182 protein-coding genes, 18 tRNA genes and 1 pseudogene (1 of these 201 running past the window's edge) are annotated in these 230,686 nt (G+C 42.7%); 108 read left to right on the forward strand and 93 right to left on the reverse strand.

The window, feature by feature from the left end; genetic code table 11:
• The 5 genes from AAA970_RS03405 to AAA970_RS03425 form a co-directional block, all read right to left on the reverse strand.
• Positions 1 to 872 carry the 5' end (the start) of an ATP-binding protein gene (locus AAA970_RS03405; RefSeq protein WP_338235988.1) on the reverse strand. It extends 916 nt beyond the left edge of the window, so only the first 872 of its 1,788 coding nucleotides appear in the window; the start codon lies at positions 870 to 872; the stop codon falls past the left edge of the window.
• 351 nt (positions 873 to 1,223) lie between these two features.
• Positions 1,224 to 2,042 (reverse strand): SDR family NAD(P)-dependent oxidoreductase, encoded by an 819-nt coding sequence (locus AAA970_RS03410; protein WP_072159013.1) that lies wholly within the window; start codon positions 2,040 to 2,042, stop codon positions 1,224 to 1,226.
• Positions 2,043 to 2,236: 194 nt separating this feature from the next.
• Positions 2,237 to 3,523, reverse strand: coding sequence for an adenylosuccinate synthase (locus AAA970_RS03415; protein ID WP_338235989.1), 1,287 nt, complete (start codon positions 3,521 to 3,523; stop codon positions 2,237 to 2,239).
• Positions 3,524 to 3,525: 2 nt separating this feature from the next.
• Positions 3,526 to 3,870: an STAS domain-containing protein gene (locus AAA970_RS03420; RefSeq protein ID WP_053406851.1), complete on the reverse strand. Its 345-nt coding sequence runs from the start codon at positions 3,868 to 3,870 to the stop codon at positions 3,526 to 3,528.
• 1,458 nt (positions 3,871 to 5,328) lie between these two features.
• Entirely contained in the window at positions 5,329 to 7,551 is a 2,223-nt protein-coding gene (locus AAA970_RS03425; protein ID WP_053404009.1) for a RelA/SpoT family protein, read from the reverse strand.
• A 284-nt stretch (positions 7,552 to 7,835) separates the two neighbouring features.
• Here AAA970_RS03425 and AAA970_RS03430 point away from each other — a divergent pair, with 284 nt between their 5' ends.
• The 3 genes from AAA970_RS03430 (at position 7,836) to AAA970_RS03440 (ending at position 13,952) form a co-directional block, all read left to right on the forward strand.
• A complete protein-coding gene (locus tag AAA970_RS03430; protein ID WP_060685540.1) occupies positions 7,836 to 8,165 on the forward strand; it encodes a hypothetical protein in 330 nt (109 codons plus the stop codon).
• A gap of 273 nt (positions 8,166 to 8,438) precedes the next feature.
• Positions 8,439 to 12,764, forward strand: coding sequence for a CusA/CzcA family heavy metal efflux RND transporter (locus AAA970_RS03435; RefSeq protein WP_338235990.1), 4,326 nt, complete (start codon positions 8,439 to 8,441; stop codon positions 12,762 to 12,764).
• A 12-nt stretch (positions 12,765 to 12,776) separates the two neighbouring features.
• Positions 12,777 to 13,952: an efflux RND transporter periplasmic adaptor subunit gene (locus AAA970_RS03440; protein ID WP_338235991.1), complete on the forward strand. Its 1,176-nt coding sequence runs from the start codon at positions 12,777 to 12,779 to the stop codon at positions 13,950 to 13,952.
• Positions 13,953 to 14,227: 275 nt separating this feature from the next.
• Here AAA970_RS03440 and AAA970_RS03445 read toward each other — a convergent pair whose 3' ends face one another.
• The 7 genes from AAA970_RS03445 to yihA all read right to left on the reverse strand — a co-directional run bounded on the left by AAA970_RS03445 (position 14,228) and on the right by yihA (position 23,367).
• Positions 14,228 to 15,583, reverse strand: coding sequence for a DUF2851 family protein (locus AAA970_RS03445; protein WP_338235992.1), 1,356 nt, complete (start codon positions 15,581 to 15,583; stop codon positions 14,228 to 14,230).
• Between the two features lie 72 nt (positions 15,584 to 15,655).
• Positions 15,656 to 16,471 (reverse strand): orotidine-5'-phosphate decarboxylase, encoded by an 816-nt coding sequence (gene pyrF / locus AAA970_RS03450; RefSeq protein ID WP_338235993.1) that lies wholly within the window; start codon positions 16,469 to 16,471, stop codon positions 15,656 to 15,658.
• An 869-nt stretch (positions 16,472 to 17,340) separates the two neighbouring features.
• Entirely contained in the window at positions 17,341 to 17,982 is a 642-nt protein-coding gene (gene lolA1, locus AAA970_RS03455) for an outer membrane lipoprotein periplasmic chaperone LolA1 (RefSeq protein ID WP_338235994.1), read from the reverse strand.
• Positions 17,983 to 18,125: 143 nt separating this feature from the next.
• Positions 18,126 to 20,885 carry a DNA translocase FtsK 4TM domain-containing protein gene (locus tag AAA970_RS03460; RefSeq protein ID WP_338235995.1) on the reverse strand — a complete coding sequence of 920 codons (2,760 nt, stop codon included), beginning with the start codon at positions 20,883 to 20,885 and terminating at the stop codon, positions 18,126 to 18,128.
• Between the two features lie 211 nt (positions 20,886 to 21,096).
• Positions 21,097 to 22,134: a quinone-dependent dihydroorotate dehydrogenase gene (locus tag AAA970_RS03465; protein ID WP_338235996.1), complete on the reverse strand. Its 1,038-nt coding sequence runs from the start codon at positions 22,132 to 22,134 to the stop codon at positions 21,097 to 21,099.
• Positions 22,135 to 22,227: 93 nt separating this feature from the next.
• A complete protein-coding gene (locus AAA970_RS03470; protein WP_053404016.1) occupies positions 22,228 to 22,665 on the reverse strand; it encodes a DUF5606 family protein in 438 nt (145 codons plus the stop codon).
• An 87-nt stretch (positions 22,666 to 22,752) separates the two neighbouring features.
• A complete protein-coding gene (gene yihA, locus AAA970_RS03475; RefSeq protein WP_338235997.1) occupies positions 22,753 to 23,367 on the reverse strand; it encodes a ribosome biogenesis GTP-binding protein YihA/YsxC in 615 nt (204 codons plus the stop codon).
• Positions 23,368 to 23,807: 440 nt separating this feature from the next.
• Here yihA and AAA970_RS03480 point away from each other — a divergent pair, with 440 nt between their 5' ends.
• From AAA970_RS03480 to AAA970_RS03525, 10 genes are all read left to right on the forward strand, one after another.
• A complete protein-coding gene (locus AAA970_RS03480; protein WP_338235998.1) occupies positions 23,808 to 25,880 on the forward strand; it encodes an OmpA family protein in 2,073 nt (690 codons plus the stop codon).
• Between the two features lie 184 nt (positions 25,881 to 26,064).
• Positions 26,065 to 26,787: a bifunctional demethylmenaquinone methyltransferase/2-methoxy-6-polyprenyl-1,4-benzoquinol methylase UbiE gene (ubiE, locus tag AAA970_RS03485; protein ID WP_060685549.1), complete on the forward strand. Its 723-nt coding sequence runs from the start codon at positions 26,065 to 26,067 to the stop codon at positions 26,785 to 26,787.
• Positions 26,736 to 27,524 carry a type IX secretion/gliding motility protein PorT/SprT gene (porT, locus tag AAA970_RS03490; RefSeq protein ID WP_338235999.1) on the forward strand — a complete coding sequence of 263 codons (789 nt, stop codon included), beginning with the start codon at positions 26,736 to 26,738 and terminating at the stop codon, positions 27,522 to 27,524. The genes ubiE and porT overlap by 52 nt, the downstream gene beginning before the upstream one ends.
• A gap of 666 nt (positions 27,525 to 28,190) precedes the next feature.
• Positions 28,191 to 28,784 carry a hypothetical protein gene (locus AAA970_RS03495; RefSeq protein ID WP_338236000.1) on the forward strand — a complete coding sequence of 198 codons (594 nt, stop codon included), beginning with the start codon at positions 28,191 to 28,193 and terminating at the stop codon, positions 28,782 to 28,784.
• A gap of 270 nt (positions 28,785 to 29,054) precedes the next feature.
• Complete coding sequence (locus tag AAA970_RS03500) at positions 29,055 to 30,080, forward strand: rod shape-determining protein (protein WP_053404023.1); 1,026 nt, start codon at positions 29,055 to 29,057, stop codon at positions 30,078 to 30,080.
• 127 nt (positions 30,081 to 30,207) lie between these two features.
• On the forward strand, positions 30,208 to 31,044 hold the full coding sequence (mreC, locus tag AAA970_RS03505) for a rod shape-determining protein MreC (RefSeq protein WP_338236001.1): 837 nt from the start codon (positions 30,208 to 30,210) through the stop codon (positions 31,042 to 31,044).
• Entirely contained in the window at positions 31,041 to 31,562 is a 522-nt protein-coding gene (locus AAA970_RS03510) for a Rod shape-determining protein MreD (RefSeq protein WP_338236002.1), read from the forward strand. The genes mreC and AAA970_RS03510 overlap by 4 nt, the downstream gene beginning before the upstream one ends.
• A complete protein-coding gene (mrdA, locus tag AAA970_RS03515) occupies positions 31,559 to 33,364 on the forward strand; it encodes a penicillin-binding protein 2 (RefSeq protein WP_338236003.1) in 1,806 nt (601 codons plus the stop codon). Before AAA970_RS03510 ends, mrdA begins: the two co-directional genes overlap by 4 nt.
• A gap of 1 nt (position 33,365) precedes the next feature.
• On the forward strand, positions 33,366 to 34,646 hold the full coding sequence (gene rodA, locus AAA970_RS03520) for a rod shape-determining protein RodA (protein WP_338236004.1): 1,281 nt from the start codon (positions 33,366 to 33,368) through the stop codon (positions 34,644 to 34,646).
• A 354-nt stretch (positions 34,647 to 35,000) separates the two neighbouring features.
• Entirely contained in the window at positions 35,001 to 38,171 is a 3,171-nt protein-coding gene (locus tag AAA970_RS03525) for a hypothetical protein (RefSeq protein ID WP_338236005.1), read from the forward strand.
• Positions 38,172 to 38,236: 65 nt separating this feature from the next.
• Here AAA970_RS03525 and AAA970_RS03530 read toward each other — a convergent pair whose 3' ends face one another.
• Together AAA970_RS03530 and mnmL are read right to left on the reverse strand one after the other, a co-directional pair.
• Complete coding sequence (locus AAA970_RS03530) at positions 38,237 to 38,683, reverse strand: Hsp20/alpha crystallin family protein (RefSeq protein WP_338236006.1); 447 nt, start codon at positions 38,681 to 38,683, stop codon at positions 38,237 to 38,239.
• A 247-nt stretch (positions 38,684 to 38,930) separates the two neighbouring features.
• Positions 38,931 to 39,899 carry a tRNA modification radical SAM protein MnmL/YtqA gene (gene mnmL / locus AAA970_RS03535; protein WP_338236007.1) on the reverse strand — a complete coding sequence of 323 codons (969 nt, stop codon included), beginning with the start codon at positions 39,897 to 39,899 and terminating at the stop codon, positions 38,931 to 38,933.
• A 201-nt stretch (positions 39,900 to 40,100) separates the two neighbouring features.
• On the opposite strand from mnmL, the gene AAA970_RS03540 reads away from it, so the two are divergent.
• From AAA970_RS03540 to AAA970_RS03560, 5 genes are all read left to right on the forward strand, one after another.
• A complete protein-coding gene (locus AAA970_RS03540; RefSeq protein ID WP_338236008.1) occupies positions 40,101 to 41,168 on the forward strand; it encodes a carbohydrate-binding family 9-like protein in 1,068 nt (355 codons plus the stop codon).
• 13 nt (positions 41,169 to 41,181) lie between these two features.
• Complete coding sequence (locus tag AAA970_RS03545; RefSeq protein ID WP_338236009.1) at positions 41,182 to 42,327, forward strand: family 10 glycosylhydrolase; 1,146 nt, start codon at positions 41,182 to 41,184, stop codon at positions 42,325 to 42,327.
• 95 nt (positions 42,328 to 42,422) lie between these two features.
• Complete coding sequence (locus AAA970_RS03550; protein WP_338236010.1) at positions 42,423 to 43,016, forward strand: outer membrane beta-barrel protein; 594 nt, start codon at positions 42,423 to 42,425, stop codon at positions 43,014 to 43,016.
• A 150-nt stretch (positions 43,017 to 43,166) separates the two neighbouring features.
• On the forward strand, positions 43,167 to 44,834 hold the full coding sequence (locus tag AAA970_RS03555; RefSeq protein WP_338236011.1) for an AMP-binding protein: 1,668 nt from the start codon (positions 43,167 to 43,169) through the stop codon (positions 44,832 to 44,834).
• Positions 44,835 to 44,957: 123 nt separating this feature from the next.
• Complete coding sequence (locus tag AAA970_RS03560) at positions 44,958 to 46,802, forward strand: peptidylprolyl isomerase (RefSeq protein ID WP_338236012.1); 1,845 nt, start codon at positions 44,958 to 44,960, stop codon at positions 46,800 to 46,802.
• 1 nt (position 46,803) lies between these two features.
• Here the strand turns inward: AAA970_RS03560 and AAA970_RS03565 are convergent, their stop codons facing one another.
• The 5 genes from AAA970_RS03565 to AAA970_RS03585 all read right to left on the reverse strand — a co-directional run bounded on the left by AAA970_RS03565 (position 46,804) and on the right by AAA970_RS03585 (position 50,519).
• A complete protein-coding gene (locus AAA970_RS03565; RefSeq protein ID WP_338236013.1) occupies positions 46,804 to 47,244 on the reverse strand; it encodes an SRPBCC family protein in 441 nt (146 codons plus the stop codon).
• 382 nt (positions 47,245 to 47,626) lie between these two features.
• Positions 47,627 to 48,172 carry a hypothetical protein gene (locus AAA970_RS03570; RefSeq protein WP_338236014.1) on the reverse strand — a complete coding sequence of 182 codons (546 nt, stop codon included), beginning with the start codon at positions 48,170 to 48,172 and terminating at the stop codon, positions 47,627 to 47,629.
• A gap of 71 nt (positions 48,173 to 48,243) precedes the next feature.
• Entirely contained in the window at positions 48,244 to 48,795 is a 552-nt protein-coding gene (locus tag AAA970_RS03575) for a hypothetical protein (protein ID WP_338236015.1), read from the reverse strand.
• A 1-nt stretch (position 48,796) separates the two neighbouring features.
• On the reverse strand, positions 48,797 to 49,819 hold the full coding sequence (locus AAA970_RS03580) for a threonine aldolase family protein (protein ID WP_338236016.1): 1,023 nt from the start codon (positions 49,817 to 49,819) through the stop codon (positions 48,797 to 48,799).
• A gap of 1 nt (position 49,820) precedes the next feature.
• Positions 49,821 to 50,519 carry a YjjG family noncanonical pyrimidine nucleotidase gene (locus tag AAA970_RS03585; protein ID WP_053404041.1) on the reverse strand — a complete coding sequence of 233 codons (699 nt, stop codon included), beginning with the start codon at positions 50,517 to 50,519 and terminating at the stop codon, positions 49,821 to 49,823.
• A gap of 752 nt (positions 50,520 to 51,271) precedes the next feature.
• Between AAA970_RS03585 and AAA970_RS03590 the strand changes: the two genes are divergently transcribed.
• The gene (locus tag AAA970_RS03590; RefSeq protein ID WP_053404043.1) at positions 51,272 to 51,625 is read left to right on the forward strand and encodes an MmcQ/YjbR family DNA-binding protein; all 354 of its coding nucleotides are present in this window, start codon (positions 51,272 to 51,274) and stop codon (positions 51,623 to 51,625) included.
• A gap of 159 nt (positions 51,626 to 51,784) precedes the next feature.
• Positions 51,785 to 52,483, forward strand: a complete 699-nt coding sequence (locus AAA970_RS03595) for a hypothetical protein (protein WP_338236017.1) — start codon at positions 51,785 to 51,787, stop codon at positions 52,481 to 52,483.
• A gap of 391 nt (positions 52,484 to 52,874) precedes the next feature.
• Here AAA970_RS03595 and AAA970_RS03600 read toward each other — a convergent pair whose 3' ends face one another.
• Positions 52,875 to 55,025 carry a S9 family peptidase gene (locus AAA970_RS03600; protein WP_338236018.1) on the reverse strand — a complete coding sequence of 717 codons (2,151 nt, stop codon included), beginning with the start codon at positions 55,023 to 55,025 and terminating at the stop codon, positions 52,875 to 52,877.
• Between the two features lie 273 nt (positions 55,026 to 55,298).
• On the opposite strand from AAA970_RS03600, the gene rpsA reads away from it, so the two are divergent.
• The 11 genes from rpsA to AAA970_RS03655 all read left to right on the forward strand — a co-directional run bounded on the left by rpsA (position 55,299) and on the right by AAA970_RS03655 (position 58,392).
• The gene (gene rpsA / locus AAA970_RS03605; RefSeq protein WP_053406854.1) at positions 55,299 to 57,077 is read left to right on the forward strand and encodes a 30S ribosomal protein S1; all 1,779 of its coding nucleotides are present in this window, start codon (positions 55,299 to 55,301) and stop codon (positions 57,075 to 57,077) included.
• A gap of 288 nt (positions 57,078 to 57,365) precedes the next feature.
• Positions 57,366 to 57,440, forward strand: a tRNA-Val gene (locus tag AAA970_RS03610).
• Positions 57,441 to 57,498: 58 nt separating this feature from the next.
• Positions 57,499 to 57,571: transfer RNA gene (locus tag AAA970_RS03615), tRNA-Thr, on the forward strand.
• A gap of 4 nt (positions 57,572 to 57,575) precedes the next feature.
• Positions 57,576 to 57,646 (forward strand) — tRNA-Cys (locus AAA970_RS03620).
• Between the two features lie 61 nt (positions 57,647 to 57,707).
• Positions 57,708 to 57,782: transfer RNA gene (locus AAA970_RS03625), tRNA-Val, on the forward strand.
• A gap of 58 nt (positions 57,783 to 57,840) precedes the next feature.
• Positions 57,841 to 57,913: transfer RNA gene (locus AAA970_RS03630), tRNA-Thr, on the forward strand.
• A gap of 4 nt (positions 57,914 to 57,917) precedes the next feature.
• Positions 57,918 to 57,988, forward strand: a tRNA-Cys gene (locus AAA970_RS03635).
• Between the two features lie 24 nt (positions 57,989 to 58,012).
• Positions 58,013 to 58,087, forward strand: a tRNA-Val gene (locus AAA970_RS03640).
• A 58-nt stretch (positions 58,088 to 58,145) separates the two neighbouring features.
• Positions 58,146 to 58,218 (forward strand) — tRNA-Thr (locus AAA970_RS03645).
• Between the two features lie 4 nt (positions 58,219 to 58,222).
• Positions 58,223 to 58,293, forward strand: a tRNA-Cys gene (locus AAA970_RS03650).
• Between the two features lie 24 nt (positions 58,294 to 58,317).
• Positions 58,318 to 58,392 (forward strand) — tRNA-Val (locus AAA970_RS03655).
• A 585-nt stretch (positions 58,393 to 58,977) separates the two neighbouring features.
• Here AAA970_RS03655 and folE read toward each other — a convergent pair.
• The gene (folE, locus tag AAA970_RS03660; RefSeq protein ID WP_053404047.1) at positions 58,978 to 59,679 is read right to left on the reverse strand and encodes a GTP cyclohydrolase I FolE; all 702 of its coding nucleotides are present in this window, start codon (positions 59,677 to 59,679) and stop codon (positions 58,978 to 58,980) included.
• Entirely contained in the window at positions 59,642 to 60,049 is a 408-nt protein-coding gene (locus AAA970_RS03665) for a 6-pyruvoyl trahydropterin synthase family protein (protein WP_338236019.1), read from the reverse strand. Before AAA970_RS03665 ends, folE begins: the two co-directional genes overlap by 38 nt.
• Positions 60,050 to 60,248: 199 nt before the next feature.
• Here AAA970_RS03665 and AAA970_RS03670 point away from each other — a divergent pair, with 199 nt between their 5' ends.
• The 5 genes from AAA970_RS03670 to AAA970_RS03690 all read left to right on the forward strand — a co-directional run bounded on the left by AAA970_RS03670 (position 60,249) and on the right by AAA970_RS03690 (position 77,211).
• Positions 60,249 to 61,763 (forward strand): phytoene desaturase family protein, encoded by a 1,515-nt coding sequence (locus tag AAA970_RS03670; protein ID WP_338236020.1) that lies wholly within the window; start codon positions 60,249 to 60,251, stop codon positions 61,761 to 61,763.
• A gap of 142 nt (positions 61,764 to 61,905) precedes the next feature.
• Positions 61,906 to 62,532, forward strand: a complete 627-nt coding sequence (locus tag AAA970_RS03675) for a phosphoadenylyl-sulfate reductase (RefSeq protein ID WP_253275638.1) — start codon at positions 61,906 to 61,908, stop codon at positions 62,530 to 62,532.
• Positions 62,533 to 62,556: 24 nt separating this feature from the next.
• Positions 62,557 to 63,483, forward strand: a complete 927-nt coding sequence (locus AAA970_RS03680) for an NAD-dependent epimerase/dehydratase family protein (RefSeq protein WP_053404051.1) — start codon at positions 62,557 to 62,559, stop codon at positions 63,481 to 63,483.
• Positions 63,484 to 63,740: 257 nt separating this feature from the next.
• Positions 63,741 to 64,094, forward strand: a complete 354-nt coding sequence (locus tag AAA970_RS03685) for a hypothetical protein (protein ID WP_338236021.1) — start codon at positions 63,741 to 63,743, stop codon at positions 64,092 to 64,094.
• 7 nt (positions 64,095 to 64,101) lie between these two features.
• On the forward strand, positions 64,102 to 77,211 hold the full coding sequence (locus AAA970_RS03690; protein WP_338236022.1) for a T9SS type B sorting domain-containing protein: 13,110 nt from the start codon (positions 64,102 to 64,104) through the stop codon (positions 77,209 to 77,211).
• A 47-nt stretch (positions 77,212 to 77,258) separates the two neighbouring features.
• Here AAA970_RS03690 and AAA970_RS03695 read toward each other — a convergent pair whose 3' ends face one another.
• Positions 77,259 to 78,266: an acyl-CoA reductase gene (locus tag AAA970_RS03695; protein ID WP_338236023.1), complete on the reverse strand. Its 1,008-nt coding sequence runs from the start codon at positions 78,264 to 78,266 to the stop codon at positions 77,259 to 77,261.
• Positions 78,267 to 78,476: 210 nt separating this feature from the next.
• Between AAA970_RS03695 and AAA970_RS03700 the strand changes: the two genes are divergently transcribed.
• Complete coding sequence (locus AAA970_RS03700) at positions 78,477 to 78,824, forward strand: 4Fe-4S binding protein (protein ID WP_053404056.1); 348 nt, start codon at positions 78,477 to 78,479, stop codon at positions 78,822 to 78,824.
• Between the two features lie 32 nt (positions 78,825 to 78,856).
• Here the strand turns inward: AAA970_RS03700 and AAA970_RS03705 are convergent, their stop codons facing one another.
• Positions 78,857 to 79,762 carry a DUF58 domain-containing protein gene (locus AAA970_RS03705; RefSeq protein WP_053404057.1) on the reverse strand — a complete coding sequence of 302 codons (906 nt, stop codon included), beginning with the start codon at positions 79,760 to 79,762 and terminating at the stop codon, positions 78,857 to 78,859.
• A 200-nt stretch (positions 79,763 to 79,962) separates the two neighbouring features.
• Here AAA970_RS03705 and AAA970_RS03710 point away from each other — a divergent pair, with 200 nt between their 5' ends.
• From AAA970_RS03710 to cas6, 4 genes are all read left to right on the forward strand, one after another.
• On the forward strand, positions 79,963 to 80,301 hold the full coding sequence (locus AAA970_RS03710; protein ID WP_053404058.1) for a DUF3276 family protein: 339 nt from the start codon (positions 79,963 to 79,965) through the stop codon (positions 80,299 to 80,301).
• A 113-nt stretch (positions 80,302 to 80,414) separates the two neighbouring features.
• A complete protein-coding gene (locus AAA970_RS03715) occupies positions 80,415 to 81,506 on the forward strand; it encodes an AI-2E family transporter (RefSeq protein WP_338236024.1) in 1,092 nt (363 codons plus the stop codon).
• A gap of 23 nt (positions 81,507 to 81,529) precedes the next feature.
• Positions 81,530 to 82,627 carry a redox-regulated ATPase YchF gene (gene ychF, locus AAA970_RS03720; RefSeq protein WP_053404060.1) on the forward strand — a complete coding sequence of 366 codons (1,098 nt, stop codon included), beginning with the start codon at positions 81,530 to 81,532 and terminating at the stop codon, positions 82,625 to 82,627.
• 294 nt (positions 82,628 to 82,921) lie between these two features.
• Complete coding sequence (gene cas6, locus AAA970_RS03725) at positions 82,922 to 83,713, forward strand: CRISPR-associated endoribonuclease Cas6 (protein ID WP_072159017.1); 792 nt, start codon at positions 82,922 to 82,924, stop codon at positions 83,711 to 83,713.
• A gap of 61 nt (positions 83,714 to 83,774) precedes the next feature.
• Here the strand turns inward: cas6 and AAA970_RS03730 are convergent, their stop codons facing one another.
• From AAA970_RS03730 to AAA970_RS03745, 4 genes are all read right to left on the reverse strand, one after another.
• Complete coding sequence (locus AAA970_RS03730) at positions 83,775 to 85,055, reverse strand: type IX secretion system plug protein (protein ID WP_072159157.1); 1,281 nt, start codon at positions 85,053 to 85,055, stop codon at positions 83,775 to 83,777.
• 577 nt (positions 85,056 to 85,632) lie between these two features.
• Positions 85,633 to 87,573 carry an ABC-F family ATP-binding cassette domain-containing protein gene (locus AAA970_RS03735; protein WP_338236025.1) on the reverse strand — a complete coding sequence of 647 codons (1,941 nt, stop codon included), beginning with the start codon at positions 87,571 to 87,573 and terminating at the stop codon, positions 85,633 to 85,635.
• Positions 87,574 to 87,671: 98 nt separating this feature from the next.
• Positions 87,672 to 88,001: a hypothetical protein gene (locus AAA970_RS03740; protein ID WP_338236026.1), complete on the reverse strand. Its 330-nt coding sequence runs from the start codon at positions 87,999 to 88,001 to the stop codon at positions 87,672 to 87,674.
• On the reverse strand, positions 88,001 to 90,112 hold the full coding sequence (locus AAA970_RS03745; RefSeq protein ID WP_338236027.1) for a T9SS type A sorting domain-containing protein: 2,112 nt from the start codon (positions 90,110 to 90,112) through the stop codon (positions 88,001 to 88,003). Before AAA970_RS03745 ends, AAA970_RS03740 begins: the two co-directional genes overlap by 1 nt.
• A gap of 59 nt (positions 90,113 to 90,171) precedes the next feature.
• Between AAA970_RS03745 and AAA970_RS03750 the strand changes: the two genes are divergently transcribed.
• On the forward strand, positions 90,172 to 91,455 hold the full coding sequence (locus AAA970_RS03750) for a UDP-N-acetylmuramoyl-tripeptide--D-alanyl-D-alanine ligase (RefSeq protein ID WP_338236028.1): 1,284 nt from the start codon (positions 90,172 to 90,174) through the stop codon (positions 91,453 to 91,455).
• Between the two features lie 408 nt (positions 91,456 to 91,863).
• Here AAA970_RS03750 and AAA970_RS03755 read toward each other — a convergent pair whose 3' ends face one another.
• A complete protein-coding gene (locus tag AAA970_RS03755; RefSeq protein ID WP_338236029.1) occupies positions 91,864 to 93,423 on the reverse strand; it encodes a DUF4301 family protein in 1,560 nt (519 codons plus the stop codon).
• A 228-nt stretch (positions 93,424 to 93,651) separates the two neighbouring features.
• Here AAA970_RS03755 and AAA970_RS03760 point away from each other — a divergent pair, with 228 nt between their 5' ends.
• Positions 93,652 to 93,954: a Dabb family protein gene (locus tag AAA970_RS03760; RefSeq protein WP_060685585.1), complete on the forward strand. Its 303-nt coding sequence runs from the start codon at positions 93,652 to 93,654 to the stop codon at positions 93,952 to 93,954.
• Between the two features lie 170 nt (positions 93,955 to 94,124).
• On the opposite strand, the gene AAA970_RS03765 is transcribed toward AAA970_RS03760, so the two are convergent.
• Positions 94,125 to 94,451: an iron-sulfur cluster assembly accessory protein gene (locus AAA970_RS03765; RefSeq protein ID WP_060685586.1), complete on the reverse strand. Its 327-nt coding sequence runs from the start codon at positions 94,449 to 94,451 to the stop codon at positions 94,125 to 94,127.
• Between the two features lie 153 nt (positions 94,452 to 94,604).
• On the opposite strand from AAA970_RS03765, the gene thiL reads away from it, so the two are divergent.
• Both thiL and AAA970_RS03775 read left to right on the forward strand, forming a co-directional pair.
• Entirely contained in the window at positions 94,605 to 95,648 is a 1,044-nt protein-coding gene (gene thiL / locus AAA970_RS03770) for a thiamine-phosphate kinase (protein ID WP_338236030.1), read from the forward strand.
• An 8-nt stretch (positions 95,649 to 95,656) separates the two neighbouring features.
• Complete coding sequence (locus AAA970_RS03775; RefSeq protein WP_338236031.1) at positions 95,657 to 96,031, forward strand: DUF423 domain-containing protein; 375 nt, start codon at positions 95,657 to 95,659, stop codon at positions 96,029 to 96,031.
• Here the strand turns inward: AAA970_RS03775 and yidD are convergent.
• Positions 96,026 to 96,256, reverse strand: coding sequence for a membrane protein insertion efficiency factor YidD (yidD, locus tag AAA970_RS03780; protein ID WP_071932169.1), 231 nt, complete (start codon positions 96,254 to 96,256; stop codon positions 96,026 to 96,028). The genes AAA970_RS03775 and yidD overlap by 6 nt on opposite strands.
• Before the next feature lie 93 nt (positions 96,257 to 96,349).
• On the opposite strand from yidD, the gene AAA970_RS03785 reads away from it, so the two are divergent.
• The 3 genes from AAA970_RS03785 to AAA970_RS03795 all read left to right on the forward strand — a co-directional run bounded on the left by AAA970_RS03785 (position 96,350) and on the right by AAA970_RS03795 (position 97,973).
• Positions 96,350 to 96,796 (forward strand): Fur family transcriptional regulator, encoded by a 447-nt coding sequence (locus AAA970_RS03785; RefSeq protein ID WP_082304959.1) that lies wholly within the window; start codon positions 96,350 to 96,352, stop codon positions 96,794 to 96,796.
• Positions 96,797 to 96,999: 203 nt separating this feature from the next.
• On the forward strand, positions 97,000 to 97,254 hold the full coding sequence (locus tag AAA970_RS03790) for a hypothetical protein (RefSeq protein WP_338236032.1): 255 nt from the start codon (positions 97,000 to 97,002) through the stop codon (positions 97,252 to 97,254).
• 32 nt (positions 97,255 to 97,286) lie between these two features.
• Entirely contained in the window at positions 97,287 to 97,973 is a 687-nt protein-coding gene (locus tag AAA970_RS03795) for a hypothetical protein (RefSeq protein ID WP_053404070.1), read from the forward strand.
• Between the two features lie 543 nt (positions 97,974 to 98,516).
• Here AAA970_RS03795 and AAA970_RS03800 read toward each other — a convergent pair.
• Positions 98,517 to 99,233, reverse strand: a complete 717-nt coding sequence (locus AAA970_RS03800) for a LytR/AlgR family response regulator transcription factor (protein ID WP_053404071.1) — start codon at positions 99,231 to 99,233, stop codon at positions 98,517 to 98,519.
• A 262-nt stretch (positions 99,234 to 99,495) separates the two neighbouring features.
• Between AAA970_RS03800 and AAA970_RS03805 the strand changes: the two genes are divergently transcribed.
• The gene (locus AAA970_RS03805) at positions 99,496 to 100,083 is read left to right on the forward strand and encodes a histidine kinase (RefSeq protein ID WP_060685592.1); all 588 of its coding nucleotides are present in this window, start codon (positions 99,496 to 99,498) and stop codon (positions 100,081 to 100,083) included.
• 302 nt (positions 100,084 to 100,385) lie between these two features.
• Here the strand turns inward: AAA970_RS03805 and AAA970_RS03810 are convergent, their stop codons facing one another.
• The 3 genes from AAA970_RS03810 to AAA970_RS03820 are packed head-to-tail and all read right to left on the reverse strand — an operon-like array spanning position 100,386 to position 103,183.
• Complete coding sequence (locus tag AAA970_RS03810) at positions 100,386 to 101,441, reverse strand: vWA domain-containing protein (protein WP_338236033.1); 1,056 nt, start codon at positions 101,439 to 101,441, stop codon at positions 100,386 to 100,388.
• Positions 101,434 to 102,312, reverse strand: a complete 879-nt coding sequence (locus tag AAA970_RS03815; RefSeq protein ID WP_338236034.1) for a hypothetical protein — start codon at positions 102,310 to 102,312, stop codon at positions 101,434 to 101,436. Before AAA970_RS03815 ends, AAA970_RS03810 begins: the two co-directional genes overlap by 8 nt.
• Positions 102,305 to 103,183, reverse strand: a complete 879-nt coding sequence (locus AAA970_RS03820; RefSeq protein WP_053404075.1) for a DUF58 domain-containing protein — start codon at positions 103,181 to 103,183, stop codon at positions 102,305 to 102,307. Before AAA970_RS03820 ends, AAA970_RS03815 begins: the two co-directional genes overlap by 8 nt.
• A 150-nt stretch (positions 103,184 to 103,333) precedes the next feature.
• Between AAA970_RS03820 and AAA970_RS03825 the strand changes: the two genes are divergently transcribed.
• The 4 genes from AAA970_RS03825 (at position 103,334) to AAA970_RS03840 (ending at position 107,661) form a co-directional block, all read left to right on the forward strand.
• Entirely contained in the window at positions 103,334 to 103,747 is a 414-nt protein-coding gene (locus AAA970_RS03825; protein ID WP_157600808.1) for a DUF4296 domain-containing protein, read from the forward strand.
• A gap of 23 nt (positions 103,748 to 103,770) precedes the next feature.
• Complete coding sequence (locus AAA970_RS03830) at positions 103,771 to 106,179, forward strand: endonuclease MutS2 (RefSeq protein ID WP_338236035.1); 2,409 nt, start codon at positions 103,771 to 103,773, stop codon at positions 106,177 to 106,179.
• A 119-nt stretch (positions 106,180 to 106,298) separates the two neighbouring features.
• A complete protein-coding gene (locus tag AAA970_RS03835; protein ID WP_338236036.1) occupies positions 106,299 to 106,817 on the forward strand; it encodes a hypothetical protein in 519 nt (172 codons plus the stop codon).
• Positions 106,818 to 106,821: 4 nt separating this feature from the next.
• Positions 106,822 to 107,661, forward strand: coding sequence for a geranylgeranylglycerol-phosphate geranylgeranyltransferase (locus AAA970_RS03840; protein WP_338236037.1), 840 nt, complete (start codon positions 106,822 to 106,824; stop codon positions 107,659 to 107,661).
• A 736-nt stretch (positions 107,662 to 108,397) separates the two neighbouring features.
• Here AAA970_RS03840 and AAA970_RS03845 read toward each other — a convergent pair.
• Together AAA970_RS03845 and AAA970_RS03850 are read right to left on the reverse strand one after the other, a co-directional pair.
• The gene (locus AAA970_RS03845; protein ID WP_338236038.1) at positions 108,398 to 110,761 is read right to left on the reverse strand and encodes a ribonucleoside-diphosphate reductase subunit alpha; all 2,364 of its coding nucleotides are present in this window, start codon (positions 110,759 to 110,761) and stop codon (positions 108,398 to 108,400) included.
• Positions 110,762 to 110,799: 38 nt separating this feature from the next.
• Positions 110,800 to 111,795: a ribonucleotide-diphosphate reductase subunit beta gene (locus tag AAA970_RS03850; RefSeq protein ID WP_338236039.1), complete on the reverse strand. Its 996-nt coding sequence runs from the start codon at positions 111,793 to 111,795 to the stop codon at positions 110,800 to 110,802.
• A 363-nt stretch (positions 111,796 to 112,158) separates the two neighbouring features.
• Here AAA970_RS03850 and rplU point away from each other — a divergent pair, with 363 nt between their 5' ends.
• The 4 genes from rplU (at position 112,159) to AAA970_RS03870 (ending at position 114,414) form a co-directional block, all read left to right on the forward strand.
• Positions 112,159 to 112,473 (forward strand): 50S ribosomal protein L21, encoded by a 315-nt coding sequence (gene rplU, locus AAA970_RS03855; RefSeq protein WP_053404082.1) that lies wholly within the window; start codon positions 112,159 to 112,161, stop codon positions 112,471 to 112,473.
• Positions 112,474 to 112,481: 8 nt separating this feature from the next.
• A complete protein-coding gene (rpmA, locus tag AAA970_RS03860) occupies positions 112,482 to 112,751 on the forward strand; it encodes a 50S ribosomal protein L27 (protein ID WP_053404083.1) in 270 nt (89 codons plus the stop codon).
• Between the two features lie 422 nt (positions 112,752 to 113,173).
• Complete coding sequence (locus AAA970_RS03865) at positions 113,174 to 113,656, forward strand: hypothetical protein (RefSeq protein WP_338236040.1); 483 nt, start codon at positions 113,174 to 113,176, stop codon at positions 113,654 to 113,656.
• Between the two features lie 158 nt (positions 113,657 to 113,814).
• The gene (locus AAA970_RS03870; RefSeq protein WP_053404086.1) at positions 113,815 to 114,414 is read left to right on the forward strand and encodes a nitroreductase family protein; all 600 of its coding nucleotides are present in this window, start codon (positions 113,815 to 113,817) and stop codon (positions 114,412 to 114,414) included.
• Between the two features lie 770 nt (positions 114,415 to 115,184).
• Here the strand turns inward: AAA970_RS03870 and AAA970_RS03875 are convergent.
• From AAA970_RS03875 to AAA970_RS03890, 4 genes are all read right to left on the reverse strand, one after another.
• Positions 115,185 to 116,525 carry a radical SAM family protein gene (locus AAA970_RS03875; RefSeq protein ID WP_338236041.1) on the reverse strand — a complete coding sequence of 447 codons (1,341 nt, stop codon included), beginning with the start codon at positions 116,523 to 116,525 and terminating at the stop codon, positions 115,185 to 115,187.
• Between the two features lie 146 nt (positions 116,526 to 116,671).
• Positions 116,672 to 117,121, reverse strand: a complete 450-nt coding sequence (locus AAA970_RS03880; RefSeq protein ID WP_338236042.1) for a GNAT family N-acetyltransferase — start codon at positions 117,119 to 117,121, stop codon at positions 116,672 to 116,674.
• A 30-nt stretch (positions 117,122 to 117,151) separates the two neighbouring features.
• Positions 117,152 to 117,535, reverse strand: coding sequence for a hypothetical protein (locus tag AAA970_RS03885; RefSeq protein ID WP_338236043.1), 384 nt, complete (start codon positions 117,533 to 117,535; stop codon positions 117,152 to 117,154).
• Positions 117,501 to 119,921 carry a penicillin acylase family protein gene (locus AAA970_RS03890; RefSeq protein ID WP_338236044.1) on the reverse strand — a complete coding sequence of 807 codons (2,421 nt, stop codon included), beginning with the start codon at positions 119,919 to 119,921 and terminating at the stop codon, positions 117,501 to 117,503. Before AAA970_RS03890 ends, AAA970_RS03885 begins: the two co-directional genes overlap by 35 nt.
• A 152-nt stretch (positions 119,922 to 120,073) precedes the next feature.
• Here AAA970_RS03890 and AAA970_RS03895 point away from each other — a divergent pair, with 152 nt between their 5' ends.
• The gene (locus AAA970_RS03895; RefSeq protein WP_053404090.1) at positions 120,074 to 120,946 is read left to right on the forward strand and encodes an SDR family oxidoreductase; all 873 of its coding nucleotides are present in this window, start codon (positions 120,074 to 120,076) and stop codon (positions 120,944 to 120,946) included.
• 276 nt (positions 120,947 to 121,222) lie between these two features.
• Here AAA970_RS03895 and msrA read toward each other — a convergent pair whose 3' ends face one another.
• The gene (msrA, locus tag AAA970_RS03900) at positions 121,223 to 121,762 is read right to left on the reverse strand and encodes a peptide-methionine (S)-S-oxide reductase MsrA (RefSeq protein ID WP_338237700.1); all 540 of its coding nucleotides are present in this window, start codon (positions 121,760 to 121,762) and stop codon (positions 121,223 to 121,225) included.
• A gap of 323 nt (positions 121,763 to 122,085) precedes the next feature.
• Here msrA and AAA970_RS03905 point away from each other — a divergent pair, with 323 nt between their 5' ends.
• The gene (locus tag AAA970_RS03905; RefSeq protein WP_053404091.1) at positions 122,086 to 122,367 is read left to right on the forward strand and encodes a hypothetical protein; all 282 of its coding nucleotides are present in this window, start codon (positions 122,086 to 122,088) and stop codon (positions 122,365 to 122,367) included.
• A gap of 339 nt (positions 122,368 to 122,706) precedes the next feature.
• Here AAA970_RS03905 and AAA970_RS03910 read toward each other — a convergent pair.
• The 13 genes from AAA970_RS03910 to AAA970_RS03970 all read right to left on the reverse strand — a co-directional run bounded on the left by AAA970_RS03910 (position 122,707) and on the right by AAA970_RS03970 (position 130,371).
• Positions 122,707 to 122,788: transfer RNA gene (locus tag AAA970_RS03910), tRNA-Leu, on the reverse strand.
• 64 nt (positions 122,789 to 122,852) lie between these two features.
• Positions 122,853 to 122,934: transfer RNA gene (locus AAA970_RS03915), tRNA-Leu, on the reverse strand.
• A 64-nt stretch (positions 122,935 to 122,998) separates the two neighbouring features.
• Positions 122,999 to 123,080 (reverse strand) — tRNA-Leu (locus AAA970_RS03920).
• 64 nt (positions 123,081 to 123,144) lie between these two features.
• A tRNA-Leu gene (locus tag AAA970_RS03925) sits at positions 123,145 to 123,226 on the reverse strand.
• Positions 123,227 to 123,291: 65 nt separating this feature from the next.
• Positions 123,292 to 123,373: transfer RNA gene (locus AAA970_RS03930), tRNA-Leu, on the reverse strand.
• A 65-nt stretch (positions 123,374 to 123,438) separates the two neighbouring features.
• Positions 123,439 to 123,520, reverse strand: a tRNA-Leu gene (locus AAA970_RS03935).
• A gap of 64 nt (positions 123,521 to 123,584) precedes the next feature.
• Positions 123,585 to 123,666: transfer RNA gene (locus AAA970_RS03940), tRNA-Leu, on the reverse strand.
• Positions 123,667 to 123,729: 63 nt separating this feature from the next.
• Positions 123,730 to 123,811, reverse strand: a tRNA-Leu gene (locus AAA970_RS03945).
• A 109-nt stretch (positions 123,812 to 123,920) separates the two neighbouring features.
• A complete protein-coding gene (locus tag AAA970_RS03950; protein ID WP_060685613.1) occupies positions 123,921 to 124,574 on the reverse strand; it encodes an HAD-IA family hydrolase in 654 nt (217 codons plus the stop codon).
• Between the two features lie 43 nt (positions 124,575 to 124,617).
• Entirely contained in the window at positions 124,618 to 125,202 is a 585-nt protein-coding gene (gene lpcA / locus AAA970_RS03955) for a D-sedoheptulose 7-phosphate isomerase (RefSeq protein WP_338236045.1), read from the reverse strand.
• Positions 125,203 to 125,682: 480 nt separating this feature from the next.
• Positions 125,683 to 126,552 carry an ACP S-malonyltransferase gene (gene fabD / locus AAA970_RS03960; RefSeq protein WP_338236046.1) on the reverse strand — a complete coding sequence of 290 codons (870 nt, stop codon included), beginning with the start codon at positions 126,550 to 126,552 and terminating at the stop codon, positions 125,683 to 125,685.
• A 541-nt stretch (positions 126,553 to 127,093) separates the two neighbouring features.
• Positions 127,094 to 127,501: a thiol-disulfide oxidoreductase DCC family protein gene (locus AAA970_RS03965; protein WP_338236047.1), complete on the reverse strand. Its 408-nt coding sequence runs from the start codon at positions 127,499 to 127,501 to the stop codon at positions 127,094 to 127,096.
• Positions 127,480 to 130,371: a T9SS type B sorting domain-containing protein gene (locus AAA970_RS03970; RefSeq protein WP_338236048.1), complete on the reverse strand. Its 2,892-nt coding sequence runs from the start codon at positions 130,369 to 130,371 to the stop codon at positions 127,480 to 127,482. The genes AAA970_RS03965 and AAA970_RS03970 overlap by 22 nt, the downstream gene beginning before the upstream one ends.
• A 374-nt stretch (positions 130,372 to 130,745) precedes the next feature.
• On the opposite strand from AAA970_RS03970, the gene AAA970_RS03975 reads away from it, so the two are divergent.
• Genes AAA970_RS03975 through AAA970_RS03985 form a run of 3 tightly spaced genes read left to right on the forward strand, consistent with a single transcriptional unit; the run spans position 130,746 to position 134,193 of the window.
• Complete coding sequence (locus AAA970_RS03975; protein ID WP_060685618.1) at positions 130,746 to 131,435, forward strand: succinate dehydrogenase/fumarate reductase transmembrane subunit; 690 nt, start codon at positions 130,746 to 130,748, stop codon at positions 131,433 to 131,435.
• A gap of 22 nt (positions 131,436 to 131,457) precedes the next feature.
• On the forward strand, positions 131,458 to 133,392 hold the full coding sequence (locus AAA970_RS03980; protein ID WP_338237701.1) for a fumarate reductase/succinate dehydrogenase flavoprotein subunit: 1,935 nt from the start codon (positions 131,458 to 131,460) through the stop codon (positions 133,390 to 133,392).
• 45 nt (positions 133,393 to 133,437) lie between these two features.
• Positions 133,438 to 134,193, forward strand: coding sequence for a succinate dehydrogenase/fumarate reductase iron-sulfur subunit (locus AAA970_RS03985; protein WP_338237702.1), 756 nt, complete (start codon positions 133,438 to 133,440; stop codon positions 134,191 to 134,193).
• A 143-nt stretch (positions 134,194 to 134,336) separates the two neighbouring features.
• Here AAA970_RS03985 and AAA970_RS03990 read toward each other — a convergent pair whose 3' ends face one another.
• A complete protein-coding gene (locus tag AAA970_RS03990; protein ID WP_338236049.1) occupies positions 134,337 to 134,633 on the reverse strand; it encodes a hypothetical protein in 297 nt (98 codons plus the stop codon).
• Between the two features lie 353 nt (positions 134,634 to 134,986).
• Between AAA970_RS03990 and AAA970_RS03995 the strand changes: the two genes are divergently transcribed.
• A complete protein-coding gene (locus AAA970_RS03995; protein WP_060688498.1) occupies positions 134,987 to 136,012 on the forward strand; it encodes an IS110 family RNA-guided transposase in 1,026 nt (341 codons plus the stop codon).
• A 1,411-nt stretch (positions 136,013 to 137,423) separates the two neighbouring features.
• Positions 137,424 to 137,699, forward strand: a complete 276-nt coding sequence (locus tag AAA970_RS04000; protein ID WP_338236050.1) for a hypothetical protein — start codon at positions 137,424 to 137,426, stop codon at positions 137,697 to 137,699.
• A gap of 421 nt (positions 137,700 to 138,120) precedes the next feature.
• On the opposite strand, the gene AAA970_RS04005 is transcribed toward AAA970_RS04000, so the two are convergent.
• Positions 138,121 to 138,963, reverse strand: coding sequence for a beta/alpha barrel domain-containing protein (locus AAA970_RS04005; RefSeq protein WP_338236051.1), 843 nt, complete (start codon positions 138,961 to 138,963; stop codon positions 138,121 to 138,123).
• Between the two features lie 220 nt (positions 138,964 to 139,183).
• Between AAA970_RS04005 and AAA970_RS04010 the strand changes: the two genes are divergently transcribed.
• Positions 139,184 to 140,836, forward strand: coding sequence for an AMP-dependent synthetase/ligase (locus AAA970_RS04010; RefSeq protein WP_338236052.1), 1,653 nt, complete (start codon positions 139,184 to 139,186; stop codon positions 140,834 to 140,836).
• Positions 140,837 to 140,915: 79 nt separating this feature from the next.
• Here AAA970_RS04010 and AAA970_RS04015 read toward each other — a convergent pair whose 3' ends face one another.
• Together AAA970_RS04015 and trpS are read right to left on the reverse strand one after the other, a co-directional pair.
• Positions 140,916 to 141,305 (reverse strand): YciI family protein, encoded by a 390-nt coding sequence (locus AAA970_RS04015; protein WP_338236053.1) that lies wholly within the window; start codon positions 141,303 to 141,305, stop codon positions 140,916 to 140,918.
• 180 nt (positions 141,306 to 141,485) lie between these two features.
• Positions 141,486 to 142,484 carry a tryptophan--tRNA ligase gene (trpS, locus tag AAA970_RS04020; protein WP_060685622.1) on the reverse strand — a complete coding sequence of 333 codons (999 nt, stop codon included), beginning with the start codon at positions 142,482 to 142,484 and terminating at the stop codon, positions 141,486 to 141,488.
• A 310-nt stretch (positions 142,485 to 142,794) separates the two neighbouring features.
• On the opposite strand from trpS, the gene AAA970_RS04025 reads away from it, so the two are divergent.
• From AAA970_RS04025 to AAA970_RS04035, 3 genes are all read left to right on the forward strand, one after another.
• Positions 142,795 to 143,871 carry a DUF1573 domain-containing protein gene (locus AAA970_RS04025; RefSeq protein ID WP_053404111.1) on the forward strand — a complete coding sequence of 359 codons (1,077 nt, stop codon included), beginning with the start codon at positions 142,795 to 142,797 and terminating at the stop codon, positions 143,869 to 143,871.
• A 147-nt stretch (positions 143,872 to 144,018) separates the two neighbouring features.
• The gene (locus AAA970_RS04030) at positions 144,019 to 144,603 is read left to right on the forward strand and encodes an outer membrane beta-barrel protein (protein WP_338236054.1); all 585 of its coding nucleotides are present in this window, start codon (positions 144,019 to 144,021) and stop codon (positions 144,601 to 144,603) included.
• 35 nt (positions 144,604 to 144,638) lie between these two features.
• Positions 144,639 to 145,190: a GNAT family N-acetyltransferase gene (locus tag AAA970_RS04035; RefSeq protein ID WP_338236055.1), complete on the forward strand. Its 552-nt coding sequence runs from the start codon at positions 144,639 to 144,641 to the stop codon at positions 145,188 to 145,190.
• 152 nt (positions 145,191 to 145,342) lie between these two features.
• Here AAA970_RS04035 and AAA970_RS04040 read toward each other — a convergent pair whose 3' ends face one another.
• A complete protein-coding gene (locus AAA970_RS04040; protein ID WP_338236056.1) occupies positions 145,343 to 146,017 on the reverse strand; it encodes a YggS family pyridoxal phosphate-dependent enzyme in 675 nt (224 codons plus the stop codon).
• A 421-nt stretch (positions 146,018 to 146,438) separates the two neighbouring features.
• Here AAA970_RS04040 and AAA970_RS04045 point away from each other — a divergent pair, with 421 nt between their 5' ends.
• Both AAA970_RS04045 and AAA970_RS04050 read left to right on the forward strand, forming a co-directional pair.
• A complete protein-coding gene (locus AAA970_RS04045) occupies positions 146,439 to 147,122 on the forward strand; it encodes a LysE family translocator (RefSeq protein ID WP_053404115.1) in 684 nt (227 codons plus the stop codon).
• A gap of 304 nt (positions 147,123 to 147,426) precedes the next feature.
• On the forward strand, positions 147,427 to 150,321 hold the full coding sequence (locus AAA970_RS04050) for a SusC/RagA family TonB-linked outer membrane protein (protein WP_338236057.1): 2,895 nt from the start codon (positions 147,427 to 147,429) through the stop codon (positions 150,319 to 150,321).
• A gap of 314 nt (positions 150,322 to 150,635) precedes the next feature.
• On the opposite strand, the gene AAA970_RS04055 is transcribed toward AAA970_RS04050, so the two are convergent.
• Positions 150,636 to 151,406 (reverse strand): hypothetical protein, encoded by a 771-nt coding sequence (locus tag AAA970_RS04055; RefSeq protein ID WP_338236058.1) that lies wholly within the window; start codon positions 151,404 to 151,406, stop codon positions 150,636 to 150,638.
• A gap of 193 nt (positions 151,407 to 151,599) precedes the next feature.
• Positions 151,600 to 153,264, reverse strand: coding sequence for a formate--tetrahydrofolate ligase (locus AAA970_RS04060; protein WP_338236059.1), 1,665 nt, complete (start codon positions 153,262 to 153,264; stop codon positions 151,600 to 151,602).
• Between the two features lie 131 nt (positions 153,265 to 153,395).
• Here AAA970_RS04060 and ruvX point away from each other — a divergent pair, with 131 nt between their 5' ends.
• From ruvX to AAA970_RS04075, 3 genes are read left to right on the forward strand one after another with little or no spacing between them, the layout of a single operon-like run.
• On the forward strand, positions 153,396 to 153,812 hold the full coding sequence (gene ruvX / locus AAA970_RS04065; RefSeq protein ID WP_338236060.1) for a Holliday junction resolvase RuvX: 417 nt from the start codon (positions 153,396 to 153,398) through the stop codon (positions 153,810 to 153,812).
• Between the two features lie 6 nt (positions 153,813 to 153,818).
• Complete coding sequence (locus AAA970_RS04070) at positions 153,819 to 154,430, forward strand: trimeric intracellular cation channel family protein (RefSeq protein ID WP_053404119.1); 612 nt, start codon at positions 153,819 to 153,821, stop codon at positions 154,428 to 154,430.
• A 53-nt stretch (positions 154,431 to 154,483) separates the two neighbouring features.
• Positions 154,484 to 154,855, forward strand: coding sequence for an acyl-CoA thioesterase (locus AAA970_RS04075; RefSeq protein WP_053404120.1), 372 nt, complete (start codon positions 154,484 to 154,486; stop codon positions 154,853 to 154,855).
• Between the two features lie 131 nt (positions 154,856 to 154,986).
• Here AAA970_RS04075 and AAA970_RS04080 read toward each other — a convergent pair.
• The 4 genes and pseudogenes from AAA970_RS04080 to AAA970_RS04095 all read right to left on the reverse strand — a co-directional run.
• A pseudogene (locus AAA970_RS04080) lies at positions 154,987 to 155,442 on the reverse strand (BamA/TamA family outer membrane protein); the annotation flags it as partial.
• 208 nt (positions 155,443 to 155,650) lie between these two features.
• Complete coding sequence (locus tag AAA970_RS04085; protein ID WP_338236061.1) at positions 155,651 to 156,316, reverse strand: hypothetical protein; 666 nt, start codon at positions 156,314 to 156,316, stop codon at positions 155,651 to 155,653.
• Positions 156,317 to 156,763: 447 nt separating this feature from the next.
• The gene (locus AAA970_RS04090; protein WP_338236062.1) at positions 156,764 to 159,214 is read right to left on the reverse strand and encodes a type IA DNA topoisomerase; all 2,451 of its coding nucleotides are present in this window, start codon (positions 159,212 to 159,214) and stop codon (positions 156,764 to 156,766) included.
• Positions 159,215 to 159,231: 17 nt separating this feature from the next.
• On the reverse strand, positions 159,232 to 159,936 hold the full coding sequence (locus AAA970_RS04095; RefSeq protein ID WP_053406860.1) for a 2-phosphosulfolactate phosphatase: 705 nt from the start codon (positions 159,934 to 159,936) through the stop codon (positions 159,232 to 159,234).
• Positions 159,937 to 160,101: 165 nt separating this feature from the next.
• On the opposite strand from AAA970_RS04095, the gene AAA970_RS04100 reads away from it, so the two are divergent.
• On the forward strand, positions 160,102 to 160,671 hold the full coding sequence (locus tag AAA970_RS04100; protein WP_338236063.1) for a hypothetical protein: 570 nt from the start codon (positions 160,102 to 160,104) through the stop codon (positions 160,669 to 160,671).
• Positions 160,672 to 160,753: 82 nt separating this feature from the next.
• Here AAA970_RS04100 and AAA970_RS04105 read toward each other — a convergent pair whose 3' ends face one another.
• From AAA970_RS04105 to AAA970_RS04135, 7 genes are all read right to left on the reverse strand, one after another.
• The gene (locus AAA970_RS04105; protein WP_338236064.1) at positions 160,754 to 163,003 is read right to left on the reverse strand and encodes a right-handed parallel beta-helix repeat-containing protein; all 2,250 of its coding nucleotides are present in this window, start codon (positions 163,001 to 163,003) and stop codon (positions 160,754 to 160,756) included.
• 459 nt (positions 163,004 to 163,462) lie between these two features.
• On the reverse strand, positions 163,463 to 163,924 hold the full coding sequence (locus tag AAA970_RS04110; RefSeq protein ID WP_338236065.1) for a DUF4625 domain-containing protein: 462 nt from the start codon (positions 163,922 to 163,924) through the stop codon (positions 163,463 to 163,465).
• 329 nt (positions 163,925 to 164,253) lie between these two features.
• Positions 164,254 to 164,739: a DUF4625 domain-containing protein gene (locus AAA970_RS04115; protein WP_338236066.1), complete on the reverse strand. Its 486-nt coding sequence runs from the start codon at positions 164,737 to 164,739 to the stop codon at positions 164,254 to 164,256.
• Between the two features lie 91 nt (positions 164,740 to 164,830).
• On the reverse strand, positions 164,831 to 167,188 hold the full coding sequence (locus AAA970_RS04120; protein WP_338236067.1) for a TonB-dependent receptor: 2,358 nt from the start codon (positions 167,186 to 167,188) through the stop codon (positions 164,831 to 164,833).
• A gap of 103 nt (positions 167,189 to 167,291) precedes the next feature.
• Entirely contained in the window at positions 167,292 to 168,008 is a 717-nt protein-coding gene (locus AAA970_RS04125; protein ID WP_338236068.1) for a pirin family protein, read from the reverse strand.
• Positions 168,009 to 168,174: 166 nt separating this feature from the next.
• Positions 168,175 to 168,825: an SCO family protein gene (locus tag AAA970_RS04130; RefSeq protein ID WP_338236069.1), complete on the reverse strand. Its 651-nt coding sequence runs from the start codon at positions 168,823 to 168,825 to the stop codon at positions 168,175 to 168,177.
• Positions 168,826 to 168,828: 3 nt separating this feature from the next.
• Complete coding sequence (locus AAA970_RS04135; RefSeq protein WP_338236070.1) at positions 168,829 to 169,662, reverse strand: MOSC domain-containing protein; 834 nt, start codon at positions 169,660 to 169,662, stop codon at positions 168,829 to 168,831.
• Between the two features lie 97 nt (positions 169,663 to 169,759).
• Between AAA970_RS04135 and AAA970_RS04140 the strand changes: the two genes are divergently transcribed.
• From AAA970_RS04140 to AAA970_RS04150, 3 genes are all read left to right on the forward strand, one after another.
• Positions 169,760 to 170,830, forward strand: coding sequence for a M42 family metallopeptidase (locus AAA970_RS04140; protein ID WP_053404131.1), 1,071 nt, complete (start codon positions 169,760 to 169,762; stop codon positions 170,828 to 170,830).
• Between the two features lie 148 nt (positions 170,831 to 170,978).
• Positions 170,979 to 171,236 (forward strand): type II toxin-antitoxin system HicA family toxin, encoded by a 258-nt coding sequence (locus AAA970_RS04145; RefSeq protein ID WP_053404132.1) that lies wholly within the window; start codon positions 170,979 to 170,981, stop codon positions 171,234 to 171,236.
• A gap of 59 nt (positions 171,237 to 171,295) precedes the next feature.
• The gene (locus tag AAA970_RS04150; protein ID WP_338236071.1) at positions 171,296 to 171,685 is read left to right on the forward strand and encodes a type II toxin-antitoxin system HicB family antitoxin; all 390 of its coding nucleotides are present in this window, start codon (positions 171,296 to 171,298) and stop codon (positions 171,683 to 171,685) included.
• Positions 171,686 to 171,703: 18 nt separating this feature from the next.
• Here AAA970_RS04150 and aroA read toward each other — a convergent pair whose 3' ends face one another.
• From aroA to AAA970_RS04165, 3 genes are all read right to left on the reverse strand, one after another.
• Complete coding sequence (aroA, locus tag AAA970_RS04155; protein ID WP_338236072.1) at positions 171,704 to 172,933, reverse strand: 3-phosphoshikimate 1-carboxyvinyltransferase; 1,230 nt, start codon at positions 172,931 to 172,933, stop codon at positions 171,704 to 171,706.
• Between the two features lie 2 nt (positions 172,934 to 172,935).
• Positions 172,936 to 173,979 (reverse strand): 3-dehydroquinate synthase, encoded by a 1,044-nt coding sequence (gene aroB, locus AAA970_RS04160; RefSeq protein WP_338236073.1) that lies wholly within the window; start codon positions 173,977 to 173,979, stop codon positions 172,936 to 172,938.
• An 80-nt stretch (positions 173,980 to 174,059) separates the two neighbouring features.
• On the reverse strand, positions 174,060 to 175,148 hold the full coding sequence (locus AAA970_RS04165; protein ID WP_060685670.1) for a chorismate mutase: 1,089 nt from the start codon (positions 175,146 to 175,148) through the stop codon (positions 174,060 to 174,062).
• A 103-nt stretch (positions 175,149 to 175,251) separates the two neighbouring features.
• Between AAA970_RS04165 and AAA970_RS04170 the strand changes: the two genes are divergently transcribed.
• From AAA970_RS04170 to AAA970_RS04205, 8 genes are all read left to right on the forward strand, one after another.
• A complete protein-coding gene (locus tag AAA970_RS04170; protein ID WP_338236074.1) occupies positions 175,252 to 176,427 on the forward strand; it encodes a proline dehydrogenase family protein in 1,176 nt (391 codons plus the stop codon).
• A gap of 814 nt (positions 176,428 to 177,241) precedes the next feature.
• Positions 177,242 to 177,790, forward strand: a complete 549-nt coding sequence (locus AAA970_RS04175) for a YceI family protein (RefSeq protein WP_338236075.1) — start codon at positions 177,242 to 177,244, stop codon at positions 177,788 to 177,790.
• Between the two features lie 118 nt (positions 177,791 to 177,908).
• Positions 177,909 to 179,246, forward strand: a complete 1,338-nt coding sequence (locus AAA970_RS04180) for a hypothetical protein (protein ID WP_338236076.1) — start codon at positions 177,909 to 177,911, stop codon at positions 179,244 to 179,246.
• Positions 179,247 to 179,320: 74 nt separating this feature from the next.
• Positions 179,321 to 179,917, forward strand: coding sequence for a YceI family protein (locus AAA970_RS04185; RefSeq protein ID WP_338236077.1), 597 nt, complete (start codon positions 179,321 to 179,323; stop codon positions 179,915 to 179,917).
• Positions 179,918 to 180,260: 343 nt separating this feature from the next.
• Complete coding sequence (locus AAA970_RS04190; protein ID WP_338236078.1) at positions 180,261 to 182,042, forward strand: aminopeptidase P family protein; 1,782 nt, start codon at positions 180,261 to 180,263, stop codon at positions 182,040 to 182,042.
• 294 nt (positions 182,043 to 182,336) lie between these two features.
• Complete coding sequence (locus tag AAA970_RS04195) at positions 182,337 to 182,582, forward strand: acyl carrier protein (protein WP_338236079.1); 246 nt, start codon at positions 182,337 to 182,339, stop codon at positions 182,580 to 182,582.
• Positions 182,583 to 182,839: 257 nt separating this feature from the next.
• Complete coding sequence (locus tag AAA970_RS04200; RefSeq protein WP_338236081.1) at positions 182,840 to 183,016, forward strand: hypothetical protein; 177 nt, start codon at positions 182,840 to 182,842, stop codon at positions 183,014 to 183,016.
• A gap of 154 nt (positions 183,017 to 183,170) precedes the next feature.
• Positions 183,171 to 184,163 carry a DUF4412 domain-containing protein gene (locus AAA970_RS04205; protein ID WP_338236082.1) on the forward strand — a complete coding sequence of 331 codons (993 nt, stop codon included), beginning with the start codon at positions 183,171 to 183,173 and terminating at the stop codon, positions 184,161 to 184,163.
• 429 nt (positions 184,164 to 184,592) lie between these two features.
• Here the strand turns inward: AAA970_RS04205 and AAA970_RS04210 are convergent, their stop codons facing one another.
• The gene (locus tag AAA970_RS04210) at positions 184,593 to 185,048 is read right to left on the reverse strand and encodes a DinB family protein (RefSeq protein WP_053404143.1); all 456 of its coding nucleotides are present in this window, start codon (positions 185,046 to 185,048) and stop codon (positions 184,593 to 184,595) included.
• Positions 185,049 to 185,270: 222 nt separating this feature from the next.
• Between AAA970_RS04210 and lysS the strand changes: the two genes are divergently transcribed.
• The 4 genes from lysS (at position 185,271) to AAA970_RS04230 (ending at position 188,677) form a co-directional block, all read left to right on the forward strand.
• The gene (gene lysS, locus AAA970_RS04215) at positions 185,271 to 187,016 is read left to right on the forward strand and encodes a lysine--tRNA ligase (protein WP_053404144.1); all 1,746 of its coding nucleotides are present in this window, start codon (positions 185,271 to 185,273) and stop codon (positions 187,014 to 187,016) included.
• Between the two features lie 496 nt (positions 187,017 to 187,512).
• A complete protein-coding gene (locus tag AAA970_RS04220; RefSeq protein ID WP_053404145.1) occupies positions 187,513 to 187,791 on the forward strand; it encodes an Rdx family protein in 279 nt (92 codons plus the stop codon).
• The gene (locus AAA970_RS04225) at positions 187,788 to 188,198 is read left to right on the forward strand and encodes a c-type cytochrome (protein WP_338236083.1); all 411 of its coding nucleotides are present in this window, start codon (positions 187,788 to 187,790) and stop codon (positions 188,196 to 188,198) included. The genes AAA970_RS04220 and AAA970_RS04225 overlap by 4 nt, the downstream gene beginning before the upstream one ends.
• Before the next feature lie 212 nt (positions 188,199 to 188,410).
• Positions 188,411 to 188,677, forward strand: a complete 267-nt coding sequence (locus tag AAA970_RS04230; RefSeq protein ID WP_053404147.1) for an RNA recognition motif domain-containing protein — start codon at positions 188,411 to 188,413, stop codon at positions 188,675 to 188,677.
• Between the two features lie 47 nt (positions 188,678 to 188,724).
• On the opposite strand, the gene AAA970_RS04235 is transcribed toward AAA970_RS04230, so the two are convergent.
• The 9 genes from AAA970_RS04235 to AAA970_RS04275 form a co-directional block, all read right to left on the reverse strand.
• Positions 188,725 to 189,135, reverse strand: a complete 411-nt coding sequence (locus AAA970_RS04235; protein ID WP_338236084.1) for a hypothetical protein — start codon at positions 189,133 to 189,135, stop codon at positions 188,725 to 188,727.
• 70 nt (positions 189,136 to 189,205) lie between these two features.
• Entirely contained in the window at positions 189,206 to 190,987 is a 1,782-nt protein-coding gene (locus AAA970_RS04240) for an OmpA family protein (RefSeq protein ID WP_338236085.1), read from the reverse strand.
• Positions 190,988 to 191,226: 239 nt separating this feature from the next.
• The gene (locus tag AAA970_RS04245; RefSeq protein ID WP_338236086.1) at positions 191,227 to 192,144 is read right to left on the reverse strand and encodes a DUF4249 family protein; all 918 of its coding nucleotides are present in this window, start codon (positions 192,142 to 192,144) and stop codon (positions 191,227 to 191,229) included.
• Position 192,145: 1 nt separating this feature from the next.
• Positions 192,146 to 194,434 carry a TonB-dependent receptor gene (locus AAA970_RS04250; protein ID WP_338236087.1) on the reverse strand — a complete coding sequence of 763 codons (2,289 nt, stop codon included), beginning with the start codon at positions 194,432 to 194,434 and terminating at the stop codon, positions 192,146 to 192,148.
• Between the two features lie 148 nt (positions 194,435 to 194,582).
• Complete coding sequence (locus AAA970_RS04255; RefSeq protein ID WP_053404152.1) at positions 194,583 to 196,121, reverse strand: YifB family Mg chelatase-like AAA ATPase; 1,539 nt, start codon at positions 196,119 to 196,121, stop codon at positions 194,583 to 194,585.
• A 17-nt stretch (positions 196,122 to 196,138) separates the two neighbouring features.
• Positions 196,139 to 196,414, reverse strand: coding sequence for a hypothetical protein (locus tag AAA970_RS04260; protein ID WP_338236088.1), 276 nt, complete (start codon positions 196,412 to 196,414; stop codon positions 196,139 to 196,141).
• A 195-nt stretch (positions 196,415 to 196,609) separates the two neighbouring features.
• Positions 196,610 to 198,445, reverse strand: a complete 1,836-nt coding sequence (locus tag AAA970_RS04265; protein ID WP_338236089.1) for an ABC transporter ATP-binding protein — start codon at positions 198,443 to 198,445, stop codon at positions 196,610 to 196,612.
• A gap of 92 nt (positions 198,446 to 198,537) precedes the next feature.
• Positions 198,538 to 199,659 carry a tetratricopeptide repeat protein gene (locus tag AAA970_RS04270; RefSeq protein WP_338236090.1) on the reverse strand — a complete coding sequence of 374 codons (1,122 nt, stop codon included), beginning with the start codon at positions 199,657 to 199,659 and terminating at the stop codon, positions 198,538 to 198,540.
• Positions 199,660 to 200,030: 371 nt separating this feature from the next.
• On the reverse strand, positions 200,031 to 201,743 hold the full coding sequence (locus tag AAA970_RS04275) for an alanine/glycine:cation symporter family protein (RefSeq protein WP_338236091.1): 1,713 nt from the start codon (positions 201,741 to 201,743) through the stop codon (positions 200,031 to 200,033).
• A 344-nt stretch (positions 201,744 to 202,087) separates the two neighbouring features.
• On the opposite strand from AAA970_RS04275, the gene gcvT reads away from it, so the two are divergent.
• Positions 202,088 to 203,176, forward strand: a complete 1,089-nt coding sequence (gene gcvT / locus AAA970_RS04280; RefSeq protein ID WP_053404157.1) for a glycine cleavage system aminomethyltransferase GcvT — start codon at positions 202,088 to 202,090, stop codon at positions 203,174 to 203,176.
• Between the two features lie 53 nt (positions 203,177 to 203,229).
• Here the strand turns inward: gcvT and AAA970_RS04285 are convergent, their stop codons facing one another.
• The 3 genes from AAA970_RS04285 to AAA970_RS04295 form a co-directional block, all read right to left on the reverse strand.
• A complete protein-coding gene (locus AAA970_RS04285; RefSeq protein WP_338236092.1) occupies positions 203,230 to 204,714 on the reverse strand; it encodes an NADH-quinone oxidoreductase subunit N in 1,485 nt (494 codons plus the stop codon).
• A gap of 10 nt (positions 204,715 to 204,724) precedes the next feature.
• Positions 204,725 to 206,440 carry a complex I subunit 4 family protein gene (locus AAA970_RS04290; protein ID WP_053404159.1) on the reverse strand — a complete coding sequence of 572 codons (1,716 nt, stop codon included), beginning with the start codon at positions 206,438 to 206,440 and terminating at the stop codon, positions 204,725 to 204,727.
• A gap of 399 nt (positions 206,441 to 206,839) precedes the next feature.
• The gene (locus AAA970_RS04295; RefSeq protein ID WP_338236093.1) at positions 206,840 to 208,936 is read right to left on the reverse strand and encodes a tetratricopeptide repeat-containing sensor histidine kinase; all 2,097 of its coding nucleotides are present in this window, start codon (positions 208,934 to 208,936) and stop codon (positions 206,840 to 206,842) included.
• Positions 208,937 to 209,273: 337 nt separating this feature from the next.
• Between AAA970_RS04295 and greA the strand changes: the two genes are divergently transcribed.
• From greA to AAA970_RS04310, 3 genes are all read left to right on the forward strand, one after another.
• Positions 209,274 to 209,747, forward strand: a complete 474-nt coding sequence (gene greA, locus AAA970_RS04300; RefSeq protein ID WP_053404161.1) for a transcription elongation factor GreA — start codon at positions 209,274 to 209,276, stop codon at positions 209,745 to 209,747.
• Positions 209,748 to 209,777: 30 nt separating this feature from the next.
• Positions 209,778 to 210,170, forward strand: coding sequence for an HIT family protein (locus AAA970_RS04305; protein ID WP_053404162.1), 393 nt, complete (start codon positions 209,778 to 209,780; stop codon positions 210,168 to 210,170).
• A gap of 449 nt (positions 210,171 to 210,619) precedes the next feature.
• Complete coding sequence (locus AAA970_RS04310) at positions 210,620 to 213,208, forward strand: TonB-dependent receptor (protein ID WP_338236094.1); 2,589 nt, start codon at positions 210,620 to 210,622, stop codon at positions 213,206 to 213,208.
• Between the two features lie 642 nt (positions 213,209 to 213,850).
• Here the strand turns inward: AAA970_RS04310 and AAA970_RS04315 are convergent.
• Positions 213,851 to 214,438: a hypothetical protein gene (locus AAA970_RS04315; RefSeq protein ID WP_338236095.1), complete on the reverse strand. Its 588-nt coding sequence runs from the start codon at positions 214,436 to 214,438 to the stop codon at positions 213,851 to 213,853.
• Between the two features lie 251 nt (positions 214,439 to 214,689).
• Between AAA970_RS04315 and AAA970_RS04320 the strand changes: the two genes are divergently transcribed.
• Positions 214,690 to 215,610 carry a T9SS type A sorting domain-containing protein gene (locus tag AAA970_RS04320; RefSeq protein WP_338236096.1) on the forward strand — a complete coding sequence of 307 codons (921 nt, stop codon included), beginning with the start codon at positions 214,690 to 214,692 and terminating at the stop codon, positions 215,608 to 215,610.
• Positions 215,611 to 216,044: 434 nt separating this feature from the next.
• On the opposite strand, the gene ruvC is transcribed toward AAA970_RS04320, so the two are convergent.
• A complete protein-coding gene (gene ruvC, locus AAA970_RS04325) occupies positions 216,045 to 216,596 on the reverse strand; it encodes a crossover junction endodeoxyribonuclease RuvC (protein ID WP_053404166.1) in 552 nt (183 codons plus the stop codon).
• On the opposite strand from ruvC, the gene AAA970_RS04330 reads away from it, so the two are divergent.
• Together AAA970_RS04330 and AAA970_RS04335 are read left to right on the forward strand one after the other, a co-directional pair.
• A complete protein-coding gene (locus AAA970_RS04330; protein ID WP_338236097.1) occupies positions 216,583 to 217,533 on the forward strand; it encodes a lysylphosphatidylglycerol synthase domain-containing protein in 951 nt (316 codons plus the stop codon). The two genes, ruvC and AAA970_RS04330, sit on opposite strands and share 14 nt — an antisense overlap.
• A gap of 14 nt (positions 217,534 to 217,547) precedes the next feature.
• Positions 217,548 to 218,663, forward strand: a complete 1,116-nt coding sequence (locus AAA970_RS04335; protein WP_338236098.1) for a glycosyltransferase — start codon at positions 217,548 to 217,550, stop codon at positions 218,661 to 218,663.
• Positions 218,664 to 218,803: 140 nt separating this feature from the next.
• Here the strand turns inward: AAA970_RS04335 and AAA970_RS04340 are convergent, their stop codons facing one another.
• Both AAA970_RS04340 and AAA970_RS04345 read right to left on the reverse strand, forming a co-directional pair.
• The gene (locus AAA970_RS04340; protein ID WP_338236099.1) at positions 218,804 to 219,967 is read right to left on the reverse strand and encodes a transposase; all 1,164 of its coding nucleotides are present in this window, start codon (positions 219,965 to 219,967) and stop codon (positions 218,804 to 218,806) included.
• A gap of 437 nt (positions 219,968 to 220,404) precedes the next feature.
• Entirely contained in the window at positions 220,405 to 221,229 is an 825-nt protein-coding gene (locus AAA970_RS04345; protein WP_338236100.1) for a carboxypeptidase-like regulatory domain-containing protein, read from the reverse strand.
• A gap of 85 nt (positions 221,230 to 221,314) precedes the next feature.
• On the opposite strand from AAA970_RS04345, the gene AAA970_RS04350 reads away from it, so the two are divergent.
• From AAA970_RS04350 to gatC, 12 genes are all read left to right on the forward strand, one after another.
• Entirely contained in the window at positions 221,315 to 221,566 is a 252-nt protein-coding gene (locus AAA970_RS04350; RefSeq protein ID WP_060685698.1) for a hypothetical protein, read from the forward strand.
• Between the two features lie 11 nt (positions 221,567 to 221,577).
• Positions 221,578 to 222,831: an ABC transporter permease gene (locus tag AAA970_RS04355; protein ID WP_338236101.1), complete on the forward strand. Its 1,254-nt coding sequence runs from the start codon at positions 221,578 to 221,580 to the stop codon at positions 222,829 to 222,831.
• 4 nt (positions 222,832 to 222,835) lie between these two features.
• Positions 222,836 to 224,056, forward strand: coding sequence for a PP2C family protein-serine/threonine phosphatase (locus tag AAA970_RS04360; RefSeq protein ID WP_053404171.1), 1,221 nt, complete (start codon positions 222,836 to 222,838; stop codon positions 224,054 to 224,056).
• Positions 224,047 to 224,694: a polysaccharide deacetylase family protein gene (locus AAA970_RS04365; RefSeq protein ID WP_338236102.1), complete on the forward strand. Its 648-nt coding sequence runs from the start codon at positions 224,047 to 224,049 to the stop codon at positions 224,692 to 224,694. The genes AAA970_RS04360 and AAA970_RS04365 overlap by 10 nt, the downstream gene beginning before the upstream one ends.
• Before the next feature lie 194 nt (positions 224,695 to 224,888).
• Positions 224,889 to 225,665: a TatD family hydrolase gene (locus AAA970_RS04370; RefSeq protein ID WP_338236103.1), complete on the forward strand. Its 777-nt coding sequence runs from the start codon at positions 224,889 to 224,891 to the stop codon at positions 225,663 to 225,665.
• Between the two features lie 15 nt (positions 225,666 to 225,680).
• On the forward strand, positions 225,681 to 226,760 hold the full coding sequence (locus AAA970_RS04375; RefSeq protein WP_053404173.1) for an asparaginase: 1,080 nt from the start codon (positions 225,681 to 225,683) through the stop codon (positions 226,758 to 226,760).
• A gap of 250 nt (positions 226,761 to 227,010) precedes the next feature.
• Positions 227,011 to 227,832, forward strand: a complete 822-nt coding sequence (locus AAA970_RS04380) for a MotA/TolQ/ExbB proton channel family protein (protein WP_053404174.1) — start codon at positions 227,011 to 227,013, stop codon at positions 227,830 to 227,832.
• A 61-nt stretch (positions 227,833 to 227,893) separates the two neighbouring features.
• Entirely contained in the window at positions 227,894 to 228,217 is a 324-nt protein-coding gene (locus AAA970_RS04385) for a hypothetical protein (protein ID WP_338236104.1), read from the forward strand.
• A gap of 6 nt (positions 228,218 to 228,223) precedes the next feature.
• The gene (locus AAA970_RS04390) at positions 228,224 to 228,805 is read left to right on the forward strand and encodes an ExbD/TolR family protein (RefSeq protein ID WP_338236105.1); all 582 of its coding nucleotides are present in this window, start codon (positions 228,224 to 228,226) and stop codon (positions 228,803 to 228,805) included.
• Positions 228,805 to 229,272, forward strand: a complete 468-nt coding sequence (locus tag AAA970_RS04395; protein ID WP_053404177.1) for a biopolymer transporter ExbD — start codon at positions 228,805 to 228,807, stop codon at positions 229,270 to 229,272. The genes AAA970_RS04390 and AAA970_RS04395 overlap by 1 nt, the downstream gene beginning before the upstream one ends.
• A gap of 305 nt (positions 229,273 to 229,577) precedes the next feature.
• Positions 229,578 to 230,312, forward strand: a complete 735-nt coding sequence (locus tag AAA970_RS04400; RefSeq protein WP_338236106.1) for a lysophospholipid acyltransferase family protein — start codon at positions 229,578 to 229,580, stop codon at positions 230,310 to 230,312.
• Positions 230,302 to 230,589: an Asp-tRNA(Asn)/Glu-tRNA(Gln) amidotransferase subunit GatC gene (gene gatC / locus AAA970_RS04405; protein WP_060685706.1), complete on the forward strand. Its 288-nt coding sequence runs from the start codon at positions 230,302 to 230,304 to the stop codon at positions 230,587 to 230,589. The genes AAA970_RS04400 and gatC overlap by 11 nt, the downstream gene beginning before the upstream one ends.
• Positions 230,590 to 230,686: the final 97 nt, after the last annotated feature.

Consider the following 230,686-nt stretch of genomic DNA (forward strand, 5'->3'; position numbering starts at 1 on the left):
AATTTGGCGAGATCCAAAACGTCATTTACCAAATGAAGTAATACCGTGGCGGAATAAGCCAGGGAATTAATCGTACTCTTCTCATTCTGACAACCTTTTTCCTTTAGCACACTGACTAAGCCCACAATGCCATTAAGGGGTGTTCTGAGTTCATGGCTAAGGGTGTTGAAAAATTTGGATTGTTTCAGCGCATGTTCCTGAATTTTTTCCATGGAGGCCTCCAACTCCTGGTTGGTTTCATATAGCTCCATGCTCAGTTTTCGGGCTTCCTTGGTGGCAGTTTCTTCTTTTTCTAGTGTGGAGCGATAATTTTTCTGTAGATTTTTTAAACCGAGGAAGCTCATTAATACCGCGCAAACGCCATAGCCGATTCTCTGCCATTGTTTTTCTACCGGACTAAGAGGAGTTTGGTACTCTAGTGGAATGGTGAAGAGGTTAACCACAAAAAAGCAGACTAAAACCGCAATGAGAATAAAGAGCTGTGCTTTACTTTCCTCTCTTTTAAAAACTAAGAACACCACTGCGATAGCAGCTATAAAGAGGTATTCCACCCCAACATTTCCACCGTATATTAATTCCAAGGCAATATTGGTGATCAGCGCAACACTTATCAGGCCTGTTTTGATTTCGGTAATTCTTTGCGCCTTCATCAGGAAATATACTGGAATCAAAAGAAAGGTGGAGCCCATTAATACGGCGCCAATCAAGTAGTTTCCGGTAGAAAAAAGGATGGCGCCTAATATCAATTGAAGAGAATAACCAAAGACAATGAAGGTGATTACTAGCCGAATTTCATGAAGTGTTTCGGTACTGAGGCCCTTTACATCCGGGAAAAAGTGATGTTGAATTTTGCTGATAAAATTCTTTAGCATAAGTAAGGTTTTGAATGCCTAAAATACCATTAATCTTGGCGGTTGGTAAAAAAGGTAATTCGGTGAAATGTAATGTCGCTGCCTTTAAAATTTGGTTTTTTCAGGCATTTAAAATTGTTCGAACTTACATTATGCCGATAATATACTTAAGACGGGATATAGGTAATTAGGTACATCAGGGAAAAAGGAGGGTGGTGTAATAGGAGATGACCGATGTGCATAAATGGTGCAAGAGATAGGCGAAAAAAGGGCTGAAAAAGTGTTTTCAGGCTACTTGTGAGTAGGAGTTTGAAGCTAAGCGTTAAAAGTGCTGTGTAAGAAAAAAACAGAACTAATGTTTTTTAGCTGCATTTAATGTCCGGCTGTTTGAGGTTTGATTTTCATTTCTTTTTTGATCTGCCGGCTGAAGATGCTTAATCTTAGCGATTCGGGGCAGAGCAAAAAGAATAATCGGTGAATTTTATTCCAAAGTCCGGGTAGGATGACCTTATCCCGGCGAAGCATTTTGGAGATACACTTTTCTGCTACTTCTGCGGGATCCATAAAAGCAGAGCGGACTAAAATGTTATGACTCGCCATTCGTTGAGCATTTTCCGGGCAGGTGGCCATTCCTCCGGGGTGGGCCACACTAACACTTATATTGAAATCTTTTAGCTCTTCCTGCAAACCTCTGGAAAAGGAATAAACGAAAGCCTTGGAGGCGGGATAGACCGTTTTGAAAGGCATGGCGCCAAAGGCGGCCATACTGGAAATGTTGAGAATGTATGCCTTAGGAGATTTTTTTAATAAAGGTAATAAGCGGTGGGTCATCAGCACCAGCGCCTGAACATTCAATCGAAGAATATTAACCAGATAGCTTTCCGAAGATTGCTCAAAAGGGCGTGTTCCTCCAATGCCGGCATTGTTGATCAGGGTGTCGATGGCATAATGCTCTTCAATTTTGCTGCAGAGGTTTTCGATGCCATTTTCTGAAGAAAGGTCCACCTCCAGCGCGACGGTTTGTATACCATAATCAGTAGAAAGTTCATTGGCGAGCTCCTGAAGGCCTTCCATGGGCAAAGAGATCAGGATTAGGTTTTTGGATCTTCTGGCACAGGCAATGGCCAATTCTTTTCCAAGTCCTTTACTTGCGCCGGTAATGACGGTGTACAATGGTGCTTTTTCCTGCATGGGCTTTAGTTCGAAATAATGATTGGTTCAGGGATTTATTCAGAAGAGATAAAATCCGGTCCTTCTGTTAAAATGATAAAAAGTAGTCGTTCAAGTCATTGAAAAAGAGTCGAATCCATTGATGGTATATAATAATAAACAAAAAAAGGCTGCCTTGTGTAAGACAGCCTTAAAAATATTTTAAAAGGGTAAATTTATTTTACCACAATTTCTTCGCGAATGAAAGTTTCTGTACGATCAGGACCTACCGATACAATATTAATTTTTACACCTGTAAAATCCTCAATGTATTTCACGTAATCTTTCAATTCCTGAGGAAGCGCTTCGTAATTATCGCGTCCTACCAAAGTCTGATTCCAGCCCTTAAGGGTTTCATAAACCGGTTCGAACTCTTCATTGTCAATATCGAAAGGCATCTCGTCGGTCAGGGTACCATCTGCTAATTTATAGGCAGTACATACTTTGATTTCTTCAAATCCGTCCAAAACGTCGGCTTTCATCATGAACATCTCCGTAACGCCATTGATCATGGCTGCATATTTCAGTGCAGGCAGATCTAACCAGCCACAACGACGCTCACGACCAGTAGTGGCCCCGAATTCGTTTCCTACATTCTGAAGTTCTTTGCCTGTTTCATCAAAAAGCTCTGTAGGGAAAGGTCCTGAACCTACTCGTGTACAGTAAGCCTTAAAGATTCCATATACGCGACCAATTTTATTTGGCGCAACACCCATACCGGAACATGCACCCGCAGAAGTGGTATTGGAGCTGGTTACATAAGGATAAGAACCGAAGTCAATATCCAACAAGGAACCCTGAGCACCTTCGGCCAATACGGAATGTCCTTCGTTCAGGCGACCATTAATGAAATAGGCACCATCTACAAAACAGAATCCTTTGATAAATTCAACTGCCTCGAAGAATTTAGCATTAACTTCCGTTAGGTCATATTCGAAATTATAGGAATCCAAAATACGACAGTGCTGTGCGACTAAAGCATCATAGCGCTCACGGAAATTAGGGGCTAAAATATCACCTACACGCAAACCTAAACGTGCAATTTTGTCCTGATAAGTAGGACCGATTCCTTTTAATGTAGAACCGATTTTTTTATCACCTTTGGATTGCTCATAAGCAGCATCCAATAAGCGGTGAGTAGGTAAGATTAATTGAGTCTTTTTGGACAATACCAATCGCTCCTTTACATCAAAGTCAAAGGAAGCCATCTTCTCAATTTCATCTTTAAAGATTACAATGTCCAAGACTACGCCATTCCCAACAATGTTCAGAATGTTCTCACGGAAAATCCCCGAAGGAATTTGGTGTAAAACGTGCTTGATGCCGTCAAACTCAAGGGTGTGGCCCGCATTTGGTCCGCCCTGAAAACGAGCAACTGTATCGTACTTAGGGGCAAGGTAATCTACGATCTTACCTTTTCCCTCATCTCCCCATTGTAATCCTAAAAGGATATCTACCTTCATTTTTATTTATTTTTCAGTTCAACTATCGCCTCTTCTTCCGTGTCCACTATGGTGAAAATGGAATTCAGTTTGGTGATAATCAGCAATTTTTTTACACTTTCGGAAGGCTTAATCAATACCATCTCGCCTCCGGCATTGCGGAACTTGGTCAGGCCAGTAATTAACACCCCGATACCACTAGAGTTCATATAGCGCAAAGCAGAGATATCCATGGCAGCCAAAATCAGGCCGCTGGAAATGTGGTCATTGATATGTTCAATTAAATCCAAGCCCGCCTCCTGACCGATCAGGTCACCTTCTACCTGTAGGGATAAAATCCCGTCATGTACTTTTGAGCTAAACTTCATAATGGTTGTCGTTACGCTTTCCGAAGAAAACAGGTTATCAATTGGACAAAAAAAGGAGGGCATCACCTGCCCCCTCGCAAATATAATCACCTTCGGTCAGATGCGAAAGTTTATCTGGAGATAATATCCTCTGGACTAGGCTGAATTATGCACGCTTAATTTTTCGCTTAACTGCTTGGTGAGGAAAAAGAAGGAATAGTGCCCTATTTTGAGTTTTTACAACGAAGCAGATAAATGAGGAGAAAGCACGCTTTTCCTAATTTGGGCTATAAGAAACCAAATAGAATTATGTGCAATTGGATGATGGTTAGTGGGTTGGTGTGGTTTTCTGAATTAGCGGTAAATAATTATGGCTATTTCGATTTTTTAAAAGGAAGCAAAGGAAGATCGCAGGCTCAGCCATTTTTGTCGGTTCAAAAAATATAGGAAGCATACTAAGAAGTTACTCGCATCATGCTGTATGGACCATATCAATCGGAGCCATAGTCGGGTTAAGGAGTAGAAGTAAAATAAGAATAAGCCAGATAGGATGACAGTATGAGCAAGAGCATCAAGGTACCGATTACCTCCCGTCTAAAAGGAAACTTGTATTTGTTTTTATGCCATATATTCAGCCCGGCTCCGATTACTTCAAGAAGCAGCCAGGGAATCCAGTATTTCAGGGAGAGGTTAAGAATGAAATAAAAGATGCAAAACAGGATGAGTCCTGTGTAAATCAGGGGAGTTCCCCATGGATGATACTTTGGGACGGAGCTCATGGGTGGTGGCTTGTGGATAGATGTCAACTGTACAGATTTTACGGTTTCCCCTAAAAAAAAGGTGCCGGCTATGGATGTAAGTAAAGGATAGCTTTCTACCTAAATCTTTATTGCGCGCATAATCACAGCGGAATGTAGAGGCAACACAACAAATAGCGAAGCCAAATTCTTCAGGGGTAAATCCTCCTTTAGTTGTATAGCGGTAAAAATGTAGGATTTGTCACCTGTTTCACATTTTTTTCAAGGAGGCAGATGAAGGGGGAGAAAGTAAGCTCACTCCTGTTTGAGTGGTTGGGAAAATGCAAAATGTCTGTATTTTGCCGCTGATGAACGCCTTATTGTGTTTTGCGGAAATAGGCGGTACATATTTGGGCTAAGTTTAGCGATCCTTAACCCGAATTATTCACCGCTAGTTTTGGGGTTCGCTGTAAGGGTTTATTTTTGAGTTTGTTATGGTTGAGTCTATTAAATTCTGATAGCCCAAATTGGGCTAGGCTTGCTTTCTCCTCCTTCATCTGCTTCGTTGGAAAAAACTCGAAATAGGAAACTATTCCTTCATTTTTTCCGCCTTACAGCTAAACGAGGATTTAAGCCTGAATAATCCGGGTTAATCCGTTTTTCACAGCCAGATATCCCATTTCAAAAAAAAACGATAGCCCTTTAGGAGCCATCGCTTTGTAAATAACTTTTGTGTTGCTGCTTATTTGTCCCGGTCTTCCCGAATGACTTGTATCACGCCATTTACGTCAAGGAGGTTGCCGATCAGCTTGTCCAGGTGCTTAGTGTCCTGCACGAAAAGCTCAATGTTTCCGCGAAATATTCCTTTGTCTGATTCAATAGAAACTGATCGCATATTGACCTTTAGTTCTTCGGAAATAATTTTGGAAATGTCATTGATCAAGCCAACGCGGTCCGTTCCTTCAATGCGTAGCCCCACCAGAAAAGATTCTTCCTTCTGACTCGCCCATCGGGCTTTGATCACCCGGTGTCCGTGATTAGATAAAAGCTCCACCGCATTTGGGCAGGAGGTTCTGTGAATCTTAATTCCCTCATTCACGGTAATAAAACCGAAGATGTCATCTCCCGGAATCGGATTACAACATTTGGCGGTTTTATATTCAAAGATGTCCATGTCCTCTCCGATATAGAGCACATCTTCATCTCTTTCCTTGGTTTTGGTAATTTCCTTTTTAAAAGTGCTGGCATCGGAGATCTTGTCCGCTTTTTTCTTGGCGGTAATCTTGTCCCGGGCTTCCTGGAATTTTTTTATTTCTTTAGGGTCAATCTCTCCCTTTCCGATTTTATCCATCAGGTCCGGAATCGACTTCTGATTGAAGAAAGCACGAAGGCGCTGCATGGTCACCTCATTGTACTCCATCTTCATTTGCTTCACTTTACGCTCCACTATCTCCTTACCTAAAGCAATATTGCGCTTGCGGTCCTCGGCCAAAGCATCCTTAATTCTGGAGCGGGCCTTGGAAGTAACCACAATTTTAAGCCAACCCTCATTGGGCTTTTGCTTGGTGGAGGTTAGGATTTCCACCTGATCCCCGGTCTTCACCTTATAGGAAATGGGTACCAGCTTTTGATTTACCTTGGCGCCTATGCATCGCGCTCCTACCTCGGTATGGATTTCAAAAGCAAAATCCAAAGCAGTGGCATTATAGGGAAGGATCTTTAAATCTCCTTTGGGAGTAAAGATAAAGACTTCCTCCTGGAACAGGTTAGATTTGAAATCATCCACAAACTCCATGGCATTGGAGTCATTCTGCTCAAGCATTTCACGGACCTGACCGATCCAACCTTCCAGTCCGCCGCCTTTTTCTTTTCCTTTGGAGTTCTCTTTATATTTCCAGTGAGCAGCATATCCTTTCTCCGCAATTTCATCCATGCGTCGGGTGCGAATCTGCACCTCCACCCACTGCCCCGGCTTACTCATAACCGTGGTGTGGAGCGATTCATAACCATTCCCTTTCGGAGTGGAGATCCAGTCCCTTAGTCGGTCCGGATTTGGCTTATAAGAATCGGTCACCAGGGAATATATCTGCCAGCAGGTACTTTTCTCATCTTCCACCGGGGTGTCCACAATGATCCGGATAGCGAACAGATCATATACCTTTTCAAAGGGTACATTCTGCTTTTTCATTTTTCGCCAAATGGAATAAATGGACTTCGGACGTCCCTTGATTTCAAAGGGGTAGTTCAGGGTTTGAATTTTCGTCCGAATCGGTTTAATAAAAGACTTGATGAAATTATTGCGAGCGACCTTAGTCTGATTCAGCTTGCTGGCGATTTCTCGGTAGGTATCCTGTTCGGTATATTTTAAGTAAAGATCTTCTAATTCAGATTTAATGGCATATAAGCCCAATCGGTGCGCTAAAGGTGCGTAAAGGTATATGGTTTCAGAGGCAATCTTTAATTGCTTATGTCTCGGCATGCTCCCCAAAGTACGCATGTTATGCAGGCGGTCGGCTAATTTGATCAGGATTACCCGCACATCTTCTGAAAGGGTCAAGAGCATTTTTCGGAAGTTCTCGGCCTGTGCGGAAGTTCCATATTCAAATACGCCGGAGATCTTGGTCAGGCCGTCAATAATTTGCGCCACCTTGGGACCAAAGTCTCTTTCAATATCCGTTAATTCAATCTCGGTATCTTCTACTACATCGTGTAACAGGGCGGCAACAATGGAGGTGGTCCCGAGGCCAATCTCATCAATGCAGATCATTGCCACCTCGATGGGATGAAAAATATAAGGCTCACCGGATTTTCTTCGCATGTCCTGATGCGCCTCCATAGAGGTGTAAAAAGCTTTTTTGATGATTTTGGCGTCCCCCTCCTTTAGTACGGGTTTGGCGTGTCTCAACATCCTGCGGTATCTGCGGATGATCTCTTTGCGCTCCTCTTCCAGTTCGATTGTGGTCATGTCTTAAGATAAAAATTCCTAAAGCTAGATGAAAGATCTTCAGGGCTTTAATCGATAAATTAGGATGATATTCCTTAAAATAATAAAGCTTGAAAACGTAATAAACACGCTCTTAGAAAACGTACTCGTTTTTTGTAAATTCAATGTTACCTAAATATTTTAAAAAAGTGAAAGATTATTTCCTCCGTTTGAATCTAATTTGGATAGAATAAAAATTCTTACCAAGACTTGGAGGGCATAGTACAATGGCCGCACATTTTTTCTAAATTTGTCAAAATTATTAAATGAGATTCTTTTTTCGCATATGGACCTTGTATATGGCACTCATTGTAATGGTGCCTTGCTCGGATGATCCTGCTGTCGCGCATGATCATCACGGAGGAGCTATGCACCAGTGTGAACAGTTAAACCACGCGGAAGAGGAAGAAGACTTTGGAGAGACCTGCTCTCCTTTTTGTGGTTGCGGTTGTTGCCAGAAAGTCGCTGACCGTTGTACCTTGAAGATTCCCACTATTGATCGTATCCAATCGGAGGCGGGCTTCAAAAATCCAAGGCTCCTGCAGCTTGTAGTGGATGAAGTCTATGTCGACCATTTTCAGCCTCCCCGGGCTTGATTGAATTTTCTCAGGATATCATTTTTTTATTAGACTCGATCTGAATAATACGGATGGAGCGAAATCCCCTGTTTAATTATTTATAAACCGCGGCGAAGTGTTTACCTTTTGGTAGGTACTTGTTTTGTATGTCGTTGGTGGTGAAAGGGGAAAGGTGTCCTATGTCAAAAAATTACCAGCCATGCGCTTGGTGATTATTTTCTTTTCCGAACGACTTTAGGCTTCTGCTGTTCTTTAACGGTGGAGGGGCTTGCGTTCCAAAAAAATCAATCAATGATTCAAAAAATAATAGATCTGTCTATCCGTAATAAGGGCGTCATTGCCCTGTTAATGGTAGGCTGGATATTGGGGGGAATCTGGGCTATGAAAGATCTCCCTTTGGATGCAGTACCTGATATTACCAATAATCAGGTGCAAATCATTACCGTGGCGCCGGATCTGGGCACGGAAGAAATCGAGCAATTTGTATCTTATCCGGTGGAAGTGAATATGGCCAATCTGCCCGGGGTGGAGGAAATCCGTTCTATTTCAAGGTTTGGCCTTTCAGTGGTCACGGTGGTGTTTGAAGAAGATATGGGTACTTATCTTCCGCGACAGTTAGTGGGGGAAAAGCTGGATGAGGTCAAGGAGCAAATTCCTGCTGGATTCGGAACCCCGGAGATGGGACCCATTACCACCGGATTGGGAGAAGTTTATCAATATTTTCTGGAAGTAGATGCTGATCATGCCGATCAATATTCCCTTACTGATTTGAGGGAAATGCAAGACTGGATTATCCGCCGACAAATGGCCATGGTGCCCGGAGTCGTGGAGGTGAATGGTTTTGGTGGTTCGGTGAAGCAGTTTGAGGTGAAGTTAGACCCGGCAGTGATCAATGCGATGGGCATCACGGTGTCAGAGGTGTTTGAAGCTTTGGAAAAAAATAATGCCAACACCGGTGGTGCCTATATCGAAAAGAACCATAAAGCCAACTTTATCCGGGGGGAAGGTTTATTGCGTTCAGCGGAAGAGATTGAGCAGGTCGTAGTGGCCAATGTGCAGGGCCTGCCGGTTCTTATTAAAGATGTGGCGGAGGTTGGCATAGGCGGTGCGATACGTTATGGCGCTTTAACGGTGGACGGAAAAGGAGAAGCCGTAGGAGGCATGGTCATGATGCTGAAGGGAGGAAACTCTAATGCGGTAATTGATCATGTCAAAGTTCGGGTAGCGGAGATTCAGAAGTCCATGCCGGAAGGAGTGACGATTGTGCCTTATCATGATCGATCAGAATTGGTGAAGAAAACAACTAGTACAGTGGCTGGCAATCTTGTAGAGGGTGGGCTGATCGTTATTTTTATTTTGGTGCTCTTCCTGGGGAACTGGCGGGGAGGTTTGATTGTGGCCTCTACCATCCCGTTATCCCTGCTTTTTGCTTTTATGATGATGCGCGCCTTTGGGGTGTGGGCGAATCTGATGTCTTTAGGGGCGATAGATTTCGGAATTATTGTTGACGGAGCAGTAATTATTGTAGAGAGTGCCGTCTTCATGATGCACAAAAGAATTTTGGGCGGACATGCCCTGAATCGAAAAGATCGGGATGAGGTAGCCTCCGAAGCTTCCGGTAAGATGATGAACTCTGCCTTCTTCGGGCAACTGATTATCCTGATTGTATTCCTGCCGATTTTGGCATTGGAAGGAGTGGAAGGGAAAATGTTCCAACCGATGGCGCTCACCTTTGGTTTTGCTATTATTGGTGCTATGCTGTTGTGTCTGACCTATGTGCCTATGATTGCCGCGACCTTTTTGAATGCCCGAGTTAATGAAAAGCCCGGTTTTGGAGATAAGGTGGTGAGCCGTTTGGAAAACAGCTTTAAGCCGCTTTTGGAAAAAGTACTGGATCATGGTAAGCAGTTTTTGGCCGTTTGTGTGGTAGCCCTTGCCCTTGCAGTGGGGGTGTTCAGCCAAATGGGGGGGGAGTTTATTCCGCAGCTGGATGAAGGCGATTTTGCTTTCCATGTCATCGCTAAGCCCGGTTCGGCCCTTTCTGAAACCGTGGATGCCACCACCAGGGTGGAACAATTGGTAATGAAGAATTTCCCGGAAGTAAAACATGTGGTAAGCCGCATTGGGGTGGCGGATGTACCTACAGACCCCATGCCGATGGACGTAGCCGACGTGATCGTCAACTTACAGCCGGAAGAACTATGGCGGGAAGGGATGACGAAGCATCAATTAGTGGAGGAAGTAGAGGCATTGGTGAAGACGGTGCCGGGAATCAATTTCGAATTTACCCAACCAATTGAGATGCGATTCAATGAACTCCTCACTGGAGTACGCGAAGACATTGCGGTGAAGATCTATGGTGATGATCTGGAAGTGCTGGCACGTATTGCCAGGGAAACGGGGCAATTAATCAATGGGATTGAAGGCATCGGGGACTTGAAAGTGGAAGCCACTACCGGACAACCGCAGTTGAATGTTAAATACAAGCGGGATCTTTTAGCTAAATACGGGGCTTCAGTGGCAGAGGTGAATCAGGCCATTCGAACTGCCTTTGCCGGTGGTGTGGCAGGGACTATTTTTCAGGGAGAACGTCGTTTTGATTTGGTGGTTAGGCTGGCAGAAGAAAACCGAAATGATTTGGAGGACCTGAAACATTTATTTGTAAGATTGGACTCCGGGGCAAAAATTCCCCTTCAGGAATTGGCAGAAATTACTTTTGAGCCCGGGCCGATGCAGATTTCCCGTGATGATACCAATCGCAGGACTTATGTGGGGATTAACGTTCGGGGGAGAGATGTGGAGTCGTTGGTGAATGAAATTCAGGAAAAACTGGATGCGGAATTGAAGATGCCTCCGGGCTATTTTATCCGTTATGGAGGGGCTTTTGAAAATCTGGAGCGGGCAAAAGAACGTTTGCAAGTACTTGTTCCGGTGGTACTGGTACTTATTTTCGTGCTGGTGTACTTTGCTTTGGGCTCTGTCAAAAAGACCATCATGATCTATATGGCCATCCCGATGGCTACTATTGGAGGAGTGGTCAGCTTATGGTTAAGGGGAATGCCTTTTAGTATTTCTGCTGGTGTCGGATTCATCGTATTATTCGGGGTGGCCGTTTTGAACGGATTAGTATTAATTCATGGACTGGATGAATTGGAGGAAATGCCCTTGCGGGAGCGAATCCTTCAGGGAACCACACGTCGTTTACGCCCCATTTTACTGACAGCCTCTACGGATATTCTGGGCTTTTTGCCCATGGCGCTTTCCAATGGTGCCGGAGCAGAAGTGCAGCGCCCCTTGGCTACGGTGGTGATTGGGGGATTGTTTACTGCCTGTTTGTTGACCTTATTTGTTTTGCCCATTTTATATCAATTAGTTCATAAAGACGAGCATTCAAAAGTGGTAGAGGTTCCGCCAAAGGCCGTTATGGCCACCCTATTATTGATGGTAATGCCATTTTTTGGGAAAGCACAAGATCAAAAGCAGGAGCTTTCTCTGGAGGAGGCGCTGGATCGTGCCTATAAGAATTACCCCATTATGCAGCAGGCCGGTTTGAATATTGAACAGCAGCAGGCATTGAAGAAAACCGCTTTCAATTTTGGAACCACTCAGCTGACCACCGGTGGCGAGGAGATCGGTGAAAACGGCAGGGGAGTTTACACGCCCTTTATGATTAATCAGCAAAATATTGATATCTTTTCCATGTCCGCCAAATCCAAATATTATAAAAAGGCAATCAATGCGGCAGAGGTGGAGCAACAGTTGCAATGGCAGGATTTGAAGCGCTGGGTGAGTCAGGATTGGGTACGCTCTTCAGTAGATTATGCCCGCCTGCAATGGGTGAAGCGCTTTATGGACATTAACAATGATTTTGAGCGTCGGGCCAAAATGTTGTATGAAACCGAAGCCACTAATAAGCTGGCCTATTTGGCGGCACAGAACAAAATGCAGATGCTGAAGAATCAGCAGATTCAGGTGGAGAAGGAATATCAGGAACAATTGGCCGCGCTGCAGCAGTGGATGATGTCCGATACCCTCTTTACCGTAGCGCAGGCACCAGAGCAATTCCTTTCGGAGGTGGATGCGGACAGTGTGTTGCTGCAACAGCATCCGTTAATTCAGTATTATGAGCAGCAGACGATGCTGGCAAAGCAATCAGTGAAAGTGGAGCAGGCAAATTATTTGCCTAAATTAAGTGTGCAGTACGGTTGGCAAACGGTGGAAGGGCAGTCCGGTTTTTACCAATGGCAGGGTGGGATTACGCTACCTCTGGTTTTCAATGCCCAAAAGGGAAGAGTGAAAGCCGCTAAAAAAGTAGCAGAAAGAACCGAAGCCGTACAACAAGAACAGCTGGCCAGATTGCAGGGGCGATTGAATCAATCCAAAATCAATTTTGAAAAGTGGCAGCTATCGGTCAGTAACTATCGGCAGTCTTTATTGCCGGTGGCAGAAGAACAAATTCAGGCGGCTCAGCTGGCTTATGAAGTTGGGGAGATTGATTATGTCACCTTTATTCAAAACCTGGATAATGCCATGCAGGCCTATCAAGCCTATTATCAGGCATTGGAACAGCTGCTATTGGCACAAATTGATTTGGAATACCTTCTGGTAACCCTTTAAAAAAACATGGAGATGAAATTGAATCTGAAAAATATATTGATATTAATGGCAGCCCTGCTTTTCGGGGCTTGTGGAAGTAAAGATCAGGCGACCAGGGAAGCCAGTCTTGCAGAGGAGGAACATTTAGATGCTGGTCTGGTGAAGCTGACCAATATGCAAATTCAGGCCTTGGACTTAATAAGTGGTCCGTTGGAAATGCGCAATTTGTCCGAGGTGGTCGTGGCGAATGGCAGCCTGGAAGTCCCTCCGCAGGGAAGAGCCAACGTGTCTTCCGTAATAGGCGCAAATGTGGCGAAGATTAAAGTGGTAGAGGGGCAGTTAGTGAAAAAGGGGGAGGTTTTGGCCTATTTGGAACATCCCGACATTATTCAGGCACAGTTGGATTATCAGGAAGCTTATCAGCAATTGTTCTATGTGGAGGATGATTTCAAACGTCAGGAAAAACTGTATCAGGAAAAAGTGGCCTCGGGTAAGCAATATCAGAAAGCCAAGGCGGATTTCATGACGCTGAAAAGTCTGGTGAGTGGCCTGAAGATGAAGTTGCAAATGCTGAATATCAATGCCGCCAAGGTAGTGGAAGGAGAAGTGATTCGGTATGCGGCCATTACTTCCCCTATCCATGGGGCGATCACCGAGATTGACATCGCCACAGGTCAGTATGTGGATCCGCAAACGGTGATGTTTGAATTGATTGATGCTTCTCATGTGCATGCAGACCTGATGGTATATGAAAAAGATGCCTTTAAATTGAAAAAAGGCCAGCGGGTGAAATTTTCATTATCCCAGTATAAAGAAGAGATCTTTGAGGCTGAAATTATATCCGTGGGGAAAAATTTTGAAGAAGACCGCAAGGCAGTACATGTTCACGCCGAACCTTTCGCCGATAGCCCGAAATTATTACCGGGCCTATACATTAAAGGGCTGATTGAGGTAGGGGAGCATACCGTAGCGACGCTTCCGGAGGCGGCAATCGTGGAGAAGGCGGGGAAACATTACATTTTCCGAACAAAAGAAATTCAGGAGAAAGAACAGATTTTTGAGCAAGTGGAGGTGGTTCCCGGCATGAAGCATTTGGGATTTGTAGAGGTGAAAGCCATGGAGCCACTGGAAGCTGAGGATCAATGGGTGCTGAATGCTGCCTATTATCTGCTTTCAGAAATGGATAAGGAAGAAGCAGAGCACGATTAGCACCCCTAACATTGCGTTTCACCCGAATTATTCACCGATAAATTCATTAACTAAGCATAAATAGCTTGTTTTTAGTTTATTGTGATTTGTTTTCTTTGGTTTATAATAGCCTGAATTTGGCTAAGTTAGCTTTCTCTTCATTCATCTGTTTCGTTGGAAAAAACTCGAAATAGGAAAAATTCCTTCATTTTTTCCGCCTTACAGCTAAAGGAGGATTTAAGCAGGAATAATCCGGGTTTCACACTTGATGAAATAAAGGAAATAATCAGAGGCGGTCAGATGTTGGTCGCCTCTTTTTGCTTTTCGTGTAGGGCTCCCTTGCCAATGGACCAGCGCCCGATTTTGCAGTGCAGACAGCGATGCAGCTGGCAATACTGCTGTTCCAATTGCAGCAGCCCTTGCCCTTCCCCCGCGTTCTTGGCCTTCAGGCCATGTGCAGCCCATTCTTTGATTACTTTATTTTTTTCGGAAGGTCGTTCCGCTAAAATATTCAATGCCTCCTCTTTGAGTAAAGATCTCCCGCTTTGTTCTCCATAAGCCAGCATAAACGGCACAATGGCATTGATCACGATGGTGTCCAAAGCCGAAGGACCAAGTTGTGCGAAATTTTTAGCGGAGGGCTTTGCGAAATGATGGTGTTTTTGCCAATAAGCGGATCCACAGATATTCCAGGATTCGGCAATGTCTTTTGGGTTTTTTAGCAGGGCATTTAAAGGAATGGGGTTTTTTAATAGCCAGTTGGCCAATTGGGCTAGTCGAATAGTGGGGAAATTAAAAGGACGCGTTCTGGCAAATCGCCAGGCTACCGGATTCATGGGTTCCAGGTTGAATTTTTTCTGATAAAAGGAAAACTCCTCCCAGAGTGCGGCTTCATACTGATCCCTTGGACTGGAGGTGATCAGTCCTGCAGTACCAAAGAGTAAACATTCCGTGGTAAGTTTTTGATCCAGCGTTTTCACCAGGCTACGCCAGCTTAGCGTTTCAGCGAGCATCATCATGGCATCAGAGTTTAAACGGAAGCCGAAAGCGCGCGCAATGACCCAAAAAGCCGTTTGTTGCCAGTGTTGTCCATTTTTGTAATGATATTCCATAATTTGGTCTCGCTTAAGGTGTAGGCGTTCCATTAAAGCCATGTCCACCATGCCCCATTTAAAGTAATCAGGGCATTGCGCCAGAAATGGCTTGCAGGGGTGTTGATGGTCGGTTTGTAAAAAGTGTTGGTATTTTTTGAGGGCTTTATCCCCAACTCTTTCCTTTAAGCTTAGAGTTGGGATAAGACTATTGTCCCTTCGGCGGATTGGTTGATTGTTTTCCCAGACCACATGGAGGATCACGCCGTCATAAGCGGGATCCTGCTGGTGCTGGTGCGCCATCCAGTCCGAGGATTTGATGTGAATTTCTACCTTTCCAAGCCATTCCAGGGGCCCAATTTTGATTCTGGCCTGTTCAAAATCCGGCCCAGCCTGATCGTTGATAAAGCCGGGTGTGAAAATTTGCAAAGTTTCCCCTTCGTCCGTTTGAAGGTGTTGATGGTGGAACTGTTGGCTTTGCCAAATATAGTGTAAAAAAGCTTCCTGCATGAGGAGGGAACCATCCTCTGTGGTGAATTGCTTATGGAATTTATCCGGCAATCTTACGCATAAAAAAAAGGAGAAAGAACCCGAAGGCTCAATCTCCTTTAGAATGTATTTTGAATCTGATTTTTACAGATATTTTTCCAAATATTCAGCCATCTCCTTTTGAAGCGTTTGGGCTGCTTCTGCTGCTTTGTCAGCGAAATCTTCTCCATTAGAAGCATAAATGATGCCACGTGATGAATTGACCAACAATCCACAGTGATCATTCATACCAGCTTCCGCTACTTTTTGAAGACTACCGCCCTGAGCACCCACCCCGGGAACCAACAGGAAGTGATCCGGAATGATTTCGCGAACTTTTTTCAACATATCCGCACGCGTGGCGCCCACGACATACATCATGTTATCCTCCGTTCCCCATTCCTTTCCTTTTTTCAATACACGCTGCCATAGGGCTTCATTCTTGCCTAAGTCGCAGTGCTGAAAGTCAAAACTTCCCTGATTGGAGGTAAGCCCTAAAAGAATCACCCATTTGTTATCATAGCCTAAAAATGGCGTAACGGAATCTTCTCCCATATAAGGAGCCACTGTTACGGAGTCAAAGCTCATGTTTTCGAAAAAAGCACGTGCATATAAGCCTGAGGTATTTCCGATATCGCCTCTTTTGGCATCCGCAATGGTGAAAATTTCCTTCGGAATATAGTTCAGTGTTTTCTCAAGACTTTTCCATCCCTCTGCCCCTAAAGATTCATAGAATGCAATATTGGGTTTATAAGCTACGGCAAATTCTTTAGTGGCGTCAATGATCGCCTTATTAAATTCAAAGACCGGGTCTTCGGTATCTAATAAATGGCTTGGGATTTTTTTAATATCGGTATCCAAACCTACACAAAGGAAAGATTTTTTCTTTTGGATCTGCTCAAAAAGTGACGCTCTGTTCATGATAAAGTCCTGAATATCAGTAAATAAATTGCGTGGTTGATTCCTGTATGATTGCTCAGAATAACCGAGGCGCAAATTTAGTATAAAATGCTTGCAAACAGATGCTAAAAAAGGAAATGTTTTGAAGAAATAACAAAAAGGGTAATGAAGTCAATCACTACCCTTTTGGATGGAGTTTAACACTACAAAAACTCCGAACATCGATCAAATGAATAGGTGAGCATTTCAATCACCTAATACTATGACTGTTACTAAAGGAAAAAGTTCGTATTAAGCCGAATTATGCCTCCTTTACCTCTATTATTCATGCATAAATCCACGTTTAGCTCCAAGTCGGGAAAAATTAACCCGGATTATTCATGCTTTAAGCCTCGTTTAGCTGTAAGGCGGAAAAAATGAAGGAATAGTTTCCTATTTCGAGTTTTTTCCAACGAAACAGATGAATGAGGAGAAAGCAAGCTTGCCCCAATTTGGGCTATTATTAATCAAAGAAAATAAGTTTTAAAGAACTGAAAATAAGTTACTTGTGATCAATTAATGAATATAGCGGTGAATAATTCGGGTTAAGGAATTGTCCTCTATTTCAAGTTTTTTCCAAGGAAGCAGGTGAAGGAGGAGAAAGTAAGCTTACCCCAATTTGGGCTATTAATAAATCACCAATCATAATTTTACTAAAATGAAAAAAAGCCACTCAAGCCAACTCACTTATATTTAGCGGAGAATAATTCGGGTTAAAAATACAGTAAAACCATTCAAAATGGACCGGTGATTATTTTTGGTAAGTTCTTGAACCCGGAGGTGCAGAATTCGGCCAAACGCAAAAAAGCCACCTCTTGGGCAGCTTTTTTGTTATTCTGTAAGAAGATTTATTATCTCAAATCAACAACTTCTACATCCGGATGAGCAGAGGTATTGAACTCAAAGCTACCCGCCGCTACGGTAGGATTACTTTCGAATTTATCAATTATGTATTCGTAATTAATACCGGAACGGTCGAAAATTTCCCAGGCCACCAATTCATGGTTCTTTTGTGCGATCTTCATTCTGATCTTAAAAATGCTTTGGCTATGATCTTCTGGTACCAAATCCACTACATCCACTGCCTGACCGCCTTCAGATACCTGCTCCAGATAAAGGTATTTATAACCTTCTTTATACATATTATAGATGGTCGATAATTCAAAACCACCCTCTTCCGGATCGTTGTGAGAAACATTGACTTCTTCATCGTCAATAAGCCAGGTCCAGACAGTAGTGCCGTTATTGTAAATGACCTGTCCAGAAGCTTCTAACTGGAATTTGTCTCCCTGCACCAAAATTTTCCCATTAAAAGATTCTTCAATATTTTCCATTTTATTGATAAGCTTTTGGGTGAATTCCGCCCGGAAGGCGTCCATCTTTTGGTATTTATTGCTCATCGCATCCAATACTTCGAGTGCCTTGGGGTCTTTTTGGGCAAAAGTCGTTGACACTGTAAAGAAGCACAGAAAGAAGGCGATAATATTTTTCATAGTTGAATAGATTACTGATATTCTTATTACCAATTAATAACCTGTTTTGATTTTTTTAAAACCTTACATAATTCGGTAATTATGACTAAATCGACAAAAATCAGGCCTAATTCCTGCGAAAGTACTTAAAAGTTTGCTATTAATTATAAATCATTTAACATTTGTTCGAGAGCGTATTCGTCACTCACTAATACCTCTCTGGCCTTGGATCCCTCCGGTGGGCCTACAATTCCAGCCGCTTCCAACTGATCGATGATTCTCCCGGCTCGGTTGTACCCTAGTTTTAATTTCCTTTGAATCAGGGAAGTGGAGCCGGATTGATTGCGGACGACCATATAGGCTGCTTCTTCAAAAAGGGCATCTCTTTCAGATAAATCGACTCCTGCAGCGGCCGATTCCCCTTCCTCTCCAACATATTCCGGTAATAAATAAGCTGACGAGTAACCTCTTTGATTACCAATAAAATCACAAACATTGTCCACTTCCGGGGTATCCACAAAAGCGCATTGCAGGCGGGTTAATTCGTTACCGTCTGATAACAGCATGTCTCCACGGCCAATTAATTGTTCTGCTCCTCCCGTATCCAGAATAGTTCTGGAATCTACCTTTGAAGTAACTTTGAAAGACAATCTGGCCGGGAAGTTCGCTTTGATGATACCCGTGATAACGTTCACCGAAGGCCTTTGGGTGGCCACTACTAAGTGAATACCAATCGCGCGGGCCAGCTGTGCCAATCGTGCAATCGGAGTCTCCACTTCTTTTCCAGCGGTCATCATCAAATCTGCCAGCTCATCAATCACCAATACAATATAGGGCAGGTGGCGGTGTCCGTCCAGCGGATTTAGCTTGCGATCAATGAATTTCGCATTGTATTCTTTAATATTCCGACAACCTGCATTCTTCAGCATGTCGTAACGGTTGTCCATTTCAATACAAAGCGAGTTTAGGGTATGTACCACCTTTTTGGTGTCGGTGATAATGGCGTCGTCCCCATCCGGTAGCTTGGCCAGAAAGTGGCGTTCAATTTTATTGTAAAGCGTTAATTCTACCTTTTTGGGGTCAACAAGGATCAGTTTTAATTCCGAAGGGTGTTTTTTATAAAGCAGAGAAGTTAATACTGCATTCAGCCCCACAGACTTACCCTGACCGGTGGCTCCGGCAATCAGCAGGTGAGGGGTTTTGGCTAAATCAAAAACGTAAACCTCATTGGAAATGGTTTTACCGATTACTACCGGCAGGGCTTTATTGCTTTTTAGGAATTTCTCCGTGTTCAGTACGGATTTCATTGATACCATTTCCTTATTGGTGTTCGGCACCTCGATACCAATGGTGCCGCGGCCGGGAATGGGGGCTATAATGCGAATACCCAAGGCAGATAACGACAGGGCGATATCATCTTCCAGATTTTTAATTTTGGAGATTTTGATTCCCTTTGCCGGAACGATTTCATAAAGGGTGACAGTCGGTCCGACAGTCGCTTTAATATCGGAAATGGTGATTTTAAAGTTCTCCAGGGTTTCTACAATCCGTTCGAAATTGGCATTTAATTCCTCCTCTGAAATTTCGGCATTATTGGCCGGGTAATCTTTGAGCAAATCGGCTTGTGGGTACTGGTAACTCCCAAGATCCAGAGTGGGATCATAAGGCTCCATGACCAATTCCTTATTGGCGGATTCCTCTTCCTCATCCTCCGCTTTATCATCCACTTCGGCAATGTCTACACTCAGGGATAATTTGGGCTCCTCTTCCTCTTTTACCTCAGTCATGGGTTTATTTTCTGCAGCAGCAGATGGTTTTGGCCGTATTTCTTCCGCCACCGGTGCTTCCAGCGGTGTTTGAGGCAGACTAAATTCTTCCTCGTCCGGAATAAGAATGCGATTTGCGGAGGATTGCGGTTTTAATGCCGGAGGCGTTACTTCTTCCTCCTGGGGTGTTGAAGTTTCCGGTAAAGGTTGAGTGCTTGTTTTTTTCTGAGGCAATTCCTCCTTAGCCACCGGGCTTTCCGGCTTGGGTTTATTGATGGAGAAGTTGACTTTATTGGCAGGCTTTTCTTCCTGAGGTGGTGTTTTTACTGCTGATTGAACGTTTTCGGTAAGGTCTTCCTCGCTTGCTAAGGGATCCTCACTGGTGAAAAACTCATTGTCGGAAGTATCCTCTGATGGAAGTGGATTTTCTTTCTTTTTGAGTATGCTGGGTGCAGAAAATTGCGGTAACTGAAAAGCTTCTTTGATGTCAAAGAAATAAATGATGAAGAAGCCAAGGATAATCAGTAGAATGATCAGCGTCCCCCAGGAGAAAAGATCATTAAAAATAAGGGCGATTTCATGTCCTATTCCTCCTCCAATGAAAGACCAGTAGCCGGAATATCCCCTGCTCTTGGCCATAATCAGGCAAAAAGAGAAAAAGGTGGATAGCCAAATAGAGGTGAACAGGACAAATTTGGCACTTCTCCTGATGGGCAACTTGACATTGGAAAATGTTAATTGAATCCCGCTGATAAATATAAGGTAGGGGATTAAATAAGCGCCCAGACCAACGGTTCGGTACATTAAAAAGTGAGAGATGCCCGCTCCTAATGCACCCAGCCAGTTTTCAATTTCACGCCCCGACTGGAGTACGCCATTTTGGAAATAAGACTCCATTACACTTTGATCGGCCCTTCCGGTGAAAAGGAAAGAAACCAAGGCGAAAGCCATATAAATTCCACTGAGCAAGAGGGTGATGCCAATTCCTAAACGGAGCTGTTTGTCATCCTTCAGGGATTTGATCTTGCTGAAGAAGCTGGGTCCGGACTTTTTCGGACTTTCTTTTTTTCGAGCTTTGGCTTTACTCTTTTTAGCAGGTTCCTTTGGTGGCTCAGGTTGCTGAGACGCAGGGGGTGTGAAAAATGTGTTTTCAGCCATGGGAAAATGTTGGTATTCTCAGGTAGAGATCAATATTTTGAGCGCAAAAAGGTGATTTTAGACCTTGGAAGAGCCTTCGTTGCGCAGATTTTTATCTAATCAATTCATGCGAATATAAGGAAAATTTCAGCTTCATGGATTCTTAGAAATTATTATCCAAAAAAAAAGGAGAGACCAACGCCCTCCTTTCGTGATATTTTATTTCTGAAAATTATAAGCCTGCCTTCAGGATCGCTTTGTTGATGTCTTTGATAAATCCCGGACCCTGGTAGATAAAGCCGGTGTAGATCTGTACCAGAGAAGCACCAGCTTTCAATTTTTCCACCGCATCTTCCGGGCTGTTGATTCCCCCTACCCCAATAATTGGGAAAGCACCATTGGATTTTTGGTGAAGATAAGCCACAATCTCGGTGGAGCGTTTGGTTAAAGGAGCACCGCTCAATCCCCCGGCGCCAATTTCTTCCACGCGCTCAGCATTTTCTTTCAAGCCTTCCCGGCTGATGGTGGTGTTAGTCGCGATCACGCCATCGATTTGCGTTTCATTCACAATCTCGATGATGTCATCCAACTGCTCATTAGTCAGGTCCGGTGCAATTTTCAATAAAATCGGCTTTGGTGCATCTTTCTGAGCATTGAGCTTTTTCACCTCTGAGAGGAGTTGCTTTAAAGGTTCTTTCTCTTGTAGTGCTCTCAGGTTGGGCGTATTCGGTGAACTTACGTTCAATACGAAGTAGTCCACATAGGGGAAAAGCGCTTCAAAAGCAATTTTGTAATCCTCAAAGGCCTGCTCATTAGGGGTAACCTTATTTTTACCGATGTTGCCGCCTACTATAATATTGGTCTTGCGATTTTTTAGGCGTTCTACCGTAGCCTCTACGCCATCATTGTTGAAACCCATGCGGTTGATAATCCCCTGATCTTCCGGAAGACGGAAAATTCTTGGTTTTGGATTGCCGGGCTGTCCTTTAGGGGTCACCGTACCTATTTCCACAAAACCAAAGCCCATTTGAGCGAATTCATCAATCAGCTTGGCATCCTTATCAAAGCCTGCCGCCAAACCTACCGGATTGGCAAATTTAATCCCGAAAACTTCACGCTCTAGTTTAGGGTCCGAGAAATTATATAGTGCTCGACAAATAGGGCGGGAAAAAGGAAGGGATAACGCACCTTTGGTGAATTTCACTATCGAATGGTGAATAGCTTCAGGATCGTGTTTAAACAGAAAAGGGCGAATGACAGACTTGTACACAGTAAATTTTCTTTTTTTAAAGATGAATAATGAATTGAATAAAAATGTTAGCGCAAAGAAAAGCCGCTTCCTAACAGGAAAGCGGCTTCAATATTAATTTTCTTCTGCCTCAGCAGGAGTATCTTCATTTTCCTCAGCTTCGAAGACTTCCGGCGCCTTCTCTAATAGCGTTTTATACCAGCTTACCAGCTTTTTGATATCAGAGGTATAAACGCGCTCCTCATCGTGATCCGGCAATACGTGCTTCATGAAAGCCCTTAATTCTTCCGAAGAAGAAGTGCTTCCAACTCCCGGATCATCACCGAACTCCTCACGGATTTTCAACATCACATCTCTCAAAGGGCAAGCGCCTTCGTCATCATTAGTGTAAATGGAGATCTCCTGAAGGATAGAAACGCGGCTGTTAGAGTTTGCCACCATCTTTTTTCCAGGTTCGTTAATGCTCTCTACAATAACTCCTGCGCGGGTAGGTTTCAATACTTTGAAAAGCCCTCCCTTTCCGGCAATTGCACAAATTTCTGAAAAGTTCATACTAAATATTTTTATCCAAATTGGTAATGTCGTTTACAAAAGCGGGGCAAACATAGGAGATTTGCCTTTTATTTGAAAGAAGATTAATTAATTTCCTGTTCCGGACATGAATCCTTCGGCCACTTCCTCAATAAAATCCAATACATCTTCTCTTCCGCGGCCATCATCGGAGCTGGTGGCAATCATGGTAGGGAGTTCCTCCCAGTTTTTTCTCATGATTTTGCGGTATTTGGCAATGTTGGATTGCAGCTTGGTGTGGGACTGTTTATCGGACTTGGTGAAAATGATCACAAAGGGAATGCCGTTCTTTCCCATCCAGTTCATGAATTCCATGTCCACTTTCTGTGGCTCGTGTCTGGAATCTACCAACACGAAAGTGCACAAGAGGTTTTCTCTTTTCTTGAGGTATTCCTCAATCATTTTTCCCCACTTGCTGCGGCTGGTTTTGCTGACTTTCGCATAGCCATATCCGGGAAGATCGACCAGGTACCAGTTGTTGTTAATTTCAAAATGATTGATCAGCTGGGTTTTTCCAGGAGTGGAAGAAGTTTTGGCTAAACTTTTACGCTCGGTCAGGCAATTGATTAAGCTTGATTTTCCAACATTGGAGCGTCCGATAAAGGCAAACTCAGCTTTATCTGCCTTGGGGCACTTACTAATGTCGGTATTACTAATGACGAAATTCGCGGATTTAATTTTCATAACTATGCTATCTGTCAGTGTGTAAGCCGGTGAGTGAAAGGCGAAATGCCTGATGGCTCACACTGCGGATTGAGCTGCAAAGTTAATGCCTTTCCCCTTTAACACAAAGTGCTAAAAGTCTAAAGTGAAATTGAGGGAGAGGGAGGCAGATTATTAACCAAAATCCGAAAATAAAATTCATCTATTACATGAGTGAAATTGCGCTAATTTCTCTCTAAATCTTAAACCATATTGACTGTAAATCATAAAAATTAGGAAGCAATCATTGGGATTGGATCCTATCTTTAATATATTTCAACAAATTAATAGCTTAATCTTGGTGTTAATTTGTTAATTTTGGCTTTGTGGGATTCACATTTATGCATGATTTTATTAATTATTACATCCATGTGTCCGCTCGAAATTTTGACTTCAACCTCTTACAGATCACGAATTAGGTGATGAATTTTAAGAAATATCGTTTTTTATTAGGAGTTTCTTTACTCCTCGGTTTTAGCAGTGCATTTGCTCAAACAGTAGATCCCAATAAGGAAACTGCTCGGCAATTATTGGAAATGGCGGAGGAGATTAACAAAAGTACTGCCGTAAAAACTCAGGCTAGGGATATTTATGTGCAGGTGGTGGATTTTGATCCTGAAAATCAGCGCGCCCTGTTTATGGCCGGTAAGCTCTATCTGGAGACCGTGAACAAGGAACGTGCGGTGAAATACCTGAAGAAACTCTATGAATTAAATCCTGAATATCGTTTTGATATCCCTTTCATGATTGGGGAGGCGTATCAGTATGCCATGGATTTTGATAATGCTTTGCTTTATTACCGAAAGTATAAATCCAAGTATGAGAGTAAGGTGAATTACCGCGGGCAGGATTTGGTGCCAATGGATTGGGTAGATCGCAAGATTTATGAGTGTGAAAACGGTAAAAAATTCATGGTGAATCCTTCTCACTGGACCATTGTGAATTTGGGGGAGAACATTAATTCCGACTCTTATGACTTTGCCCCGGTGTTTAATGAGGATGAAACCCTGATTATTTTTACTTCCCGTCGTCAGGATGGGAACCTGAACGAAAACGTAGATAAGGATAACTTTTATTTCGAAGATATTTTTTATTCCAGAAAGGTAAACGGGCAATGGGAACCGGCCAAAAATATTGGAACGAGTGTGAATACCCGCTTTCATGATTCTAACCTGGCTTTGTCAGCAGATGGTCAGACCTTGTTTATTTATCGTGATTCTAATGGGGGAGATATTTACTATTCTACCTATAATGAGACGGAGGATGATTGGTCAGAGCCACTTCCGGTGGAAGGCCGTGTGAATACCTCCTTTTCTGAGAATTCTATATCGATTTCACCGGATGGTAATACGCTCTTCTTTTCTTCTGATCGCCCGGGCGGTATGGGGGAACTGGATATCTATATGGCCACCAAGGATGATAAAGGGGTTTGGTCCAGGGTGAAAAACCTGGGAGAAACTATCAATACGCCTTATGACGATGATAGCCCATTTATTGATTATGATGGAAAAACGCTTTATTTCTCCTCTAAAGGGCGAGATGGAATGGGTGGATTTGATATTTTCAAAACCGTTTATGATTCCGCAACCTCAGAATGGAGTGAGCCCGTGAATTTGGGATACCCGATCAATACCCCGGATAATGATATTTATTTTGTATCTACAGCGGATGGTAAACGTGGGTATTACTCTTCTGTTCGGGAAGATGGAATGGGTTATACCGATATTTATATGGTTAAAATTCCGGATGAGTTTGATGAGCAGCAGCAATTACTTGCCGGAAAAGATATTGAAAAAGCAGAAGATGCGGCAGCACCGGATGTGATGTTGACCTCCGCGGAAACCGAAGAAGTGGTAGCGGTTATTCAGCCTGTTATTTTAGAGGTGAAGATTGTGGATCAGGGTAGTAAGGCGGCTATGGAGTCACGGGTTAATGTGCGAGAGGCTAATACCGGAATGAGCTGGAGAGGAGTAAGGCAGGAAAATGGGGCTTACCGTTTTGAATTAAAGCCTACAGAGACCTCGAATTTTACTTTGTCTTCGGAAAAAGACGGTTATGTATTCAAAAATTTGAAACTGAAATTACCGGTAGCGAACGATGAGGAGCAAATGGTGGAGCGCACCTTGGCCATGAGCAGGATTCAAACCGGACAAAAGTCGATCTTGCGTAATGTTTATTTTGACTTTGGTTCCGCTAAGCTGAAGAAAGAATCTTTTTCAGAACTGAATAAGCTGGAGCGTATGCTCTCTGAAAATCCTTCCATCAAGGTGGAGATTTCCGGACATACCGATGCGGTGGGTTCTGCAGGAAATAATATGAAGCTTTCTCAGAAACGTGCAGAAGCGGTAATGAATTATTTGGAAGGAAAAGGAGTGGATGCTACCCGTATCACCGCCGTTGGTTATGGGGAGGAAAGACCACTGGCTTCCAATGATGATGAAGAGGAAGGACGTGAATTGAACAGAAGAGTAGAGTTTGAAATTATTGAGAAATAGTTCAGAAATATATGATATTGTCGTAGAGGTGGGGAAACTCGCCTCTTTTTTTTTGCGGCAAAGGAATTCGTATTACCTTTGTAGCATAAATTTCACATGAGCCAGATCATTATTGTCGGTGACTTTGAGGGAAATCGGGTCTACGAAAGGTTAGCTAGATGTGATAATTAAAAATGACATTTTGATGAAAGTAGTTCCATATAAAGATCAGCAAGAAGGGAAAAAGGCGCAGGTGCGTGATATGTTCAATAATATTTCCAAGAAATACGATTTATTGAACCATGTTTTAAGCCTTGGGGTTGATATTTACTGGCGTAAGCGTGCAGTAAAGATTTTGAAAAAATATCAGCCGGAATTGATCTTGGATATTGCTACCGGCACAGGAGACTTCGCCATTGAGGCCCTTGCCGCCAATCCAAAGAAAGTGATTGGGGTAGATATTTCCGAAGGGATGTTGGAAATCGGAAAAGAGAAGATCAAAGCCAAAGGATTGGAGGATCGTATAGAAATGCGATTAGGAGATTCTGAGGGATTACTTTTTGAAGATAATTATTTCGATGCCGTGATCGTTTCATTTGGTGTTCGGAATTATGAAAATCTGGAAAAAGGTTTGGCAGATATGTGTCGTGTGTTGAAGCCTGGTGGAAGGTTGGTGATCATTGAATTCTCAAAACCTAAGATTTTCCCTTTTAAACAAATTTACAACGCCTACTTCCGCTTTGTATTACCTGCTGTTGGAAGAGTCATTTCAAAAGATCAGTCCGCTTATACCTATTTGCCGGAATCTGTAAATGCTTTCCCCGATGGTGAGAAATTCACAAAGATATTGGATAAGGTGGGTTATAAAGAGACAGAATGTATTCCACTAACCTTTGGCATAAGCTCCATTTATACCGCTACCAAATAATATTTGTATTAGCGTTCTTCTTGCCTTTAAGTACTGTTCTGGCACAGGCCGGGCCTAAGATCAACCTGCCCTATGTGGATCAGAAAAAGATTCACTACGGTTTTTTTGTGTCTACAGGGCTTTCAGGTTTTAAGCAGACCTATTCTCAGGCTTATTTCGATCGAATAGGTTTTGATCCGAATAATAACCCTGTGGATTTGGACGGGGTTTTATCCATTCAGACTGAACGTCAGCTCTCCTTAGGGGTGGGTTTTATAGGAAACCTAAAGTTGGCCGAGGCTTTGGATGTGCGGGTGACCCCAAAGGCAGGTTTTTACACTTATCGTTTGACTTACCAGTTTAGTGATTCGGTATCTATTGGACCTCCGGGGAATGGTGATTTCAGAGCAGAGCAGGATAATATTGAGAACGTAAGGTTTGAGATGCCAATTCTGCTAAAATTGAAGTCTCAGCGAAGAGGGAACATTCGTGCTTATTTTATCGGAGGGATTAATCCATCCGTAGAAGTGACCGGTAGGCGAGAAAAAGAAATTGCCTTTGAAATGGCGGGCTTTGATCTGGCGCTGGAATGGGGTTTCGGCTTTGATCTGTATTATCCGCTTTTCCGTTTCTCTCCCGAAATTCGTTTTTCCCACGGCCTCATGAATATGAAGGGAACCAATGCCAATAGACCTATAGCAGTGGCGGTAGATCGGCTGACCACCAATAGTGTGACATTGTATTTCAACTTTCAATAAAAATATGAACCTCCTTTTGGAGGTTTTTTTATATCCGGGGGGCAGATTTTTTGGGAGGGTTTGAAGTATGAATAAGACCAAATTTGCCAAAATAAATCCGTTTTGGTTGGTAGCCGTTTAATCCCGGCTTGTACAACGATGGATTTAACAGGTCTGCTTAAGCAACTATTAACAGGGTATACTGATTATATTTTCTCATTTATCAATAGTCCACATTGTGGTAAATTGGCTTTCTCCTTATTCATCTGTTTCCTTGGGAAAAGCTGGGAATTGGATAAACTCCTTCATTTTTTCCGCCTTGTAGTTTAACGTGGAATTAAAGATGAATGCTGCTGTTTGATGCAATCTAACGTGCAGCGTGCCTTTCTTGCATTTTTAAAAAAGGAAAAAGCGTATAAGAGCGTGTTTAATAGCCAAAATTCTCTGCGAAAATTTAAAATATTGAAGGTGCGATAAGGGATTATTTGGAGAAAATAACATCGCTATTGTTGAAAAATCATCCAAAATCGCTTCCAATAATTCGAATTTGCGGCCGGATGGTATGCTTTATAACTTGCTGTAAGAAGATTGGTGAACTTTATTAGCAAAAAATAGTCTTTCATTTAATTGAAAAGGATTGGAGTATCTCTTTTTGGAAAAGGAGATGCTCCTAACCATTTGACAGATATGATGAAAGCAATTTTTCTACTTGTGATGTTTACTGGTATCTTCTTGTCAACTTCACTCTATGGGCAAGCTGAGCATGAAGGGCAAAGTCATCCTCATGAAGCAAAGGGTGGCGATCACGTACACGGTCGACATGCAATAAATTTTTATACAGGTTTTACTTTTATTCCACCTAAGCATTATGCTCATATTGATGTGCTGGGATTGAGGAATACCGGAAATTGGGTGCCTACCCTTGGCTTAGATTATGTCTATAAAATTAATCATCGCTGGAGTATGGGCTTGATGGCCGATATTGAATTGGATCGGTACACCATGTTGACCCTGTCAGAACAGCGGATTGTACGTGAAAATGTGGTGGTGTTGGCGGCGGTAGCTAAGTTTGAGTTGCTGAAAGGTTTTAGTGTATTTGCCGGGCTGGGTTATGAACAAATGTTTGCTGAGGAAGGGGAGGATTTTTGGTTGGTGAAAGTGGGTTTGGAGTATGAAATTCGGATGGAGAAGGGCTGGCAATTGGCTCCCTCCATTATTTATGATTACAAAGATGTATATCAGACCATTTCCTATGGATTTGCAGTGGGCAAAAGGTTTTAAATTAGATACTAAGCATTGAATTTGTCGTTTGGTATTATTAATTATTTTTTAATAGATAAAATCGTTACAAATAGCTTTTGATTATGCTCGGTATTTTGGAACTTTGAACAAATTGGTGATTATCTCATCCTTTATGCTCAGGCTTCGGTCCAAAGCTGGAGAGTGAGGTGAAAACTGAATAAAAATTCAACTTATACATGAATAGCTGAGCTAATTTGTATATTTTGTGAATTGGTAGGGAATATAAATTAATTCGTTTTTACAAGGAGCATGGGCTTTTTTGACTTTTTAACAAGTGATATTGCAATCGACCTTGGAACTGCCAACACGCTTATTATTCATAAAGATAAAATTGTTGTTGACGAGCCGTCAATAATTGCCATTGATCGTTTAACCAATAAGGTTTTGGCGATCGGGCATGAGGCGATGCAAATGCACGAAAAAACGCATGAGTCAATTAAAACAATTCGTCCGTTGAAGGATGGGGTGATTGCAGATTTCCACGCGGCGGAGCAGATGATTCGCGGAATGATTAAAATGATTGACACCAGAAATCGTTTCATTCCGACATCTCATAGAATGGTGATTTGTATACCTTCCGGTATTACTGAGGTAGAGAAACGTGCGGTACGAGATTCTGCTGAGCATGCGGGAGCAAAGGAAGTTTATTTAATTCATGAGCCTATTGCAGCTGCCCTTGGTATTGGTATTGATATCGAACAGCCGGTAGGATCTATGGTCGTGGATATTGGAGGAGGTACCACCGAAATTGCGGTAATCGCCCTTTCCGGTATTGTCTGTGATCAGTCCATTCGAGTAGCCGGAGATACTTTCAACCGTGATATTTTGGACTATATGCGTCGCCAGCACAATCTTTTGATTGGTGAGCGTTCTGCAGAGAAGGTAAAAGTGGCCGTCGGGTCTGCTTTAACGGAATTGGATGAGCCACCGGAAGAATATCAAATTCGTGGGCGAGATTTGATGACCGGTATTCCAAAAGTGGTGACCATTTCTTATTCCGAGATTGCTTTTGCTATAGATAAATCTGTTTCTAAAATTGAAGAAGCGGTATTAAAAGCATTGGAGATTGCTCCACCGGAATTGTCTGCAGATATCTATGATAATGGTATTCACCTGACTGGCGGTGGTGCTTTATTGAGAGGATTGGACAAGCGTTTGGCTTTGAAAACCAAATTGCCTATCCACGTGGCAGATGATCCATTAAGAGCAGTGGTTCGCGGTACGGGTAAGTCTCTGAAAAATATGGAAAACAACCGTGCCGTGTTGATGACTTGATAATTTAATAATGGAAAACCGTCAAACAGTTTTTCGTGAAAAATTTTATAATTCAACATTTGGTGGCATTCGCCCGTCCGGATGTTGAATTTTCTTTTTAGGGAGATATTTGGAATTTGCAAAATAGATGCGGGAACTCTTTTTCTTTATTTACCGCTTTCGCGGCTTGATGCTGTTTTTGATTTTGGAAATGATTTGCTTTTGGCTGATTGTGACCAAAAATTCTTACCAAAGTATAGCTTTTTTTCATAGCTCGAATCGGGCTATTGGTGCCTTATATCAGAACAAAACCAAGGTCAATAATTATTTTGAACTCAGCCGAATCAATGAGGAGTTGGTCAAAGAGAATGCGGCATTACGTGCAGCTCTGAAGGTGAGTGAAGCTTCTGATTATTATTGGACACATGAATTTTCAGCGGATGAAGCTCGTCTGAAGCAATTTTCTTTCACACCGGTACGGGTGGTGAATAATTCGATCAGTGAATATCATAATTATATTACTATTGATAAAGGTTCGCTTGATGGAATAAAACCCAATGAGGGGGTGATTGGTCCCTATGGGGTGATTGGAAAAGTGAAATCTGTTTCTCCCCATTATGCCACTGTGATCTCTCTCCTTAATAATAAGTTTTTGGTTTCGGCCAAAGCTTACCCTTCCAATGTGCTTTGTTCGGTGAACTGGTCCGGAGAGGATTTTCAGTTTGCCGACCTGAACTATGTGCCGCGACATGTGGAGATGCATGTAGGGGATACCGTTCGAACGTCTGGCTTTGACGGGATATTTCCGGCCGGTACGATGATCGGAACCGTGGAAGAGTTTGAGTTGACGGATCAGGATATTTTTTATAATATCAAGGTGAGGTTATCTACTGATTTTTCTTCCCTATCCTACCTTTATGTAGTGGAGAATAACCTGGAAGAGGAGCAGTTAGAAGTTGAGCGTTTAACCGAGGAGAAAAAATGAAAAACAGCACTATTTTACGAATTGCACATTTCGTAATCTTTCTATTACTTCAAGTGTTGATTTTGAAGAATATAGCCCTTTTCGGCTTTGGCTTTATTTTTCTCTATATCGCAGTTTTGTTGTTCCTGCCTGCAGACATGGAGAAATCCACCCTATTGCTGATGGGCTTTGTGTTAGGGATAATGGTCGATTGGTTTTATGATACCCTGGGGGTACATGCCGCCGCATCGGTGCTTATCATGTATTTGCGACCGAAATGGATGCAGCTGATCACGCCCAAAGGAGGATATGATGCGGGCGTAAACCCGATGTTGTCAGATTATGGTTTCAACTGGTTTGCGCTGTATGCACTGCCCTTAATTCTGATTCACCATTTCACCTTATTTGTAATTCAGTCCGGAGGCTTTGATCGCTTAATGAGTATTTTGGCCAAGACTTCTTTTAGTGGGGTACTGACATTTGTGTTAATGGTGTTGGTGCAGTTGTTATTTTATACCAAACAGCGGAGGGTGATATGAATGAGGACAGACGGATAATTGTTCAGCTGCTCATCGCCGGAGTAGCATTGTTATTTGCAGGAAAACTATTGTTCATCCAGGTGCTGGATGATGATTATAAGTTGGCTGCTCAAAACAATGTGATGAAGAAGTTCATCGATTATCCCTTAAGGGGAATGATGACCAGTCGTGATGGGGAGTTGTTGGTGGTGAACAATCCGGTGTATGACATTACCGTCGTAGCCAAAGAATTTCGAAATTCCGATACTTTAGCTTTAGCGAAGGTGATGGGCATTGAAATGGAGGAAATGCGGGGAAAACTGGACAAGCTCAAAAAGGCCCGAAGTTTTTCCTGGGTGAAACCTCAGGTTTTGTTCAAGCAACTGAGTCCGGAAGAATTTGCCAAAATCGAAGTTTACTTGGATGATTTCTCCGGAATTTATGTTTCCCCCAGAACGGTAAGAGGGTATCAATACCCTTATTCGGCGAATAGCCTGGGCTATATTGGGGAGATTACCGATCGTCAGATTAAGCGGGATACCACTAATTACTATAAGGCAGGAGATTATATCGGCCGAAATGGTATCGAGAGTACCTATGAAGAACATCTCCGTGGGCAGCGCGGCATTAGCTTTAAAATGGTGAATGTCCGTGGAATTGTAAAAGGGAGTTTTCAGGATGGAGAATATGATACCCTTTCCGTGCCGGGGAATAATTTGACCACTACCCTGGATTTGGACCTTCAGGCATATGCTGAAAAATTAATGGAGGGGAAGATTGGTTCTTTAGTTGCGATTGAACCGTCCTCTGGAGAGATTCTGGCTATTGTCAGTGCGCCAGATTATGATCCTTCCTTACTTTCCGGGCGTTCATTCGGGAAAAATATGGGCGTATTACAAAAGGATTCCCTAAAGCCTCTTTTTAATCGACCGATCATGGCGGCCTATCCTCCGGGGTCCATTTTTAAGGTGTTACAATCCTTGGTGGCGCTACAGGAAGGGGTAATTGCCCCTGGTGAATTTATTTATTGTGATAATAAGTTGATAGGGGACCATGCGCCCCCGGGCAGATATGATACGCGCCGAGCACTTAAATATTCCTCCAATAACTTCTATGTGAAAGTCTTCAGGGAGGTATTGAATCAGCGGGTGGACGATAATACTTTTGTGGATAGCCGTCTGGGACTTGATAAGTGGGTTACCTATATGAGTCGTTTTGGCTTAGGCAGTAAGTTGGGCATTGACCTGCCCGGCGAGAAGTCCGGTTTTATTCCAAATTCTGCATTTTACGATCGTTATTACGGTCGAAATCGCTGGAAAGCATCTAACGTTCACTCCCTGGCGATTGGACAAGGGGAAATTTTGGTCACTCCTATTCAAATGGCCAATATGGCTGCATTAGTAGCCAATAGAGGTTATTTTTATACGCCGCATCTGATTAAAGATATTGGAGGGCAGGGGCCACTTGAAAAATACCTTGAAAAACACGAAACCGGTATTCAGTCACAATATTTTGACGAGGTGATCGCCGGTATGGAAGAAGTAATTCAGGGGACGGCTACCCGGGCTTATATTAAAGATTTACCCATTGCAGGAAAAACCGGAACAGTTCAGAACCCGCATGGTCCGGATCATTCGGTATTTATGGCCTTTGCGCCGGTAGAGCAGCCTAAGATTGCCATTTCTGTTTATGTGGAAAATGCCGGTTGGGGAGGGAGAGCCGCAACTGCGATTGCGGGCTTGATGCTGGAGAAATATGTGAAAGGGGAGATTTCTCGCCCGTATATGGAAAAGTATGTGTTAAAAGGGGACTTTTTATACTAGAATGGAGCTACAAGGTAAGAATAGAGGGAATTTTTTTGGTCGTGTGGACTGGTTGTCCATCCTGATTTTCTTTATACTGGTCACAATCGGCTGGCTGAATATTTATGCAGCCGTTTATGATGAGGAGGCGCAACGCAGTATTTTTGATTTGAGTATCAACTCCGGAAAGCAATTGCTTTGGGTGGGGACCACCATCATTTTGATTACCATCATTTTTGCGGTTGACTTTAAGTTTTATGACTCCTTCGCCTATGTGATTTATGGGGCGGTGATGCTCTCTTTAATCCTGGTGTTAATCTTTGGTCGGGAAGTAGCGGGTTCTAAATCATGGATGGAGATTGGCCCTTTCCGGCTGCAGCCGGCAGAGTTTGCCAAATTCGCAACCGCCCTGGCGGTGGCTAAATTTTTGTCTGACCCCGGCCTGAGGATGGATAAGTTCGAAACTTACAGGAATGCCTTTATCTGGATTGTTATCCCTATGCTTTTGATTCATTTACAAGGGGATACCGGTTCTGCACTGGTGTTTTTAGCATTGGTTCTTGCCTTTTACCGAGAGGGTTTAACGCCTCTGATCATGGTGGTAACTTTTATCGTAGGAGTAGTTTGCCTGATGGCCTTGTTGTATCCGACCATTTATGTCATTGGAGGATTGGCTGTTATTGCCTTCCTGCTCGCCTGGTTCGGTGAGCGGACCAAAAAGCGCATTATCACCATAATAGCTGGTTTCGGTATTCTTTGTTCGGTAGCTTTTGGGGTTAACTATTTTGTGTATAATGTATTGAAGCCTCACCAGCAAGGGCGCGTAAAAGCTTTGATTGACCCGGACGGGGACCCCCTTGGAGTAGGATGGAACGTGACGCAGTCCAAAATTGCGATTGGATCAGGTGGTTTTTGGGGTAAGGGTTTTTTAAACGGAACCCAAACAAAGTTTGATTTTGTACCCGAACAAAGTACCGACTTTATTTTTTGCACCATTGGAGAGGAGCACGGCTGGATTGGATCTGTTGGAGTGGTGTTTTTGTTTGCTTTTTTAATGTACCGTCTGATATTTTTAGCAGAAAGACAAAAATCCCGCTTTGCGCGGGTGTATGGCTATAGCGTAGTTTCCATTATTTTCTTTCACTGGTTCGTAAATGTAGCCATGACAATAGGACTTTTTCCGGTGATCGGAATTCCTTTACCTTTAGTGAGTTACGGGGGGTCGTCTTTATGGGCATTTACCATACTGATTTTTATATTCCTGAAACTGGATGCTCACAGGATGCAGGTGATGGTTCGCTAATCGTCGGGCTTTTATTTGATTTGTTTATTGAAAAATGCCATAGCGTCGGCATAAAAAAAAATGTAAAAAAAGGGAATAGCTGCCTTAGGTTTTTTGGCCATGTAAGGTTTTGTGTAATAAAGTATTACAATAGCTTGTGATAAAAAGCATTGATATGCTTCAACATCTATTCTATTTTTATTGCACTTTATGGGATGAAACTGCGTATTTTTGTTTAAAATTGTTAATATAGTGATTAAGTCTTTTTAATTTGGATTTTTTCCTTGCAGGATATAGCTCCTTAAAAATGAAGGATTTTTACACTTTTTAATGAGTATTTGAATTCGACCTATTGATAAAAATTACCCAACAACAATGATTCAATTTAAGGGATGTTCCCGGTTTTTTTTGCTGGGATTGTTGATGATTGTGCTACCGCTTAGCCTAATAGCGCAATCTCATAAAGTGGCAAGAGTAATTCTTGATGGAGGTAATAAATACACCAATTCTTCCTTTATAAAGGTGAGTTTTGATTTGGTAAATCCTTCCACCAAAGGATTTATTGATCAAATGCAGCTCTCCGAAAATCCCGATTTCTCCGGTGCCAGATGGCTTGATTTTTCTATGGAAGGCGTGAGCTACCAATTCAATGGTGGTGACGGCTTGAAAAAGCTTTATTTACGATTTAAAGATAAAGCAGGTAATGTCTCCCCGGCAGATGTGGGGACGATTGTCCTGGATCGTGCTGCGCCTAAGGGAAAAATTGTTATTAATGACGGAAGCGAATTCACGAATGATGTTCAGGGGCGGGTGATTTTAAGTGTGGAATCCAATGAAAATGCCAAGCTGTTTATAGCCAATCATGCTTCTCCGGAAAATACCCAGCCAATCGCATTGGAGCAAACTATGCGATGGAAACTGGATGATGACGGAGATGGCTTGAAAAAGGTATATGCTATTTTGGAGGATCGTGCCGGTAATAGATCTGATTTGCTGGAAGCTTCGATTCGCTTGGATCGTGAGGCCCCGCGCAATGGCCAAATTTTGATTAATGATCAGGAGGAGGTAACCAACCAAACAGAAGTTTTGCTAAAGATTAAAGCCCTGGATGTGGAAATGATCCGCGTGGTCGATCATCAGGTGGCGGAGGTGATGCGTTTTCAGCCTGGTATAGATGGCTTTATGGAAGTCCCATGGACTTTGAAGGGGGAAGATGGGATTAAGAAGATTGGCGTATTTTTCATGGATAAAGCCAAAAATAGAACACGCGAAGCGGTTACGGCTGAGATAAAGTTGGATCGTCAAGGCCCAGAAATCAACTCCTTTAAAATTAATAATGGTCAAAGATATGTCTCTAACCCTAAGGGAAATGTTGAGCTTTCAGTTGTAGTCGAAGATAAAAATAGGGTGAAGTACATGGAAGTCAGTAATGATGCCGACTTCACGGTTTCCGAAAAATTCCCCTACCAAACGACTATCCCATGGGAGATTGATGCGAGTGAAGATGGATTAAAAACGGTTTATCTTCGTTTGGCGGATCAGATTGGAAACATTTCGACCGTCAATCAAGCTAAGATTTTTCTTAAAAGGACAGAACCCAAAGGATTGGGTATTCAGGTGGCGAATGGAAAAGAATTTATCGCTGAACAGGCGACCTTTGTTCGCCTAAAGGCCAAAGACGCTCGTTTTATGCAAATTAGTGAAAACGCTAGCTTCACTGATGCAGAATGGCAGGATTATGCCGAGCAGCTGAACCTTAAATTATCTGATGGAGATGGCAAAAAGGTCATTTATGCGAGGTTTAAAGATGAAGTAGGGAATGTGTCTGAAGCATTAAGTACGGAGGTGCTTTTAGACTCAAAGCCTCCGGTAGGTAAACTGATTGTGAATGATGGAGAACCCTATGTGACGGCAAAAGATAGAGTAACCGCTTTGACTATTGAGGCTGGTGAGGATGCTTATGCCATGAGGGTGAGTAATTCTGTGGATTTTACAAAAGCCCCCTGGAGACCTTTCCAGACAGAAATACGTCCCTGGACACTTGCCGGAGAGGATGGTTTGAAAATGGTTTATTTGCAGTTGGCTGACCGGGCAGGGAATAAATCAGAGGTGATTACGGCTTCTGTAACCCTGGACCGAACCAAACCGACCAAAGTTTTATTCAGACTTAATGACGGTCAAAAATGGCATACCGGTGATAATTTAAATGTAAAGGTTTCATTAGAGGTACAGGGGGCGAATGAAATGATGATCGCCAATGATGAACATTTCGCCGGAGTGGAATGGCAGCCTTATCAAACCGAGTTTATGCATAAGATTGAGTCGGGTGATGGAATGAAAATGGTGTATGCCAAGTTCCGAAACAAGGCTAAAATCGAGACGGATCCTGTTCGAGCACGCATTATGCTGGATACTACTCCTCCAAAAATTATCAGCGGAGAGGTGAATGATGGGAATTATTATGTTACCGCTCGAGACAGAAGAGTGCCAGTAGCGGTGAAAGCGGAGGGCGCAGCCTTTATGCGGATCAGTGCGCAAGCCTTGGATCATCAGGCTTTAGAGGACCGGTCTAAATGGCAAAAGTACGAAGGTTTAGTGGCCTGGCTATTGGAAGACCGTGAAGGAGAACAGGAAGTTTTTGTATATACACGTGACTTTGCAGGAAATATCTCAGCGCCGTGGTCCGGTAAAGTGAATTTCCATACTTCTCCGGTAGAGGTGGTGAGTTTCAAAATTAATAATGGCACTAAGTATACTAATGCCATGGATCAGGTGGTAGAGTTGAATTTCAATGTGAATGGTGCCAGTGAAATGATGCTATCGAATTGGGAGCATTTTTCAAATGCCAAATGGCAGCCTTATCAAGCTAATGTAGATTTTAAACTGGATGGTAATGATGGGGTGAAATCTGTTTTTGCCAAATTTAGAAACGAGGCAGGTGTGGAGTCGGCGCCTTCTTATGGTCGGGTGATTCTGGACCGGGAACCTCCTGTACAGTGTAAAATTCGAATCAATAATGATTCTTCTTTTACCACGCATGCTAAGCGACTAGTGAAGGTGCAACTGAAAGCAATGGGGGCGAAATACATGGTGCTGTCTGAGAAAAAGGATTTTTCAGATGTGCAATGGCAGCCCTATAAATCTTTTATGAGTTATCAGTTCTCGGATCCGGATGGAGAAAAGGTTTTGTATGCTAAGTTTAAGGATGAACCAGGTAATGAAAGCGCTATAGTTTCTGCTTCTATTATTTCGGATGTTACGCCGCCTAAAGGATTGGATTTTGTTATAAATGATGGCGCAAAATATACCAATGATTCCGGTAAGGAAGTCATCCTGAAAATAAAAGCAGATAAGGCGCGTCAGATGATGATTGATTTCTCTCCATCTTTTGCACGAGGGAAATGGGAGCCTTATCAGGAAACGAAATCTGTTCAGCTTCCGGGAGAGGATGGAGAAAAAGTGGTGTACATCAAATTCCGGGATGAAGCCGGAAATGAATCTAAATTGATGACCACGCGAATAATGTTGAAAAGAAGTTTTAACTAATATGAAAAGCCTCTTCCAAATTGCAGGAAGAGGCTTTTGTTTTTTTTAGGCTTTTGGAATTAGGTTTATTTGATTGCAATCTCTTTAACCATATCTACTTCTTTGTGTTTCTTCATCTCAATGGTTAAGATGCCATTCTCAAATTGAGCAGTTAAACTTTCCTGATCAATAGATTTGGGTAATTTGAAGCTTCTCTCAAGGGGCTTGCTCTCAAATTCTTTTCGGATTACTTTTGAAGTTACCTTTTTTGTTTCAGTCTCTTCTGATTCCTTTCTTTCTGCGTTAATGGTTAAAATTCCATTTTTTACAGATAAAGTAATTTCCTCTTTTTTATAACCGGCAGCCATTAATTCTATTTTGTATCCGGACTCTTCTTCATAAACATTGGCCGGGCTGTTAGAGACTGCGTAATCACTTCCTGCAGGCCAATTAAAGTTTCTATCGAAAGCTCGAAGAATATCATTAGCGTTGTTAACTAAAGTGCGAGGAGTTTTATTGATTGTAGCGATCATAACTATTGTTGTTTAAAGTTTTCGTTATCAAATACAATCTCTTTTTATCAACTCCTGTACCATTCCAATTTTTAGGACAATTTGCCTTAAATGCAGACTTCAATAATGACAATTTGTCATTTAAAATTCATTTTATCGCTTATTTGATGACAAAATGACTTAATTTAAGTGTTTTTTTGCCGATTTCAGTGCAAATGAGGTTGCTGCAAAAAAAAAATACCCGACGTTTTGCCGGGTGAATTTCATTTTAATGGCTTGAGGAGAATAATTTCCCCTGCCAGGTATTTCTTTCTTCCAATCGCTTTTCGATTTGGGAAAGCAAAGTATCTCCCCGGACCATACCCCAATTAGGGGCTATTTTGATGGCAGGAGGAGCCTCACTGGTAAATCGCTGAATTTGTAGCTCCGGGCGAAGGCGCTCCACAAAGTCAATCACAAAGTCGATATACTCTTCCCGGTCGAAAAAATTGAACTGTTCAGGGTGATCTTTGTACTCTTTGGCCATGATCGTCCCTTTCACTACTTGCAGTTGATGAAATTTTATGGAATCTAATGGTAATTCATTGATCAACGCTACCTGTGCCAGCATTCTTTCCCTGCTGTCATTTGGGAAACCGAACATTAAGTGTCCTCCCACATGAAAACCCCTGCCCACCGACATCTTGATGGCCCTGACGGAATCCTCAAAGCTGTGTCCACGATTCACGCTGTCCAGGGTGTCATTGTAGCAAGACTCGATGCCATATTCCAACACAATTAAATGTTCTTTTGCCAGTGCTTCAAAATAGTCCAGTTGCGCTTCGTTGATGCAGTCCGGTCGAGTGCCGATCACCAATCCTTCAATATCCGGATGGGCGAGTGCTTCTTCATATACTTTTTTGAGATCTTCTAAATCTCCATAGGTATTGGTATAGGCCTGAAAATAGCCCACAAATTTCGCGGTTCGCTTGTACCGCTTTTTTAGGAATTTCAAGCCTTTCTCCAGTTGCGTCGTGATGCTTGGATTTTCCCTCACATAGGAAGGCGTAAAACTATCATTATTACAAAAGGTACATCCTCCTCTGCCCAGAGAACCATCCCGGTTTGGGCAGGTAAAATCTGCATTGATAGAAACCTTCTGGATCCGTCCGCCATAGGTTTGCTTCAAATAATCTACATAGGCATTATACCTTCTTCCGCTATCCCAAAAATTGGGAGGTGTATTTGCATCAATCATAAGAACGCAAAAGTAATATTCTTGCTTTAAAAATTTGCTAAACTAAGCGTGCAAGCAAAATGCCAACCTTCTTTTTTTGGGAGAAAGTGCATAATTTAGTTCCTTTCCAAGATGTATTAGCTTTTTATTACCGAAAAGTAATCCCCATGTAATTAGCCGCCTTTACCTTAATTGTAAATTTTTCATCAATACTTTTATTTCATGCTAAGGATTTTTTGTCTGGCATTGTTGCTATGGAATTTTGGAATCGCTCACGCTCAGTTTGTGGACTTTCCCCAACACTATATTTGTTATAAGACCGATCAAGCAATAAAAATTGACGGGATGCCCGAAGAGACTGCTTGGTCTAAAGTGCCCTGGAGTAATGATTTCGTTGATATTGAAGGGGACATTCGTCCAAAACCAAAGTACCAGACCCGGGTAAAAATGCTTTGGGATGATGAGTTTTTGTATTTCTATGCAGAAATGGAAGAACCTCACCTATGGGGAACATTAACCGAGCGAGAGTCCATCATTTATCTCGATAATGATTTCGAAGTCTTCATTGACGCCAATGGCGATGGGCAGCATTATTATGAATTTGAGATCAATGCTTTAGGGACCGAGTGGGATTTAATGTTAACCCGACCTTACCGCTTTAACGGAAAACCCATCTTCGACTGGGATATTAAGGGCATGAAAACAAAGGTAGCCTTGAATGGTACTTTGAATAATCCGCAAGATATTGATCGTTCCTGGTCTGTGGAGATCGCGATGCCATGGTCAAGTTTGAAAGAGTTATCCTCCAGAGGTGGAGCCCCGATTGCGGGAGACCAGTGGAGACTGAATTTTTCTCGTGTGCATTACGATTTGGAGGTGGTTGGTGGGCAATATGAGAAAGTTAAAGGGCCAAATGGAAAACCAAAGCCGGAATATAATTGGGTTTGGTCACCGACCGGAAAGATTGATATGCACCGCCCTAATCGATGGGGCTATTTGCAGTTTTCGGAATTGAAAGCCGGGGAAGGTGAAGAGGAGTTCCTGGCGAACCCTGATTTTACCTTACAACAATACCTTTACGAAATCGCAGATGCAGAATTGGCATTCAAAGCCAAACACCAACACTACACTTACCAATTGGCCGAATTGACAAGCCTTCCTGAATTACCAAAAGACATCGAGCAGGTTGAGATTTACCCTGGGCCCAGCTTATGTTTTGGAGCAACTTCCTCCATTACCGGAAGACGCTATTATGTGAATATGGAAGGTAAATTATGGTCAGTACATTAAATTATCACTATTTATGAAAAAGTTAAATTTTTTACGATTGAGGCTACTGGCCCTCAGTATTTTTTCAGTTTTAGTAATGTTTGCTTGTCAAAGTTCCAAGCAGGAATTTACTTCTAAGAAAACGAAGAACTGGGTTTGGGTAACGCCAGATTTGGAGAAAACCGACGAGGTTTGGAGGAAAGAGTTTTATCGACTGAAACAAGCAGGTTTTGACGCGGTCCTGCTAGAAATTTATGCAGGAAATGAGGCATTTTTTGGCAGTAAACGTTTGCCGGTGAAGGCGCCCTGGCTGGAGCGAATGCTGCCTTTAGTAAAGGAAGCGGGCTTGGAATGCCATGCATGGATGTGGACCATGCCGAATAATAATCCGGCAAATTATGAGGACCCGGCAAAGCTGGACTGGTATAATGTGAATAGAAAAGGAGAGAGTTCTTCGGATAAGCCGGCCTATGTCAATTATTATCGTTTTATGTGTCCTTCCAGTGAGGAGGTGCAGCAGTTTATTTTAGGCACCGTAAAAGAACTTTGTGCTTATGATATTGACGGTGTTCATTTTGATTATATCCGCCACCCAGATGTAATTCTGGCCAAAGGCCTTTGGGATAATTATGGCATTGTACAGGATAAAGAATACCCGGAGTATGATTACTGCTATTGTGAACGTTGTCGAAATGGTTATAAGGATAAATTCGGGCAGGATCCTTTAGAGATGGAGGATCCCACTAAAAGCGATAGCTGGAGACAATATCGTATGGATTTGATTACCCATTTGGCAAATGATATTTTGATCCCTGAGGTGCATAAGCATGGGAAGTTAGCTTCTGCAGCTGTATTTCCAAACTGGACATCAGTGAAACAGGAATGGAAATCCTGGCATATGGATGCGGTATTGCCAATGTTGTATAATGGCTTCTATGAAGCACCAGTGGCCTGGGTAGGAGAGCAGGTGCAGTGGGGAAAAGCGAATTTGAAGCATTCGGAGACTCAGTTGTATAGTGGATTATTTTTACCGGATTTAACGCAGGCAGATAGCCTGAAAGTAGCAGTAAGACATTCCCTGAAAAATGGAGCAGAGGGTATCTCCTTATTTGCGATGGGAGGGCTGACGGAGGCGCAATGGAAGGCGCTTGAAGAAATGTACGAAAATGGAGAATTGTGATTTTTCTAGATAGATGAGAAAAAAGGCGGAGGAGACTCCGCCTTTTTTATGGAGGGCTTCGTAAATTATTACATCAATTAGAACCTACCGCTCCTATGAACAAAATTTTCCTAAGCCTGATTTTTTGCCTTGCGTGCACCAGTTTTTCTTTTGCTCAGAAATTTAGAATGACCGCCTCTTATGCTATGGCACAACCTATAGGGGAATTTCAGGATTTATATTCCAGTTACAGTGGTCGGGGTGGGCACTTTACGCTTGAATATTTTATTTATCCTGAAAAGTGGAGTGTCGGGCTTTCCTCAGGAATCAATGATTTTCGATTAGGGAAATCTATTCAGAATCCGGCGGGTGGGGTAATTCCCGTGGGCCTTTCTACTAAGGTTTACCCTCTTTTGGTGCAGTCCCACTATTATTTACCCTGGGACAGTAAGATTAAACCCTTTGCAGGCCTGGGATTAGGAACTTATTTGTTCAATTCCGAGGTCTTTTTGGGTAATGATGCCGAAGAAATTGACAAGGGAAGTTACTTTGGAATGGTGCCTGAAATTGGTGCCTATATAAATTTGACAGAGACGATTGAACTTCTGGCTGCTCTTCGGTATAATCATGTTTTCGTGGAAAATAGCCCAATGCAGTACTTGCAGCTCAATATCGGTTTGGCTTATCGTTTCATTCGATACGATTATTAGATTTTTTAACTTTATTTTTGATCTATTTTCCTGAATTTTGCTTTGCCCTTTTTTTATTATCGGACTACTATAATAAATTCATATTTTTGTGCCTAATAAAATTTGGATTTGCTAGAAACTCTTTGAGATTTTTTGGTTTCTTTTTGATTTATGGAGAATATAAATGAGTTGAAACCCTGGATTAATCAATATGAAGCCGGCGTGCCGGATGAGATTTCAGGGGAGATGTATAATTCATTGGTGGAGATGTTAAAAACCGCCATGGATAAATACCAGGATTTGGTGGCCTTTGAGTGTATGGGTGGGAAAATTACCTATGGACAGCTGGATACGCTATCAGACCAATTTGCGGCATATTTACAAGCCAATGGCCTCAAACGAGGAGATCGCGTGGCTTTACAGATGCCGAATGTCCTGCAGTACCCGATTGCCCTGATCGGGGTTTTGAAAGCCGGTATGGTGGTGGTGAATACTAATCCACTCTATACGGCCAGAGAAATGGAACACCAATTTAATGATGCCAATGTTTCGGCTATTTTGATCGTCGAGAACTTCGCGCATAATCTTCAAAAAATAATGCATAAAGTGCCGTCCCTTAAATTGGTGATGGTGACCGGGTTGGGGGATATGCTGGGGGCATTAAAAGGTCCGTTAGTGAATTTTGTGGTGAAAAGAGTGAAGAAAATGGTTCCCCCATTTCATTTGCCTAATGCCATTCCATTCAAAAAAGTGATGAAGGAGGCCCAAAAGCTGAAGTTTTCGCCAGTGGAAATGGGTCGTGATGATATCGCCTTTCTTCAATATACCGGAGGAACAACAGGGGTGGCCAAAGGTGCTAAATTGCTCCATCGGAATTTGCTGGCTAATGCTGAGCAACATATTCACTGGATGCGAAATTTACTGGAGGAGCGTACCGAGGTCGTGGTGACAGCTTTACCTCTATACCATATTTTTGCACTCACGGTGAACTTTATGACCTTTTTTCAATATGGATGTAAGAACGTCCTGATTACCAATCCAAGGGATATGAAAGCCTTCCTTGGAGAGTGGAAGAAGCATGAGGTGACCATTTTTACCGCAGTAAATACCCTGTTTAATGGGATGATGAGCCAGCCACAATTTGATGAATTGAGCTTTAAGCGGCTAAAGCTTTCTATTGGAGGTGGAATGGCAATTCAGGACCATGTAGCGGAAAAGTGGAAAGCAAAAACCGGCGTAGTGTTAAGAGAAGGCTACGGTTTGACAGAATGTTCTCCGGTGGTTTCATGCCAGCCATTCCATGATAATACCCGTCTGGGTTCGATTGGAATACCATTTCCTTCCACAAATTTAAGGATTGTGGGAGAAAATGACGAGGTGCTTCCTTTTGGAGAAAAGGGCGAGTTATGCGTAAAAGGCCCACAGGTAATGGGAGGTTATTGGAATAATGATACCGAAACTGCAAAGGTTTTTGTGGATGGATATTTGCGTACAGGCGATATTGCCTACATCGCAGAGGATGGTTTCGTATACTTGGTGGATCGTAAAAAGGAAATGATCAATGTTTCCGGTTTTAACGTTTTTCCAAATGAGATCGAATCCGTGATCGCTTCTCATCCAAAAGTTTTGGAGGTTGGGGTTTGTGGGGTGCCGGATGATAAATCCACCGAGGCGCCTAAGGCCTTTATCGTGAAAAAAGACGAAAGCCTAACTGAGGATGAAATTGCTGCTTATTGTAAAGAGAATCTCACGGCTTATAAGCGCCCTCGACAGTTTGCTTTTAGGAAAGAGCTTCCGAAGTCCAGCGTTGGGAAAATCATGAGGCGTTTGTTAAAATAGAAATTTTAAAGCCAGGGGTATGGAGCTCCTGGCTTTTTCTTTATTTTTAATTTTTATTAACGGAGGCCAAAAGGCATAATGTAGCTTTTGTGTTGGCTTACAATCATCAACCTTAACCTTAAAATGAAACCATACTTTTCATTTATATTTTTCGCTATTGTTTTTTTTTCGTGTAATCCCTATTCCTCGGATCAGGGCAAGGTGTATTTACAATGGAAGGAAATTCATGAATTCCAAAATCAGCGCAATACTGATACCTTATTGTATTTTTTGAAATCCGATCAGGCAGACATCAGGCGATCTGCGGCTAGAGCATTGGGATCTGTTCAGGATGAAAAAGCACTAAATGAATTGAAATTTGCCCTGGCTGATGAGCAGGAAGAAGTGCGGGCCGCTGCAGCATTTGCCTTGGGGCAATTAGGGAATGTGCAGGCATTTCCTTCCCTGCAGGCGGCTTTAATGAGAAGTAAGGAGTTCAGTACTTTGGAAGAAATTCGCATGGCCTTAGGGAAATGTTTGACTCCAAAACAGGTCGGAATTTTACTGGATCAGCCGGCAAGTCCGGGGAATTTACGGGCCTTGGCCTATGCTGCTCAAAATGGGGCCTATAATGATCAGGTCCAGGCTTATGTTTTGACATGCCTGCAAGATGAAAATGGTAGGGAGGTACAATCTTTGGCGGCAAATATTCTGGCCAGAAACATTATCGATCAGCAAGATCTCATTCCTCAAATTCAAGTTTTGTTTGAGGAAAGTGACAATAAAGAAGCACGTTACCATTTGCTGGAAGCCTATGGGAAAATGAAAGGAAATGCTGGATGGTTGAAGTATGTATTGGAAAAGCAAACATTGGCGCCTATGGAAAAGTGTGCAGCAATTCGGGAAATAGGCAAAGATTGGAATTCATCGGATATCCCTTTAATCAAGAAATTATTAAAAGATCCGCTATATAATGTGGCTTCCATTATGGTCAGTGCTGTGCCGGAGGCTGATTGGGTAAAATCCGACTGGGCTTTGGAGATGCCGCTTATGATTCCCAAAGCACAATGGTTGGGGAAAACCGGAGATATGAAATTGATCTCATCAGCGCTGGATACTGCCCGTAATGTTTATGTAAAAGGGGAGTTATGGAAGGCTTATGCCCGCTTTCCTACAGGTCTGGAGGCTTTGCAGGAAGGTTTGGCCAGGACCTCTGTTCCTGAGCAGGCTTTTGTATTTGAAGCCATCATAGAATGGGCGAATCAATTTCCGGAGCAATCGAAATCAGATTTGTTCAAGAGGGTGTTGTGGCAGGGGATGCAAAGCAGAGACGTTGCCATGATTTATTATGGCGCTTTGTGGTTGCAGTCGAATTGGGAAGACTATTCGGATTGGCAATTAAGACTAAGTGAACTTAAAAATGAACTGAAGCTTCCAATTGATCTGGAAGCGTATAATGAACTTGAGGGCCTTTTGGCCAAGATGGAAGGCAGAACTCCCAATAAGGCCAATCCAGCTGATATGCTACCGATTGATTGGCAACAGTTGTCCTTCTTGCCTCCTCATCCACAATTTGAGTTTTACACTACTCAAGGCGGCTTTGTATTGGAGTTATTGCCGGAAGCTGCTCCAGCTGCGGTGACGGCATTTTTAAAATTATGGAATGAGGGCTTCTATGAGGAAAAAACTTTTCATCGTGTGGTGCCTGGTTTTGTGGCGCAGGGCGCTTGTCCTCGTGGAGATGGATTCGGAGGAATGAATTGGGTGATTCCTTCAGAATTTGATGAGCATCAGTTTGAGGCAGGTAGTGTAGGCTTAGCTTCTGCCGGAAAGGACACGGAAAGCTGTCAGTTTTTTATTAATTATACCAGCACTCCCAGACTGGATGGACGATACACCATTTTTGCCAAAGTTGTCTATGGGATGGAAACGGTAGAAAGGCTTGGTGTTGGGGATCAGATAATGGAAGTGAAATTTAAAAAGAAATAATTTAGGAAGGCGCTTCATTAGTTTGGAGCGTCTTTTTTAATTGTTGTAAAATCCTTTTGTCCGAAGAGCGGATCATCCATACCATAAAGGGACTTAAAGCAGCCCAAAAGGCATTTTTACCTTCGCAACAAACATCCAGTCGAACTTTACACTTTTGGTTTAAGCTGGTAAAATTGTAGTGGTATTTTACCAGTATGCCACCGCTTTTGGATTCAATAGTAAAGGCTTTCTCCGGGTCGATATTGGTCACACGAAATCTGGAAAGGTAATCTTCCCCTCCTGTTTCAGAATGAATAGATACCTCAAATTGATTTTCACCTATTTGCTCAATGGTCCTGACCTCTTTCAGCCATAGCGGGACATTTTGAAAATCTATGGCAAATTCCCAAACGTGTTTTTTAGGTAGGTCAAATCGCTCTTCACAGGAAAAGGCTTTTCTCATGCGTATTATGGAGTAGTCTGGATGTACAAAATAAGAGGGCGAAACTTGAAAAGCAATATGAGGTGACTTTTCGATTGTTATTCGATAAATTGCTCTGGGTAAGTTTTTTGTGAAATTTTACCTGAATTAGGTATACCTAAAACCTCCTTTGGCTTCAAGGCGGGAAAGTTGAAGGAATAGTCGCTGTTTGGTTTATTTACCAGGGAGCCAGAAGATAAAGGAGCATGCCTCTTCAATCGTGGGCTATTCAAAAAACAGTAAAACCAATCAAAAAACACCACTTATGAGATTCGCGTGGTAGATTTAGCATCTTTCGGTGAACCATTGGGGGTGAGTTTCTTGGGGCGGCTTAGCCTGACAGTGGCGTAACATCCGGGATAAGTTATTGGAATTGGTTTTTTTGTAGACTTTTTAATTTGGGAAGGATTTTATTAGCCCGGTTTTGAAAACCAGCAGTACCGTAGTCCCATTGATCTTCAATAAGGATAATGACTTCTGAGGCTAATTCCGGGTATATGGGAATGATATTAGCCAAACAGGTCATGGCGAAAATTTTGTTAGCGGTAGGGTAATTTCGTTTTTCTAAAATGCTCAGGCAAACGTTTAATAAATCTTCATGAAGGACTTCAGGAAAGCTATTGAGGCTTTGAAAAATTCCCAGGATATTCCGTTCCACTGGAATATGTTGGGTTTTGACTAATATAGAAGTAAGTTCAGGAAGGTATTGGGGTAATGTTTGGGGATTATTATCAAAAAATCCTCTGGAAATCCAGGCTGCGTTGGACTTTTCTCTATCGTTTCCAGTGGATAAAAATGCCAAAATGCGGGAAATAGTTTCAGGTTTTTCTTCAATTTGACTTTGCCATCGGTTGATAGCTGCTTTGGGGAGAGGGGATTTTAATTCGGAGAAATTGACACTATGGATCATTGGTTTTCTGAAAAATGCTAGAGGATTTCAATTCCCAATATTAATGTTTTTAGTATCAGGAGAAATGAAAACTATCCCTTTGTTTTAGTATTTTCTTCCTGAGATTCCATAGTGGTAATCCATTGGTATAAATCTCCTTGTCGATTTTTCTTGCGCAGTTTTTCCAAATACTTGTTTTTATTTTCTTTCCGAAGGTTTTCATATAAACGAAGCAGTATTTGGTGGCCATTATTCTGAATCATGACGGAGGAAGCATGGGGGAAATCCATTTGCGTCATGGCCATGGCGCTCATATAAGGGATGAGGAGTTTTTGACTGATTTTCGGATTTTTATCCGAAATAATGTCCTTTAAATAAACCGCTTTCAGGTGAATATTGACTTCGGGGCTCCCTTCCAGATATTGGGTAATGAAAGCTGCCGCAAGATCCCATTCCGCATTTTTTTGTTGGACAGGTTGGCGAATCATCCACTTCATTGCCTCATACGCATGTTTACGATAGCGTTGATAATCTTCGATGCTTTTAAACTGGTAGTTAGCTGGCAGATTAAGATAATCTTGCGCATGAGCCGAAATTCCGGTAATAAACAACAGATTTAAGAGGATGAAACGCCAAATTGCCATATTATAAATCAATCTTCTTTAGTCTGGAAATTGTCTCTTCCAGGTGTTGGTCTGTGAAATCATAATGAGTGACAAAACGAATGCTTTGACCGCCGAAAGGGACGGCATAAATATCTTTTTCTGCCAATACATTTAAGAAAGCCATGGCATCCAAATCTTGTCGAATATCAAAAATTAAAATATTGGTGCTTGGTGCGATCACCCTATCCACAAAGGGAAGTGCGGCAAGGGCTTCGGCCAGGATTCTGGTGCGTTTATGGTCTTCCTTTAGTTTTGCAATATGATGATCAAGGGCATAAATTGCCGCTGCAGCCAAATAGCCAGATTGTCTCATGGCACCTCCCAGTACTTTTCGGATACGCAAGGCTTTGGCCATATGTTCTTTAGTGCCTAAAAGTACCGAGCCCACCGGGGCGCCAAGGCCTTTGGAAAGACAAATGGAAATGGTGTCAAATTGCTCGCCATAAGCTAGAGGACTTTCCCCTGTTTCTACCAGTGCATTGAATAAACGGGCACCGTCCAGGTGCAGCGGGAGCTCGTGCTGTTTACAAACCGATCTAATTTTCCTGATTTCTTCTAAATCGTAATAAGCTCCTCCGCCTTTGTTACAAGTGTTTTCTAAAGAGACTAAAGTACTTTTTGGCATGTAAAAGGCATCCGGTCGGATTTTTTCTTCTACTTGCGCAGCAGTAATGCGTCCATGATCCCCTTTGATGAGCGATGCTTGCACGCCACTGTTAAAGGCCATTCCCCCGGTTTCATAATGGTAAATATGAGAGAGTTCATCACAGATGACTTCGTCACCCATCTGTGTATGCAGTTTAATGGCAATTTGGTTGGTCATCGTGCCGGAAGGACAAAACATGGCTTCTTCCTTACCGAACATTTGGGCTATTTTTTCCTCCAGTGCATGCACCGTCGGATCTTCATCAAATAAGTCATCACCTACCTGCGCTGCCCACATGGCTTCAAGCATTTCGGGAGTGGGTCTGGTGACGGTATCGCTTCTTAAATCTATTTTCATTTTAAAGGATGTCCAGGATTTGAATTAAATCGTGTACTTCGTGTTGAATCTTTTTGCCATGTTTCTTGCGTGTGGGGTTGAAGAAAATATGGTCGATTTGCGCTTTTTTCGCACCTGCAATATCGGTATCGAAATTATCCCCAATCATGATACATTCTTCAGGTTGAGCCTCAATCGTTTCCATGGCGAAATTAAATATCCCCTTATGAGGTTTTTTGTAGCCTGCTTTTTCGGAAGTAAAAACCGCTTCAAAATAAGGCGCTAATTTGGAAGCTTCCATTTTGATATGTTGCACTTCCTCAAAGCCGTTGGTAATAATATAAAGCGGATATTGGGATTTTAAAGCTTCCAGGGTTTCAAATGTATTGGGAAATACATGTGGCATGTGTGGACTCTTTTCTAAATAAACCTCCCCAAGATTCGCGGAAATCAGATCCGGATTTCCACCCAGATTTCGGATAACAGTAGTAAAGCGACTATCTCTTAAATCCTCTTTGCTGATTTCATCTTTGTTGTATAGGGCCCAAAGCTGGTGATTGACTTTTTCATATTCCTCCAAAAAGGCCTCCAGGGTAATATTTTCTCCTGTGGAAGATATTTGATGTTCCTCAAAAAGATCCTTTAGCACCAGGCTGGAGTTTTTTTCAAAATCCCAAAGGGTGTGATCCAGATCAAAAAAGATGTATTTATACTTTTTCACTTATCTCAAATTTTTAAGGCCCCAAGATAGTTAAAAATCCGGAATGGTCTGAAGTCTAGGGAATGGCTTTGAAGTTTTCAATCGCTTAAAGCTTACTAAATTCGGCTGTGATAAAGTAAAAAGGGGCTTTTCAAATTTCCAATCTGGATAATAGTTGTTTCTTTTTTCCAGTCTTGAAAATGAAACGATATGTTAATCACTTTTCATTGAATCATTGACGTTTTTGGGTGATTTTGATGATTCTGATTATAAGCGTATGTGCCCAGCCGGAGGGAAAGTGATCCGGCTAGGCTTAAGCCGAATTATTCACCGATAAATTAAGCGGTTCGGTTTAAGTGATTTAATTTTAGTCTGCTATGGTTGTGATTGCTTATTTGTAATTAACCCGGATTTGGGCAAGCTCTCTTTCTTCTCATTCATCTCCTTCATTGAGGGGGGAAATGAAATAGGGAAAATTGCATCATTTTTCCCTCCATGCTGCTAAACGGGGATTTATAGCGTGAATATTTCGGGTTAATTTACCACGGTAGCTTTTGTGAATTTATTAGATGGAAATGCATGAAATCATTCGCCACATAGTTATTGATTCAGTTTTGATATTATTTGGCTTGAAAAACAGGACAAGTTCTGTCGAAAAACCATTTTAGACATGGGTTTTAAAAGGATTTGTCGGCTAAAAAAATAGATGCTGGGAATATTTATTTAATTTATACCTTGTTCAAGAATAGGTTTATAATTTTCAATTAATCAGAATGGATTTAGATAGCTTTCGAAATTATTGTTTGGCCAAAAAAGGAGTTACTGAAGAATTGCCTTTTGATGATACCACTTTAGTTTTTAAGGTGATGGGGAAAATGTTTGCCCTGTGTAATTTAGAGCAATTTGAAGGCGCAAGCTTAAAATGTGATCCGGAAAGGGCGATTCAATTGAGGGAAGCGTATGAGGAGATTAAGGGAGGGTATCATTTAAATAAAAAACATTGGAATTCAATCAAAGCCAATGGAAGGGTCGGAGATCAATTGTTTATGGAATTAATTGATCATTCTTACGACTTGGTGGTGAGTAAATTGACGAAAAAAGATAAAGAATTATTACAAGGGATGTGATTTATACGTAAAAGAGTAAATCACGACAAACTCTAATTGTTGGGCAGGGTTATTTTTTGTGTTCTTTGAACATTTAATTATCTTGCCCAGAATCTTTCAAGATCTAAAACAGGTGTTTTTTTGCGTTCTTATCAGCATTTAATTCTAATAATGCTTGTGATGCTGGGGTCAATGTCTTGCCGAAAGCAAAATATTTGCCCCGCTTATCATAGTGCATTTATTTTCGATACGCTGGTCGCTGACCAAACCTTCTCTACGATGGACAGAGATGGCAATCCCCTATTTCCTGAAACTAGGGGGCGTAAAACGAAGGGCGGTATTCGTAAATCACCACCGGTTTATGCCTTCTGGCAAAAGAAAGATAAGCCCATGACCATTCCAATGGAGTATAAATATGCCCGTGATCGAGAGGTAGAAGGACCTATGGATGGTGAAATGGAAGAGGCTACTTATGCTATGGCTGCGGCAGATACCGTGGAGTTTGGAGAAGTGAATCCGGCGCTTTTTGCGGATACTACCCAGGTGGCTCAACAAAAAGATACGGTCGAGCATCACTTCAATGAAGATCAAATTGTTTATTTAAGGTATTTCCTGGATTATCTTCCAGCCCCAAGGGCACAGGCCCCGACGCAATTGGATGAAAATGGCCAGCCGATGGAGCACATAGAGGGTGGTACTTCCGCTACCAATATTGGAGGTGGAAAGGAGAAAAAGAGCTGGTGGCCATTCGGGAAGAAAAAGAAAAAGGCCAAGGAGAAACAGGAGGAGGTGGATCCTGCCGCCAGTCCGAATCAAGATCAAGGGGTGATGGTTCCTCAGTTAGTAAATGATGATGAGGATGATTTATATGATGATTAAAAAGTGAAAATAACTTATATAAAAAGGCTTTCCGAGGTGAATCGGGGAGCCTTTTTTTTTGGTTTTTGAGAGTTTCCCGAATTATTCACCGCCAGATTTAGCGGGTTGTTTAAAGTGCCTTGTTATTAGGGTGATAGTTTTGTATTTGCTAAATTATTAATAGTCCAAATTTAGACAAGCCTGCTTTCGTGTCATTCATCTGATTCCTTGGAAGAACTCAAAATAGGGAAAATTCCTTCATTTTTCCCGCTACAACATAACACGAGGGTTTAAGCATGTGTTGGGTAGTGGATTAATATGGAGTAAAGGGGAGGAAGTAGTTTTTTAGTTCCTATAAAAAAAAAGGCTGCCTGAGGGATTTTGGGCAGCCTTTTGTCTGTTTTGGAAGGAATTATTCTCCTAATTTTTCGTCAATATAATCAAGTACTTTTTCCATCAGGTGAACCCGATTTTTTCCTCTTACATTGTGTTCATGCATGGGGTAAGTAAAGAAATCTACTTTTACCTCATTGTCTACGCAGGCTTTTAGGAAAGCCATGCTGTGTTGAGGAACTACTACAGGGTCGATCGATCCGTGGATGATTAATAAATCTCCCTTCAGGTTTTGGGTTTTGTCTAAAAGTGAAGCTTTAGCAAAACCTTCCGGATTGGTTTCCGGAGTCTGCATATAGCGCTCTGTGTACATTACTTCGTAATATTTCCAGTCCATCACCGGGCCGCCGGCAACACCGACTTTGAAGGTGTCCGGTGTTTTTAGCATCAAAGAAGTGGTCATGAATCCTCCATAAGACCATCCGTGTATCGCCATTTTGTCGGCATTTACCCATGGTTGGGCTTTTAGCCAATTGACGCCTTCGAGTTGGTCGGCAATTTCTTCCGTGCCCAATTTTTTGTGGGTGGCATGCTTGAATGCTTTGCCTCTGTTGTGGGAGCCCCTTCCATCCACAGTGAAGACAATGTAACCTTTTTCCGCTGCGGTGTACATCCAGGTGGAAGCACCGGTGTTATAGCGGTTGGTAATCAGCTGAACCCCCGGGCCATTGTAAGTGTAAACAATCACCGGATATTTTTTATTGGGATCGAAATTACTTGGCTTGATGATTCTGCAGTTCAAAGGAGTGGCTTGGTCAGCAGCAGTGATTTGGAAAAGCTCTGGCTTTGCTACCTGGTAATGCTCCATTGGGTTTTCAGAAGTAAGGATGGTTTTTACGGTTTTACCGGAAACAGCCAAAATACTTTCCTCACGTGCGATTTCATTGGAGCTGAAAGTGGCCAGGAATTGATTGTTCGCTTTATTATATTTTACCGTATAAACACCGGACTTTGAAGAGATTTTCTTTTGGCCGGTTTTTTTAACATCTGCTACATAAATTTGGCGATCCATGCCATAGTTGGCTGTTCCGACCACATTGATTTTTTTACCGCTTTTATCAAATCCTAAAATTTCGGTAATCATCCAGTCTCCTTTGGTTACCTGGTTAAGTAATTCTCCCTTGGTGTTGTAGCGGTACAAATGCTCAAATCCATCTCTTTCACTCACCCATAGGAATTCATTTGGACGATTCGGAACGAATTGTAATGGATAATGCCACTGTCCGTATTTTTCCTCTTTTTCTTCGAATAAAGTTTTATCGAATGCACCATCTGAAAGTTGGTAGCGGTTAAGGGTAATGTGGTTTTGCTCACGGTTCATGATGCCCGCATAGATAAACTTGCCTTCCGGTCCGAAGGTGACATTGGTAATGTATTGGTCCCTAGGGCCGGTCACCTGAGCAAATACGGTTTTCTCCTGCTCTAAATTGTAGATTCCCAATTTTACATGCTCACTTGCTTGTCCGGCCATCGGGTAACGGATCGGCATTTCCTTAGCCGGAAGTGAAGTCACGTCCACCAAAGGGTAAATACTTATCGCAGTTTCATCCTTTTGGTAGAAAGCCAAAGTTTTTCCATCTTCTGACCAGTAGGCGCCATTGTGAATGCCGAACTCATTTCGGGAAGGTACCTGGCCGCTGACGATCGCCTCATTTTCTTCTTTGGTAACCGCTTTGAAATTATCATCTTGCCAAACATAAAGATTGTTTTCCCGGGTAAATGCGATGGCATCATAGGTTGGGTTGATTTCTAAATTTTCAGCTCCTTCCGGAAGTGAGGCCCACTGGCTTACTTTTTTGCTCGCAGCATCCAGTTTGAAAAACTTCAGCCCTACATGGAAGGCAAGCGTTTGCGGATCAACCCACTTTAATGAAGGCATTGCTTTTAAATTGGCCAAAGCTTCATGGGTCTGCTTTAGCTCAGGAAGGGAAATGATGCTTTTTTCATCCTTTTTACGAACCACCACCAAATGGTCCTCTCCCTCTATTTTGTCTACCAGACTGTATTCATTGCTGCTTTTTACCCATTGTAATTGCTTACTGTAATCCGGGTAAAGTTTGGAATATACTCCTAAAATGGAGGTTTTCAGATCAAGGGTCTGTTTTTGGGCCCAGCCGCTACTTAGTATAAATACCAAAGCAGGGATCAGCCTCAAGACTTTTTTATTCATAAGGTTCAAAATTTTTTCAAAGCGAAAATAGAACCTTAATAGTAAAGCGCAAAATGATTATCCGGACTTTACTTTGAATTAAATAGGATTAAGCTGAATCCTTTTCTTATCCATCTGCGTGATTTCTTTTTGGTGCTAAGGGAGTTATTCTGAAAAAATAATCTTACATTTGCACTTCGTTCGAGTGAGCGGCCCTGAAAAGGGATTCTTATTAATCAATTGAGTGGCCTGATTGCTCTAGGGTTATTCAGTATTATAGAGCAACATATTATTATGTCAGTAGATCCTAACGATTTTAATTGGGACGAAATCGAAGCTGGTGCAAAAGGCTTTGGTGATGAGTATTCTGCCGATAAGCGTGCAGAGATGGAAGCCATGATCGATGGCACTATGAACGCGGTAACAGAGAAGTCAGTAGTGAAAGCTACTGTAGTTTCTATCTCTGATCGTGACGTAGTATTGAACATTGGTTTTAAATCTGATGGTTTGGTGTCAGCGGCTGAATTCCGTGATACTCCAGAATTGTCAGTAGGTGACGAAGTTGATGTTTTCGTTGAAGAGCAAGAGAATGCTAACGGTCAGTTGGTATTGTCTCGTCGTAAGGCGAAAATCGTTAAAGCATGGGAGCAAATCCAGGGTGCTTTGGCGGAAGACAGCGTTATCGAAGGTGTGGTTAAGCGCCGTACTAAAGGTGGTTTGATCGTTGATATCTATGGTGTAGAGGCTTTCTTGCCAGGATCTCAAATCGACGTTAAGCCAATCCGTGATTTCGACGTTTACGTTGGTAAGAAAATGGAAGTGAAGGTTGTGAAAATCAACCACGCTAACGACAACGTAGTTGTATCTCACAAAGTATTGATCGAGAAAGATCTTGAGAAGCAAAAAGCTGAAATCTTGAACAACCTTGAAAAAGGTCAGATTTTGGAAGGTGTAATCAAGAACATGACCAACTTCGGTGTATTCATCGATTTGGGTGGTGTAGATGGCTTGCTTCACATTACAGATATCTCTTGGGGTCGTATCAACCACCCAGAGGAAGTATTGCAGCTTGACCAAAAGGTTAAGGTTGTAGTATTGGATTTCGACGAAGACAAAAAGCGTATTTCTTTGGGTATGAAGCAGTTGACTGCTCATCCATGGGATTCATTGTCTGAGGAGATTCAGGTTGGTTCTAAAGTTAAAGGTAAGATTGTAAACGTAGCTGACTACGGTGCATTCTTGGAGATCATCCCAGGTGTTGAAGGTTTGATTCACGTTTCTGAGATGTCTTGGTCTCAGCACCTACGCAACCCTCAGGACTTCATCAAAATTGGTGATGAGCAAGAGGCTGTTGTATTGACTTTGGATCGCGAAGATCGTAAAATGTCATTGGGTATCAAGCAATTGTCTGAAGATCCATGGACTAAAGGCGATGTGTTGACGAAGTACGCGGTAGGTACTAAGCACCAGGGTGTTGTTCGTAACTTGACTAACTTCGGTCTTTTCATCGAGTTGGAAGAGGGTATCGACGGTTTGGTTCACGTATCTGACTTGTCTTGGACTAAGAAGATCAAGCACCCATCTGAGTTCGTTAAAGTTGGTGAGACTTTGGACGTAAAAGTATTGGAGCTTGATGTTGATAATCGTCGTTTGGCTTTAGGTCACAAGCAATTGGAAGAGAATCCATGGGATACTTTCGAGACAATCTTCACTAAAGGTTCTGAGCACGATTGTACAATCTTGAACAAGAATGATAAAGGAGCTGTTCTTGAGTTGCCTTACGGTATCGAAGGATTCGCGACTTCTAAAAACTTGGTGAAAGAAGACGAGACTAACTTGGAAGCAGGTGAAACTGCTAAATTCGTAGTTGTTGAGTTCTCTAAAGACGAGAAGCGTATTGTATTGTCTCACACTGCAACTTTCAAAGAAGTAGCAGCAGAGGCGCCTAAGAAAGCCGCTCCTAGCAAGAAGAAATCTCCAGCAGCCGCTAGCAATGCAAATGTAGAAAAAGACACTATGGGTGACTTGGATGCATTGGCAGCATTGAAGAAAAAGATGGAAGGTGGTAAATAATTAACCATCTGAAAGCTAGAAATATAATAAAAAGGCGCCAGTTTTGGCGCTTTTTTTCTACTTGAGGGTTTGCATAAAAACAAATGATTACTACCTTTGCATTCCCTTCAGAAAAGGCCTTAGGGGACGCTTATTGGCCATTTTATTGAAATATTGGATTGATTTAATATCGATTTTTCGCAAAGAAAAATCTTTTCAAAAAAGTGGAATTTCTGCTGGTGAAAAAGAAAAGTTTTCTATCTTTGCACTCCCAATAAAACAAGCGAATACCAAATCGCTTACTTATTCGGGCTCTTAGCTCAGTTGGTTCAGAGCACCTGCCTTACAAGCAGGGGGTCACTGGTTCGAATCCAGTAGGGCCCACATCACAGATGTGAAAGGAATTACAAACGAGTGGTTCCGTATTGAAAAAGAATATTTAGCCTCCATAGCTCAGTTGGTAGAGCAACTGACTTGTAATCAGTAGGTCGTTGGTTCGAGTCCGACTGGAGGCTCAATGGTCTCGTGGCCGAGTGGCTAGGCATAGGTCTGCAAAACCTCGTACAGCGGTTCGAATCCGCTCGAGACCTCAACTGTAAACCGATTGGGATGCAGTATCTCCACGCGAAAAGCATTGGGCTTTTCGCACCGGGGCTCTTAGCTCAGTTGGTTCAGAGCACCTGCCTTACAAGCAGGGGGTCACTGGTTCGAATCCAGTAGGGCCCACATCACAGGATGTGAAGGGAATTACAAACGTGTGGTTCCGTGATAAAAAGAATTTTTAGCCTCCATAGCTCAGTTGGTAGAGCAACTGACTTGTAATCAGTAGGTCGTTGGTTCGAGTCCGACTGGAGGCTCAATGGTCTCGTGGCCGAGTGGCTAGGCATAGGTCTGCAAAACCTCGTACAGCGGTTCGAATCCGCTCGAGACCTCTCGATAACGTTGAGGAGCGTTACGGGCTCTTAGCTCAGTTGGTTCAGAGCACCTGCCTTACAAGCAGGGGGTCGCTGGTTCGAATCCAGCAGGGCCCACATCACAAGATGTGAAGGGAATTACAAACGTGTGGTTCCGCGATAAAAAAAATCTTTAGCCTCCATAGCTCAGTTGGTAGAGCAACTGACTTGTAATCAGTAGGTCGTTGGTTCGAGTCCGACTGGAGGCTCAATGGTCTCGTGGCCGAGTGGCTAGGCATAGGTCTGCAAAACCTCGTACAGCGGTTCGAATCCGCTCGAGACCTCTCGATAACGTTGAGGAGCGTTATGGGCTCTTAGCTCAGTTGGTTCAGAGCACCTGCCTTACAAGCAGGGGGTCACTGGTTCGAATCCAGTAGGGCCCACAAAGCACAATTCATTTTTGGATTGTGCTTTTTTTTATGCTCATTTTTTGACTGACTGTCCGGGGGGTAGCACTAATCCGAATTATTCGCCGCTAGATTTTGTGATTTACTTTAATGAGCTTATTGTCAGCCTGTTGTGTTTGTGTCCGCTGATTTTTTTATAGCCCAAATTGGGGTAAGCTTGCTTTCTCCTCCTTCATCTGCTGCGTTGGGAAAAACTCAAAATAGGAAGCCATTCCTTCATTTTTGCTGCCTTACAGCTAAAGGAGGTGTGAAACATGAATAATCCGGCTTAAACCACTAAATAGGAGGTCGTCGTGGAAATGGAAAGAGAAGCGATTTTCAAGCTTGGGTGATTTTGCGCAAAATGGCGAACGAGTGTTCGGGCCAAGGATAGAGGCAGAGGCGTAGCCGTTTGTTGGAGCTCTTTTTTTGATAGTAGTTTTTTGGGGGAAGCTGCGGTTTCTCTTTCAAAAAAAAGCGACTGCCGATAGCCTGACACGCTAGCGTGGGGCCCAAAAATAAAAAAGCTACAATACCTGATGTACTGTAGCTTTTGTGAAATTAGGCGCAAAGCTAATATTTCTATTTTCCGTTGACGTAAGCCAAAAATTCTTTTTTACGGGCTTCCTCTTTGAATTTACCGCTGTAATGTGCCGTAATGGTGCTGGAGGAAGTATCCTTTACTCCGCGGCTGGAAACGCAAAGGTGAGTGGCGTCAATGATTACGGCCACATCTTCCGTTTGTAGCATTTTCTTTAGCTCAGTCGCAATCTGCATGTTCAGTCGCTCTTGTACCTGTGGGCGCTTGGCATAGTACTGAACTATTCTGTTCAATTTGGAGAGCCCGACTACCTTCCCGTTTGGAATATAGGCCACATGGGCTTTGCCGATAATCGGTACAAAGTGATGTTCGCAGTTAGAGTATAGTTCAATGTTTTTCTCTACCAACATTTCCTGATACGCATATTTATTGTCAAACAGCTTGACATCAGGTTTATTGGCAGGGTTTAAGCCACTAAATATTTCCTTCACATACATCTTGGCTACGCGGTGAGGTGTTCCGCTGAGGCTGTCATCTTCAAGGTCCAAACCCAGAATATGCATGATTTCCCTAAAATGTGCTGAGATTTGCTCAATTTTAGCGTTATCATCAAGCTCAAAAGCATCGGGGCGAAGAGGGGTGTCTACGGATCCCGGAATATGCTCGTCACCCATCGTTTCGATGGTTTCCCAGTCAAGCTTTTCCTTATGCGGGATATTCGACAAAGTTCCGTTCTGTTTCATACAATGTGATTTTGAGGTCTTGATCGGGTGAAATATGTGGTTTTAGATCATCATATATCACTCGGGCAATATTTTCAGCGGTTGGATTTAAATTTCTAAATGCTTCGGTGTCCAGATTCAAATTTTTATGATCGTACTTATCGAGCACCAACTCTTTGATCATCCGACTGAGTACTTTCATATCAAAAACATAGCCAGTTTTAGGATCTACATCGCCGGTTATTTTAACGATAAGTTCATAATTATGACCATGATAATTCGGGTTATTACACTTTCCGAAGAGCATTTTATTTTCTTCATCACTTAACTTCGGATTATGCAACCGATGCGCAGCATTGAAATGTTCTTTTCGATAAACCGCTGTTTTCATAAATTTTTGATCTAATAGATTGATTGTTGATTGAGATGGTTGCCCGAACCCCCAAAATTAATAATAAAATTTTCAATTTGCACCTGAGCAGGCTACAAAGGCCTCTTTGGCTTATAAAACTTTAAGATATTGCCATTGAAGCCTTTGATAATTGAAACTATTTAATTTCTCCTAACGCTTTTAGGGTATGACTCAGACTATGAATACGAAATTTTCAGATGTGTTGGTTGTCGGGAGCGGGATGGGGAGCTTAACGGCGGCTTGTCTTCTGGCACAAAAAGGCTTAAAAGTCACCATACTTGAACAAAACTGGATTCCCGGCGGCTGCACGACTTCTTATTGGAGAAAGGGCTTTGTCTTTGAAGCTGGGGCGACTACCCTGGTGGGTTTAGATGAAGGAATGCCCTTAAAGGTCTTTTTGGATACCATTGGTCTTCGGATAAATGCCCGGAAGCTTGAACTCCCGATGCGCGTTAAACTTAAAAAAGGGGGTTGGGTTAGCCGGTATGAGGATATTGAAAAATGGATACAGGAGGCAGAGCGGGTTTTTGGAGCTTCCGGTCAAAGAGGCTTTTGGGAGCGGTGTTATGCGTTAAGTCAGTTTGTTTGGCAGCAATCTTCCCGACAGCTTACTTTTCCTCCGGAAAAATGGCAGGATCTTTCCCGGATTGTTCGTCAAATGGATTATTCAAAAATAGGCTTTGGTCGGTTTGTTTTTAGTACAGTTCAGGATCTTTTGGTTGAATTTGGGTTGGCATCGAACCAGGCTTTCTGCGAATTTGTAGATGAGCAATTGATGATTACCGCCCAAAACACCCGGGAGCAGGTGAATGCACTTTTTGGGGCGGCAGCGCTTTGTTATACGAATTACAGTAATTTTTATTTAGATGGCGGAATGAAAAGTTTAGTCGATCCGCTGGTGGCTTATTTGAAAAGTAAGGGTGGGGATTTGTTGTTGAGGAAAGAGGTGCGGAAAATCCGATCCATCAGCGATGGCTATGAAGTACTTACTTCAAAGGAAAAATTTCACTCCAGATTTATAGTGGGGGGGATTCCGGTGAATAATTTGGCAGATATTAGTGAGGGCTTGCTTTCGGAAAAACTTTCCTCTCGTTTGTTTTCTCCTGAGGCATTGAATAGTGCTTTTCAGATGGGGATTGGGTTTAAGACGGATCAGAAATTTAAGGCTTTGCATTTTCAAATTCATTTGAAGGAAAAATTGAGTGGCTTAAGTGCGCAATCTATTTTTGTGAGTTTGAGTCATGAGCAGGATGCTTTACGATCTGATACATCCGGCTGTCGGGTGGCTTCCGTTTCTACACATTTGGCAAAACCTCACCACAATTTCACCCTGGAAAAGACGCAAATTGAGGAGGAAATTGTAGCTCTATTAGAAAAGGAGGGTATTTTTTCTAAAGAGAATATAATCTATCAGCATAGTGCTACTCAGAAAGCCTGGCAAAAATGGACTTGTAGAAAGTGGGGCTTTGTTGGTGGATATCCTCAGTTGAAATCTGTTAAGCCCTGGGCAATGAATGCTGCTAGATGGGATAAGAAAGGGGCTTATTTAGTAGGAGATACCGTTTATCCAGGGCAGGGGATTCCCGGGGTTACCCTTAGTGGGATGATTGCTGCGGAAAAATTATGGAATGATTGGAAAGGGGAAGTTGAAATAGATGGAATAAAATTGGGGGTAAGTGATGTTTTTCGGTAGTTTATTCTGTTAATCCGTTTTTAACTTTTGCTTGCTTTATTGTTTTTGCCCCGACGTTCATTCCCTTTGAATAATTACTATATTTGCCAGTCAATACTAAAAAAACAACACATTGGATTTCGAAGGAATTAAAACAAAATTGATGCAGTATAAAGAGGAAGGGAAAGGAGTTTTTACTTCATCCTCTTTCCAAACGCATAGTATTGTGTTGCTGCACATTTTAAGCCGAATCGACAAATCCATTCCGGTATATTTTATTAATACCGGTTTTCACTTTCCTGAAACTTTGATGTTTCGGGATGAAATTTCGGAGAGATTTGGTTTAAACTTGGTAGACCTGAAGACGCCCGTTTCGATGAGCCGTCAACTAGATCAGGATGGTCGTTTTTTTTACGCTTCAGATCCGGATTATTGTTGCTTTTTGAATAAGACAGCTCCTATGCAGAATGTTTTACGGGAATATGATGTCTGGATCAATGGGGTGCGCGGAGATCAAAGCGCAGTACGGAAGGCGATGAAAGTAGAGCAGCCAGCTCCGCACGATTCCATTCGTTTTCACCCCATGCTGGACTGGAATGCAAAAATGATCTGGCAGTATCGCAAAGAATTTGATTTGCCGGAGCATCCGCTGGATTCAAAAGGCTATATGAGTATTGGTTGTGCTCCCTGTACCCGTAAATTGGATCCCGATATGCAAGAACGCGAAGCCAGATGGTACGGGATGAATAAAGTAGAGTGTGGTTTGCACACGGATCTTGTTAAAAAGTAATTTTAGAAATAAGCATTTTTTTATATGAAAATATTGGTAACTGGTGGGGCGGGGTATATCGGTACGGAATTGTCTCGCTTACTTGTTAACCACCCTGAGGTGGATGAGCTCATTGTTTATGATAACCTCAGTAGGGCAAATTATAACTTGTTTTTAGGCAGGCCTACACCAAACGGTCACAAAATCAAGTTTATTAAAGGAGACATTCTCGACGGAAGGAAGCTTTCCAAAGCTTTGGAGGGTGTAGATGTGGTGTATCATTTTGCTGCTCATGTGTCTACTCCTCTTCAAAATAACGAAGTTTCTACCTTTGAGCAGGTCAACCATTGGGGGACAGCTAATGTGGTGGATGCGGTGGAAGCGTCTGACTCTGTGAAGATGTTTGTTTACCTGAGTAGTGTTTCTGTCTATGGTGATCATACGGATCAAATGCTGACAGAGGAAACGGCTCCTATGCCGAAATCATTATATGCCGTGTCCAAATTTCGTGGAGAGGAACATGTAAACCGATTAAAGGATAAAATTCGAACTTTTATTATCAGAAGCGGGAATGTTTATGGTTACAGTAAAACCATGAGATTCGATGCCGTGATAAACCGGTTCATGTTTGAGTCCCATTATTCCAACCGTATCCAAATTCATGGGGACGGGAAACAGAGAAGAGCGTTTATTCATGTAAGTAATTTAGTGAATGTGCTGTATCAAATGATCCGATCCAAAACTCCTTCAGGTGTTTATAATATGGTGGAGAAAAATTTGCAAGTGCTTGATATCGTTGATGTGTTGAAGGAACTCTATCCTTCTCTCGAGTTTATTTTTGTAAATCAGCATTTATCTCTGAAGGAATTAATGGTTTCCCCTGATTCCAAGCTTTGGGAGTATGTTAAGCCTTTGGAAAACCGACCTTTACAGGAAGAATTGGAAGACTTTAGAAGGGAATTCACAATGTGATAACTTTCTTATTATAAGATGAAAAACACCGCCAAATGCGGTGTTTTTTTTGTTTTTCCGTGTTCAATTATAAAAAATATTCGATATTTGCGCGTAAGAAATTTCTCAGTTGAGTAAGTTTTTTTATATTTTCAACTTAAAATGTCCTCTTTTTTAAAATTAGTTCATTTTTAGATTATCAACCTAATCAGATTTTTTAGAAGGTTACCTTTTTTTGGATCTGTATATAATAATAAGACAACACCCAACATCTTCATATGAAGCAGTATATATTTACGGTAATAGCGGTTATTTTTTTCGGTTTGACTGCCTTTTCACAAATTCCGGATTGTTCCAACGCAGTTCGTCTTAAAAAGGTAATAGATGCTAATAATAGCTCGAAAGGGGCAATTGTGGTGGATGTAAAATCCTCCGCTAGCTTTGAAGCTATTTTGCAGCTTTCTAGTCCAGTAGGTGACGAAATTCTTGTCAAGAAAACTGGGTCAGGCAACCAGGAAATTGTTTTTCCTGATCTAAGTCCATCTACAAACTATGTGGTCTTGGTTCGATTCAATGGGGAGCCCTCTCCATATTGTAAGACTCGTAGCCTATCCTCTATTACTGTAAAATAAGCCTACGATGAAAAATATTTATCTATTTCTATTTTTGTCATTCTTTGGCATTAGTAATGCTATTGGGCAATGTTTATCCATTGATGTTTCCAATTCTGAGGATATTACTTGTTTTGGTGGTGCCGATGGGAAAATTAAAGTAAATGTAACAGGGACAGGTCCTTTTCGATATAAGTTATTTATCTCTTCAGCCGCTGGTGATTTTGATATAGCCGATTTTCCCGGCGAAACAGCAACAGAGTTTGAATTTAGTTTAGCAGCGGGAACCGTGGATCCAATGTTTGGTGGCATCTATGCTAATTTAACTTATACGGTCAGAGTACAATCATCTGATATTTTAGATATTCCAGGTGGTTGTTTCAATAATCTGACCAAAAATATCTCTTTGAGCCAACCCCCTTTGCTTGTTCCAGAAAGAGCAGGTTTTATTTTAGAGGATAATAATAATTGTACCCCAACTTATGATGGTGCGATAAAAAATATTATTGCTAATGGAGGAACTCCTCCTTATACCGTTGATTTGAATGGGCCTCAAGCCGATTCCCAATCAGGTGTAGGGGCTAATACGGCTATTGAATTTTTGCAACTAATCCATGGCACTTACTCTCTGACTTTTACGGATGCAAATGGGTGTATTGTATCCGAACAAGATCTAGTGGTTGGAGATGCGCGAAATATAAATGTTCCTTTATTGGATGCCAATAGTAAAACGGTTTGTTTTGCTGATCCAATTCCAACCTTTACGGCAACTATTGACGCCACTGGAACAGGAATAAATTGGTATTCCGATGCTGCCGGGACTAATTTGATCGCCACGGGGGTTACATTTAATCCAGCGACTGATGGAGGCGCGGGCGCAGTTAATACCTATACATACTATGTGACGCAGGAAAATACAGTCACTGGATGTGAAAGTGATCCGGAGCCTTTTACTTTGGTTATTAATGAGTTGCCAACCTTAACTTTATCAGCTATTTCGGTAGATGCTTGTGATAATTTTGACCTGCAATCCTTAATAACTGATTTTGATGGTGCAAATACTTATGAATATTATTTAGGGGATCCGGATGCTTCAGGGACCTTACTTCCTGGTAGTACCGTTTCAGATTTAGGAACAAATACCTATTATATAAAGGTAGAGAATGGATATTCTTGTACCGTGAAGGAGGCTGTTGAGGTAACCATTGATGAAACTCCAACCGCTGATGCTGGTGACCCCGGGCAGGTGTGTCAGGTAGATATTCCAGGAAATACTTTTGCATTTACAACGTCTTCTTTAACAGGTACTGGAGCTACAGGAAATTGGACTCATGATGGAAATGGGGCGTTTAATGCTTATGATCCTGCAGATCCTTCTACCGCGGTTTATACATTTGCGCTTGGCGATGAAACTTTAAGTCAAATCACATTTACTTTGACTGTTTCCTCTCCTAATGGGAATTGTGCTCCCGTGACGGATCAGGTTATTGTTCAGATAAATGCAACTCCAATTGTTGACGCCGGAACTGATCAAACGGTTTGCTCTAATGAGGTAGTGGCATTGGATGGTTCATTTTCAGGTGGTGCGACCGGGATTACCTGGACCACTTCTGGTGATGGAATTTTTGATGATGTGTCAGATCCAAAGTCAAACTATACGCTTGGGGTAAATGATATTTCCTCAGGTTCAGTGACTTTGACAATGACCTCTAATGTTAATGGGAGCTGTGATGCAGTTACGGATGATGTGGTTATCGATATTGAATTAGCTCCAATCGCTGATGCCGGATCTGATCAGGATATTTGTGCCGGTTCCGATGTGACGTTAGCCGGAGCTATTTCCGGAGGCGCAACTTCAGCGACCTGGTCCACAGCCGGAGACGGCTCTTTTAATGATGCCACAAGCTTAACGGCTGTTTATACGCCAGGCTCAGGTGATATTGCCAATGGAAGCGTAGTATTGAGACTGACGACCAACGCGGGAACGGAATGTTTGGCGGATTCAGATAATATGACCGTGAATATCGACGCCCTTCCGGTAGTAGATGCCGGGTCAGATGCCACGGTTTGTTCTTCCGCGCTTTCATACACATTAGCGGGAACAATCACGCCAAATACAGTAGGTGTTACCTGGACCACTACGGGAGATGGTTCCTTTGATGATGCGACTAAACTGGATGCGGTTTATACTTTCGGAACCAATGATTTGGCCGGAGGGACAATCACCATGACCCTGAGTTCTGATGTGAATGGAACTTGTGGGGTTCAGACAGATGATTTGCAATTAACAATTGAGGAAGCTCCAATCGCTGATGCCGGATCTGATCAGGATATTTGTGCCGGTTCCGATGTGACGTTAGCCGGAGCTATTTCCGGAGGCGCAATTTCAGCGACCTGGTCCACAGCCGGAGACGGCTCTTTTAATGATGCCACAAGCTTAACGGCTGTTTATACGCCAGGCTCAGGTGATATTGCCAATGGAAGCGTAGTATTGAGACTGACGACCAACGCGGGAACGGAATGTTTGGCGGATTCAGATAATATGACCGTGAATATCGATGCGCTGCCAGTAGTGGATGCCGGGGCAGATGCCACGGTTTGTTCTTTCGCGCTTTCATACACATTAGCGGGAACAATCACGCCAAATACAGTAGGTGTTACCTGGACCACTACGGGAGATGGTTCCTTTGATGATGCCAGCAAACTGGATGCGGTTTATACCTTCGGACCCGGCGATTTGGCCGGAGGGACAATCACCATGACCCTGAGTTCTGATGTGAATGGAACTTGTGGGGTTCAGACAGATGATCTGCTATTAACAATTGAGGAAGCTCCAATCGCTGATGCCGGATCTGATCAGGATATTTGTGCCGGTTCCGATGTGACGCTAGCCGGCGTTATTTCCGGAGGCGCAACTTCATCGACCTGGTCCACAGCTGGTGACGGTTCTTTTGATGATGCCACAAGCTTAACAGCTGTTTATACGCCAGGCTCAGGTGATATTACCAATGGAAGCGTAGTATTGACGCTGACAACCAATTCGGGATCAGAATGTCCACTGGCAGAGGATAATATGACCGTGAATATCGATGCGCTGCCAGTAGTGGATGCCGGAGCAGATGCCACGGTTTGTTCTTCCGCGCTTTCATACACATTAGCGGGAACAATCACGCCAAATACAGTAGGTGTTACCTGGACCACTACGGGAGATGGTTCCTTTGATGATGCCAGCAAATTGGATGCGGTTTATACTTTCGGAACCAATGATTTGGCCGGAGGGACAATCACCATGACCCTAAGCTCTGATGTGAATGGAACTTGTGGGATTCAGACGGATGATCTGCAATTGACGATTGAAGAATCACCAATCGCAGATGCTGGATCTGATCAGGATATTTGTGCAGGTTCAGATGTGACGCTGGCCGGAGTTATTTCCGGAGGGGCAACTTCAGCGACCTGGTCCACAGCTGGTGACGGTTCTTTTGATGATGCCACAAGCTTAACAGCTGTTTATACGCCTGGCTCAGGAGATATTACCAATGGAAGCGTAGTATTGACGTTAACGACCAACGCGGGAACGGAATGTTTGGCGGATTCAGATAATATGACCGTGAATATCGACGCCCTTCCGGTAGTCGATGCCGGATCAGATGCCACGGTTTGTTCTTCCGCGCTTTCATACACATTAGCAGGAACGGTCACGCCAAATACAGTCGGCGTTACCTGGACCACTACAGGAGATGGCTCCTTTGATGATGCCAGCAAACTGGATGCGGTTTATACATTCGGACCCGACGATTTGGCCGGAGGCGTAATCACCATGACCCTGAGTTCTGATGTGAATGGAACTTGTGGGGTTCAGACGGATGATATGGAATTGACGATCGAAGAATCACCAATCGCAGATGCCGGTGCCGATCAGGATATTTGTGCAGGTTCCGATGTGACGCTAGCCGGAGTTATTTCCGGAGGCGCAACTTCATCGACCTGGTCCACAGCTGGTGATGGTTCTTTTGATGATGCTACAAGTTTAACGGCTGTTTATACGCCTGGCTCAGGAGATATTACCAATGGAAGCGTAGTATTGACGCTGACGACCAACGTGGGAACGGAATGTTTGGCGGATTCAGATAATATGACCGTGAATATCGACGCCCTTCCGGTAGTAGATGCCGGGTCAGATGCCACGGTTTGTTCTTCCGCGCTTTCATACACATTAGCGGGAACAATCACGCCAAATACAGTAGGTGTTACCTGGACCACTACGGGAGATGGTTCCTTTGATGATGCCAGCAAACTGGATGCGGTTTATACATTCGGACCCGACGATTTGGCCGGAGGCAACATCACCATGACCCTGAGTTCTGATGTGAATGGAACTTGTGGGGTTCAGACGGATGATATGGAATTGACGATCGAAGAATCACCAATCGCAGATGCCGGTGCCGATCAGGATATTTGTGCAGGTTCCGATGTGACGCTAGCCGGCGTTATTTTCGGAGGCGCAACTTCATCGACCTGGTCCACAGCTGGTGACGGTTCTTTTGATGATGCCACAAGCTTAACAGCTGTTTATACGCCTGGCTCAGGAGATATTACCAATGGAAGCGTAGTATTGACGTTAACGACCAACGCGGGAACGGAATGTTTGGCGGATTCAGATAATATGACCGTGAATATCGATGCGCTGCCAGTAGTGGATGCCGGATCAGATGCCACGGTTTGTTCTTCAGCACTTTCATACACATTAGCGGGAACAATCACGCCAAATACAGTAGGTGTTACCTGGACCACTACGGGAGATGGTTCCTTTGATGATGCCAGCAAACTGGATGCGGTTTATACATTCGGATTCGGCGATTTGGCCGGAGGGACAATCACCATGATCCTGAGTTCTGATGTGAATGGAACTTGTGGGGTTCAGACAGATGATTTGCAATTAACAATCGAAGAAAGTCCAGTTGTTGACGCCGGGGCCGACCAACAAATCTGCGCTACTGATATCATCACATTGGCCGGAAATATTTCCGGCGATTACGATACTTTTGTTTGGTCTACTAATGGAGGAGACGGGGTATTTACAAACGAGAATACTTTGACACCAACTTATACTCCGGGTGTTGGAGATATTGCCAATGGTAGTGTGAACATTATGCTCTCCGCAGAAAAGGCGGGTGGAATTTGTGGGATCATTTCTGATGACTTAGATGTAGTAATCAATAATTTAGAGTTTTCGGTAATTGCCAATCAATCAGCATGTGAATCTTTTGATTTGAATAATGCCGTAGATCAGCTAACCTCTGGCGCTAACCTTACTTTTTACGACGGCGATCCAAATGCAGGAGGCAATGTAATTAGCGCAGTAGTTACTGCTGATGGAGCGTATTGGGTTGGAGCCACTTTAGGGTCTTGTTCGGAAGCATTACCGGTGAATGTGGTGATTACACCCTTGACTAATGTGACGTTCAATGTTACTCAGGTTGAAAATCAAAACGATCGAATCGTATTTGCCATTACCTCTGACGGAGTGACTGACTTACATGGAATGCAGTTTTCTGTACAATGGGATGATATGATTTTTGGGAACCCAATGGTGAATAGCTTTAATAGTGCTATTTCACCAGCGATTAACCCAACAACGGATATTGTATTTGCCCCCGGTAATTTGACTTTTAGCTGGAGTAGTGATGCCATAAATGCCCAAACCCTCGCTAATGGGGAGGTTTTATTTGAAATTCAATTGGACCGATTAACCTGTGGGGGAACCGGTAATATCGCTATTTCTTCCATCCCAACGGCGATTGAGGTGATAGTCGGAGATGCTTTGTGCCAGGCGAATGTTTCTACAAACGACTCTGATTTTGGAATTATTGACCCGGTGGTAGTGACCCTTGATAGAAGTCAGGACGAACAAAGTTGTAATGGAAATGATGGAGAGATTGAAGTTTCTGCAACGGGTGGTGATTTGAACTATACCTTCATTTGGGCAGATGATGCCAGCATAACGATTGGGGAAAGAACAGGTTTAGCGCCTGGTTCTTATGAAGTCATTGCCAGAGATGGATTCGGTTGTGAAAGTGCGCCTTTAGTAGTGGTTATTAACCCTTCTACTAATTCTCCGATTTTAACTTTAGAGGAAGTACGAGATGAAACGGTGTGTAATGCAGCAGATGGTTATATTTTATTGAAAGTAGAAAATGGAACCCCTGATTACACCTTCGTTTGGGCAGATGATAACACCATTAATTCTGGAGAACGAAACAACCTGACTCCCGGAGATTATGAGGTTCATGTTACGGATGCAAATGGATGTAATTCAAATACTTTGAATATTACGGTTAATCCATCGGCAGATGGACCGGTGGTTACTTTTACCAAAACCGATGAGCAAAACTGTAATAGTCATGATGGAACTATTCAGGTTCAGGTATCAGGTGGAACAGCTGATTACACTTATGTTTGGGCGGATGATAATACCATTACCACAGCTGAGAGAACAGGCCTAGCTCCTGGGATTTATACAGTCACAGTGTCTGATGCTAACGGATGTACGGCAAGTCCAGTAGATATTGAGATTTTACCATCATCTAATCGTCCGGTAGTTTTAGTCGACGATAAAATAGATGAGGGTGGCTGTAATGCCAATGATGGAGAAATTACTTTGTCAACTACTGACGGGACGGCACCATTTACCTATCATTGGGATGATGCTCCTTCAGAAACTTCTAACTATAGAAATAACCTTGCCCCTGGTGATTATGTGGTGAGCAGTACTGATGCCACAGGTTGCACCAGTGATGCAATTACCGTGACTATTTTACCTTCTTCTGATCAGCCAATCATTACTTTGGAGGACAGTGAGGATGAAAGCACCTGTAATGCCAATGATGGTAGTCTTGAGATTTCGGTTCTTGGTGGTGATGGTAATTATACTTATGCTTGGGAAGATGATGCTTCAATCAATCTGCCAATTCGTACAGATCTAGCGCCGGGGACTTATACCGTTACAGTTACAGAGGGTAATGGTTGTGTGAGTGATCCATTTTCAGTTGAAATTCTTTCAGCGCCAAATACTCCTTCAGTTCATTTAATTACAAAAACAGATGAGACGGGCTGTAATTTGAATAACGGTACTATTGAAGTTGAAGGCCAGGGAGGTCTTAGCCCTTATACTTATGTTTGGGCGGATGACGCTTCAGTTACAGCAGCAACAAGAGATAATTTAGCCCCGGGGACTTATGAAGTTTATGTTCAGGATGACAATGGTTGTCAAAGTACTTCCATTGCTATTGAAATCTTACCTTCATCTGACACGCCAATAGTTGTCTTGGACAATAAGGAAGACGAAAAAGAGTGTAATGGGAATGATGGAACGATCACCGTTGAAGGTCAGGGTGGAACATCACCATATACTTACATTTGGTCAGATGATGCCGCTGAAACAGCGGCAATCAGAAGTAATCTTGCACCTGGAGTTTATGAAGTTCAGGCAGTGGACGCGGCAGGTTGTACAAGTACCCCGATTTCGATAGAGATTTTACCTTCTTCAGATACTCCAATGATCAGTTTGGTTGAAAAAATCGATGAGACAGGTTGTAATCTAGGAGATGGAACGATTGAGGTAGCAGGCCAGGGTGGTACCGGAGTGAATTATACCTATAAGTGGTCAGATGACGCTTCGGCAACGGAAGCAAGAAGAACTGGTTTGGCTGTGGGAGAATATACCATTAGCGTTATTGATGAGGCAGGTTGTGAAAGCGAGGCGATTGTAGTGGAAATTCTTCCATCCACCAATACTCCTGTAATTGTATTGGATGACTCAACGGACGAAACCAGCTGTAACCTGAACGATGGAACCATTACGGTTTCTGGTCAGGGCGGAACAGGTAACGGATATGTTTTCAACTGGTCAGATGATGCCTCTATTACGGATGGTAATAGAACAGGATTGGCTCCTGGCGACTATACCGTAAGCGTTCAGGATGATGCAGGTTGTGAAAGTACCACCATTACCGTGACCATCAATAGAGCGTCAGATGTACCGACAGTTTCCATTGATGAGGTAATCGATGAGCAATCTTGTAATGCCAATGATGGTGAGATTCGCGTTTCCGGCCAAGGCGGCAGCACAACCGGATACACCTTTATTTGGGAAGATGATGCGAGCATTACGGTTGGAGAAAGATTAAATCTTGCTCCTGGTGATTATACCGTGAGTGTTCAGGATGCTTCAGGTTGTATTAGTGATGCAGTGTTAGTAACGGTGAACCCATCGGGTGATGCCCCAACCATTGTATTGGATACTAAAACCGATGAAACAACTTGTGGAGCTAATAACGGAACGATCACCGTTGCAGGTCAGGATGGAACAGCACCATATACTTATATCTGGTCAGATGATGCCACTGAAACAGCGGCCATCAGAACTAATCTTGCTCCGGGAATTTATGAAGTTCAGGCAGTGGACGCGGCAGGTTGTACCAGTACACCGATTTCAATAGAGATTTTACCATCTTCAGATACGCCAATGATCAGTTTGGTTGAAAAAATCGATGAGACAGGTTGTAATCTAGGAGATGGAACGATTGAGGTTGCTGGCCAGGGTGGTACCGGAGTGAATTATACCTATAAGTGGTCCGATGACGCTTCGGCAACGGAAGCAAGAAGAACTGGTTTGGCTGTGGGAGAATATACCATTAGCCTTATTGATGAAGCAGGTTGTGAAAGTGAAGCGATTGTAGTGGAAATTCTTCCATCCACCAATACCCCTGAAATTGTATTGGATGACTCAACGGACGAAACCAGCTGTAACCTGAACGATGGAACCATTACGGTTTCCGGTCAGGGCGGAACAGGTAACGGATATGTTTTCAACTGGTCAGATGATGCCTCTATCACCGATGGTAATAGAACAGGATTGGCTCCTGGCGACTATACCGTAAGCGTTCAGGATGATGCAGGTTGTGAAAGTAACACCATTACCGTGACCATTAATAGAGCGTCAAATGTTCCGACAGTTTCCATTGATGAGGTAATCGATGAGCAATCTTGTAATGCCAATGATGGCGAGATTCGCGTTTCCGGCCAGGGCGGCAGCACAACCGGATACACCTTTATTTGGGCAGATGATGCAAGCATCACGGTTGGAGAAAGACTAAATTTAGCTCCTGGTGATTACACCGTAAGTGTTCAGGATGCTTCAGGTTGTATTAGTGATGCAGTGATAGTAACGGTGAACCCATCGGGTGATGCCCCAACCATCGTATTGGATACTAAAACCGATGAAACAACTTGTGGAGCGAATAACGGAACGATCACCGTTGAAGGTCAGGATGGAACATCACCATATACTTACATTTGGTCAGATGATGCCACTGAAACAGCGGCTATCAGAAGTAATCTTGCACCTGGAGTTTATGAAGTTCAGGCAGTAGACGCGGCAGGTTGTACCAGTACCCCAATTTCGATAGAGATTTTACCATCTTCAGATACGCCAATGATCAGTTTGGTTGAAAAAATCGATGAGACAGGTTGTAATCTAGGAGATGGAACGATTGAGGTTGCAGGCCAGGGTGGTACCGGAGTGAATTATACCTATAAGTGGTCCGATGACGCTTCGGCAACGGAAGCAAGAAGAACTGGTTTGGCTGTGGGAGAATATACCATTAGCCTTATTGATGAGGCAGGTTGCGAAAGTGAGGCGATTGTTGTTGAAATTCTTCCATCCACCAGTACTCCTGTAATTGTATTGGACGATGCGACAGACGAAACCAGCTGTAACCTGAACGATGGAACCATTACGGTTTCCGGTCAGGGAGGAACAGGTAACGGATATGTTTTCAACTGGTCAGATGATGCCTCTATTACGGACGGCAATAGAACAGGATTGGCTCCTGGCGACTATACCGTAAGCGTTCAGGATGATGCAGGTTGTGAAAGTACCACCATTACCGTGACCATCAATAGAGCGGGAGATGTTCCGACAGTTTCCATTGATGAGGTAATTGATGAGCAATCCTGTAATGCCAATGATGGCGAGATTCGCGTTTCCGGCCAAGGCGGCAGCACAACCGGATACACCTTTATTTGGGCAGATGATGCGAGCATTACGGTTGGAGAGAGATTAAATCTTGTTCCTGGTGATTATACCGTTAGCGTTCAGGATGATTCAGGTTGTGTGAGTGATGCAGTGGTAGTTACGGTGAACCGAGCGGGAGATGTCCCAACGGTAGTGTTGGATAATAAAACAGATGAATCCACCTGTAATGGTAATGATGGAACGATCACCGTTATCGGTCAGGGTGGAAACGGAAATTATACATTTGCCTGGGCAGATGACACAGATATTACCATTGGAGAAAGAACGGGATTATCCCCGGGAATTTATACGGTAACAGTAACAGATGATGCTACCTGTATGAGTGATCCTCTGGATATTGAGATTTTGCCGGCAAGTGATGGACCATCGGTTGTTTTGGTGAGCAAGCAGGATGAGCAATTCTGTAATGCCGAAGATGGTGCCATTGAAGTGGCTGCTGAAGATGGCGACGGATCTTACACTTATATTTGGTCAGATGATGCGAGTCTGAACACCAATGTAAGAACCGCATTGACTCCGGGAATTTATGCCGTTAGCGTTGAGGATGGAAGAGGCTGTATAAGTGATGTCCTGGAAATTGAAATTCTTCCGGCAACCAATTATCCGGAGGTTACCTTAGATTCCAAAGTGGATGAGTCCGATTGTGAGGCTGCGGACGGTCAAATCACCGTGGTGGCTTCCAATGGAAGTGATACCAATTACACTTATATCTGGGCTGATGATGCTTCGGTAAATAGTGCAACAAGAACAGGATTAACTGCTGGAACTTATCAGGTAGTGGTTCAGGATGGTAATGGATGTCAATCCGATCCATTATTTGTGGAGATCGAAAATCCGGATCATTGTTTTGAGTGTTCCAGAGATTTGATTACCGCCGTTTCTACCAATGCAGAGAAATGTAATGGATCTGCAGATGGCGCCATCGTTGTTCAGGTTACGGGAGCACCAAATGGAACCGTATTCTTCTATGAAATTGATGGTGATCGTGGAACTTTCACTACTCCATTTATTGAGGTTACTACCATTAATGGATTGGGGATATCGGCCGGAACCTATCAGGTTTTGATTGGAATCGATGGGGGAGATGCGGATTGTATCCAGGAGAAGACCGCAAACGTTTCTACGGCCCTTGGCCTGAATACTTCTTTCGATGTGAACGATGCTTCTTGCGACACGGCTGACGGAACGATCAGAACCATTGTGACGCCTACGACCGGAACAGAATCTTTTGAGCTATTTGATAATGCACAAAATTCCATTGCGACTAGTTCTACAGGCTTATTTGAGAATTTAGCAGCAGATGAATACTATGTTCAGGTAACGGATGAAGACTGTTCTACAGAAATGTTGAGAGTGGTTGTTGGTGATGATTGTGGATCTGTGGTGGACTGTAGTACACTGGAAATTGAAGTAAATGCTACCAATCCAACCTGCGACAAGCCTGAAACCGGAATGATCGTGCTGACGCCTAATCAAGCGGCTAATTTCACTTATCAATTGATTACGGCCGAGGAGACGATTGAGCAGGATAATGGTTTATTCCAGAATTTACTTGCGGGTGAGTATACTTATATTGTGACTTCCGCTGATAATAACTGTCAGAAGTCGGGTAAAGTATTCTTGGATGGTAATTCGGATATTGATGTTCAATGGTCCATTGAACCATCTTCATGTAATAATAATGATGGTGAAATTCACCTTCGCATTTCGGGCGGTGAGCAACCATATGCTTATAAGTTTAATGGACAGGATTACTCACTACCTGAGGATGGTATTATACCGGGCTTGTCAAGAGGGGAATATGTCTTTGAAGTAATCGATGCTAAAGGATGTTCTGTCATCAGGGAAATAGAGGTTACCTCTCCTGATTTGGTATACTACAGAGACCCTATCATTACCCCTCCTTCTTGCGAAGGAAATGGAAAGGATGGAGCCTTTACCATCAGAGTAGATGAAGCACAAACTTCTGCCCCAGCTCCATATTATATTTCCCTAAATGGGGGAGCATTTGAGCAGATGTTTGATAAGAAAATGACTTATGAGGGCTTGACCAATGGGGAGTATCAAGTGGTATTAAAGGCTGGTTCTCCTGATGCAGGCTGTCCTAATGAATTGCTTGTTTCTATCACAGGTGGGGTTTTATCCGTAACCTTTGATGTAAATACTACCGATCAAGGCTGTATTGATGAATCAGCAATGGTGGAGGTAACCAATATTTTTGGAACGGCAGAGGTGGAAACTACGCTTCAGTTATTCAAAAAAGTAGGTTCATCAGAGTCATTGGTGGAGGAAATCACAGAGGATTTTACCGACTTCAATACTTTCACTTTTGATCAAAATATAGTTCCTGGAGATTACTTTGTGAAAGGTTTCCAATTCGTAGCCGGCTGTACGGTAGAATCCAGGTCTGATGTTTACACCATTATTGGTCCGGGCAGTGAAATGGCGATCGAAGGTATCGAAGTAATTAGGTTATCTTTTGAAGACCGTGGTTCAGGTATTATTGGTGTGAAGGATTTCTTCCGATCTGGTTTGGGTGGCTATGAAGTGAGAATTCATCAAATTGCGCCAGAAAAACCAGGACAAATACTACCAGAACAAGATTGGATAGCCATAGACGATCAAAGAATTATCGGAGACGTTTATGAAGAGCAATGGGAGCAGTTACCAGCGGGTAGTTACCAAATCGAATTCAGAGATCGCAAAGGTGAAGGCTGCTTAGTGATCAGTGAAGAAATTTACCTGGAGGCTGACCCAAGTGTTTGGATTCCGAATGTCTTTACCCCTAACGGAGATGGCGTTAATGAAACCTTTTATGTTCGAAACATGCCGGAAGGAGATGAAGAAGGTGGTTGGAAAATGGTGATTACCAATCAGTGGGGTGGCATTGTTTATAAGAATGACGATTACAGAAAAGAGAATGCCTGGAGAGCAAATGGCTTGCCGGACGGTACTTATTTCTACTCTTTAGATGCCAAAGAACACGGGAAGTTCAGTGGTTGGGTAGAGGTCTTTAAAGGGAGGATATCATCAAATTAATAAAAAAAAGGTCGGGCATTTGCCCGACCTTTTTTTATAGTGATCAATTATAAATCCTGCAGAAATGCCAGGGTATCGACATTGTCTGCGAAATCATCGATTTCGGGGGCCTGCGCTTTCCCAAAAGGAATGTATGGAGTAGCATTACCTACCACGCATTGAATCTTTTCCTGATGCTGGGAAAGGTATTGCTTAATGTCTTCCTCCGTTTTATAGGTTTCGTAAAACAAAACACTAATAGGGGAAACCATAGCCTCTGATTGTTGAAGCAGCAGAAAGCCGGAATCCAGGTGAGGCACTCGGTTGACTAGCAAAATGGATTTATTGTAATCATAATTATTGGCATACTTATGATGATCTCCTACCGCTTTATAAGATTGAAGGGCATCTAAAAAAGGGGTGAAGTTATACCCTTCCGGTACCAGCACTTTGGAGATATTTCGACAACCTAAACCGAAAAAGGTGAAAATGTCTTTCCCCAAGCCCTTAAAATCTTCTTCGGATTCATTTCCCGTAAGAATGGCCAGTGAAGTCCTGTTTTTTCGAATGATATTGGGCTTCTTGCTGAAATAATGGTGGAAATAACGAGCCGTATTATCACTTCCAGTGGCAATAAAAGCATCGGCATCATTCAACCTTTCCGCAATGGTAATTTGTTCATATAGAGGTGGGCAAATCTCTTTCAGGCTATTGATGATGAATTTCATCAACACTTCATCCTGGCCGCTGAGTTTAATCAGGGCCCGGTGTCCGGATAAAAGTACGCAAAGCAAATCATGGAAACCTACCATGGGAATGTTGCCGGCTAATACCAATCCGATTTTTTTATCGCTGAAATTATTGGAAAGCCCCTGGTGCTGTTGGCAAAGCTCCTGTAATTTTGATGCTTCTAAAAAAAGTAAAATACCATTAAAGGCTTCTTCAACATTGGAAGGGGTGAACCAATTGTTTTTTGACTCTGCACTGAAAAATAAACCTTCTTTTTCTGCATTTGAGAGCCCTCTGAGGTATTGCCCCAAAGCCGCTAATCCTTTTATTCGTTCGCTGACTGTCATTTATTTCATGTTTTTCGAACAAATATAATACACATTTCTGTTAGCAGATTGACTGTCGCAAATTTATTGTCTCTGGGTCGTAATATTAGAATTTAACAAAATCTGCTTATTTAAAATGATTAAAATCAGTAAAGCCGATGCTGATTGTAAAAAAAATACTAATTTTGGCTTTCCATTACGAATAGTGTAATTAAATAAAGACGTGATATTATGGCAATTATGATTACGGACGAATGCATCAATTGTGGTGCATGCGAACCTGAATGCCCAAATACCGCCATTTATGAGGGAGGTATTGAATGGAACTACAGCGATGGGACGAATCTTCGTCAAATCGAGCTGGAAGATGGTTCCTCGATGGAAGCTTCAGCAGAACAGGAGCCGTTGTCGGATGAATTCTACTATATTGTGAGCACCAAATGTACCGAGTGTATTGGATTTCATGAAGAGCCACAATGTGCTGCGGTTTGTCCGGTGGATTGTTGTGTAGATGATCCTGATCAGCCTGAAACCGAAGAGGAATTGTTAGCTAAAAAAGCTTGGCTTCATGCCGAATAAAAAAAAGCGGGTAGATCCCCGCTTTTTTTGTTTTATACCATTTTTTGTCTTTTTAATAAATAGGAGAGCAATACCTGTTCATAATCTCCATTAATATCAACTTCCACAAAATCAATTTTTGCCAGGCCACACCTCATTTTTAGTTTTTCAAAATAGGATTTGGTGGCTTTCTGATAATATTCCCGAATTTGGCTTGGGTGTGCCTTGATCACCTGATCACTCTCCACATCAATAAATTCATAAGGGCGATCCTCGAATTCAAAATCCATTTCTGTTTTATGATCCGTAATATGGAAAAGTAAAACTTCGTGTCGTTGATGTTTGAGGTGTTGCAGTGCCTGAAATAGCTGATTCTGATTTTCCCTGCGGTCAAACATATCGCTGAAGATAATGACCAGGGAACGTTTGTGAAGCTTAGTCGCAATTTGATGTAACACATGCGGAACATCCGTGCTTTTATTTTCAGACGGCTCCTCCATAATTTGCTCAATTTGTAAAAGCAGCTTATGCAAGTGGGTGCCGGAAGATTTTACAGGCGTCTGAATCTCCAGATCTTCAGAGAAAGTGGTTAAGCCCACCGCATCTCTTTGCTTTTGAAGCAGGTGAGCCAGGCTAGCGGCCAGAAGCAGAGAGAATTTGATTTTATCTCTTTGTGGACGTGGATAATGCATGGAAGGAGAGTTGTCTACTACAAGCATGCATCGCAAGTTGGTCTCTTCTTCGAATCGTTTGGAATACAACCGATCCGTTTTTGCATATACTTTCCAGTCAATATTCCGGGTGGATTCTCCGGCATTGTAGAGCCTGTGTTCCGCAAATTCTACAGAGAAACCATGATAGGGAGATTTATGTAAACCTGTAATAAAGCCTTCTACCAGTTGCTTGGCTAATAATTCCAGTGACCCAAATTGATTGATGGAGGAGAGATCGATTTTCATATTAATTAAAAAAAATACTTACAATTATAACGGAAATCTGCTTCGGTGCGTCACTTTATTTTTGAAATTATTATACAAAATATTAAATTTTATGGGCTTAGACTTGCAACTTAACAAGGAGGAGCTTTATATTAGTCCTATCATATGTGTGATTTTTACATTTTTTTTAACGAATTGTTGGACACTTAAATAATTGGATTGTGGAAGAGCACAAGGATCATAAGGGTGAGATATACTCGCGTAGGGTACGTGCTGGAAAAAGAACCTATTTTTTCGACGTTAAAGCAACGCGCTCTAATGATTATTACTTAACAGTTACAGAGAGCAAGCGTCGTTTTAAAGACGATGGTGATCAGTTTTATGAAAAACATAAAATTTTCCTGTACAAAGAAGATTTTAACAAATTCATTAATGCCCTGCAAGACACAGTAGGTTTTGTGAAGGAAGAGTTGATGCCTGATTTTGATTTTTCTCAATTTGATGAAAATGATGAGGTTTCGGACAATTCGTATGATGAAGAAGTTAAGTGGAATGTCTAATTCCGAAGAATAAGAAGTAGGTCTTTATAGATCTGAAAAAAATAAACCCGTCAATTTTTATCAATTGTCGGGTTTTTTGATTTAAAAGTTAGCGAATAATAGCACTGAATGAAATGCGGCACAATCTGACCCTTTATGTAATTCTTGGTTTTCTCATATTCATTGGGCTTGCCTGGCTCTTCTCGGATATTTTCGTTTATGTGACCATAGCACTGATTGTCTCCACCTTCCTTAGTCCGCTAACGAATTATTTTTCCCAACGCAGAGCTTCCGGCTGGAGACTGTCGCGGGTCACCTCTGTTTTATTGTCTTATCTCATTTTTAGTGCCGTCATTACGCTCTTTATATTGCTGTTTGTGCCCCTCATCTCTGAGCAGATTGACGTTTTAAGCAAACTGAATGTGGATGATCTCATTGACAAAGTCTTGGAGCCTATTGCTTATGTGGAAGACTTTTTAATAGAGAATGGACTTAGCCGTAAGCCTGTTGGCTTTTTGGAAAGTGCTATTGGCAATAGTATAGAGGAACTTTTTAGCAGCATCGAGTTTTCCACCTTGGTGAATAATGTCATTTCTTTGACCGGAAACTTATTGGTTGGCGTACTGGCCGTATTTTTTATCAGCTTTTTCTTTTTACTGGAAAACGGTTACCTCCGAAGAAAGGCGATTTCCTTCGTTCCCAATAAATATTTTGAGCTTTTTGTTTCTACTTTCCAAAAAGCAGAAAAGCTGTTGACTAATTATTTATTAGGGTTGCAATTGCAAATGTTCTCCATTTTTGGTTTGGCCGCAGTTGGCCTTACGATTGTCAATATTAGGTATGCGGCCACAATTGCGCTTTTTGCCGCAATTGCCAACCTTGTTCCCTACCTTGGGCCACTCTTAGGGGCGATTTTTGGGATTATTGTGGGAATTTCTACCAGTGTAGATCTTTTTACTTATCACGATTATTTAATCATGATTATTAAGATCGCATCGGTCTTTGGCTTGGTACAATTAATAGACAATTTAGTCTTGCAGCCGGTTATTTTTTCAAAAAGTATAAAAGCGCATCCTCTTGAAATATTTATTATTATCTTTGCAGGCGCAAACTTATTAGGCATTGTGGGCATGGTTTTCGCTATACCTGCCTATACAATTTTGCGCGTTACTTTTGTAGAGCTTCGTGAAAGCTACAAACAGTACTATATTTTTAATCGGAATTAGAATAATTATATTATAAATCGCATATGGCACTTCAATGTGGTATTGTAGGTTTACCCAATGTGGGGAAATCGACGCTTTTTAATGCTTTGGCTAATAATAAGGCTGAAGCGGCCAACTTTCCTTTTTGTACTATTGAACCAAATGTAGGGGTGATTTCTGTCCCGGATCCTCGCCTTGGTGAATTGGAGGCCCTGGTTAATCCTCAAAGGGTAATTCCTACTTCTATGGAATTCGTGGATATTGCGGGCTTGGTGAAAGGAGCCAGCCGTGGGGAAGGTTTAGGGAATAAGTTTTTAGCCAATATCCGTGAAGTAGATGCTATTGCGCACGTGGTAAGATGTTTTGATGATGAAAACATTGTACACGTGGATGGTCGCGTTGATCCAATGGCGGATAAAGGGGTGATTGATGCTGAGCTTCAGTTGAAAGACCTGGAGTCTATTGAAAAACGTCTTCAGCGGGTAGAGAAAATTGCTAAATCAGGTGATGCAGACGCAAAGCGTGAGGTAGCGGTTTTAAAAATGTATACTGAAGCATTGGAGAACGGCAATAATGCCCGTTCAGTTGAAGCTTCAGAGGAAGATCTTGAAATTATTGGTCATTTGAATTTGCTGACCATTAAGCCGGTGATTTATGTGGCCAATGTGGATGAAGAAAGTATTCACACTGGAAACGAATTCGTAGATGCTTTGCGTGAAGGCGTGAAAGACGAAAACGCTTTGGTCATTACCGTATCTGCGGCTATTGAATCTCAGATAGCAGAGATTGAGGATAAAGAGGAGCGTGATATGTTCCTGGAGGAGTATGGCTTACAGGAGTCTGGCTTGAGCAGATTGATTCGCGCTGCTTATGAGATCCTGAACCTGATTACTTACTTCACCGCTGGGGTTCAGGAAGTTCGTGCCTGGACGATTGAAAGAGGATGGAAAGCGCCACAGGCAGCTGGGGTCATCCACACTGATTTTGAGCGTGGCTTTATCAAGGCTGAAGTCATTAAATTGGGCGATTATCAGGAATTTAAAACCGAAGCGGGTTGCCGTGAAAATGGTAAAATTTCAATAGAGGGTAAAGAATATATCGTAAAGGACGGAGATATTATGCATTTCCGTTTTAACGTTTAATAGAACTTAAAAGGAGCTTGTATTGAGCTCCTGAAGTTGAAATTTGAGGAAAGGATAGGCATTATTCTTTCCTCTCATTTGTAGTTTCAGGGTGTGTTTGCTGGGTTATTATTTCCTAATAAAAATCTAATTGATGTTATTTTTTAAAGGAATTATTTTAAATTAGTCGAATATTTCACGGTTAGTTTAAACCTTAGTAAAAGCCCGTAGTTACAGCAGTGTCCAGCGATGTGAGCATCGTTCCATGCTTGTAAAGTTTTTTACAATTTTTTTCAACTGAAAAATTCAGAAGGCTTGAGAATTCGTATTGTATTTATTTTGAAAAATAAAGGAGCAAATGTTCCTTTTCATCATCAGTTTTTATTAGCGCAATTGGTTAAGGGAATTGTAGTTAGAGGCGGGAATGAAAAATACCGTGGCTTCAATCACTATAATTTTTCCGGACTAAAGGGTCAAACCAAAATTAGCCGAAATGGGCTACACTTCTTTTCCAGTCGTGTAACATTGGTGTTTTCTTCTACAGATCAGGAATTTATTAATTACTTCCTGACGGAGTTGTTTAAATTTCCTACGGTTGAAGTGGGTAATCTAATTTTAATCCCTGAGGGAGTAGAAAAAGAAGAAACCCCAGCGCTTACGGAAGAAACAAAGTTTATTTGTATCTCTCCTTTGGTGTTGATTGTGCCTGGGTTTAATGATTCTCAGGGAAAAAGATTTATTTCTCCGGAAACGGAAGACTTCTCCGACATGCTCTATGAGTCTACTATGGGGCGTTTAGCAGATTATGGTCATTACTCCACCGAGCAACTTGCTGAGTTTACTAAATTCCAGGTTGTTCCTGATGCCGAATATCTGAGAAAAATTAAAGAGAGTCAGAAGAAATTCGCGAGAATCTATCCTGTTTACGATCAGGATGTGAAGTATGAAGTGCGAGGTTATACCTTCCCCTTTACTCTTTATGCAGCGAAAGAAGTTCAGGAATTTGTATTCCATAGCGGCTTGGGTGCTTTTACCCATAAAGGTCTTGGAATGTTGGATGTAGCCAACACTGATCTGACTAACAGAACGACTCGCTACGAGTGGTAAAAAATGAATAACGCGTCTTCCGCTGGAACCTCACAGGACACCAGCGGAAAACGAATGTTATTTATTGTTGTAATGAATTGAAGGTCTTATACCCTATCACCTGATCGGCACGATCTGTAGGGCCTCTATAATAAACGATGATATCATAATCGTTTTCAGTATCCCAGAAGCTACCCTCTAGCTCCCACCACTGAAGTCCTCCTCCCAAAATTACGTATTGATAATTGTAGAATCCCTGCTTTAAAAGGGTAGTACATTCATATAATCCGGAGTTTGGGTTCTTTTTCATTTTTAGTTTGGGCTGCAATTCCCAATTGCTAAAAGCTCCAATGAGGTAAATGTCTCCGCTGGCAATATTTTCTGCTTCTAGTCTGAAGGTGGCCTGAACGTAATCGGCACCGCTTAAACCTTGTTCCAATCCCACGTTTTCAAGAAAGAATTGTCCATTTTGATCCTCAAAGCTGACATAAGGTTGCCCCATTCTGTTTTGATCAACATTTAGCATGGCATAGTTCATATCCGTTTCACGGCGTATTCTGGCCACATTCCTTCCCGTATAGGAGACTGACCTTAAATCGGTATAGCGAAATTCATTACCTGCTATAAAATTATTTTCACCATTAAAGAAATTATATTCAATCTGCCCTAGGTCATTGCGTACATTGGTGGGCTCCAGGTTAAAAATAGCGTTGTCCCATCTTTGGTTTTGGCGTAGCACCACCTTAATATCAGTGAAGGCATTTGAAACGGTATAGGAACCATAATTAATGCCGAAATTAATCTGCTGGTTGATGTCTCTGTTCATTACTAAATCAGATCGTCTGACCTCTGAATTAATGGCGGCCACATTTCTGTAGACTACAAAACGCGAAGTGATAATTAAATCTTCCGGATCAGCATCGCGGTAAACAGCTACCAAATAATTACCGGTTTCCTTAAGTCTTGGAATAGGAAATTGATATTTTACGTATTCTACCCGGGTATTTTCAGAGAACTCATATTCCGTCACATTAAATTCATTATACTGATCCAAATAGTCCATATTGACCAAATTGGAGGGTTTCCAGTCATAATTGCAATGAATGATTTTTGCCCGGTACTCTTCATAATCTTCATTGATATCATCAAACTCCAATACCAGCTGAATGCCACTCCCAATAGGGATTACCGGAGCGATCATCATTCCGATGGGGTCATTTGTTTTAGGAAATATCTTTACTCCTTTTATCCGATCTTCGTAAACATGATCTCGATAAAGCATTTTGGTCTTTTTGGCCCATGATTGAAGAGGGGCACAAAACAACATGAGCAGCAAAGCCTGCAGGTAGTATTTTTTATTCATATACAACAGTAGAATTTTTTGAATATAATCATCATAGACGGGAAATTATAATTTAATTTTTAAGGCAGAATTATTGACGCTTAAATCGTCCTTCATCTGTAAGGCGGGAATAAAGCTAGAATTTTTCCCTGTACGCGTTTTTTCCAGAGAAGCAGATGAATTAACCCAGATTATTCATGATTAAATCCTCGTTTAGCGGTAAGGTGGAAAAAATGAAGGAATAGTTTCCTGTTTTGAGTTTTTTCCAACGAAACTGATGAATGAGGAGAAAGCAAGCTTGCCCAAACTGGGGCTATTATAAACCAAAGAAAATAAATTATAATAACCTGAAAATAAACCACCTGCACTAAATAAATAAATTGCGGTGAATAATTCGGGATAAAAGAAAGCTCACCCTAATTTGGACTATCATAAAATCAATAAAAAAAACCGCCATGCGCTAATAGTGAGTAGTGGGTTGTTTAGTTTGGCTTCCCGGGTATGGCGGTAAGTAAATTGGCCTTTGCCAATGGTCACCGAAGCAGCTAGGCATTAAAAAAGCCCTGAAGTGGGTGGATACCACCTGAGGGCTTTTTATTTACAGTAGTTTTTCCTCTAAATCTCCCACAGCGGTGGCATGGAGTTCCCAATCCTCATTTAGCTGTTTTTCTTTCGCTTTAATTTCATCGAGTTTTTGGGAAATTTCCCTTACCTTATCGTTATCAGCATAAATTTCAGGTTTTCCTAATTGAGCTTCCAGCTCTTCGCGGTCTACCTCCATTTCCATTAACTTCCCTTCCACCTGATCTAATTGCTTCTGTGCCTTTCTTAATTCTCGCTGAATATTTTTTCTTTCAGATTGAGAGTATTCCTGCTTTTTGGAAGGCTTCTCATTTTCATCCTCAGCGCTTGATTCACTATCACTGGACTGCTCAGCTAATCTTCGGTTTTCCATCCAGGCATTATATTCCTGAAGGTTGCCCGGATATTCCTTTATTTGACCTTCCTCTATATACCAGATTTTATTTGCGACTTGTTCGATGAAGTTCCGGTCGTGAGAAACAAGTAGCAGGGATCCTTCATAGTTTTGAAGTGCCTGTGCCAATACGTTCACCGATTGAATGTCCAGGTGGTTGGTCGGCTCATCGAGTAATAGGAAGTTGGCTTCAGAAATAAGGACTTTTGCCAGGGCTACTCTCGATTTTTCTCCACCGGAAAGCACTTTGATCTTTTTGAAAACATCGTCCCCATTGAACAAAAAAGCACCCAGTATGGACCTTAATTCCGTTTCTGTTCTGGTGGTGCCGGTTTGTTTTAGCTCCTCCACCAGGTCATTCTCCAGACTTAAAGATTCCAATTGATGCTGAGCAAAGAAAGAGGGAATGGCATTATGGCCAAGTTTTGCTTCCCCGCTTTGTATAGGCTCTGTCCCCATAATAATTCTCAGCAGGGTAGACTTACCTTTACCATTGGCACCTACAAGTGCAATTTTATCACCTTTTTCAACTACGCCAGTGGCATTTTTTAGGATTTCCAGCTGATCGTAACGTTTGTCCACTTTGTCAAATGTGGCCACAAACCTTCCCGATGCCTGAGAAAAGGTGAAGCGAATATTCACCTTGGCTTTGGACTCTTGTACTTCCTCTACCATGTCCATCCTTTCCAATTCTTTTACCCTGGATTGTACCTGTCTGGCCTTGGTGGCTTTGGAGCGGAAGCGTTCAATGAAACGTTCGGTTTCCTTTATTTTTTGTTGCTGATTTTCGAAAGCATTTCGCTGAACTTCCTGTCTGGCTACTTTCTCTTCTTTGTAAAAGTCATAATTCCCGGAATATAAATTGAGTTTTCCGCCGGAGACTTCCACTGTAATATTGGTGCAGTTATTCAGGAACTGTTGGTCGTGAGATACTACAATGACTGCGCCTTCATAATTTTTCAGATAATTCTCCACCCATTGAATAGAAGGTAAATCCAGGTGGTTGGTGGGCTCATCGAGCATTAGCAATGCGGGCTTTTCCAGAAGTAATTTGGCCAGCATTACGCGCATTCTCCATCCACCGGAGAATTGGCTCAAGGGTTTTTCCAATTCTTCCGTTCTGAAACCGATTCCTTCCAGAATCTCCTCCGCCTTTGATTTCAGGCTATAACCACCAAGTGTTTCAAACCTTTCCTGTAAAGTGGCCAGCTCTTCCACCATACGCTCTTCATAGGCAGTCTCCATTTTTTGGATCAAGGCTTCAATATCGGATTGAATTTTTAAAGCCTCGGAGAAAGCGCTCATGGCGATATGAAGAATGCTGTCGTCAGATTGAAAGGATAATAAATCCTGATTCAAATAACCAATAGAGGTTTCCTTACTTTTGGTGACATCTCCCTCATCCGGAGTGTATTCTCCTGCGATGATGCGGAGCAGGGTGGATTTACCAGCTCCGTTGGCACCGATAAGCGCGATCTTATTTTTGGGCTTCACATGTAAAGAGGCTTCAAAATAAATGGGGCGTCCGCCGATGTAATAGGTAAGGTTATTTATCGCTAGCATTTGTATTTTCTTCAATGAGTAAGCAAGCTCCAAAACCGGAGTAAATACAAATTTATAAGGAAATGATGGTTCCTCACAGTATTAGCCGGGAAAAAGGGTTAATCCTCTCGCTTGGGGATCTTTTTTATGATTTTTTCCAAAAATTGATTGGCTTCCAGCAGGCGGATTTCCTCTGGCGGATGCTGGCGAAGGTAATTGATAAAATCCATCAGGCTTTTGCCCGATTTCCCTGTGCCGGAAAAGTAAACACAATGGGGCGTATTATCCGAAAGAAGGGAGCTTAAAGGAAGTGATGAAAAGTTGTCCCAGGAAAGTAAATTGCTTTTAGCGGCGATATTGGCGTCGAAAGTTTGAAGATCAGGAATGGGTTGAAATCCTTGTGGTGCTTTTTCCCAACAGTGAAAATGGATGTGAAAAAAATCTGACATTAATCTACAACAATTTTTTTGGTGATAATCCCCCTCTCGGATTTAAAAGAAAGCAAATATAATCCTTCCTGCAGCTTGATGGGATAGTTTTCTTCCTGAAAAGCAAAGATCTTAAATGCGGGTATGAGCGCCTGCCCGGCCATATTGTAAAGGTGTACTTCCGCATTCTGATTACTGTATATTGTAATTTCACTTCCTTTATTCACAGGGTTAGGGTAGCAGTTTACTTCCCAAGCTTGTTGATTTTCGGTTCCGGGTTTTAGCCAAAGCAAGCCACCGGATTTTTGCCCAAGGAGTAAGTAGGGCATTGCATGGGTTTCCCAAAATACCGGATTCAGATGATTGCCCTCTCCCAGCCGGAAAGCAGTGCTGGTTTCATTAGTGCTCCACAAATGGGGATAAAATTGGGGTTCCTGATGAATATTCTGAATCCAGGAAATATTGCCGCTAAGATCCGTTTTGATTAAAGTGAAGTCATCCTCATAATTGAAAATGCAGATATCAGGTTTGGCTTTTGTAAAATCGTCTTCAATTCCCAAAAAGCTTTTATTGATCAATATCGCCTGATTTTGATTGACTTCCCAAAGTTCTAAGCGGCCCTCTGTTCTGGCGATTACCAAATTCACCTTCCCCTCTTTTCTATAAAAATAGAAATTATCCGAAGCTCTGATGTGCTGATTGGTCGGGAATTCAATGGAGATGGGATTTAAATCGGACAGACTTCCACCGGATTTTACCCAGTATAATTCTTTTCGCCTTTGGTCCTCAGAATGCACATTTATCAGTAAGTCCTCCTGTCCATTTCCATCATAATCGAAGACTTGCAATTGAGGGAAAGTGCGGTTAAGCATGCTAAGATCAATAGGCGGATTACTTTGCATTTCAAATTGAGGGGCAGTATTGGAGCCTGTATTTTTTAGCCAGAATAGTTGAGCGGCACTTTTAGCGTTCTGCGATGGATGCTGGGCAGCAACTATAAGGTCTTTTAGGCCATCCTGATCCCAATCCATCGCAACGGCGGAGGCATGGCTTCCAAAATCCAGCATTTCCCCCTGAAGAAAATTGGTGGAGGTAAGTTCCAAGTCACCATTGGAGGTTTCTAATAGCCAGACAGTATTCTGAAAGTCAATATCCAGCGTTTCATCATCCAAAATATTACTACTGGCGATGATGGAGGGTTTTTCACTGCCATAAAGTTTTACCTGATAAGCGGTGGGGTAGAAAGGGAAATTGATGCCTTTGAACGGAGCTTCGAAGGATTCGAAAAGGGCTTGTTCCGGTGTTCCCGTGTTAGGTAAAAAGTATAGTTCAGGGCACTGCTCATGACCTGCAAGTAAATCCAATAGGCCGTCATTATTGAGGTCCACGAGGGTAAGACTTTTTCCGCCCACATGCTCTATTTTTAGGGGTGCTTGTCCGCATCCTTCCCCATTGAATGCGTAATGTTGACAATCACATTCTTCAAAAGTCCCCCAGTTTTTGCTGACCAGTTCGAAGTCAAGCCCGGCGACTCCTGTTCTGTCCATGGAAAAATTTTCATGTTGACGGACAAATCCACCTACCGCAAAATTGTAAACCAATATATCTAAATCTCCATCGGCATCAATGTCCTGAATCACCGGAATGTCGGTAGAGGAGCACTGTAAATTCTGAAAAATACCACTGCTGAGCGAGATCAATGGATCCGCTACTAATTCAAATGAAAGGTTTCCACCGCTGCTGGTGTTTTCATAAACTGAAATTCCAAATAATTGCTTGGTGAAAATGTCCGGCCTTCCGTCTTGGTTAAAGTCCCGAATGAGTAGCCAGCCGGAAATGTCGGTGGGGAAGGGGAGGGCGCTTTCGGGCGAAAATTCATAATGATCCTCTCTCCAGATAAAGGTCTTTAATTGATTATTGTCCCGATCGTATAGGATCAGATCGTCAATACCATCTCCGTCTAAGTCAAAATTATTAATTTGTGGGCTATTTAGTCCTCCCGCCCAGGCTAATGATTTTTGGACACTGCTTTTTAGGGGAAATGAAAAGTCAAATTGATAGCTGGGCTGCCCAATGGAAACCGAAGTGGAAAAAAACAGCAGAAAGGGAAGGTATTGGAGAAAGTTGGGCATTAAAAAACAGGCTTTTTTTATAACTTAACGTAATTCTAAAAAAAGAATAGCAGCATCAAATGAATTTAGAGGAAATTTATAGAAAATATAAAGAATGTTCTGGGGTGAATACCGATACCCGGAAAATTCTGAAGGATAATATCTTTTTTGCCCTTAAAGGGCCAAATTTCAATGCCAATCGCTTTGCCTTACAGGCTTTGGAAAGTGGTGCCAGATATGCTGTAGTGGATGAGCCGGAATTTGCCTTAGATGAGCGATTTATTCTGGTGGAGGACGGCTTAAAGTGTTTGCAACAATTAGCAACCTATCATCGTCGCCAACTGGGGATTCCGGTATTGGGGATAACAGGTTCCAATGGGAAAACCACTACCAAGGAATTAGTGAATGCGGTGCTTTCTCAAAAATATAAAACCTATGCTACGGTGGGGAATTTCAATAACCATATTGGGGTGCCTTTGACGATTTTAGCTTGGGATGAATCTATTGAGTTGGCCATAGTAGAGATGGGAGCCAATAAGCTTGGTGACATTCGGGAGCTATGTGAAATCGCGGAGCCCAATTTTGGATTGATTACCAATATCGGCAGGGCGCATATTGGGGAGTTTGGAGGTTTTGAAAATATCTTACGGGCGAAGAGTGAGCTGTACCAGTTCCTTTTGGCTAATGACGGAAAGGCTTTTATCAACTCCAATAATCCGCTATTTGAAAATATGGCCCGCCGATTTGCCGAGCCCATAATGTATCCCAATAAAGGGGACAGCGTACAGGTGGATTTTATTGAGGCTAATCCTTTTGTGGAATATCGTTCCGAGAATGGGGAAGAAGTGATGACTCATCTGATTGGGGATTACAATTTTGAGAATATTGCGGCAGCTTTGGCTGTGGGGAAATGGTTTAATGTCCTTCCCGCGCAGGCAAATGAGGGTATTCGTAATTACATACCGGAGAATAATCGCTCCCAGATTATTCAGAAGGGGGATTTAACCATTATTTTGGATGCCTATAATGCCAATCCAAGTTCCATGGAGGTGGCCTTAAAGAACTTGAGTCAGATGTCCGGGGAACCCAAATATGTGATCCTTGGAGATATGTATGAGCTTGGGGAAGAGAAAGATCAGGCACATGGAGAGGTTGGTCAGCAATGTGAAGATTATAGTTTTGAATCCTTTTTTGTCGGGGAGTTTATGACGGCTGCCAAAAGGGAATTTCCCGGCGGACATCATTTCTTCAAGAAGTCGGATTTGGTACACTACTTAGAGGCACATCCCATTACTGAAGGATTGTTATTGATAAAGGCATCCCGGTCTATGGGCCTGGAGAGTTTATTGGAACAGTTTCATTAATGGCGTTTTTGAATCCACCGTATTCGAAGCATTTTTGAATTCAGCCGAATTATTTACCGATAGATTTGAGGGCTTGTCCTTAGGTGTTGCATGTGAGGTTGATTCGAGTGGTTTTGCTGATTTGTCCATTGCTCAGATTGGGGAGCGTTTACTTTTTCCTCAATTACCTATTTTGTTGGGGAAGTTCGACATGGGGAGCAATTCCTTCATTTTTCCCGCCTTGCAGTTATACATAGATTATGGCATGAATAATTCGGCTTAGAAAAAGTGGTATTGGATATTTTAAAAACCAATCAATCCAATTTGTAAAATATAATACGGCATCACGTTAATTTTCAATTTCGTGATTTTGAAAGTGTTCAGCACTAAAAAGGGCTACCGGAACTCCGATAGCCCTTTTCTCTTTTCTTACTGGTGATTGGATCTCAATAAATCATTCACCGTTTTTACCGGGTTAAAAGTACTAATGGGTACTTCTACAAAAATAGTGTTCCAATCAGACATGGCACCGTTCCATAGGCCGGGAAGTTCCTGCGCCTTGATGTCTTTTCCATTACGAGATTTCAAGGTAATGAAGCCCGTCTTTGGGTCTACAAAATCTTTTAAATTGAATTTATTCCCTTTATAATCTTTTACCAGGCAGACTAAATCCACCGGGTTGAAATGAGTCGCATTATTTACAATTTCTAATTTTTCCAGACTTTGTAAATTGATCTGAGAGGACTCTACAATTTGTAAAGAAATGGTTTCATCATTGTTGATGGCCCAGAAAGGACCGCCACCCGGCTCCCCTTCATTTTTTACCATTCCGCAAGCCCGAATAGGACGATTCAATTTTGTCTTCAACCATTCTACGCGGGTAGCACGAGCCGGATTTTTCAAATGAGAAATGGTGCAAAGCTCGTCTTCCACGAATCGGGTGATTTCGGCAATATCATTAGCTGTTAGGTTTTCCGGATTTTCCAGCATTTCTAAATATTGGAAAATCTTTTCCTGCGCCTTCATCGCTACCCCTGCCAAAACTTTTTTATAGGTGATGGTGTCCGCCACAACACGGTCATTCACCACATTATCGATATTTTTGATGAAGATGACTTCTGCGTCAATTTCATTCAGGTTCTCAATCAGCGCTCCATGTCCTCCCGGGCGGAAAAGAATTTTCCCCTCTTCCTGGAAAGGTTCATTATTAATATCCACCGCTAAGGTGTCGGTAGACGGCTTTTGAATAGAATAACTGATTTCATATTTCACGCCAAAGGTTTTCTCGTATTTGCCCTTAACCTCCGCCACATGAGCTTTGAAGGCCTCAAGGTGTTGGGGAGATACCGTAAAGTGCAGCTGCACCAAGCCATTTTCCTGCTTCGCGTAAGCCGCTCCTTCTTTCAGGTGCTCTTCCACCGGGGTGGCTACATGGTCTGCGTATGAATGAAATTTCAATAAGCCTTTTGGTAGAACGCCATAATTCATACCTCCTTTGCCCAGTACTTTGTCCATCACCGCTACATGATGCCTTTCTGCCGCAATATCCAAATCTATTCCCTCAACGCTTAATTGTTCCTTAAGCTCCTGATAGAAGGCGAATTTTTGGATATTGTCAAAGAAATTATAAGCTGGAGCTACATTACTGTCTTCTATTAAATCAGCCGCAGAAGGGGAATAATCGCGGTATTTGTCTTTGTAACCAAAAAGGTTTTTAAACATTCTGGTGGCAGCACCGGATGCCGGAATAAATTTGTAAACATCCGTGGACTTGATTTTTTCATCGAAGATATTGACAAATTCCTGAACCTCCTGTTCATCAAGCTTTAAAATTCCATCACTGATGGTAGCTGCTTTCAGAATTTCCATGAAAGGAAAGCCTTCATGAAAATTTTGGATTTGCTTTAATACCGCCTCCGTAGAAATTCCTCTTTCTTCAAATTGAGCTAGAACTTCATCACTGAAGCTTGTCTTTTCAATTGTTGGCATAGACTAAATAGTTGGTTTGGTGTGTTAGGGGGAAAAAATGATTTATCTGCGATAAATTTGATTAGTAACAACTGATCAACCAGCAGGCCTAAAGTTAAGGATTTCAATGATATTCGAAAACGTTTTCGATTGCATTTTAGGCGAGCTAAGGGTGATTTATGTCTTTTTTTTGAACCGAAATTTACAATAAATTTAACAATAGTTTTACGCAAATTAACAAAAAAATCTATGATTACTCATATTGTAATGTTTAAGCTTCATGCGGAGGCAGAGGGGAAAAATAGGCAGGAAAATGCGCAGAAAATCAAGGACTTATTAGAGGCTTTGCCTTCTGAAATTGAAGCATTGAAAAAGATAGAGGTCGGCATAAATTTCAATTCAACTCCAGCTGCTTATGATTTGGTACTGACCACTTTGCATAATGATGAAGCGGGATTAAAAGAATATGCAGCTCACCCGGCCCATTTAGAAGTCTTGGAATTTATAAAAAAGGTAATTTCAGATAGAAAAGTGGTGGATTATATTTCTTAATTGAAAAAAGATCAGTAAAAATTTTTCGGGTGATTAATTTTTTATTTACCCGTCAATTTGTTTTAAAATTTTGATTATGGCGTTTTTTGAAAAATAAATGTCTGATAAATGGAAAAAGCTCGAAATTAATCGAGCTTTTTTTCGGGCGTAATATTTTTCTGCTTTTTCTCTTAAACAGAGAAACTTTCTCCACAGCCACAAGTTCTTGTCGCATTCGGATTAATGAACTGAAACCCTTTGCCGTTCAGGCCATCGGAAAAATCCAGCGTTGTTCCCAATAAATAAAGGAGACTTTTCTTATCGACAAGGATTTTAACCCCTTTGTCCTCGAATACCTGATCAGATTCTACCACCTTATCATCGAATCCCAAATCATACATCAAGCCGGAACATCCGCCTCCTTTTACCGAAACGCGCAGGTGGTGATTTTCATCTTTTCCTTCTTCTTGCCTTAGCACCTGTAGTTGTGAAATGGCTTTTTCTGTTATATTAATCATTTTTTTCTCTTTCAGTGGGTTATTACTGTTTTAGGCTAAACGCTCAAACGTTTGGCGCTATCCAAAAGTTTAGGCATTTTTGCAAATATAATCAATTGGCGGCCAAGAATGAAAAATTGTAGTTTTAGCCAAATTGTTTTTAATATTTGAGATATGTCAACAGCTGATAATAATAAAAGAACAGAGCTTGGGGCTTTGGGGGAATTTGGGATTATTGACCGGATTGCTGAAAATTTTAAAACACACAAGCAGGCTTCAACGGCACTTGGAATTGGAGATGATGCAGCACTCATTGACTGTGGGGATTTTTATCAGGTAATTTCCACCGACATGTTAGTGGAAGGCATTCATTTCGATTTGAGCTATATGCCTTTGCAGCATCTGGGTTTTAAGTCGGTGTCGGTGAATATTTCAGATATTGCGGCGATGAATGCGATTCCGAAGCAGATTACCGTGAATGTGGCTTTGAGTAATCGTTTTTCAGTGGAAGCAGTAGATGCCATTTATGACGGAATTCAAAAAGCTTGTGATACCTTTGGCGTTGACCTGGTGGGGGGAGATACCACTTCCTCTCCCGGTGGATTAATGATCAGCATTACGGCTATCGGTACCGCAGAAAAAGATACGGTAGTGAAAAGAAGCGGTGCTTCTTCCGGGGACATTATCTGCGCCACAGGGGATTTGGGCGCAGCCTATATTGGACTGCAGGTCTTAATGCGTGAAAAGGCGGAATTTAAGGCTAATCCTAATATGCAGCCGAAATTGGAGCAATATGATTATGTGGTGGGAAGACAGTTGCGTCCTATGGCTCGTATGGATGTGATACATGAGTTAGGGAAATTAGGAGTGGTGCCCACCGCTATGATGGATATTTCGGATGGACTGGCTTCAGAGCTGATGCATATCAGTAAGCAAAGTAATGTTGGGGTGAATGTTTTTGAGGATAAATTGCCCATCCACCAGATTACCTATGAGAATGCAGTGGAATTTCAGTTAGATCCTGTTATTGCCGCAATGAATGGAGGAGAAGATTATGAATTGCTGTTTTGTATTAAGCAGGATGACTACGAAAAGATTAAAAATCTGCCGGATGTCCACACCATTGGTTATATTCAGGATTTGGAAAAGGGAAGGAATTTAGTCAGTAAACAAGGCAACGTTTATCCATTAAAAGCACAAGGCTTTACCCATATGTAATCTTTTGTATGCAAAAACTCATATTAACCACTGCAGCTGCTTTGGGTGCCCTGACCGTGATGATCGGGGCATTTGGAGCACATGGGCTTCAGTCCATTCTTCAGACTCATGGTCGAGTAGATACTTTTGAAACAGCTGTGAAATATCAGATGTATCACGTAATGTTGATGATGATATTGGGGCTGCTCTACCCTAAAATTTCAGGAAATCTGGCTCATTATAGTTTTTATGCCAATATTTTTGGTATGCTAGTATTTAGCGGTTCACTATATGCATTGTGTTTGACCAATATTTCTAAATTAGGAGCAATCACCCCCTTTGGAGGGATGGGTTTTATTGCGGCCTGGCTGCTGTTTGCTATTGCCTGCTGGCAAAAACTATAACTTTGGGGGGACAGGATCATGTCCATTTCCTCCCCAGGGATGGCATCTTGATATGCGCTTCAGGCCCAGCCATAATCCTTTAAAAGGACCGTGGGTCTGGATAGCCGCTATCATATAAGAAGAACAAGTAGGGGTGTAGCGACAAGAAGGGGGGAATAATGGAGAGATCCCATATTTGTAAATATTCACTAGTAGAATTAAGAATTTGGATATAATGCTTTTCATGTTGATTTAATTTGGGGAAAGGATGCCCAAATATTTTTTGTTCTGAAAAGAAATATACGCTTTTTTTTGTCGATTCTTCGTAAATTCGATCCTATGAAAAACTCACCCGCTCGTATTGAGGAGGTAAAAAATATATTTACCAAGTATTTAGAAAATAACTCCCTTCGTAAAACGCCAGAGCGTTTTGCGATTTTGGAGGAAATATATTCTCGTGATGAGCATGTTGATGTGGAGTCTTTATACATTAACATGAAGAACAAGAACTATCGTGTCTCTCGTGCGACGGTTTATAATACCCTTGATCTTTTAATTGAATGTGATTTGGTGACGCGCCATCAATTTGGTAAGAATTTGGCCTTATATGAAAGTTCCTATGGAAATAAGCAACATGATCATATAATCCTTACAGACACTGAGGAGATTTTGGAATTTTGTGATCCAAGAATTCAGCAAATCAAAAAAACCGTTGAGGACTTATATAACATCAAGATTGATGCGCATTCCTTAAATTTTTACGGTAAACGTGGAAAAGAAGAGTAGAGCGTAAGCATAGATACAATAGGGAAATCCCAAATTTGGAACTAATTCCAGATTTGGGATTTTTTTTGTTCATATTTTTGACAAAATAATACATTTCGAAGTTGATGTAAGCTTTTGGTAAGGAATTGTCTCTGTTGAGACTAGTTTTCGAGATAAAAAAGGAGATGGAATAAAGATTGATAGATTCGGGTAAACCTAACTCTATGATTTTGAGAACTTTATTTTCATTATTTCTGGCTTTGTCCTTATGGACGCTTCCGGAAATAGCCTCTGCCGGTGGTAAGCAGCACCAAAAAGAAATCGTTAAAACCAAAAAAACTTCGGTTAAGCGCCAAAAATCTGCGATTAGAGATCGCCGAAAGTTTCAAAGGAAGTTGGCGAAGTTTCAGGGAGAGCTCATGAAAAAAAGTGAGAAGCATGATAAACGCATTATTAAGCTTCAACGAAAAGGACGCTAGTCCATGTTTTTTTACTCCTGATTTTAATCCTTATGAAACTTACTATAATATTTCTTGCCAGCTTTTTGTTTGTTCTTCATTACACTGTTCAGGCATCTTCAGCCTGCTATGATGATTCCACTCACTTTCATTTTAATAAAGCTCAGCAAATGATGCTGGAGGAGATGCCAGAAGAGGTGCTGATCAGAGCAAAAAAATTGAACGATAATCTCTTCTTCTACGGTTTGGTTATGCCAAACGGGGAAGAAATGGAATTTGTCAGTGAACCCGTTGGCTATATTAAACTCGGAGATATTCCCATTGATTTAAATCACGTCAATTCCGATACCGTCTTTATTGTAAATCTGAAGGAGTTGCAGCAGGCTCAACATCCTTTGGAGGTAAATAATAATCCCGAATTACAGTCCAATTATGAGGATATGGAAGGGGAGGTAGAAGTAGAAAAAAATGAATCTGAACTAGATATCAGGGATAAATTAGTTTTGGATAAATTTGTAGATGCGCTGATTGCTAACCGGCAGTTTCAGGTGAATTTGGAATCTCAGGGAAGTAATGGAAAAGAGGACCGGAAATTATCGCTTTTTATGGATAAGGTGCAGCAATATTTATTGGATCATTGGGTAGACATTAGCCAAATACAGGTTCGGGAATATAAACAGGTGAAGGCACTAAAGAATCAGGGGAAAAGCCTGGTGGCCCTTAAAATCAGCAATGAATAGAAGTTTTTCGGAGGTTTTTCAATAGCCAAAATTCTCAAAGAAAATACGCTTCTTGTAGAAATGATATCTATTGATTAGCGGGAACAGCATCATTGTTCAGGTGGGGAAGTATAAAGCCGCTTCTTATCGGGCTTTTTAATAAAACTGAAAATGGACATACTATAGGAAAGGTCCAGTTTCAAATCAGGTTCTATTTGATTGCTTGTGGTAGTTGACCTCAATAATCATCGCTAGATTTAGTCCGAATAATGCCTGCTTCAATCCGCGTTTAGCTGCAGGGTGAGAAAATAAAAGGCCAGTTTCCTGTTTCGAGTTTTTTCTAACGAAGCAGATGAATGAGGCGAAAGCAAGCTTGCCGAAATTGGGGCTATTAAAAAGCAGAGAAAGATACGGGTAATAAGTTGAAGATAAGTTTCTTGGTTTGCTTTGATGAATTTAGCAGTGAGTAATTCGGCTTAGGGAGTGGAGGTAAAGGTTTCGCTATTACTTTGATGAAAAAATGAGCTAAAAGAAAAGCCGCTTTATTGAAAGCGGCTTTTTTATTTATTGGAATACAACTTTTGACATTTTATCTCGGAGCCCATTTTTGTAGGTGTTCCCGATGGGCAATTCCACCCCATTTACCTGTACCCGATTGCTGGTCATTTTCTGAATTTTATCGGTATTGGTAATGAAGGATTTGTGAATTCTGACGAATCTTTCGTCCAGTTGTTCCATGATGCGAATCATGGTTTCGGTCTGAATGTAAACTTTGTTCGGATGATGAATTTTTAAATAGTTACCAAATGCTTCTACATAATAAATTTCGTCGAAAAAAAGCCGGTGGTTAATGCCGTTTTCTTTCACAATTAAAGAAGGGCCTTCTTCTTTATTGGTCTCCACTTCTTCCAAAGGCGCCTTATTGTAAGTCGTTAAAGCTTTGTTGACTCCTTTGAGGAAACGCTGTAGGGTGATGGGCTTTAATAGATAGTCCACCACAGAATATTCATAGCATTCAAGCGCATAGCTCGGATCCGAGGTGGTCATGATAATCATGGGTTTGTCCACCAGGGTTTTCATAAAATCAATTCCGTTTAGCTCTGGCATTTGAATATCTAAAAATATTAGATCGACCGGGTTTTCGTTGATGTAGTTGAGTGCATCAATGGCATTCTCCAGGTTTGCACAGAGCTCTAGCGCTTCATTTTGCTCGACGAACTTCTGGATGATATTTCGCGCAAGAGGCTCGTCATCTACGATGATGCATTTAAGTTTTTTCATATAGAGAAGAAATAATATCGGTTTATAGGGTGGTGGAATAATTTGGTCATGAAAAAATGCCGTAAGGCTTTGTAAGTTTAACACGATGAAAATCAAAATGTTGGGCGGGTTTGGGGGAGTATTTTGAGATTAATTTCCTGTTGAAACTTACATGTTTGATCCTTTTGATATTTAGGTAATAATTCAAATTTTTATTTGATCCGAAAAGGCTGAGCAATTTTCATTTTTCTGGGTTATACTTTAGAACAGAAAAGAAAAATACATGAGTGTAAAATGGGAAATAGAAAGGAGTATGCTCGGCCAGGTTGGTGACGAGTTTTTGCTCAATACGTTGAATAATCTATATTCTATGTCCTTATTGGAGGATGGTAGGTTAACCGATTCATTGGTTAAATTATCCGATTTTTTCAGGTATCAGTATCGGGTTGCAAAATTGGATAAAATATCTATTGAAGAAGAGGTTCAGTTTTTAAAATCGTATTTTTATTTGCAGCGATTACGCTTCAATAATCAATTAGACATTAATTTTATTTATTCAATAGATAGAAATCATTACATCTCACCCTGTGTTTTTTTTCCACTTTTGAGCCTATCCTTTCAAATGTTGCAGCGTAGAGTAGTCGATAAATTGGGTTTTTCCGTTCATTTACACGCCAAAGAAAATAATATTGACTTGGTCTTAGAGATTCTGAAACCGGATAATTTTAAGCCATCAGTTTTTAGTGCGGAGTTAGATGCCTGTTTAGAAAATTTAAGAACCGAATATAAAGGGCAGTTTAAAGTTTCTGTGGAGGAACGCCTGAATCAGTATGTGGTTGGGGTGGTATTGACGCCCTGGGTGGATGCCTAAAATTATTTTCTCATTGAGCAAAAGAAAAGGTCGCCCTGTATTCCAGGACGACCTTTTCTTTAAGGGTTTATGAAGAATCTCTAAAGCTGATTATTCCGGCCTCCATCCTCGTTTAGCTGCTAGACGGGAAAATGAAAGAATTTTGCCTATTTCGGTTTTTTCAACAAAGCAGATGAATGGAAGGAGGTGAATGCAAGCTTAGCCAATTTCGGGCTATTTAAGAATCAGCAAAATTAACCACCGCGCATCGGTAATGAGCGTTTTCTAAACACACCACGAGATCTAGCGATGAATAATTCGGCTTAATCTTCCAGCACATTGTTCATAAAAGAAGACTTCAGGCCGATAAAGCAAAGCAGAAAAATAATGCCCCACTTCAAATATACGTCATAGAAGTCCTGAGTGTCTTTGAAACGGGTCTCCATGATTTTTGCTTTCTCGAACTGGTCAATTTCATCAAAGACATTTTCCAGCGCTTTATTGTTGGATACCCGGTAAAATTGCCCGGAACCAATATCTGCAATTTCACGAAGGGTGGTTTCATCCAGGGTATTGTCCACCATTCTCGGGCGTCCAAAGAAATCTTTCCCCCAGGGCACTCGACCTTCTTTTCCAATGGCAATGGTATAGATTTTGATTCCATAGGCTGCTGCTAATTTTGCTGCTGTAATCGGGTCAATATTACCAGCGGTATTTTCTCCATCAGATAGTAAAATAATCACTTTTGATTTAGCATCACCATCCCGCATACGGTTGGTAGCTACGGCCAAGGCGGAACCAATGGCCGTTCCGTCATTCGCAATCATTTTAAAATCAATTTCCTCAATATACTCTTCCAGTAATTTGTAGTCTGTGGTGAGTGGTGCCAATGAATAGGCCTCTCCGGAGAAAATGACTAATCCGATGCGATCCTGAAAGCGGCCCTTAACAAAGTCAGAGCACACTTTTTTGGCAGCGACTAATCGATTGGGTTTGAAATCCTCGATTTGCATGGATCCGGAAATATCCACGACCATGGTGATGTCAATCCCTTCGGTCCATTGTTCCACTCTTTCATTGGTCTTCTGCGGTCTTGCCAATGCGATTAACAAAAGGGCCATGGCAAGCGCAAAAAACAAAGGTGGAATAAACCGCAGAAGCGTAATCGCACTCCATTGTAGTTCCCTTTTGGTGAGGGCAATAGGAAGTCTTTGCTTCAGCTTAATGTTCAGCAACCACTTTAGAATAAAAAGCAGGGGGATGAGAAAAATTAGAAATAATACCCAGCTGAATTCCCAGGTGAAATTATTTAATATGGATGGAGTAAACCATTGCAAACTCCACCATTCATGATCCAATGCGTTATTTACTTCAGTCATTTTTTAATTGGTTGAGCTTGTCCTCGTATTTGCTAATGGCCAGATCTCTTAGTCGGTCGTAATTTTGGGTGTCAATCTGCTGAGCTTGTTGGCTATAAATATTCATATCAATAAGACGGAGGGTTTCCAAAACTTCCGGCTGCTGGAGAATTTTTCCAATTTCTTTGGTGGTCAATTTAGGATAGGGACGATTGTCCACTTTTTCCATATAATGCTTCCATAAGGAAGAAAGCGCTTCCTCCTCTCTCTTGGATGTATGCTGGTCAAAATTGCCCAGGAATTGTCGATGCTGACGCTCCAGCTTGCGAATGTTAAACAGGCGCTTGATTTTACCCCCAAATAATCCGAAAGTGATGATGGCTAGGAAAAGCAAAATACCGGTCCCGGCCATCCAATAAGGGTAATTGAAGGGATAAATAACCGGGTAGTAATCGGCTGCTGTTTCCAACGCAATGGAGTCCGGCATAGTCAATAGGCTGGGCTTGAAGTTGATCTCAGCCATGGGTGTAAATACCGGAACACTGTCTTTTTCCTGCACCCAGTAAATGGGTACGGAGAGTTGCTGAAGGCTATCGGTCTCAAAAGTAGAGATGTGATAGACGATGCTATCTGTACTGATCCCTTCGGTGGTGACGGTAGTGTAAACCTCTCTGGAGTTATACTCAAAAGGATGAAAGTTGTATAGGGAATCCGGAAACAGGATGTTCAGATCCATGGGATAATGGGCCGTAACGATATACGTTAAATCTTCCCCTATCATTACTGAATCCCTCAGGAAAAATCCGTCTAGCTCAATTTCCTGTGCCTGGGTTTTTCCCAAAAAAGCCAGCTGAAGAAAGCTCACTAAAAAAATACAAAAGCGATTAGCCATTTTTCTTACTTAAATTTCTGACTTTGAAAAGTTTGATTAATTGTGGGACGTAGTCATCTTCCGTGTCTACTCTCAGATAATTGGCCTCGTATTTTTGGCAAAAATCCTTGAGTTTGTTTTGGCTGTCCCCATACTTATCCTGAATTTTTTTTCGGAAAGCAGGAGAGGAAGTATTCACCCAAATGGTTTTCTGAGATTCTTTATCATAGAGCGGAATGATGCCTAATCTGGGGAGTTTGGTCTCCCGTTGATCAAAGATATGCAAAACCACCAAGTCATGCTTTTTGGCCAAGGCTTTCAGGTTTTTTTCATAGCCCTCATCGATAAAATCTGAAATCAGAATAATTACCGATCGCCTTTTGATCAAATTCAGACAATACTGCATGGCCCGCTCCAAACTGGTTTTTTTGGATTTTGGGGCCAGTTTATACAAACTGCTGATCAACTGATAAGCCTGAGACTCTCCCTTTCCGGGTTTTATATACTTTTCCTTTTGATCAGAAAAACAAATTGCCCCAACCGAACTGCCCTCTTTCACTGCAGAGAGCGCCAGCACACTGGTAATCTCGTTGGTGATGTCTATTTTTTGCTTCCCTTGCTTACCAATTTGCTGGGATGCACTCACATCCACCAAAAAGAAAACGGTCTGCTCTTTTTCTTCCTTAAATGTTTTGACATAGGTGCCATGTCCCTTGGCGGTCACATGCCAGTCGATGCTTCGGATGTCATCCCCATATTGGTAGGAACGCACATCGTCAAACTCCAATCCGCTTCCTTTAAAGATGGAATGGTAGTCTCCCTGCATGTGGCTCTTTACCGCCTTTCTGATTCGAATTTCGTACTTACGTATTTTTTGAAAAATTTCTTTCACCTTATCCTATTTTTTGAAGGTCGGCGCTGAATCCGAACATTGGTATTTTTTTAAAATCATTGGCCTAAATATCATTTATTCCTCAGATGATATGGATATTGTCCAATGCTGTATTTTCAAAATTAGAAAGTATTCGCCTAATTTGCACTTGTGAAAAAATATTTTTTGTTATCGGTTCTATTCTGTAGTCTTTTGGGCTGTTCAGAAGAAAAAGTGAAAGTAGATAAGCCCAAGGGCTTGTTGTCTGAAAATGAGATGATACAACTCATGATGGACTTCTATATTTTGGAGGCCAAGGTAAAAGAAGTGCGGGTGGGAAGAGATTCTGCAAAAGTGCTTTATCGTGAGTTAGAACCTCTAGTTTACCAGCAGCATGATATTGATTCGGTTGATTACCGCCAAAGTTTAGAATATTATCTTCACTTTCCAGAGACCATGGAAACCTTCTATTCCGCCATTGTGGACAGCCTGAGCTTGAAAGAACGAGTGGCAAACGATAAGGAAAAGGCGAGTAAGAAAAAAGATAAGTTAAAAGAGGCGAAGGAAAATGAGCCTCAGGATTAAGGAAGCGAAAGGAGAGAAAATCAATGCTATACCCCCGCAGTTTTGAGGAGAAATTAGGTTTTGACCGTATTAGAAGCATCATCAAAGAAAGCTGCCTAAGCCCTTTGGGCATGGCCTATGTGGAGAAGATGCGTTTTTCCAAAAACTATGATCAGTTACAAACCTGGCTCCAGCAGACGGAGGAGTTTAGAAGAATTTTAACCTCAGGGGAAAGTTTTCCCAATGCCAATTATATTGATGCGACCAGCGGATTGGACAAAGCCAGCCTGCAGGGCACTTTCCTGACGCAGGAAGAGTTTTTCGATTTGCTGTTGGCCCTAAAAACCATTGAAGGTATTGTCCGCTTTCTGAAAAGTAATGCAGAGGAATACCCACTGCTGTCAGATATCAGTGGGGCAGTATTCTTCAATCAGCAATTAGTCCATCAGATAGAAGCCAAAATTGACGATAAGGGTCAGTTACGCAATAATGCCAGTGCGGAATTACAACAAATTCGCGCCAAGATACAAGGGCAGCAGGTACAGCTTCGCCGGGTTTTGGACCGAATCCTTCGGGAGGCTAAAGCCAAAGGCTATACCAAAGACGATGTAACGCCCACCATTCGTGATGGCCGGATGGTGATACCGGTGAGTGTTGCCTATAAGCGTTCCATCAAGGGATTCGTTCATGATGAATCCGCCACCGGGCAAACGGTATATCTGGAGCCGGCGGAGGTGTTGGAAGTGAATAATAGCATTCGGGAGCTGGAATATGAAGAGCGAAGAGAAATAGTTCGTATTCTGACCGTGCTGACGGATGCCCTTCGTCCGGAATTAGATTCCCTCAGAAAGGCTTTTCGCTTTTTGGGCTTGGTGGATTTTATTCGTGCCAAGGCCAAATTTGCTGTAAAGCTGGAAGCCCATATGCCGGAATTGCATAACCGTACCTTGGTGGAATGGTATAATTCCCGTCACCCATTATTATGGATGGCCCATCAGGAGCAGGGTAAACCTGTGGTCCCCTTAAATATTCGCCTGAGCCAGCAGCAAAGGATTTTGGTGATTTCCGGACCGAATGCCGGAGGAAAGTCCGTTTGTGTGAAAACAGTGGGGCTGGTACAGTATATGATGCAGTGCGGGCTTTTGGTACCCATGGATGGCCATTCCAAAATGGGGATTTTTCAGAACGTATTCCTGGACATTGGAGATGAGCAGTCGATTGACAATGACTTGTCGACCTATTCTTCTCACCTGACCAATATGCGTCATTTTGTGAATAATGGGAACAAGCGGACGCTGATTCTGATTGATGAATTCGGTACCGGTACTGAGCCTCAGTTTGGGGGCGCAATAGCGGAATCTTTACTGAGCCAGTTTGCAGAAATGGGCATGTATGGGGTGATCAATACACACTATGGCAATTTGAAGCGCTTCGCGGATAAAACCAAAGGCCTGGTGAATGGCGCCATGCGTTTTGATCTGGAAAAACTGGAACCGCTTTATGATTTAGAAATCGGCAAGCCGGGAAGCTCTTTTGCTTTGGAGATTGCCCGTAAAATCGGATTGCCCAAAGAGGTATTGAAAGATGCTCAGGGCCTTGTGGGGGTGGATCAGGTGAAGCTGGACCGAATGCTGGGGCAGCTGGAAAGTGATAAGCGCAAGCTGGAAGAAAAACTGAAGAAGGCGGAAGACCGCGACCGTCGCCTGAAGCTTCGTATGGAAGAATATGAAGATTTGAAAGCCAGGCTGGATGATAAGCGCCGTGACCTGATTGACGACGCCAAACGGGAGGCTAAAGGAATTATGGAGGGCGCCAATCGCCGGGTAGAGGCTGCCATTAAGGAGATTAAGGAAAAGAAAGCCTCCAAAGAGAAAACCAAGGAGGTGCGCGAGCAGCTGGAAAAATACAAGGGCAATATTAAAATTGGCCAGCGAAAAACACCGGCAGCAGAGGTAAAAGAGCCGGAATTCGTGGTTGAAGGCGGCACCATCAAGGTGGGCAATTATGTCCGGGTGAAGGATTCCGGCACTATCGGAGAAGTATTGGGCGTTCGTGGTAAAGACCTGGAACTTTCTTTAGGTGGATTAAAAACCACCGTGAAAATGAACCGAGTGGAGAAAGTATCCCGCCGGGTGCAGAAGAAAGAAGAAAAAGAGCGCAGCAGTCGTGTGAGCATGAAGGGCATTGACATCAATGCCAAAATGTCTAATTACACAGCAAATCTGGATATCCGGGGTCGTCGCGGAGAGGAAATTTTCTTTGATGTCCAGAACTTTGTGGATGAGGGCGCCATGTTGGGTTTTGACGAATTGCGCATAGTGCATGGAAAAGGGGACGGCATTTTGCGGGATGTGGTACGGAATATTCTGGACACTATGAGTCAGGTGAGGGCCTATAAAGATGAACATGTAGAGCGTGGAGGAGCGGGTGTAACCGTCGTCCATATCAAATAAAGAAATCAGGGAGCTTGGCTCCCTTTTTTTATTTCAGTTTTTTCCACTAAAATTTGCCTTCCATCGGGGAGATTGTGCAAATTGAGTATGCTTTTACTGACCGTAATCAATTTTTCGTTTTGAAGTTTTTTTTGAATAAAGTACTGCCCATGGCGGGCATTTTGGCTTTTATCGGCTTGTTCTCTTATTGGTATTTGGGTGGATTTGAGCCGCTGAATGTAGAGGAAAGTGGTGCCCTGGATTATCCCTTGATGGGAAAGTATTATGAGGGCAGCCCCAATGCCGCGGATTTTCGGGAAATATTCGAAAGCCTGCGGGATCAAATAAAATCTGGCCAAATGCAGGGGCCATTGGTGTTGGTGGATTATGGCTCCGAAGACAGTGAACTTATTCAGGTATTTGTCGGCGCGCAGGGGGATTCGTCTGTGGGAGCGGGATGGGAGCGTAATCATATTCGTTCTTCAGGAGGCTATGAAGTGAGCCTGGGGCAACAGGTCATGGTGAAGCCACGTCCGGAAGAAGTAGTCCAAGAAATCCGGAATTTTGCAGATCAAAAAGGCCGTAAACTGGCCAATTATTCCTTAGAATTGTATTTTGAAAATGAAGAAATAAAGGTGCAGGTACCTTTTCAACCTTAAGTTTATGGGGGCAATTTTTAAGCTTATTCGTTTTAATAATCTGTTGATTCTGGCATTTACCCAGATATTGGTGGCCATAGCCCTGGTAGGGATTTCTCCGGCGTCAGTAGATTTACAGCAGTGGCTTCCGCTGTTTTTTATCGTACTTTCCACTGTATTCATCGCGGCTGGTGGCTATGTGATCAATGATTACTATGATGTGAAAATTGATTATATCAACCGGCCGGAGCGGGTAACCATCGGTTCGGATATCAGCCGGCGAAAAGCCATGTTTTTCCATTTTATCATCACCGGGCTGGGCATTTTAATTGCGCTGATCCTTTCCTGGAAAACCGGCCTGATCGCTGCCTTTTCGGCCTTTTGCCTGTGGTACTATTCCAATCAGCTGAAAAGAATGCCGCTGATCGGTAATCTGACCATCGCTATGCTGACCGCCCTTTCATTGATGCAGGTCAGCATCTATTTCGGGCAGTCCTATCTTATTACCGGCATTTATGCCGTATTTGCTTTTGCCTTAACGGTCATCAGAGAGCTGATCAAGGATATGGAAGATGTGGAGGGCGATAAAATGCACGGTTGTAAGACGGTGCCCATCCTTTGGGGCATGCGCAATACCAAGCGTTTGCTGATGGTGTTTATCACCCTTTTTATTCTATTGATGATGGGCTGGATGGTCAGCACCAACAATGTGCACCTCAATATTTATTTTATGGGGTTGAGCCTGCCATTGATATTGGTGGTGATCTATCTGCTGAGGGCAGATACAAAAAAGCATTTTAAAAACCTCAGTCTGTTTTGTAAACTGTTAATGATGGGCGGTGTACTCAGTATGTTGATGGTTTGACGAACTCTTTGCTTCATTCACGCGTTATGAAAACATCAGTGTAGCGCCGAAGAATATTCAAAACGTCATTTTCGTTGAAGGAAGTGGCGTTTTTTTGTTGGCACCTATTTTAACCCGAATTATTCGCCGCTGAATTTATTGGTTGAGTGCGAGTTATGTGTAGTTAGGTTTTTATGAGGGGGTGGTTTTTAATGGCGCCAATTAGGTAAGCGTGCTTTCTTCTCTTTCATCTGTTTCGTTGGAAAAAACTCGAAATAGGCTACTATTTCTTCATTTTTATCGCCTTACAGCTAAATGGGGATTTAAGCATCAATAATCCGGCTTAAATTTTTTTTGGCAGCCCTCCTGACGTCGGTCGGACTTTTGGCAGTCGCTCTTTTTGCGAGCCGCTACGCACTAAGGTTGCGAAAAGGAGCTTTGCGAAGCGGCGCCGGCGCGTCTCGACTATGCTCGCGGGCGATAGCCCGCCGGGGCAAGGATGAAGCGGGTCTGTTTAAACCACAGCGGCCCAAAAGGCCGATGGGGTGAGCCGCGCCAGCCTGATGCTGACGTCTAAGCGGCAGCAGCCCCCCAAAAAAAGTACCCCCTGAACACCGTGCTGTAAGCCGAATTACTCACCGCTGGATTTATTGATGCTACTCAAAGGGTTTACTTTCAGTTTGGGCCAGCTGTTTTGCTTTGGTTTTTAATAGCCCAAATTGGGGTAAGCATACCTACTTCGGCTTTTAAACACGCTCTAGCTACCGCAGGCCATGCAATCCTCCGGATTATCCAGAGAGCAGCTCATGTCAGACTGGTTCTGTGCTTTGATTTCTTCCGCCGTGGGCTGCAACTCTTCTTTTTTCAGGGTGAACTTGATGGCATCTGCCGCCGCTTTGGTTCTGAGATAATACATGCCGGTTTTAAGGCCTTTTCTCCAGGCATAAAAATGCATGGAGGTCAGTTTGCCGAAGTTTACATCCTGCAGGTGAACATTCATGGATTGTGACTGGCAGATATAGGGCCCGCGATCAGCAGCCATCTCCAAAATTGATTTTTGAGAGATTTCCCATACGGTGCGGTAAAGATCCTTGATGTTCTGAGGGATTTCATCTACGGTCTGAATCGAACCATTGGCCGCAATCAGCTTTTGCTTCATCTGTTCATTCCAGAGCCCAAGTGAAATGAGATCTTTGAGTAAATGTTTATTCACCACAATGAACTCGCCCGAAAGGGTTCTGCGGGTGTAGACATTGGAGGTATAGGGTTCGAAGCACTCATTGTTTCCCATGATCTGGGAAGTGGAGGCGGTGGGCATAGGGGCCACCAGCAAAGCGTTTCGAATGCCCTTATTGACCACCTCTGCTTTCAGGCTGTCCCAGTCCCAGCGGTTGGAGGCTGGTGTTACGCCCCAAAGGTCAAACTGGAATTGCCCTTTGGAAGCGGGGGAGCCCTCGAAAGTTTCATAGGCGCCCTGCTCTTCTGCCAGCTCTTTGGAAGCCGTCATGGCAGCAAAATAGATGGTCTCGAAAATGTCGGTGTTCAGCGCCCTGGCTTCTGGCGAATCAAAGGGCATGCGCAATTGAATGAATACATCGGCGAGTCCCTGTACGCCCAGGCCAATCGGGCGGTGCCTTTTGTTGGAATATTCGGCTTCCGGCACCGGATAATAGTTGCGATCAATGACTTTATTCAGATTGCGGGTGATCACTTTGGTGATCTCGAACAGTCGCTGATGGTCAAACACGCCTTTGATGATGAACTTCGGCAGTGCGATGGAGGCCAGATTACATACGGCCACTTCTTTTTCTGACGTATATTCCATAATCTCTGTGCAGAGATTGGAAGAGCGGATGGTGCCCAGGTTTTTTTGGTTGGACTTCTCATTGGCGGCATCTTTATAAAGCATATAAGGGGTGCCGGTTTCTATTTGGGATTCCATGATCTGAAACCAAAGGTCCTGTGCTTTGATGACTTTTTTCGCTTTTCCCTCCCGCTCATATTTTTCATATAATCTTTCGAAGGATTCGCCATAGGCATCATACAGGCCCGGGCATTCATTCGGGCAGAAAAGGCTCCATTCTTCATTGGCCTCTACCCGCTTCATGAACAAATCGGAAATCCAAAGCGCGTAAAAAAGGTCTCTGGCCCGCATTTCCTCTTTTCCGTGGTTCTTCTTTAATTCCAGAAATTCAAAAATGTCGGCATGCCAGGGCTCCAGATAAATGGCGAAGGAGCCTTTCCGCTTGCCACCACCCTGATCTACATAGCGGGCCGTCATGTCAAAATTACGCAGCATGGGCACGATTCCATTGGAATTGCCTCCGGTGCCACGGATGTAACTGCCTTTGGCTCTGATGTTGTGAATGGAAAGTCCGATGCCTCCGGCCGACTGGGAAATGAGTGCGCATTGCTTTAGCGTATCGTAAATGCCCTCTATGCTGTCGTCTTTGGTGGTGAGCAGGAAGCAGGAAGACATATTGGGTTTGGGGGTGCCGGCATTGAAGAGGGTGGGGGTGGCATGGGTGAACCACATCTGCGACATGAGTTCATAGGTCTCCAGGGCGGCTTCAATATCTTCTCCATGAATGCCAATGGCCACCCGCATGATCATATGTTGCGGGCGTTCGACTATGCGGTCGTCCAGACGCATGAGGTAGGAGCGTTCCAAAGTTTTAAAACCAAAATAATCATACTGATAGTCACGGTCATAAATGATGTTGGAGTCCAGGGTGGCGGCATTGGCGCGAACCACCTCGTAAAATTCCTTGCTGACCAGGGGCGCACGTTCCCCGGTGGCCGGATTTACATAGGTGTATAGTCTTTTCATGGTGTTGGAAAAAGACTTGGCGGTTTCTTTATGCAAATTCGATACGGCAATGCGGGCTGCCAATCGCGCGTAATCGGGATGCCGTGTGGTCAGGGAGGCGCATACTTCTGCCGCCAGTTGGTCCAATTCCACGGTGGTGACCCCGTCGTATAAGCCCTCAATGACTTTTTGGGCCACATCGATGGGGCTGATATAGTTTTGGTGGAGGCCATAGCAGAGTTTCTCTATGCGAGCGGTGATTTTGTCGAATCGAACGGACTCTTTGCGGCCATCTCTTTTTAAGACTAGCATATTCGGGAGGTAGGTTTTAGGAGGATTGAAATTGGTAATTAGAAATCTTCGTCCATACTGAATTTTGGAGCATCAGCATTTTCTTCCTGTTGCATGACGCCGGCTTTTTGGTATTCGGCCACGCGTTTTTCGAAGAAATTGGTTTTTCCCTGCAGGGAAATCATTTCCATAAAATCGAAGGGGTTTTCAGACTGATATATCCGCTCGCATCCTAATTCTACTAAAAGCCGGTCGGCGACAAATTCGATGTATTGGTTCATTAGTTTGGCATTCATCCCAATCAGGCTTACCGGAAGGGCATCCGTCACGAACTCCTGCTCAATGTTTACGGCATCACTAATGATTTCTCTGATTTTTGCTTTGGGCAATTGATTCACCACATGTTTTTGATGAAGGTGGCAGGCAAAATCACAGTGCAGGCCTTCATCTCTGCTGATTAATTCATTGGAGAAGCTCAGGCCGGGCATTAAGCCTCTTTTCTTTAACCAAAAAATAGAACAGAATGAACCGGAAAAAAAGATGCCTTCTACCGCAGCAAAGGCAATCAGACGTTCCTGAAAGCTGCCGTTGTCAATCCAGCGCAAGGCCCAGTCGGCCTTTTTTTTCACGCAGTCAATGGTCTCCATGGCATTGAAAAGTTTATCTCTTTCCGCCGGATCCTTGATGTAGGAGTCAATCAGCAGGGAATAGGTTTCTGAGTGGATGTTTTCCATCATAACCTGAAAACCGTAAAAAAACTTGGCTTCCGTATACTGTACTTCACTCAGAAAATGTTCGGCCAGGTTTTCATTCACAATCCCATCCGAAGCGGCAAAAAAGGCCAGCACATGGGAAATGAAATGTTTTTCTCCTTCATTTAAATTTTCCCAATCTTTTAAGTCCTGACTCAGGTCAATCTCTTCCGCCGTCCAAAAGGAGGCTTCTGCCTTTTTATAAAATTCCCAGAGGTCATGATGCTGAATAGGGAAAAGGACGAATCTGTTGGTATTTTCCTGAAGAATAGGTTCTTGTGATAAGGGGCTTTCTTGGTTCATGTTGTAGGTTTCAGTTTTGATTTGTTGATGAGCAACCGGATAACTCCTCGCGCAACTCGTGAGAGGTGACGGCCAGCTAATCTATAAATTCAATAAAAACTCCTGAATTTGCAAGTGGGGCAAATGGGTGAAAGTCTGCTGTTTAGCGTTTGGTAAAGTATTTGTTGTGTGAGCTGGGTGGTTGTTTTTCAGTGAGTTATAGTTGGGGCTGGGGGATGTTTTTCGCTCTTTGAACTTTATTTTCAGAAGGCGGAAAATCTAATAATCAGGCAGACTTTGTAAGTTGCAGAAAAACACCTATATTTGCATTCCGTTTGAGTAAACGGTACTTAATTATTAATCGAATAATTATTTAATTAACAAATGTACGCGATTGTAGAAATAGCCGGAAAGCAGTTCAAAGTAACGCAAGATCAGTACATCTACGCTCCTTTAATGAAGGACGCAGAGGCTGGCGCTTCCGTAGAGTTCGACAAAGTATTGTTGGTTGATGCCGACGGTCAGGTCGAGATTGGTGCTCCTGTTGTTGAAGGTGCTAAAGTTTCAGCTGAAGTAGTAGAGCACGTAAAAGGTAACAAAGTGATCGTTTTCAAAAAGAAACGTCGTAAAGGTTACAAGGTGAAAAATGGTCACCGTCAAGGTTTTACTAAAGTTGTAATTAAAGGTATCTCTAAATAATTTGAACCATGGCACATAAGAAAGGTGTAGGTAGTTCCAAGAACGGTCGCGAGTCGGAAAGTAAACGATTGGGCGTTAAAATTTTTGGTGGTCAGGCAGCTATCGCTGGTAACATCATCGTTCGCCAGCGTGGTACAAAGCATCACCCAGGTGAGAACGTAGGTATTGGTAAAGACCATACTTTGTTCGCATTGGTTGATGGTACAGTAGCATTCCGCAAAGGTTACAAGAACCGTTCTTTCGTATCTATCGTTCCTGCCGAAACAGCAGAAGCATAAGATCAGAGACAGAACAGTCGAAAAAATTAGAAAGCTCGCCTTATGGCGGGCTTTTTTGGTTTTGGGCTTATTTTTTTTTGATGGCTTATGATTGAGGGAGGATGGAGTTAAAGGTGGGGGGATTTTTTTGCCACAAATTTCACAAATTTATCGAATGATTTTCTGTTTGATTTGGCTGATGCGCATTGCCGATGAGACTTTCTATTAAATCGATCGGTCTTGCTTGATTATTTATGATGCTTGCTTTGGGAGAGAAGTAGGGAAGGATTTTTTTGCCACGAATGACGCGAATTTTCACGAATGATTTTTAGGCTTGCTTATGAGGGTGATCAGTTGGAAAACATCATAGTAAATCTTTCATCAAAAATAATCATCGTTTGACAACTTTTTGATTTTGAGTGGATTGTAATATTGATTAATTAATGAAAATCATTATGAACGAAACCCAAACCCAACGTTTTCAAGAATTTAAGGATAAGCCACCAATATTGACAGATCACATCGCTTCCCAAACCTTTATGCATCACCTGACCTTTTTTTTATTTGAATTAAAAGAAGATCATAAAAAAAGTCGTCAGCGACTTCGGGCCGTCAGGCGGTATGTGATGAAGTTTCAGGCGCTGTGCTGGCAGACACAGGAGCAGCTGAAAGTGGCCAAGGGGAATTCGGGTGAAGTGAGGGATTTACAGGGTAAAATGGCGGAATGTCATGACTGGTTACAGCACTATATGAACTTGAAAGGGCTGGAAGAAAAAAGTACAGAATTAGAACGAGAGGCCATAAATTCGGTCAAAGCCTATGGTCAGGAATTATGTAATGCTTTTAATGCGGAGGGGCCAGAGGGTACGTCCTTAGTTTGGGAGGGACGGGCGTATATTGTGCCGGTGAAAACGACCATTGTTTAGATATAAGTTTAGTTTTTTAGTTAGAAACCTTCGTGTTAACCTCTTTGGCATGAAGGTTTTTTTGTGGCCTGGAATTTTAACTTTGCCTGCTAATGGGCATCTATTTTGTAGATGATTATATTGTCGGAAAATTTTGAATAAGATAATACAATTCATAGATGAGTTTTGTGAAAAATATGGAATCGCGTTATACTACTAAAATGTATGATGCTTCCAAAAAGGTCAGTCCAGCGCAAATTGCTGATTTAAAGCGAATCCTGCAGTTGAGCCCATCTTCTATCAACAGTCAGCCATGGGGCTTTACTTTTGTAGAAGAAGAGCAGCTTAAAGCGGCATTGGCGCAAGTGTCATTGTTCAACGCACCTAAGGTTGAAAATGCTTCTCATGTAGTGGTGTTTAATGTAATCAGTGATCTGGCTTATTTTGAGGAAAATCATATTGGGGCTTTGCCGGAGCGCCAGCAAGAGTATTATAAAAATTTCCTAAAGCCCATGCCGGAAGCGGAGATCAAGGCCTGGATGAAGCATCAGGTTTATCTGGCTCTTGGGGTATTTTTAAGTGCATGTGCGGAGATGGGAATTGATTCCACCCCTATGGAAGGGATTGATGTCGCGGCTTATGCTGACTTATTGAAGCTGGAAAAGCACGAGACGGTCTTTGCAGTGGCAATTGGTTATCGGGATGTGGAGGATTTTAATCAGTTGGATAAAAATCCAAAACAAAGAAAGGTGTTGGAAGAGGTGATTGCGACTATTTAGAAGGTGTTGAAAGTCCGGAATTCGTAAAGGGAAACAGGAAGAATTGCAGCGGCACGGCTTTTTCATAAAACTACAAATAGGCAAATTATAGAAATGATCTAGTTCCCAATGGGGGGCTATTTGATTTGAGCGCTTGTTTATGAGTTAGCTTACTACCTTTTACAGTATTGACATTATGGTATAAAATCTTCCACATCAACCCTCCGGCCTAGATCAATGGGCGGATAGACAAAGGTTCTGCTGGCGACCAGAAGGCATCATAGCGACATTTTAGCAATATTTCACCAATCTCCTACCCTCTCCAAATGTCGCCTTGATGGATTCCGTCAGCAGGTTCGTTGTCCCGCCGACATTGATCTCAGCCTTGATTTTTTGTTTCGTTTTTTATCAAGAAAAAATGAAAAAGAAACGATTGATGATTAAATATAAGCTGTTGAATGGCCGATCTAGCTTTTTATGAAAAGCCCTGATTACAGAAGCGAACACCTTTTATTTTGAAGTTATACCAGTACTATTTTGGGGAAATATTCCAACATTGTTTTCAATCATTCGAATTTGTGTTTGGATGGGCTTGATTTTGCCTCATTTGTCATCTTCGTTAGATAAAAATTGAAATAGGGGAAGTCCTCAATTTTTCTCGCCTTGCAGCTAAACGAAGATTCAAGAATGAATAATCCGGCTTAAGCATAAATAATCCTGATAATTAATTCTGGATAAGTGCCCCCATAAAAGAAAAGCCCTTTCGGTATTGAGTCGAAAGGGCTTTTTTATTATTTTCTGAGTGCATTGTACTTCTCCTGCACCTCTAAAGGCGGGTTGAAGTAGCCGTAGGCAATATGAGGAAATTCCTCATGAATGGCTTCCATAACCTCAGCTACGCCCATACCATCGCCGGTATCCTCAATGCCCATTTTCTCCAAATACCAGTTCAGATCAATATTGAAGTTACGCCACTGAATCATGCTCAGGTCAGTGTATTCAATCACCTGTCGGAGGGTTTCGTATTCCTCGATATTATCCGTGAATCCCGGTAGGGTGAAATAGTTGATGGATGCCCACTTTCCATGCAGACGCGCAATCTTGATGGACTCAATTACATCCTCGTACTCGTAATTATTGGGCAGGTAGTAATTGGTGTACAGGTCTTTTCGCACTGAGTTCATACTTACCCGAATGCTGTCCAATCCCGCTTTGAAAAGCTCATCAACTGCCTCTGGTTTGGAGCCATTGGTGTTGAGGTTAATAATGCCCCTTTTGGTCTTTTTTCGGATGGCGATAATGGTATCACGGATCAATTGCCAAACCAATAAGGGTTCTCCCTCACAGCCTTGTCCGAAGCTGACAATCGGGAGTGGAGCGGTTTCCAGATGCGGAACGGCCATTTCCAAAACTTCTTCAATATAAGGGATGAAGTCCAGGCGGTTTTGCATGGCATCAATTTCATGTTCCTCCGGCTGAAAGCTTATACAGCCTAAGCAATTAGAGTTGCAGGCAGGGGATAAAGGGATCGGGGCTTCCCAGCGACCCATAAAGAAATTCCGGGCGGCAGGGCAACTGTAGGTCAAAGAACAGTTATTGCCTAAATGCTGAATCAGGCGATTTTCTGGAAATTTTTCCAGGGTTTCAACAGTTTTTTGCTCTATGGCCTCGCAATCAAATTGCTCAAAATCCTGACGTTTGTCCGGGTCGATTCTCACGGCGGTAGTGTAGAACTTGCCATCCAGCCAGCCTACAGCAGTATAAGCATACAGTGGAAGGGTTTCTGCTCCTTCTGTTTCTTCATAAGCCGGCATGAAGGTCTGCGTATAAGCCGGCGAAACAAAGGCTGCTACCGCATATACATCTTCCAGTAATTCAATTTCGCCAGTATGGACATTTCGTCCGTAAGGGTTACGACAGGGCATGGTGAAAAATTCACTTCCTTCCGGTAACTCAATAAAATCCTCGGGTTCCAAACCTACCAGGCGGGTGCCTGAGCGGCCAATAACCTCATAATTTTCTTCTTCAAACATATTGCCCTCAGCATCGCAGGTAAGCAATAGCGGAAGGCTGTCCGGATGCTGATTGGCAGCCGCTTTGGTTTTATGAATGTTCGATTGTTCCTTCAACACGGTATTCCTTTTGAATGATTGTTGATAATAACCTATTGATAATAAGTGCTTTTCCGAGGTGTTGGCCTGCGGAAATGTCGCGCAATTTAAGGAAAAATTGTCAATAGATCATCAAAATACCGTTCTCATCCCTTCTTACTTAGGCATTAATAGCTGTAGACCATCTTGATGTGAGGGATTCGGTCTTCCAGATAAATGTCTCCTTCCGGAATAAATCCAACAGACTGGTAAAAGCTGACAATGGCTTGTTGAGCGGAAATTACGATCTGTTCTGTTTCGGGGAAGGCGCTTTTGGTGGCTTGTAGTGCTTCTGTCATCAATAGTTTGCCAACTTTTTGCGGGCGAAATTCCGGACTGACGATGATTCTGCCCAATTTCTTAATGGCAGGATTTTCGGTGGCAATTAAGCGGGCATATAAGCCTAATTGGTCCTTGTTTTTTCCCAGAAAGTGATGGCAGTTTTGGTCCAATTCTTCTAAATCCGGATAGGGGCAATGCTGTTCTACGATGAAAACATCGATGCGCAGTTTGGCCAGATCAAACAATTCCTCTTTGCTTAGCTCCTGATAATGCTTTAATGCGAAATCCCAACTCATCTTTTTTTTGGCAATCTAATAAAAAGGAAATCAATAGCGTTCAAATAGTCGACGGAAACTTCTTCCGGTAGCAGCGCCTATGCCTCCCCAAAAAGCACCCATAAATCCGGTAATTACGAAAATAAATTTGTCCATATATTCCGGCAATTGAAAGAGCAAGGCGATTTGCCGGGAGAGTATTTGTTGGTTTTGCTGATCCAGCCAGATGGCATACGACAGCCATAGAAAACCAATGGCCAGAAAGCCGGTGGCAAAAGCACTTTTGTTGAAAAGAAAAGCGACTATGGCGGTAGCAGGTAATATGATCCAAAAAGGGAAAAACCTACTTAGAAAGCCGCTAATCACCACCATGAAAGTGAACTGTAGGAGGTTGTGCAGGCTATTTGACTTTGGCCTGAATATGTTGAATTTCATAATTGCTTGTCGCATTAAAGTTTTTGAAAAAAGGGATCTCCCGGTATTGGCCGTTCACCCATTCCTCTACCTGATTTTGGTAATAGGGGCTCGCTGGATTGCCGGAGGGCCCACCGGGGTAAATGCCCCACATTTTGTTGCCCTCCGGATGCAATGCGGTAATCATACGCCAGGAGGGGCCATGCCGTTGGGTGGCCGCATTAATGGAACCGGCATTTCCTGCCACAGGAGCGGCAATGTTGAAGGCTTTGATTCTGGTTAAATGTTGCAAATAGGTGCCCTTATACGCTGCCCATTCTAATTTTTTACCACTGATCTCTTCCTGCATTAATTTGTGCATAGCATTTTTGAATGCCAGCTGAATAATGGCCGGAGCATCTTCCTTTTCCGGGGTGGATAGTAAATCAAAAAAGTAAAAATCAGGATTTTCTTTCAAGATTTTGATGGTGGTATAATGGGAAGGTTTCAATAGCGGAAGTCCTTTTTGGTCCCATTCATCATAGAGTAATCGGTAAAGCTCCTTCCACCAGGCGGCATAAAAGGTGGGGGCTTTTTCATAGGCCTCATTATGAAAATCCCAGTTTTTAAGCGCTAAAAATGCTTTCTGGTGAAAGTGGGGTAATCCCTCCGTATTGATTTGATTTAGCCAAAAGGGAAGACTTTCAGCGGCCTGCAGGTTGAAGTTATCATTTTGCATTTGCATCATTTCCGATACGGACCATTTTTCCTTTTCTTCCAGCAATTGAAAAATTCGGCGATTTCGATAATACTCATATTTTTTCGCGGTAATGAAATAAGGGTAGGTAGAATCTGCCGGATGCTGGTTGGCCGAAAAAACGAAATTTCTTTCCGGTTGGTATTCAAATACATTTTCCTCAAAAGGAATATAAGTTTTCCAGCCATTCTCAAGACTGTTTCCTTCCTGTAAAAAACGCCCATTATGATTGGTTCGGGCCGGGAACTTCCCATGGACGTGCATGGCGATCTCATTGTCCACTGAGGCAAAGACGAAATTTTGCGCCGGCGCCTGGTAATAAGATAGGGCCGTCTTAAATGCTTCATAATTTTTCGCCCGATTGATTTTATAAAATGCCAATACTTCATTACTGGGGTCATGGGCAATCCATCGGTAAGCGTAACCGGATCGGGCTTCCTCAGCGCGGTAGTGCCGATCATAATAAACAGGTCCAAAAGCAGTATACTTTACCGTATCCACAAAATCTTCCTCGTCTCTGATTTTGATAACTTCCAGCCGATTTTCTACCGGTGTGGCTTTTCCGTCTAAGAGATATTGATGTTGCTGATCGTCTAAAAAGGTAATGCGGTACCAATCCACCAAATCCCTTTGCGCATTGGTGACGCCCCAGGAGATATGATCGTTCATGCCGATGATGATGCCGGGAGCACCGGGCAGGCTGGCGCCTATCACATTGATGTCCGGTGACTGGAGTTGTATCATATACCAAAGGGAAGGAAGGTTAAGTCCCAAATGTGGGTCATTGCACAGGATGGGATAAGCTGTTTCACTTTTATTACCATTGACGGCCCAGTTGTTGGAGCCATTTAATGGGTTTGGACCTTCATCTAATGGCATATTGATATAGCTGAAGGGGATTTCAGCTTCCTGTAAATTGGTGGATTGTTTCCATTGGTTGGTTTTGTTGACGATGGGGATTTGCCCCTTTTCCATCAGTGGATAGAGCAGGTCAAAATTCTTCTTTCCTAACCAGGCTAAAGCGTTAGTATTTTCCAAATCTGCATTGGAAGAAGAAAGGCTTTCTGCCATATATTTCAAAAGTAAAGCTGATTTTAAGGGGCTCCAGGCTTCAGGTCGGTAACCGATTAACTTATACTCAATGGGTAGATCTTTTTTGTTGAGCTGATCAATATAGGCATTAACACCGGCGGCATAGGCCTTTAGCATATTGGCGGAAGTCTCCACGGACATAAAAGCGTCCCTTGCTTTTTCAGCCGCATATAGCATTCCTTTTCTTCTCTGTCCCCGATCAAACTGGAGAATCAGCGAGTCTTTTCCCAATATTTCAGAAAGTCTGCCTGCTGCGGCCATGGTTTGAAAATCCATTTGCCAGAGCCGATCCTTGGCCGTCATATAACCCTGCATATAGTACAAATCCCAATCGGATTGGGCGAAAATATGTGGGATGTGGCTGGAGTCCAATGCGATGTCTACCGATTGGCGAAGGTCTTTGGATTTTATGGTTTTCGGGCTTTTTAAACCAGTGTTGCGTGGAGTAGCATTTTGCCAGAAGCCTTCAAAAGGATTTAGGAAGTGTCCTAATGCCGGGACTTTGCCCCAGGGCCGATTTAAACTATAGCCTAAGAAAATGGAAAGTCCTAAAAGGAAAAAGAAGCGTATGACTTTCATGAGGAGGAATTGATTAGGTTAAAAAATTACAGCAATGCCTAAAAAATATCAAATTATTTGGGTATTTTCCTTAACCACAGACTGATAAAGCCGCTTTAAAAAGGCGTTTAATGATATCAGTTGGAAAAACTAAACCCAAAATTTGAATCCCTATGAATTATACAGAAGGTATGCTTCGCCCTGAAGCATTAAGCGGTAAGACCATTATTGTGACCGGTGGCGGTACCGGATTAGGAAAGTCCATGGCCCATTATTTTTTGCAATTGGGCGCCAATGTCGTAATCTGTTCCCGAAAAATGGAAGTGTTGGAAAATACTGCAAAGGATTTGATGGAACGCACAGGCGGGCAGGTGTTGCCTGTGGCTTGTGATGTGCGGGAGGTGGAGCAGGTGGAGGCGGTGATTGCCGCGGCTGATGCTAAATTTGGAGGCGTGGATGTTTTGCTGAATAATGCAGCCGGAAATTTCATTTCACCCACTGAACGTTTATCCGCCCGTGCTTTTAATATTATTTTGGATATTGTATTGAAAGGAACTTCCAATTTTACTTTGTCAATGGGGAAATACTGGATGGAAAAAGGTCGGCCGGGGAATATACTGAATATTGTGACGACTTATGCCTGGACGGGTAGTGGTTATGTGGTGCCCTCTGCGGCGGCAAAGGCGGGCGTTTTGGCGATGACAAGATCGCTGGCGGTCGAGTGGGCCAAATATAATATCCGCTCCAATGCCATTGCGCCCGGTCCTTTTCCAACAGAAGGTGCCTGGAGCAGGCTGCTGCCCGGAGAATTAGCGCAAAAGTTTGATCCTTCCCGGAGGGTGCCGCTAAAAAGAGTAGGGGAGCATCAGGAACTGGCTAATCTGGCCGCTTACTTGGTGTCGGATTTTTCGGCCTACATTAATGGCGAGGTGGTGACCATCGATGGGGGAGAGTGGTTGCAAGGTGCTGGTGAGTTTAATGGCCTGGATCGGATTACCCCTGAAATGTGGGATATGTTTGAGGCGATGAGAGGAAAGAAAAAATAAAAAAAAGGCTTCCGGTTTTCGGAGGCCTTTTTTTTAGCCGAATTATGGGTGCTTCAATTATCGAATAGCTGGCAGTCTGTAAAATGAAGGAGGAGTTCTCTGTTTTGAGCTACTCCAATGCAATAGAAAAATGGGCAGAAAGCAAGCTTGCACAAATTTAGGCTATTAAGTATTCAGTCGATACGAATGCAATGCACTGATCGCGATTCGGTTAAAGCAGATGACTAAATCTGGCGGTAAATAATTCTGGCTAAGTGTTACAATTGGATCTTGTGCCTAGTTCTGAGGCTTTAATTTGTCTTTAAACTTCTCCCTAAGTTTTTGAACCTTCGGCGCTACTACAAAAGTGCAATAAGGGTTTTTATCAGAGTTTTCATTGTAATAGTTTTGGTGATAATCCTCCGCAGGGTAAAAAGTAGTCGATGCCGATACCTCCGTCACAATAGGATCATCGTACAGACCTTCCTTATTGAACTGGTTTATGACCTTTTCGGCCGTCGCTTTTTGGGTGGGGCTATGGTAAAAAATGACCGAACGGTATTGCGTACCAACGTCATTTCCCTGTCGGTTTAGCGTAGTTGGATCATGGGTGGTGAAAAATACCTCCAGAATTTCTTCGAATGAAATGATTTCCGGCTCAAAGGATACCTGCACCACCTCTGCGTGTCCGGTGAGTCCGGTGCAAATTTGTTTGTAGGTAGGATCTTTCACCTGCCCTCCCTCATAGCCGGATACTACCGTATCTACGCCATGTAATCTCTGCATTACTGCTTCCACGCACCAGAAGCATCCTCCGCCTAATGTGGCAATTTCCATGGGTTTTTCTTTTAGTTCGATTTGTGATTGACTTTGTCCCCAGACATTTATTGTGCTAAAGACCAGTAGTGGAATAAAATAGATTAAAAATTTCATTTGGGTTTCAGTGTTGATTGTATCACATAAGTACGAAATAGCGCAAATAATTGATGAATAATTGAAAAAAATTAAAAAAATATGAGGTTTTGTTGTTGTGGCGTATAATTAAATTGCTAAATTTAAGTTCAGTAAAATTTAATTTTAAGTTTAGTGAACCCGAGGTAATTAAATTTCGTGAACAGTGATTATTGCAGAATTAAAATCCTCATTTTAAGGGTAGGCTTATGAGTAAACAAGAACCCCATTCAGAAAAACCGGAAGGTGAGCAACAGATGTTCGCCATGGTGATGAGTGAAAATGATCGTGCCTGGTACGTAGTTTTCATGACAGAGAAGGAGGCGGATATTTATCATCCGCACACAACGGATTTATTAGAGTATGAAGAGTTAAGAAAGACGGACTATGAAGCCTCATTCGTGCGTTCATTGTCACTGAAATCTCGAGATTCTTTGTTGTCGGGTCAATTATATAAATTTGCTAAAAGAAGTTATTCAACATTCATTTGATATAAAGATCCAATTGCGTTTTGTTCTACATCATGAAAGTCATTCAGTAATGAATGGCTTTTCTTTTTTGGGCATTAAAAAAAATGGTGGAGTATAAGCTGCATAATGCATGGATAAATTTAGCAGCAAGGTGGAAAAAAGGAAGGGATTTTCACCTTTTCAAGTTTTCTCAAGGAAGCAGATAATTGAGGGGGAAGCCAGTTTGCTAAAATTTGGGCTTTTCAAAATTTAGTAAATTCAACTGCATTCCACAGATAATAAGCCTTAAGTGTGTTCTTGCGGAAATTACGTTGAATGTAACGAGATAAAAAAAAGCCCCTGAAATTCATCAGAGGCTTGTACCTAAGGCCGGGATCGAACCGGCACTCCCGAAGGAACACGATTTTGAGTCGTGCGCGTCTACCAGTTCCGCCACTCAGGCATTTATTTAGCTTCCGAAGAAGCATGGTAGAAGATTGTTTTGAAGAGGAACAATCAAACCTCAGTACCTAAGGCCGGGATCGAACCGGCACTCCCGAAGGAACACGATTTTGAGTCGTGCGCGTCTACCAGTTCCGCCACTCAGGCATTTATTTAGCTTCCGAAGAAGCAAGGTAGAAGATTATTTTGAAGAGGAATAATCAAACCTCAGTACCTAAGGCCGGGATCGAACCGGCACTCCCGAAGGAACACGATTTTGAGTCGTGCGCGTCTACCAGTTCCGCCACTCAGGCATTTATTTAGCTTCCGAAGAAGCAGGGTAGAAGATTATTTTGAAGAGGAACAATCAAACCTCAGTACCTAAGGCCGGGATCGAACCGGCACTCCCGAAGGAACACGATTTTGAGTCGTGCGCGTCTACCAGTTCCGCCACTCAGGCATTTATTTAGCTTCCGAAGAAGCAAGGTAGAAGATTATTTTTGAAGAGGAACAATCAAACCTCAGTACCTAAGGCCGGGATCGAACCGGCACTCCCGAAGGAACACGATTTTGAGTCGTGCGCGTCTACCAGTTCCGCCACTCAGGCATTTGTTTAGCTTCAGAGGAAGCAGGGTAGAAGATTATCTTTGAAGAGGAATAATCAAACCTCAGTACCTAAGGCCGGGATCGAACCGGCACTCCCGAAGGAACACGATTTTGAGTCGTGCGCGTCTACCAGTTCCGCCACTCAGGCATTTATTTAGCTTCCGAAGAAGCAGGGTAGAAGATTGTTTTGAAGAGGAACAATCAAACCTTAGTACCTAGGGCCGGGATCGAACCGGCACTCCCGAAGGAACACGATTTTGAGTCGTGCGCGTCTACCAGTTCCGCCACCCAGGCATGTTTTAGCTTCCGAAGAAGCAAGGTAGAAGATTATTTTTTAGAGGAACAATCAAACCTCAGTACCTAAGGCCGGGGTCGAACCGGCACTCCCGAAGGAACACGATTTTGAGTCGTGCGCGTCTACCAATTCCGCCACTCAGGCAATTGCGCTTAGCTTTTAAAATTTGCTTCGCTTGTTTCGTAATTGGGATTGCAAAGGTACGAGCAAATTCCTTTAATGCAAGCGTTCAAGGATGGTTTTTTGATCTTTCTTAGAACAATTCTTTTAAAATCGTCATGTTCAGATCCTTAAAATCCTCAATGGTCATGTCGCATTCCCGAAGCTCATAAGCTGAATGGGTGGTGGTTACCCCAATGACTTTGGCGCCTGACCTTTTAGCGGCTTCAATGCCTGACATGGAATCTTCAAAAATGATGCATTTTTCGGTAGGAAAGCCTAATTCTTGTGCACATTTAATGAAAACTTCCGGGTTAGGTTTGCTGAAGGTTATTTGAGCGTCATCCACTATCACATCAAAGGCATTTTCCAAATTAAGCTTTTGAAGGGTAAAGGCGACATTATCCATAGGGGCGGAGGTGCCGATCGCGATGGGTACCTCATTTCGTTTTAAATGATAGACGAATTCCGCCACTCCTTCGACAAAAGCTTCCTCTTCTTCGAAAATTTTCCGAAAAATAGCTTCTTTTTCAAAGGCATAATCGGTGAGCTCTTCTTCAGCAAGTTCCCTTCCGAAAACAAAGGGAATCCAGTCTGCATTGGTTCTTCCAAAAACATTCCGGATCAGGCTTTCTTCCTCTATTTCCAGACCATGATTGGCTAAAAATTCTCTTATGGCTCCACGGTGGGCATTATTACTGTCAATAATGACCCCGTCCATATCGAAGATTACGGCAAAATTACTCATGGATATTCTTTATTAATTTTAGCCTGTCAACTTGTAGAAATGTTTAGGCGTGGCCTAATAATTTTTCAATAAGTTGTATTAGGATGTGAATGATTTTGATGTGGATTTCCTGAATGCGATCAGCATATCCAAAGTGAGGGACACGAATTTCGATGTCTGCCATACCCGCCATTTTGCCACCATCTTTACCGGTAAGGGCTACGGTGGTAATGCCTTTGGCCTTGGAGGCTTCAATGGCATTGATTACATTTTGAGAATTGCCGGAGGTACTCAGTCCTAACAGCACATCTCCTTTTTGTCCCAGGCCTTCTACAAAGCGGGAAAAGATATAATCAAAGCCATAGTCATTGCCCACGCAGGAAATATGGGAGGTATCAGCAATGGCCAGGCCAGCGAGAGACGGGCGTTCATCACGGTACCTACCTGAGAGTTCTTCCGCAAAATGCATGGCATCACAATGACTTCCTCCATTTCCGCAGGACATCACTTTTCCACCATTTTTAATGGATTCGGCCATTACTTCCGCTGCGGCCTTAATATTTTTGATGTTTTCCGGATTGCTCAGGAAATCATTCAATACTTTTTGTGCTTCCTCTAATTCTGAGGAGATGATTTTTTCAATATCCATAATTTATCCGATGGGATAACTAAAAAAGGAATTCTTCAAGATTATGAGTGCCGGGCGCCTAAAGGATTTTACACTTCCTCGGCAGGTTATCTTTTGCCTGCTCAAATATTAAATATTTTTGAAGGATGATAAATCCTTTTTGCTTTGGTGTATATTTTTTTCCGAATTATTCTCCGCTAAAATCAGGAGCTCGTATTAATGGCTTTTATTCAAATCAATAATAGCCAAATTTGGGCAAGCTTGCTTTCTCCTCATTTCTCTGATTCGTTGGAAAAAAATGAAATGGACAAATTCCTTCATTTTCCAGCCTTGCAGCTCAAAGAGGGTTTAAGCAGGAATAATTCGGAGTAAGTGTACCAAATTGCCACAGCTTTACTCAGGCTTGGCAACCTAAGAAAAAAAAAGCTAAGAATGAATAATGAAATTGAAATGAGGACATAAAAAAAGCGTCATGGGTTTCATGACGCTTTTTTTATTTTTTTAGATCGCACTTACATTGGCCGGGCGGTGAATTTTTTTTACCAAGCCTTGTAATACTTTTCCTGGTCCGGACTCCACAAAGTCAGTGGCACCGTCTTCTACCATTTTCTGAACGGATTGCGTCCATTTTACCGGAGCAGTCAACTGAGCGACCAAATTTTGCTTGATGGTCTCTACATCCGTAGCTGGCGCAGCAGTAGCATTTTGGTAAATTGGGCAGGAAGGGGCGCTGAAGTTAGTGGCTTCAATCGCTGCTGCTAATTCTTCGCGTGCAGGCTCCATCATTGGAGAGTGGAATCCGCCACCCACAGGAAGTGGTAATGCGCGTTTTGCTCCCGCCTCTTTTGCTTTTACGCAGGCGGTTTCAATGCCTTCTTTGGAACCTGAAATCACCAATTGGCCCGGGCAGTTGTAGTTGGCTGCCACCACATCTTCCACTTCATTACAAAGGGTTTCTACCTGCTCATCGGTTAAACCTAAAACCGCCGCCATGGTTGAAGGGTTGATTTCGCAAGCCTTTTGCATGGCTGCAGCACGTTGAGCTACCAGCTTCAATCCATCTTCGAAAGAAAGTGCTCCCGCAGCTACCAGGGCAGAAAATTCACCCAATGAGTGACCGGCCACCATTTCAGGAGAGAAATCTTCCGCCACCAATGCTTTAATGACAGAATCCAAGAAAACCGCTGGTTGGGTAACATTGGTCTGCTTTAATTCCTCCGCAGTGCCTTCGAACATGATGTCCGTAATTCGGAAGCCTAAAATTTCATTGGCTTGTTCAAAAAGTGCTTTTGCCTTTTCGTTAGTATCGTAAAGTTCCTTGCCCATGCCAGGAAACTGAGCTCCCTGACCGGGGAAAACATATGCTTTCATAGTGATATTATATTGCTTTAAAATTGGCGCGCTAAATTAGGGCGCAAAAACTTATTATTGAAAAAATTAACAAAAAAATGGAGTGTAGAAACGGAAACTCCTTTTAGCTGAATTTAAAATCTTGATTAAAAAATTATTATCTGGGGCGAAATTCGGTAATAAATTGATTTTCTGCAAATTTTAGATAATAGGTGGTTCATCTTCAGGTAATAGAGCGACCACGGGTGTTCCAGTGTAATTTTATATATTTTCCTGGCATGAATCAAATAACATGACCGGTCACTTTAATTAGTGAACCTCGTTTTTTCTGGAATTGAGGTTGGGAGTAAGAAAAAAAAGGGTGCAGCGCTTATAACATGAGCAGGTAATCAAAACCTGTTTACTTAGCTTTCTTCAGGTGAAATCATAATAAATCATTTCTGAAAATTCGTGCAATTTGAGGTCATGACCTCCTCTTAAAAACCATCATCCATTGGAGGTGAAATAGTACTTTCGAGGAATGACTAAGTTTCAGTTTTGATAATATGGCTGAGTACTCCTTTTAAAGGAATCGCTGTTGTAATTCCGGATTCGGGAGGCGGCAGCTGTCTTGTTTTCCGAACCAGCGATATCGGTTTTGAGCGATGAAATCATATATAAAATCCCGGATGAATTTGGGGAGAAAAAATCCCGCACTGAGCAGGCTGATAGGGAATTTTAAATGCCTGGCCACCCGAACAGCTGCTTCGCTTTTTTCATACCATTTATTGCCCTGAATCAGAACGACGGAATCCAGTTCCGTTGGTGCCGGGTGATGCACTTCTTTCAAAAGTTTTTGCCCCACCTGAGATTGCAGGGAGGCAAAAACAAATTTTTTATCCGGGTCATGATCAATGATAAAGTTCACGGCCCAGGAACAGAGGTTGCATACCCCATCAAACAACACGATCATTTTACGATCCTCACCCATCCTTTGTATTTCTGCTTTTTCATACTTTGGTCCAATACATCAAACTCTACTTCAACCTCATAGAAATAAGTGCCGGATTCCAGTTCCGTGCCTCCATTTGTTTCTCCGGTCCAGTTGATATTAATATCGGTACTCGGGTCGCTCAGGGATGCCTGATAATCATATACCATATTCCCGGATGGCGAATAAAATTTAATGTCTAAGGCTTCAACGAATCGTGGACATTGCTTGTTAGCCTCCTCCATATTTACATTGCCCTTCAGGATGATTTCTCTGGTCAGTGTGGAGAAAGTATCATTGATGCCATCAGCATTAGGGGTGAAAATATTCGGAAGAATAAAGAAAGGGCAATTGTCCATACAAACGATCTCCGAAGGAGGTGAGGCGTTACCGCTGCGATCAATGGCTACTATATAGTAGCAGCCTTTTAATGATGGAAGTCCCTGGTGAACGAAGGAGGTCGTTATGGTAGTGCCCACCAATTGGAAATCTCCTTCTTGTTGCTCGGAGAAATAAACCTCATATTCCAGGATGTCATTCTGGCAATCATTTCCACTCACTTGAGGTTCCCAGCTTAAGAAGTTCTCAAATGTGATGGGTTGGCAATTGTTCTCTTCAAATAGCTTTTCACAATGTTCCAGTTGATCCACACTGTTCACAATAAGCGTAAGCGGTTCACAGGGAGGAATGCCGTCATTTAAGCGGCCGCACTCCAGTTGCGTTCTGTTGATCAATGGGCTTTCCACCTTTGGGTTACCATAAGAGCCTTTTGTCTCTACATAATAACAATATTCTCTTCCCTGAATGAAATCCGGGTCCAGGTCTGTAAAGCGCAGTCCTTCTTTGGTCACATCCACGGAAGCATAAAATTCTACCGCAGTGGTGTCGTCCGGGTTTACATGATTGCGAAAAATCAGGTGTGTTGGGTGTTCGGAAACGTTAATACTCCAGGGTACATCACCATTCCAGCTCAGGTCCATACGATCGCCTTCGGATTGTAACCTTAAACGGATATTGGAGGCAGGCGCACTGAGTGGTAGCTCTTCGTCAGGAGGGCTGGTAGCTGCAATCGCCCTCACCTGATAGGTATATATTTGTTCGAGAGTATTCAGTCCTGTATGGGTGAAAGTAGTATCTGTCCCTGCGTAAATAGGGTCGTTGCTGATTTCACCATTTTCCACGGTAAATAATTCATAACGGTAGGGAGGTTGATATAGGGCCGGGTCGGCATCAAAAGGGGAGGTCCATTTGATCATGATTTCTCCATTGTCCACAGAGGTAAGCTCGGGAACCACATCCACATTGGTGATCAGTGAAGGGAATTTACCTTCATATGGGCCTATTTCTATGCACATTTCTTCTGAGGCATAACTTTCCCCTCCCTGATTATCGGTGAAGACAATCACTATCCGATAGCAATAAACAGAGCCAAACTGCAAATTGTCATCATCCACAAAAGTAGTTTGTCCATCATCCCGCCTTCCGATGAGTTGATAGTCCGAGCCTTCGGGGATGCCCGTTTCACAATTGTCCGGTTCGAACTGATTTTCGCCCACTTTCCGGTAAATGAGCATAGAAGTCGGTCGCACCGTCCCGCAAGTGGAGCTGTTCGCGTAGTCTTCCCATTCTAGTTCTACCGTTCGGTCATCCACCAATTCGGCGCGTTGGAGAAGGGGCGCCGGGGCAACCACTTGTATGAAATAAGTCTTAAAGGAAGCCAGTGGGACTTCCTGAGAATTCCTTCCGGTCGGGTCATCCGAGGCTTTGAAATGCACCTGGTAAGGATTTCGTCTTACTAAATTACAATCCGGCGTCCAGACGAATTTGCCCACCGTGGGGGAAGGCTGAAATCCCGGGCCTGCCGGAGTGAAAGAAGCTTGTAGATCCGGTGGGTAAATATTTTCAAAAATACCTCCGAAGGCCTCCAGTTTGATAGGGTCATTATTGGGGTCTATCGCTAAAATGTCGGCTTCAAGGGTGGTGTTGGCTTCAATACAGGTATCTGCAGGAATCAGAATTTCCGGGGGCTCATTATCACACAGCTCAACAATAATCTGCATGTCGCGGGTAACATAGCCCATCGGTACGAATTCCCCCGAGCCCAATTTTCGCCACTCAATTACTTTAAAGGCAATATTGTATTCTCCTTCTTGTCCCGGGGAATCCCAGATTAAATCGCCAGTGATGGGATCCATGGCATAGGTGGCCGCAGCTCCCGGGTTGTCTTGTGGAGAGCCATTGAATACAGGGTCGTTTGGGAAGCGATAGCCATCTACCGGACGACCGACATCCTTTTTGTTGACGGTTAACTCAAAAGAAAGCGAATCTCCATCGGGGTCGAAAGCCCCCGGGTTATGGAAGAACGTTACTCCGGTACAGCCGCGATCAATAGGAGGGATTAGCATGCGGATGGTTTCATTACATCCCAGAAAGGGATCAATGATGATTTGGGTCTCTACATAAAAAGGCGTGTTAACGGAGTTGATCATGTTCACCACATCGGCATTTCTGTTGAATTCTTTAAAGCCAATGATATATTCTCCCGGGCCGGGGAAAGTATGTTGAATCACAAATTCGGTTAGCCCGACTTCAGGACTTAAGTCGGTTTTGTTGGTGAAGTCGTTGGGATTTAATTGTAAAATTTCAGAGCCATCACCAAAATTGATCTCTCCACCTCCAAATTGAACGTCAGATCCTTTATCCGTATATCCGGTAATCGTGAATTCATAGGTGAACTGCGCACAATTTATGACGCGTGCCGTGATTTCTCCTGCGCGTATGTGAGTGGCCTCGGATAGCTTTGGGGAAAAAAATAGGAGTAGCGTGAAAATCAGTACGCTCACTCTAAGGTTAATGCAGGTTAATTTCAATTGAGTACTGTTTTTAGATGATAATGATCAGACCCTCTAATTGACCTAAAAATAAAGAAGAAAATAGATTATTGGAAGCCATAAAAGGTTAAGGCCGCTATAAATATTAACTTACTACTATATTTTTGTCTCAAATATTACTTACGATTCCCTTGCTGCTGAGTTGGTTAAAAAACATTCTCAAATTTGAAAAATATTGATAAACCTGCCTAGTTCATCAAATAGTTCCTTTTTCGCAGGCCTTGGAAATCTCTTGTTTAGAAATGTTCAAAATAATTCGATTATGATGCAACTCATAATTGAGAAAATGTCACAGATGTATCTTTGAAGCGAGTTAATTATTTTCCGGTTAATGTTCATTTAAATTTTTAAAGATGAGTTGGGTAAAACAAACGCTTAACAGCACGTTAGGCCAAAAAGTGATCATGTCCCTGACAGGACTATTCTTGGTTACTTTCCTGATTGTACACCTTATTGGAAACCTTCAGATTTTGAAAGGTGATGAAGGGGCTGCATTTAACACATACGCAGCATTTATGTCCACCAATGGATTGATTCACGCAGTTTCCTACGGGATGTACGCAGCAATTATCGCGCACGTACTTTACGCGATTACTTTGACTTTGCGTAACAAAAAAGCGCGCCCGGTTTCTTACGCTGTTCAGGACGCTAAAGCAAACAGTTCATGGGCATCTCGCTCCATGATGTTGTTGGGTTCTATGATTTTGGTATTCTTGGTATTGCACCTTTACCATTTCTGGGCTCGCTACAAAATGGGTTGGATTCCTTACGAATTCAAAATGGTGACCATCGAAGGTGTTCAGTACCGTGATATCGCTTCATTGGTAATTGAAACTTTCAAGCAGCCAGTAGCTTTGGCCATTTACCTTATCGGTATTGTTGGTTTGGGTATCCACTTGAACCACGGATTCCAGTCGGCATTCCAAACTTTGGGTTTAAACCATAAGTCCTACAATAAATTCATCAAAGGATTTGGCGCTGCATTTTCGGTAATCATGGCTATTGGTTACGCGATCATGCCATTGTACATTTTCTTTAGTTAATTGAGATCCTAATATTGTTCATATCATGTTAGATAATAAAATTCCTCAGGGACCTTTGGCTGAAAAGTGGAGCCAGCACAAATTCAATTTGAAGTTGGTTAACCCTGCCAACAAGCGTAAATATGACATTATTGTAGTAGGTACTGGTTTGGCTGGTGCTTCTGCCGCAGCTTCCTTCGGTGAGCTAGGATACAATGTAAAGGCATTCTGCTACCAAGATTCTGCTCGTCGTGCGCACTCTATTGCAGCACAGGGGGGAATCAACGCAGCAAAAAATTATAAAAATGACGGTGACTCTATCTTCCGTCTTTTCTACGATACTATCAAAGGTGGTGACTACCGCTCAAGAGAGGCTAACGTTTATCGTTTGGCAGAGGTATCTAACGCCATTATCGACCAGTGTGTAGCGCAAGGTGTACCTTTCGCTCGCGAGTACGGTGGATTGTTAGATAACCGTTCTTTTGGTGGTGCACAGGTATCTCGTACTTTCTACGCTAAAGGACAGACTGGTCAGCAGTTGTTGTTGGGTGCTTACTCGGCATTGTCTCGTCAGGTGAAAACTGGTAAAGTTAAGCTTTACACTCGTAATGAGATGTTGGATCTTGTATTGGTGGACGGTAAAGCACGTGGTATCATCACCCGTAACTTGGTGACTGGTGCGATCGAGCGTCACTCTGCACACTCTGTAGTATTGGCAACAGGTGGTTACGGTAACGTATTCTTCTTGTCGACTAACGCGATGGGATGTAACGGTACTGCCGCTTGGAGAGCATACAAGAAAGGTGCACAATTCGGAAACCCATGTTTCACGCAGATTCACCCAACTTGTATTCCAGTACACGGTACGCAGCAGTCTAAGTTGACTTTGATGTCTGAGTCTTTGCGTAACGATGGTCGTGTATGGGTTCCTAAGACGGTAGAAATGGCTCAGAAGCTTCAGAAAGGTGAAATTAAGCCTACTGAAATCGCGGAAGAGGATAGAGATTACTACTTAGAGCGTATTTACCCATCATTCGGTAACTTGGTGCCTCGTGACGTAGCTTCACGTAACGCTAAGAACATGTGTGATGCGGGTAAAGGTGTGAATGAAACAGGTTTGGCGGTATTCTTGGATTTCAAAACGGCTATCGAGCGTGATGGCGAGGATGTGATCCGTGCGAAATACGGTAACTTGTTCCAGATGTATGAGAAAATCACAGATGATAATCCATACAAAACACCAATGATGATTTATCCTGCGATCCACTACACAATGGGTGGTCTTTGGGTAGATTACAATTTGATGACAACCATTCCTGGTTTGTATGCCATCGGTGAGTGTAACTTCTCTGATCACGGTGGTAACCGTTTGGGAGCTTCTGCTTTGATGCAGGGTCTTGCTGATGGTTATTTCGTAATCCCTTACACTATCGGTGATTATTTGGCGCAAACTCCATACGATAAAGTTCCTACTTCTCACCCAGCTTTCGAAGAAGCGGAGAAAGAAGTACGTGACCGTATCAATATCTTGTTGACTTCTAAAGGAGAGAAAACTCCGGACGAATTCCACAAAGAGCTTGGTTTGATCATGTGGGAATACTGCGGTATGGCGCGTAACGAAGAAGGATTGAAGAAGGCCAAAGGCATGATTCAGAAGCTTCGTAAAGAGTACTGGGCAGGTGTGAAGTTGATTGGTATCAACGAAGAAATGAACTTGACTTTGGAGAAAGCATTGCGTATCGCTGACTTCTTAGAGTTAGGTGAGTTGATGGTGGACGATGCCTTGACCCGTACGGAGTCTTGTGGTGGTCACTTCCGTGAAGAGTCTCAGACTCCTGAAGGAGAGGCACTTCGTAAAGATGACGAATTTGCATTTGTTTCATGTTGGGAATACCAAGGCGACGATCAGCCAGCTAAGCTTAACAAAGAAGAGTTGGTATTCGAGAATGTGAAGTTGACTCAACGTTCCTACAAATAATCCTTGAGCATTTAAACTGAAATAATCATGAGTAATCATAAAGGTCTGAACTTCACTCTGAAAGTTTGGAGACAAAAAAACGCGGCCGCTAAAGGCGAATTCAAAGAGTATCCTGTTACCAACGTTTCTCCTGATTCTTCTTTCCTGGAGATGTTGGATATCATGAACGAAGACTTGTTGCACAAAGGCGAAGATCCGGTATACTTCGATCACGATTGTCGTGAAGGTATCTGCGGGATGTGTTCTTTGTTCATCAATGGTCGTCCTCATGGACCAGGTGAAGAAATCACCGTTTGTCAGTTGCACATGCGTGAGTTTAATAGCCAGGACGGTGGGGTAATCACTATTGAGCCTTGGAGAGCAGCTGCTTTCCCGGTAATCAAGGATTTGGTAGTGGACCGTACTGCTTTTGATCGTATTCAGCAGGCTGGTGGTTACGTATCTATCAATACTGGTGGTATTCCTGATGCGAACGCTATTCCGATTCCAAAGGAAATAGCAGACAAAGCAATGGATGCAGCGACTTGTATTGGTTGTGGAGCATGTGTAGCAGCTTGTAAGAACGCTTCTGCAATGCTATTCGTTTCTGCTAAAGTTTCTCAGTTCTCCTTGTTGCCACAAGGTCAGGCAGAGAAAAGCCGTCGTGTATTGGCGATGGTAAATCAAATGGACGAAGAAGGTTTCGGTGCTTGTACTAACACAGGTGCTTGTGAAGCAGAATGTCCAAAAGGAGTATCATTGGAGAACATCGCGCGTATGAATCGCGATTACTTCGGTGCTGCGATTTCTACTGAGCACTAATTATTTTGTGAAAATAATGTTGTCGTAAAAGCCGGGATTTTCCCGGCTTTTTTTTGCCTAAATTTTTCTGAGACAGGTAGGGTTGATGAGCTGAGATTTAAATATTTAAAGATGGCTGATTCATTGCGGATAGTTTTAAAAATTCATTCGTGAACATTCGCGTTCTTCGTGGCAAATAAAAACACTAAATTCATAATCAGCGCCAATTTGCCCAGTCCGCGATATAGGGAGATATCCTTCTTTCCTTTTTCATTTTTTCTTGATAAAAAACGAAACAAAAAATCAAGGTTGTGATCAATGTTGGCGGGCCAATGAACCTGCTGCCGGAATCCATCAAGGCGACATTTGAAGAGGACAGGAGACTGGTGAAATCTTGCAGAAATCTCGCTGTGATGCCTTCTTAACGCCAGCAGAACCCTTGCCGATCCGCCCATTGCCATTGCTCAAGGCCGATTGTTGTGATGGAAGGTTTCGCAGCTACCCACATTCTAAACATCATTTGTGAAAATTCGCGTCACCTTAGGTTTGCAATGCAGAAACGGGTAGGATTAATCCAAGTAATTTACAATCAGATGTTAGAGGTTGATTTTGAGTTAAATATAACTTTAATGATATTGGTTTCAATTCTAGAACCTGAAACCATAAGGGTTAGTGAACTTCATTTTGCGTCCAGGTAAGACCTATACGAATTCTAACAACTAACCCTTTGACTCAGACAGGACCTGCATGAGAGATCAGATTTGATAAGGTTTTTAGGTGGTATTTGAGTCATGGTTTCTAAAATTGTATTGATATGGATTTTAACCATTATTTAGGTATTGATGTAAGTAAGGGAAGTCTGGAACTCCATCTTATTTCACTGGATCAGTCGATTGAATTTGAGCCTATTGATAATACTGATGATGCCATCACTACCGGTTTGTTTGAGTTGTGTAAGCTTTATCAGTTGTCGGGTGAAAACACGCTCATTATTGCGGAACATACCGGAATTTACACCTATCCATTGATTCGGGTATGCTCGGAATTAGGCTTGAGCCTTTGGCTACAATCTGGTTATGAAATTAAGCATAGCCAGGGGCTGCAAAGGGGGAAAAATGACAAGGTGGATGCATATCGAATAGCGGAATACGGACGTCGTTTTAGAGATAAGTACTCCCCCATTGAATTAGGGGAAAAGTCAATTGAATATCTTCGTTATTTGCGTTCAGAGCGTCGATTACTGGTAAAAGACAGAGCGAAATTTCAAGCCCAGCAGTCGGATCATAAAGATTTTATTTCTCCCGAGATTTATAAAGGAAGAGCGAAAAGAAACAAGGCAAGGATCAAGTTGCTGGATAGCCAAATCAAACAACTAGACCAAGAAATAAAGGAGGTAATACATGAAGATCCAAAGCTAAAGAGGTATTTGAAGCTTTTGACCTCTATAAAAGGCATTGGTTTGCAGATAGCACTGAATGTAATTATTGAGACTTTGGGGTTTACCAAAATTACAACCGCAAAAAAATTTGCTTGTCATAGCGGAATAGCGCCCTTTAGATACACTTCCGGAACGAGCGTAAGGTCTAAAAATAAAGTTTCCTACAAAGCCAACAGGAAGATGAAATCGTTGCTTTTTATGGGCGCTCTAAGCCTGCTTAATGTAAAGGACTCAGAGGAATACAGGTACTATAAAAGAAAGACTTCAGAAGGTAAAGAACATTATTCTGTGATGATCGCTCTAACTGATAAACTAGTGAGGAAAATGTACGCGGTCATTCGGGATGACCGGCCATACAGTAAGGAATATGAACCTAATTGGAGGAATGCTGAGGTGGCATAATTGGATGATTTGGAGAAATGAGTCTTTCGAAAAAAATAGAGTAAAATTGTACTAAAATAAATGAAAAAGCTTGACTTTACCATGAGAGAATTCGTGGCAAAAAAAACTCCTATCCAACTTCTCATCCAAAGCAATTACAATAAAAAATTAAGCAAGACCGATCATTGTGATAGTAAGTCTCCACGGCAACGTGCATTGCCTAAATCACTCTAAAAATAATTCGTGTAAATTAGTGCCATTCGTGGTTAAAAATTCTCTCCGCCAATCCAAGCTTCACAAAATTCCTTTTTCATTTTTTCTTGATAAAAAACGAAACAAAAAAATCAAGGCTGTGATCAATGTTGGCGGGCCAATGAACCTGCTGCCGGAATCCATCAAGGCGACATTTGAAGAGGACAGGAGACTGGTAAAATCTTGCAGAAATGTCGCTGTGATGCATTCTTAACGCCAGCAGAACCCTTGCCGATCCGCCCATTGCCATTGCTCAAGGCCGATTGTTGTGATGGAAGGTTTCGCAGCTACCCTCACTCTAAAAATAATTCGTGAACATTCGTGTCATTTGTGGCAAAAAAAACTCCTATCCAACCTCTCACCCAAAGCAAGTACAATAAAAAATTAAGCAAGACTAGTCCTTGTAATGGCAAGACTCCACGGCAAAGTGCATCCTCCAATCCATCCTCAAAATAATTCGTGTAAATTAGTGCCATTCGTGGTTAAAAATTCTCTCCACCAATCCCAGCTTCACAAAATTCCTTTTTCATTTTTTCTTGATAAAAAACGAAACAAAAAATCAAGGCTGTGATCAATGTTGGCGGGCCAATGAACCTTCTGCCGGAATCCATCAAGGCGACATTTGAAGAGGACAGGAGACTGGTGAAATCTTGCAGAAATGTCGCTGTGATGCCTTCTTAACGCCAGCAGAACCCTTGCCGATCCGCCCATTGCTCAAGGCCGATTGTTGTGATGGAAGGTTTCGCAGCTACCCTCACTCTAAAAATAATTCGTGTAAATTAGTGCCATTCGTGGTTAAAAATTCTCTCCACCAATCCCAGCTTCACAAAATTCCTTTTTCATTTTTTCTTGATAAAAAACGAAACAAAAAATCAAGGCTGTGATCAATGTTGGCGGGCCAATGAACCTTCTGCCGGAATCCATCAAGGTGACATTTGGAGAGGACAGAAGACTGGTGGAATCTTGCAGAAATGTCGCTGTGATGCCTTCTTATCGCCAGCAGAACCCTTGCCGATCCGCCCATTGATCAAGGCCGATTGTTATAATGGAAGTTTTCGCAGCTACCCTCACTCTAAAAATCATTCGTGAACATTCGCGTCATTTGTGGCAAAAAAAACTCCTACCCAACCTCTCACCCAAAGCAAGTACAATAAAAAATTAAGCAAGACTAGTCCTTGTAATGGCAAGACTCCACGGCAAAGTGCATCCCCCAATCCATCCTCAAAATAATTCGTGTAAATTAGTGCCATTCATGGTTAAAAATTCTCTCCACCAATCCAAGCTTTACAAAATTCCTTTTTCATTTTTTCTTGATAAAAAACGAAACAAAAAAATCAAGGCTGTGATCAATGTTGGCGGGCCAAGGAACCTGCTGCCGGAATCCATCAAGGCGACATTTGGGGCGGGCAGAAGACTAGTGAAATCTTGCAGAAATGTCGCTGTGATGCCTTCTTAACGCCAGCAGAACCCTTGCCTGACCACCCATTGCTCAAGGCCGATTGTTGTGATGGAAGGTTTCGCAGCTATCCTCACTCTAAAAATCATTCGTGAACATTCGCCTCATTCGTGGCAAAAAATTCTTCTTTGCAACTTCTCACCCAAAGCAAGTACAATAAAAAATTAAGCGAGACCGATCATTGTGATAGTAAGTCTCCACGGCAACGTGCATTGCCTAAATCACTCTAAAAATAATTCGTGTAAATTGGTGCCATTCGTGGTTAAAAAACACTTCAATTGGTGGTTTCACTAACGAAAAATCCATTTGTGAAAATTAGCGTCATTTGTGGCAAAAAAAACACCACCTCAACAATCAGAACCAATTCGGCTAATCAGTGGCTTAATACAACCTTTATATCAATTCAAGCTCGCTTACCCCTTTAATGAAAAATCTTTTGACCGATTTTTTGAGCCCTCAAAAGGGCTTCTTCATTAATGGAGAAATTGATGTTTTTCTCTTTTAAGGTGTCTAGTATTAGCCTGCTATCGATATTTCCCGTTAACTCTTCTTTGGCCATCGGGCACCCGCCATATCCCCCCAGCGCCCCATCCAATCTGGTGACACCAGCCTCCAGCGCGGCTTCTATTTTGCTTTTTGAATTGTAGGGGGTGGAATGTAAATGCATGCCAATTTCCATTTGAGGAAATGCCTGATGGCACAAGTGGAAGGTGTTTTGGATTGCTTTCACCTCTGCATTGCCAATAGTGTCGGAAATCATAACAGTGTGGACTTCCATCTCTTGTAGTTTTGCTAAAAATGACAAGAGCATTTCGGGATGAAAGGCTTCTTGGTAGGGATTTCCAAAGGCCATGGAGAGGTATACAATTAGTTGGCGGCGCTTACCAATGCAGCGGTTTTGAATGTTTTGCAGCGCTGCCCAGGCTTCCTCTATGGATTTTCGGGTGTTGCGTTGCTGGAAGGTTTCGGAAATGGATAAAGGAAATCCTAAGTGGCTGATCTCCTTAAAGGTTAAGGCCTCTTCTGCGCCTCGGGAATTGGCGACTATGGCGATAAGTTCTTGCTCGGTTTTGTCTAACTGTGCTAATACTTCGGCCGTATCCCGCATTTGCGGGATGGCTTTTGGACTAACGAAGCTTCCAAAATCCAGGGCTGAAAAGCCGACTTTTAATAATTGATTCAGGTATTCTATTTTTAGGGCAGTAGGAATAAATTCCTCCAATCCCTGCATGGCATCTCTGGGGCAATCAATTATTTTTATCATAAGGAGTCCGATAGTATGAAATAAGGAAAAATTCAGATTGAAACGTTTTAGTAGAATTTAGTGTTTTGTGAATAGCTGAGCAAGAAATAGATACCAAAGATTTGACTTCCTGGGGTTTCCGTTTTGAATCAGTGTAAATTATAATAGGGCAGATATAATTTTTCAGTCGGATTCCGAAAAATATCCTTATGAATTTCTATTTTTGCCGACCTGTATAATAATGAGAGACGGAATAATGGGATTGAAAAAACAAACCCTTGATCAATTTTTTGCGCACGTCGTGGAACAGTACCATGCTAAGCAGTCATTGGCTTATGTGGGACAAAGCCCGATTACTTATGCCGAATTTGGCAGAAAAGTAGTGAATGTGCGTTTACAGCTCGAGGAATCAAATATAGTATATGGTGATCGTGTCATGATATTGGGGGCACCCTCCCCGAATTGGTGCGTAGCCTTTTTGGCGATTACGACCATGGGAGCGGTGGCAGTACCGGTAATGGACGAAGTAACGCCAAACGATATCGATCATATCATTAAGCACTCTGAATCCAAAGCGATTTTTATTGCGGAGAATATTCATGAATCCACTTCACTTTCTCGTTTGCCTAAACTGAAGGTTTTTAGCTTAGATAGTTTTGGGGTATTGTCGGAGCCACTTAAGCCAATCGAAAAGCGGGAGCAGGAGAAGGTGGAAGTGCAGGAAGATGATCTGGCAGAAATTTTATACACTTCCGGGACTACCGGGCACTCCAAAGGAGTAATGCTTTCCCACAAAAATATAGTTTCCAATGCCATATTGAGTTCTTCTCAGATTGGGATTATGGATTCCACCTCTGTGGTGTTGGGTATTTTGCCGTTGGCACATGCTTTTGGGGGGACCGCGATGTTTCTTGGTGGTATTTACCATGGCTCAGAAATTCACTTCCTGAGAAGAAAGCCTACACCAAAATTGTTGTTGGCTGCTATGGAAGAAGTGAGGCCAACCGTTTTGTGTGCCGTACCATTGATCTTTGAGAAGATCTTCCATAAGCAGGTTTTGCCAAAAATCAATAAGAGTAAGATATTCTCAAAGTTGGTAAAAAGTGCGGTGGGGCGTCGTTTGGTGTATCGCCTGATCGGGACCAAGATCATGAAGATGTTCGGTGGTCGATTGAAAGGGGCGATCATCGGTGGTGCCAGCCTGAACCGGGAGGTAGAGCAATTCCTGAAAGATGCTAAGATTCCATTTGCTCCGGGTTATGGTCTTTCAGAGGCGGCGCCGGTAGTGGCTTGTTGTCCGCCGGAGGATGCTAAAATGGGCTCTGTCGGGAAAATTACCCAAGGCTGTACGGTGAAGATCGTAGAGCAAAATGATAAGGGCGTTGGAGATATCCTGGTAAAGGGTCCAAATGTGATGCAGGGGTATTTGAAAAATGATAAAGCCACTGAGGAAGTATTCACTGAAGATGGTTGGTTGATCACCGGAGACCGAGGTTATATGGATGAGGAAGGTTATTTGTATATCCGCGGAAGAACGAAGAATGTGATCATTGGCCCTTCAGGAGAAAATATCTATCCGGAAGTGGTGGAGGATAAATTGAAGGAATCTTTATATGTGGAAGAGGCTTTGGTTTATGCGGAAAATAATTTGGTTACTGCCAGAGTTTATCCGGATTTATCCTATATCGAAAATGAGTTGAACGGGCACCACTTGTCCAATGAAGCCATGCAAAAGCATGTGGATGGAATCCTGAGCAATGTGATGAAGGAAACCAATAAGAAATTGGCAGCCTCCGCTCGTGTGAAGAAGATCAGGTTGCAGTCTGAGCCTTTTATTATGACGCCTACCAAGAAAATTAAGCGTCCACTTTATGTGCCGAATTACGGGCAGTAAAACAAGAGAAAGGTTAGTAAATAAAAAAAGACGATTCGCAAGAGTCGTCTTTTTTTATTTCCTGTTATGTTGATTTTTTTTATTCTAAAGAATTGTCAATAATGGCCGCTTCGTCATCAATGCCTTCAATTTGCATCACCGAGCGAATTTCCATCCGCCATTTCCCCTGGTTAAAACGAGGGTCATTCTTGGCGATATTGACCGCTTCCTGCATATTTTCTGCCGTGATAATGTAATAACCTGCCGAATCCACCTCATTCGGTGGAATAGAAGTTACTTCAAAATCTCCCTGACTACCCCGAATGGTGACCGCGCCCGGATCAAAGGGTTGCGCTTCTTTTAAATGTCCCTGTAGGGATAATTTTTCCAGGTATCGACCGATATCCGAAATGTTATCATTGCCCCCTTGCTCTGGTTGGTGCTTCTCTGGGCTTCCTTCTGGGAATATAAGAATCATGTAATCTTTCATCGGCCGAAATTTACTAAATCCTGTTTGGTCCTGATTGATTTCGTAGATTAAATTTAAAGAAATCTTTGAAATATAAACGGAGATCCCCTTAAAGGTTTATCCCTGATCGAAAAAAAGCCATAAAAAAGGGGGAAAGCTCATTGAACTTTCCCCGCTTTCTTGCTTTTATAAATTTCGTGATTATTTCCCGAAACCTAATGCCTTGCGAACCTGGTCGATTTTTTTATTGGCCAAAGCCCTTGCTTTTTCTTCCCCTTTTTGTAGGATTTCTTCCAGCTCGTCCAGGTTTTCCATATAATAATTGAAACGTTCCCGAGGAGTCTCATACTTCTCCAGGATCAGTTCTAGTAAAGCTTTTTTGGCATGACCAAAGCCGTAACCGCCAGCTTCATAGTTTTGACGCATCTCTGCAATTTGCTCTTCAGAAGCCAATAGCTTGTAGATCGCAAAAACATTACAGGTATCCGGATTTTTAGGCTCTTCCAAAGGAGTAGAATCCGTGACAATGCTCATCACCTGCTTCTTTAATTGATTTTTTGGAAGGAAAATGTCAATCACATTGTTGTAGGACTTGGACATCTTCTGGCCATCCGTTCCGGGAATAATCATCACTTTATCACTGATGCTCGCCTCCGGTACTACAAACAGATCTTCTCCATAGCGGTGGTTCATGCTGCTCGCCATATCGCGGGTCATCTCCAGGTGCTGTTTCTGGTCTTTCCCTACCGGTACTATTTCTGCATCATAAAGCAAAATATCAGCCGCCATCAATACCGGATAGGTAAACAAACCGGCATTCACGTCAGAAAGCTTATCTGCCTTGTCCTTGAAGGAGTGGGCATTCTGAAGCATAGGGAATGGTGTGTAGCAACTCAGGAACCAGGTCAATTCCGTGGTGGTTGGGATATGCGACTGGCGGTAAAAGATGTTTTTTTCTACATCCAAGCCAAAAGCCAGCCAGGTGGCGGCTACATTATATACATTTTGCAGACGCTGCTTCGCATCCTTAATCGTTGTTAGCGAGTGTAAATCCGCAATGAAGTACAATGCTTCATTTTTCTCCTCCTGCGCTAATTCAATAGCAGGCTGAATGGCACCCAAAATGTTGCCTAAATGCGGACGCCCGGGGTTTTCAGGGGTTCCTCCGGAGGATTGAATTCCTGTTAAAATCCTAGCCATGGATTTATTGATTTATCTAATGTAAAAAATTGCTCTTCCATACAGCATTCGCTGCCATAGCCTGCAAGTTACAAAAATATACGAATTTCCGGCTGACCAGCAGGAGGGGATTATAGTTATCTGAATGTTAAAGAATAGAATCAGTTCGGAGTATTCATTCGTAAATAAAAAAATTGGAATATATTTGGGGACGGTTTATTAAGCCGAATTATTCACCGCTTCATTTTTGAAATCCAGCGGAGAGTAATTCGCGTTAAAACCCCAACATTAAAAGACGTGGTCTGGAACTTCAGACTAAAAATGATTGAATATGAAACGATTCCCATTAATGTTGTTGGCAATGGTCATTTCTTTTGCGACCATGGGACAGCAGGCAAAAATCACCTTTGTAGAGCAAACACATGACTTCGGAGAGATTAAAGAAGCGGATGGCCCGGTAACCTATGAATTTAAATTCAAGAATGAAGGCCAAATTCCATTACAAATTTCCAATGTAAGGGCATCTTGTGGCTGTACCACCCCGGCCTGGTCAAAAGAGCCGATATTACCAGGCAAGGAAGGATTTATTAAGGCTTCCTATAACCCGAAAGGTCGTCCCGGATCTTTCCACAAATCATTGACCATCACTTCTAATGCAGATCCTAATGTGCAGTATTTGTACATCAAAGGGAAAGTGGAGCCAAGGCCACGTACGCCGAAGGATGATTTGCCTACGCAGCTGGGAGCGCTTCGTATAAAGTACCGTTCCTTCAATATGGGTAAATTAACCAATCAGAAGGAGGTCACCAAGACATTCGATATGATGAATGATTCCGAAAAGACGTTGACCCTGAAAGGAGCGACCTCTCCTGACCATATTGAGGTTTCTTTTTCTAAGAATATTTTAGCGCCACAGGAAAAAGGGAAGATTTCTATCACCTATGATCCTGCAGCTAAAGATGATCTTGGGTTCTTAAGCGATCAGGTAACCATTACCACTGATGAGGCAGGGGCTGATGCCAAGAAATCTTTGAGAGTAGTCGCTACGGTGGAAGAGTATTTCCCTCCAATGACCAGCTCTGAGCTGGCGCAGGCGCCTAAACTGAACATCAGCGGTGCGACTTATGATTTTGGCACTGTCAATGAAGGCCAAAAAGTAGAACATGATTTCGTGATTCGCAACAATGGCAAGCAACCTTTGAATATCCGTAAAACCAAAGCAAACTGTGGTTGTACGGTACCGGAATTGCCAAAAATGACTTTAGCGCCTGGTGAGCAATCGGTCATCAAGGTGGTATTCAACTCCAAAGGCAGAAAAGGAAATCAGTATAAGACGGTAACCATTTTCTCTAATGATCCAGCGAACCCAACTCAGGTCGTGACTTTGAAGGGGAAAGTGAATGGCTAATTAATCGCCTTTCTCATTTCTTAAAGATACGGAAAGCAGCAAGCGTAAACTTGCTGCTTTTTTGTGTTTTATGGTTAATGATTAATCTTTTTCTAATAGTGTATTTTGTTTTTATTTTTACATTAGGGGGGTAACCTACTTAAAAAAATGAAACGATTAGCACTTTTTATTGTCCTGATGTTGGCAGGGCTAAACGATATTTATGCTCAGGAAAGGCACCAAGTTGGATTAGAGATTGGATACCATAATGCCGCATACATTGTATCATCCAGCATGGATGGAGGAGGTAGCACAAATGGTAAGGATGGTTTTGGCCTGCAGTTAAATTATTCCTATTACCTCAGCCCTGAAATTGCTTTAAAGTCTGGATTAATGTACCACCGAAGCATCGGAGAATCTGCTCCGGAATTTATGCCGGACCGTGATATGACTCCGAATGCCTTTCACCAGGAGTTTCTTTCCATTCCATTGATGTTTCACCACGAGGTAAGCCCATTTTTCTTTTATGAGGCGGGTTTACTATTTGATAAAGACCTGAACACTCCTTTTTGGAAATCCATGTCCGGGGTTGGGGCCGGCTTGGCTTTAGGGCTGCAATTACCCCTGGAAAAATTACTCTTATCTTTACAGCCCTTTGTAAATGTTCATGGACTGATGTTGACCGGGAATGGAACAGGTCGTCAATTATTGCTTAATTCCGGCTTTAGAATAGGTGCGGCTTACCGTTTTTAATAAATTGTTCCCATAAATTTTTTTAATTGATGGACATGGGAACAAACAACCTACTCGAAATTCGGGACTTACTGGAGTCAGACATTGCTTTGATTTCAGACTATTGGTTTACCTCAAGTGCAGATCACCTGCTTGGAATGGGGGTGGATTTAAACTGTTTGCCCAGCAGGGAAGAGATGGAATCTTTTTTATACCGGCAGCTGGATACAGAGGATCAGGAAAAGGAGTCTCTGGCCATGATCGCAACCCTTAAGGGGGAGCCCATTGGGCATTGTAACGTAAATCAGATCACTTTTGGAGAAGAGGCGCATATGCATTTACATATTTGGCACGAATCTCATCGAAAAATGGGTGTTGGTGCTCAAATGGTGTTGGAATCCATACCGGTTTTCTTTGAGCGGCTTCAATTAAAACGACTGTGGTGTGAGCCCTATGCAGAAAACAAAGCGCCCAATGCCACTTTGAAGAAGATTGGCTTTAAGTTCAAAAAAAATTATTTTACTATTCCGGGCTCTTTTAGTTTTGAGCAAAGTGTGAATCAGTATGAGTTAAAAAAAGAAGATTTGGAAAAGCTGTCGACCATCTGAGTACCTGTTTTTTCCAGGAAATGGTAAAAGCTGAAATGAGAGACTTTCTTTTAGAAATTGGACTGGGAAGCTAAAAAGCCTGCAAAATACCGGGAAAAGGGATTTCATCCTACCCAGGCTTTTGCAGGCTTTTTTATTTTTAGATATTACTTTTAAACTGCATAATTTCTTGCTCCAAAAATGGCGGAGCCTACCCTTACCATGCTGCTGCCTTCTTCTACCGCAATTTGGTAGTCCCCGCTCATGCCCATGGAGATTTCTTTAAGGTCTACATTCTCACATAGTTCCTTTGTTTTATGAATGTCGAAGAATTTTTTAAGGCCGGCAAACTCCTTTCTGACCTGCGCCTCATCTTCCGTATTGGTCGCCATGCCCATTAATCCCACAATCCTTAAATTCGGGTATGCTCCTGCAATTTGCCCCATAATATCAGCCGCTTCTTCGAAAGAAAGGCCAAATTTGGATTCTTCCTCCGCAATATGAATTTGTAATAGGCAGTCAATAACACGTTCGTTTTTCGCAGCCTGCTTGTTAATTTCCTTCATCAGCTTGATGCTGTCCACCGAATGAATCAAATGAACGAAAGGGGCAATGTATTTTACCTTATTCGTTTGTAAATGACCGATTTGGTGCCACTGAATATCTTCGGGCAATTTGGCCGCTTTTTCGGCCATTTCCTGCACTTTGTTTTCACCAAATGCCCGCTGTCCGGCGGCATAGGCGGTTTGGATATCTTCTAGTGGTTTGGTTTTACTTACAGCAATTAATTTGGCAGAAGTGCCGGCTAGTTGCTGATTGAAAGCATTCAGGTTATCTGCAATTGACATGTTTTTGCTTTTTGAATTCGGATTGCAAATTAATTGAAAAGCTGGAAAATGAAAAAGGTGAAGGGAGGCGGTCGTGTCGGTTTATTGCTGCTAAGATCAGTAATTAGCGGTAAGAAAGGCAGATGAAGAAATGGCGCTCCTTTTGTTTTTTTCAATGAATCAGAAGGAGATTAGTATTTTAGCCTAATTCTGGTAGTAATTTTTTTTTTGGCGTGCCGTAATGATATGGTGGTAAGAGGGAAGGATAAGGTGTTTGGTTTGGCGCTTTATTGCCTGGAGAAAGCCTGTTTGAATGATGAAATCGTCATAATGCGATATAAATAATTTGTGGTGGTGGGAAAATTAAAGTTTGCGCCCTAAATTTGTGCGTTTGTGACTGGTCCTAAAATTTGGATTTGGTTATTGGGAATGGGAATTAATTATGTTAGGATTTTTTAAAGGAGTAATGTTTGGAGTGTTGCTGGCGTTCATGGTAGGGCCGGCTTTCTTTGCATTAATTCAAACAAGTATTCATAAAGGTTTTAGAGCAGGGGCCACGCTGGCGGTGGGAATCTCCACTTCCGACGCACTTTATATATTGTTGAGTTATATCGGAGTGACCTCCTTGGTAGATAATCCGGAGGTGCATGAAATGATGGCGACGGTCGGTGGCTTGGTGATGGTGGTGTATGCGGGACTGTTATTGTTAAGGCCTCCCAAAGCTCCCCAGCGAATGGAGAATCGTGCCACAACGACTATTTCTAAAGTGGGACATTTCGGTCAGTTTCTAAAGGGTTTTTTCCTGAATGGAATGAACCCGGGGATTGTCTTGTTTTGGATCGCAATGGTGGGCATCATTACCACTAATCAATCCTATACCCCAATGGATCGACATCTGTTTTTTGTGGGGATTATTGTGAGTGTATTTTCAGTTGATTTAACCAAGGCTTATGCCGCGCATCGGTTGAGTCAGATCATTACCGTTAAACTATTACGAAGATTGAATTTGATTATTGGGGTGGTATTAATGGTTTTTGGTATGAAATTACTCTTTGATGCCTATCAGGATCATTATTATCCCGGTAGTAGAAAAGGACCGGATGTAGAGTTTTTGAAAGAGTTATAAAGCGAGCATTTGTTCGAAAGGAAGCACTGATTTTTGGGATCAGTGCTTTTTTTATATCCCTTGAGGGAGAAATTTGTGATTGTTATTGATATAATTATTGGCGCTATACTTATGATTTTATTTATATTGATGGGTTTTTATTGAGCGAATGAGGGGTCAGGCTTTTTTTGATCAAAAAATACCTACTATGAATCTGCTGAAATATTTTTTCTGTAGTTTTTTACTCTGTTTATCATTTAACCTATCAGCACAATCCAATTATCAACTCCATTTTTTGGATGAAAAAGGGCCCCCCCTTTCTGGTGTGAAAATATTAAGTGGAGATGAATATGGTTGTTCGGATTCCTTAGGGACGGTCGTGGCCTCTTCAAAGCATGCCATTTGGTTTGTGGAGAAAGAGGGATATTCTACCACCAGGATTCGTTTAAAGTCGGACTCCTCCATTGTGCTTTCGGCCAGGAAAGATTTGCCTTTGGTTCCTTTTGGTTTGGAAGGAAAGGATCAAAATCGATTTTTGGGTTATCATATTGCCGGAAGTGAAATTCAGACGGATGGGCAGCAAAATTTTTTAATAGGGCTTTCGGGAAAGCTAAATGGTTTGAATCTGATGCATTCTTCAGGGGTTCATGATGGGAGTTTGGTTACTTTGTTGAGAGGCGCTAATAGTTTTATGACACAAGTTGCACCCTTAATTGTAATAGATGGATTACCGATGCAGTGCATCGAAATGGCTGGGGAGCAATTTGACTACGGGCAGCTCTTACAGGCCATTAATCCAGCGGAAATTGAGCATTTAGAGTTTCATTCAGCTGGAATAGCGAAAATACTATATGGTGCCGCCGCTCGGTCCGGGGTGATCATGATTAAAACAAAGACCGGAGCAAACCAACCCAAGGGTATATCTGTAGATGTTGGATCTGCCGTCATGGTAGATCAGGTGAGGGATTACCCCCGCTTGCAAAATAGATATGGAGGAGGCCTAAGCAATGATTTTGAGGAGAGAATTGTGGGGGATCAGACCTATTCCCTTGTGGATTATGCCGCTGATGAGTCTTGGGGGCCAATGCTTAATGGTCAGCAGGTGGTTCATTTTCATAACCTTGAAGATGGTGCTTCCGGGGTGAACATCAATGGGACTAGTCCTTGGGTATTTCCTGAAAAGGATGAATCCACTTTTTTTAAGTCTGCTCTGCATTTGAGAAATAGAATTGGTTTAAATGGACAATATGCAAAAGGAAATTTCAGGTTGGTTTATGAACGGATGGATGGCGAAAATTATTTGCCCAACAGTAGCTACCAGCGTGACTTTTTGAAGGGGCAAGGCGCCATGATGCTTGGGCGTAAGGTAAGATTGGAGACCTCCTTGAATTATTATCAGTCAGCATATAAGGGGCGAGTGAATCGGGGGGGCGTACGTAACCCTTTTGTTCAAATGTGGCAGTGGGGACAAAGACAGCTTGATTATGGAATGCTTGGTGACTATAAGCATGCCGATGGATCACAAAAAACATGGAACCGATACAGTTTTGATTCACCACAAGCCAAATATCACCTTAATCCTTATTGGATCAGGATGGAGGATTATCAAAATGATGAACAACAAAGATTTTATGGACATATTGGCTTGAATGTGAATTTGAGCAAATATTTGGATTTGCGGGTCCGGACTTATTTCGATCAGGCTAAGGCAGATGCTGTGGAGCGCAAGGCCTTTCTTGATGGTCAGGCAGGCTTGGAAGAGCGCCGGAATATTAATTGGAATCAGGATTGGGGGCAACAGGAGCTTTTCTTGAATTTTCATGATTTTTCAAAAGGTAAATTACACATTGGTGGATTGGGGGGCATCCAATATCAAGAACGACGGTTAGCGCACAATCATTATATCTATGCCTTTAATCAACAGCAACAGAATTTAATAGCGATTTCTACCCTAGAAGAGCAGGTGAGGCAATATGATACCTTCGCCTTTTTGAATCCTTATTTCAAGTGGGATAATATCTTTCGATTGGATTTAGCTTACCGTAAGCAATTAGAAGCCAATGTGGCAAGGGAGGAGGACGACCTTTATAGCCTTGGCGGGCAGTTTAATATTAATTTAAAAGAATTACATCTTTTTAAGGAGGTAAAATGGATGGGGCATAGTTTTTTAAATATAGCCTTTACAAAGATGGAGTTGGGGGAGCAATGGTATGGGTACGAGGATATTAGGTTCGGAGATATGTCTCCGGTTGAGCAGCAGGAATGGAGTATTGCTTTTCAAAGCAGCTTAAGGGCGATCCCGCTGACAATTGGGCTACAATGGTTTCGCCAAGATATTACTAATGCCTTGAATTTGGTGTCAGTTTCATCAAATACCGGTTATAGCGCTCAAGGCCTAAGTGAAGGGGCTATGAGGAATCATGCATTGGAACTGAATGTTGGTATTGATTGGGTGCGGCAAGGGGTTTGGCAATGGAACTCAACACTGCTGAGCTCCTGGAATAGGAACGAGGTTAAAAAGATTGCGGAAGGATTGCCCATGCTGAAGCTTCAGGAGGAACATATGGTCAGCCCCTATGCGCAAGTAGGACTGCCTTTTGGTCAGCTCAGACTTCGGGATTTTCAATATCATGAAAATGGACAGCCAATTTTAGTGAATGGGAAGTATTTAATGGAGGATGAAGCGAGCATGGTGGGTACCGTTTATCCTGATTTTCGAATGTCTTTGTCCAATCAGCTCCGTTATAAAGATTTCTCCTTTTCCTTTTTGATTGAGCGCAGTAGAGGAGGATATTTTTTCTCAGAGGATCATCAAAAAGGAATGTATGCTGGTCTTCTTGAGGCTACTGTAGCTGGAGGTATTCGGGAAGAGGGGATTCAATTAGAGGGGTATGAAACAGGTACTCCCCAAAAAATGACGGCTCGGGAATATGGCGGGATGCATCATAATGAGGCGCAGATATTGAACGTTTTGGATGCATGTTATGTGAAGCTACGGGAAGCCCGGTTGAATTGGCGTATTCCCAATGGAAAACTGGTTTTTTTATATGATTTGAATATTGGACTTTTTGGACGAAACCTGTGGACCTGGGGACTGGATAAGAAAGGATTTGACCCGGAGGCGCAAATAGAGGTTTCAAGAGCGCTTCCATTAGGAAGGGGGAGTGCCATAGCACCAAGTGTGGCGAGCTATGGAATGGAGGTAGGTTTTAAATTTTAAGACCTGAAAAAACAGGTCTAAAGACATCAATAATGATTTTTTTTACTTCGTTTAAGGGAGGTTGATGATGATCGTTTAACCCGAATTATTCACCGCCATATTTATTAACTGATCGCAAGTGATCTAATTTCAGTTCATTACAATTTATTTTCTTTGATTTATAATAGCCCAAATTTGGGCAGGCTTGCTTTCTCCTCATTTATCTGCTTGGGTGGTAAAAACTCGAAATAGTAAACTATTCCTCCATTTTTCCCACCTAGAAGCTAAACGAGGATTTAAGCACGAATAATCCGGCTTAAGCATGATTCGTCGTGCTAATCATGCATATTTCGGCTGATGGAAGTCATGCGCTTCACCGTTTCCAGGAAGGGTTCCGGATGTACATCCCACCACTGATCAATGGTATCAAGTAGTTCCCGGAAGAGGAGCATGATTTCGGTGAATTCATCAATGAGCCAATCGAGTACGGGATGCACCACCCAACTAGAACAGGCTTTGTATAGGTGAAGGAATGCGATTTGGTTTTCAAAGGAAGCGACCATCGAGGACAGAAACATCATGCATTCTACTTTGTCCTCACGAATGGCCTGATAGTCGGGATTGTATCGGTTCAGCTCCTCGATTACCTCATCCATATAGTCCATGAGTATATCATGGTCACAAGTGCCAAGGCCATAGCCGTTGGTCATGTTCAGGCTATTACTACTATAAGTTTCCCCGCGGAAAGTTAATTTATAGTATAGCCGATTGTGGAAACCATCGAATCTGAATTGCCCATGTATATCAGGGAGCTCTACCTCAAATACCCGGAACCGTCCCTCTTCCAGTTCAACAGCAGAAGTAAAGGTCTGTGGCATGGGAACATTTACAGGGCTAACCTCTTTGATGGGAATACCATTGAAAGTCCCCTGAAGCTGTCCGTCCACTATGGGGTTGAGGTTCAGGCTTCCAATGTAAGGGGTGAGCATATAAAAGCCTTCAATAGGTAGTAATTCCGGCTCAATGATGGTATCGTTTTTTTTGGAGCAATTACTTAAGCCAAAGAGCAGACCGAAGGCCATTATTAGAGTGTATATTTGCTTCATGTTGATTATGCTTCTGATGATTGTTGAAGCTAAATCAAACAGGGTGCCATGAAGCATGGGATTTTAAGCTCTCGGAAGAATTGATTGAAATGGGATAGTCTTTAATTGCATCAAGATACCTCTATGCAGGTAAAAAGAAAGCAGCACCCAATTAAGGATGCTGCTTCAGAATGGATAATGTGGGCTTATCGGATTACGACAAACCCTCGATTTCACCGTTTATCACGTCGATATTATTCGCTGCCGGAACCTTTGGAAGGCCTGGCATACGCATAATCGCACCGGCCTTGGCCACGATGAAGCCTGCACCGGTATTGATGATCAGATCATCAATCGTAATCTTGAAATTCTTCGCGACGCCATAAGCTTTGGCGTTATCACTGAAGGAGTATTGCGTCTTGGCCATACACACCGGCAGGTGTTCCAGCCCAAGGCGTTTGATGCGACGTAGCATTAATGGCGCCCGGCCTTCAAATACTACACCCTCTCCTCCATAAATATTTTTCACAATAGTTTCCAGCTTGGTGACCACTCCGGCCTCTTCCTGATAGCTGAAATCCAATTGACTGTTGTCATGCTCAACAGCGTTTACCACAGCCTGGGCAAGCTCCATCCCTCCTTCACCACCATCGGCGAATGCGGTCATTAAAGAAATGCGGATGCCTTTGGTAGAAGCCCAGTCTTTCACTACGGCTAATTCTGCATCCGTATCCCATGGGAAACGGTTTAGGGCAATGACTACTGGCTGTCCAAAGGACTGCATGTTTTCCACATGTTTGGCCAGGTTCTCTAATCCTTTCGTTACCCCTTCAGTGTTTTCCTGTTTCAGTTCATCTTCCGCTACACCACCATGCATTTTCAATGCCGGACAGGTCGCCACAATTACGGTTGCCTTAGGAGCAATACCCGCCTGGCGGCATTTGATATTGAAGAACTTCTCCGCTCCCAGGTCCGCACCAAAACCCGCCTCGGTTACCGCATACTCTCCAAAAGTCATGGCCAGTTTAGTGGCCAATACGGAGTTACATCCATGGGCAATGTTGGCGAATGGTCCGCCGTGTACAAATGCAGGTGTGTTTTCAGTGGTTTGTACCAGGTTCGGGTCAATAGCATCTTTTAATAAAGCCACGATGGCGCCTGCTACCTCCAAATCTTTCACGGTGAAAGGCTTGTTGTCAGCAGTATAACCTAATAAAATATTCTCAATACGGTGGCGCAAATCTTCCAGATCCGTAGCCAGACACATAATGGCCATGATCTCTGAAGCCGGGGTGATGTCGAATCCGGTCTCACTCATCACACCATTGGCATTCCCGCCAACGCCGGATACCATCTGGCGAAGATTACGGTCATTCACGTCCAATACGCGCTTCCATACGACCTCTTTCAACATTTTTCCGTTGAATTTATTCTGATGCTGGTAGTTGTCCAGCAGGGCAGAAATCATATTGTGGGCAGAAGTAATGGCGTGGAAGTCTCCTGTAAAGTGCAGGTTAATTTTCTCCATCGGCACTACTTGAGCGTATCCGCCACCGGCAGCTCCTCCCTTCATGCCAAAGCATGGTCCAAGAGAAGGTTCCCGTAGGGCTACAATGGCCTTTTTGCCGATTTTATTAAGTCCAAGGGTTAGCCCGATAGAGGTAAGGGTTTTACCGTTGCCTGATTTGGTAGGGGTAATGGCCGTCACCAAAATCAAATTCGACTGCTGAACTTTCTCCTCATCCACCAAGGTATGAGGTACCTTAGCAATGTGTTTTCCATAAGGGTAAAGCTCCTCTGTAGGGATATTTACCTGTTTGGCGATGTCTTGAATGGGAGCAAGCTTTGCCTCGCGTGCGATTTGAATGTCCGTCTTCATGTAAGATTTGCGTCAATAACCATGCTATTTTTAACAGTGGGCGCAAAAATAAACATTTTTCCTTTGCCACTTACTGCCGCAGGTCATAATCTTTTTAATACCTTTGCGGCATCATATAAAATTACAGGATTATGGGAAGATTGATGGCCATCGATTATGGCACAAAACGGGTGGGAATAGCCGTAACCGACCCTATGCAGATTATCGCCAGCCCGCTGGATACGGTGCATTCCAAGGATATAGTGGATTTCATCCTGAACTATAGTAAGCAGGAGACCGTCGACGCGATCATCGTGGGCTGGCCTAAGAATTTGGATAATACGGATACGAACAATACCCGGAATGTGCAGGCCTTTATTAATCGGCTAAAGAAGATTACCAGCATTCCCATCCATTTGGAAGATGAGCGATTCACGTCCAAAATCGCCATGAACGCCATGATCAGCAGCGGGGCGAAGAAGAAAGATCGCGCCAATAAAGGAAATATAGATAAGGTAAGTGCTGCGGTGATCTTGCAGTCTTATATGGAAAGAAATAGCGGATTTTAATAGGCAATGCATCAGGAGTTTATTTATTTTTTGGATTTGGCAGGTACGCTAGCCTTTGCCATCTCCGGCATACAGACGGCCGCTGATAAGAAGATGGATGTTTTCGGGGCTATGATGATTGGGTTTATCACCGCATTAGGTGGGGGGACTGTCCGCGATATGTTGTTAGGCAATCAGCCCGTATTTTGGTTTCATGATCTGAACTACCTGGCGGTAGTCGGTATTGCGGTGGGGATTGTATATGCCTTTGCCGGGCCTGTACGTCGTTTGAAGCAAACGCTCTTTCTTTTTGATACCATTGGTATCGGTGTGTTCACCGTGATCGGGGTGACGAAAGGCCTGGATGCGGGAATTAGTGCGCCTTATGCCGTTATCATGGGGATGGTGTCTTCGGTCGTGGGCGGTGCGACCCGTGATGTATTGTGTAATGAGATACCCCTTATCTTGCGGAAAGAGGTTTATGCTACTGCCTGCCTGTTTGGTGGTGCCGTATATGTAATTTTACATGGTTACGGACTGGACGAAGTGCTGGTTTCTTTTGTGACCATGGGGGTAGTAATCGCTATTCGATTGCTGTCCATTAAACACCATATCTCCCTGCCACGCATGCGGAGCTAGTTTGTTTTTTAGATACTTATTCCGCAAATTCAGGTTATCAACAAGCATAACCTATGAAATTTAGAAGCAGAAAGCTCGTTCAACCTTCAGATCTTAATTCTCATCTTACCCTCTTCGGAGGAAAGCTATTAGCGTGGTTGGATGTGGAGGTTTATATCTTCGCTCGTTGTCAGCTGGCGACGCCTCGCCTGGTGACCAAGTACATGTCTGAAATTAACTTTATGGCTTCCGCCAAACAGGGAGACATCATCGAAATCGGTTGTGAAGTGGTCAACTTTGGGCGAACATCTATTACCGTACGCTGCGTAGCACGCCGTAAAGAAGATTTGAAAGAGATCATCACCATCGATAAGGTGGTCTTTGTCAATCTCGACGAAGAAGGTAAGCCTGCTCCTCATGGCGTGACAGCGGCAAGAGAAGACTAATCTTTATTTGGGGCTTCCCGCGCTACCGCACGGTCGGGCTGGCGCGGCTCACCCCATCGGCCTTTTGGGCCGCTGTGGTTCAGGCAAGCCCGCTTCATCCCTAAGCCGATCGCCCTTTTGTTTCTTCTACTTTAGAAAGCTTCCGCTATTTCAATATAGAATCCTGAGTTGCCATCGTTCCCCAGTCCGTAGTCTAAGCGGATATTCAGGTTTTCATCATCTTTCACGCGGAAGCGCAGTCCTGCGCCATAGCTCCATTTGAGGTGGTTAATGGTAAACTCCCCAAGGGAAGAAGACACGTCACCCACACCGGCAAATGCGACCATGCCAATACGCCACCAAATGTGCTGTCGGTATTCAACTTGTGTGGCGATGGTGACTTTGTCCCGGTATTTGCCTTTGAAATAGCCACGCATAATTTCAGAAGATCCCATCTTCGCCAGACTTTCAAAGGGGACCTCTCCGGTGGTAAATTCTCCCCGATAGTGCAATGCCAATACACCAGAAGGATGAAGTCGGTGGAAGTAGCGCATGTCCAGCCCCATCCAATCATAGCGGAAGCTACTTCCCAGCAAGCCCATATTGTGTTCGGTCTCTAACCCGAATTATTCACCGCTAGATTTAGTTAATCATTTAAAAAGCCTATATTTCAGTGTTTTGCGGTTAGCTTTGTCGAATTATCAATAGCTCAAATTTGGGTATGCTTGCTTTCTCCTCATTCATCTGCTTCGTTGGAAAAAACTCGAAATAGGATACTATTCCTTCATTTTTCCCGCCTAGCAGCTAAACGAGGATTTAAGCATGAACAATCCGGGCTAATTCTATCAGGTGGCCGGAGGTGGCATTGAGGACATTATCCCGGGTATCCCATTGAAAGGCCAGCCCCAGCCCGGAAGAAGTATAGCCTCCATAGCCGGTCAACTCCCTGTCCCGGATCATGCTTTCTTCGGGAAGGTCGATGTCCATGGCACTGTAAAGCTGGTAGCGGGGACCCAGGTACATATTCTTGGCAATCCGAAAGAGGAAAGAAGCGCGGTACTTTAGATCGAAAAAGGCGATTTGTTCTTTATCATCTTCTGCGACGATGTCCTGCCCAATGCCGTAGAAAAAGTCCGGATAGCTTCTCAGTATAAAGTAGTTTTTCATCCGCATTCGGTCATCCCGGAAGAAAAGGGCATTGTCCACCTCAAAAAGATATTGATTGTTCAGCGTATAAATGAAGGCCGATCGCACATAGGACGTTTGGGTGAGGGTATCCTCCGGTTCCATATGGAAAAGGTTAAATACCAGACCTCCAAAGGCAAGTTTGGTTTCCGGGGAGTAATAGATTACCGGTAAGGGCAATATGGAATGATTTTTCTCTTTTTTCTGTTCCTTTTTTTTCTCCGCAAAGGAGATCGTGGAGCAAAGGCACAGGAATAAGGCGATTAGCCCAAGGCGAGGGTTTAGGTTTCGGCTCATGTAGAGGCTGGACTTTGGTTTTTGGGTTAGGATAGTTTTTGGAGTATCCTAAGAATATACAAAAAATGTAAGGGATTTACCAATCCAAACCTGAAGAGGCCTAAAACCAAAACCCCTGAGTACCGGAGGCATCAGGGGGTTGTTTATGTTCACCGGCAAGGGCAAGCGATAGGTGCAAATTCAATGGCGCAAAGACTTGTCTCTGTCTGTATGCTCCTTGCCTCGGATAATCATCTTCGATCAGTGTACATTTGAATTAAAGGAATTCCGTGGCGATTACCAAGCTTAACCCTGTCTTTTGTTTAGGTTTTTGTGATTATAGGACCAGAATTGTTGGTTTTGCTTGCGCGTAGGGTTATCCAGATCCTAATGAAACGAAAAAAGGGAGTGTAGTTAAATTCTACGCTCCCTTTTTAATCCTTAGTCAGGCTATTTATTGTCAAATGTTTAGTCTGCAGGGTTAAATTTGAGGGAGCCATCCTCGTTCAGACTCAGGAAGGCATTAAAGACCTGTCCCTTTGGGCTCTTAAACCCTTTGATTACCGGTGTTTTTCCTTTTTCCACCAATGCCTTCAGCTGGGCTTTAGTGATGGTCTTGCCATAGGTTTTCATGGGGATTCTGAGGGTACAGCCTTGCCTGAAATTGGAGCAGCCATGGGCTTCTTTCCCCTGAATCACCTCCCCACCACACCTGGGGCAGGCCAAAGGCTTTTCAACTTTCAGTTCAAAGGCCAGCCGGAAGTGTTCTCCGAAGGTGATATGGCCATTCACTTTCTTGCCTTCCTTCTCAAAGCCTTTGATCAGTCCGGTATTGCCTTTTTCCAATAAGTTTAGCCATTGCTTTTCGGTGATCTTCTTGCCCAAAAACTGAAAGGGTAATACAAAGTCACAAGTTTTATTACGGACATTGGAACAGCCAAAGGCCGTATTGCCCTTCATCAATTGCCCTTGTTTGCATTTAGGGCATGGAATACCGGCTACGCCATCAGTTTTGCTGTTCGTTGCAGGTTTTGAAGTGCTGCTTTTTCCTTTTTGCTTCACTACCTCTGCGGCCATCTCTATAGGGCCACGGTGATCGTGCTTCACCTCATGTACAATGCCGTTGATCAGGTGGCGCATCTCATCCAAAAAGGTGGTAGTAGGGTAGTTGCCTTTTTCTATTTGCCGCAACTTGTATTCCCACTGGCCAGTCAGTTCTACAGATTTCAACAACTCATTCTGAATGGTATGGATCAGCTGTACTCCGGTGGTCGTGGGGACCAGGTTTTTGCGTTGCTTCTGAATGTATTTTCTTCTGAATAGCGTTTCGATAATGGCGGCCCGGGTGGAAGGTCGGCCGATGCCGTTCTCCTTCATGGCTGCCCGAAGTTCTTCTACATCAATATCATCACTGCCTTCTTCTGCCTCTTTTTCGCCTTTATGGTCTTCAATCAGCTTACCGGCGGTCTCCATTGCCCGGAGTAAAGTAGCCTCGGTGTATAGCTTCGGTGGCTTGGTTTCTTTCTGTTGAAGCTGCGGTTGATGCGGCCCCGATTCCCCAACGGTAAATGCCGGCATCAGCTGGTTTTCTTCCGGTCCTTTTTTGCCGTCTTCTTCCTCTACATGCTGATTGCTTTGTGCGTATACTTCTCTCCAGCCAGGGGAGAGAATCTGCTTGCCACTGGCTTTAAACTCTACCTTTTCAGCCATTCCTTTCACATTGGTCTTAGACACAATACAGTCCGGATAGAATACCGAGATGAAACGCAAGGCGATAATCTGGTAGACCATGGCTTCCTGCTGATTCATGCCTACGGCAGTCACATTTGTGGGAATGATGGCGTGGTGATCGGTCACCTTTTTGTCATCAAAGACTTTTTTAGATTTCCGGATCTTTTTGCCCATTAGCGGGGCGGTCAGTTGGGCATAAGCCTTCATGCTTCCCAGAATGCCCGGTACCTTGGGGTAGATGTCATTCGGCAGGAAGGAGGTGTCCACACGAGGGTAAGTCACAAACTTTTTCTCATAGAGGGATTGCACCAGTTTCAGGGTCTGGTCTGCAGAAAAGCCAAACTTCTTATTACATTCCACCTGTAGGGCGGTCAGGTCAAAAAGCCTCGGCGGGTGTTCTTTTCCTTCCTTTTTTTCAAAATCAGTGATCTGAAAAGGCCCTTGTTTGATGGCCTCCAATGCTGACTCTGCCTTCTCTTTCTGCAGGAATCTTCCCTTGGCGGCGGAAAACAAAACCTCCCGGTATTTGGTCTTCAATTCCCAATATGGTTCCGGCCTGAAGTTCTGAATCTCCTCAAAGCGATCCACAATCAGGGAAAGCGTTGGTGTTTGCACCCGACCGATGGACAATACCCCTTTGCCTCCCCCGTATTTCAGGGTATACAGGCGGGTGGCATTAATGCCCAGGATCCAGTCACCAATGGCACGGGCACTTCCTGCCGCATAAAGCAAATCAAAGTCCTTACCGTCCTTCAGATTCTGAAAGCCTTCGATGATGGCTTCACGCGTAAGGGAGGAAATCCACAGCCGTTTGATGGGCGCCTTGCATTCTGCTTTATGCAATACCCAACGCTGGATCAGCTCTCCCTCTTGGCCGGCATCACCACAGTTGATCACCTCCGTGGCGCCCTTTACCAATTTCTCAATGACTTTAAACTGCTTTCGCATGCCGGCATCCTTGATCAGCTTGATGCCGAACTTTTGTGGTAGAATGGGCAGCGTACTCAGTCCCCAGCTTTTGAGTCCTGCGGAATAATCATGCGGCTCCTTCAGGGTGCATAAGTGCCCGACGGTCCAGGTCACCTGATAGCCATTGCCCTGCATATAGCCATCATGCCTTTCTTTGGCGCCAATGATGGCCGCTATTTCCCGGGCCACCGAGGGTTTCTCCGCAATACATACTTTCATAAGCCGAGGATGGGGATTTAAGGTTTTACGATTTCTCCGTTTCTGACTACCGGTACAATATCGTACTGATTTGGCGTCAGCGCAAATTCAATGTCTTTCTGAATGTTCATTTTTGCCAGGCGCTTCGCATGGGAAGAGGCGGCCAGAAAACCCAAAAGGTCATGCTTCACCGAAAGGTATAGCACTTTCATGGCCAGGGAGGCGTCATCCGCAAATTCAAATTGTCCTTCTAATGCCTCGGCCAAAGCTCCTGCAAAAAGGCTGTCCTCCAGGTTGAATTTACCCTTCCAGCCAGCTGCCACGATCACCACATCTTTATCCTGAGCAGCCAGGTAGTTGGTCACTGCCTCCAGGTTGATAAATGCCCCGATGATAATTTCATCTGCATCTGCTGATTTGGTGATGGCTAAGGTCCCATTGGTAGTGGTGGCCGCTACCTTTTTACCGGTGGTGGCTGCCTCCATATAGGAATATGGACTGTTCCCCATATCGAAGCCATCCACTTTAGCGCCTCCTCTTTCGGCCGCTGCGATATATCCTTTTTCCTGTAAAACCTTACATTCCTCAAGATGGGCTACGGGGGTGATGCTTGGAATGCCCTTAGCTATACCGGTCACCATGCAGGTAGTAGCACGAAGTACGTCTACCACTACAGCAACCTTACCTTTCAGGTCATATAAATGAATCATCTCCGGAGAGAGACAGATATCAATTTTCTTCATTTTCCTCAATTTTTGAACATGCAATTTAAAGAAGCTGCACAAAATTAAAAAGGTTGATTCACATGAGTTGGAGCCTTTTTGCATGGATATTGATAGAAATTATCTTAGATATTTTTGATGGATATTTTGTTTGTATAAATTGAAATAAGTTAAAAAGCTAATGCTATGATGAAGAACTTAATACTACTTTCCCTTGGATTGCTCTTGTCCTTTTCCGTTCAGGCTCAGGTGACTGAGATCGCTGATCATGTGAAGTTAGAAACTAAAAATAACCAATCATATTTTGCTGTACCCGGTACGATTCGTATTACATCGGATAAGCAAAAGAAGAAGATGTTCTCTAAAAAAGGGGATAATTTCCAGGCGACGCGCATGGTGAAATTTCAGGATCATCAGGGTAAAATTATTAGTTTACCTGTAGGAAGCCTGACCGAGACTTCGGTGAGAAATTTGCACGTGGCTTATAATAATCAGGTGAACCGCCCACTGAATCCGGAGGAGCGAATGGAACTTTTCCGAAGAGCGAGGAATAAGGCCCGGGTGAAATATGTGATCGGTGGCGTGTTAGCGGGAGTTGGCGCAGTGGTGAGTGGTGGTACTGCTCCGGTGATTTTATTTGCTGCCGGTGGCGCCTTTGGGGCCTGGGGATTTGGTCAGGATTGGGCCGCGAGCCGATATCTGAATTACGAAAAGCATGAATTTAAGGCAGTGGATGATCTGCATGAAGATTTCTAAAGCATTGAAAAGCATAAAAAAGAGGCTGTCTCATCATTCGAGATAGCCTCTTTTTTTGTGCTTTTTGGGGACGTTTCCCCTTTTATTTCTTCAAAATTTTGAAGGTTTCGCTATTGCTGGCCGTAGTGATTTTTAGAAAGTAAAGCCCACTAGGGAGCGGTGAATATACCTTTAAGTCCAGTGATTCGGATGCATTACTCACTTCCCAGCGTTGTTCCAACCGGCCACCGCTATTCAGCAGGCTGATGTTTTTGATGGATTTTCGACTGAGGTTATGCACGTGAATGTCCGTAGTAAAGGGATTGGGATTGATTTGGAATAAAACTGCCCCCTTGTTACTACCAAGCGGATCGTCAGGATTTTCAGGTTCCTCTGGCTCCTCTGGTTTTTCATTGCTCCCACAGGCCTCTCCAGGCAATCCATAGCAGCCATTATTCTGTACGCCTTTGTAAATATCCCAGTCTACCCCTGGTACCCAGTTGTCACCATATTCATAGGCGCCGGCATCAGGTGCATTCCCGACAAATCCATCGGTATAGCCATCGATTTCTCTACCAAAGTCAATAGCGCGGCCATTGGACTTCAAGGTGAAGTCATTATTGAAATAATCAGTAAAAGAGGTATTGTCATTCAGATTATTTTGCTTGTCAGACTGAGGCTCCCAATTGTCTCCTGTAGGTTGGTTTCCGTCGGCATCTGAGGACCGCTGGTCCGATATATTGTTCCATACTTTAACGTTGGTGAATTCCGTACCCGGTTTATGCCAGGCCCCCATCGTTCCTTTATCTGCTTTCAGTAGGGTATTATTAAAGATGTCGATATCCGTTCCGTCCCAGTTAATCTGGATATTAGTCCAGCTGACATTCCAGACCACATTGCGGTAAACGCGGACATTGCCTGCATCATTGTCCATATATATGCCGGCTGCTTTATAGAGCTTTCCTCTGCTGGAGGCATCGTGAAACCAGTTGTGGTGGATGTCCATATTGAGATTGGCGCCAATGGTATACAGCAGGGCACAATCATCAGCAATTAAATTACTATAGGAAAAATCATTGTAGGCTACTTCCGAGCCTTTTGAAATAATCTGAAGGGCATCCCGACCTCCGCGGGTAACGGTATTGTTGAACACTTTGGCATTATTCTGACCGCGTACCATTAAGGGAGCATCATAGGATCCCAGCATGTTAAAATCATGAATGTAGCAGTTTTTAATCGTGGTGCCCGAACCGGAATCCCAGATTCCGGAACCATCACCGAAACCTACTTCACATTTTTCGATCAGGGTATTGGAGGAATTCCAGGCCACATTAATGGCATTTACTTTGGAATTGAAATCCGGGGTGATACCCCTGGTCATGGAGCCATACAAACTGGTAATGCCTTGTAATTGGTTGTTTTGTCCTTCGATTTCTATGCTTCCGCCAAAGACTGCCAGGTTTTTGACATGGATGTAATTTTTACCTTTGAGATCGATGGTTTTTTCTCTGCGGGCCATGGCTACGGCGCCATCTTCTGGCTGCGCTCCCCCCGGTAAAATGACATAAAGCGTTTTGGTGTTAGCATCAAAATACCACTCATTGTCATAGTCCAATGCCTCTTTGATGCCTTCCAGGAAGTAGTCGCCTAAATCTTTCGGAGGGTGTGCCGAGATGATCCAGCTTTGATTTTTGATGGCATCAAAGTTAATTCTGCCAGCAGACTGGCTTTTGATCCAGGCGCGCCAGGTGGTCCATCCGGACCCCGGGCGGTCACCGTAAAACATGACCGAGCCGCCATTCGACCAGTCCCAATTAGGAATTTCGGAATGTAAGAGATAGGCGTCAACCATAACGTCCTCACCGCTTCCGCCTTCATTGCGAAGGGAGTTTAGGGTGAATCGATCTCCATCCGTATTATTGGGCCAGCGGGCTAAATCCAGCACCTGATCTCCATTCATGACAAAATTTCGCTGCCCTAAATCCCAATCGGTTTGGGTTTTGTAGATATTGCCGCCGTCGCTGCTCCAGCCTTCCAGTGCCTGCATGGCGGAAATAATTACTTTTTGGCCGTCGATGGCCTGATAGATGATGGGGTTGCCGGCTGTTCCGGATTGCTGAGGGCTAAGACATTCTTCATACGTGCCTTCACCAATATAAACAATATCACCAGGCTGGGCAGTTTCTGAGGCTTTCTTTAGCGTCAGATATGGAGCCGACTCTGAACCGTCGTTAGTGTCTTGTCCGTCTTTAGTGACATAGATGTCCCGGGCATAGTTTAAGTGGGGTGTTATTAACAGGAGTGCCAGTAGGGCGAAAAGTGTAGCCTGCCTGAAAACGTCTTTTGTATTCATGATCAATAGGGTTGATGAAATAATGTATTGTCTAATTTTCAGTAGGGAAGTTAGCCCTGATGGCTGAGACTATCAGGAATATTCGAAAGGCTTTCAGGGGGTTGTTTTTTGAATTTTTGTTAAAAAAAATATCTTCAGAGGGGGGATTAACCCGGATTATTCATGCTCACTAACTCTAGCGGTGAATAATTCGGGATAATTTTTTGATTCCCTCACTTACTTGCTGGTAATGAGTGAGGTTGCGAGAGAAATTTTTTATGATTTACGACTTCAGCAGGGCCAGTGGCCCGCAGGGGCAGGGATGAAGTGGGGTTGTTTAAACCACAGGTGGCCGGTAGGCCATATGGGGTGAGCCACGCCAGCCCGGTGTTGCCGCTTGCGGTAACAGCCCCCAAAAAAACGAAAACAAGGCTTACGGAAGGGCAATAAAAAAGCCACCGTGTATCAGTGGCCATTCGTTTATTCTTCTTCCAAAATATAGAAATCGATATATTCGCTGTTTTCCTTACCGAACTCATCTCTGGCGTATAGTCCGAAATGGTATTTGCCGGATTTGATCCCCGTGGAGGGAACCTCAGTAACAGTGGTGTTCAGGTCAATTTCCATGGGTTGGTCCGTGAGGAGAATGGTTTTGGTGAATTCCCAGGCCACCTCACTTGATTTGCCTCTATGATTATGGTCATTACCATCGTCAATATGGATTTCAAAGCGATATTCGGTCAGTGGGGTGTCGCCTTTGATCATGGCGGACAGGGGGAGTGCTTCACCGGATTGAACAGCAAAAAATTGTTCATCTTCAACGGTAATGGTCTCTGTGCCCAGGCTATTGATGCTGATTTGCGGGCCGGACTGGCTTTCCTCTGTATTGCAGGCAAAGAGGGAGAGCAGGGGCAATAAAAACAGTAAAGTGAATTTTTTCATATATGTGTGTTTTGGGTAAATTAAACCCGAATTATTCACCGCTAAATTTATAATCCAAGCACAAGTAACTTAATTTCAGTCTTTAAAACTGATTTTCTTTGAATTATAATAGCCCAAATTTGGGCAATCTTGCATTCTCCTCATTCATCTGTTTCGTTGGGAAAAACTCGAAATAGGAAAAATTCCTTCATTTTTTCCGCCTTACAGCCAAACGAGGATTGAAGCATGAACAATCCGGGTTAATCATTTCACTTTGTATGCGCTAAAATTGTTCCAAAACAAAAAAGGCTCCCAAATTGGAAGCCTTTTCTTATGGATATATCCGTATTTTAGTGTTCGTGGTCATGATGCTCGATCAAAAGATCTTGTCTGGCTACAGTCTCGTTACCAAATTCATCAATAGCGAAAACTGCAAAGTGGTATTTGCCTTCTTTAATATGGTTGCCCTCAATTTCGTCTGGAACCATTACAATGTTTTCATCAATTTTGATTTCGTAAACATCACCTTCCAACTCTTCTATCTTATTCCAACTCCATTCTACATCCGTGCTTGAAGTACGGTGATCATGATCATCGCCTGCGAAGTGGATATCGAATTTGTAAGAAGCGATTTTGTTTTTACCTGTAATGTCTGCGTTTAAATAAAGCTCTTCTCCAGGCTCGACTAATGCCATTTCTTCTCCGTCATGCTCTTCCGTTTCATCCGCTAACTGGTTAATCGTAACTTCTGGAGCAACCGTGTTGTCATTGTTGTCGTCGCTGGAACATGATGAAAAGAACGTGCCCAATACGAAAGCAAATAATAACTTCTTCATTTTGATATATTGTGTTTTTGATTTCCTTTATGCAAACATATTGCAATTATTAATGAGAGTCAAATTTTATGCAATTAAGTTGCATGAATAATTAGAAATTTAATTTCACCGTAATACTGACATTGCGCCCCTGCTCGGGTAGGTTCAGTAATCTGTACCTGCTTAAATGGTTGTAATAGGCGACATTGGTCAGATTATCTATCCTGAAAATTACGTTTAACTGCGTTTTGGGGTAGCAAACTTTCAGGCCGGCCTGTACATTAAATAAATGATAGCCGGGAGTCGTTAGTTCGTTCCGGTCCACGCGATTCTGAGCTGCTGTGGCCCGGTAACCAGCTCCGACATAAATGTCTTCCACATGCAGGACATGGCCGAAATGATAAATAGACTCCAGGTAATTGCTTACCGGAGGAGTAAAGGGAAGTGGTAAATTTGTATCCAGGTTGATGTTGTACAGGTATTCAAAAGCATTGGTGAATTCCCAGTTGTCGGTCGGGCGAAAGGTGGCAGCAAACTCAAATCCGGTGTGGATGGCTTCCGCCTCCCGGTATTGATATATCTGACCTGCATCCGGAAGAGGAGAAAATATTCCGCTTGGGGCCAGGTAGATATAATTCGAGAAATAGTTGAAATAGGGGTTGAATTCCAGTTTCCATGCATAATTTTCCCAGGCAACAGACCAATCTATTTGGATTCCCTGCTCCGCTTTAAGGTTAGCATCACCTTGTTCATGTCGGAAAGTGCCATGATGTACGCCGTTCATGGTTAATTCTGCCACCGTCGGCATGCGGAAGGTTTTACCGATATTGAATTTAGTGGACCAATTTTGATCATGGTTATAAGCAAAACCAATGGCGCCGGACCAGTTGGCTTCGGTACGGTTGATTTCCGGGCTTCGGTTTATCCAATAGCCGGAGCGGCTTCCGGGTTCAAAGCGGGAGCTGTCATTGAATTGTTCGATATCGTAATGATAGAAGTCGAGACGGGCGCCGCCGTTCAGCGTCCATTTTTCATTCAGTGTTTTTTGTACGAAACCGGTAAAATAAGCGCTTTGGGTTTGGTAATTGGGCAGCAGGAATTCAAATCCGTCGAAGTGGTGATGTTGGAATTGCCCACCAGCTCCCAGATTGATTTCCCAATCTTCAACAGAGGTTAATTTATATAAAATATCGGCGGTATAGGTCTGTAAGTAGAGGCCATGAGCTACATTTCCGGGTTCCCGGTATTCCGGGTAGTCTGCCGGGTGGGCGTTGGGGTTGGATTGTTCCTGTCTTTGGTTGTATTGCGCTCCCAGAGTAATTTTTAACCAATCCTCTCCAATTTTGAGATCCGTATTTAAGATGGCCTTGCTATGTTGGTTCACTTGTCTGGGGATATCCGGATTTCGGCTGGAGGTAGGGAAATTATCCAGCCAACCGAAGGTAGGCGTACCTACCGCTCCGGGGAATAAGCCCACCGTTTGTTGATAGTCAGATACATTCAGGTTAATGCGTCCCCATTTTTGCGCCGTTCCCAGATTTAATCCAAGGGACTGGTCGTAACCTCCTGTGTTGACCAAAGTGTTTTCTTTCAGCGGGAAAACGAAATCCAGGTATTTGAAATCGTCGGCAGGTACCCGGTAATTATTGAAGGAATTATAAGAACCCTCTAAAATGAAATAGTGGCCATGGTGATTTCCTTTTAACTGCATGCCGCCGCCAATGGCCTGATTGTTGGACTGATAATTGGTGATGGCTTGTCCGCTGATTTCATTTAGGGTAGGAACGGTCGGTTCATCAATTTTAATCACTCCACCGATTCCATCGGAACCATATAGCAAACTAGCAGGTCCTTTGATGATTTCCACCTTATTGGTATTGAAGTTGTCTACGGGCAGGCCATGGTCATTTCCCCATTGTTGGCTTTCCTGTTTTACTCCTCCATCGTTGACTACCACACGGTTGCCGAACATACCCCGGATGACAGGTTTGCTAATGCCGACTCCCGTGGAAATCGCATTAATGCCGGCTTTGTTGGTAAGGGCATCTACAAAGGTGGCGCCCCTGTTTTTGTCAAAATAATCCTGATCGATCAGTTCTACGGACTGACTCTGTTTTTTAAATCTTTCTCCCTCCTCAGATTTTATAATTACCTGATCCAATTGCCGGATTTCCGGTTCCATCAGAAAATTGAACCTTTTAATGTTTTTGTGAATGATTAAATCTTTGGAGATATGCATATATCCCAGGTACTGGGCATTTACGGTATAGTGTCCGTCTTTTATCTGCGGGAAAAAGAAATTTCCATCTTCGTCGGTAAGGGTATTGATCTTGCCATTATCAAGAAAAATGGCGACTCCCATCAGTGGCTCTTTGGTATCATGATCCAAAACACGTCCGGAAAGGGAATGGGATTGTGCCCAGGTGGCTATGTGAAGAAGGAAAAAGAAGAAAAAGGGAACTATTCTCATTATGTGTTGCAATTGAGTTGCAAATTTGATGAAAACAATTCCCTTTTAAAAGTACTCGAATGAATTATTTAGAGTTTAAACGATTCTTGGATTTTTTTCACATTTAAGCCAATTCCATCATGGGTACTTCAATTAATAATAATTTGGAATTTTCTAAGGATTTAATTTCAAACTGACCGGTCTCCGAAATTCCTACCGCGTCTCTTTTTCCCAGCTTTTGACCATTTATTTCAATGCTTCCATCAATAACAAAAAGGTATCCGCCCTGCTCCGGATTTCGGAATTCGTAATTCAAGTTTTTGCCTTTTTCCAGATTACTGATGTTGAAATAGGCCTTTTGGTTGATCCAAAGTGCACCTTCTCCATCGGGACTTACCACCGTCTGCCATTGGTTATGACGCCCCTCCTGGTCGAAGATCTTTTGATCGTAGCGCGGTTCAATATTTCGCTTTTCCGGAAATACCCAAATTTGGAGCAAATTGGTGTGTTGATCATGATTGGGGTTAAACTCAGAATGGTAAATACCCGAGCCGGCCGACATGATTTGTACTTCTCCTTCCCGAATGATTTCCTCATTCCCGGTGCTATCCTTATGTTTTAATTCTCCCTCCAGGGGAATGGTGACGATCTCCATATTGTCATGAGGGTGCGTACCAAAGCCCATTCCGGGTGAAATAATGTCGTCATTCAATACTCTCAAAGCTCCGAAGTGCACTTTTTCAGGATCATACCATTGGGCGAAACTGAAACTGTGGTGAGCGTCTAACCAACCATGATTAGCATGTCCTCTTTCTGTGGCTTTGTGAAATACGGTTTTCATTATGATTTCCTTTCTTGATTATGATTTGTTATTTATGACGCTAAACAATTATTGTTGTTACAACAATTTTAGAAAAAAGAATTCCAAAGCACAATTTTCTTGGAATTATTCGCTGAAATCTTGGAAAAGGAGGTGAATAAAAAAGCAGTCCGAAGACTGCTTGCTGTTATTTTGTGCTGGCCATTAATTTGGGAATGTCCCGGATAAGGCGATCGACCTGATCGGCTTTGGTGCCGTCATATAGTCCGCGAATGTGGCCTTTTTGATCAACAAGAATAAAGGCTCCGCTGTGGATGAATCCTCCGGGAGCTTCGGGATCTTCCAGGGCGCTGACCATATAGCTTTCTTGTCCAATGCGGTAAATTTCTGACTTTTCTCCGGTGACAAAGTTCCATTTCGGAGCTTCCACGCCCAGTTGGCCGGCGAATTTGTGAAGTAAGGCCACGTTATCATGTTCCGGGTCAATGGTGTGAGAAAGAATTTTTACCTGTGCTTCGTCTTTGAATTCCTCATAAACCCGCACCATTTGGGTTTTCATGATCGGGCAAATAGTCGGGCAGGTGGTAAAGAAAAAGTCGGCTACATAGATTTTGCCTTCAAAGTCTTTATTGGTGAGTAGTACGGAGTCTTGATTATAAAAAGCGAAATCACCGATTTTATGGTAAAGGGTATCAGTTTGGCTTTGGCCGTCCACGATATTCTCCACGGTGGTTCTCGGTCCTAAAATGGGTAATTCTTTTTTAGCGCTTTCACAGGAAAAGAGTGTGAAAGCCAAAATGCCAATAAAAATGAAGTGGAATACAGATGGTTTGTTCATGGGTTATGATATTGTTTTAACGGGATTATCTTTAGTGTTTTGAATGGAAACAGCATAGCCAATTTTGATTTCTCCTTCCTCTATCGGGTATAGGTTTTCCCCAAAAATGGCGTTGTTTTTCCAGTTTCTGAGTTTAGAAAGGGTTTTCAGCGGTTCCTTTCCGGTAGGTTCACCCGTTTTTGGATTGAGCGTGGTAACCTTGCAGCGGCCACAAGGCTTAACGCCCTTGAAGGTAATGCCATTGATCTGAATTGTCTCCCAGCTGTTTTCAGCCCAGGCTTCCGCTCCGGAAATCACCAGGTTAGGGCGGAATCTTTCCATTTCCAGGGCGGTATTGCTTTTATCGGAAAGATCTTTTAGGGAGGCTTCATTAGATAGGAGTATGGGGAAGCCATCGGCAAATGAAACAGCTACTTCGTCTTCTCCTGTGTATTTTTCCGGAGCGATCCGGTTTCGGTCCGGGCTTAATTGCACCAGCGCACAATTTATTCCCAGCTTTTTAGTAAACCATTGGTTACATTCCTCATTGACTTCCTGCGCCTCAAAAGTATTCTCCCAAACGGTGACCTGCCTTGGAGCACCTTCCGCCTGCAGAGGAATAAAAAGTTTCTCTCCGCCAATGCGGTGGGCAACCTGAAGGCCCTGCGGTGTGATTTCAGGTTGAAGTTGTGCCATTTTTCCCATTGTTCTTTGGCTGAGGAATTTCCCGTTTTCATCCACCAGCATCCACCGGCGGTCAAACTGCAAACCTTCTTCTTCCACCTTACTTTTGTTAAGGCTAATACCTGCTAAGGATTTGATGGGGTAAATATAAATGCCGGTAAGAATAATGGCCATAAGGAAAAATTCAGGATTTTCAGATCTATTTTTTCAGTGCACGTAATATCACTAAATTGAATTCAAAATTCGTTTATTCTAATAAAAAACTAAAGTCATGGACCAAAAAAGCCAAGAATTTCTATATAAATATCTGAATGCCAATGCGCCTACCGGATTTGAGGCGGAGGGACAGCAGATTTGGCTGGATTATGTGAGGCCGTATATTGATGAATATTTTGTAGATAATTACGGAACGGTTGTCGGGGTGGTGAATCCAAAGGCAGATTATAAGGTGGTGATTGAAGCGCATGCTGATGAAATCGCCTGGTATGTAAATTATATTGATGATAAGGGTTATTTATATGTGGTGCGCAACGGTGGCTCCGATTTCGAGATAGCGCCTTCCATGCGGGTCAAAATTCATGGCGAAAAGGGTGTGGTCAATGGTGTTTTTGGTTGGCCGGCGATTCATGTTCGTGGAGGCAAGGAAGGGCCGAAACCTAATGCGGAGAAATTGACCATTGACGTGGGGGCACATTCGAAAGAAGAAGTAGAGGCTTTAGGTATTTATGTGGGAACGGTGATCACTTTCGATCAGGATCTGATGGAATTGAATGATCGTTACTTATGCGGACGCGCATTGGATAACCGTATTGGAGGTTTTATGATTGCCGAGGTGGCAAGGAGACTGAAAGAAGGTGGAGATCAATTACCTTTCGGCCTTTATATCGTGAATGCCGTACAGGAAGAGGTGGGATTGAATGGAGCGAAAATGGTGACGGAATCCATCAAACCGAATGTAGCCATTGTGACCGATGTTTGTCATGATACCCAATCTCCGCTTTATAGTAAAGTTAAGGAAGGCGACTTCACTGCCGGTAAAGGTCCTGTTTTGACCATTGCCCCTGCGGTACATAATAAACTGTTGAAGATTTTGATGGATACGGCCAAGGAAAAGGAAATCCCTTTCCAGCGCGCGGCTTCTTCCCGATTTACCGGAACAGATACCGATGCCTTTGCTTTCAGTAATGGTGGGGTGGTTTCAGCTTTGATTTCCCTGCCCTTGAAATATATGCACACCACCGTAGAGATGACCCATAAAGAGGATGTGGAGCATGTGATTCAGTTGATGCTGGAATCTTTGAAAAAGATTGAGGATCAGCAGGATTTCAGATATTTTAAATAGAAGGCGTTCATCCTTTTTTGGGAGAGGAAATTTTCGATTTCTCAAATTAAACTTACCTTGCGACTGAAATTTGGTTGCAAGGTATTTTTATTTTTGGAGAGTTGTAACGAAAAGGCAAAAAAATACGTGCAACTAAAATATAGTTACCTTGAGTAAAATTGAGAAATTAATAGAGAAATTAAATGCGTCTCCTAAGGATTTTACCTACGATGAATTAACAAAGGTATTGAACCATTTGGGCTATGAAGAATATAAAAAAGGGAAAACGGCGGGCTCAAGGCGGGCTTTTGTGAACCCGGACAGCGGGCATATTATTCGTTTGCATAAGCCCCATCCCCTGAATATTCTGAAACCCTATCAGGTTAGGGATGTAGTGAAATCGTTAAGGGAGAAATATTTGATTTAGGAATTTTGATGGTAGAGCAAGGTGATGAATGAAGGGGAAATGAAATAAATTGTAGAGTTATGGGTGTTTTAAAGTATAAAGATTACGTCGCAGAGTTGGAATACAGTGCGGAGAGCAATGTATTTCATGGTAAAATATTCGGGATAAAAGATGTCGTGACCTTTGAGGGAGAGAGCGTAGAGGAATTGAAGGAGGCTTTTGCGGAAGCAGTGGAGGATTATCTGGAGATTTGCAGGGATTTGGGCAAGGAGCCGGAAAAGGCATATAAAGGGTCTTTTAATGTACGGGTCAAGCCGGAAACCCACCGGGCAGCGGCCTATCATGCCACCGAGCGGGGGCAAAGTTTGAACCAATATGTGGAGGATGCCATTGAAAGCTTTATTGTTCGAGAGCCCGGAGCGATCTACGGTAAACCTTCAGATGGGGATAAAAAAAAATCGGCCGAATAATATCTTCGGCCGATTTTTTTATGCTTGTTCTGTCACTTTTTTCAGATCCTCCCAAAAGTGTGGGTAGGATTTTTTTACCACTTCTTTTTCCTCAATCTGAAGATCCATCAGCAGGCTGAGTGGCGCAAAGGCCATGGCCATGCGGTGATCTTCATAAGTGTTGATCAGTGGATTGTGATCCGTCGGGAAGCCTTCAGGATTCGGGCTGATGGTAAATTCATAAGGATCATTTACCGGCTCGATGGTCACGCCGAATTTGGCCAATTGCTCTTGTAGCGCCAGGGTACGGTCGGTCTCTTTGATGCGCAGGGACTGAACGCCCTTGAAATGCGCATTGACCCCTAAAGCGCCACAAACCACCGCCACAGTTTGTGCTAAATCCGGGCATTTATTAAAATCAAAAACCACGGCTTCCTGCGTTACTTTTCCGGAATTCCAAATGCGCAATCCACCTTCATCGAATTTCGCTTCAACGCCTAGGGGTTGCATTAAGTCGATAATGGCTTTGTCTCCCTGCGTAGAATCTGATCTCAGACCGTTCAGGAATAATTCAGAGTCCTTTTGCAAGGCCACGGCAGAGAACCAATAGCTGGCACCTGACCAGTCCGACTCTACCGCAAATTGATCTGTGTGATACGTCTGTGGTGCAATTCTGAAAGTACGCTCGTCGGCTTCTTCCACGCTCACGCCGAATTTCGCCATCAGGTCAATGGTCATTTCGATATAAGGACGACTATTGATATCGCCGGTCAATCGAAGTTCCAATCCTTTTGGGAGCATAGGAGCACACATCAGAATGGCCGAAATGTACTGAGAAGAAGTGTCTCCTCGCATTTCAATCACCTCTGACTGCTGAGCCTGAAAGCCCTTGATTTTCATTGGCGGGTAGCCTTCCTGATTCAGGTATTCAATTTCTGCTCCCAAACTGCGGAGTGCATCTACCAAAATGCCAATCGGGCGCTCCTGCATGCGCTCGGTGCCAGTCATGGTTTTCTCCCGATTGGTCAGGGCGGCATAGGCTGTCAGAAAGCGCATGGTGGTACCGGCGTCTAAAACATCCCATACCGGGCCATCCTCTTCCAATAAGCGAATCATGGTTTGCGAGTCGCGGGCCTGAGAAATATTGTCAATTTTGGCTGGTGATGGCGCCAGTGCATTAATCACCAGTGCTCGGTTACACTCACTTTTTGAAGCCTCCATGGGAACGATGCCACCTTTAAGGAGACGGCTTTTCTTTAATTGTAGCATTGTTAAAGGCTTTGGTAGTATTGTAGTGCTGCTTTTACTTCAGCTAAAGTTATTTCAATGTCAAAGGCACAATCCCCAACTTGGTGCAGTAGAGAAGCCTTAATTTTTCCGGTATCGTTCTTCTTATCCTGCAGGCAGTGCAGGGCTATTTCCTCCAGGTTTTCCTGACTCAGGTCCACTTTTCCATAAATGGATAAAAGGTAATCCTGAATCTCTTTTAATTCACTTTCCTGAATTTCACCCTTTGTAATGGATAGCCAGCTTTCGGCAATCATTCCGATGGCAATGGCTTCTCCGTGCAGCAAACGCCCATTTTCATGATTCAGGAAATGACTTTCCACCGCATGACCAATAGTATGTCCGAAGTTGAGGATTTTACGAAGTCCTTTCTCGGTAGGGTCTTCGGTAACGACTTTATATTTTACCCGAACGGAATGATCAATATGAGCCGGCCAGTCCTGACCTTGCAGTTGTCGTTGCGTAATGACTTTCCAATAGTCCGCATCCTGAATCAGGCAGTGCTTGATGATTTCCGCATAGCCGGAACGCAGCTCCTCCTGCGGCAGGCTGTGAATGAATTCGGGATAAACGATGACCGTTTCCGGTTCCTTGAAAATGCCGATGTGGTTTTTATAGGGACCGAAATCTATCCCCAATTTGCCGCCAACGCTGGCATCTACCTGTGAAAGCAAGGTAGTGGGGAGGTTCAAAAAACGGATGCCTCGCTTATAAGTGGCGGCGCAAAATCCGCCCATATCGCCGATTACTCCTCCTCCTAAATTGATGAGCAAGGCTTTGCGGTCAAAAGCAGCATCTGTCATGGCTTGCCAGATTTGTTGACAAGTGCCTAAATGCTTGTTTTCTTCTCCGCTTTGGATCTGAATGGTCAGGATGTTTTCCGGTAGAAATGACTTAACGATTGGCAGGCAATGTGCCGCAGTATTTTCATCCACCAATATCGCCAATTGGCTATAGGTGGTTTCGTTAAGAAAATGCTGAAGGCTTTGGCCAATATTGGTGGTAATGTCGATGGTCTTGGGAAGCATATCGATAAATTATACCATAAAAAAAATGGGTACAGGAAGAACCCGTACCCTTAAATTTTATATAGAAAAGGTGGTTCTGATTAAGCCTTTTCTTCCGTTTCGTTCATGATCAAAGTCTGACGACGAATAGCTGCATCATGAATCAAAGAGAATACATTCTCCATAAACTCATCATTTAAATGCAACTCTTCTGCCCACTCACCACGAGCTTTCATCATTTCTTTATAGCGGTTGATCTGGAAGACCGTTACCTTATTGTCTTTTTTGTACTCGCCAATCTCATCAACGATTTTCATGCGATCCGCCAAAGTTTCAAAGATTTCACGATCCAATTCATCAATCTTTTCGCGAAGCTCTGCCAGGTGCGTCTGGAACTCCGGATTGTCAGATTTGGTATGGCGTAAAACCAATGCTTCCAAGATCTCTTTCAAATGCGTTGGGGTTACCTGCTGAGCGGCATCAGACCAGGCATTTTCAGGATCAATGTGCGATTCGATGATCAATCCGTCAAATACCAAATCCATGGCTTTCTGAGATAACTCCTGGATCATATCACGTTTACCGGCGATGTGTGACGGGTCACAAATCATCGGCATTTCCGGATATTTTCTTTTCAATTCCAATGCCATTTGCCACTGAGGCAGGTTACGGAATTTAGTCTTTTTGGAAGTGGAGAATCCACGGTGAATGGCTCCCAGCTTCGTGATTCCAGCCTGGTTCAAACGCTCCATTGCGCCGATCCAAAGTGCTAAATCAGGATTTAATGGATTTTTTACCAATACCGGTACATCATGGCCTTTAAGTGCGTCGGCAATTTCCTGTACGGTAAATGGGTTTACTGTGGAACGTGCGCCAATCCACAGAATGTCAATTCCATATTTTAAAGCTAATTCAACGTGCTGTGCATTTGCGACTTCAATCGCAAATTTTACGTCTAGCTCTTTTTTAATTTTCTGAATCCATTTCAAGGCATCTTCTCCGATACCTTCGAAAGTGCCCGGACGTGTACGGGGCTTCCAAACTCCGGCACGAATTACGTTTATGCCGTTCTCTTTTAGCTCTTTAGCAGTTTTGAATAACTGTTCCTCCGTCTCTGCGGAACACGGCCCAGCGATAATGAATGGCTGGTCGCTTCCATCTGTCCAAGCGCTAAGTTGTTCGATTTGCATGGTGCGTTGCTCTTTTAAAAATGAAAAAAACTGACTATATTCGGCAGTTTTTCGACAATGTAGTGTATTATTATTAACCCTTATTTCGGTGTTTATGGTGGAAATGAAATCAATCAATTTCAGCGACACAGCGACAGCCTTTGCGGCTAAAACTGATGGTGATCTTAGGCAGAGCTATTTACTGTTTAAGACCATTAATTATCCCACGCTGGTAAAGTTAGGAACTTCTTTTATAAATGTAGCATTAAAGCTCCGATTACCAATAAAAAATATCATTAAGGCTACATTATTTAAGCAGTTCTGCGGGGGTGAATCCATCGAAGATAGTCAAAAAACCATAGAAGATCTGTATAGATTTAAAATTGGAACAATATTAGACTATTCTGTTGAAGGAGAATCAAATGAGTCCGACTTTGATGCCACCTATGAGGAAACGCTTCGGACCATTGCAAAAGCCCGGGGGAATAAAGCGATTCCTTTTTGTGTTTTTAAGCCCACCGGAGTTGCGAGTATTGATTTGTTGACGAAGGTGAGTGAAGGAAAGGCTTTAACCGAAGAAGAAGCTGCCGCTTTTGAGCGCGTAAAACAACGTTTCGATGGTTTGTGTAAAGCTGCGCATGAGGCGGGGCAACCCATCTTTGTAGATGCAGAAGATAGCTGGTATCAGGATGCTATTGATGATTTGGTGTATGCCATGATGGTGAAGTACAATCAGAACCAACCTATTGTATATAACACCTTCCAGATGTACCGTAAATACATGCTGGATCGCTTGATCAAGGGTCATCAGTTTGCGCAGGAGCATGGCGTTCAGTTTGGTGCAAAATTAGTGCGTGGTGCTTATATGGAAAAAGAAGCGGAACGTGCAGCCGAATTGGGTTACGAGAATCCGATTAATCCTACCAAGGAAGCTACGGATCAAATGTATGACGATGCTTTGCGTTATTGTATGGAGCACAATGCGACTGTTGGCCTGGCCTCCTGTTCTCATAATGAAGAGTCTGCGCATTTATTAATGGAGTTGATGAATCGTTACGGGATTGCTAAGGACAATAAGAGGGTGTTTTTTGCCCAGTTGCTGGGGATGAGCGATCATTTGAGTTATAATCTGGCAAAAGTAGATTATAATGTAGCGAAATATGTGCCTTATGGTCCGGTAGAAAAAGTGATGCCTTATCTTTTCAGAAGAGCGGAGGAGAATACTTCCGTAGCAGGACAAAGTAGCAGGGAGCTGATGTTAGTGAATCAGGAACTGAAACGAAGAAGCGCAAAACGATAGAGACCCGAAACAAACAATAACACTACACTTATGGCGAGCCCGGCAATTTTGTCGGGCTTTTTTTTTGGAATAGGCCCTTTTTTGAAGGAGGCACGCTAACCCGGATAATTCATTCTTAAATCCTCGTTTAGCTGTAAGGCGGAAAAAATGAAGGAATAGTCCCCTGTTTTAAGTTTTTTCTAAGGAAGCAAATGATTGAGCAGAAAGCAGGTTTGCTCAAATTTGGACTATCAATAACTCAAAACTTAAAAAGTTGGAAGTAAATCGTTTAAAACGATTCACTCAATCTGGTGGTGAATATTGCGGCTCAATTTCAATGAACATTAGGTTAGGCAGAAGGATTTATCGGTATTTTAATTTATTTCGAAGGCGTTTTTCGTAAGGTGTTTGGTTTGAGGGTGTTATGGTTTTGAGATTGATCAGGGCGAATAGTTAGAAGTTGAAGTAGAATTATAAATACATTAAAATGTCCTTAGTTAGGGGTGTTTATGATAAAAGTCATTATTTGAAATGTGAATATCCATATTGAATAAATATAAATTTGACTCTTATAATATGATTTATTTAACCTTAAACCATATACTTTTATTGGTAAAATGATATTTTAAAATATTTTCATTAGGTAGTTGATTTTGTTAGGTATTTGATCTGTCAAAAAGCGCAAAACTAATATAGTTTAATAATCAATATGTGTTTTTTTTGTAAATATCGTTTTAGATGACCCTAGTCAGGAATTAGAATGACATTGATTAATAGATGAAATGAAAAATAGGCAACATCTTTGTGATGTAATCATCGAGAACAATTAACAATCATGGGAAAAGCTAAACTTATTTCGTCATTATTTTCAGTAGTATTTATTGTACTATTTTCTGCATCTGCATCTTTTGCAGAGGGTTTTAAAATTACTATCAAAGGAGTGAGTAATGTTCACGATTGGGAATGCGAAGTAGAGCAGGCCGATGTGAAAGTGACCGCAACCGCTAATGGTGGTACTTTGGAAGCTTTGGAAGGAGCAAAAGTAGTGGTGCCTGTAAAGTCTATCAAATCCGGTAAAAGCGGAATGGATAAGAATATTTACAAAGCGCTTAAAGAAAGCAAACACGCTGATATTGCTTTTGAAATGAAAAAAGTAAATAGCCTGGATGGAAACAAGGTAAGTGTAGACGGTACGTTGCGCATTGCTGGCGTGACTAACAACGTGACCTTGAACGCTGAATTTACTACTGTGGATGGAAAAACGGCTATTAAAGGTGCTGAAGTAATTTCCATGAAAGCATATGAGGTGGAGGCGCCTACGGCTATGTTCGGTGCGATCACCACTGAGGATGAAGTTACAGTGGAGTACGTAGTATTCCTATAAACTATACAAGGCTGTTCGGTTATGGTCCCATCAGGTCCCGGGGCCATTCGGTCAGCCAATTTCCAAACTTGATTTTTTGAACTCCGATTCAATTTAAACCTTACAGATTATTTATATTATGAGATTTAACAATACTGTTAAAGCATTGGGTGCGTCTGCCCTAATGTTATTGGGAGGTAATGCCTTCGCACAAGAAGCCAGCGAAGATGTATTTGCTAACTTGCGTGCTAATGACAAAACTGGAATTAATGTTTTCGAGCCTGCGAAAGTAGAGATCGAAGAATTTAAAGCGCCTAAAGTTCGTGTTGGTGGTAACTTCAACATGATGTTCCAGGGCATGACGCAGTCTAACTATTATAATGGAGTTGAAGTTTCCAATGGAAATGAGGTTCAGCCTTCAGCTTACCGTTTAGCTAAATTGGGTCAGGATTTCAACTTGCCAATGGCCAACTTGAACATTGATGTAGCTTTTGCTCCTGGTGTTACGATGAAATTGGAGACTTATTTGTCTTCTCGTCACCACATTGAGGCAAACGTTAAAGGTGGTTACTTGCAGTTGGATGCACTTCCATTCTTGAACTCTAATTTCTTGGATGGATTGATGCAAAACCTTACTTTGAAGGCCGGTTTGATGGAAATCAACTATGGTGATTCTCACTTCCGTCGTTCTGATGCAGGTAATGCCATCTACAACCCATTTGTAGCGAACTACATGATGGATGCTTTCTCTACTGAGCTAGGTTTGGAAGCACTTTACCGTCACGAGAATGGTCTATTGGCTATGGTAGGTATGTCTAATGGTAAATTGAACCAGACTACTTTGGAAATGGAAGGTGCTGCTCCTTCTCTTTATGGTAAATTGGGTTACGATAAGCAAATCAACGATGATTTCCGTTTCCGTTTGACTGGTTCTGCTTACCACTCATTTGGTGATGCGCGTGCGTACCTTTACTCTGGTGACCGTGCCGGTTCTCGTTACTACAATGTAATGACTTATTATGATGCTGAAGGTAACCGCGTTTCAGGTGGTGACTGGTCTGGTCGTATCAATGGTACTTTCAACCGTTTGACTGCTGTTCAAATTGCTACTTTCGCGAAATATAAAGGTTTGGAGTTCTTCGGAACTTATGACAACCAGTCTGATTCTCACGAAGATGGTGTTGGTACTATGAGCCAAATTGGTGCTGATTTGCTATACCGTTTCGGAAATGAGGAGAATTTCTACGTAGGTGCGCGTTACAACACTGTATTCGGTACTTACACTGACGAAGCAGATATCGATGATATCAAAGTGAACCGTTTCGCACTTGGTGGTGGTTGGTTCATGACTAAGAATATCTTGGTGAAAGCTGAATATGTAAATCAGGAGTATACTAAAGGCTATGAGCAGTTGGGTATGCAATTCCGTGATGCATCTTTCAATGGTGTGAACGTAGAGGCAGTAATTGCTTTCTAAGCCATTTGAAGCTAAGCTAAAAAATAAAATAGGGCCGGTGGTTGTAGGATCACCGGCTTTTTAACATTTAAGGCATGTGGAATTTTCTTTTAACATTTTTGATGGTATTGCTTCCTGAGGGGGAATTCAAAGGGCAATTGATTTGGGATGAAGAATGCGAAATGGAGGTGTTTGGAACCACCAATGTGAGCCATTTTTCATGTTATTACCGTCATGAAGAATTAGAGGAAGTTCGTTTTGACTTAAATTTTCAGGAAGAAAACCAGGGGCTGGCAGCTCATTTAAAAGGAGCGGAAATAGCAGTCCCAATTGAGGCGTTTAAATGTCGGCTACCCGGCATGACCAAGGATTTTCGTCATTTATTAAAGTATAAGGAGTTTCCCAATTTAAAGATGGAAATGCACCGCTTGCTAATTCCGGAGCAGGGCTGGTCTTCTACTTCTGCAGACATGGAGGTAACTTATGAAATTGCCGGCGCAAAGAAAGCTTTTACCACACCGGTGCAGCTGGAAAAGTCGAAGGACGGGCAGTATTATATTTCCGGGGAAACCGCAGTAGACATCCGTGATTTCGGTTTGGAGCCACCGGTGAAATTTTTGGGAGCGGTTAAAGTGGAGCCTATGGTGACCCTCAAGTTTAAAATGGCCGTTCAAATAGACCGCTTATTATAGCGCTGTATCTCATTAAACCGAATGATTCTTCACTAGATTCAGCGACTTGACCTAAGGGATTTACTTCAGTTTGCTAAGATTGATTTTGCTGATTTTTTAATAGCCTAAAATTTGGCTACGCTTCCTTTCTTCACATTCCTCTGCTTCCTTGGAAAAAGCCCGAAACAGAAATAATGCCTTCATTTTTTCCGCCTTGTAGCTTAAAGAGGATTAATGCATTTATAATTCGGGTTTAGCATTCATCATCCGTATTAACATTTATCCTGTGGATATTCTTCCTGCCGAAGTCAATTTGGGCGGGATTTTTTTTAACTTGGCCTTTATCCAATAAGATTTTTTTTCCATGACAATAAATGAAAAAATTGCTGCTTTAAGGGCAGAAATGCAGCAAAAAGGAGTGGCAGCGGTAATCGTTCCCTCTAACGATCCTCACCAAAGTGAATATATCGCAACACGCTTTGCCTGCAGAGAGTGGATTTCCGGTTTTACCGGTTCTGCGGGAACGGCAGTGGTAACTTTGGATCATGCCGGTGTATGGACGGATTCCCGTTATGAAATTCAGGCAGAAGAAGAGCTGGCCGATAGTGAATTTGTGCAGCATCAGCTGAAGGTGCAGGGCGCGCCGGAATTCATTGACTATTTAGCAGAAAATTTACCTGCCGGGAGCGTGGTCGGCATTGATGGCCAATTGTTTTCCCTTCAGGTTTATCACCTATTAGAGCAAAAATTAGGAAAGAAAAACATTGCCATTAAAGCAGATTTTGATCCTTTTGAAAAAATTTGGACGGATCGTCCAGCAATGCCAGGCTCAGCATTTTATAACCACCCCATAGCATTGGCTGGCGTATCTACCGGGGAGAAATTAGAAAAAGTCAGAGCGGAAATGCAATCCAAGCAGGCGGATGCATTAATGATAGAGGCCTTGGATGAAATTGCCTGGATGTTGAATATCCGGGGGGCAGATGTGGATTGTAATCCGGTAGGCTATGCTTATTTGACTGTTGAGTCCGCAGCGGCCACTTTGTTTGTGGATCCTGCTAAAATTGGCGTAGAGGTAGCGGCTGCCCTTCAAACAGCGGGAGTTGCGGTGGAGCCATATGAAGAAGTGGAGAAATGGCTGGCAGAGGGGGAATTCACCAATATTCAGGTGGATCCGGCGCGTTTTTCTATTCATCAGTATGAATTGTTGGCGGAGGGAAAAGTCGTTGCAGCGGAAGCATCTCCGGTGCAGTTCATGAAAGCGGTGAAGAATGAGGCGGAATTGGCAGGCATGCGTTCAGCGATGAAAAAGGATGGAGTCGCGCTAGTGAAATTCTACAAATGGGTGGAAGAAGAGGCGGCAAAAGAGGGGCTGTCGGAGGCGCAATGTGCAGAGAAATTGAAGGAATTTCGTGCGGAACAGGAAGGCTACGTAGGGGAGAGTTTTTCCGCTATTGTTGGTTTTCAGGGTAACGGAGCGATTGTACACTATCGTCCGCAAGACCCGAAGGCGAAAAAGTTAAATGGCGAGGGGATGTTATTGATTGATTCCGGTGGGCAGTACAAAGACGGTACCACGGACATTACCCGAACTTTTTACCTCGGTACGCCATCAGCAGAACATAAAAAAGCCTATACCCTGGTTTTGAAAGGGCATATTGCGATTGAACAGGTGGTCTTTCCAGCTGGCTATGCCGGTCCTCAGATCGATGTTTTGGCACGTCAACCATTGTGGGCAGAAGGAATGAATTATGGCCACGGAACGGGGCATGGTGTTGGGGCTTCTTTAAATGTACATGAAGGTCCCATAAACTTTGGAAATAAGGGGGTGACTGGCGGAACGCCTTTTCAGGTAGGAATGATCATTTCTGACGAACCCGGTTTCTATAAAACAGATGCCTACGGTATCCGCTTAGAAAATTTGGTGACGGTAGTGGAGAAATATAATAATGAGTTCGGGCAGTTTTTGGCTTTTGAATCATTGACCTTAGCTCCTTTTGAACCCAAATTAATTGAGGCAGACTTGCTGTCTGTAGCAGAAAAAGAATGGTTAGTACAATATCAGCAAGAGGTGAAAGCGGAGCTGCTGCCTTTGCTGTCTGAAGAAGAAGGACAGTGGTTGGAGCAAAAATGTATTTTATTCTAAAAAAAATGATGAAACAGTCTTCCTTTATGATTGGCCTTGGACTTTGGTTTTAGGTCAATCTTTTGAGTGAAGGATGTTAAAAATGGAAGGCAGTTCATTCGTTTGAGCTGTCTTTTTTGATTTTCAGGTGGATTATTTTATTGGGGTGAATAATTTTGAATTTCCATTTATTTAACAAATGGGTTTTGTGTTTGTGTTATTGATATGTTTGATACTTGTTTGTTTTGATATTGGTAATTTTTTTAGCATTTTAAAAACTTACATTTTATTACTTACCCTTTTAACCCTTTGCTTATGAACGTTACTTATGGCGTAAAAATGACGATTGCACAAGAAGTATTGTGGGATATTGATCGCGTAAATGAAGATTTAAATTTATTAGAAGACTGTAAATTGGATTCCAATAGTCTTGACCGCGTGATCCTTCGTTTGGAAACCTTACTCGGGATTACCATTGATCCGAAAGATAAATCAAACCTGCATGTAGTAGAGGATTTGATTAAATTATTCAAAGGGAAATTGCAGCATACGCAGGTTTAAAATCGATGGCGAAATGGGAAATTTCTAAATGAGCTTAAAATTAGGTTTCGTTTATGTAAGATTTTTTTCTTTTTGATTTTTTTCTGAGAAGTAAATCATTTAACCTGTTGGTTTAAAGTCTTTTGCTTGTTGGGTGTGGAATTGAATTTCAGCTTGGCAGGCATTTTTTTTGCGCTTAAAAATTTCGTATTTCTTTCTATTATTGAACATGTCCAAGGAAGAAGGACCAAATTGTAAACCATTAATTTTTTTGTGAAATGAAAACAAAAGCGGGCCAAAAGAAAGCACATGCCCACTGGTATGACAAAGAGGATGGTGTTAAGGTGCAATCAAAAAAAAACCGTCCGAAAAGAAGTGTTCACTTTTTAGAAGAAGATTACCCAGCTGCTCAGTTTGACCTAAGCATGCTTAAGGGGAATACTGATTATCTATAGGAAAGCTCAGATATAAAAAAACAGAAGACGACGGTAGGTCGTCTTTTTTTGTTTGCGATGGGATCGGGTATTAGGAATCGGGGGAAATCAGTCTGAATAGAAGAACAAAATAGGGGGGATGCGGCTTTTCTTACTGTAACTAATCCGATCTGTTATGAAAGTCTTGGTGATTTTGTTGTTGTCCTTATCGATATTAATTCCGGTATCTGCTCAGGAGGTTACCGACAAAGCAAAACAGAAAACAGAGCAGCGTGTCGATCAAAAAGTGGACAAGGGAATTGACCAGGGCCTTGATAAGCTGGAAGGCTTTTTTTTCGGCAAAAAGAAGAAAAAGAAAAATCAGACTTCTGTTACTCAGGATAGAGAGCATATGGAAGAGGTTCATCAGGAACAGGCGAATAAGATGATTGAATCCATGATGGGCAATATGAGTAAGCCGGTGGATGTGGCAGAGGCCTATGCTTTTGATAAAACGGTGACCTTAAAGGTGACAAATACCAATAAAAATGGCAAGGTCGATCAGTCAGATTTGCATCTGTTGATTCCTTATGAGGAGAGTGATCATTGGGGAATGTCAGTCCTTCCAGAAAAAGAAAAAGATTCGCAGAGTATATTGATTTATGATACTGGAAATAAGGCTGTCATTACTTTAATAGAGGAGAAGAGCGGGGAGAAGAATGCGATGGCAATGGCTTTGGATGTGGATCAAATCATGGAAGATATGGCGGAAGAAAAGGTGGAAGATGTAGAGAAAGGGGTAAAGGATCCGGCTTTGCTATCTAATGAGGTGAGTTTTACGAAAACAGGAGAAACCAAAACCATGCACGGTTACGAATGTCATCAGTATATGGCTAAAGGGCCGGATGGTGAGGCAGAATTTTGGCTGGCGCCGGAATTCAATCATGATAATGCGCCTTTCTTTTCTGCTTTTGCCAAAAGAGGAGCGAAAAAAGGAAAGCAGCAGAATGTACTGGGGTTGGGGCAGGCGCCGGATGGTTTCATCATGGCCATTTCAGGCAAAACATATAAAACCGGAGATGCTTTTGCCTATGAAGTGACGGAAATCTCAGATCAAGATCGAAAGTTTTCCATGGCCGACTGGAATTTAAAAACCATGCAGGATTATATGCAAAAACAAACGGATTGATGTTCCGCTTTCCTGTGAGGATGTATGGGATCCTCATTCACCCTGAGGAGGATTTGTTATTGACGATTTCATTCGAATTAACCCGATCCATTCATGCTAAAATCCTCGTTTAGCTGCCAGCCGGAGAAAATAGCGGACTTTTGCTATCTTGAAATTTTCACGCAGGCCGATGCCGGAGTGGAAAGTGGAGGCGACCAATTCGGGGCAATAAAAAAATAGAAGAAACACCTGTAAGATGCAGGGGATAAAATCATCATCCTGGCTTTTGGTCTGGAGCTACATCATTTTGGTTATTTGGGAAAAGAATACCATTTTCCTAAACAGTCTGGGAGGGTATATTTGTAGGCTGATGATCCATAGCGGTTTACTGCTTTTGAAAGCCCCGTTATTTGGTGTGTACGCAAATGAATTAACCCATTAACTGTTCTGCTAAACTCCGAATTGTCTCAGGTGATGATCCAGATGTTTGTACATCCCCCAGCCTTTTTCTTCCAGACTCATCGCACCGAAAATCGGATGTTTTTTTTCTTTAGCTATTTGTTCGGGGGTGTTATAAAACTCAGAAATTGCCATTAATAGACGTTCTTTTTCCTTTTCGAAATTTTTTTCTCCTTTCTGAACGTATTGGGGATGCGTTTTCGTGTTGTGAGGGTAGGGCGTATCGTTGATGACCATTTTTTTGATGAATCCGCTGAAAAGTTTTACCAGAAAAGGGGTGTTGTTTAAAGGTTTTCCATTGGTGACTTCCTGTACCTCTGCAGTGTGTGCCAGCATTTGAGCGGCATTCATTTTGCCCCAAAGCGGAATGGTGTCCGCTTTTACCTGATGGATTCGTTCCCTTATTTCTTCAAAAACGACTGCTTCGTATAAGTTTTTGTGTTCCATGAGTTTCGGTATTTTTTCTAGAAAATACGCAATTCACAGGGGATTATCCACTGATGTTTGAAAAATTGGAATATTCCTTTGGTAATACACTTCTTTTTGCAATAGCTAGGCGTGGCTTTGTACTTCGGTATAGTTTATTTATTTTTGCAGCCGAAATGTGTCTAAGGGTCTGAGCCTGCTAGGATAGTCAGGTAGTACCTTTAACTTATACGTGAAAATTTTATGCACTTAAGCGAACAAGAAATCAGAAGACGTGAAGAGCGTGAGGCGCTCATGCAGATGGGAGTGAACCCATATCCTGCCGAAGAATTTGTAGTCAGTACCACTGCTGATGATATTAAACAAAACTTCGAAAAGCGCCCTGATGATTTTAAGGAAATTACGGTTGCCGGCCGTATCATGTCCCGTAGAATCATGGGTAATGCCTCCTTCGCAGAAATTAAAGACAGCACTGGAAGAATCCAGGTATATTTCCGCCGTGATGACATCTGCCCGGGTGAGGACAAGACGATGTACAATCAGGTGTTCAAGAAGATGTTGGACATCGGAGATATCATTGGGATTAAGGGTTATGTTTTTAAGACGCAAGTAGGAGAGCTTTCTGTTTACGTAACTGAGTTCAAGCTTTTGACTAAATCTTTACGTCCGCTTCCAATCGTGAAAGAGACCAAAGATGAGGCAGGAAATGTGGTACAGCACGATGCTTTTACTGATCCTGAGTTGCGTTACCGTCAGCGTTATGTTGACTTGATTGTAAACGATAAGGTTAAAGACACTTTCATTAAACGTACTAAGATTGTAAACTCCATGCGTCAGTTTTTCAATGATGCGGGATACTTGGAGGTAGATACCCCAATTTTGCAATCTATTCCGGGTGGAGCGGCAGCACGTCCATTTATTACGCACCACAATGCTTTGGATATTCCATTGTACTTGCGTATTGCGAATGAGTTGTACCTGAAGCGCCTGATCGTAGGTGGTTTTGACGGTGTTTACGAATTTTCCAAAAACTTCCGTAACGAAGGAATGGACCGTACGCATAATCCGGAATTTACGGCCATGGAAATTTATGTTTCCTATAAGGATTACAACTGGATGATGGATTTCACTGAGCGTTGTTTGCAGTACATTGTAAAGAATGTGAACAATGGTGAAACCAAAGTTTCTGTTGATGGTACTGAAATTGATTTCGGTGGTAATTTCCGTCGTGTGACCATGATCGATGCGATCAAGGAGCACACCGGAGTGGATATTACCGGTATGGATGAAGCTGCTTTGGTACAGGTTTGTAAAGATCTGGGCATCGAAACAGATGAAACCATGGGTAAGGCGAAATTGATTGACGAGATATTCGGAGAGAAATGTGAGCCACATTACATTCAGCCTACTTTTATTACGGATTACCCGGTAGAGATGTCGCCGTTGTGTAAGCGTCACCGTCATAATCCGGAATTAACCGAGCGTTTTGAGCTGATGATTAACGGTAAGGAGGTAGCGAATGCTTACTCTGAGTTGAATGATCCGGTTGATCAGCGTGCACGTTTTGAAGAGCAAATGGGCTTGATGGATAAAGGAGATGATGAGGCGATGTTTATCGATCATGACTTCTTGAGAGCATTGGAATATGGTATGCCACCAACCTCTGGACTGGGTATTGGTATTGATCGTTTGGTGATGTTGTTGACCGATAACATTTCCATTCAGGAAGTATTATTCTTTCCACAAATGAAGCCGGAGAAGCGTGTGGTTTATATGTCGGAGGCGGATTACCTGGAAATGGGCGTTGCGGAAGACTTAATTCAGATTCTTCAGAAATTAGGCTTGGTACAGAAGTCTGATTTTGCAGAATTGCAGGCCAATAAATTGCATCAGGATGTTTGCGGAATGCGTAAGAAAATGAAATTGAAAGAGGTGAAGAACCCAACCAAAGAAGAGGTAGAAGCCTGGTTGGAAACGGTTCAGGCTTAATTAAAAAAAATATAACAAGAAAGGACATTGCATTCGTGGTGTCCTTTTTTTTGGCTTTTAGCGTGTTTAAAAGCCAAAATGACTAGCGAAAACTGGAAGTAATGCAGAAGCGATGTCGATTATTTTGAGAGAATAGCATCTCTATTGTTGAGAAATTATCCAAAATCGCGGCTAATAATTCGATTTTGCAGCCGGATGGAGGGCTTTTTAAATACGCGCTTAATCAGAATGATTCACCGCTATTATTTAGCGACTCCTTCTAAGTTGGATTGTTGTCAGGTTGTTATGGGCGGGCTGATTTTTTAATTGCCATATTTGGGTGAGTTTGCTTTTAACTCCATCATCGGCTTCCTTGGAAAAAAACTCGAATTAGTAAAACTCCTTCATAATTCCCGTCTTGCGGCTAAAGGAGGATTTCAGTATGAATAATCCGGCTTAAAGCTTTTTATTCCTGGATTGATTAGTATTTTTATTTTGAAAACTAAAATCCAATTTTTTGAAACCGGAAATAACAATTATTTATTGCACACAATGCAAGTGGCTCCTTCGGGCCGGTTGGATGGCGCAGGAACTTTTACAGACTTTCGAAACCGAAATCGCGGGGGTAAAGCTGCAGCCAGGAACAGGTGGTATTTATGAGGTTTGGATAGATGCCGAACAGGTGTTTTCCTTTAAAACTTCACGCAGATTTCCTCAGCCCAAGGAATTGAAACGCTTAATCAGAGATATCATAGCGCCTGAAAAAGATTTGGGGCATAATGACAGAGGAATATGAAACGCTACTTTTTTTCCACAATTGCTATTTTTTGTGCACTGACGGCCTGTGATGAAGAAACCACCAAAACCAAGCAGTATATGGTACGGGGGCAGCAGTTGTATCAAACCTATTGCGCGAACTGTCACCAGCAAGATGGAAGTGGGCTGGGGAAATTATATCCTCCTTTGAAGGATTCTCAACACTTATCAGATAAGGAAGCCGTCATTTGCACGATAAAGAATGGTATGGAAGGGGAGATTGTGGTAAATGGGCAAACTTATGACCAGCCCATGCCCGGGATACCAGAGCTTAAAAATTTGGACATTGCTGAGATTGCCACCTTTGTCCGGATTACCTGGGGTGGGGCTTCAGATCGCGTGAGTTTAGAGGATGTGGAGCACGCTCTAAAAGACTGTGTTAAATAACAATTGTACCTAAATTTATATTTTTTGTAATTATTTCCCTTGAGGCTTTGGTATGTGTTCTTAAATAATTAATTTCTAGTCTGTTAGTCATTGTTGGACTGATTGACATAGAGAAATTTTTCTTTATAGAATCTGGATATGCTGAATTCTCATTCCTTCCGTATTCCTCAAAGGATAATTGCTCCTATTTTAATCTTTTAATTATTTTCAAAATGAACATTTTTGTTGCTAAGCTAGGGGCGGATACCACTAGCGATTCCCTTCGTGAATTATTTGAGCAGTATGGTGAGGTAGCTTTTGCGCGAGTTATTTTTGACCGTGAAACAGGTCAGTCAAAGCGATTTGGTTTTGTAGAAATGCCGAATGATCCTGAAGCCTATATGGCAATTGTAGAAACGAATGAACTTTACTTTGAAGGAAGTACAATTGTAGTGAAAAAAGCGAAGCCAAAAGAGGAAATGGCTCCTCGCTCTCACTAAAAAAAACATAAACAAAAAAGGCCGCTGATTAATAGCGGCCTTTTTTGTTATGGAATTATATTTTTTGCCTCTTCCTGGGCTTCTGCCATCATTTTGTTAATGGCTGAAATATTATTTTTTTCTTCTAATAAATACTGTCTTGCCTCCTGATAGTCCAGCGTATCATACTGGGTGTTGAGGTGGTGCATCCATTCCATCATTGCCTTTTCAGACTTTAATAAAGCAACATTAACCTGTCTGAATTGTGCATGTTGCTCTTCGCTGGAGGTGGAATCTTTCAACAATTTTTGAATCTCTGATTGGTATCGAACAATTGTTCCCATGCGGGGCATGGCTTCGTCATGAATATCGATCACTTCATTATAGATGCTTTGAAGCTCTTCTTTCTGTTTTTTTTCCTCACTATTGCAGGAGAATAAAAAAAGGAGGAGGGTGAAAATCGATAAGTTTCTTGTCATGACATTATTTGTTTTCCCAAAAGTAATCAATCTTTTTTAAAGGGCAAAAAAGCTATTTTGGCTATAAATATTACATATCAAGAATGGTGAATTCTACTCTTCGGTTAATGGCTCTATTCTCATCTGAGTCATTTGCGACTTCCGGTTTATCTGCTCCATATCCCTGAGAAGTGATTCTCCACTCGGCGATACCCTGACTGACTAAATATTTTTTTACTGCTCTGGCTCGGTCTTTAGAAAGCTTGCGGTTATATTGATCATTCCCAACATTGTCGGTATGTCCGGAAATTTCAATCTGCATGCTGGGTGTTCCCTCTAAAAACTCCACCACTTTATCTAATGCGCCATAGGAGGTTGTTTTCAGGCTGGCCTTGTCAAAATCAAAAAATACATTATCCAGTCTTACCGTTGTCCCCACTTCTAGTGGACTCAGATAAATGTCCAGGATATAGCCATTGTCAAAATGTTCTGCTTCAATCTCTACAGGCAAGGAAACCGCTAAAAATCCTTCGGTGTTAATGGTTATTTCATAACTTCCTTCTTTGGCGAGTTCAACTCCGTAAGCGCCATCAAAAGCGTCATTGTTAGTGGTGAAATTCTCCGGGCCGTTGATTTTTATCTCGCATTCCACCGGCAGGTTGGTGTTTTTGTTGAGTACCAGGCCGCTGAGGCTTGCCAATTTTTTTGGCGCATCAATTTCGAAGTCCAGAACCATGGTAGAATCTTGCTTTATTTTTGGCGTTTTCAGTTGTTGGCTGATCAGTGTTTTACTGCCTAAAGCAATTTTGAAATCATACTCATAATCCTGTGGTAGATTTATTTCGTAATATCCACCTTCATTATTGTAGAAAAAGGTATCTACTTTTGCATGAACATTGATTAATTCCAGGCTTACCTGTGCCGGCATTTGTGTGGATTTGTCCAAAATGGTTCCGGATAAGGTCAGAACCGGAGGTTTTGGGATTAATCCCAGGATATCCAGGGAGTTGCCCACCGTGCCCGGATAAGTACGGGTAGAAAAAGCATTGCCTTCATTATCGAGTGAGAAATAGGCGTCAAATCCGTCGGTATTGATCGGCTTACCGATGTTCATGGGCTTGCTCCATCTCAGCCAGGTGTCATCCATTCTTTCTGCCCAGTAAATATCCATTCCTCCGTGACCACCAGGTCGGTTGGAGGCAAAATACAAGGTACGATCATCCTGAGATAAGTATGGGGCAAACTCATCTCGCCGTGTATTTAAACTTTCCAAGCGCATTGGAGTAGAATATGCTGTCCCACTTACTCTAAAACTTACATAAAGATCGCTAAATTTATCATTGTCTTTTTCACTAAAATAAAGAATGAGCACGCTCATGTCACTGTTCATGGTGGCGCCTGAAAATCTCCCTTTTCGCATTTTCAGAAAGTCCTTAACATCTAGTGGCGTTGGAGTGGACCAGCTGTCCCCCTTACGGGTAGTGATGGCTAGGCCATCTTCTTTTTTCTTACTGGCACCGCGAACCAATAGGTAATTACCATCAGGAGAAATCCACATCACCTCATTAAACCTTCTGTTATTGAGTGGGGATTTCATGTGTTGGGCCGGTCCCCATTTGCCATTAGGCTGTTTTTCGGAGAACCAAATATCTTGTCCGCCATCCGTCCCCTTTTTATTATCCGGGTGATTGGTTCTGGTAAAATATAAGGTAGAACCATCCGGTGAAACAAGGGGGGAACTTTCGTGATAGGAGGAATTGACATTTTTGCCAATTCTGTTAAAATCAAATTTATTAGGATCAGCTTTCTGGGCACACAAGAAATGGGGAATGCTGAACCAAAAAAATAAAGCAATAAAAATGTAGCGTAGCATAGGTCAATGTTTGGTCATTAAAAAATGACAATATAGGTGACTTAAAGTTTATGAAAGATCAGGTTAACTTTTAAAGATTTTGGTTATAACCTTACTATACAAAAATATCAAAAAAATTAACAAAGCACACAAATGTTACATGCTAGTTCTTGTTGTTTTATATCAAATTATAGGATATTTTCTCTAGGAGGTCATTTGGACTGTTTAGCTAAGGGACATTTCCCAGAGGTGTCCCTTTCTTAGGGTTGATGGTTGATGGCCTCATTATAGATTTTGCGGGTAACCGAATCTACCTCAATATAAATGTTTTCCGCTTTCATTCCGGTGACAATAAATCGACCCAAAACAGGCTGCTCTGAGATGATATTGGTCTGAGGGTTTGAGGGGATGGCCGAAAAAAGGCCTCCGGCGTTGTTGATGCCCCCTTGTACTTCTTTGAAATAATTATAAGCTTCTTCCGTGTAGGCTAATACCTCCATTGAAGCATTATCACCCGGCTTAAAGGTGACAGGAGCTTTGAAGTTACTAAAGGAAGAGGCGAAAAGTTCGTCATCGAATAAATATACAGTGGATTGGTTTCCGTTGGATTCTATGCCATTGACCAGAAAGCGAATTTGGTAGTAATTTTTTTCTTCGTTGGGTTCTTTAAAGTTCACCATTAAATCGAAAACACGCCTATCCTTTTCTTCCTTCGGATTATTCTTTAAGCTTTCCATTCTTCCGGAGTTCAGCTTATAGTTCAGGCTAATTTCTGATTTATTCTCCACTAAATAGTCCTCCGCACTAAATTTTTGCCCCATCCAGTTGACAGATAAATGATAAGTAGCTCCAACTTTCCCCTTAAAAATTTCCCAATTGGGTGGAAGGTATTTTTGTTTGTCTTCATTCCAAAGGAAAGGGATTTTCAGTGTTTTCTCCCCGTAGTGTTCGGTAACGATGATCTCGGCATTGGTAATTATATCATGAGGAGATAAAGAATCATAAAACCCAAAGGTTTGATTAAGAGAAACATAAGAATATCCTTCCAAATCAGCGATCAGGCCTTCGATTACCAAAATATTTTCATGTGCCGGAAGCTCTATTTGAATGACTTCTTCACAGGCTAAAATTACTGTACAAAGGAAAATAAGGCTTAAGTTTCTATAAATGTTTTTCATACTAAAATTCAAAATTATAGCTTAAAGTTGGCATTACCGGGAATAGGTAGACTTGTTTGAAAACAGCTTTTCCACTGGAATCGTTGGATGCCATAATGGTAAACAAGTTTTTTCTATTGTAAACATTATATACGCCCATGGTCAATGAGCTTTTGAATCGGCGATCCTGGTTGGATTTGGGAGTCCAGGTAGCCGAAAGGTCTAATCGATGAAAATCCGGCATTCGGTAATTATTTCGTTGTGGGAAGTAATTGAGTGCATAACCCCTGAATTGATATTTGGAGGAGGGAAGGGTGGTTGGTCGTCCACTAGCATATTGAAAGGTGCTCCCTACTTTCCATTGTTCATTGATTTTATAGGTCATCCAAAGATTGAAGATATGGGGGCGGTCAAAAGAAGTGTCGTATTGTTTCCCTTGATTCACGCCATCAATTTTTCTAATACTGCGGGAGTAAGTGTAGTTAAACTGCCCTTTTAGTTTTCCCTTAGTTTTGTCAATGGTGAACTCCACCCCTCTACCCATTCCCCGACCTTGTCTGACGTCATAGATTAAATCCGGATTCCCGATGGTTTGTGCATTATCGGAAAACTCAGATACATTGGTGAGTTCTTTGTAGAACAGTTCCACTCGGGTACTAAAAGAAGCATTTAACTGTTCTTCTATTCCTAGGGTGTACTGAATAGAGGTTTGTGGATTCAGGTTTTTAAAGCTTGGTATCCAGGTGTTAAATGGCAAAGGAATAGTGCCATTGGTAATTTGATGTACCGGTTGGTACATATTCTGAAAGGAGAAAAAGAGATCGGTATTTTTTTTCGGCTGATAATGAATATTCAGCCTGGGAGAAATATGATAAAAAGAGGACACAGGTGCTAAATCCTTAATTTTTGATATTTTCTGTCCATTTTGTCGGATTTCCCAGGGGCCAATATGCTGAAAAACGGAGGAGCGTAGACCAAAGCTCAGTTGCAGTTTGTCCCAACTATAGTTTTCCTGTATATAAATGGAATATTCCGTATTATGATACTGGGGGAGGTTAAACTCTAAAAATTGGCTAAAGGTGGATAGCGGGCTAATCTCTCCCGGGCGGTAGTGACTGTAATTTGCCTGAAACCCGATTTGGAGATCGCTTTTGGAATATTTCCAATTCATTTCTGAAAATAGCTGTGTGTTTTGAACCTGATTTTCCCATAAAAAGGCCAGTTGGGGATCAGCCGGATTGTTCATCTGGAAGCCGAATTCAGAAAAATTTGCCCCGGTTTTTATGTAGAAATTTTTGTGGAAATAGTGATCCCAGTTTATTTGAGCCAGTTTGTTTCCCCAGGAAAAGGAAAAATTATCAATGGAAGTGAATTGATCCTGTCCATAATAGGCTGAAATATGAATCTGATCTTTTTCAGAGGGTCTGAAATAGATTTGTCCATAAAGATCCCCAAAGTATATAAAGTTTCTTTTAGCTTCTTCAGGAGCAAGTTGTTTTTGAAAATAATCGATGTATGATCTCCTGCCACTGATGCTAACGCTGAGTTTTTCTTTGATGATCGGGCTTTCGACATTTATTCTTGAGGACAATAAACCAACTCCTCCGCTAATATTTAATTGATGAAGATCCGGTTTTTTTGTCTTTGCATCTAAAACAGAGGATAGTCGACTTCCATACCTGGCCGGGATGCCTCCGGTATAGAGGTCTGAAGAAGAAAGCATGTCCTGGTTGAATACGGATACTATTCCAAATAAATGGGAAACTTCATAAATCGGTACTCCATCCAAAAGGATGAGGTTTTGGTCAGCGCTTCCTCCCCTGACGAAAAAGCTGGAGGTACCTTCGCTGACTGTGGACACCCCGGCTTGCATTTGAATATTTTTGATAATATCGGTTTCTCCCAGGAATTGAGGAAGGCTTTTGAGTTCCTCTAATTGAATCGTTTTATCGGCTTTTTCCAGGATATTTTCAGGTGTTTCATTTGCGCGGATCATTACATTTTCCAACTGCTTGGCTGCTGGGATGAGGGAAATGGTTTGGGATGCCTGAAGTGGTCTGCTGGTGGTTTTGTATCCAACGGAGGAGAAGGTGAATACTATACCAGCAGGCGCTTTAAATGAGAAATTTCCATTTTCATCACTAATCCCCCCGTATTTTCCATGCTGATCCGCGATGAGCGCAAATGGAATAGGGGTATTGTTTTCAGCATCTATGAGCTGACCCTCATATTGAAGGATTTTTTGGGCATAGCCAGAAAGTGACAGACTAAAGCAAAAAAGGCAAAAAAAGAGACGTAACATTGGATTCATAAATGGTCGATTAATGGGCATTTATGAATTATACTTAAATTTCTTACGTCTAGTTTACATTAAAAATTAGAATAGTGATGTAAGGGCTGTTTTTGGGATTAATCAATTAGATCCTCAACTATTTATTCACAAGTCACGAAAAATAGGCCTAATCGGTCCACATGGAGCGATCCAAACTCCGGTATTGGATGGCCTCGGATAAATGCTCCACCTTAATGTTTTCGGAATGGGCAAGGTCTGCAACGGTTCTGCTGACTTTTAGAATTCTGTCAAATGCTCTGCCGGAAAGTCCCAGTTTTTCCATCGCTGATTTAATAAGCTGTTTACCGTCATGGTCAATTTTGCAATATTTTCTTACCAGGGTGGAGGTCATCATGGCATTGTTGTGAATTTCCGGGAAGTCTTCAAATCTTTGGTGTTGAATTTCTCTGGCCAGCATCACTCTTTCTCTGATGCGGTCACTTTTTTCCTCAAGCTGCTCGGAGGTTAGTTGTTCGAAATTTACGGGAGTCACCTCTACATGTAGGTCTATTCGATCCAATAGAGGGCCTGAAATTTTATTTAAATAACGATGTCGAAGATTGGGGTTACAAACGCATTCTTTTTCAGGGTGATTGAAATATCCGCACGGACAGGGATTCATGCTGGCAATGAGCATGAAATTAGAAGGGAAGTTAACGCTCAGTTTGGCGCGGGAAATATTTACCTTTCGCTCTTCCAGTGGTTGTCGCATCACCTCTAAAGCCGTTCGTTTGAATTCGGGTAATTCATCCAAAAACAGGATGCCATTGTGGGCAAGCGAGATTTCTCCTGCTTGTGGAATGGTTCCGCCTCCCACCAGTGCGGTGTCGGAAATAGAATGGTGTGGCGCGCGGAAAGGTCGGGTGGCGATGAGCCTGGCGTCGGATTTTAATCTTCCGGCAACGGAATGGATTTTGGTGGTTTCTAAGGCCTCGCGTAAATTTAAAGGGGGGAGAATGCTGGGCAATCTTTTGGCGAGCATGGTTTTTCCAGCCCCGGGAGGGCCAATCATGATCAGGTTATGTCCTCCGGCAGCGGCAATTTCCAGTCCGCGTTTGACATTTTCCTGTCCTTGTACCTGAGAGAAGTCATCCTGAAAAAGGGTACTTTCATTTACAAAAATCTCCCTGGTTTCAATTCGGGTGGGGGGGATGGTTTTGTGTCCACATAAATGGTTGATGGCGTCTTTGAGGTGATCCACTCCGATGACTTCCAGTTGATTCACTATTCCGGCTTCATTGGCATTACTTTTTGGAAGAATGAACCCTTTCAATCCTTCATTTCGGGCAGCAATGGCCATAGGCAAAGCACCTTTTATGGGGCGGATGCTGCCATCGAGGGCGAGCTCTCCCATGATGAGGTATTGCTGGAGAATGTCGGTTTGGATTTGGCCGGAGGCCTCTAAGGTTGTCAGGGCAATCGGCAGATCATAAGCAGCGCCTTCTTTTTTGAGGTCAGCAGGTGCCATATTGACTACCATTCCATTTCGGGGCATGTAGTAGTCATTGTATTTGATGGCCGCCTCTACCCTTTGTTGACTTTCTTTGACCGCAGAATCGGGCAAGCCAACGATAAAAAACTTAGTGCCGTCTCCAATGCTGGTTTCGATGGTAATTAATTGTGCGTCTACGCCATAAACAGCGCTTCCAAAGGTCTTGGCAAGCATAGGCTAATGATTAGGTTCTAACTACTGGGAGGTAGTGAAGAACTTTCATCAGTCTTATTACGCTTTTGTTCTTTCACTTCCTCATCAAGATCGAACATCTTTGCCTTGAGTCTCGTGATTTCCTTTTCCTGAAGCTTAATGCGGCTATTTTTCTTACGGAAATTCCATATGACATTTCCCACTGAAAAAAGGTAAATGGCGAATATAATCACCATGACGATACCAATCCAGTCAAAGTATTCCAGTATGTGCAAAGCGTAATTTTCGGCATTCAGCCCGAAAAATAACATCATGCACATGATGAAGAAAAATAATACGTGTAGTGATGTTGAGAGACCTTTCATTCAAACAAAGATGATAAATCTTTTAGGAAGTAAACTTAGAAATGTAATATTTGATTCTTTAAATACGGCCATTTCCTTACCTGTATGGAAAAATATAAAAATGTAATGGATATTCCATCATTTTTTTGGGAAAGAGCACATATTTTATGTGCTCTGCAGGGCTTGTAATTTTTTGTACAGCCCATTCATGGCCACCAAATCATCATGTTTTCCCTGTTCCACTAATCGCCCATCCTGAATAACTAAAATCTGGTCAGCATGCTGAATGGTACTCAGGCGGTGCGCAATGACAAAGGCAGTTCTGTTCTGCATCAGCTTGTTAAGTGCGTCCTGAACCAGCTTTTCGGATTCGGTATCCAGGGCTGAGGTAGCTTCATCCAAAATTAAAATGTCCGGGTTTTTCAAAATAGCTCTGGCGATACTGATGCGCTGGCGTTGTCCGCCAGAAAGTTTTGAACCTCTTTCTCCAATGATGGTATCGTAACCCTCTTCCTGATTAGTGATGAAATCATGTGCATTAGCGATTTTGGCTGCCTCCGTAACGGCTTCGCGGCTGCTATTGGGCATGCCAAAGGCGATATTATTGTGAATCGTATCGTTAAAAAGCACAGACTCCTGAGATACAATTCCCATATCCGCTCTGAGGCTCTCAATGGTCGTTTCTTTGATGTCCTGATCATCAATGGTGATTTTTCCTTCCTGAATATCAAAAAATCGGGGAAGCAAGTCTGCCAGGGTAGATTTTCCGCCACCGGAAGGCCCAACTAAAGCCACCGTGCTTCCTTTCGGAATTTCAAAGGAAACATCCTTGATGGTTTGTTCTTCATTATCATCATAGGTGAATCCTACGTTTTGAAATTTGATGGATTTTTCAAAACCCTTTAACGGTTGAGCGTTAGGGGCATTTTGGATTTCTGGTTTTAAGTCGATCAATTCAAATACACGCTCTGCAGCAACTAAACCCTTGTGAATATTGGAAAAGGAATTAGACATGGCCTTGGCCGGAGATAGTACCTGAGAGAAAATGATCATGAAGGAAATGAAAATACTCCCTGAAAGCTCCGGGTTTTCTGTCAGGATCATAGAAGACCCAAAGAATAATAGGCCGATGATTACAAAAATTCCCAGGAATTCAGATAGCGGACTTGCTGCCTGGTTTTTTCGGGCATAGGAGTTGGTCAGTTTGCGGAATCGGTTGATTTCTTCTTCGAATCGACCAATGACAAAACCCTCTGCACTGAATGCTTTAATAATCCGAATACCACCTAATGACTCATCCAGTCGGCTCATAATGCTTGCAAAAGACTGGGCGTGCTTTTTGGAGACCCCTTTTAATCTTTTGGCTAAGCCGGCAATCACCCCGCCGGAAAGTGGCAAAACCAAAAGGGCCACCAGCGTAAGCTTAGCAGACATATTAAACAGCAAGACAAAGTACATGATGATGATCAATGGCTCTTTCAATACTACCGTCCAGGTCTGAACCACAGAGTTTTCTACCTCCGAAACATCAGAAGTAATTCTGGCGATAATGTCACCTTTGGGGTGTTTGTTAAAAAAGCCTAAGTGAAGCTTATTAATTTTATCAAAAGTGATTTTGCGCAGGTTATAAATCACCCTGGAGCGTACCGAAATCAAAATTAATTGAGAAAGGTAGCGGAATAAGTTCGATAAGAAATTCGATACCAATAATACTCCACAGACATATTGTAATGCTCCCGCAGGACCGTAGTCGTTGATGTACTGCGTAAAATAGTAATTGAATAAGCCAATGAAATAGTCTTTGGAAAGCGCAAATTCCGGTAAGACCGTTACTGCATTTGCTTTGGCACCTTCCGCATCAAATAGTAAGTTTAATACCGGGATTAAAAGCGTAAAATTAACCAGGCTAAAAATGGTGGTCAATAAAGTCAGGGTGATATATATAGGGACCTTAACGCCAACAGGTCTGGCGAATTTTAAAATTCTAAGGTATTTTTTCATTAAAAGATTGCCTAAAGGCATTTATTAAAACAGTGCACAAATTAGGGCAATTCTCCGCAGTTTTAAAAACAATCCAACTGCAATTAGGTGAATTAGGGCTCGCAGTATTGGTTGAGATAGTTGTTGGCCTTTTCCGGACTGAAATCCAATGCCTGGCGGAAATCGTAGCAAGCCTCCTGTAAGTGATTGAGTTCTATATGTGCCATGCCTCTTTCGATATAGGTAAGACCGTATAGGTTTTTTACCCGGAATAGCCGGTCCCGGTCATCTTTGGGATCCAATTTTTTCATTTCTTTTTCAAAACGATCCAGGGCCGTGGTAAACAGCTCAATGGCTTTGAAGTAATTTTCCTTATTATGAAAAGCCAACCCCAGATATCGCCAGGTTTGTCCGGTTTCATCTTTATACTTAATAGCAGCATTAAAATCCTTAACGGCCAGATCGTAATTTCCTTTTTTCATGAAGAGCATTCCTCTTTCAAAAAGCTGCTTTTCATCGTATTCTCCCCAGCTAATGGATCGGGTAAGGTCATTCAGGGCCAGATCATCCTGATTGGATTTCAGGTAATAATTCCTCCGGATATTATAGAGTTCATTGTCCCTTGGGGAAAGGGCAATGGCTTTGTTAATGTCAATAATGGCAGCCCCCAAATCCGGTTCGCCTAGTCTTAAATCAATGGTGGTGGCGTATAAATAGGCCCGGCGTTTATAGAAGTCAGAATTGTTGGGATTGATATTGATGGCTTTGTTCAGGGAGGCAATCGCCTCGGTCTTGGGCTTTCGTTGCAGAAAGTTGATGTAACCTTTTTCGGCAAAACCATCGGCATAATTGGGATTTAATCGAATCACCTGATTGATATCTTTTTCGGCAGAAACCAGATCTTTTCTTTTCCGGTGTAAAATGGCCCGCTGATATAAATAGCTAAAAGATTGAGGCGTATTAGGACCAATCTGATCAATGATATAGGTATAATCTTTTATTCCCGCGGAGTATTTCGCCTTGGCATCATGAATTTGCGCTCGCAAAAGGAAGGCATTTAAAAAGCTGCTGTCTCCTTCAATGGCCTGATTGATATACTCCAAAGCAGCAGTGTAATCCTGGATATCGTATTTGCCTTTCGCCAATGTGAAGTACTGGCGGGCATCTATTTGCGCAATAGAACAGGTGGCAAATATCCAAAGACAACATAGCGTGCTCAGCAGTTTTTTGATCATTGTATGGGAATAGTATGATTAAAAATAATGTTGTAAAAATACAATAAATAATAATAAAACCGAGTTTTTGCGTGATTCGACTTTGATTTTTACGTTAAGTCGGGTTTTTCATACTTAAGCCAGATTATTCATGCTTAAATCCTCGTTTAGCTGAATCCAAGAAAGCAGTTAAAGGAGGAGAAAGCAACCTGCCAAGTTGGGATTAAATAAAAATCAGTAAAGCCAAAATTAACAAGCTGAAATAAAACTCCTTATGGTATCTAGCTGCATTTAGTGGGGAATAATTCCGCTTGAATTTTTGCTCCTGGACTTTAGCATTATTAACGAAGCGTAAAAAAAAAGGTGAACCCTGCGGGCTCACCTAAGATCATTTATTTGATTAGTTCCTCTGGTTTATCCGATGGGTGTTGCCCGGGAAATTCATTATCGAAGTCATTCCAGTAATCATTAATGGTGGTTTTCATTTCCTTGTGCAGCGTCAGTATGCCGAAGAGGTTCGGCAAGGTCATCAGTGCAATGGCGATGCCCGAGAATGTCCAGATAATGGTGGTGTCGGTGAAAGAGGCAATGAAAAAAGAGACGACATACACCACCCGGAACCAGATGACTGATCTGCTGCCGAAAAGGAAGGTCATGGCCCGGTCTCCGTAATAGGACCAGGAGATGGCCGTGGAAAAGGCAAAAAGGAGTAGCCCAATGGTGACGATATATTTTCCTTTCTCCCCCAAAAAGCTTTTCGTGAAAGCTATGGCGGTTAGAGGAGAGGAGTGCAGCAGTGATTTTCCCTTAAAAATGATGCTTGCTTGACTGTCCCATTTGCCCTTGGTAAAGCGCAGGCTTCCATTATAGGGCATGGTGCCCTTTTCGGTTTTGGTGAATATTTGGATGTCCTCCGCCCAGGACCGGTTATGAAAGACCGTTACATTATTTTGTATTTGCCCGTCAACCACCTGCATCTCACCACTAAAGGTGGGCAGGCTTTTGTCCCCACTGAAGTATTTGGCCACTGCGGTTCTATCTGCCTGATTGTTTTCATTGAAATGGTCCTTGAGCACGACCATATCAGAGTTTTGGAAAACGTTTTCATGCTTTTCCTTCCAAACACCTGAGGAAAGTAATACTAAGCCGGTTAAAGAACAAATGACGATGGTATCAATAAAGGGTTCCAAAATCGCTACCATTCCCTCTGATACCGGTTCGTGTGCTTTCGCAGAGGCATGGGCAATAGGTGCTGATCCCTGACCGGCTTCATTGGAAAATAAGCCTCGACCGACTCCTTTGGTAAAAGCAAAGGAAATCGCAGCGCCTAAAAATCCTCCCGATGCGGCGGATCCGGTGAAAACATCCTGAAATACCGCTGATAAGGAAGGTAAAATATTTTCATAATTATAAATGATGACCAATAAGGCTCCAGCAAGGTAAATAAGCGCCATAGCAGGCACTAGTCTTGAGGTGACCGCCGCGATTCTCTTAATTCCTCCGATGATGACGCCTGCCAAAAGCACGGCCAATACCGCTCCGGTGATCCAGTGAGGAATGCTGAAAGTGGAGAACATGGCGTTGGAGATGGAGTTAATCTGGGGCAATGAACCCGTCCCGAAAGAAGAAATTACCGTAAAAATGGCAAATGCGGCTGCCAGCTTAGGCATTTTCAGGCGGTTTTTCATAAAATACATCGGTCCGCCGGCCATGGTGCCATCCGCTGTTTTTTCCCGGTATTTGTGGGAAAGGGTAACTTCCACAAATTTGGTGGTCATGCCGAAAAAGGCGGTGACGACCATCCAAAAGATGGCGGCAGGACCTCCCAGGTGTACCGCTAGTGCTACGCCGGCTATATTTCCGGTTCCAACGGTGCCACTTAAAGCAGTGGATAATGCCTGAAAATGAGAGGTATCTCCCTCATCGGTGTCTTTATCGTATTTGCCTGAAAGAATTTTCAGAGCATGTCCGAAATACTTGATTTGGGGAAAACCGAGATAGATGGTGAAGAACAAACCCGTTCCTAAAAGGGCGAAGACAAACCACATCGACCCGCCAATATAGCTGTCGATGGTGGCTAGAAAGTTGTTAAGTGATTGAATCATTTGGTATTAGTCAATGAAAATTGGGTTTATAGCACCCCTTGGTTAAGATTTTGGTGATAGGGGAAGATTAAAAGAAAAGACAATATTATGAAAAATTGCCTTAAACTTAATTTTTGATACCGTTTTTCTTGATTTGAGAAATTTTATTTTGTGAATTTTCAAAGGGATTAGAGATGATATTTTGGGATACTTCTTATCCCTTTTAACACCGCGAAAAGAATTTGGAATACGGGCGCATATAGCGCTGAGACCATTAATTTTCCTTTTTTTTCGGCGAATAATAATTACATTTGTTCAGCTGTTAATCAGCTTAAAACCGTAGAACACAACCCAAATTTTTTAATATGGAGTTAAAAAAAGTAGCGCTTAACGATTTGCATGAAGAATTAGGTGCAAAGATGGTTCCTTTTGCAGGCTATAATATGCCTGTTCGGTATACCTCAGATATTGAAGAGCATAAAACCGTAAGGGAAGGCGTCGGGGTCTTTGATGTATCCCATATGGGAGAATTCATGTTGAGAGGTCCAAAAGCTTTGGATTTGATTCAGCGCGTGACCTCCAATGATGCTTCAAAGCTATTTGATGGCAAGGCGCAGTATTCCTGCTTACCGAATAAGGATGGTGGAATTGTAGATGATTTACTGGTTTACCGCATTTCGGAGCAAGAATACCTTTTGGTAGTGAATGCTTCCAATATTGAAAAAGACTGGAACTGGATTTCCTCTTTCAATACTGAAGGCGTAGAGATGGAGAATATTTCAGACAGCATGTCTTTGTTTGCCGTTCAGGGGCCGAAGGCAGAGGAAGTATGCCAAAAACTGACGGATGTAAAGCTTTCAGAAATGGGGTATTACACCTTCACTATGGGGCGCATTGGAGATGTGGATGATGTGCTGATTTCTGCTACGGGCTATACCGGTGCCGGTGGATTCGAGCTTTATGTCATGAATGAAGATGCAGAGGAAGTTTGGGAGGCTTTATTTGAAGCCGGAGCAGAATTTGACATTAAGCCCATTGGTTTGGGTGCGCGGGATACCCTGCGTCTGGAGAAAGGATTCTGTTTGTATGGAAATGACATCGACGATACCACCTCTCCTCTGGAAGCTGGTTTGGGTTGGATCACTAAATTCACCAAAGACTTTACCAATGCCGAGGCCCTGAAAGCACAGAAAGAAGCGGGTGTTACGAAGCGATTGGTGGGCTTTATTATGGAAGAAAAAGGAATTCCACGTCATGATTATCCTATTTTCGATGCGGAGGACAATGAAATTGGTCGTGTGACTTCCGGATCTATTTCTCCTATGTTGGAAAAGGGAATCGGGCTGGGATATGTGGAGAAAGCATTTTCAAAAGCGGGTTCTGAAATTTTCATCGGGGTGAGAAAGAGAAGACTAAAAGCGGTGGTGGAAAAGCTGCCTTTATACAAGGACTAAAATAAAAAAGCAGTTTGAGGATTTTCAAACTGCTTTTTTTTGATTGAATATTATTAAAGAATAATCTGCGGAGCAAAAAACAAAACGATAAGCGGAAGGATAGCCACAAATAAGGCGATGCGGTAGGCCCATTGCAATCGGTTTTCAATGACGACCTCTCGTCTTCGGTAGAAATGGTAATCTTCCTCTCCCTCTTCCTGAAAATAGAAATGATAGGGAAGACGAATATAATAGAACAAAGCGATAACGGTATTCAAAACGCCAAATACCAATAAAAGCAGGTAGATGGTGGTTGAAGTAGTCTCGTATTGTTCCCATAACGCCAGAAAGACCATCAGTTTGGCATTAAAGCCGGCAGTAGGAGGGAGTCCGGTCAGGGATATCATAACGATCACCAATCCGATTCCCCATAGGGCATGTTTCTTACCCATGCCATTAAAGTCTTCATAAGTGATGGCCTTCTTACCGGTTTCAAAGTATTGCACCAGCCCAAAAGCGGCCATATTCATGATCCCGTAAATAACAGCATAAAACAGACCGGCATCCCAGGCCGATTTTGCCGGAACGATGATGCAGGCGATCAGAAATCCTGCATGGGATACCGAGGAATATGCCAGCATTTTTTTGACCTCCTTTTGTCCCAGGGCCAGTAAATTTCCGGCCGTCATCGAAACCAGGGCGATAAAGCCTAAAGCCACAATAATGGCCTGTTTTGCTTCTGCAGAAAGTGGGGGCAAGAGCTGCATGATTCCCATAAAGCAGAAAAAGGCGGCAATTTTTGGTAATGTGGCAAATAGTGCGGCGATAGGGGTTGGCGCATTTTGGTATACATCTTCCACCCAGGGATGAAGCGGTACCGCGGTGAGCTTGAATAAAAGTCCAATTACGGCCAGAAAAGCGGCAAAAGCCAAAATGCTAACCGGTGCCGTTGATAAATTCGTCCAGAAGGAACCGTCTGTCAGGGATAAAGTGCCGGTCAGGCCATAAAGAATGGACATGCCGTAGACCGTTAATGCAGAGGCGATTGCGCCGAATAGTAAGTATTTTAGGGCGGCCTTGTTTCCTTTTTTATTAAAGCTAAAGGCAGTTAGCCCGTAAGCGGATAAAGAAAGAAGCTCTACCGCCAGATAAATCATTAATAAGTTATCTGACATCACCAGCGCTGAACCTCCCAAAAGGATGGCGGCTTTTAACAACCAATATTCCATTCTTTCTTCATTTTTAAGCTGTACTTCTACGGCACTTAAATGAAGGGAAAATAAATACAGACCGCCCAATAAAAGCTGCCCGGCAATGCGGTAGTTGTCCAGGCTGATCATGCCCAGAAAACCATTATCCCACTGCCCGTTCCACTGGTTGATTTTTAAGAGGATATAACCGATACCGAAAATCCAGCTCAGGGATTTTCCGACCATAGCCGGCTTTTTCCATGGAATAATGCAGGCAATGGTCAGTAGCAAAATCAATGCTGCCACCATAGCCTCCGGCAAAACCATGGGAAGGGACTGGATGATATTTTTTAAAATTGAAATATCCATAGGAAAAGGCTTAGGCTCCCATTACCAATTTGATCCAGGCGCCCACGCTGCCGTTAATTAAATCAAGTAATAAAGCTGGGAAAAGTCCATAAAGAATGGTCCCGATCACTAAAGGAATCATAACCACATATTCTTTGGAGGTCATATCGACCATGGCTGATTCCCATTCCGGCTGACGTACAAAGTATTTTCCAAAGAACATTCTTTGAAGTGTCCATAAATAATAGGCAGCCCCCAACAGTAAGCCTAGTAAGGAAACAATGGCCATCCATCTTGGCAATAAGCCATTGATGCCCGAAGAGGAGAATGCGCCCAGGAAGACGAATACCTCAGCAATAAAGCCGCTGAAAGCAGGCAGTCCCAAAGAAGCAAAGAAAGCAATAATCACAATGGTAGTGAACTTTGGAAGCTTTTTGGCCAGCCCACTGTAATTTTCAATTCTCCGGTCATGGGTACGGTCATAAATGAATCCGGCGATCAGGAAGAGTAAGGCAGAAATTAATCCGTGGCTAAACATTTGATAGATCGCACCACTTACCCCTTCTGCTGTACCGGAGGCCAAGCCCAATAGTACAAAACCCATATGGGAAATGGATGAATAGGCAATTAGCTGTTTCAGGTCTTTTTGAGCCAAGGCATTCATGGCGCCATAAATGATGGATAGCATGCCGATAAATCCTACTACCCATGCCCAATGATGGCCCGCATCAGGGAATATGGCGTATGCCGTTCTAAGCAGTCCGTAACCTCCTATTTTCAATAAGATGCCGGCCAATACGACCGATACCGGTGTAGGCGCTTCTACGTGGGCATCCGGCAACCAGGTGTGAAAAGGCACCATGGGCAGTTTAATTCCAAAGCCTATAAATAATAATAGGAATGCCCAAAATCTGAAGTTCATGCCTAATAATTGTCCTTCATAAAGGCTGCTGAAAATGGAATCGGGAATGAAATTTTGCGCATCCATCATATGCACCATATTGAAGGTGCGTACGATTTTGTCCGCTGGAATCAATTGGTTGGCTAAAGCATCCTGTACTTTCAGAATTATGGACGGATCTACTGCGCGAAAGTCCTGAGCCCAACCCATTGCAACGGCTGTCATCTGAGGGTCAATCACAGAGCTGTATAGTCCGATCATGACCAATAAAATTAATACCGAGCCCAGCAGGGTATATAAGAAAAATTTGATTGCAGCATATTCCCGGCGTGGTCCGCCCCAGATTCCGATCAGGAAATACATCGGAAGCAGCATGAATTCAAAGAATACATAGAAAAGGAAGAAGTCCAGGGAAACAAAACAGCCCATAATTGTACCGCTTAATAGCAGCATCAGGGCGTAGTACCCTTTGGTTTGTGTGGTAATTCCCCAGCTTCCGTAAACGGCCAACAGCATGACCAGGGCAGAGAGGAGCACCAGGCTAATATTGAGTCCGTCAATACCGACGAAGTATTGAATGGAAAGCTGCCCTAAGCTTCCTAGTTGCATATGGATCCAGTCCAGTTGCTGAACGAACTGGTAACCTTCAATAGCGTTTACGCCTACCGGAGCACCCTCCCCACTGAGGTAATTTCCTAAAAGGATTAGGGCTAAAACAAACTGCGCGCCCACACCACCAATGGCGATTGGACGATACCAGTGATTTAAGCTGGAAGGTAGAAATAATAAAATTCCCGCCAGAAGGAGCGGGAGAAATATCATGATGCTGATAAGTTGTTCTATCATAGAGGTTGATCAATCCCGATTTTGATTGTTGAAACACAAATAACAAGGCGAAATTACGGGACTGCATTGAAAAATACTATTAATCCAAAAATTTCCTTGGGGCTTAAGTCGTTCATTGAACAAAAACAAAATTTCTTGTTGTTATTCAAATAAATTCCAAATTAACCACGGTTATTCCTGCTTAAACTCTTCTTGAGCTGGCAAGCTGGAAAATCGAAGGAGCTTTTCCTATTTCGAGTTTTTTCCAAGGAAGCAGATGAATGGGGAGTAAGCAATCTTGCCCAAATTTGGGCGATTAAAAAATCAGAAACACCGAATCACGAATAAAGGACAATTCCATTAGATCGATCTACTTACTTATTCAGGCGGTGAATAATTTAGCTAAAGAATAGCGTCGGGTTATTCCTGTTCCACCAGGGCGTTTTCGCTTACCTTTGGTAGGCTGAAACTAAAGGTGGTGCCTTCTCCTTCCACAGATTCAAACCAAATGGTGCCCTCATTTTTCTCTACAAATTCTTTACAAAGCAATAAGCCCAGGCCGGTTCCTTTTTCATTGGAAGTGCCCATGGTGGAGTGCTTTTCTCCCACTTTGAATAATTTGTCCTGTGCGTTTTTATGTATTCCCACCCCATTATCCTGTACTGAGATAATGACTTTATCCTGCTTTTCCTGTACCAGAATTTTAACTTTTCCCCCACTTTCAGTGAACTTGAGCGCATTGGAAGTCAGGTTTCGGATTACGGTGTCAATACATTTAACGTCAGCAAAAACCTGATATTGTCCAAATACCTCTTTTTCCAATTGAATGTTTTTATTCGCTGCTTGTTGGTGCAGGAGTTCAATGTTTTTTTCAATTAAAGAATTTAGTTCGAAGGATTCTGCTTTTATTTCCAAAGCACCAGTCTGGGAGCGTGCCCAGATTAATAAATTTTCCAATAGACCAAAGAGGTTTTTCAGCGAGCCATCCAGATCAGTGGCCAGCATCTTGATTTCCTCTGTGCTCATGTGTTCGGTATGGTTCATGAGCAGGTTGGAGAAGGAACGCAGGCTGTTTAAAGGTCCTTTCACATCATGCGAAATAATGGAAAAGAATTTATCCTTCGTATGATTCAGGGCTTCCAGCTCTTCGTTTTTTTGTTTAATCTGATGATTGGCCAGGGAGATTTTTCTTCTGTTTCGGATAATCAGGGTGATAATCAGCCCTAGTATCAGGATGATTGCCCCAAGGAAAACCATATAAATTTGCTGTTCCTTGTTTTCTGCTTCATGCTCCCGCTGGGCAGATTTTAACTCTTCTTCCTTTTCCTGGAACTTAATTTTGGATTCCAACTCGGCAATCCGGCTATTGGAGGATTCCGCGATAATTAATTCGTCTAACTGTCTTTGGTTATCCAGAGATTCCTTCGCTTTTTCATAATCCTGAAGGCTACTGTATATAATGGTCAGCTGTTGATAGCCCTTCTGCATGGTGTGTTTCATGCTTTTTTTCCAGGCAATTTTCAAAGACTCCCGCACCAGTTTAATGGCTTGGTTGTTTTTGTTAAGGTCTTTTTTCCCCTGATCAGATTTGGCCAATGCCATGCCGGAAAGTAAAAGGTTTTGCGCCAAAGCCAGGCTGTCACCAGTATGTCTTTCTAATTTTCTGGCCTTGGTCAGATAACTCAGGGCCATTTCAAATTCGTTTTTCAGGATGAAAACTTCTCCTAGGGCCTGGTGACTTTCATAGATGCCTTTTGGATAGGATAATTCCTGAAAATTGCGAAGGCTCTCTTTCAGTAAAAACTCGGCTTTGTTCAGATTATTCATCTGTCGGTAAGCTTTGCCGGCAACTAACTGATATTCTGCCTCCAGATTTTGGTTTTTTAGTTTGAAGGTTAGTGCTTTTGCGGAATCAAGATTCAGCTCTATTTTATCTTTGTCTTTGGTTTTTTCAGCGAGTTGCGCCTGATCCAAATATAGCAGTAGAATCTCTTTTTGTAAACTCCATTTGCGGGCCATTTGCATGGCTTCCGAATAGCATTCCTCCGCTTTTTTGTAGTCCCCTAATTCACTGTTGATGATAGCCTGCACTTTTTTAGTCTTAATAAGTCCAACCTGATCATTCGCGGCTTTATTAAATTTTAAGGCTTCCAGGCAAAAGTGCATCGGATTCAGGAAGTCTACTTCTCCCTGGTAATCATCTCCCAGGAACTGAATTTCCTTATCATCGTTTTTTAAAAAAAGAAATCCCCCAAAGTCCCGGTAAAACAGGGCCTCTCCCATATAGGGCAGTGCACGGCCAATAAGCAAATTGTTCTCCAAGGCAGTAGCTTTCACCCAGGCATTTTCAGCAAGCTTGTAAGCTTCATGTGGATTGCCGTTCATTTTCTTCTCAGCTTCTTCCAAAAGTAGCAGTACTTCCTCTTCGGCAGAAAGGGGCGTGTCATTATTGGCCTGACTTTGGGAAAGGCTGAAAAGTAGAAAAATAGTAAAAAGAGTTCTGAAGTATCCTGACATCAGTGGTAATAAAAGTGTATTTGCTAGGGTGAAAATTGATAGCCAATTTAGGTCTTTTTGAGTAATTTTGGGGAGGAAAACCTATTTTTTTAAGATTAATCCAATAATTCTTGTGGCAGATTATAGTTTTTATTCCTGCTTTTCAGGGGCTCATGGTTTTGAAGCTAAGAAAAAAAAATACTATCTTTGAGATCAGGAGCGTACAACATGGTACGTCATTTATCCGGTAGATATTAATCTAATACCCGAAATCATCCGTTTAAAGTACCAATGTTTTTAGCAACGATCCTCCCAAGGGGTCGTTATTCTTTTTTTAATCATTTAGGTAAATTATATCATGAGTAATATATCATACTATACCGAGGAAGGCTTACAGAAATTAAGAGACGAGTTGAGAGACCTTAAATTACGTGGTCGTGCAGATATTGCACAACAAATCGCAGAGGCGCGTGATAAAGGTGATTTGAGTGAGAATGCGGAGTATGATGCAGCAAAAGATGCTCAGGGCCATTTGGAGGCCAAAATTGCTCAATTGGAAAACGTGGTGGCGAATGCCCGCGTGATTCGTCAGTCCGACATTGATATTTCCAAAGTTTCTATTCTTTCTACGGTGAAAATCAAGAATATGAAAAACGGAATGGAAGTAAAATATACCTTGGTTTCTGAGGAAGAAGCAAACCTGAAGCAAGGGAAGATTTCTGTGAAGTCGCCGATCGGAAAAGGTTTGATGGGCAAGAAGGTTGGAGAGATTGCAGAAGTTACCGCTCCGGCAGGTAAAATTGAATTTGAAGTTTTGGATATTAGCATGTAATTTCCCTGAGGAAATCAATCCATCAAAATCATGGCGAGTATATTCACCAAAATCATCAATCGAGAGATCCCCGGTCAAATAGTAGCGGAGGATGATCACCATATTGCCTTCCTGGACATTAACCCATTAGTGGAAGGTCATACTTTAATTGTCCCTAAAAAAGAGGTCGACTATATCTTTGATTTATCGGATGAAGAGTATGTCGCATTGCAACTTTTTGCGAAAAAAGTTGCTGCTGGAATAAAAGCAGCAATCCCTTGTTTGAGAATTGGGGTGGCGGTCATTGGATTAGAGGTTCCACATACGCACATTCACCTGGTGCCGCTGAATGATATGGATGACATTAATTTTAGTCGTCCGAAATTGAACCCATCGGCGGAAGAATTGAGTCAGACCAAAGAAAAGATTGCCGAGCAGCTTTAAGCCCGTCTTCTTTTTGGAGTTGAAAAATATTGGAAGAGTCATCCTTTTTAGGGTGACTTTTTTTATTGCCCTGAAGCGATTAAAACAGATAAATGCTGAGCAAAAACCATCCTGTTTCCCTCAGTGGATTTTTTAGGTTGTTGCACTTAAAGGTTTTGTTGTGTTAAAAATTGAAGAAAATAGCTTAAATATAGGGATTGTTGCGCCAGGTATTTGGATCTGATTAAAAACAACTTCAAATTCGCACCATCCTAAGTAAAAGGTTTGAAAAATACGATTAAACATATCGCCCCATTAGTGCCAACTCAAGGCCAATACCGACGACGCTGCCTAGCGTTGAACGGGCGACGTATTATGCGCCGACGATAAAATCGGTGCGCCTCCGCCTTTAACCAGTCCTTTGCTGGTTCCTATTAACAGGATTATTTTACCCTTTATTATATTTATTGATGAAAACTGTACAGTTGAACGTACTGAATAGTACGATCATCAGAGGTACGATCTTACTTCTGATGCTTTGTGGAAATGTGAGATGTTGGGCACCGGTTTATGCGCAATCAGCACAAATGATCAGTGGTCATGTTGTTGATGAAAATGGACAAGAAATGCCTGGAGTTACCGTGATGATTAGCGGCACTACTCAAGGTACGATTACCAACCTCGACGGTGGTTTTGAATTAACTACTGCGCTCCCTACTAATCTACACTTTTCTTATGTGGGCTATGCTGATCATGATCTGACAGTGAGTTCCGCAGACCAATCTTTACAAATTCAGTTAGATCCTACTGATGTAAAGTTAAATGATGTCGTCATTCTGGGATCCAGAAATGCCAACAGAGCACTTACCGAAACGCCCGTTCCGGTAGACATCATCGCCCTTGACGAAGTAACCAATTCCACAGGGCAAATGGATTTATCACAATTATTACAATTTGCTGTTCCTTCCTTCAACTCCAACCGTCAGGCGGGTTCTGATGGAAGTGACCACATTGATGCCGCTACTTTGAGAGGCATGGGCCCTGATCAGGTGTTGATTTTGGTGAATGGCAAAAGAAGACATACTTCCTCCTATGTCAACCTATTGGGAACCAGAGGTAGAGGTGCGGTTGCGACTGACCTGAATACCATTCCGGTATCCTCTATTGAAAGAATTGAAGTGCTTCGTGATGGTGCTGCGGCACAGTATGGCTCAGATGCTATTGCCGGAGTCATTAACATTGTATTGAAAAAACAAACCGGAGCAGGTAGCTTGAATGCCGGGACAGGAATCACCCAGGAAGGGGATGGCGAGAACCTGATGGTCTCCGGAAATTATGGCTGGAAAGCCGGAAAAGACGGTTTTGTAAACGCCTCGGTAGAAATTAACAAAAGAGGCATGACCGACAGAGCACCTGAAGGGGAGATGCGGGTGATCGGTGATGCGGATGTTTTGAACATCGGAACCATGTTGAATGCCGAATTTGGGGTAAGTGAGAAAACAAGCATTTACGCTTTCGGTGGATTTAATTATAGAGATGCGCTTTCTGGTGCTTGGGGAAGAGAAGCGAATGATCCTGAAAGAAATATTCAGGAAATTTACCCGAATGGTTTTGTGCCTTATTTGGCTTCAGAAGTAATCGATAACTCGCTGGCTTTTGGTGTAAATTCTGAATGGAAAGGCTGGAAGATCGACCTGGGAAATGCCTTCGGATACAACCAATCTTCTTTTGACATCACCAAGACTTTGAATGCCTCTTTGGGCCCTGATTCTCCTACTTCTTTTTATGCAGGTAAATTCCAGTATGCCTCCAATACTACTAACCTGGATCTTACTAAATTCTATCCTTCGGTAATGGAAGGTTTGAATATTGCTTTTGGTTCTGCTTTCAGAGTGGAGAATTATCAGATTCACCAGGGAGAAGAGGCCAGCTGGAAAAATTACGGTTATGTGGACAGCGAAGGCAATGTGAAGGCTGGTGGTGCGCAAGGATATCCTGGTTTTAGACCGGAGAATGAAGTAAATGAGAGCAGAAATAACATCGGTGGATATGTGGATGTTGAACTGGACCTAACGGAGAAATTCATGATCGGTACGGCAGTTAGAGCCGAGCATTATTCTGATTTTGGCTCCACGGTGACCGGTAAAATTGTATCCAGATACAGCCCGGTAGAAATGTTGTCGATCAGAGGTGCGGTAAGTACCGGTTTCAGAGCGCCATCTTTACAGCAAGCTTATTATAACTCTACTTATACGGACTTCGTGGGTGGCGTAGCACAGGATGTGGTATTGGCCAGAAACGATTCTGAAGTGGCGAAAGCTTTGGGTATTCCGGAATTGAAAGAAGAGCAATCTCAGAACTACTCTTTGGGAATGACCTTGACGCCAGTGGATGGTTTGACCATTACTTTAGATGGCTACCAGATCAATGTTTATGACAGAGTAGTAGTAACCGGCTATTTTGATTCAGAAGATCCGGATGTAGGGCATATTTTGCAGGAGCAAGGCGTGGATCAGGTCGCTTTCTTTACCAATGCGGTAGATACGAAGACTTATGGTTTTGACTTTGTAACGACTTACACCACCAATATCGGTCAGGATAAACTGACGGCGAGTCTGGCAGTTAACCACAACGTAACGGAGGTAACGGCGGTGCATACTTCCGATCAGTTGGCGGGTAAAGAAGATATTTACTTTGGTGAGCGGGAAAGACTATTCTATGAAGGTTCAGCGCCTAAATGGAAAGGTAATGTGATGTTGAATTATCAGCATAATAAGTGGTCGGCGATGATCAGAGCCAACTATTTTGGTCAGGTAACCTTAGGAACCTGGACGGGTGATGGAATGGTTGCGGTTTATGATCCTAAAACCACTACGGATGTATCTTTTAGCTATCATCCGACAGATAAGTGGAACTTTACGCTGGGCGGATCAAACATTTTCAATGTGTATCCGGACAAGCAGGATCCTTATGAGACTGATAACGGTGGTTATTGGGATCCGGTGCAGATGGGCTTCAATGGGGCTTATTGGTACTCTAAAGTTTCTTTTAATTTCTAGTATTCCAATTAAATCTGGATATTCGTTCAAGCCTCGGCCTTTTGGGTCGGGGCTTTTTTAGTTTAAAGAAGAAGGGAGATGTGGGGAAGACAGGCCACGAAATAGGCGGAGGAATGAGAGTTGGATTGGGGATGAATTTTAGCCACAGATTTCACAAATTTTCACTGATTAATGCATTGAGGTAGTTTTCAATTAACCGGTTTAGGTTAACGAGGAAGTACGCTGCGATTTGGGGGAGTTACTAATTAGGAGAATGAAGGAGACTTGGATAAGGGAAGTGAATTTTAGCCACAGATTTCACAAATTTTCACTGATTAATGCATTGAGATGGTTTTCAATTAACCGGTTTAGGTTAATGAGGAAGTACGCTGCGAAGTGGGGGAGTTATTAATTAGGAGAATGATGGAGAATTGGATAAGGGGAGTGATTTTTAGCCACAGATTTCACAAATTTTCACTATTGATTGTTTCGTTGGTTTAGGGCACAGCTCTGAATCGGGATTATTGGTGCAGCGCATTTTAATATCTCAAAAGCAGCATTGATAAGTTTTGGTCGCTACTGTTTTGGCTCGTCAATTTTATTCAAAGCCAGGAATTTTTTGTCTAAAATCTATTTCCAAAATAAGAATGGAATCGGGGGGATTTAGGGTAGTCGATTGTAAAAGTGAACCGCTTCCTTCATTTTTCTTTTTCGAATGGCTTTAATGATAAAAGAGGACAGTCCTACTCCGGCGCCTGCAAAAAGGAGGGGGGAAGGTTGATTGATATTTTGGAGGCCCTCCGCATTGGTTTGGGTAGCGGTATGCATAATGCCCACGGCCACCAAGGCAATGCCGCTATAGAGTAGCCCGTTTTCCGTCCGTTTCAATCGGTTGATTTTTTTAAAATACTCCTGCATGGCCCTTTCATCTGCTAGCGCTTTTTGCAAATTCTCCCAGCTGGCCTTTTGCAGAGGCGCATCCCCTTTTTGAAAATACAGCTGTGTTAAGTTTTGAGGTGCCAAATGTCCGTTTAATGCATTGTGCCCATACAAAAGCTCTTTTTTGCTGTAGAGTTGAATAGCTTGTTTGCCTGCTTTATTAGTCGTCAGAACCTCCTTTTTGGTTTCGTGCTTGGCAAAAAATGGATATTTGGTCCGATAGTGCTGGTCGAAATGAAAATAGCTTTGACCAACGGCATTCAAGCTGATGAAGAAAGTGAACAGGCAAGAGAAAAATAGAAAGGATCTCATCCGAAAAAATGCTTAGGTAGGTGTTAATTGTCTTTTGTGGTGAAAATCTAAAATAAAAATTTGTAAAATAAACAAAACGCAGCGCCTTTCTTTTGTTGTTGGTCGATTTTCTAGAATTCGTACAATTTTAGCGCCTGGTAGAGCGGAGTTTTGCATTGGTTGATTCCTTTCGGGCGTTGGTTGAAATTTTTTTATCTCCTTTTAATTATTGTCGTGATTAGTATTGTAATCGAACAACAAAATTCAACACCATGAAAAATAAAGGTCTGAAATTAATATTACTAATAGGGTGCTTCCTGTTAGTTTCGGTATCGGTTTTTGCGATTAAAGGAAACCGAAAAGGCAAAGGAGGTGGTGAGATGCGGGCTTATTTTAAGGAGACCATTCTTCCGGAAATTCAAGCGCAACGGAAAGCCTTTGATGATAAATTAAGTAATAAGGAAAAGAAAAAAATCACGGAGTTACGCGCAAGGCTTGAAGTTTTGAAAGCGAATGGAAAGCAAAAGAAAGGGCAGCGCGGAGCACTTGAAGAGGAGTCCTTTGAATTGCCTTCTGCGGAGGAAAGAGCTCAAATGCGCGCCGTGGAAAAAGAAAAAAGAGCGATAATGACCGAAGCCTGGGCAATAGCTGATAAGCACGAAGCGGAATTGGAGGAGGTCATCGTAGCGATGGAACCCTTGCTTCAAAAATGGCATGGAGAGATGAAGCTCATGAAGGAGGAGAAGCTGGCGAAAATGAAAGAACGTCGTGCAGAAAAGGGGAGTCCGGAAGGTCGAGAAAGAAAAGGGCGACATGGGGAAATGCGTCACCGCGGTCCACGGGGCAAACATCAATTTGGGAATATGGGAATGCTTTCAAATGGGGCGATGTTTGTTCTGATGGATCCGGATAAGGACCCAATGGAAGATGGAACTCCTGGTAACAGAGGTCCCCGGGCCTTCCCCAATCCGGTAAGTGATGTGATGAATGTGGATCTTTCAGATTATGAGGGACAGGCGGTAACACTCACGGTGGTACTGAAAGGTGGCGAGGAAGTAAAGAATGTTCAGGTACAAGCGGAACATGAAGTCACCTATCAATTGGCTACCGGTGATTTAAGTGCCGGCATGTATCTGTTGAGAATCAAAGCGGAAGGCGAAAAAGCCCAGACCATTCGTTTTATTAAAAAATAATTCATTGAAAAAACAGTCGTAAAGTAGGTGTAGAGGGGAGTCCGAATAGGGCTCCCTTTTTTTGACCGAATGATGCCTGGCAGGTTAATGTCGAATTAATGATACTTCCATCATCGCTTAACGGCAAGGCTGGAAATAGTAAGGGATTTGTCCTGTTTCAAGTTTTTTACAGAGAAGCAGATGAATGAGGGGAATACAAGTCTGTCCCAATTTGGGCTATTAACAAATCAAATAACATGAGGCTTTTGGCTTGGAAATGAGTCGATTGAATAGAGATGTTAGGTTTAGTGGTGGATAGTTCGAGTTGAAAATCAGGAACACTCTGTTCTATGACTTGAAAGTAAACCTCTAGATAGTTTTATAGAATCTTATTGCAAAATTCGGCCTCGATTTCTTTGGAACCTGGTGGAAAGGTTCCAAATGGAAATTCAGACTTATTTTTGTCTTTCCGGATTGGCTTTCAGGAAAGCTCCCCAGGAAGTGCTTTTGGTCGTTTGTTCGCCGCCCAGAAAATGATGGGTGATGGCCACGCCCAAGGCATCAGTAGCATCCAGATACTCCGGAATTTCCTTTAGGTTCAGCAAGGTTTTCAGCATGGCAGCTAATTGTTCCTTACTGGCATTTCCGTTTCCGGTGACAGATTGTTTTACTTTTTTGGGGGCGTATTCGGTAACCGGCAACCCATGATTGAGTGCTGCCACCATGGCAACCCCCTGAGCTCTGCCCAGTTTCAGCATGGACTGCACATTTTGACCATAAAAAGGAGCCTCTAATGCCACTTCATCCGGAAGATATTCTTCAATAATGCCCCAGACCCTTTCATAAATTTTCTGTAATTTTAGCGCATGGGAGCTGTACTTTTTTAAGTGAATGACCCCGTATTGAAGGCAGGACATCTTATTTCCCTTCACCATGATTACCCCATACCCCATTACTTGCGTGCCGGGGTCCAAACCTAAAATTATCTTTTCTGTGCTAGATGCCATCCCAATTTCAATTGCCAAAAAATATCTGCGCCAGGCCTTCCCTGTTTTAAAGGTGGTCCTTTGGTGTGCGCTGATGATTGTTTTATGGGGCAAAATAAGGGATAATTTTTCAGCTCAGGAAATTTATTTACACATTGTCCGAATTCCCGCTTTAGGCTTTTGGGGGATGTTGTTGCTTTTGATGATGTTGCTCAACTGGGGGCTGGAGGCGGCCAAATGGAAGCTGATCGCTTCTTCGGTGAAAAATATCTCTTTATGGGAGGCCTTTAAAGGGGTTTGGTCTGCATTAGCTTTTTCCCTGGTAGGGCCTATGGGACTAGGTCATCATATGGGCAGAATTTTGTCTTTAAATTCCACAGTAAGGTTTCGGCTAATCCTGCCTATTTTTGTGGGGCAGGCGGCGCAAATGTTCTGGACGACTTGCTTTGGGCTTTGGGGCTTTGGGTTTTACTGGCAGCGCGGTCTGGTGACTTCCTTTTCGCATAGTGGGTATTTGGTCCCGGTGTTGACTGTCCTGATCCTGGTGGTCGTTTTCCTGTTTCGGAAGTATTCTCCGCGGGAAAAGTGGCGGCGGCAGGCTCGCTTTCTGTTCAACAGCTTTTCTCATCATGATTTTCTTCGCATATGGCTGCTGGCGCTGGGTCGCTATCTTGTCTTTTGCCTGCAGTTTTTGCTGATATTTAAATTGTTAGGGATCGAATTGCCTATATTAGAAATACTCAGGGGCATTGCTTTTATGTTTCTGGCGAAATCTGTTATCCCTGCGGTACATTTATTAGGAGATTTGGGCATCCGGGAGTTTGCACTTTGGTCCTATTTCTCTTTATTCCCTGTGGATATCAGTTTGATAATCGCCGGAGGCCTGATGCTTTGGGTGGTGAACGTTTTAATTCCCGCTTTTTGGGGCTCGTTTTTTATTTTCAAATGGTCACAATAATTTACTTAATCATAATGGTACTTTACAGTATCGTCGTCATGATGAATGGCTACGGCTGGCTGAGGAATGTCAAATACCGACAGCCCTACTGTGTGAAGGTGTCCGTGATTGTGGCGGCCAGGAATGAGCAAAATGGTATCGGGGATTTATTAAAGGATTTGAGCCGGCAACGGTATCCGGATTTGGAAGTGATCGTAGTAGATGATCATTCAGAGGATGCGACTGCCATTGTAGTGAAAAGATGGGCAGAGCGGGATCATCGGATTAAATACTTCACCCTGGAGGAGGGGACTGGGAAAAAGAGTGCGGTGAGTTATGGTATTGAACGGGCCGGCGGTGAGATCATGCTATTCACAGATGCTGATTGTTCGGTGGGCCCTTTCTGGATAGATCGCATGGTGCGTCCTTTTCAAAACGATCAGGTACATATGGTGCTGGGGCCGGTTATGCTGACGGCTCATCAGGGATTTTTCTCTCGTTTGCAAAAAATGGAATTCAGCAGTCTGATGGGTTTTACCGGCGGAATGAGTGGTTGGGGAAACCCAATTTTCTGCAATGGCGCAAATTTAGCTTATCGCAAACCCACCTTTGAGGCGCTGGGCGGATTTAAAGGGATCGATGGAATCCCCACCGGAGACGATGAGTTATTCATGCGGAAAGTATTGAAGGATTTTCCGGATGGTGTAATTTTCCAAACCTCCCAAAAATCGGTGGTGGTTACAGCTCCTCCGCTTAGCTGGAAGCAGTTTGAGGCGCAAAGGGTGCGATGGGCCAGTAAATGGAATTATCAGAAAACAGTGGTGGAATCCTTACCGGCGGTGTTGATCTTTGTCATTCATGCTGCTACGCTTTTGATGTTGGTGGCCGGTTTTTGGGATCATCTTTATTGGTATGTGGGGCTCTGTGGTCTGGGCTTGCGATTGCTTTCCGAATATATTTTGCTTCGGGGAGTGTATTTTTTTACCAGACAGTCCTGGGATTTTGTCGCCTTCGCAGCGATGTTTCTGCTTTATCCCTTTTATGCCGTTTATTTTGCTTTTAAAACCCTGTTGGGGGATTATCAGTGGAAGGGGCGACAAAATAAGGAAGAAGAAACCGCTCCCGTACATTCTGGGAAGAGGGTAGATTGAGGAGATTTTTATTCCTTGATGCTGTGAGCTCTCAGTCCGATTACTCAGACGCTCTTTTGAAGTCAGGGTGTCTAATTTCTTCTGTTAAATCCATCACCTTATTTTTCTACACGCTTTTAGATTCAATACTCCGTAAAGAATTAGGCCGCAATACAGCCAAATCTCTCTATTTGGAGCATTTGCTCTGAATTATTGTACGGTTCGGGGGCAATCCCGAACCCTTTAAATATTCTTTGGATATAGTTTCGATTAAAATATAGCATCTTAATACTTGATAATGAGAAGGGTTCCTTTTCTTCGGTTTTATTATCAAAATAGTGAAGCGCCTTTGCCACGGACACCGCCGTTAGAGACATATTTATGTGATTATGTATCTTATTTTTACTCCTCGCCTGGCAGTGAGTCAAACCGGTGAATTGTTTGGCATCTCGAAATAGAAACTCAATTTGAAATCGAAGTCGATAACGCTCAATTATTGCGGAACCGCTTTGATTAATGTCTGTACTGAATAAAATTTCTCGTCTGGTTTTCCCATTGTCAAGCTCAGTAACGACGACCACACACTTGATCCATCGTTTAAGACTTTTACTATGAACCTCTGCTTCGAAAGCCTCCGAGTTTTCATTTTTGAAACATAGTGTAAAGTGTCTTTGGTCAAGATTATTAAATTTCACTTTTTCTCCATAGACCTTGGGTCGCCCTCTTTTTCCGGTAGGTGGTTCAGTATTTCTGTAACGAAGAAATGCGTTTTTAGCCAATTTACTAATGATAATAAACCCTTTTTCTACTAGCGGATCGACGAACGTAAAGCGCGAAAAGTAAGCATCAACAACCACACTATCTGATACTTGCTTGTACAATTCAACATTTGACAAAATCAAATTGGCATAAAAGGTCAGCAAATTAAATGACTCGTCCTCACTCTTAAAGGTTTGATGGGCCTCTAAATGCATTGCGGTTTTACTTTCGAGGCCAACACTTGCTATTCCAGTAATTTCTAGACCTCTTTTTGTTGAATTATCGCAGCCTGACCAAAAGTACCCTAAACCTGGGGTGAGTTGACCACTTTTGGAAACATAACTTGGATCAAAGGCAATGATGCGCAATTCATCTTTAAGTGTCTTAATGAGCTCAATATTGAAAAAAAGGTAATTGAAATATTTTTCATACCATGATCTAATCGTGGCCTCATTGTACCGCAGATACCGACTCATGTTGGTGAAATTATTACGACCACGGAAAGACAGTAGTCCTTTCAAATTTTCTATCATGAAATCCCTCTCCCATTTGTTAATGTCTAACATTTTATGGAATATTTGCGCTAGGAGTGTTTCGATGCTCTTGATGGTGACTTAGTATGTTGGTGTTTGGCGATACAAATATACAGGTCACCATTTTTTTTACAATAGCTCAAAACTCTACGGAGTATTGTAGATTGCATCATTATTCAAATTCGGCTTAAAGTCGGATTATTCATGTTCCATTACTTGTTTAGCTGCAAGGCGGAAAAAATAATGGATTAGTCTCAATTTTAAACATTTTCCAAGTAGCAGCTGAAGGAAGAGGGGGCGAGCTTTCCCAAATCCGGGCTAAAAACAAATCGGCCATTACAACCTTATCGAATAGGATGAAGGCGATTTAAGCCGAAGTACTAAACTGAGCGATAAATTATTCGGCTAAGCATGCAAAATTCAGATCAAATGAAACAAAAAAAAGAAGCCCAAAGACTTCTTTTCTGTAATTATTTCAAATCATATTTTTCATCCAGAAAGCGGTTCCATTTATTCAGCACCTCCTGTGCAATCCGATATTGCTCGCTCTTGAGTAGAAAGCTTTCATTGAAATTACAATAAGCCATAAATTCCTCCGCTAAACCGGCATTTTCAGGTCCAATTAGGGTAATGACCCAATCCTTATTGTATTTCTCCGCAATAATTTCCTGGTTGATTTTTTCTTGTTCTTCTTTACTTACTTTCGGTTTTTTATTCTTTTTCGAAAACAATTTGCTTGGGGAGAAGCTCACAAAATCAAATTTATCCGGTTCATCAAAGCCCGCGATGGGAGGTAGCTCTTCCAATTGGTCTTTTTGTTTGCGGCGTTCCTCATATTCCACATAATAGCTCGGGTCCGGCTTCCAGCCCTCGGTGACTACCAGGTCCGAGAATTCATCTTTAAAGTCTTCCACATTTTCCGGTAATACCGTTACGTCGACGTTTTCCAGCGTATAGCTGGTTTTGGAAAGGGTGATATTCACATACAGTTCTCCTTCTCCTTCCGGAATTTCCACAGGGATCCGTTGTTTTTCATAGCCGACATACGAGCACCAAAGGGTATCCTGAGGCGCCGTGTGCACAATGAAACGGCCTTGTGCATCAGTAGTGGCGCCAAAACGGCCAATTACCGTAATAACATGGACGTAAGGCAGGGGTTGGTCATTTTCATCCACGATTTTACCCTTTATTTTTAAGTAAAGGTCGTCAAGGCTTTGAGCCTGACTTTGGGGGAAAGACCAAAGTGTGAGAAATGCGATCAAAAGAAAACTCAGACGTAATTTAATCATGCGCATAAGATAGCGATATTTTAAATTAATTGATATTTACGGGATGGTCGGACTCAAAAAATCTTCTAAATTTGGCCCCAAATGATATGAAATGACAGCATTGGAATCAGAAATACTGGAAGAACTATTTTTTGTAATTTCCTACCCGGATTTATTGGAGGAGCTTCAAATGGAAAAGGAAGAGTTAGACGTCTCTTTGAAGATTTTAGTCCGTAAAGGGTGGGTGAAAGCCATGGAATCTCTGGATGCAGAGGCGATATCCATGGATTTATTTGAATCTCGCTTTGAAAAATTGTATTATCTGGCGACAAAAGAAGGTTTGTTGAAGTTGCACGGCCATTAAGCGAATAAAAAATGCTCACCAGTACCCCCACGTCTAAAGAAACCATAAAACCATTAAGTCCCTGGGCGGGATTTTGGGAGATTCCGGCCTGCAGATGGGGGGCTATGGGTTTGCTTTTGGCGCTAATGGTGGTGGTGGGTGGTTACGTGATATTGCCGGATCCTTCTCCGAATGCAAATGATGGCAATATTCAATTAAGAAAACAGGCGCCGAACTTTGTGGCGGATATACTGGTAGTGCGGAAAAATGCAGAAATCGATTTCCCTTCCTATATCGAAAGATGGTGGAAAGGGACACCGTCTAAATATTTACTGGAGCCTTATGATTCCTTGGTAATTGAGGGAGATTTCGTGAAAATTCTGCCTTTCGGATCTCAAAAGGATCGGTGGAAACGCTATCATATTTGTGATGTAACCACGCCCTTGTATGTCGGGCCACTGGAAGAAATGCAATTTCCCTCTGCCCGACCTTATATCAAAGAGCATGGTGGTTATCGTATTCTGATGGCCAATGGTAAGGACCGTTTCCGCTCTATGGCAGAATTGCACCTGGATCTGGAAGACCATCTCAGTAGTCGAAGGTACTGGCTGGGGACGGATCGCGCCGGACGGGATTTACTGAGTCGCTTGCTATTAGGAACCAGAATTTCACTCAGTATTGGTTTGTTAGCCGCCCTTTTGAGCGTAGCCATTGGGGTTTTGGTGGGAAGCCTGGCGGGTTATTATGGCGGTTGGCAGGATCAGGTAATCAGTTGGTTCATGACGGTGGTTTGGTCTATTCCGGCCATCATGTTGATCATCGCAATTAGTCTGGCTTTTCAGCAAAAAGGGGTAATGGTATCTTTTATCGCAGTAGGGATGACCATGTGGGTGGAAGTGGCCCGCTTAGTACGCGGACAGGTGATGGCCCTGAAGAATGCGCTTTATGTAGAAGCCGCCCGAACGATTGGACTGAGTGACTTTAAAATTGTTTTTGTGCATATTTTACCTAATATTGTCGGGGAATTGATCGTCATGGGAACGGCGAATTTTGCTGCAGCGATATTATTGGAGGCCGGCCTGAGTTTTTTGGGTTTGGGTGTGCAGCCTCCGGCGCCTTCATGGGGCGGAATGTTAATGGAGGGGTTTAATGCTTTGGGCACCAGAAATTCTTTCCATTTGGTGTTTTTTCCTTCGCTGGCAATTATGGGAATGGTAGGCTCGATCAATCTTTTAGGAAATGGTTTAAGAACCTTATCAGACCCTAAGCGGAAAGTAAAGGGCTAGAACAATGATGGAATCGGTAAACTTCGAAAAAAAATATCAACTCAAGGAATTGGAATTAAATGCACTTCTGGAGGTCTCTATGGGGATCAACAATAATATGAAAGAGGAGCATTTGTATCGGGTATTTCAATTTACACTTCAGGGAACTTTCGGTGTAGAACGTATGGCGCTCTATGTATGTAATGAGTCGGGCTGGGGTTGTAAGGCCCAGTTCAATACCGACAGTAACTTTGAGGAGAATCCACTGGATGAATGCCTGCTGGAAGTGAAGGACATTAAGAAGGTGGATGAAATCACTCCCTGTAATTCCATTTTTTCTGAATTTGATGTCATCATTCCGGTGTCTCATAAGCAGGAGCGGTTGGCAGTATTGCTGGTGGGGTCCAATGGACAGAAAGAAGAGATGAACCTGAAGTTTATCCAGACCCTGGCCAATCTTATTTTTGTAGCGCTGGAAAACAAGAAATTCGCCCGTAGACAACTGAAACAGGAGCGAATGAACCGGGAAATAGAAATCGCCAATCAGGTGCAGAAAAGCTTGCTGCCTCCTTCCTTGCCCAATTCAGAGAAACTGCAGATGGCAGCAGAATATGTGCCGCACCATGGGATTGGTGGGGATTATTATGATTGCATCACTCTGGAGGATGGTCGTTACCTGATTTGTATGGCGGATGTTTCCGGTAAAGGTATTCCGGCAGCTTTGCTAATGTCGAACTTTCAGGCTTCTTTGAGGACCATCGTCCTGCATACTACCGACCTGAAAGAAGTGGTGGCCTCGGTGAATCAGCAGATCCAACGCCGTGGAGCGCAGGAGCACTTCATCACGGTTTTTCTGGCCATATATGATATGGAGCGCAATACCCTGGAATACGTAAATGCCGGGCATAATCAACCCCTGGTTATTCATGAGAATGGGCAGGTGCAGCATCTAGATAAAGGAAGTACGATCATGGGCTTTTTTGATCCGCTCCCTTTCATTGAAAGTGGTTTACTTACTAATTTGGAGGCTTTTACCTTATTCTGCTATACGGATGGTTTGACCGAAACCTTTAACGATCAGGAGGAAGAATACGGGGAGGAGCGTCTGGAAGCTTTTTTGGTGAATCAGCAAACCTTAACGCCGGAGGAGATTATCCAGGAAATGATGAAGGAGTTGAATAACTACCGGAAAGAAGTCCCTTATGCCGATGATATTTCTATTTTTACCCTTAAAAAATGGGCCTGATCAAACCTCACCGCGTACCGGATTTCCTTCAGCGGTATTTTTCAAGCTTTGTATTTAAAAAAGATGTTAGGGAGCCGACCATCTATCTGACTTTTGATGATGGCCCCATTCCGGAAGTGACTCCCTGGGTGTTGTCCTGTTTGAAAGATTTTGAGGCACATGCCACTTTTTTCATGGTGGGCGACAATGTTCGAAAGCATCCTGAGGTGTTTAAGCAGGTGCTGGAAGAAGGGCATTTAGTTGGGAATCATACCTTTAATCACCTGAAAGGCTGGTCGGAAAGTAATGCCGACTATCTGGAGAATATTGGCTTATGCCAAAAGTATTTTGATGAGGTGAGATTGGAGGAGAATTCTTTTCAAAAACCACTTTTTAGGCCTCCTCATGGTCAGATTAAACCCAGTCAGGTCAAAAAAATTCGTGATTCTTATAAAATCATCCTTTGGGATGTACTCACCTGTGATTATGATCAATCTTTGCAACCGGAAGAAATTTTAGAGAAAACGATTGAATTGACCCGTTCTGGCAGCATCCTGGTGTTTCATGATAGCCTGAAAGCGGAACGGAATGTTAAATTTGTGTTACCCCGCTATATTTCTCACTTTAAATCTTTAGGCTTTAAATTTGAGACATTGTAATTATTGAAGTACAATTGCCCTTTCGAAATAATGAAAGTTCCTATTCGTCACGAAATTTTCATTTTGCCCCTATGATATTTCTCATATTGTATTATTTCAAGAAATAATCGCCTATTGGTCTTTGGCGGAAATTTAATATTTTTGTACAAATTGGTAGAATGCTACCTGCACAAAAAATAACGAAATTAGGGTTAATGCAGCTAATCGATACGCATGCTCATATTTATTTAGAGCAATTTAAGGAAGACCGGAAAGAGATGATAGCAGCAGCAAAAGCTGCCGGAATTGGACGTATTTATATGCCTAATATTGATGTGGCTTCCATAGCGTCGATGATGGAGCTGCAGCAAGAATACCCTGATTATTGTTTTCCAATGATGGGGCTACACCCCTGTGACGTAAAAGAAGACTATAAAGCACAGTTGGAAACCATGCGTGCCTGGTTTGATCGTTTTCCATTTGCCGCTGTAGGTGAAATCGGGACGGATCTGTACTGGGATAAAACCACCCTTGATATTCAGCTGGAGGCTTTGAGAATACAGATCGGCTGGGCCAAGGAACTGGACTTGCCGGTGGTTTTACATTGCCGGGATTCTTTTACCGAGACCATTGAGGTGGTAGAAGCCGAACAGGATGGTCGTTTGCGTGGGGTTTTTCACTGTTTTACGGGCAGTATTGCTGATGCCCAAAGAGCGATTGACTGTGGATTTATGTTAGGGATGGGTGGTGTGAGCACCTTTAAGAATGGCGGGATGGACAAAGTGATCCCTTCTCTGGACCTGCAACATTTAATTTTGGAAACAGATGCGCCTTATCTTGCGCCCGTGCCTCATCGCGGAAAAAGAAATGAACCTGCTTATGTGCGCTTGGTAGCGGATCGTGTCGCCGAACTACAATCCATTCCTGTGGAAGAAGTGGCTGAGATTACTACCGAAAATGCAATGCGATTATTTCGCGCGCCTAATCTATAATATAAACAGCACTGAATGGCACCTAAATATAGAATAACAAGACTTAATACCGCAGCTCCCTATGAGCCAAAAGCCAAAATTCTGATTGTTTATACCGGCGGAACACTGGGGATGGTGAAAGACCGTTCCGGTTCACTGATTTCTGTGGGTTTTCATGAAATCATCGAACGCCTGCCGGAAATCAATACCTTAAACCTGGATCTGACCGTGATCAGTTTTCCTACCACCATTGATTCCTCCAATGTGCGGATCGAGAACTGGCAGGATGTCGGGTATATTATCAAGGAAAATTTCCATCAATATGAAGGTTTTGTCGTTTTGCACGGAACCGATACGATGGCCTATACGGCCGCAGCCCTCTCTTTTATGTTGCAGGGTTTGAATAAGCCGGTCATTGTCACCGGAGCCCAATTGCCTATTGGTGCCCGCCGTACCGATGCCCGGGCCAATGTAATTACGGCGCTGGAATTAGCCTCTGCGCATGATGGTAATCACGAGCCTTTAATTCCGGAAGTGGCCGTTTATTTTGATTCCAAATTGTATCGTGGGAATCGCGTGAAAAAGATTCGTTCTTCACAATTTCATGCTTTTGACTCGGAAAATTATCCCGCGCTGGCAGTGGTAGGCACCGAGATCGAATATAATCGCTCTGCTGCTTTGCCATGGATTCCGCAGGATATGCTGCGCTACCAATGGAAGTTTGATCGAAATGTGGCCATTTTGAAAATCTTTCCTTCCATGCCACATGCTTATGTGGACGCGATTCTGAATATTCCGAACCTGAAAGGGGTGGTGATGGAGTCCTATGGTTCTGGAAATGCCCCAACCGTGCGTTGGTTTTTGGAGCGTTTGGAAAAGGCCGTGGAGAAAGGAATTATTGTTGTCAACGTCACCCAGTGTATCGGTGGTTCCGTTTTGCATGGCCGTTATGCTACCAGCTCGGAGTTGGAGAAAATTGGGGTGGTGAGTGGATATGACATGACCACCGAGGCCGCCATGGTGAAATTAATGTTTCTTCTGGGGAATCAGAAAAGTCCTGATTTAGTGAGAAAAATGCTTCAGGTTCCTTTATGTGGCGAAATGACCATTTTGTAAAGGTTTCAAAAAAACATAATATTCTTGCATGAAGAGATATTTATTGATTTATTTGTGTTCGTGATGAACGATCACAATATAATATTTCATAGAAAGGATTTCGCTCTATTTCTTATTGTAAGGAATAGAGCAGAAAGAAGTCCCCTGGATTCTGAGGTTCGCCACCTTACCTTTCTACTTAAACTTTAAATTTTTTCTTACACTTTAACAGTTAAATTCTACACTTAGAGAATTAATTAAAAACTGAACTATGAAAAAGTTATTTGCTTTGTTGATGATCGCTGGTATGGTGTCTTTCGGTACAGCCGCTAAGACCTATGCTCAGGAAGAAGAAGTTGCTCAAACTGAGGAGGTAGCGACTGACGAAAACCAGGTAGTTGAAGAGGCGGCTCCAGCCCCTGTTCAAGAGGAAGCGCAAGTAGAGGAAGTTGTTGCTGAAGACGTGACTTTCCACCAAGCCGTTAAACAAAAATTCATCGAAGGTGGATGGGAGTTTATGGGTATTGTATTGGTGTGTTTGATCATCGGATTGGCAGTAGCGATCGAGCGTATTATTACTTTGAACCTTGCAACTACTAACACTAAGAAGTTGTTGGCTAAAGTAGAAGAGGCACTTCAGTCTGGTGGTGTTGAAGCCGCTAAAGAAGTAACTCGTAACACGCGTGGCCCTGTAGCTTCTATCTTTACTCAAGGTTTGATGCGTGCCTCTGAAGGTATCGAGATGGTTGAGAAATCTGTAATCTCTTACGGTTCTGTAGAAATGGGTCGTTTGGAAAAAGGATTGGTGTGGATCTCTCTTTTCATCGCTTTGGCTCCTATGTTAGGTTTCATGGGTACGGTATTGGGTATGATTCAGGCATTCGATATGATCGAGGCTGTTGGTGATATCTCTCCAACCGTTGTAGCCGGTGGTATTAAAGTAGCACTTTTGACTACTGTAGCTGGTTTGATCGTAGCAGTTATCCTTCAGTTGTTCTACAACTACTGTGTATCTAAGATCGACTCTTTGGTTAACGATATGGAAGATGCTTCCATCTCTTTGATCGATCTTTTAGTAAAATACACTAAGTAATTCATCTCCCCAAGACGGGAATGAACTGGAACAATTGTTTGGCTAATTTAACGTAAATAAAATGGATACTATTGATATCGTCCTTTACGTTGCTTACGTTTTGGTAATGATTGCTGCTGGTGCGGCGATTGTATTGCCATTAATCAATGCGTTGAGCAATCCTAAAGGTCTTATGAGATCGTTGGTTGGCGTAGGTGTATTTGCAGTAGTTTTCGGTGGGGCTTATGCGCTTGCCGGTAATGAAGTAACTGCAGCTTATGCTAAATTTAACGTAACTCCGGAAATCTCTCAAATGGTAGGTGCTTTCTTGAAGACTTCATACGTTTTCCTTGTAGGTGCTTTCGTTTTAGCAGTGATCACTGAGTTTACAAAAGTTTTTAAATAAAAAATTATGGCAAGAGGAAATAGATCAACCCCGGAAATTAACTCGGGATCTATGGCGGATATCGCGTTCTTGCTGTTGATCTTCTTCTTGGTGACGACAACCATTGCTTCTGATAAAGGGGTATCGTTGCGTCTTCCTCCTAAGGCCGATCCTAATGATGCGCCTGAGGAAATCAAGAAGAATGATCGTAACATCTTTAAGGTATTGGTGAACTCTTCCGACCGCGTGTTGGTAAATGGTGAACCTTTGACTGATTTGGATCAAATTCGTCCCATGGTAAAAGACTTTGTCATGAACTATGGACGTGATCCTAAAATGTCCGATAACCCTAAAGAGGCGGTAGTGTCTTTCAAGGCCGACCGTGGTACAAGTTACGCGACTTACATCGGGATTTTGGATAACCTGAAAGGGGCTTATAACGAAATCTATGCAGCTAACGTGGGGATTACCCTGGATCGTTATTTGTCATTGGATCGTAAAAAGCCAGCCGAGAAGAAGATGTACGAGGATGCTCGTATAGGTCCTGACGGCGAAAAAATTCCAATGAATATCTCTATTGCGGAACCAACAAAAACAGGAGGTAACTAATGTCAAAGTTTAAAAAGAAGTCGAAAGCTAGTCAGGATATCCCTACTTCGGCACTTCCTGACATTATCTTCATGTTGTTGTTCTTTTTCATGACGACGACAACCATGCGTACGGATGATATTAAAGTGCAACAGCGTTTTCCGCAAGCTTCGCAGCTGAGTAAGATCGAGAAGAAGTCTTTGGTTTCCTACATTTATGTAGGTGCACCTAAAGAAACGGATCGTTTCGGTACTGAGCCGGTAATTCAGATCAATGACGTGTTCGCTGAACCGGAAGATTTGATCCTTTACGTAGCGAAGGAAAAAGATAAGTTGCCTGATTACGAACGTGATCAGATCAACATGGCAATGAAAGTAGATAAAGAAGCTAAAATGGGTATCGTAACAGATGTTCAGGAAGCATTGAAAGAAGCAAACGCTTTGAAAGTTCTTTACACTTCTTTGCAGAAAACAGACAAAATGCCTTAATCAAAGGCCTTATACATAAAAAGCCGGTTCTCAGAACCGGCTTTTTTTATGTCTTTTTTTGGGTATTGCGGCTTTTTTCCAAATGCCGGGGTTTAGCTATTTTGATTATTGATAGGAGCTTTCATCAAAAGCCAATCTAGAATTAGCCCCATTTCTTAACGCTATTGCCCGTTTCAATATCTCCTCTCATTCATTTTCAGGAAAAAGCTGCCCATAACTCGTTTAGGGCAGAGAAAATTTTATATTTTTGCTCAACTCAATTGGTTTGAGCTTAGAAATCCTTTTTAGTAAGACCCCATTTGTTAATGAAAAATCTGGTGGCGACCGTCAGTGGTTTTTTTACCTTCACTTTGGTGATGCTTTTGTTATTCCCTCTTTTCGCCTTACTCTCCCTTAAAGAAAGTTGGCAGTTGACGGGATTGAGGTTATACCGTTTTTGGGGACGGATTTCATTAAATATGGCAGCTTTGCCTACCCGGGTTATTTGGAAAGGAACCCCCTTACCTTCCGGTCAGCAATGTGTAATAGCCGCAAATCATGGGTCTTATCTAGATATTCCCGTGATTGGAAGTGGCCCTATTTTAACCACCTTTTTGGGTAAACACGAACTGACGAAGATTCCCGTATTTGGCTTTATCTACCGTAAGTTTAGTATAGTCGTGAAGCGTGGTAATCGATCCAGTGCTAAACAGGCCATTGAACTGTGTAAAAAAGCTTTGGATAATGGGCTGAATGTGGCTATTTTTCCGGAAGGAACCATTACCAAAACTCCTCCGCATATGGGGAACTTCAAGGATGGCGCATTTATCATAGCAGTTGATAAGCAGGTGCCCATAGTTCCGGTGAGTATGCCTTATTCCTGGAAAATTCTTCCCAGGGATGATAGGCGTCCACAGGTACATGTACATCCTTCAATAATGATTATTCACGAGGCAATCCCTACCATAGGATTAAGCCATGATGATATTCCGAGGCTAAAAGAACAGGTTAAAACTATTATCGAACAAGAAATTAAAGCCTACAATAAGGATGAATATTAATGAAGAAAGCCTGAAAAAGTTGGCGCATTTAGCCAGACTGGATTTTGATGCATCTGCCTCTGAGAAGATGGCGAAAGACCTTAGTGGTATTTTGGACTGGGTGGAGCAGTTAAATGAAGTAGATACCGAAGGGGTGAAGCCGCTTACCAATATGTCTCAGGAAATAAATGCCTATCGACAAGATGTGGTGGGTAATCACCTGGAGCGGGAAAAGGGTTTAAAGAATGCCCCCGATCAGGATGGGGAATTCTTTCGTGTTCCCAAAGTATTGGACTAAAAGCGCTCCTTTTGCTAAATATTCACCCGATTTCGCGGGTTTAAATTGTTTAGCTTCGAGGCAGGAAAAAGGAAGGGATAGAACCCTATTTCATTTT

This window comes from Persicobacter diffluens (assembly GCF_036244895.1).
Classification (GTDB): domain Bacteria; phylum Bacteroidota; class Bacteroidia; order Cytophagales; family Cyclobacteriaceae; genus Persicobacter; species Persicobacter diffluens.

Coding starts and splice junctions, on each gene's coding strand:
- AAA970_RS03735 (WP_338236025.1), bottom strand. CDS start 87,573: ATGCTAGCGATAAATAACCTTACCTATTACATCGGCGGACGCCCCATT.
- AAA970_RS04010 (WP_338236052.1), top strand. CDS start 139,184: ATGAGAGACGGAATAATGGGATTGAAAAAACAAACCCTTGATCAATTT.
- AAA970_RS03870 (WP_053404086.1), top strand. CDS start 113,815: ATGAGTTTTGTGAAAAATATGGAATCGCGTTATACTACTAAAATGTAT.
- AAA970_RS04005 (WP_338236051.1), bottom strand. CDS start 138,963: ATGATAAAAATAATTGATTGCCCCAGAGATGCCATGCAGGGATTGGAG.
- AAA970_RS03785 (WP_082304959.1), top strand. CDS start 96,350: ATGAAAAACTCACCCGCTCGTATTGAGGAGGTAAAAAATATATTTACC.
- AAA970_RS03410 (WP_072159013.1), bottom strand. CDS start 2,042: ATGCAGGAAAAAGCACCATTGTACACCGTCATTACCGGCGCAAGTAAA.
- AAA970_RS04250 (WP_338236087.1), bottom strand. CDS start 194,434: ATGAATCCAATGTTACGTCTCTTTTTTTGCCTTTTTTGCTTTAGTCTG.
- greA (WP_053404161.1), top strand. CDS start 209,274: ATGAGTAATATATCATACTATACCGAGGAAGGCTTACAGAAATTAAGA.
- AAA970_RS04125 (WP_338236068.1), bottom strand. CDS start 168,008: ATGAAAACCGTATTTCACAAAGCCACAGAAAGAGGACATGCTAATCAT.
- AAA970_RS03795 (WP_053404070.1), top strand. CDS start 97,287: ATGAAACTTACTATAATATTTCTTGCCAGCTTTTTGTTTGTTCTTCAT.
- AAA970_RS03760 (WP_060685585.1), top strand. CDS start 93,652: ATGATTACTCATATTGTAATGTTTAAGCTTCATGCGGAGGCAGAGGGG.
- AAA970_RS03865 (WP_338236040.1), top strand. CDS start 113,174: ATGAAAATCATTATGAACGAAACCCAAACCCAACGTTTTCAAGAATTT.
- AAA970_RS04185 (WP_338236077.1), top strand. CDS start 179,321: ATGTGGAATTTTCTTTTAACATTTTTGATGGTATTGCTTCCTGAGGGG.
- AAA970_RS04200 (WP_338236081.1), top strand. CDS start 182,840: ATGAAAACAAAAGCGGGCCAAAAGAAAGCACATGCCCACTGGTATGAC.
- AAA970_RS04285 (WP_338236092.1), bottom strand. CDS start 204,714: ATGGATATTTCAATTTTAAAAAATATCATCCAGTCCCTTCCCATGGTT.
- AAA970_RS03525 (WP_338236005.1), top strand. CDS start 35,001: ATGATTCAATTTAAGGGATGTTCCCGGTTTTTTTTGCTGGGATTGTTG.
- AAA970_RS04365 (WP_338236102.1), top strand. CDS start 224,047: ATGGGCCTGATCAAACCTCACCGCGTACCGGATTTCCTTCAGCGGTAT.
- AAA970_RS04110 (WP_338236065.1), bottom strand. CDS start 163,924: ATGAAAAAATTCACTTTACTGTTTTTATTGCCCCTGCTCTCCCTCTTT.
- AAA970_RS04340 (WP_338236099.1), bottom strand. CDS start 219,967: ATGTTAGACATTAACAAATGGGAGAGGGATTTCATGATAGAAAATTTG.
- AAA970_RS04345 (WP_338236100.1), bottom strand. CDS start 221,229: ATGCGCATGATTAAATTACGTCTGAGTTTTCTTTTGATCGCATTTCTC.
- AAA970_RS04375 (WP_053404173.1), top strand. CDS start 225,681: ATGGCACCTAAATATAGAATAACAAGACTTAATACCGCAGCTCCCTAT.
- AAA970_RS03975 (WP_060685618.1), top strand. CDS start 130,746: ATGAGTTGGGTAAAACAAACGCTTAACAGCACGTTAGGCCAAAAAGTG.
- AAA970_RS04015 (WP_338236053.1), bottom strand. CDS start 141,305: ATGAAAGATTACATGATTCTTATATTCCCAGAAGGAAGCCCAGAGAAG.
- AAA970_RS03420 (WP_053406851.1), bottom strand. CDS start 3,870: ATGAAGTTTAGCTCAAAAGTACATGACGGGATTTTATCCCTACAGGTA.
- AAA970_RS04390 (WP_338236105.1), top strand. CDS start 228,224: ATGGCAAGAGGAAATAGATCAACCCCGGAAATTAACTCGGGATCTATG.
- AAA970_RS03495 (WP_338236000.1), top strand. CDS start 28,191: ATGATGAAAGCAATTTTTCTACTTGTGATGTTTACTGGTATCTTCTTG.
- AAA970_RS04170 (WP_338236074.1), top strand. CDS start 175,252: ATGAAATCAATCAATTTCAGCGACACAGCGACAGCCTTTGCGGCTAAA.
- aroA (WP_338236072.1), bottom strand. CDS start 172,933: ATGCTACAATTAAAGAAAAGCCGTCTCCTTAAAGGTGGCATCGTTCCC.
- AAA970_RS03950 (WP_060685613.1), bottom strand. CDS start 124,574: ATGAGTAATTTTGCCGTAATCTTCGATATGGACGGGGTCATTATTGAC.
- AAA970_RS03670 (WP_338236020.1), top strand. CDS start 60,249: ATGAATACGAAATTTTCAGATGTGTTGGTTGTCGGGAGCGGGATGGGG.
- AAA970_RS04095 (WP_053406860.1), bottom strand. CDS start 159,936: ATGAAGAAAATTGATATCTGTCTCTCTCCGGAGATGATTCATTTATAT.
- AAA970_RS04205 (WP_338236082.1), top strand. CDS start 183,171: ATGAAAGTCTTGGTGATTTTGTTGTTGTCCTTATCGATATTAATTCCG.
- AAA970_RS04180 (WP_338236076.1), top strand. CDS start 177,909: ATGAGATTTAACAATACTGTTAAAGCATTGGGTGCGTCTGCCCTAATG.
- fabD (WP_338236046.1), bottom strand. CDS start 126,552: ATGAAAGCATATGTTTTCCCCGGTCAGGGAGCTCAGTTTCCTGGCATG.
- mnmL (WP_338236007.1), bottom strand. CDS start 39,899: ATGATTGATGCAAATACACCTCCCAATTTTTGGGATAGCGGAAGAAGG.
- AAA970_RS03965 (WP_338236047.1), bottom strand. CDS start 127,501: ATGGGTGAGGATCGTAAAATGATCGTGTTGTTTGATGGGGTATGCAAC.
- AAA970_RS03555 (WP_338236011.1), top strand. CDS start 43,167: ATGGAGAATATAAATGAGTTGAAACCCTGGATTAATCAATATGAAGCC.
- AAA970_RS04115 (WP_338236066.1), bottom strand. CDS start 164,739: ATGAAGAAGTTATTATTTGCTTTCGTATTGGGCACGTTCTTTTCATCA.
- AAA970_RS03415 (WP_338235989.1), bottom strand. CDS start 3,523: ATGAAGGTAGATATCCTTTTAGGATTACAATGGGGAGATGAGGGAAAA.
- AAA970_RS03460 (WP_338235995.1), bottom strand. CDS start 20,885: ATGGCTGAAAACACATTTTTCACACCCCCTGCGTCTCAGCAACCTGAG.
- AAA970_RS03850 (WP_338236039.1), bottom strand. CDS start 111,795: ATGAACCAAGAAAGCCCCTTATCACAAGAACCTATTCTTCAGGAAAAT.
- AAA970_RS03600 (WP_338236018.1), bottom strand. CDS start 55,025: ATGAATAAAAAAGTCTTGAGGCTGATCCCTGCTTTGGTATTTATACTA.
- lysS (WP_053404144.1), top strand. CDS start 185,271: ATGCACTTAAGCGAACAAGAAATCAGAAGACGTGAAGAGCGTGAGGCG.
- AAA970_RS04090 (WP_338236062.1), bottom strand. CDS start 159,214: ATGAAAGTATGTATTGCGGAGAAACCCTCGGTGGCCCGGGAAATAGCG.
- lpcA (WP_338236045.1), bottom strand. CDS start 125,202: ATGGATATTGAAAAAATCATCTCCTCAGAATTAGAGGAAGCACAAAAA.
- AAA970_RS03470 (WP_053404016.1), bottom strand. CDS start 22,665: ATGAACTTTTCAGAAATTTGTGCAATTGCCGGAAAGGGAGGGCTTTTC.
- AAA970_RS03765 (WP_060685586.1), bottom strand. CDS start 94,451: ATGATTAATATAACAGAAAAAGCCATTTCACAACTACAGGTGCTAAGG.
- AAA970_RS03700 (WP_053404056.1), top strand. CDS start 78,477: ATGGCAATTATGATTACGGACGAATGCATCAATTGTGGTGCATGCGAA.
- AAA970_RS03590 (WP_053404043.1), top strand. CDS start 51,272: ATGGATTTAGATAGCTTTCGAAATTATTGTTTGGCCAAAAAAGGAGTT.
- AAA970_RS04165 (WP_060685670.1), bottom strand. CDS start 175,148: ATGCAAATCGAACAACTTAGCGCTTGGACAGATGGAAGCGACCAGCCA.
- AAA970_RS03500 (WP_053404023.1), top strand. CDS start 29,055: ATGGGCTTTTTTGACTTTTTAACAAGTGATATTGCAATCGACCTTGGA.
- AAA970_RS04400 (WP_338236106.1), top strand. CDS start 229,578: ATGAAAAATCTGGTGGCGACCGTCAGTGGTTTTTTTACCTTCACTTTG.
- AAA970_RS04135 (WP_338236070.1), bottom strand. CDS start 169,662: ATGGCCATTATTCTTACCGGCATTTATATTTACCCCATCAAATCCTTA.
- AAA970_RS03565 (WP_338236013.1), bottom strand. CDS start 47,244: ATGAGAAAAGCCTTTTCCTGTGAAGAGCGATTTGACCTACCTAAAAAA.
- AAA970_RS03560 (WP_338236012.1), top strand. CDS start 44,958: ATGAAACCATACTTTTCATTTATATTTTTCGCTATTGTTTTTTTTTCG.
- AAA970_RS04385 (WP_338236104.1), top strand. CDS start 227,894: ATGGATACTATTGATATCGTCCTTTACGTTGCTTACGTTTTGGTAATG.
- pyrF (WP_338235993.1), bottom strand. CDS start 16,471: ATGAACAGAGCGTCACTTTTTGAGCAGATCCAAAAGAAAAAATCTTTC.
- rodA (WP_338236004.1), top strand. CDS start 33,366: ATGGAGCTACAAGGTAAGAATAGAGGGAATTTTTTTGGTCGTGTGGAC.
- AAA970_RS04380 (WP_053404174.1), top strand. CDS start 227,011: ATGAAAAAGTTATTTGCTTTGTTGATGATCGCTGGTATGGTGTCTTTC.
- AAA970_RS04240 (WP_338236085.1), bottom strand. CDS start 190,987: ATGCTACGCTACATTTTTATTGCTTTATTTTTTTGGTTCAGCATTCCC.
- AAA970_RS04035 (WP_338236055.1), top strand. CDS start 144,639: ATGGGAACAAACAACCTACTCGAAATTCGGGACTTACTGGAGTCAGAC.
- AAA970_RS03895 (WP_053404090.1), top strand. CDS start 120,074: ATGAATTATACAGAAGGTATGCTTCGCCCTGAAGCATTAAGCGGTAAG.
- AAA970_RS03790 (WP_338236032.1), top strand. CDS start 97,000: ATGATTTTGAGAACTTTATTTTCATTATTTCTGGCTTTGTCCTTATGG.
- AAA970_RS03800 (WP_053404071.1), bottom strand. CDS start 99,233: ATGAAAAAACTTAAATGCATCATCGTAGATGACGAGCCTCTTGCGCGA.
- AAA970_RS04230 (WP_053404147.1), top strand. CDS start 188,411: ATGAACATTTTTGTTGCTAAGCTAGGGGCGGATACCACTAGCGATTCC.
- AAA970_RS03545 (WP_338236009.1), top strand. CDS start 41,182: ATGAAAAAGTTAAATTTTTTACGATTGAGGCTACTGGCCCTCAGTATT.
- rpsA (WP_053406854.1), top strand. CDS start 55,299: ATGTCAGTAGATCCTAACGATTTTAATTGGGACGAAATCGAAGCTGGT.
- AAA970_RS04140 (WP_053404131.1), top strand. CDS start 169,760: ATGGACCAAAAAAGCCAAGAATTTCTATATAAATATCTGAATGCCAAT.
- AAA970_RS03750 (WP_338236028.1), top strand. CDS start 90,172: ATGAATTTAGAGGAAATTTATAGAAAATATAAAGAATGTTCTGGGGTG.
- AAA970_RS03550 (WP_338236010.1), top strand. CDS start 42,423: ATGAACAAAATTTTCCTAAGCCTGATTTTTTGCCTTGCGTGCACCAGT.
- AAA970_RS04055 (WP_338236058.1), bottom strand. CDS start 151,406: ATGAAGCAAATATACACTCTAATAATGGCCTTCGGTCTGCTCTTTGGC.
- folE (WP_053404047.1), bottom strand. CDS start 59,679: ATGAAACAGAACGGAACTTTGTCGAATATCCCGCATAAGGAAAAGCTT.
- AAA970_RS04315 (WP_338236095.1), bottom strand. CDS start 214,438: ATGAGATCCTTTCTATTTTTCTCTTGCCTGTTCACTTTCTTCATCAGC.
- AAA970_RS03715 (WP_338236024.1), top strand. CDS start 80,415: ATGCGGCACAATCTGACCCTTTATGTAATTCTTGGTTTTCTCATATTC.
- AAA970_RS03690 (WP_338236022.1), top strand. CDS start 64,102: ATGAAAAATATTTATCTATTTCTATTTTTGTCATTCTTTGGCATTAGT.
- AAA970_RS04045 (WP_053404115.1), top strand. CDS start 146,439: ATGTTAGGATTTTTTAAAGGAGTAATGTTTGGAGTGTTGCTGGCGTTC.
- AAA970_RS03990 (WP_338236049.1), bottom strand. CDS start 134,633: ATGGCAATGGGCGGATCGGCAAGGGTTCTGCTGGCGTTAAGAAGGCAT.
- yihA (WP_338235997.1), bottom strand. CDS start 23,367: ATGAAAATTAAATCCGCGAATTTCGTCATTAGTAATACCGACATTAGT.
- AAA970_RS04195 (WP_338236079.1), top strand. CDS start 182,337: ATGAACGTTACTTATGGCGTAAAAATGACGATTGCACAAGAAGTATTG.
- AAA970_RS04105 (WP_338236064.1), bottom strand. CDS start 163,003: ATGAATACAAAAGACGTTTTCAGGCAGGCTACACTTTTCGCCCTACTG.
- AAA970_RS04265 (WP_338236089.1), bottom strand. CDS start 198,445: ATGAAAAAATACCTTAGAATTTTAAAATTCGCCAGACCTGTTGGCGTT.
- AAA970_RS03740 (WP_338236026.1), bottom strand. CDS start 88,001: ATGTCAGATTTTTTTCACATCCATTTTCACTGTTGGGAAAAAGCACCA.
- rpmA (WP_053404083.1), top strand. CDS start 112,482: ATGGCACATAAGAAAGGTGTAGGTAGTTCCAAGAACGGTCGCGAGTCG.
- AAA970_RS03675 (WP_253275638.1), top strand. CDS start 61,906: ATGCAGTATAAAGAGGAAGGGAAAGGAGTTTTTACTTCATCCTCTTTC.
- AAA970_RS04270 (WP_338236090.1), bottom strand. CDS start 199,659: ATGATCAAAAAACTGCTGAGCACGCTATGTTGTCTTTGGATATTTGCC.
- AAA970_RS04335 (WP_338236098.1), top strand. CDS start 217,548: ATGGTACTTTACAGTATCGTCGTCATGATGAATGGCTACGGCTGGCTG.
- AAA970_RS03575 (WP_338236015.1), bottom strand. CDS start 48,795: ATGGCAATTTGGCGTTTCATCCTCTTAAATCTGTTGTTTATTACCGGA.
- AAA970_RS04190 (WP_338236078.1), top strand. CDS start 180,261: ATGACAATAAATGAAAAAATTGCTGCTTTAAGGGCAGAAATGCAGCAA.
- AAA970_RS03730 (WP_072159157.1), bottom strand. CDS start 85,055: ATGAATAAAAAATACTACCTGCAGGCTTTGCTGCTCATGTTGTTTTGT.
- AAA970_RS03540 (WP_338236008.1), top strand. CDS start 40,101: ATGCTAAGGATTTTTTGTCTGGCATTGTTGCTATGGAATTTTGGAATC.
- AAA970_RS03570 (WP_338236014.1), bottom strand. CDS start 48,172: ATGATCCATAGTGTCAATTTCTCCGAATTAAAATCCCCTCTCCCCAAA.
- AAA970_RS04075 (WP_053404120.1), top strand. CDS start 154,484: ATGAAATTTAGAAGCAGAAAGCTCGTTCAACCTTCAGATCTTAATTCT.
- AAA970_RS03755 (WP_338236029.1), bottom strand. CDS start 93,423: ATGCCAACAATTGAAAAGACAAGCTTCAGTGATGAAGTTCTAGCTCAA.
- AAA970_RS03685 (WP_338236021.1), top strand. CDS start 63,741: ATGAAGCAGTATATATTTACGGTAATAGCGGTTATTTTTTTCGGTTTG.
- AAA970_RS03880 (WP_338236042.1), bottom strand. CDS start 117,121: ATGAGTTGGGATTTCGCATTAAAGCATTATCAGGAGCTAAGCAAAGAG.
- AAA970_RS03705 (WP_053404057.1), bottom strand. CDS start 79,762: ATGAAAATCGATCTCTCCTCCATCAATCAATTTGGGTCACTGGAATTA.
- AAA970_RS04305 (WP_053404162.1), top strand. CDS start 209,778: ATGGCGAGTATATTCACCAAAATCATCAATCGAGAGATCCCCGGTCAA.
- AAA970_RS04350 (WP_060685698.1), top strand. CDS start 221,315: ATGACAGCATTGGAATCAGAAATACTGGAAGAACTATTTTTTGTAATT.
- AAA970_RS04150 (WP_338236071.1), top strand. CDS start 171,296: ATGGGTGTTTTAAAGTATAAAGATTACGTCGCAGAGTTGGAATACAGT.
- ychF (WP_053404060.1), top strand. CDS start 81,530: ATGGCACTTCAATGTGGTATTGTAGGTTTACCCAATGTGGGGAAATCG.
- porT (WP_338235999.1), top strand. CDS start 26,736: ATGTATTCCACTAACCTTTGGCATAAGCTCCATTTATACCGCTACCAA.
- AAA970_RS04225 (WP_338236083.1), top strand. CDS start 187,788: ATGAAACGCTACTTTTTTTCCACAATTGCTATTTTTTGTGCACTGACG.
- AAA970_RS03890 (WP_338236044.1), bottom strand. CDS start 119,921: ATGAAAGTCATACGCTTCTTTTTCCTTTTAGGACTTTCCATTTTCTTA.
- AAA970_RS03580 (WP_338236016.1), bottom strand. CDS start 49,819: ATGAAAATAGATTTAAGAAGCGATACCGTCACCAGACCCACTCCCGAA.
- msrA (WP_338237700.1), bottom strand. CDS start 121,762: ATGGAAATTGCCACATTAGGCGGAGGATGCTTCTGGTGCGTGGAAGCA.
- AAA970_RS03845 (WP_338236038.1), bottom strand. CDS start 110,761: ATGCTAGTCTTAAAAAGAGATGGCCGCAAAGAGTCCGTTCGATTCGAC.
- AAA970_RS04275 (WP_338236091.1), bottom strand. CDS start 201,743: ATGATTCAATCACTTAACAACTTTCTAGCCACCATCGACAGCTATATT.
- mreC (WP_338236001.1), top strand. CDS start 30,208: ATGCGGGAACTCTTTTTCTTTATTTACCGCTTTCGCGGCTTGATGCTG.
- AAA970_RS03745 (WP_338236027.1), bottom strand. CDS start 90,112: ATGCCCAACTTTCTCCAATACCTTCCCTTTCTGCTGTTTTTTTCCACT.
- AAA970_RS03775 (WP_338236031.1), top strand. CDS start 95,657: ATGCAAAAACTCATATTAACCACTGCAGCTGCTTTGGGTGCCCTGACC.
- AAA970_RS04395 (WP_053404177.1), top strand. CDS start 228,805: ATGTCAAAGTTTAAAAAGAAGTCGAAAGCTAGTCAGGATATCCCTACT.
- AAA970_RS04235 (WP_338236084.1), bottom strand. CDS start 189,135: ATGACAAGAAACTTATCGATTTTCACCCTCCTCCTTTTTTTATTCTCC.
- AAA970_RS03440 (WP_338235991.1), top strand. CDS start 12,777: ATGAAATTGAATCTGAAAAATATATTGATATTAATGGCAGCCCTGCTT.
- AAA970_RS03435 (WP_338235990.1), top strand. CDS start 8,439: ATGATTCAAAAAATAATAGATCTGTCTATCCGTAATAAGGGCGTCATT.
- AAA970_RS03510 (WP_338236002.1), top strand. CDS start 31,041: ATGAAAAACAGCACTATTTTACGAATTGCACATTTCGTAATCTTTCTA.
- AAA970_RS03430 (WP_060685540.1), top strand. CDS start 7,836: ATGAGATTCTTTTTTCGCATATGGACCTTGTATATGGCACTCATTGTA.
- AAA970_RS03425 (WP_053404009.1), bottom strand. CDS start 7,551: ATGACCACAATCGAACTGGAAGAGGAGCGCAAAGAGATCATCCGCAGA.
- AAA970_RS04030 (WP_338236054.1), top strand. CDS start 144,019: ATGAAACGATTAGCACTTTTTATTGTCCTGATGTTGGCAGGGCTAAAC.
- AAA970_RS04295 (WP_338236093.1), bottom strand. CDS start 208,936: ATGTCAGGATACTTCAGAACTCTTTTTACTATTTTTCTACTTTTCAGC.
- AAA970_RS03995 (WP_060688498.1), top strand. CDS start 134,987: ATGGATTTTAACCATTATTTAGGTATTGATGTAAGTAAGGGAAGTCTG.
- AAA970_RS03905 (WP_053404091.1), top strand. CDS start 122,086: ATGAGTAAACAAGAACCCCATTCAGAAAAACCGGAAGGTGAGCAACAG.
- AAA970_RS04130 (WP_338236069.1), bottom strand. CDS start 168,825: ATGAACAAACCATCTGTATTCCACTTCATTTTTATTGGCATTTTGGCT.
- AAA970_RS03805 (WP_060685592.1), top strand. CDS start 99,496: ATGAGTGTAAAATGGGAAATAGAAAGGAGTATGCTCGGCCAGGTTGGT.
- lolA1 (WP_338235994.1), bottom strand. CDS start 17,982: ATGAAAAATATTATCGCCTTCTTTCTGTGCTTCTTTACAGTGTCAACG.
- AAA970_RS04310 (WP_338236094.1), top strand. CDS start 210,620: ATGAAAACTGTACAGTTGAACGTACTGAATAGTACGATCATCAGAGGT.
- AAA970_RS04040 (WP_338236056.1), bottom strand. CDS start 146,017: ATGTCAATTGCAGATAACCTGAATGCTTTCAATCAGCAACTAGCCGGC.
- AAA970_RS03815 (WP_338236034.1), bottom strand. CDS start 102,312: ATGGCTAATCGCTTTTGTATTTTTTTAGTGAGCTTTCTTCAGCTGGCT.
- AAA970_RS04070 (WP_053404119.1), top strand. CDS start 153,819: ATGCATCAGGAGTTTATTTATTTTTTGGATTTGGCAGGTACGCTAGCC.
- AAA970_RS04260 (WP_338236088.1), bottom strand. CDS start 196,414: ATGATGTTATTTTTCGGGCTGAATGCCGAAAATTACGCTTTGCACATA.
- ruvX (WP_338236060.1), top strand. CDS start 153,396: ATGGGAAGATTGATGGCCATCGATTATGGCACAAAACGGGTGGGAATA.
- trpS (WP_060685622.1), bottom strand. CDS start 142,484: ATGGCTAGGATTTTAACAGGAATTCAATCCTCCGGAGGAACCCCTGAA.
- AAA970_RS03830 (WP_338236035.1), top strand. CDS start 103,771: ATGCTATACCCCCGCAGTTTTGAGGAGAAATTAGGTTTTGACCGTATT.
- AAA970_RS03595 (WP_338236017.1), top strand. CDS start 51,785: ATGCTGGGGTCAATGTCTTGCCGAAAGCAAAATATTTGCCCCGCTTAT.
- aroB (WP_338236073.1), bottom strand. CDS start 173,979: ATGCTTCCCAAGACCATCGACATTACCACCAATATTGGCCAAAGCCTT.
- AAA970_RS04085 (WP_338236061.1), bottom strand. CDS start 156,316: ATGAGCCGAAACCTAAACCCTCGCCTTGGGCTAATCGCCTTATTCCTG.
- ruvC (WP_053404166.1), bottom strand. CDS start 216,596: ATGGCATCTAGCACAGAAAAGATAATTTTAGGTTTGGACCCCGGCACG.
- AAA970_RS04100 (WP_338236063.1), top strand. CDS start 160,102: ATGATGAAGAACTTAATACTACTTTCCCTTGGATTGCTCTTGTCCTTT.
- AAA970_RS03665 (WP_338236019.1), bottom strand. CDS start 60,049: ATGAAAACAGCGGTTTATCGAAAAGAACATTTCAATGCTGCGCATCGG.
- AAA970_RS04000 (WP_338236050.1), top strand. CDS start 137,424: ATGGCAAGACTCCACGGCAAAGTGCATCCCCCAATCCATCCTCAAAAT.
- AAA970_RS03480 (WP_338235998.1), top strand. CDS start 23,808: ATGAATTTTAAGAAATATCGTTTTTTATTAGGAGTTTCTTTACTCCTC.
- AAA970_RS04175 (WP_338236075.1), top strand. CDS start 177,242: ATGGGAAAAGCTAAACTTATTTCGTCATTATTTTCAGTAGTATTTATT.
- AAA970_RS03680 (WP_053404051.1), top strand. CDS start 62,557: ATGAAAATATTGGTAACTGGTGGGGCGGGGTATATCGGTACGGAATTG.
- AAA970_RS04210 (WP_053404143.1), bottom strand. CDS start 185,048: ATGGAACACAAAAACTTATACGAAGCAGTCGTTTTTGAAGAAATAAGG.
- AAA970_RS04120 (WP_338236067.1), bottom strand. CDS start 167,188: ATGAGAATAGTTCCCTTTTTCTTCTTTTTCCTTCTTCACATAGCCACC.
- AAA970_RS03810 (WP_338236033.1), bottom strand. CDS start 101,441: ATGACTGAAGTAAATAACGCATTGGATCATGAATGGTGGAGTTTGCAA.
- AAA970_RS04255 (WP_053404152.1), bottom strand. CDS start 196,121: ATGCTTGCCAAGACCTTTGGAAGCGCTGTTTATGGCGTAGACGCACAA.
- AAA970_RS04360 (WP_053404171.1), top strand. CDS start 222,836: ATGATGGAATCGGTAAACTTCGAAAAAAAATATCAACTCAAGGAATTG.
- AAA970_RS03885 (WP_338236043.1), bottom strand. CDS start 117,535: ATGAAATTCAACATATTCAGGCCAAAGTCAAATAGCCTGCACAACCTC.
- rplU (WP_053404082.1), top strand. CDS start 112,159: ATGTACGCGATTGTAGAAATAGCCGGAAAGCAGTTCAAAGTAACGCAA.
- AAA970_RS03695 (WP_338236023.1), bottom strand. CDS start 78,266: ATGACAGTCAGCGAACGAATAAAAGGATTAGCGGCTTTGGGGCAATAC.
- ubiE (WP_060685549.1), top strand. CDS start 26,065: ATGAAAGTAGTTCCATATAAAGATCAGCAAGAAGGGAAAAAGGCGCAG.
- AAA970_RS04355 (WP_338236101.1), top strand. CDS start 221,578: ATGCTCACCAGTACCCCCACGTCTAAAGAAACCATAAAACCATTAAGT.
- mrdA (WP_338236003.1), top strand. CDS start 31,559: ATGAATGAGGACAGACGGATAATTGTTCAGCTGCTCATCGCCGGAGTA.
- AAA970_RS03530 (WP_338236006.1), bottom strand. CDS start 38,683: ATGATCGCTACAATCAATAAAACTCCTCGCACTTTAGTTAACAACGCT.
- yidD (WP_071932169.1), bottom strand. CDS start 96,256: ATGAAAAGCATTATATCCAAATTCTTAATTCTACTAGTGAATATTTAC.
- gatC (WP_060685706.1), top strand. CDS start 230,302: ATGAATATTAATGAAGAAAGCCTGAAAAAGTTGGCGCATTTAGCCAGA.
- gcvT (WP_053404157.1), top strand. CDS start 202,088: ATGGAGTTAAAAAAAGTAGCGCTTAACGATTTGCATGAAGAATTAGGT.
- thiL (WP_338236030.1), top strand. CDS start 94,605: ATGTCAACAGCTGATAATAATAAAAGAACAGAGCTTGGGGCTTTGGGG.
- AAA970_RS04320 (WP_338236096.1), top strand. CDS start 214,690: ATGAAAAATAAAGGTCTGAAATTAATATTACTAATAGGGTGCTTCCTG.
- AAA970_RS04025 (WP_053404111.1), top strand. CDS start 142,795: ATGAAACGATTCCCATTAATGTTGTTGGCAATGGTCATTTCTTTTGCG.
- AAA970_RS04290 (WP_053404159.1), bottom strand. CDS start 206,440: ATGATAGAACAACTTATCAGCATCATGATATTTCTCCCGCTCCTTCTG.
- AAA970_RS04060 (WP_338236059.1), bottom strand. CDS start 153,264: ATGAAGACGGACATTCAAATCGCACGCGAGGCAAAGCTTGCTCCCATT.
- AAA970_RS03840 (WP_338236037.1), top strand. CDS start 106,822: ATGGGGGCAATTTTTAAGCTTATTCGTTTTAATAATCTGTTGATTCTG.
- AAA970_RS04370 (WP_338236103.1), top strand. CDS start 224,889: ATGCAGCTAATCGATACGCATGCTCATATTTATTTAGAGCAATTTAAG.
- AAA970_RS04245 (WP_338236086.1), bottom strand. CDS start 192,144: ATGAAAAACATTTATAGAAACTTAAGCCTTATTTTCCTTTGTACAGTA.